Origin of the sequence: Nonomuraea wenchangensis, from assembly GCF_900111685.1 — a bacterium.
GTDB lineage: Bacteria > Actinomycetota > Actinomycetes > Streptosporangiales > Streptosporangiaceae > Nonomuraea > Nonomuraea wenchangensis.
Map to the genome: position 1 here is coordinate 1 of NZ_FOHX01000003.1, position 219,325 is coordinate 219,325.

At 69.8% G+C, this 219,325-nt stretch carries 246 protein-coding genes, 3 tRNA genes and 1 pseudogene (1 of these 250 cut by a window edge); 105 read left to right on the forward strand and 145 right to left on the reverse strand.

From position 1 onward, the window contains the following. The 26 genes from BMW85_RS08290 to BMW85_RS08405 form a co-directional block, all read left to right on the forward strand. Positions 1 to 318, forward strand: a 318-nt coding sequence (locus tag BMW85_RS08290) for a transposase (protein ID WP_143082134.1), incomplete at its 5' end; no start/stop codon positions are given. A gap of 126 nt (positions 319 to 444) precedes the next feature. Further along, on the forward strand, positions 445 to 720 hold the full coding sequence (locus tag BMW85_RS52475) for an HNH endonuclease (protein ID WP_091078991.1): 276 nt from the start codon (positions 445 to 447) through the stop codon (positions 718 to 720). A 99-nt stretch (positions 721 to 819) separates the two neighbouring features. Further along, positions 820 to 1,146 (forward strand): hypothetical protein, encoded by a 327-nt coding sequence (locus tag BMW85_RS48165; RefSeq protein WP_143082135.1) that lies wholly within the window; start codon positions 820 to 822, stop codon positions 1,144 to 1,146. Positions 1,147 to 1,210: 64 nt separating this feature from the next. Next, a complete protein-coding gene (locus BMW85_RS08305) occupies positions 1,211 to 2,542 on the forward strand; it encodes a terminase large subunit domain-containing protein (protein ID WP_177240550.1) in 1,332 nt (443 codons plus the stop codon). A gap of 193 nt (positions 2,543 to 2,735) precedes the next feature. Beyond that, complete coding sequence (locus BMW85_RS08315; protein WP_091079002.1) at positions 2,736 to 4,124, forward strand: phage portal protein; 1,389 nt, start codon at positions 2,736 to 2,738, stop codon at positions 4,122 to 4,124. Positions 4,125 to 4,126: 2 nt separating this feature from the next. Then, positions 4,127 to 4,894, forward strand: coding sequence for an HK97 family phage prohead protease (locus BMW85_RS08320; RefSeq protein ID WP_091079003.1), 768 nt, complete (start codon positions 4,127 to 4,129; stop codon positions 4,892 to 4,894). Next, the gene (locus BMW85_RS08325) at positions 4,895 to 6,304 is read left to right on the forward strand and encodes a phage major capsid protein (protein ID WP_091079006.1); all 1,410 of its coding nucleotides are present in this window, start codon (positions 4,895 to 4,897) and stop codon (positions 6,302 to 6,304) included. It begins immediately after the preceding gene. A 359-nt stretch (positions 6,305 to 6,663) separates the two neighbouring features. Continuing rightward, a complete protein-coding gene (locus tag BMW85_RS08330; protein ID WP_091079008.1) occupies positions 6,664 to 7,413 on the forward strand; it encodes a glycosyltransferase family 2 protein in 750 nt (249 codons plus the stop codon). Between the two features lie 88 nt (positions 7,414 to 7,501). After that, positions 7,502 to 8,122, forward strand: coding sequence for a head-tail connector protein (locus tag BMW85_RS08335; protein WP_091079011.1), 621 nt, complete (start codon positions 7,502 to 7,504; stop codon positions 8,120 to 8,122). A 1-nt stretch (position 8,123) separates the two neighbouring features. Continuing rightward, positions 8,124 to 8,552: a hypothetical protein gene (locus BMW85_RS08340; RefSeq protein WP_091079013.1), complete on the forward strand. Its 429-nt coding sequence runs from the start codon at positions 8,124 to 8,126 to the stop codon at positions 8,550 to 8,552. Continuing rightward, the gene (locus BMW85_RS48170; protein WP_143082136.1) at positions 8,549 to 8,740 is read left to right on the forward strand and encodes a hypothetical protein; all 192 of its coding nucleotides are present in this window, start codon (positions 8,549 to 8,551) and stop codon (positions 8,738 to 8,740) included. The genes BMW85_RS08340 and BMW85_RS48170 overlap by 4 nt, the downstream gene beginning before the upstream one ends. Next, on the forward strand, positions 8,740 to 9,465 hold the full coding sequence (locus BMW85_RS08345; protein WP_091079015.1) for a hypothetical protein: 726 nt from the start codon (positions 8,740 to 8,742) through the stop codon (positions 9,463 to 9,465). Before BMW85_RS48170 ends, BMW85_RS08345 begins: the two co-directional genes overlap by 1 nt. Before the next feature lie 65 nt (positions 9,466 to 9,530). Next, the gene (locus tag BMW85_RS08350) at positions 9,531 to 9,941 is read left to right on the forward strand and encodes a radical SAM protein (RefSeq protein ID WP_091079018.1); all 411 of its coding nucleotides are present in this window, start codon (positions 9,531 to 9,533) and stop codon (positions 9,939 to 9,941) included. Positions 9,942 to 9,951: 10 nt separating this feature from the next. Further along, on the forward strand, positions 9,952 to 10,518 hold the full coding sequence (locus BMW85_RS48175) for a hypothetical protein (RefSeq protein WP_143082137.1): 567 nt from the start codon (positions 9,952 to 9,954) through the stop codon (positions 10,516 to 10,518). Further along, complete coding sequence (locus BMW85_RS08355) at positions 10,515 to 10,925, forward strand: hypothetical protein (RefSeq protein WP_091079020.1); 411 nt, start codon at positions 10,515 to 10,517, stop codon at positions 10,923 to 10,925. The genes BMW85_RS48175 and BMW85_RS08355 overlap by 4 nt, the downstream gene beginning before the upstream one ends. A gap of 144 nt (positions 10,926 to 11,069) precedes the next feature. Beyond that, a complete protein-coding gene (locus tag BMW85_RS08360; protein WP_091079024.1) occupies positions 11,070 to 14,195 on the forward strand; it encodes a phage tail protein in 3,126 nt (1,041 codons plus the stop codon). A gap of 2 nt (positions 14,196 to 14,197) precedes the next feature. Further along, positions 14,198 to 16,303, forward strand: coding sequence for a hypothetical protein (locus BMW85_RS08365; RefSeq protein ID WP_143082138.1), 2,106 nt, complete (start codon positions 14,198 to 14,200; stop codon positions 16,301 to 16,303). A gap of 15 nt (positions 16,304 to 16,318) precedes the next feature. Next, positions 16,319 to 16,774 carry a hypothetical protein gene (locus BMW85_RS48180; protein ID WP_143082139.1) on the forward strand — a complete coding sequence of 152 codons (456 nt, stop codon included), beginning with the start codon at positions 16,319 to 16,321 and terminating at the stop codon, positions 16,772 to 16,774. A 218-nt stretch (positions 16,775 to 16,992) separates the two neighbouring features. Then, a complete protein-coding gene (locus BMW85_RS08370) occupies positions 16,993 to 17,226 on the forward strand; it encodes a hypothetical protein (RefSeq protein WP_091079029.1) in 234 nt (77 codons plus the stop codon). Positions 17,227 to 17,234: 8 nt separating this feature from the next. Continuing rightward, a complete protein-coding gene (locus tag BMW85_RS08375) occupies positions 17,235 to 17,705 on the forward strand; it encodes a hypothetical protein (protein ID WP_091079032.1) in 471 nt (156 codons plus the stop codon). Between the two features lie 22 nt (positions 17,706 to 17,727). Further along, a complete protein-coding gene (locus BMW85_RS08380) occupies positions 17,728 to 18,060 on the forward strand; it encodes a hypothetical protein (RefSeq protein ID WP_091079034.1) in 333 nt (110 codons plus the stop codon). Positions 18,061 to 18,070: 10 nt separating this feature from the next. Beyond that, positions 18,071 to 18,406, forward strand: a complete 336-nt coding sequence (locus BMW85_RS08385; protein ID WP_091079037.1) for a hypothetical protein — start codon at positions 18,071 to 18,073, stop codon at positions 18,404 to 18,406. Between the two features lie 30 nt (positions 18,407 to 18,436). Continuing rightward, positions 18,437 to 20,677 (forward strand): hypothetical protein, encoded by a 2,241-nt coding sequence (locus tag BMW85_RS08390; RefSeq protein ID WP_143082140.1) that lies wholly within the window; start codon positions 18,437 to 18,439, stop codon positions 20,675 to 20,677. 3 nt (positions 20,678 to 20,680) lie between these two features. Continuing rightward, entirely contained in the window at positions 20,681 to 21,016 is a 336-nt protein-coding gene (locus BMW85_RS08395) for a hypothetical protein (RefSeq protein WP_143082141.1), read from the forward strand. A gap of 13 nt (positions 21,017 to 21,029) precedes the next feature. Then, positions 21,030 to 21,260 carry a hypothetical protein gene (locus BMW85_RS08400; RefSeq protein WP_091079046.1) on the forward strand — a complete coding sequence of 77 codons (231 nt, stop codon included), beginning with the start codon at positions 21,030 to 21,032 and terminating at the stop codon, positions 21,258 to 21,260. Positions 21,261 to 21,844: 584 nt separating this feature from the next. Continuing rightward, positions 21,845 to 22,051 carry a hypothetical protein gene (locus BMW85_RS08405; RefSeq protein ID WP_091079047.1) on the forward strand — a complete coding sequence of 69 codons (207 nt, stop codon included), beginning with the start codon at positions 21,845 to 21,847 and terminating at the stop codon, positions 22,049 to 22,051. 61 nt (positions 22,052 to 22,112) lie between these two features. Here the strand turns inward: BMW85_RS08405 and BMW85_RS08410 are convergent, their stop codons facing one another. From BMW85_RS08410 to BMW85_RS08420, 3 genes are all read right to left on the reverse strand, one after another. Next, the gene (locus BMW85_RS08410; RefSeq protein ID WP_143082142.1) at positions 22,113 to 22,868 is read right to left on the reverse strand and encodes an aminoglycoside phosphotransferase; all 756 of its coding nucleotides are present in this window, start codon (positions 22,866 to 22,868) and stop codon (positions 22,113 to 22,115) included. A 253-nt stretch (positions 22,869 to 23,121) separates the two neighbouring features. Then, positions 23,122 to 24,237: a radical SAM protein gene (locus BMW85_RS08415; RefSeq protein ID WP_091079052.1), complete on the reverse strand. Its 1,116-nt coding sequence runs from the start codon at positions 24,235 to 24,237 to the stop codon at positions 23,122 to 23,124. 75 nt (positions 24,238 to 24,312) lie between these two features. Further along, complete coding sequence (locus BMW85_RS08420) at positions 24,313 to 24,780, reverse strand: ATP-binding protein (RefSeq protein ID WP_177240551.1); 468 nt, start codon at positions 24,778 to 24,780, stop codon at positions 24,313 to 24,315. Positions 24,781 to 24,983: 203 nt separating this feature from the next. On the opposite strand from BMW85_RS08420, the gene BMW85_RS08425 reads away from it, so the two are divergent. Continuing rightward, positions 24,984 to 25,808 (forward strand): helix-turn-helix domain-containing protein, encoded by an 825-nt coding sequence (locus BMW85_RS08425; protein ID WP_177240552.1) that lies wholly within the window; start codon positions 24,984 to 24,986, stop codon positions 25,806 to 25,808. Continuing rightward, positions 25,801 to 26,019, forward strand: coding sequence for a DUF397 domain-containing protein (locus BMW85_RS08430; RefSeq protein WP_091079059.1), 219 nt, complete (start codon positions 25,801 to 25,803; stop codon positions 26,017 to 26,019). The genes BMW85_RS08425 and BMW85_RS08430 overlap by 8 nt, the downstream gene beginning before the upstream one ends. A 58-nt stretch (positions 26,020 to 26,077) precedes the next feature. Here BMW85_RS08430 and BMW85_RS08435 read toward each other — a convergent pair whose 3' ends face one another. After that, entirely contained in the window at positions 26,078 to 27,061 is a 984-nt protein-coding gene (locus BMW85_RS08435) for a DUF2637 domain-containing protein (protein WP_091079062.1), read from the reverse strand. A gap of 104 nt (positions 27,062 to 27,165) precedes the next feature. Further along, positions 27,166 to 27,408, reverse strand: coding sequence for a hypothetical protein (locus tag BMW85_RS08440; protein WP_177240548.1), 243 nt, complete (start codon positions 27,406 to 27,408; stop codon positions 27,166 to 27,168). 33 nt (positions 27,409 to 27,441) lie between these two features. Here BMW85_RS08440 and BMW85_RS08445 point away from each other — a divergent pair. Then, positions 27,442 to 27,897: pseudogene (locus BMW85_RS08445) on the forward strand (alpha-ketoglutarate-dependent dioxygenase AlkB family protein); the annotation flags it as partial. Here the strand turns inward: BMW85_RS08445 and BMW85_RS08450 are convergent. Genes BMW85_RS08450 through BMW85_RS08460 form a run of 3 tightly spaced genes read right to left on the reverse strand, consistent with a single transcriptional unit; the run spans position 27,881 to position 30,873 of the window. Then, complete coding sequence (locus tag BMW85_RS08450) at positions 27,881 to 28,573, reverse strand: helix-turn-helix domain-containing protein (protein WP_245774693.1); 693 nt, start codon at positions 28,571 to 28,573, stop codon at positions 27,881 to 27,883. The pseudogene BMW85_RS08445 and the gene BMW85_RS08450 sit on opposite strands and share 17 nt — an antisense overlap. 9 nt (positions 28,574 to 28,582) lie before the next feature. Next, positions 28,583 to 29,626, reverse strand: a complete 1,044-nt coding sequence (locus BMW85_RS08455) for an alpha/beta hydrolase (protein ID WP_091079070.1) — start codon at positions 29,624 to 29,626, stop codon at positions 28,583 to 28,585. Between the two features lie 26 nt (positions 29,627 to 29,652). After that, a complete protein-coding gene (locus tag BMW85_RS08460; protein WP_091079071.1) occupies positions 29,653 to 30,873 on the reverse strand; it encodes a metal-dependent hydrolase family protein in 1,221 nt (406 codons plus the stop codon). Positions 30,874 to 30,979: 106 nt separating this feature from the next. Between BMW85_RS08460 and BMW85_RS08465 the strand changes: the two genes are divergently transcribed. After that, entirely contained in the window at positions 30,980 to 31,474 is a 495-nt protein-coding gene (locus BMW85_RS08465; protein WP_091079074.1) for an SRPBCC family protein, read from the forward strand. A gap of 3 nt (positions 31,475 to 31,477) precedes the next feature. Here BMW85_RS08465 and BMW85_RS08470 read toward each other — a convergent pair whose 3' ends face one another. Further along, positions 31,478 to 34,669 (reverse strand): AfsR/SARP family transcriptional regulator, encoded by a 3,192-nt coding sequence (locus BMW85_RS08470; protein WP_091079076.1) that lies wholly within the window; start codon positions 34,667 to 34,669, stop codon positions 31,478 to 31,480. A gap of 52 nt (positions 34,670 to 34,721) precedes the next feature. Further along, on the reverse strand, positions 34,722 to 35,069 hold the full coding sequence (locus BMW85_RS08475) for a nucleotide pyrophosphohydrolase (RefSeq protein WP_091079079.1): 348 nt from the start codon (positions 35,067 to 35,069) through the stop codon (positions 34,722 to 34,724). A gap of 42 nt (positions 35,070 to 35,111) precedes the next feature. Here BMW85_RS08475 and BMW85_RS08480 point away from each other — a divergent pair, with 42 nt between their 5' ends. Further along, a complete protein-coding gene (locus tag BMW85_RS08480) occupies positions 35,112 to 35,552 on the forward strand; it encodes a MarR family winged helix-turn-helix transcriptional regulator (protein ID WP_245774694.1) in 441 nt (146 codons plus the stop codon). A 50-nt stretch (positions 35,553 to 35,602) separates the two neighbouring features. Next, a complete protein-coding gene (locus BMW85_RS08485; RefSeq protein ID WP_091079082.1) occupies positions 35,603 to 36,412 on the forward strand; it encodes an alpha/beta fold hydrolase in 810 nt (269 codons plus the stop codon). Here BMW85_RS08485 and BMW85_RS08490 read toward each other — a convergent pair. Further along, positions 36,393 to 37,115 carry a maleylpyruvate isomerase N-terminal domain-containing protein gene (locus BMW85_RS08490; RefSeq protein WP_218155714.1) on the reverse strand — a complete coding sequence of 241 codons (723 nt, stop codon included), beginning with the start codon at positions 37,113 to 37,115 and terminating at the stop codon, positions 36,393 to 36,395. The genes BMW85_RS08485 and BMW85_RS08490 overlap by 20 nt on opposite strands. 50 nt (positions 37,116 to 37,165) lie before the next feature. Beyond that, a complete protein-coding gene (locus BMW85_RS08495) occupies positions 37,166 to 38,176 on the reverse strand; it encodes a LacI family DNA-binding transcriptional regulator (RefSeq protein ID WP_091079086.1) in 1,011 nt (336 codons plus the stop codon). Between the two features lie 175 nt (positions 38,177 to 38,351). On the opposite strand from BMW85_RS08495, the gene BMW85_RS08500 reads away from it, so the two are divergent. From BMW85_RS08500 to efeB, 7 genes are all read left to right on the forward strand, one after another. Then, positions 38,352 to 39,644, forward strand: coding sequence for an extracellular solute-binding protein (locus BMW85_RS08500; RefSeq protein ID WP_245774695.1), 1,293 nt, complete (start codon positions 38,352 to 38,354; stop codon positions 39,642 to 39,644). After that, a complete protein-coding gene (locus BMW85_RS08505) occupies positions 39,641 to 40,600 on the forward strand; it encodes a carbohydrate ABC transporter permease (protein WP_091079090.1) in 960 nt (319 codons plus the stop codon). Before BMW85_RS08500 ends, BMW85_RS08505 begins: the two co-directional genes overlap by 4 nt. Continuing rightward, positions 40,597 to 41,439: a carbohydrate ABC transporter permease gene (locus BMW85_RS08510; protein ID WP_091079093.1), complete on the forward strand. Its 843-nt coding sequence runs from the start codon at positions 40,597 to 40,599 to the stop codon at positions 41,437 to 41,439. Before BMW85_RS08505 ends, BMW85_RS08510 begins: the two co-directional genes overlap by 4 nt. An 8-nt stretch (positions 41,440 to 41,447) precedes the next feature. Continuing rightward, a complete protein-coding gene (locus BMW85_RS08515; protein ID WP_091079094.1) occupies positions 41,448 to 42,818 on the forward strand; it encodes a glycoside hydrolase family 5 protein in 1,371 nt (456 codons plus the stop codon). A gap of 98 nt (positions 42,819 to 42,916) precedes the next feature. Continuing rightward, positions 42,917 to 43,747, forward strand: coding sequence for an iron uptake transporter permease EfeU (gene efeU / locus BMW85_RS08520; RefSeq protein WP_177240555.1), 831 nt, complete (start codon positions 42,917 to 42,919; stop codon positions 43,745 to 43,747). An 11-nt stretch (positions 43,748 to 43,758) separates the two neighbouring features. Then, positions 43,759 to 44,904: an iron uptake system protein EfeO gene (gene efeO / locus BMW85_RS08525; RefSeq protein WP_091079099.1), complete on the forward strand. Its 1,146-nt coding sequence runs from the start codon at positions 43,759 to 43,761 to the stop codon at positions 44,902 to 44,904. A 42-nt stretch (positions 44,905 to 44,946) separates the two neighbouring features. After that, a complete protein-coding gene (gene efeB / locus BMW85_RS08530; protein ID WP_245774696.1) occupies positions 44,947 to 46,191 on the forward strand; it encodes an iron uptake transporter deferrochelatase/peroxidase subunit in 1,245 nt (414 codons plus the stop codon). Here the strand turns inward: efeB and BMW85_RS49330 are convergent. Both BMW85_RS49330 and BMW85_RS08535 read right to left on the reverse strand, forming a co-directional pair. After that, positions 46,161 to 46,325, reverse strand: coding sequence for a hypothetical protein (locus BMW85_RS49330; protein WP_177240556.1), 165 nt, complete (start codon positions 46,323 to 46,325; stop codon positions 46,161 to 46,163). The two genes, efeB and BMW85_RS49330, sit on opposite strands and share 31 nt — an antisense overlap. A 24-nt stretch (positions 46,326 to 46,349) precedes the next feature. Continuing rightward, on the reverse strand, positions 46,350 to 46,895 hold the full coding sequence (locus BMW85_RS08535) for a CGNR zinc finger domain-containing protein (protein ID WP_091079103.1): 546 nt from the start codon (positions 46,893 to 46,895) through the stop codon (positions 46,350 to 46,352). 29 nt (positions 46,896 to 46,924) lie between these two features. Between BMW85_RS08535 and BMW85_RS08540 the strand changes: the two genes are divergently transcribed. Beyond that, entirely contained in the window at positions 46,925 to 47,830 is a 906-nt protein-coding gene (locus tag BMW85_RS08540) for an arginase family protein (protein WP_091079106.1), read from the forward strand. Between the two features lie 21 nt (positions 47,831 to 47,851). Here the strand turns inward: BMW85_RS08540 and BMW85_RS08545 are convergent, their stop codons facing one another. Then, on the reverse strand, positions 47,852 to 49,462 hold the full coding sequence (locus BMW85_RS08545) for a DUF4434 domain-containing protein (protein WP_143082143.1): 1,611 nt from the start codon (positions 49,460 to 49,462) through the stop codon (positions 47,852 to 47,854). A gap of 115 nt (positions 49,463 to 49,577) precedes the next feature. Here BMW85_RS08545 and BMW85_RS08550 point away from each other — a divergent pair, with 115 nt between their 5' ends. Both BMW85_RS08550 and BMW85_RS08555 read left to right on the forward strand, forming a co-directional pair. Beyond that, a complete protein-coding gene (locus BMW85_RS08550) occupies positions 49,578 to 50,393 on the forward strand; it encodes an SDR family NAD(P)-dependent oxidoreductase (RefSeq protein WP_091080628.1) in 816 nt (271 codons plus the stop codon). An 81-nt stretch (positions 50,394 to 50,474) separates the two neighbouring features. After that, positions 50,475 to 51,989, forward strand: coding sequence for an alpha/beta fold hydrolase (locus tag BMW85_RS08555; protein ID WP_091079110.1), 1,515 nt, complete (start codon positions 50,475 to 50,477; stop codon positions 51,987 to 51,989). A 559-nt stretch (positions 51,990 to 52,548) separates the two neighbouring features. Here BMW85_RS08555 and BMW85_RS08560 read toward each other — a convergent pair. Beyond that, the gene (locus BMW85_RS08560; protein ID WP_245774697.1) at positions 52,549 to 53,826 is read right to left on the reverse strand and encodes an ATP-binding protein; all 1,278 of its coding nucleotides are present in this window, start codon (positions 53,824 to 53,826) and stop codon (positions 52,549 to 52,551) included. Positions 53,827 to 54,310: 484 nt separating this feature from the next. On the opposite strand from BMW85_RS08560, the gene BMW85_RS08565 reads away from it, so the two are divergent. The 7 genes from BMW85_RS08565 to BMW85_RS48185 all read left to right on the forward strand — a co-directional run bounded on the left by BMW85_RS08565 (position 54,311) and on the right by BMW85_RS48185 (position 60,572). Continuing rightward, positions 54,311 to 55,357 (forward strand): ABC transporter ATP-binding protein, encoded by a 1,047-nt coding sequence (locus BMW85_RS08565; RefSeq protein WP_177240557.1) that lies wholly within the window; start codon positions 54,311 to 54,313, stop codon positions 55,355 to 55,357. After that, positions 55,350 to 56,471, forward strand: coding sequence for an ABC transporter ATP-binding protein (locus tag BMW85_RS08570; protein ID WP_091079117.1), 1,122 nt, complete (start codon positions 55,350 to 55,352; stop codon positions 56,469 to 56,471). Before BMW85_RS08565 ends, BMW85_RS08570 begins: the two co-directional genes overlap by 8 nt. Next, positions 56,468 to 57,343 carry a carbohydrate ABC transporter permease gene (locus BMW85_RS08575; RefSeq protein WP_218155715.1) on the forward strand — a complete coding sequence of 292 codons (876 nt, stop codon included), beginning with the start codon at positions 56,468 to 56,470 and terminating at the stop codon, positions 57,341 to 57,343. The genes BMW85_RS08570 and BMW85_RS08575 overlap by 4 nt, the downstream gene beginning before the upstream one ends. Positions 57,344 to 57,348: 5 nt before the next feature. After that, entirely contained in the window at positions 57,349 to 58,170 is an 822-nt protein-coding gene (locus BMW85_RS08580) for a carbohydrate ABC transporter permease (RefSeq protein ID WP_091079121.1), read from the forward strand. 4 nt (positions 58,171 to 58,174) lie between these two features. After that, complete coding sequence (locus BMW85_RS08585) at positions 58,175 to 58,450, forward strand: DUF2160 domain-containing protein (protein WP_091079124.1); 276 nt, start codon at positions 58,175 to 58,177, stop codon at positions 58,448 to 58,450. Positions 58,451 to 58,468: 18 nt separating this feature from the next. After that, positions 58,469 to 60,238 (forward strand): ABC transporter substrate-binding protein, encoded by a 1,770-nt coding sequence (locus BMW85_RS08590; protein WP_091079125.1) that lies wholly within the window; start codon positions 58,469 to 58,471, stop codon positions 60,236 to 60,238. An 85-nt stretch (positions 60,239 to 60,323) separates the two neighbouring features. Further along, positions 60,324 to 60,572 (forward strand): hypothetical protein, encoded by a 249-nt coding sequence (locus tag BMW85_RS48185; protein WP_143082144.1) that lies wholly within the window; start codon positions 60,324 to 60,326, stop codon positions 60,570 to 60,572. 24 nt (positions 60,573 to 60,596) lie between these two features. Here the strand turns inward: BMW85_RS48185 and kce are convergent, their stop codons facing one another. The 10 genes from kce to BMW85_RS08640 all read right to left on the reverse strand — a co-directional run bounded on the left by kce (position 60,597) and on the right by BMW85_RS08640 (position 72,592). Further along, positions 60,597 to 61,526, reverse strand: a complete 930-nt coding sequence (kce, locus tag BMW85_RS08595) for a 3,5-dioxohexanoate:acetyl-CoA acetone transferase (protein ID WP_218155716.1) — start codon at positions 61,524 to 61,526, stop codon at positions 60,597 to 60,599. Positions 61,527 to 61,553: 27 nt separating this feature from the next. Then, complete coding sequence (locus BMW85_RS08600; RefSeq protein WP_091079130.1) at positions 61,554 to 62,876, reverse strand: MFS transporter; 1,323 nt, start codon at positions 62,874 to 62,876, stop codon at positions 61,554 to 61,556. Between the two features lie 51 nt (positions 62,877 to 62,927). Next, complete coding sequence (locus BMW85_RS08605; protein WP_218155717.1) at positions 62,928 to 63,854, reverse strand: 3-hydroxyacyl-CoA dehydrogenase family protein; 927 nt, start codon at positions 63,852 to 63,854, stop codon at positions 62,928 to 62,930. Positions 63,855 to 63,973: 119 nt separating this feature from the next. After that, positions 63,974 to 65,710 carry a helix-turn-helix domain-containing protein gene (locus tag BMW85_RS08610; protein ID WP_091079133.1) on the reverse strand — a complete coding sequence of 579 codons (1,737 nt, stop codon included), beginning with the start codon at positions 65,708 to 65,710 and terminating at the stop codon, positions 63,974 to 63,976. A gap of 243 nt (positions 65,711 to 65,953) precedes the next feature. Further along, on the reverse strand, positions 65,954 to 67,000 hold the full coding sequence (locus BMW85_RS08615) for a dienelactone hydrolase family protein (protein ID WP_091079134.1): 1,047 nt from the start codon (positions 66,998 to 67,000) through the stop codon (positions 65,954 to 65,956). Then, the gene (locus BMW85_RS08620) at positions 66,990 to 68,270 is read right to left on the reverse strand and encodes a Gfo/Idh/MocA family protein (RefSeq protein WP_091079137.1); all 1,281 of its coding nucleotides are present in this window, start codon (positions 68,268 to 68,270) and stop codon (positions 66,990 to 66,992) included. Before BMW85_RS08620 ends, BMW85_RS08615 begins: the two co-directional genes overlap by 11 nt. An 8-nt stretch (positions 68,271 to 68,278) precedes the next feature. Next, positions 68,279 to 69,565: an ABC transporter substrate-binding protein gene (locus BMW85_RS08625; protein WP_143082145.1), complete on the reverse strand. Its 1,287-nt coding sequence runs from the start codon at positions 69,563 to 69,565 to the stop codon at positions 68,279 to 68,281. Positions 69,566 to 69,612: 47 nt separating this feature from the next. Further along, complete coding sequence (locus BMW85_RS08630) at positions 69,613 to 70,482, reverse strand: carbohydrate ABC transporter permease (protein WP_091079142.1); 870 nt, start codon at positions 70,480 to 70,482, stop codon at positions 69,613 to 69,615. Next, positions 70,466 to 71,425, reverse strand: a complete 960-nt coding sequence (locus BMW85_RS08635; RefSeq protein WP_091079144.1) for a carbohydrate ABC transporter permease — start codon at positions 71,423 to 71,425, stop codon at positions 70,466 to 70,468. Before BMW85_RS08635 ends, BMW85_RS08630 begins: the two co-directional genes overlap by 17 nt. Positions 71,426 to 71,638: 213 nt before the next feature. Beyond that, positions 71,639 to 72,592: a LacI family DNA-binding transcriptional regulator gene (locus BMW85_RS08640; protein WP_091079147.1), complete on the reverse strand. Its 954-nt coding sequence runs from the start codon at positions 72,590 to 72,592 to the stop codon at positions 71,639 to 71,641. A gap of 192 nt (positions 72,593 to 72,784) precedes the next feature. On the opposite strand from BMW85_RS08640, the gene BMW85_RS08645 reads away from it, so the two are divergent. From BMW85_RS08645 to BMW85_RS08660, 4 genes are read left to right on the forward strand one after another with little or no spacing between them, the layout of a single operon-like run. After that, on the forward strand, positions 72,785 to 73,675 hold the full coding sequence (locus BMW85_RS08645; RefSeq protein WP_091080633.1) for an NAD-dependent epimerase/dehydratase family protein: 891 nt from the start codon (positions 72,785 to 72,787) through the stop codon (positions 73,673 to 73,675). After that, entirely contained in the window at positions 73,675 to 74,547 is an 873-nt protein-coding gene (locus BMW85_RS08650) for a 5-dehydro-4-deoxyglucarate dehydratase (protein WP_091079149.1), read from the forward strand. The genes BMW85_RS08645 and BMW85_RS08650 overlap by 1 nt, the downstream gene beginning before the upstream one ends. After that, entirely contained in the window at positions 74,544 to 75,596 is a 1,053-nt protein-coding gene (locus BMW85_RS08655; protein ID WP_091079152.1) for a mandelate racemase/muconate lactonizing enzyme family protein, read from the forward strand. The genes BMW85_RS08650 and BMW85_RS08655 overlap by 4 nt, the downstream gene beginning before the upstream one ends. Beyond that, the gene (locus BMW85_RS08660; RefSeq protein WP_091079155.1) at positions 75,596 to 77,509 is read left to right on the forward strand and encodes a DUF6807 family protein; all 1,914 of its coding nucleotides are present in this window, start codon (positions 75,596 to 75,598) and stop codon (positions 77,507 to 77,509) included. Before BMW85_RS08655 ends, BMW85_RS08660 begins: the two co-directional genes overlap by 1 nt. Before the next feature lie 42 nt (positions 77,510 to 77,551). On the opposite strand, the gene BMW85_RS48190 is transcribed toward BMW85_RS08660, so the two are convergent. Beyond that, positions 77,552 to 78,271, reverse strand: coding sequence for a TetR family transcriptional regulator (locus BMW85_RS48190; protein ID WP_177240558.1), 720 nt, complete (start codon positions 78,269 to 78,271; stop codon positions 77,552 to 77,554). A gap of 89 nt (positions 78,272 to 78,360) precedes the next feature. Here BMW85_RS48190 and BMW85_RS08675 point away from each other — a divergent pair, with 89 nt between their 5' ends. The 11 genes from BMW85_RS08675 (at position 78,361) to BMW85_RS08725 (ending at position 89,078) form a co-directional block, all read left to right on the forward strand. Continuing rightward, positions 78,361 to 79,989 carry an ABC transporter substrate-binding protein gene (locus BMW85_RS08675; protein WP_091079160.1) on the forward strand — a complete coding sequence of 543 codons (1,629 nt, stop codon included), beginning with the start codon at positions 78,361 to 78,363 and terminating at the stop codon, positions 79,987 to 79,989. Continuing rightward, positions 79,986 to 80,924, forward strand: a complete 939-nt coding sequence (locus BMW85_RS08680; protein ID WP_020544460.1) for an ABC transporter permease — start codon at positions 79,986 to 79,988, stop codon at positions 80,922 to 80,924. Before BMW85_RS08675 ends, BMW85_RS08680 begins: the two co-directional genes overlap by 4 nt. Continuing rightward, positions 80,917 to 82,809, forward strand: a complete 1,893-nt coding sequence (locus BMW85_RS50865; protein WP_091079161.1) for a dipeptide/oligopeptide/nickel ABC transporter permease/ATP-binding protein — start codon at positions 80,917 to 80,919, stop codon at positions 82,807 to 82,809. Before BMW85_RS08680 ends, BMW85_RS50865 begins: the two co-directional genes overlap by 8 nt. Then, positions 82,799 to 83,773 (forward strand): ABC transporter ATP-binding protein, encoded by a 975-nt coding sequence (locus BMW85_RS08690; RefSeq protein ID WP_091079164.1) that lies wholly within the window; start codon positions 82,799 to 82,801, stop codon positions 83,771 to 83,773. Before BMW85_RS50865 ends, BMW85_RS08690 begins: the two co-directional genes overlap by 11 nt. Positions 83,774 to 83,781: 8 nt before the next feature. Next, positions 83,782 to 85,005, forward strand: a complete 1,224-nt coding sequence (locus BMW85_RS08695) for an acyl-CoA dehydrogenase family protein (RefSeq protein ID WP_091079167.1) — start codon at positions 83,782 to 83,784, stop codon at positions 85,003 to 85,005. Positions 85,006 to 85,055: 50 nt separating this feature from the next. Then, entirely contained in the window at positions 85,056 to 85,160 is a 105-nt protein-coding gene (locus BMW85_RS52480; protein ID WP_425434327.1) for a zinc-binding dehydrogenase, read from the forward strand. A gap of 46 nt (positions 85,161 to 85,206) precedes the next feature. Further along, positions 85,207 to 85,749, forward strand: a complete 543-nt coding sequence (locus BMW85_RS08705) for an HdeD family acid-resistance protein (protein ID WP_091079169.1) — start codon at positions 85,207 to 85,209, stop codon at positions 85,747 to 85,749. A gap of 40 nt (positions 85,750 to 85,789) precedes the next feature. After that, a complete protein-coding gene (locus BMW85_RS08710) occupies positions 85,790 to 86,647 on the forward strand; it encodes an SDR family oxidoreductase (RefSeq protein ID WP_091079171.1) in 858 nt (285 codons plus the stop codon). A 79-nt stretch (positions 86,648 to 86,726) separates the two neighbouring features. After that, positions 86,727 to 87,080 carry a hypothetical protein gene (locus tag BMW85_RS08715; protein ID WP_245774698.1) on the forward strand — a complete coding sequence of 118 codons (354 nt, stop codon included), beginning with the start codon at positions 86,727 to 86,729 and terminating at the stop codon, positions 87,078 to 87,080. After that, entirely contained in the window at positions 87,077 to 87,916 is an 840-nt protein-coding gene (locus BMW85_RS08720; RefSeq protein ID WP_177240559.1) for a universal stress protein, read from the forward strand. The genes BMW85_RS08715 and BMW85_RS08720 overlap by 4 nt, the downstream gene beginning before the upstream one ends. 118 nt (positions 87,917 to 88,034) lie before the next feature. Further along, a complete protein-coding gene (locus tag BMW85_RS08725) occupies positions 88,035 to 89,078 on the forward strand; it encodes a cellulose binding domain-containing protein (RefSeq protein ID WP_091079174.1) in 1,044 nt (347 codons plus the stop codon). Between the two features lie 29 nt (positions 89,079 to 89,107). Here BMW85_RS08725 and BMW85_RS08730 read toward each other — a convergent pair whose 3' ends face one another. Then, positions 89,108 to 89,773, reverse strand: a complete 666-nt coding sequence (locus BMW85_RS08730; protein WP_177240560.1) for an AIM24 family protein — start codon at positions 89,771 to 89,773, stop codon at positions 89,108 to 89,110. Between the two features lie 83 nt (positions 89,774 to 89,856). Next, positions 89,857 to 90,237, reverse strand: a complete 381-nt coding sequence (locus BMW85_RS08735; RefSeq protein ID WP_091080640.1) for a response regulator transcription factor — start codon at positions 90,235 to 90,237, stop codon at positions 89,857 to 89,859. Between the two features lie 116 nt (positions 90,238 to 90,353). Here BMW85_RS08735 and BMW85_RS08740 point away from each other — a divergent pair. Then, positions 90,354 to 90,425: transfer RNA gene (locus BMW85_RS08740), tRNA-Arg, on the forward strand. A gap of 74 nt (positions 90,426 to 90,499) precedes the next feature. Continuing rightward, positions 90,500 to 91,027: a DUF4262 domain-containing protein gene (locus BMW85_RS08745; protein ID WP_091079178.1), complete on the forward strand. Its 528-nt coding sequence runs from the start codon at positions 90,500 to 90,502 to the stop codon at positions 91,025 to 91,027. Between the two features lie 24 nt (positions 91,028 to 91,051). Here the strand turns inward: BMW85_RS08745 and BMW85_RS08750 are convergent, their stop codons facing one another. Continuing rightward, the gene (locus tag BMW85_RS08750; protein ID WP_091080643.1) at positions 91,052 to 92,104 is read right to left on the reverse strand and encodes a hypothetical protein; all 1,053 of its coding nucleotides are present in this window, start codon (positions 92,102 to 92,104) and stop codon (positions 91,052 to 91,054) included. A 211-nt stretch (positions 92,105 to 92,315) separates the two neighbouring features. On the opposite strand from BMW85_RS08750, the gene BMW85_RS08755 reads away from it, so the two are divergent. Together BMW85_RS08755 and BMW85_RS08760 are read left to right on the forward strand one after the other, a co-directional pair. Then, a complete protein-coding gene (locus BMW85_RS08755) occupies positions 92,316 to 92,915 on the forward strand; it encodes a TetR/AcrR family transcriptional regulator (RefSeq protein WP_091079181.1) in 600 nt (199 codons plus the stop codon). Then, positions 92,906 to 93,394: a cupin domain-containing protein gene (locus tag BMW85_RS08760; protein ID WP_091079183.1), complete on the forward strand. Its 489-nt coding sequence runs from the start codon at positions 92,906 to 92,908 to the stop codon at positions 93,392 to 93,394. The genes BMW85_RS08755 and BMW85_RS08760 overlap by 10 nt, the downstream gene beginning before the upstream one ends. A gap of 185 nt (positions 93,395 to 93,579) precedes the next feature. Here BMW85_RS08760 and BMW85_RS08765 read toward each other — a convergent pair whose 3' ends face one another. From BMW85_RS08765 to BMW85_RS08810, 9 genes are all read right to left on the reverse strand, one after another. Next, positions 93,580 to 93,951 (reverse strand): group I truncated hemoglobin, encoded by a 372-nt coding sequence (locus tag BMW85_RS08765; RefSeq protein WP_091079185.1) that lies wholly within the window; start codon positions 93,949 to 93,951, stop codon positions 93,580 to 93,582. 766 nt (positions 93,952 to 94,717) lie between these two features. Further along, a complete protein-coding gene (locus tag BMW85_RS49335) occupies positions 94,718 to 95,332 on the reverse strand; it encodes a collagen-like protein (RefSeq protein WP_177240561.1) in 615 nt (204 codons plus the stop codon). A 733-nt stretch (positions 95,333 to 96,065) separates the two neighbouring features. Beyond that, a complete protein-coding gene (locus tag BMW85_RS08785) occupies positions 96,066 to 96,377 on the reverse strand; it encodes an LppU/SCO3897 family protein (protein WP_091079194.1) in 312 nt (103 codons plus the stop codon). 136 nt (positions 96,378 to 96,513) lie between these two features. Next, the gene (locus BMW85_RS08790; protein WP_143082148.1) at positions 96,514 to 96,942 is read right to left on the reverse strand and encodes a phage holin family protein; all 429 of its coding nucleotides are present in this window, start codon (positions 96,940 to 96,942) and stop codon (positions 96,514 to 96,516) included. Positions 96,943 to 97,328: 386 nt separating this feature from the next. Continuing rightward, positions 97,329 to 97,868 carry a DUF421 domain-containing protein gene (locus BMW85_RS08795; protein WP_177240562.1) on the reverse strand — a complete coding sequence of 180 codons (540 nt, stop codon included), beginning with the start codon at positions 97,866 to 97,868 and terminating at the stop codon, positions 97,329 to 97,331. Between the two features lie 607 nt (positions 97,869 to 98,475). Beyond that, entirely contained in the window at positions 98,476 to 98,598 is a 123-nt protein-coding gene (locus BMW85_RS51830; RefSeq protein ID WP_281249557.1) for a hypothetical protein, read from the reverse strand. Positions 98,599 to 98,771: 173 nt separating this feature from the next. Then, positions 98,772 to 99,158, reverse strand: a complete 387-nt coding sequence (locus BMW85_RS08800) for a TraR/DksA family transcriptional regulator (protein ID WP_091079201.1) — start codon at positions 99,156 to 99,158, stop codon at positions 98,772 to 98,774. Positions 99,159 to 99,259: 101 nt separating this feature from the next. Continuing rightward, a complete protein-coding gene (locus tag BMW85_RS08805; protein WP_091079203.1) occupies positions 99,260 to 100,372 on the reverse strand; it encodes a winged helix DNA-binding domain-containing protein in 1,113 nt (370 codons plus the stop codon). Between the two features lie 43 nt (positions 100,373 to 100,415). After that, positions 100,416 to 100,925, reverse strand: a complete 510-nt coding sequence (locus tag BMW85_RS08810) for a DUF8817 family protein (protein ID WP_342743387.1) — start codon at positions 100,923 to 100,925, stop codon at positions 100,416 to 100,418. Positions 100,926 to 101,368: 443 nt separating this feature from the next. On the opposite strand from BMW85_RS08810, the gene BMW85_RS08815 reads away from it, so the two are divergent. Beyond that, on the forward strand, positions 101,369 to 101,773 hold the full coding sequence (locus BMW85_RS08815) for an ArsI/CadI family heavy metal resistance metalloenzyme (RefSeq protein WP_091079205.1): 405 nt from the start codon (positions 101,369 to 101,371) through the stop codon (positions 101,771 to 101,773). Positions 101,774 to 101,789: 16 nt separating this feature from the next. Here the strand turns inward: BMW85_RS08815 and BMW85_RS08820 are convergent, their stop codons facing one another. The 9 genes from BMW85_RS08820 to BMW85_RS08865 form a co-directional block, all read right to left on the reverse strand. Continuing rightward, positions 101,790 to 102,335, reverse strand: a complete 546-nt coding sequence (locus tag BMW85_RS08820) for a GNAT family N-acetyltransferase (protein ID WP_245774699.1) — start codon at positions 102,333 to 102,335, stop codon at positions 101,790 to 101,792. 115 nt (positions 102,336 to 102,450) lie between these two features. Then, complete coding sequence (locus tag BMW85_RS08825; RefSeq protein WP_091079207.1) at positions 102,451 to 103,560, reverse strand: FAD-dependent oxidoreductase; 1,110 nt, start codon at positions 103,558 to 103,560, stop codon at positions 102,451 to 102,453. Between the two features lie 230 nt (positions 103,561 to 103,790). After that, a complete protein-coding gene (gene narI, locus BMW85_RS08835; protein WP_091079210.1) occupies positions 103,791 to 104,471 on the reverse strand; it encodes a respiratory nitrate reductase subunit gamma in 681 nt (226 codons plus the stop codon). Further along, the gene (gene narJ, locus BMW85_RS08840; RefSeq protein ID WP_177240563.1) at positions 104,468 to 105,151 is read right to left on the reverse strand and encodes a nitrate reductase molybdenum cofactor assembly chaperone; all 684 of its coding nucleotides are present in this window, start codon (positions 105,149 to 105,151) and stop codon (positions 104,468 to 104,470) included. The genes narI and narJ overlap by 4 nt, the downstream gene beginning before the upstream one ends. Next, positions 105,148 to 106,698, reverse strand: coding sequence for a nitrate reductase subunit beta (gene narH, locus BMW85_RS08845; protein ID WP_091079213.1), 1,551 nt, complete (start codon positions 106,696 to 106,698; stop codon positions 105,148 to 105,150). Before narH ends, narJ begins: the two co-directional genes overlap by 4 nt. Further along, a complete protein-coding gene (locus BMW85_RS08850; RefSeq protein ID WP_091079215.1) occupies positions 106,698 to 110,354 on the reverse strand; it encodes a nitrate reductase subunit alpha in 3,657 nt (1,218 codons plus the stop codon). Before BMW85_RS08850 ends, narH begins: the two co-directional genes overlap by 1 nt. A gap of 106 nt (positions 110,355 to 110,460) precedes the next feature. Beyond that, positions 110,461 to 110,898: a hypothetical protein gene (locus tag BMW85_RS08855; protein ID WP_091079217.1), complete on the reverse strand. Its 438-nt coding sequence runs from the start codon at positions 110,896 to 110,898 to the stop codon at positions 110,461 to 110,463. Then, on the reverse strand, positions 110,895 to 113,444 hold the full coding sequence (locus tag BMW85_RS08860; RefSeq protein WP_091079219.1) for a multicopper oxidase domain-containing protein: 2,550 nt from the start codon (positions 113,442 to 113,444) through the stop codon (positions 110,895 to 110,897). The genes BMW85_RS08855 and BMW85_RS08860 overlap by 4 nt, the downstream gene beginning before the upstream one ends. 16 nt (positions 113,445 to 113,460) lie before the next feature. Continuing rightward, complete coding sequence (locus tag BMW85_RS08865; RefSeq protein WP_091079221.1) at positions 113,461 to 114,681, reverse strand: MFS transporter; 1,221 nt, start codon at positions 114,679 to 114,681, stop codon at positions 113,461 to 113,463. A 279-nt stretch (positions 114,682 to 114,960) separates the two neighbouring features. Here BMW85_RS08865 and BMW85_RS08870 point away from each other — a divergent pair, with 279 nt between their 5' ends. Then, the gene (locus BMW85_RS08870; protein ID WP_143082149.1) at positions 114,961 to 115,407 is read left to right on the forward strand and encodes a hypothetical protein; all 447 of its coding nucleotides are present in this window, start codon (positions 114,961 to 114,963) and stop codon (positions 115,405 to 115,407) included. Between the two features lie 69 nt (positions 115,408 to 115,476). Here BMW85_RS08870 and BMW85_RS08875 read toward each other — a convergent pair whose 3' ends face one another. The 4 genes from BMW85_RS08875 to BMW85_RS08890 all read right to left on the reverse strand — a co-directional run bounded on the left by BMW85_RS08875 (position 115,477) and on the right by BMW85_RS08890 (position 119,946). Further along, positions 115,477 to 116,412 carry a CU044_5270 family protein gene (locus tag BMW85_RS08875; protein ID WP_091079227.1) on the reverse strand — a complete coding sequence of 312 codons (936 nt, stop codon included), beginning with the start codon at positions 116,410 to 116,412 and terminating at the stop codon, positions 115,477 to 115,479. Beyond that, positions 116,409 to 116,981 carry an RNA polymerase sigma factor gene (locus BMW85_RS08880; protein ID WP_091079230.1) on the reverse strand — a complete coding sequence of 191 codons (573 nt, stop codon included), beginning with the start codon at positions 116,979 to 116,981 and terminating at the stop codon, positions 116,409 to 116,411. The genes BMW85_RS08875 and BMW85_RS08880 overlap by 4 nt, the downstream gene beginning before the upstream one ends. 70 nt (positions 116,982 to 117,051) lie before the next feature. Then, complete coding sequence (locus BMW85_RS08885) at positions 117,052 to 119,418, reverse strand: acetyl-CoA acetyltransferase (RefSeq protein ID WP_091079232.1); 2,367 nt, start codon at positions 119,416 to 119,418, stop codon at positions 117,052 to 117,054. 114 nt (positions 119,419 to 119,532) lie between these two features. Continuing rightward, positions 119,533 to 119,946, reverse strand: coding sequence for a hypothetical protein (locus BMW85_RS08890; RefSeq protein WP_143082150.1), 414 nt, complete (start codon positions 119,944 to 119,946; stop codon positions 119,533 to 119,535). A 151-nt stretch (positions 119,947 to 120,097) separates the two neighbouring features. Here BMW85_RS08890 and BMW85_RS08895 point away from each other — a divergent pair, with 151 nt between their 5' ends. The 4 genes from BMW85_RS08895 (at position 120,098) to BMW85_RS08910 (ending at position 127,878) form a co-directional block, all read left to right on the forward strand. After that, the gene (locus BMW85_RS08895) at positions 120,098 to 123,217 is read left to right on the forward strand and encodes an AfsR/SARP family transcriptional regulator (RefSeq protein WP_091079236.1); all 3,120 of its coding nucleotides are present in this window, start codon (positions 120,098 to 120,100) and stop codon (positions 123,215 to 123,217) included. A 66-nt stretch (positions 123,218 to 123,283) separates the two neighbouring features. Continuing rightward, positions 123,284 to 124,507, forward strand: a complete 1,224-nt coding sequence (gene fdhA / locus BMW85_RS08900) for a formaldehyde dehydrogenase, glutathione-independent (RefSeq protein WP_091079239.1) — start codon at positions 123,284 to 123,286, stop codon at positions 124,505 to 124,507. 133 nt (positions 124,508 to 124,640) lie between these two features. Continuing rightward, positions 124,641 to 125,120: a hypothetical protein gene (locus tag BMW85_RS08905; RefSeq protein ID WP_143082151.1), complete on the forward strand. Its 480-nt coding sequence runs from the start codon at positions 124,641 to 124,643 to the stop codon at positions 125,118 to 125,120. 112 nt (positions 125,121 to 125,232) lie between these two features. Further along, a complete protein-coding gene (locus tag BMW85_RS08910; protein WP_091079243.1) occupies positions 125,233 to 127,878 on the forward strand; it encodes a DUF7825 domain-containing protein in 2,646 nt (881 codons plus the stop codon). Positions 127,879 to 127,880: 2 nt separating this feature from the next. On the opposite strand, the gene BMW85_RS08915 is transcribed toward BMW85_RS08910, so the two are convergent. Beyond that, positions 127,881 to 128,720: a GNAT family N-acetyltransferase gene (locus BMW85_RS08915; protein ID WP_091079246.1), complete on the reverse strand. Its 840-nt coding sequence runs from the start codon at positions 128,718 to 128,720 to the stop codon at positions 127,881 to 127,883. After that, positions 128,721 to 130,163 carry an MFS transporter gene (locus BMW85_RS08920; RefSeq protein ID WP_091079249.1) on the reverse strand — a complete coding sequence of 481 codons (1,443 nt, stop codon included), beginning with the start codon at positions 130,161 to 130,163 and terminating at the stop codon, positions 128,721 to 128,723. Between the two features lie 125 nt (positions 130,164 to 130,288). Between BMW85_RS08920 and BMW85_RS08925 the strand changes: the two genes are divergently transcribed. Continuing rightward, positions 130,289 to 130,894: a TetR/AcrR family transcriptional regulator gene (locus BMW85_RS08925; protein WP_091079251.1), complete on the forward strand. Its 606-nt coding sequence runs from the start codon at positions 130,289 to 130,291 to the stop codon at positions 130,892 to 130,894. Here the strand turns inward: BMW85_RS08925 and BMW85_RS08930 are convergent, their stop codons facing one another. From BMW85_RS08930 to BMW85_RS08950, 5 genes are read right to left on the reverse strand one after another with little or no spacing between them, the layout of a single operon-like run. Next, positions 130,895 to 131,104 carry an MbtH family protein gene (locus tag BMW85_RS08930; protein WP_091079254.1) on the reverse strand — a complete coding sequence of 70 codons (210 nt, stop codon included), beginning with the start codon at positions 131,102 to 131,104 and terminating at the stop codon, positions 130,895 to 130,897. It abuts the gene before it with no gap. Next, a complete protein-coding gene (locus tag BMW85_RS08935) occupies positions 131,101 to 142,476 on the reverse strand; it encodes a non-ribosomal peptide synthetase (RefSeq protein ID WP_091079255.1) in 11,376 nt (3,791 codons plus the stop codon). The genes BMW85_RS08930 and BMW85_RS08935 overlap by 4 nt, the downstream gene beginning before the upstream one ends. Beyond that, positions 142,473 to 145,448 (reverse strand): non-ribosomal peptide synthetase, encoded by a 2,976-nt coding sequence (locus tag BMW85_RS08940; protein ID WP_091079258.1) that lies wholly within the window; start codon positions 145,446 to 145,448, stop codon positions 142,473 to 142,475. The genes BMW85_RS08935 and BMW85_RS08940 overlap by 4 nt, the downstream gene beginning before the upstream one ends. Beyond that, on the reverse strand, positions 145,445 to 146,719 hold the full coding sequence (locus BMW85_RS08945) for a lysine N(6)-hydroxylase/L-ornithine N(5)-oxygenase family protein (RefSeq protein ID WP_091079261.1): 1,275 nt from the start codon (positions 146,717 to 146,719) through the stop codon (positions 145,445 to 145,447). Before BMW85_RS08945 ends, BMW85_RS08940 begins: the two co-directional genes overlap by 4 nt. After that, positions 146,713 to 147,294 carry a GNAT family N-acetyltransferase gene (locus BMW85_RS08950; RefSeq protein WP_245774700.1) on the reverse strand — a complete coding sequence of 194 codons (582 nt, stop codon included), beginning with the start codon at positions 147,292 to 147,294 and terminating at the stop codon, positions 146,713 to 146,715. Before BMW85_RS08950 ends, BMW85_RS08945 begins: the two co-directional genes overlap by 7 nt. A gap of 198 nt (positions 147,295 to 147,492) precedes the next feature. On the opposite strand from BMW85_RS08950, the gene BMW85_RS08955 reads away from it, so the two are divergent. The 3 genes from BMW85_RS08955 (at position 147,493) to BMW85_RS08965 (ending at position 151,296) form a co-directional block, all read left to right on the forward strand. Further along, entirely contained in the window at positions 147,493 to 149,160 is a 1,668-nt protein-coding gene (locus BMW85_RS08955; protein WP_091079264.1) for an ABC transporter transmembrane domain-containing protein, read from the forward strand. Continuing rightward, positions 149,157 to 150,875 carry an ABC transporter ATP-binding protein gene (locus BMW85_RS08960; protein ID WP_091079266.1) on the forward strand — a complete coding sequence of 573 codons (1,719 nt, stop codon included), beginning with the start codon at positions 149,157 to 149,159 and terminating at the stop codon, positions 150,873 to 150,875. Before BMW85_RS08955 ends, BMW85_RS08960 begins: the two co-directional genes overlap by 4 nt. Before the next feature lie 112 nt (positions 150,876 to 150,987). Next, the gene (locus BMW85_RS08965) at positions 150,988 to 151,296 is read left to right on the forward strand and encodes a hypothetical protein (RefSeq protein WP_245774701.1); all 309 of its coding nucleotides are present in this window, start codon (positions 150,988 to 150,990) and stop codon (positions 151,294 to 151,296) included. A 219-nt stretch (positions 151,297 to 151,515) separates the two neighbouring features. Here BMW85_RS08965 and BMW85_RS08970 read toward each other — a convergent pair whose 3' ends face one another. Both BMW85_RS08970 and BMW85_RS08975 read right to left on the reverse strand, forming a co-directional pair. Then, positions 151,516 to 151,938 (reverse strand): GntR family transcriptional regulator, encoded by a 423-nt coding sequence (locus BMW85_RS08970; protein WP_091079268.1) that lies wholly within the window; start codon positions 151,936 to 151,938, stop codon positions 151,516 to 151,518. A gap of 128 nt (positions 151,939 to 152,066) precedes the next feature. After that, complete coding sequence (locus BMW85_RS08975; RefSeq protein WP_091079271.1) at positions 152,067 to 152,477, reverse strand: GntR family transcriptional regulator; 411 nt, start codon at positions 152,475 to 152,477, stop codon at positions 152,067 to 152,069. A 131-nt stretch (positions 152,478 to 152,608) separates the two neighbouring features. Here BMW85_RS08975 and BMW85_RS08980 point away from each other — a divergent pair, with 131 nt between their 5' ends. After that, positions 152,609 to 152,902 (forward strand): hypothetical protein, encoded by a 294-nt coding sequence (locus BMW85_RS08980; protein WP_091079273.1) that lies wholly within the window; start codon positions 152,609 to 152,611, stop codon positions 152,900 to 152,902. 14 nt (positions 152,903 to 152,916) lie between these two features. Further along, entirely contained in the window at positions 152,917 to 153,489 is a 573-nt protein-coding gene (locus BMW85_RS08985; protein WP_143082152.1) for a hypothetical protein, read from the forward strand. A gap of 70 nt (positions 153,490 to 153,559) precedes the next feature. On the opposite strand, the gene BMW85_RS08990 is transcribed toward BMW85_RS08985, so the two are convergent. Continuing rightward, complete coding sequence (locus tag BMW85_RS08990; protein ID WP_091079277.1) at positions 153,560 to 154,297, reverse strand: hypothetical protein; 738 nt, start codon at positions 154,295 to 154,297, stop codon at positions 153,560 to 153,562. A 543-nt stretch (positions 154,298 to 154,840) separates the two neighbouring features. Further along, positions 154,841 to 155,617, reverse strand: coding sequence for a GntR family transcriptional regulator (locus tag BMW85_RS08995; RefSeq protein ID WP_091079280.1), 777 nt, complete (start codon positions 155,615 to 155,617; stop codon positions 154,841 to 154,843). A gap of 149 nt (positions 155,618 to 155,766) precedes the next feature. Here BMW85_RS08995 and BMW85_RS51835 point away from each other — a divergent pair, with 149 nt between their 5' ends. The 12 genes from BMW85_RS51835 (at position 155,767) to BMW85_RS09050 (ending at position 163,682) form a co-directional block, all read left to right on the forward strand. Continuing rightward, entirely contained in the window at positions 155,767 to 156,093 is a 327-nt protein-coding gene (locus BMW85_RS51835) for a helix-turn-helix domain-containing protein (RefSeq protein WP_281249558.1), read from the forward strand. Next, a complete protein-coding gene (locus tag BMW85_RS09005) occupies positions 156,090 to 156,281 on the forward strand; it encodes a hypothetical protein (protein WP_091079282.1) in 192 nt (63 codons plus the stop codon). The genes BMW85_RS51835 and BMW85_RS09005 overlap by 4 nt, the downstream gene beginning before the upstream one ends. After that, entirely contained in the window at positions 156,278 to 156,421 is a 144-nt protein-coding gene (locus tag BMW85_RS49340) for a hypothetical protein (protein ID WP_177240564.1), read from the forward strand. Before BMW85_RS09005 ends, BMW85_RS49340 begins: the two co-directional genes overlap by 4 nt. After that, positions 156,418 to 156,879, forward strand: a complete 462-nt coding sequence (locus BMW85_RS09010) for a hypothetical protein (RefSeq protein ID WP_091079284.1) — start codon at positions 156,418 to 156,420, stop codon at positions 156,877 to 156,879. Before BMW85_RS49340 ends, BMW85_RS09010 begins: the two co-directional genes overlap by 4 nt. 94 nt (positions 156,880 to 156,973) lie before the next feature. Continuing rightward, positions 156,974 to 157,213, forward strand: a complete 240-nt coding sequence (locus tag BMW85_RS09015) for a helix-turn-helix domain-containing protein (RefSeq protein WP_091079287.1) — start codon at positions 156,974 to 156,976, stop codon at positions 157,211 to 157,213. Then, on the forward strand, positions 157,213 to 158,748 hold the full coding sequence (locus BMW85_RS09020; RefSeq protein ID WP_091079289.1) for a hypothetical protein: 1,536 nt from the start codon (positions 157,213 to 157,215) through the stop codon (positions 158,746 to 158,748). Before BMW85_RS09015 ends, BMW85_RS09020 begins: the two co-directional genes overlap by 1 nt. Positions 158,749 to 158,943: 195 nt before the next feature. Then, positions 158,944 to 159,174 carry an SsgA family sporulation/cell division regulator gene (locus BMW85_RS49345; protein WP_091079291.1) on the forward strand — a complete coding sequence of 77 codons (231 nt, stop codon included), beginning with the start codon at positions 158,944 to 158,946 and terminating at the stop codon, positions 159,172 to 159,174. Between the two features lie 167 nt (positions 159,175 to 159,341). Next, positions 159,342 to 159,572 (forward strand): hypothetical protein, encoded by a 231-nt coding sequence (locus BMW85_RS09030; RefSeq protein ID WP_143082154.1) that lies wholly within the window; start codon positions 159,342 to 159,344, stop codon positions 159,570 to 159,572. A 176-nt stretch (positions 159,573 to 159,748) separates the two neighbouring features. After that, the gene (locus BMW85_RS09035; protein WP_143082155.1) at positions 159,749 to 160,132 is read left to right on the forward strand and encodes a hypothetical protein; all 384 of its coding nucleotides are present in this window, start codon (positions 159,749 to 159,751) and stop codon (positions 160,130 to 160,132) included. Between the two features lie 12 nt (positions 160,133 to 160,144). Continuing rightward, the gene (locus BMW85_RS09040) at positions 160,145 to 160,600 is read left to right on the forward strand and encodes a hypothetical protein (RefSeq protein WP_091079297.1); all 456 of its coding nucleotides are present in this window, start codon (positions 160,145 to 160,147) and stop codon (positions 160,598 to 160,600) included. Beyond that, entirely contained in the window at positions 160,597 to 161,721 is a 1,125-nt protein-coding gene (locus BMW85_RS09045) for a hypothetical protein (protein ID WP_091079300.1), read from the forward strand. The genes BMW85_RS09040 and BMW85_RS09045 overlap by 4 nt, the downstream gene beginning before the upstream one ends. Before the next feature lie 29 nt (positions 161,722 to 161,750). After that, entirely contained in the window at positions 161,751 to 163,682 is a 1,932-nt protein-coding gene (locus BMW85_RS09050) for a hypothetical protein (protein WP_091079301.1), read from the forward strand. 1 nt (position 163,683) lies between these two features. On the opposite strand, the gene BMW85_RS09055 is transcribed toward BMW85_RS09050, so the two are convergent. Next, complete coding sequence (locus BMW85_RS09055; RefSeq protein WP_143082156.1) at positions 163,684 to 164,067, reverse strand: hypothetical protein; 384 nt, start codon at positions 164,065 to 164,067, stop codon at positions 163,684 to 163,686. Between the two features lie 10 nt (positions 164,068 to 164,077). Between BMW85_RS09055 and BMW85_RS48205 the strand changes: the two genes are divergently transcribed. The 7 genes from BMW85_RS48205 (at position 164,078) to BMW85_RS09085 (ending at position 168,076) form a co-directional block, all read left to right on the forward strand. Further along, positions 164,078 to 164,308: a hypothetical protein gene (locus tag BMW85_RS48205; protein ID WP_143082157.1), complete on the forward strand. Its 231-nt coding sequence runs from the start codon at positions 164,078 to 164,080 to the stop codon at positions 164,306 to 164,308. A 76-nt stretch (positions 164,309 to 164,384) separates the two neighbouring features. Continuing rightward, positions 164,385 to 164,591 carry a hypothetical protein gene (locus tag BMW85_RS09060; protein ID WP_091079307.1) on the forward strand — a complete coding sequence of 69 codons (207 nt, stop codon included), beginning with the start codon at positions 164,385 to 164,387 and terminating at the stop codon, positions 164,589 to 164,591. Positions 164,592 to 164,888: 297 nt separating this feature from the next. Next, on the forward strand, positions 164,889 to 165,743 hold the full coding sequence (locus BMW85_RS09065; protein ID WP_143082158.1) for a helix-turn-helix domain-containing protein: 855 nt from the start codon (positions 164,889 to 164,891) through the stop codon (positions 165,741 to 165,743). Positions 165,744 to 165,830: 87 nt separating this feature from the next. Then, a complete protein-coding gene (locus tag BMW85_RS50875; protein ID WP_245774702.1) occupies positions 165,831 to 166,040 on the forward strand; it encodes a DUF397 domain-containing protein in 210 nt (69 codons plus the stop codon). A 79-nt stretch (positions 166,041 to 166,119) separates the two neighbouring features. Continuing rightward, positions 166,120 to 166,512, forward strand: a complete 393-nt coding sequence (locus BMW85_RS09075) for a hypothetical protein (protein ID WP_091079311.1) — start codon at positions 166,120 to 166,122, stop codon at positions 166,510 to 166,512. 100 nt (positions 166,513 to 166,612) lie between these two features. Continuing rightward, positions 166,613 to 167,503 carry a phosphotransferase family protein gene (locus BMW85_RS09080; RefSeq protein WP_177240565.1) on the forward strand — a complete coding sequence of 297 codons (891 nt, stop codon included), beginning with the start codon at positions 166,613 to 166,615 and terminating at the stop codon, positions 167,501 to 167,503. A 120-nt stretch (positions 167,504 to 167,623) separates the two neighbouring features. Further along, a complete protein-coding gene (locus BMW85_RS09085) occupies positions 167,624 to 168,076 on the forward strand; it encodes an NUDIX hydrolase (protein WP_218155718.1) in 453 nt (150 codons plus the stop codon). A 53-nt stretch (positions 168,077 to 168,129) separates the two neighbouring features. On the opposite strand, the gene BMW85_RS09090 is transcribed toward BMW85_RS09085, so the two are convergent. Further along, positions 168,130 to 168,417 (reverse strand): DUF8825 domain-containing protein, encoded by a 288-nt coding sequence (locus BMW85_RS09090; protein WP_091079318.1) that lies wholly within the window; start codon positions 168,415 to 168,417, stop codon positions 168,130 to 168,132. Positions 168,418 to 168,594: 177 nt separating this feature from the next. On the opposite strand from BMW85_RS09090, the gene BMW85_RS09095 reads away from it, so the two are divergent. Further along, a complete protein-coding gene (locus BMW85_RS09095) occupies positions 168,595 to 168,864 on the forward strand; it encodes a hypothetical protein (protein WP_091079320.1) in 270 nt (89 codons plus the stop codon). A 104-nt stretch (positions 168,865 to 168,968) separates the two neighbouring features. Here BMW85_RS09095 and BMW85_RS51840 read toward each other — a convergent pair whose 3' ends face one another. From BMW85_RS51840 to BMW85_RS09190, 21 genes are all read right to left on the reverse strand, one after another. Continuing rightward, positions 168,969 to 169,097 (reverse strand): hypothetical protein, encoded by a 129-nt coding sequence (locus BMW85_RS51840; RefSeq protein WP_281249559.1) that lies wholly within the window; start codon positions 169,095 to 169,097, stop codon positions 168,969 to 168,971. Between the two features lie 248 nt (positions 169,098 to 169,345). Continuing rightward, positions 169,346 to 169,419, reverse strand: a tRNA-Met gene (locus BMW85_RS09100). A 236-nt stretch (positions 169,420 to 169,655) separates the two neighbouring features. After that, positions 169,656 to 169,844, reverse strand: coding sequence for a hypothetical protein (locus tag BMW85_RS09105; RefSeq protein WP_091079322.1), 189 nt, complete (start codon positions 169,842 to 169,844; stop codon positions 169,656 to 169,658). 9 nt (positions 169,845 to 169,853) lie between these two features. Next, the gene (locus BMW85_RS09110) at positions 169,854 to 170,411 is read right to left on the reverse strand and encodes a hypothetical protein (RefSeq protein WP_091079324.1); all 558 of its coding nucleotides are present in this window, start codon (positions 170,409 to 170,411) and stop codon (positions 169,854 to 169,856) included. A 213-nt stretch (positions 170,412 to 170,624) separates the two neighbouring features. After that, the gene (locus BMW85_RS09115) at positions 170,625 to 171,431 is read right to left on the reverse strand and encodes a CHAP domain-containing protein (RefSeq protein WP_245774703.1); all 807 of its coding nucleotides are present in this window, start codon (positions 171,429 to 171,431) and stop codon (positions 170,625 to 170,627) included. Then, positions 171,428 to 171,583, reverse strand: a complete 156-nt coding sequence (locus BMW85_RS49350; protein ID WP_177240566.1) for a hypothetical protein — start codon at positions 171,581 to 171,583, stop codon at positions 171,428 to 171,430. The genes BMW85_RS09115 and BMW85_RS49350 overlap by 4 nt, the downstream gene beginning before the upstream one ends. Next, complete coding sequence (locus BMW85_RS09120; protein WP_091079328.1) at positions 171,580 to 172,092, reverse strand: hypothetical protein; 513 nt, start codon at positions 172,090 to 172,092, stop codon at positions 171,580 to 171,582. The genes BMW85_RS49350 and BMW85_RS09120 overlap by 4 nt, the downstream gene beginning before the upstream one ends. Positions 172,093 to 172,098: 6 nt before the next feature. After that, positions 172,099 to 172,518 (reverse strand): hypothetical protein, encoded by a 420-nt coding sequence (locus BMW85_RS09125; protein ID WP_091079331.1) that lies wholly within the window; start codon positions 172,516 to 172,518, stop codon positions 172,099 to 172,101. A 200-nt stretch (positions 172,519 to 172,718) separates the two neighbouring features. Continuing rightward, complete coding sequence (locus BMW85_RS09130) at positions 172,719 to 173,129, reverse strand: hypothetical protein (protein WP_143082159.1); 411 nt, start codon at positions 173,127 to 173,129, stop codon at positions 172,719 to 172,721. Next, positions 173,122 to 174,942 (reverse strand): hypothetical protein, encoded by a 1,821-nt coding sequence (locus BMW85_RS09135; protein ID WP_091079334.1) that lies wholly within the window; start codon positions 174,940 to 174,942, stop codon positions 173,122 to 173,124. The genes BMW85_RS09130 and BMW85_RS09135 overlap by 8 nt, the downstream gene beginning before the upstream one ends. 22 nt (positions 174,943 to 174,964) lie before the next feature. After that, entirely contained in the window at positions 174,965 to 176,038 is a 1,074-nt protein-coding gene (locus BMW85_RS09140; RefSeq protein WP_091079337.1) for a phage distal tail protein, read from the reverse strand. 11 nt (positions 176,039 to 176,049) lie between these two features. Then, the gene (locus BMW85_RS09145) at positions 176,050 to 176,745 is read right to left on the reverse strand and encodes a hypothetical protein (protein WP_091079339.1); all 696 of its coding nucleotides are present in this window, start codon (positions 176,743 to 176,745) and stop codon (positions 176,050 to 176,052) included. After that, on the reverse strand, positions 176,746 to 177,216 hold the full coding sequence (locus BMW85_RS09150) for a hypothetical protein (protein ID WP_091079341.1): 471 nt from the start codon (positions 177,214 to 177,216) through the stop codon (positions 176,746 to 176,748). A gap of 64 nt (positions 177,217 to 177,280) precedes the next feature. Further along, on the reverse strand, positions 177,281 to 177,748 hold the full coding sequence (locus BMW85_RS09155; RefSeq protein WP_091079343.1) for a hypothetical protein: 468 nt from the start codon (positions 177,746 to 177,748) through the stop codon (positions 177,281 to 177,283). Positions 177,749 to 177,761: 13 nt separating this feature from the next. Continuing rightward, on the reverse strand, positions 177,762 to 178,013 hold the full coding sequence (locus tag BMW85_RS09160; protein WP_091079346.1) for a hypothetical protein: 252 nt from the start codon (positions 178,011 to 178,013) through the stop codon (positions 177,762 to 177,764). A gap of 31 nt (positions 178,014 to 178,044) precedes the next feature. Continuing rightward, entirely contained in the window at positions 178,045 to 182,127 is a 4,083-nt protein-coding gene (locus tag BMW85_RS09165; protein ID WP_143082160.1) for an NlpC/P60 family protein, read from the reverse strand. Positions 182,128 to 182,169: 42 nt separating this feature from the next. Next, complete coding sequence (locus BMW85_RS09170) at positions 182,170 to 182,556, reverse strand: hypothetical protein (RefSeq protein WP_091079350.1); 387 nt, start codon at positions 182,554 to 182,556, stop codon at positions 182,170 to 182,172. Between the two features lie 92 nt (positions 182,557 to 182,648). Continuing rightward, entirely contained in the window at positions 182,649 to 183,008 is a 360-nt protein-coding gene (locus tag BMW85_RS09175; RefSeq protein ID WP_091079353.1) for a hypothetical protein, read from the reverse strand. Then, positions 183,008 to 183,592: a phage tail tube protein gene (locus BMW85_RS09180; protein WP_091079354.1), complete on the reverse strand. Its 585-nt coding sequence runs from the start codon at positions 183,590 to 183,592 to the stop codon at positions 183,008 to 183,010. The genes BMW85_RS09175 and BMW85_RS09180 overlap by 1 nt, the downstream gene beginning before the upstream one ends. A 77-nt stretch (positions 183,593 to 183,669) precedes the next feature. After that, positions 183,670 to 184,047: a phage tail termination protein gene (locus BMW85_RS09185; RefSeq protein ID WP_091079357.1), complete on the reverse strand. Its 378-nt coding sequence runs from the start codon at positions 184,045 to 184,047 to the stop codon at positions 183,670 to 183,672. After that, positions 184,044 to 184,349 carry an HK97 gp10 family phage protein gene (locus BMW85_RS09190; RefSeq protein WP_143082161.1) on the reverse strand — a complete coding sequence of 102 codons (306 nt, stop codon included), beginning with the start codon at positions 184,347 to 184,349 and terminating at the stop codon, positions 184,044 to 184,046. Before BMW85_RS09190 ends, BMW85_RS09185 begins: the two co-directional genes overlap by 4 nt. Before the next feature lie 96 nt (positions 184,350 to 184,445). On the opposite strand from BMW85_RS09190, the gene BMW85_RS52485 reads away from it, so the two are divergent. After that, positions 184,446 to 184,970, forward strand: coding sequence for a DUF4429 domain-containing protein (locus BMW85_RS52485; protein WP_425434328.1), 525 nt, complete (start codon positions 184,446 to 184,448; stop codon positions 184,968 to 184,970). Here BMW85_RS52485 and BMW85_RS49355 read toward each other — a convergent pair. The 16 genes from BMW85_RS49355 to BMW85_RS09270 form a co-directional block, all read right to left on the reverse strand. After that, entirely contained in the window at positions 184,918 to 185,256 is a 339-nt protein-coding gene (locus BMW85_RS49355; RefSeq protein ID WP_177240549.1) for a hypothetical protein, read from the reverse strand. The two genes, BMW85_RS52485 and BMW85_RS49355, sit on opposite strands and share 53 nt — an antisense overlap. Before the next feature lie 4 nt (positions 185,257 to 185,260). After that, positions 185,261 to 185,659 carry a hypothetical protein gene (locus BMW85_RS09200; protein WP_091079363.1) on the reverse strand — a complete coding sequence of 133 codons (399 nt, stop codon included), beginning with the start codon at positions 185,657 to 185,659 and terminating at the stop codon, positions 185,261 to 185,263. A gap of 12 nt (positions 185,660 to 185,671) precedes the next feature. Beyond that, entirely contained in the window at positions 185,672 to 186,685 is a 1,014-nt protein-coding gene (locus tag BMW85_RS09205; RefSeq protein ID WP_091079366.1) for a glycosyltransferase family 4 protein, read from the reverse strand. A 125-nt stretch (positions 186,686 to 186,810) separates the two neighbouring features. Beyond that, the gene (locus BMW85_RS09210; protein WP_091079367.1) at positions 186,811 to 187,767 is read right to left on the reverse strand and encodes a phage major capsid protein; all 957 of its coding nucleotides are present in this window, start codon (positions 187,765 to 187,767) and stop codon (positions 186,811 to 186,813) included. A 9-nt stretch (positions 187,768 to 187,776) separates the two neighbouring features. After that, positions 187,777 to 188,412, reverse strand: coding sequence for a hypothetical protein (locus BMW85_RS09215; protein ID WP_091079370.1), 636 nt, complete (start codon positions 188,410 to 188,412; stop codon positions 187,777 to 187,779). A gap of 122 nt (positions 188,413 to 188,534) precedes the next feature. Continuing rightward, complete coding sequence (locus BMW85_RS09220; RefSeq protein WP_143082162.1) at positions 188,535 to 189,308, reverse strand: VG15 protein; 774 nt, start codon at positions 189,306 to 189,308, stop codon at positions 188,535 to 188,537. Further along, positions 189,283 to 190,722 carry a phage portal protein gene (locus BMW85_RS09225; protein ID WP_091079374.1) on the reverse strand — a complete coding sequence of 480 codons (1,440 nt, stop codon included), beginning with the start codon at positions 190,720 to 190,722 and terminating at the stop codon, positions 189,283 to 189,285. The genes BMW85_RS09220 and BMW85_RS09225 overlap by 26 nt, the downstream gene beginning before the upstream one ends. Continuing rightward, positions 190,719 to 192,377: a terminase large subunit domain-containing protein gene (locus BMW85_RS09230; RefSeq protein ID WP_091079377.1), complete on the reverse strand. Its 1,659-nt coding sequence runs from the start codon at positions 192,375 to 192,377 to the stop codon at positions 190,719 to 190,721. Before BMW85_RS09230 ends, BMW85_RS09225 begins: the two co-directional genes overlap by 4 nt. Positions 192,378 to 192,390: 13 nt before the next feature. Continuing rightward, the gene (locus BMW85_RS09235) at positions 192,391 to 192,855 is read right to left on the reverse strand and encodes a phage terminase small subunit (protein ID WP_091079379.1); all 465 of its coding nucleotides are present in this window, start codon (positions 192,853 to 192,855) and stop codon (positions 192,391 to 192,393) included. A 374-nt stretch (positions 192,856 to 193,229) separates the two neighbouring features. Further along, positions 193,230 to 193,469 carry a hypothetical protein gene (locus BMW85_RS09245; RefSeq protein ID WP_091079384.1) on the reverse strand — a complete coding sequence of 80 codons (240 nt, stop codon included), beginning with the start codon at positions 193,467 to 193,469 and terminating at the stop codon, positions 193,230 to 193,232. Between the two features lie 15 nt (positions 193,470 to 193,484). After that, positions 193,485 to 193,697 carry a hypothetical protein gene (locus tag BMW85_RS09250; RefSeq protein WP_091079387.1) on the reverse strand — a complete coding sequence of 71 codons (213 nt, stop codon included), beginning with the start codon at positions 193,695 to 193,697 and terminating at the stop codon, positions 193,485 to 193,487. 49 nt (positions 193,698 to 193,746) lie between these two features. Further along, positions 193,747 to 194,025, reverse strand: a complete 279-nt coding sequence (locus tag BMW85_RS09255) for a hypothetical protein (protein WP_091079389.1) — start codon at positions 194,023 to 194,025, stop codon at positions 193,747 to 193,749. A gap of 25 nt (positions 194,026 to 194,050) precedes the next feature. After that, positions 194,051 to 195,019, reverse strand: a complete 969-nt coding sequence (locus tag BMW85_RS09260; RefSeq protein WP_091079391.1) for a hypothetical protein — start codon at positions 195,017 to 195,019, stop codon at positions 194,051 to 194,053. Between the two features lie 159 nt (positions 195,020 to 195,178). Next, a complete protein-coding gene (locus BMW85_RS09265; RefSeq protein WP_091079393.1) occupies positions 195,179 to 195,418 on the reverse strand; it encodes a hypothetical protein in 240 nt (79 codons plus the stop codon). Next, the gene (locus tag BMW85_RS49360) at positions 195,415 to 195,573 is read right to left on the reverse strand and encodes a hypothetical protein (protein WP_177240567.1); all 159 of its coding nucleotides are present in this window, start codon (positions 195,571 to 195,573) and stop codon (positions 195,415 to 195,417) included. The genes BMW85_RS09265 and BMW85_RS49360 overlap by 4 nt, the downstream gene beginning before the upstream one ends. Beyond that, entirely contained in the window at positions 195,566 to 195,886 is a 321-nt protein-coding gene (locus BMW85_RS09270; protein WP_091079395.1) for a helix-turn-helix domain-containing protein, read from the reverse strand. The genes BMW85_RS49360 and BMW85_RS09270 overlap by 8 nt, the downstream gene beginning before the upstream one ends. Positions 195,887 to 196,013: 127 nt before the next feature. On the opposite strand from BMW85_RS09270, the gene BMW85_RS09275 reads away from it, so the two are divergent. After that, a complete protein-coding gene (locus tag BMW85_RS09275; RefSeq protein ID WP_143082164.1) occupies positions 196,014 to 196,298 on the forward strand; it encodes a hypothetical protein in 285 nt (94 codons plus the stop codon). 17 nt (positions 196,299 to 196,315) lie between these two features. Here the strand turns inward: BMW85_RS09275 and BMW85_RS09280 are convergent, their stop codons facing one another. From BMW85_RS09280 to BMW85_RS49365, 9 genes are all read right to left on the reverse strand, one after another. Further along, positions 196,316 to 196,624 (reverse strand): hypothetical protein, encoded by a 309-nt coding sequence (locus BMW85_RS09280; protein ID WP_091079401.1) that lies wholly within the window; start codon positions 196,622 to 196,624, stop codon positions 196,316 to 196,318. Beyond that, positions 196,624 to 197,322, reverse strand: coding sequence for a hypothetical protein (locus BMW85_RS09285; protein ID WP_143082165.1), 699 nt, complete (start codon positions 197,320 to 197,322; stop codon positions 196,624 to 196,626). Before BMW85_RS09285 ends, BMW85_RS09280 begins: the two co-directional genes overlap by 1 nt. After that, positions 197,312 to 197,977 (reverse strand): hypothetical protein, encoded by a 666-nt coding sequence (locus BMW85_RS09290; protein ID WP_091079405.1) that lies wholly within the window; start codon positions 197,975 to 197,977, stop codon positions 197,312 to 197,314. Before BMW85_RS09290 ends, BMW85_RS09285 begins: the two co-directional genes overlap by 11 nt. Before the next feature lie 39 nt (positions 197,978 to 198,016). Continuing rightward, positions 198,017 to 198,289, reverse strand: coding sequence for a hypothetical protein (locus BMW85_RS09295; protein ID WP_091079407.1), 273 nt, complete (start codon positions 198,287 to 198,289; stop codon positions 198,017 to 198,019). Positions 198,290 to 198,296: 7 nt separating this feature from the next. Next, on the reverse strand, positions 198,297 to 199,166 hold the full coding sequence (locus BMW85_RS09300) for an NAD-dependent epimerase/dehydratase family protein (RefSeq protein ID WP_091079410.1): 870 nt from the start codon (positions 199,164 to 199,166) through the stop codon (positions 198,297 to 198,299). 3 nt (positions 199,167 to 199,169) lie between these two features. After that, positions 199,170 to 199,844, reverse strand: a complete 675-nt coding sequence (locus BMW85_RS09305) for a hypothetical protein (protein WP_091079413.1) — start codon at positions 199,842 to 199,844, stop codon at positions 199,170 to 199,172. After that, positions 199,841 to 200,524 (reverse strand): hypothetical protein, encoded by a 684-nt coding sequence (locus tag BMW85_RS09310; protein ID WP_091079415.1) that lies wholly within the window; start codon positions 200,522 to 200,524, stop codon positions 199,841 to 199,843. Before BMW85_RS09310 ends, BMW85_RS09305 begins: the two co-directional genes overlap by 4 nt. A gap of 10 nt (positions 200,525 to 200,534) precedes the next feature. After that, a complete protein-coding gene (locus BMW85_RS09315) occupies positions 200,535 to 200,783 on the reverse strand; it encodes a hypothetical protein (protein WP_143082166.1) in 249 nt (82 codons plus the stop codon). 70 nt (positions 200,784 to 200,853) lie between these two features. After that, positions 200,854 to 202,173: a hypothetical protein gene (locus BMW85_RS49365; protein ID WP_177240568.1), complete on the reverse strand. Its 1,320-nt coding sequence runs from the start codon at positions 202,171 to 202,173 to the stop codon at positions 200,854 to 200,856. A gap of 145 nt (positions 202,174 to 202,318) precedes the next feature. Here BMW85_RS49365 and BMW85_RS49370 point away from each other — a divergent pair, with 145 nt between their 5' ends. From BMW85_RS49370 to BMW85_RS49380, 3 genes are all read left to right on the forward strand, one after another. After that, positions 202,319 to 203,194, forward strand: coding sequence for a hypothetical protein (locus BMW85_RS49370; RefSeq protein ID WP_177240569.1), 876 nt, complete (start codon positions 202,319 to 202,321; stop codon positions 203,192 to 203,194). 99 nt (positions 203,195 to 203,293) lie between these two features. Beyond that, positions 203,294 to 203,494: a hypothetical protein gene (locus tag BMW85_RS49375; protein WP_177240570.1), complete on the forward strand. Its 201-nt coding sequence runs from the start codon at positions 203,294 to 203,296 to the stop codon at positions 203,492 to 203,494. A 165-nt stretch (positions 203,495 to 203,659) separates the two neighbouring features. After that, positions 203,660 to 204,529: a hypothetical protein gene (locus BMW85_RS49380; protein ID WP_177240571.1), complete on the forward strand. Its 870-nt coding sequence runs from the start codon at positions 203,660 to 203,662 to the stop codon at positions 204,527 to 204,529. Between the two features lie 112 nt (positions 204,530 to 204,641). On the opposite strand, the gene BMW85_RS09335 is transcribed toward BMW85_RS49380, so the two are convergent. From BMW85_RS09335 to BMW85_RS09475, 34 genes are all read right to left on the reverse strand, one after another. After that, on the reverse strand, positions 204,642 to 205,094 hold the full coding sequence (locus tag BMW85_RS09335) for a hypothetical protein (protein ID WP_091079425.1): 453 nt from the start codon (positions 205,092 to 205,094) through the stop codon (positions 204,642 to 204,644). Positions 205,095 to 205,096: 2 nt separating this feature from the next. Beyond that, positions 205,097 to 205,390 carry a hypothetical protein gene (locus BMW85_RS09340; RefSeq protein WP_091079427.1) on the reverse strand — a complete coding sequence of 98 codons (294 nt, stop codon included), beginning with the start codon at positions 205,388 to 205,390 and terminating at the stop codon, positions 205,097 to 205,099. Then, positions 205,380 to 205,664: a hypothetical protein gene (locus tag BMW85_RS09345; RefSeq protein WP_143082170.1), complete on the reverse strand. Its 285-nt coding sequence runs from the start codon at positions 205,662 to 205,664 to the stop codon at positions 205,380 to 205,382. The genes BMW85_RS09340 and BMW85_RS09345 overlap by 11 nt, the downstream gene beginning before the upstream one ends. Positions 205,665 to 206,027: 363 nt before the next feature. Continuing rightward, on the reverse strand, positions 206,028 to 206,180 hold the full coding sequence (locus BMW85_RS49385; protein ID WP_177240572.1) for a hypothetical protein: 153 nt from the start codon (positions 206,178 to 206,180) through the stop codon (positions 206,028 to 206,030). Positions 206,181 to 206,199: 19 nt separating this feature from the next. Then, on the reverse strand, positions 206,200 to 206,757 hold the full coding sequence (locus BMW85_RS09360; protein WP_091079435.1) for a hypothetical protein: 558 nt from the start codon (positions 206,755 to 206,757) through the stop codon (positions 206,200 to 206,202). Positions 206,758 to 206,834: 77 nt separating this feature from the next. Next, positions 206,835 to 206,963 carry a hypothetical protein gene (locus tag BMW85_RS51845; RefSeq protein WP_281249560.1) on the reverse strand — a complete coding sequence of 43 codons (129 nt, stop codon included), beginning with the start codon at positions 206,961 to 206,963 and terminating at the stop codon, positions 206,835 to 206,837. 256 nt (positions 206,964 to 207,219) lie between these two features. Continuing rightward, a complete protein-coding gene (locus BMW85_RS09370) occupies positions 207,220 to 207,504 on the reverse strand; it encodes a hypothetical protein (RefSeq protein WP_091079440.1) in 285 nt (94 codons plus the stop codon). A gap of 67 nt (positions 207,505 to 207,571) precedes the next feature. Then, positions 207,572 to 208,345: a hypothetical protein gene (locus tag BMW85_RS09375; RefSeq protein WP_091079443.1), complete on the reverse strand. Its 774-nt coding sequence runs from the start codon at positions 208,343 to 208,345 to the stop codon at positions 207,572 to 207,574. Beyond that, positions 208,342 to 209,268: a phage antirepressor KilAC domain-containing protein gene (locus tag BMW85_RS09380; RefSeq protein ID WP_177240573.1), complete on the reverse strand. Its 927-nt coding sequence runs from the start codon at positions 209,266 to 209,268 to the stop codon at positions 208,342 to 208,344. The genes BMW85_RS09375 and BMW85_RS09380 overlap by 4 nt, the downstream gene beginning before the upstream one ends. A 239-nt stretch (positions 209,269 to 209,507) precedes the next feature. After that, the gene (locus BMW85_RS09385; RefSeq protein WP_091079448.1) at positions 209,508 to 209,816 is read right to left on the reverse strand and encodes a hypothetical protein; all 309 of its coding nucleotides are present in this window, start codon (positions 209,814 to 209,816) and stop codon (positions 209,508 to 209,510) included. Continuing rightward, complete coding sequence (locus BMW85_RS49390) at positions 209,816 to 209,992, reverse strand: hypothetical protein (RefSeq protein WP_177240574.1); 177 nt, start codon at positions 209,990 to 209,992, stop codon at positions 209,816 to 209,818. The genes BMW85_RS09385 and BMW85_RS49390 overlap by 1 nt, the downstream gene beginning before the upstream one ends. After that, positions 209,989 to 210,240: a hypothetical protein gene (locus BMW85_RS09390; protein WP_091079449.1), complete on the reverse strand. Its 252-nt coding sequence runs from the start codon at positions 210,238 to 210,240 to the stop codon at positions 209,989 to 209,991. The genes BMW85_RS49390 and BMW85_RS09390 overlap by 4 nt, the downstream gene beginning before the upstream one ends. Beyond that, entirely contained in the window at positions 210,240 to 210,584 is a 345-nt protein-coding gene (locus tag BMW85_RS09395) for a hypothetical protein (RefSeq protein WP_091079452.1), read from the reverse strand. Before BMW85_RS09395 ends, BMW85_RS09390 begins: the two co-directional genes overlap by 1 nt. After that, positions 210,584 to 211,240 carry a hypothetical protein gene (locus BMW85_RS09400; protein ID WP_091079454.1) on the reverse strand — a complete coding sequence of 219 codons (657 nt, stop codon included), beginning with the start codon at positions 211,238 to 211,240 and terminating at the stop codon, positions 210,584 to 210,586. Before BMW85_RS09400 ends, BMW85_RS09395 begins: the two co-directional genes overlap by 1 nt. Beyond that, positions 211,240 to 211,518 carry a hypothetical protein gene (locus BMW85_RS09405; RefSeq protein WP_091079457.1) on the reverse strand — a complete coding sequence of 93 codons (279 nt, stop codon included), beginning with the start codon at positions 211,516 to 211,518 and terminating at the stop codon, positions 211,240 to 211,242. The genes BMW85_RS09400 and BMW85_RS09405 overlap by 1 nt, the downstream gene beginning before the upstream one ends. Then, positions 211,518 to 212,000, reverse strand: coding sequence for a DUF7336 domain-containing protein (locus tag BMW85_RS09410; protein ID WP_091079459.1), 483 nt, complete (start codon positions 211,998 to 212,000; stop codon positions 211,518 to 211,520). The genes BMW85_RS09405 and BMW85_RS09410 overlap by 1 nt, the downstream gene beginning before the upstream one ends. A 222-nt stretch (positions 212,001 to 212,222) precedes the next feature. Continuing rightward, on the reverse strand, positions 212,223 to 212,462 hold the full coding sequence (locus tag BMW85_RS09415) for a hypothetical protein (RefSeq protein WP_091079461.1): 240 nt from the start codon (positions 212,460 to 212,462) through the stop codon (positions 212,223 to 212,225). Positions 212,463 to 212,573: 111 nt separating this feature from the next. Next, positions 212,574 to 213,101 (reverse strand): GIY-YIG nuclease family protein, encoded by a 528-nt coding sequence (locus BMW85_RS09420; protein ID WP_091079464.1) that lies wholly within the window; start codon positions 213,099 to 213,101, stop codon positions 212,574 to 212,576. Positions 213,102 to 213,381: 280 nt separating this feature from the next. Beyond that, positions 213,382 to 213,573, reverse strand: coding sequence for a hypothetical protein (locus BMW85_RS48230; RefSeq protein WP_143082173.1), 192 nt, complete (start codon positions 213,571 to 213,573; stop codon positions 213,382 to 213,384). Positions 213,574 to 213,580: 7 nt separating this feature from the next. Next, positions 213,581 to 213,654, reverse strand: a tRNA-Gln gene (locus tag BMW85_RS09425). Between the two features lie 20 nt (positions 213,655 to 213,674). Further along, entirely contained in the window at positions 213,675 to 215,090 is a 1,416-nt protein-coding gene (locus tag BMW85_RS09430; RefSeq protein WP_091079466.1) for a hypothetical protein, read from the reverse strand. A 63-nt stretch (positions 215,091 to 215,153) separates the two neighbouring features. Next, on the reverse strand, positions 215,154 to 215,987 hold the full coding sequence (locus BMW85_RS09435; protein WP_091079467.1) for a hypothetical protein: 834 nt from the start codon (positions 215,985 to 215,987) through the stop codon (positions 215,154 to 215,156). Positions 215,988 to 216,141: 154 nt separating this feature from the next. Next, positions 216,142 to 216,282, reverse strand: coding sequence for a hypothetical protein (locus BMW85_RS49395; protein WP_177240575.1), 141 nt, complete (start codon positions 216,280 to 216,282; stop codon positions 216,142 to 216,144). A 182-nt stretch (positions 216,283 to 216,464) separates the two neighbouring features. Continuing rightward, on the reverse strand, positions 216,465 to 216,656 hold the full coding sequence (locus BMW85_RS09440) for a hypothetical protein (protein ID WP_091079470.1): 192 nt from the start codon (positions 216,654 to 216,656) through the stop codon (positions 216,465 to 216,467). Beyond that, positions 216,644 to 217,090, reverse strand: a complete 447-nt coding sequence (locus BMW85_RS09445; RefSeq protein WP_091079472.1) for a DUF6221 family protein — start codon at positions 217,088 to 217,090, stop codon at positions 216,644 to 216,646. Before BMW85_RS09445 ends, BMW85_RS09440 begins: the two co-directional genes overlap by 13 nt. Beyond that, entirely contained in the window at positions 217,087 to 217,614 is a 528-nt protein-coding gene (locus BMW85_RS09450) for a hypothetical protein (RefSeq protein WP_091079474.1), read from the reverse strand. The genes BMW85_RS09445 and BMW85_RS09450 overlap by 4 nt, the downstream gene beginning before the upstream one ends. After that, positions 217,611 to 217,775 carry a hypothetical protein gene (locus tag BMW85_RS49400; protein ID WP_177240576.1) on the reverse strand — a complete coding sequence of 55 codons (165 nt, stop codon included), beginning with the start codon at positions 217,773 to 217,775 and terminating at the stop codon, positions 217,611 to 217,613. The genes BMW85_RS09450 and BMW85_RS49400 overlap by 4 nt, the downstream gene beginning before the upstream one ends. Then, on the reverse strand, positions 217,772 to 217,987 hold the full coding sequence (locus BMW85_RS52490; protein ID WP_091079476.1) for a DUF6011 domain-containing protein: 216 nt from the start codon (positions 217,985 to 217,987) through the stop codon (positions 217,772 to 217,774). The genes BMW85_RS49400 and BMW85_RS52490 overlap by 4 nt, the downstream gene beginning before the upstream one ends. Then, a complete protein-coding gene (locus BMW85_RS49405; protein WP_177240577.1) occupies positions 217,987 to 218,142 on the reverse strand; it encodes a hypothetical protein in 156 nt (51 codons plus the stop codon). Before BMW85_RS49405 ends, BMW85_RS52490 begins: the two co-directional genes overlap by 1 nt. Further along, positions 218,135 to 218,359: a hypothetical protein gene (locus tag BMW85_RS09460; protein ID WP_143082174.1), complete on the reverse strand. Its 225-nt coding sequence runs from the start codon at positions 218,357 to 218,359 to the stop codon at positions 218,135 to 218,137. The genes BMW85_RS49405 and BMW85_RS09460 overlap by 8 nt, the downstream gene beginning before the upstream one ends. Then, complete coding sequence (locus tag BMW85_RS51850; RefSeq protein WP_281249561.1) at positions 218,356 to 218,487, reverse strand: hypothetical protein; 132 nt, start codon at positions 218,485 to 218,487, stop codon at positions 218,356 to 218,358. The genes BMW85_RS09460 and BMW85_RS51850 overlap by 4 nt, the downstream gene beginning before the upstream one ends. Before the next feature lie 40 nt (positions 218,488 to 218,527). After that, positions 218,528 to 218,962, reverse strand: a complete 435-nt coding sequence (locus BMW85_RS09465; RefSeq protein ID WP_091079481.1) for a hypothetical protein — start codon at positions 218,960 to 218,962, stop codon at positions 218,528 to 218,530. Then, positions 218,955 to 219,152: a hypothetical protein gene (locus BMW85_RS09470; RefSeq protein ID WP_091079484.1), complete on the reverse strand. Its 198-nt coding sequence runs from the start codon at positions 219,150 to 219,152 to the stop codon at positions 218,955 to 218,957. Before BMW85_RS09470 ends, BMW85_RS09465 begins: the two co-directional genes overlap by 8 nt. Beyond that, positions 219,149 to 219,325 carry the 3' portion of a hypothetical protein gene (locus tag BMW85_RS09475; protein WP_091079486.1) on the reverse strand. 54 nt of this gene lie beyond the right edge of the window, so 177 of the gene's 231 nt are visible here — the last part of the coding sequence; its start codon lies beyond the right edge, outside the window; the stop codon is at positions 219,149 to 219,151. The genes BMW85_RS09470 and BMW85_RS09475 overlap by 4 nt, the downstream gene beginning before the upstream one ends.

Genomic DNA, 219,325 nt, shown 5'->3' on the forward strand with positions numbered 1-219,325 from the left:
GCTCATCAGCAGCTCGGCGGGCCGATCGTGCTGATCTGGGACAACGTCAGCACCCACCTCGACGCCCGGATGCGCGCCCTGATCGAGGCGCGTCCGTGGCTGACGGTGTTCTACCTGCCGACCTACGCACCCGACCTCAACCCGGTGGAGATGGCGTGGTCGCACCTCAAACGCAGCCTGGGCAATCTGGCCCCCTGCACACTCGACGAACTCGCCAAGGTCATCCGCAGCCGACTCAAGCAGATGCAGTACCGCGCCAGCCTCCTGGACGCCTTCCTGGCACACACCGGCCTGATCACGAACCCGAGATCGACATGAAACCTCAAACTTTCAATCTCTGTAGTAGACACACTGACACAGGCGATATCCAACCTGGGCGTGCTTCTGGTGCTGGCACTGCTGACCATGTGGTAGGACACGCTGATTATCTGGTGGTGACACAGCATGCCGAGAAGCAAAGGCAGGGCTGGTCGCCCCTGGCGTAGGGCACGGGCTCAGGTGCTAGCTGCTTCCAATATTTGCTGGCTCTGTGGTCGGCCTATCGACATGGACTTGCCTCCGAATCATCGTATGAGTGCGACAGTCGATCACATTGACCCGATTTCTCGTGGCGGCGATCCGCTAAATATCGCGCTGCTTCGTCCTGCTCATCGGTCCTGCAACAGCAGCCGAGGAAATAAGGACCCGAAGCCTCGTAGGCGACAGTCACGGGACTGGTAGGGCGGCCACGGGGGTGCCTTGCCCTCGAAGAATTCCCGAACCGGGTGACCCCCCACGCAGGCGACCTTTTTTTGTGCGAAACGGCAGGGGGACGTCACGATGCGTGAATCCGCAGGCCAGCGAGCGAAGTCAAGCAAGCGTCCGGACAGGTACGACGACGAGAATCACGGCCCCATTGAGACGGCTGTACGTCGCGAAATCGCGGAAATCGGCCTCGAAGGAAAGATGACGGACTCCTACGCGGAGATTTGCTACAACCTCGCGCGCACGCTCGACAACGGCGCTGGATATGTCGCGGCGGCTGTCGCCAAGGAGCTCAGGGAGACGCTTCAAATGATTGAGGAGGCTTCCGGTGACGACAACAGCGCCGACCTCTTCACTCGACTCGCAGCTCATATGCCTTCCCCGGTTCGGAACGCCTCGTAATTACGACCGTCCGACGTATGGGCCAATGGTCGGCGAGATTGCTCGAAGTCTCGGCACTCCGCTCATGCCCTGGCAGCAGTACGTCGTTGACGTCGCACTTGAGTACGACCCTAATACCGGCCTCCTGTTCTACGAGGAGGTCGTATTAACGGTCCCTCGGCAGTCGGGCAAGACCACGCTGCTTCTCTCGGCCATGGTTCAGCGAGCCATCGGCTTCGGGGAAAAGCAGCGGATCATCTACACGGCTCAGAACCGAATTTCGGCCCGCAAGAAGTGGGAAGACGAGCACGTAGAGACGCTGAGGAAGTCCAAGGAGTTCAAGAAGCTCTTCAGCGTCCGGAAGCAGCTCGGCCAAGAGGCTATCCGCTGGAACAACGGCTCGACGCACGGCATCGAGTCCAACACCGAGAAGGCCGGTCACGGCGAGACGCTCGACATGGGCGTGATCGACGAGGCGTTCGCTCAGGAAGACGATCGTCTGGAGCAGGCATTCAAGCCCGCGATGAGCACGAGGCCGCTGGCTCAGCTCTGGGTCCTCTCGACGGCCGGTAACGCCAAGAGCACGTACCTCCGGTCGAAGGTGGACGCCGGACGTGCTCATGTCCGCGAAGGACTCGACTGCGGCGTCTGCTACTTCGAGTGGTCGGCTCCTCCGGAAGCCGATCCTGGTGACCCTGCTACGTGGTGGGCCTGCATGCCTGCGCTCGGGCACACGATCAGCGAGAAGAAGATCGCTGGGTTCTACAAGTCGATGAAGCTGCCGGAGTTCCGGCGTGCGTTCCTCAACCAGTGGCCGGACGACTCGCCTGACGAGTGGCTGGTCATTCCGAAGCCGTCCTGGGACAACCTCTTCGACGAGGACTCGGACGCCAGGGACCTCCTGGTCTTCAGCGCCGACGTCACGCCGGACAGGTCCATGGGCTCGATCGTGTTGGCCGGCAAGCGGTCGGACGGTCTGATCCATGTCGAGCTGACGGACAACAAGCGTGGTACCGGCTGGATGCTTGGCCGGCTCATCGAGCTCAACGATCGCTGGAAGCCTGCCTGCGTCGCCATCGACGAGCGCGGGAACGCAGCGTTCCTGATCCCTGGCCTCATCGCCGCTGGCGTGAACGTCGTCAAGCCGTACGCACGAGAAATCGCGTCGGCATCGGCCTACGTGTACGACGCCGTGACGGACATGAAGACGATCCGGCATCTCGATCAGCCCGAGCTCAATTCGGCGCTGGCAGGAGCCGTCAAGCGTGAGCTCAGCGGCGGTTGGTCATGGGCTCGGCTCAGTCCGAGCGTCGATATCTCGCCGCTGGTCGCGATGACCAATGCCGTTTGGGGCCTTGAGCTGAATCCGAACGCGCACAAGAAGAAGGGCTCACGCCCGAAGGTCCGTTTCCTGTGAGGTAATCCGTGCCCAAGTTTTCAGGGCTTTCTCTGTCACGGGCTGGCGCGGTTCTGGGGTCGGTCCTCCTCGTCCTCGGAGTCGCGCTGTCCTTCGGCTTCGCATACTCCCTGATCCTCCTCGGAGCGCTGATCCTTACTGGCTCGCTCCTGTTCATCGACACCGAACCGGACGAGCGGAAGGAGCTGCGTAGGTGAACCTCCTTCAGCGCGCACTTTCAGGAATTCGGCGAGACGAGAAGCGCTACAGCTTCTCCGACTGGGTAGCGGACAAGCAGCTCGGTCTTAACGCATCGCCGTTCTATGGCTGGTCCTATTCGGCCAACGTCGAAGAGGTCGAGAACAGTTTCGTCGGATACATCAACGGCGTTTATAAGGCCAACGGCGTGATTTTCTCGTCGATCGAGGCGCGCAAGCTCCTGTTCACCGAGGCGCGTTTCCAGTTCCAGCGTCTTCAGAACGGCACGCCTGGCGAGCTGTTCGGCACTCACGAGCTCGACATCCTGGAAAATCCGTGGCCGAACGGTACGACTGGCGACCTCCTTGCCCGCATGGAGCAGGACGTCAGCCTCGCTGGGAACTTCTACGCGGTCCGTGAAGGCAAGCGTCTCCGGCGACTTCGACCCGACTGGGTTTACATCGTCTTGACGTCTGCGCCTGACGAGGCCGTGAAGTCCGACATCGCAGGCTACCAGTACCGGCCTGGCGGACTGAATTCCAACGCCGAGGCCAAGACGTACCTCCCGAATGAGGTCGTCCACTGGGCTCCAATTCCTGATCCCGATGCGCAGTACCGGGGAATGAGCTGGATCACTCCGGTCATTCGCGAGGTCATCTCGGACAAGGCCGCGACGCTCCATAAGTCGAAGTTCTACGAGAACGCGGCGACTCCAAACATGGTCGTGTCCTTCAAGGAGACGGTCACGGAGGACCAGTTCGAGCAGTACATGGAGGAGCTCGCAGCAGCTCATCAGGGCGCTACGAACGCCTACAAGACCATGTATCTGGCTGGTGGCGCTGACGTAAGGGTTGTCGGCTCCGACTTCGCTCAGATGGACTTCAAGGCCGTCCAGGGCGCTGGTGAGACTCGCATTGCGGCGGCTGCTCGTGTGCCGGCAATCATCGTCGGCCTGTCCGAGGGTCTGGCGGCTGCCACCTACAGCAACTATGGCCAGGCTCGTCGAGCGTTCGGCGATCACTGGGCTCGTCCGCAATGGCGTTCGGCGTGTGCGGCGCTTTCCACGGTCATCAATGTCCCGAGGGGCTGTCGCCTCTGGTACGACGACCGCGACATCGCGTTCCTCCGTGACGATCAGATGGACATCGCGAAAATCGCGGCGATGAATGCGCAGTCCATTCGATCCCTCGTTGAGGCCGGTTATGAGCCCGACGCAGTTGCGCAGGCGATCGTCTCGGATGACCTGTCAATCCTGATCGGCAATCACACGGGCGTCTTCTCGGTTCAGCTTCAGCCTGCTGTTGATCCCGACGCTGATCCAACGGACGTGGACCCCGAACCTCCTGATCCGGACCTGATGCCGGACGACGGGGACGATCCTGTTTCCGCGAAGGAAGGTAATTAGCGGTGGAAGTTATCCGCGACCTCGATATCGTCCGCGCGGTTCCGCCTTCTGCCCTTCTGCGCGCGGAAGACGGGCCCGCGAATTCCATGCCGACTATGACCGTTCGGTTCTCCCAGTTCGACACCTGGTACGAAATCGACTCGGTCTGGGAGGGGCGGTTCCTGGAGCGCACCGTGAAGGGTGCCTTCAAGAAGACGATCTCCGAAAATCGGCAAAACGTGAAGGTCCTGTTCGACCATGGATATGACCCTTCAGTTGGCAACAAGGTCCTCGGCGCGATCGAGTCGCTGAGCGAGGGACCTGACGGCCCTGTCGGCGAAGTCCCGCTGTTCGACACCTCATACAACAGGGACCTGCTCCCTGGCCTTGAGGCCGGTGTCTACGGCTCCTCGTTCCGGTTCCGCGTGATCCGCGACGAGTGGAACGACGATCCTGGCCGGTCCGAGTACAACCCGGACGGAATTCCTGAGCGGACTATCAAGGAGGTCAGGCTCTTCGAGTTCGGTCCGGTCACTTTTCCGGCCAATCCTGATTCGACGGCAGGTGTCCGGTCTCAGACCGACATTTATTACGAGCATCTCCGCAGCCGAGAACCGCAGAAGGTTGCCGACCTGTATGAGCGTGCTCGCTCTCTCCGCACCCTGCCGACCCTTGACGGCAGCGCCGCGTCCATTCCGAACCTCGCGCCGGTTGATGCCACCCGAGGTCTTTCCGCAAGCGCACGAGAGCGAATTCTCGCGCTTCCGTTTCTGACTGAGGGAAACAAGTAAATGAATCTCACTGCACGTCTCACCGAGGTTGAGAACGAGCTCCGCAGCATCCACGAGGGCGCTGGCGGCGACGCTCTGACCGCCGAGGCCGAGGCTCGCTGGGACGAGCTGGTCACTGAGCGGGACAGCCTGAACGCCTCCATCCGCAAGGACGAGGAGCGTCGGGCGCTGGCCAACGAGCTGGCCGCGAAGCCGGCGAACGTCCAGACTGGCGACGGCGTCCGTAGCGCGCCCAACGTAATCGTCAAGCGCAGCCCGTTCGAGGCCATTGAGAACCGCTCCGGCATGAGCGGCCAGGAGTACCGCAAGGCGCTCGTGGACGCGAACCTTCGCGCTGCCGAGGGTCTGATCGACGGTGCCGCGAACGAAAAGCGGTTCGAGTACCTGGTCAAGCGTCACGCTGGTGACACCGACTGGGCCAAGAACATCCTGGCTCGCTCCCGTCCCGAGTACACCTCGGCCTGGAGCAAGCTCATGCGCGGTCGTCCCGAGATGCTGACCAGCGAGGAGCGCGCGGCGCTGGCCGTGAGCACCAACACTCAGGGCGGCTACCTGGTCCCGACCCACCTGGATCCGACGCTGATCCTGACGAACGACGGCTCGTCCAACGTCATGCGCAGCATCGCCCGTGTCGTGACTCTGACCAACGGCGCGAACGTCTGGCACGGTGTCAGCACCGCTGGCGTTACCGCTTCGTGGGATGGCGAGCTCACCGAGGTCTCGGACGACTCCCCGAGCCTGGTTGGTCCGTCGATCCCGGTCCACAGCGCCAAGTCGCTGGTTCAGGCGTCGATCGAGGCGTTCGAGGATATCGACAACCTGTCGTCTGACGTCCTCATGATGTTCGCGGATGCCCGTGACCGGCTTGAGGGCGCTGCGCACATGACCGGCTCCGGCTCGAACCAGCCGCGCGGTATCTTCACCGCTCTGGACGCCAACACCAACGTCGAGCTCGTCTCGACCACGGCGGCGACCATCGGCGAGGTTGACCTGAGCGCGCTCTACAAGGCCGTTCCGGTTCGGTATCGTCGCAACTCGTCCTGGGTCATGAACCCGCTCTACAACCTGGCCATCAAGCGTCTCGGCACTGCCGTCAGCTCCGCCTTCTCCGGCGACCTGCGGCTCGCTCCGACCGACGCGATTCTCGGCCGTCCGGTTGTGGAGAGCGACGACGCTCCGTCCACCCAGACCACTACGGTTCGGGACAACGAGATCGTCTTCGGCGACTTCTCGAACTACGTGATCGTGGACAAGCCTGGTTCGACCAGCGTGGAGTTCATTCCCCACATGTTCAACCCGACCACGAACCTGCCTGACGGTCGTCGGGCCTGGTACATGCACTTCCGTACCGGCGCTGACTCGGTCAACGACGGCGCGTTCCGCCTGCTCCAGGACAAGACCTCGGCGTAACGGAATTCGGCTCTGGCGTACTGCTGCGCGCTGCGCTGGAGCCGTTTCAACGAGGAGGGTCGGTTTTCTGCGGGGATGCCGACCCTCCTTCAATCCCCGCAATTCCCGCGCATTAGGAGTTTCAGCATGCGTCGCGTTCGAGTTCGACCGGCCTCTGAAGGCGGTCCCTGCGCCGTTCAGCACCCTGTGCACGGCCAACTCATCGTCCCGAATCCGTCCGAGACCTACGACGCCAACGATCCGCTTGTTCGGGCGTTCCCGTGGCTGTTCGTCGATATCACCGAGGCGGGTTCCCCGGCTCCGGTAGAGCAGGCGACCAAGGCTCCTGGTGAGAAGCGCGCGTACACCAGGCGGAACCGTTGATCCAGGGCTCGGCCGTCATCGGCATCATCGACAACGGCTCCTGGTCAGCCTGCTTCGGCCTGTCGTTCGCCGAGACGATGCTCTACGACGCAGGAGCCGGCCAACGGTTCTACCGAGGCCCGAGGCCCTTCATCAGGGTCACGGCCGGAACGATGGGACTCGTCGCTGCCAGGAACGAGATCGTACGAGGCTTCTTGGACAAGACCGAGGCCGAATGGCTGGTCTTCATCGACACGGACATGGGATTCGCTCCCGACACCGTGGACCGTCTCATCGCCTCGGCTGATCCAAAAGATCGGCCGGTCGTAGGAGCGCTCTGCTTCTCCCTCAAGAAGGAGAAGGGGAACGACTACTACGCCCAGTCGAACAGCCTCAAGCCGACGCTGTATCAGTACCATGAGCTGGAGAACGAGGTCGGCTTCGCTGCCATCTACGACTACGAGCGGGACGCTCTGGTTGAGGTCTCCGGCACTGGAGCAGCGTGCATCGTCATCCACCGATCGGCGCTGGAGAGAATCCGAAAGTCGCTCGGTGACGTCTGGTTCGACCAGATCACTCACCCGACAGGCGATCACGGTAAGCCGAGGCAGTTCTCCGAGGACTTGTCCTTCTGCGTGCGGCTGGCGTCGATGGATACGCCCATCTACGTTGATACCTCGGTGAAGACGACCCATGAGAAGGGCGCTCTTTACCTGGACGAGCCTACGTATGACCGCTTCCGCGCCATGTCTGCGGCTGGCTCCTGATCCTCGTCTCAGTCTGACGAGTACGCCTAGACGGTCTGAGATCGCCTCTTGGGTACTTATCATTTCCTAGCTCAGAGGGAGTACGCCTATGGCTCTGGGAGACACGTACGCGACTCTGGAAGAGCTCAAGGCGTACATGTCGATCGACAAGCCGACGCTGAGCCTCAACGACGACCTCCTGGAAGAGGCCCTTGAATCGGCCTCTCGGGAAATCGACCGACACTGCGAGCGTCAGTTCAATAAGGCCGACGTCGTTTCCACACGGATCTACAGGCCGAAGGGCTGCAAGCTCGTCACGGTGGACGACTTCTACTCGACCGAGGGTCTGGTCATCGCCACAGATTCCGGCGACACGGGCTCGTTCAACACGGTCTGGTCGGAAACGCAGTACGAGCTGGAGCCGCTCAACGGGATCGTGAACGGCGAGTTCGGCTGGCCGTATTTTCGCATCCGGGCTGTCGGATCTGCTGCTTTCCCGGTCACCCACGACCGCGCGAGCCTTCAAATAACAGCACTGTGGGGCTGGAGCGCTGTTCCGGCTCCAGTGAAGCGCGCAACGCTCGTCATCGCCAGCGAGACGGCCAAGCTCAAGGATTCCCCGTTCGGTGTCGCTGGTTACGGCGAATTCGGGCCAGTCCGAGTCAAGAATTCCCCGGTGGCCATGCGCATGCTCGCACCGTACCGGCTTCGTCCCGTGAAGGTGGGCTGATATGACCGAGGCGTCGATTCCCGAAATCATGCTGGGCATCAAGGAACGGCTGGACACGATCCTTGAGCTCAACACCTACGACCACTCACCGGAACAGATAACAGCTCCTGCGGCCTTCGTGACCGTTCCACCGATCTCGAATTATCGGACGGCGATGAAGCGCGGTACGTATGAGATTCGGCCGACAGTGGTTGTCCTGGTGAGCGCCTCATCCGGCGAAGATGGTCAGTACGATCTCGCCGAATACATGACCCCTTTCGGTGACAAGTCCATCGTCCAGGCTATCGAAGGTGATCGAACGCTCGGAGGCCGCGTAAACGATTGCGTGGTCGAGTCCTTCGAGCCTCTCGGCATGGAGCCTGTCGGCCAGATCGAGTACATCGGCGGCGTTTTCACGCTCCGGGTTCTAGCAAGAGGTGGAAGCGAATGACCAAGCGCGCCTACAGGGTGTCCGGTCCCCGACCCGTTGCTGGCGTCGGCACCGGAGGCACGGTGCATCTCGATCCCGAGGCTGTGAATATTCCGGCACTGATCGAGGCAGGGCACATCGAAATCGTCCGGAAGCCGTCCGTGAAGGAATCGGCTCCCGAGAAGACCGCTGAGGAGGTCGCAGCCTAATGGAATTCACCATGACGGACTGTACGGCCTACGTCGGCGGCTACGACTTCACGACCGACGTCAACAAGATGTCGCTCAAGGCCGAGGTCGAAGACAAGGAAAACACGACGTTCGGCAACGGCGGCTGGAAGTCCCGTGTCGGAGGTCTGCGGGACATCACGCTGGACATGGACGGGTACTGGCAGTCGGCCACAGCCGATGCCGTCGATCCCGTGGCGTTCAACAACCTCGGCCAGGCCAACCGCGTCGTAACGGTCTCTCAGACCGGCCAGGCCGGAAGCACGGCCTACTTCTTCGAGGGCGGCTCGTTCAATTACGAGCTCTTCGGCTCTGTCGGCGACGTCACGCCGTTCACGATCGGCCACAAGGGCACGTCCAAGAGCGGCCTCGTTCGCGGGAAGCTGGCTAAGGCCAAGGGCCTCGTCTCGGCTACCGGTGTTGCCGGCTCACCTGTGGAGCTCGGCGCTGTGGCCGACGGTCAGTACCTCTACGCGGTTGTCCACGTCTTTTCTCCCGGCACGACGGTCACGCTGAAGATCGAGTCTGACGCTGCGTCGAGCTTCGCCTCCGCGACCGACGTTGCCGCCCTTCCCGCGATCATCACGGCTGGCGGTACCTGGGTCACCCGAATTGCCGGCCCGATCACGGACACCTACTTCCGGTTCAACGCCACGGCGATTACCGGATCGTTCACGCTCGCTGCTGCCATCGGCATCGGCAGCTAACCCTTCGAGCAAATCTCAGGCCGTCCAGGTGGGCGGCTTTTTTCGTATGCGAGGAGTTTCCGCCGATGGCGACTTTTGTTTACACCGATGCGGTCGTGACGATCAACTCGGTTGACCTGTCCGACCACGTCACCAAGGCCACGCTGAAGATCGACGTGGAGGACAAGGACACCACCGCGTTCGGTGGCAACGGCTGGAAGACCCGGCTCGGTGGCCTGAAGGAGGGCACGGTCGAGCTGGAGTTTAACCAGGACTTTGCGGCCTCCGAGGTGGACGCCACGCTGTGGCCTCTGATCGGCACCGTGACCTCGATTACCATCAAGCCGACTTCCGGTTCGGTCTCCGCGACCAATCCCGAGTATTCCGGCAGCGTGCTCGTGAAGGAGTACTCGCCGCTGGACGGCTCGGTCGGCGACGTGGCCAAGACCTCGGTTTCCTGGCCCACTTCCGGCGCTGTCTCTCGCGCCACATCCTAATAGGAGCGGCGTGTCAAACATTGCCTATATTCAGGGCACAGACGAGCTCGTAGACCTTGCCAAGCGCCTCAAGGAGGCTGGCGACAAGAAGCTACAGCGCGAATTGGCGCGGTCGGTCCGTCAGGTCACGAAGCCCATCGTCAACGACCTCAAGGGCGCGATTAAGTCGCTTCCTGTCTCCGGTTCCCGAGGCCGTGGTTCCCGCACGCGAGCGAACTACGACCTCGACCGGATGAAGAAGCTCACCGAGAAAAACGCGCGCAAGGCGATCAAGCGAGCAGGGCTCCGAGACACAATCGCTCGTGCTATCCGCTCTGACCTTAAGACGTCCGGCCGTTCGGCTGGCGTAAAGATTTCGGTCAAGGGTCAGCTCATTCCTCCGGACCAGCGAGTACTTCCGAAGTACCTGGATTCCGCTAGTGGCTGGCGTCACCCGGTTTTCGGCAATCGCGAAAATTGGGCCGCTCAGAAGGGCCGTCCGTGGTGGATGGTCACGATTCAACCCCATGCCGATAAGGCCCGACAGGAAATCCTCGAAGGTGCTCGGCGAGTAGTCGAAAGGACCGTCATCAAGTGATTGTCACCTACACCCCGCAGGGTGGCACGGCTCAGACCTGGACGTACAAGCAGGACGAGCTGACCTCTGCGGAAGCTGAGCTTATTGAGGACTCGACCGGTTTGACGATCGAGGAGTTCGACGCTGAGCTCATCAAGGGCCGGACGAAGTGCAAGCGTGCGCTGCTCTGGCTCCAGATGCGGAAGGATCACCCGAGTCTGCGGTTCAACGAGGTCGAATTTCGTGTCGGCGACCTGAAGACCGAGTACGACAACGACGAGAAGGCCCTTCTGCGCGACGCCATCGAGAAGTCGGATCTGCCGGAGTCGCAGAAGAAGGCGGCTCTGGAACTGCTCGCCAACACCGAGCCTGAGGCCGAGGTGAATACCAGGGCCCCAAAAAAGGGCGCTGGCGAGAACGACGGCTAAAGTACCTTCCCCTCTTCAGCCACCTGTTCGGTCTCCATCCGTGGGACGTTGACGGGCTGAAGGTCGCAGAATTCCGCGCCTATCAGGGATTCGCGGATGAGTGGGTTGAGGCCCACAACAATTAAATAGCGCGAAGGAGATGTCGTGGCTGACTCGTCCTTGGTTTTTCGACTTTTCGGCCGCGACATCTCCCTCGGCAGGGCGCTCAAGAGCGCTTCGCGTGATGCGGAGACGCTGAACAAGCATCTGAAGGGCGTCGGTTCCGTTGGCGGCTCGGCGGTCAAGCTCACCGGTACGGCTCTCGCAGCCTCGTACATGGGCGCTTCCGCTGCCTCCGCTGCCGGCTCAATCGTCTCCTTCACGGCTGCTCTGGCTCCGGCCAGTGGAATCATCGCGGCGCTGCCCGCTGGTGCTCTCCTGGCCGCTGGCGCGATTGCGACACTGAAGGTCGCGACGTCCGGCATGGGCGATGCCTTCAAGGCCGCTCTGAGCGGCGACCTATCGAAGTTCAACGAGGCAGTCAAGGACCTGAGCCCGGCTGCTCGGGCTGTCGCCACCGAATTCCGCAACATCAAGCCCGTCTTGGACGACCTGAAGCGCAGCGTCCAGGACGCCCTCTTCAAGCCTCTGGTCGGCGAGATCAAGGCCACGGCCACGGCTCTGGCCGGTCCGCTGAAGACCGGTATGTCTGGCGTGGCATCCGAGTTCGGGAATCTCGGCTCGAAGGTGAGCCGGTTCGCTCGCGAAACCCGCACGGTACGGCTCGTCGGTGAAGTCTTCAGCACGCTCAAGACTCAGATTTCTGGAGCCGGTTCTGGGCTTACTCCCCTGCTTCAGGGGCTCCGTGATTTTGCTGGCGCTGCGCTTCCTGCCTTCAAGGGCGCTGGAAATGCGATCGGTGCGCTGGCGACCAAGCTCGGGACGTTCCTGTCCGAGGCCGCGAATTCCGGCAAGGCGCTTGAATGGATCGAGACTGCCAAGGGTGTTTTCAAGCAGCTCGGTACGATCGCCGGAAATATCGGCGGAATTATCGGCTCCGTATTCAGGGCTGCGCAGGGTACCGGTGGCGGTCTTCTCGGCACGCTCGGGCAGATTACCGGCACGCTGAGGGAGTTTTTTAACTCCGCCAAGGGCCAGGAGGCTTTGACCTCCATTTTCAGTGGGCTGGCCAGTATCGGCAGTGCGCTCATGCCTGTTATTCGGGCCTTGGGCGTTGCGCTCGGTCAGGTAGCTCCGCACATCGGAAATATCGCGACTGCCTTGGGTCCTGGCCTTGCTGTTGCTGTTTCGGCACTCGGCCCTGCTCTGACTGCTCTCGGTCCTGGTTTGACCACCGTCGCCCAGGCGCTTTCCGATGCCTTTGCCTCTCCGGAGATGAAGGCTGGCCTGATCGCGCTCGGAAATGGGCTCTCGACTGCGCTTACCGCGCTAGCTCCGATTATCCCGGTCGTCGGTCAGATCGTCGGAATTATCGGCCAGCTTGCTGGTACTGCGCTGACGAATCTCGGCTCCGCGCTTGGTCCGGTTATCTCGGCCTTGGCCGGTGCGCTGAAGCCCGCACTGAGCTCCATTTCGACCGCCTTCGAGCAGCTCGCTCCGCTGATGCAGCCGCTCTACTCGGCGTTCGGAACGCTTCTCGGAGCGGTGATCACGCAGCTTCTTCCGCCGATTCTTCAGCTCGTTCCGTCGCTACTTAATGGACTGGTTCCGGCTTTCGTCCAGATCGCCGAGGCGATTATCCCGCTGATCCCGGATTTGACGGATCTTGCGGTTCTCCTGATTTCTCAGGTGCTTCCCGCGATCATTCCGCTCATTCCGATGGCAGTCAAGCTCGGCGTTGCGTTCGCGCAGATCGGTGTCAAGGTGGCCTCCTGGGTCGCCGCTATGGCACCGAAGATCGAAGCTGGCGTTCGGATCGTCCGGTCTGGTATCTCGACGATCAAGGGCTGGATCGGCCGGCTCAGTGAGATTCCTGGTCAGATCGCGGCCTGGTTCGGTAGGGCCAAGGAAGCGATCGTCGCCAAGTGGAATTCCGCCGTGGCGTTCGTCAAGGGAATTCCGGCGAAGATCAAGGCTGGTCTCGGGAACCTCAAGTCGCTGCTGCTTCAGGCTGGCCGTGACGTCATTCAGGGTCTGATCAACGGCATCAAGGGCATGGCGAGTCAGGCGGCCAGCGCTGCCAGGAACGTCGTGTCGAACGCCATCGCATCGGCCAAGAATGCGCTCGGGATTAAGTCGCCGTCGAAGGTCTTCACCTGGATTGGCCAGATGACGACCAAGGGCCTCGTCAAGGGTCTGCTCGGCGGTACTTCCGAGGTCAAGTCCACGTCGAAGAAGCTGTCCGACACGGTCCTTGCTGCCTGGAAGGGCAAGCGGATTTCCTTCAAGTTCGCTGAGTCCCTCCTGACGATCATCGACCGTGACAACACGAAGCTTCAGGCGTTGGCGACGAAGCGCGAGTCGATTCTCAAGCGGATCGAGGAGGCGCAGAAGTTCGCGACCGATGTCTCCGATAAGGCGCGCAGCACGGCTACTCTGGCGTCGCTCGATTTCGGCGAAGGGCAGAAGGCGAGCCCTGGCGGTATCCGCAAGCAGCTCTCTGTGAAGCTCAGCCAGATCAAGCGGTTCTCCACCGTGGTCAGGCGGCTGGCGGCTCGTGGCCTCAACAAGAACCTGCTCCGTCAGGTGATCGAGGCCGGTCCTGAAGAGGGCCTGGAGCTCGGCGAGGCGCTTCTCCGCGCTGACGCTGGCACGCTCAAGTCCATCAACTCGGCTCAGTCGTCGATCGACTCCGCTGCCACTTCCCTCGGGAAGTTCAGCGCCGATGTGATGTACGACAGCGGGAAGCAGGCCGGGAAGGGATTCCTCACGGGCCTCATGGCTCAGAAGAAGGACATCCTCGCTGCCATCGACAACCTCGCGAATTCGCTGGTTCAGCGTGTCCGTAAGGCGCTCAAGATCAAGTCTCCCTCGCAGGTTCTCCACGCTCTCGGTGCCTACACCGGCCAGGGGTTCGCTGGCGGAATTCTGTCCGAAGTCGGCTCGGTCGAGTCGGCTTCTGATCGTCTGGCCGGAGCGGCAGTTCCTACCGCTGGCTCTCGGCCGGTTGGTCCGCAGTACGGCGCGCAGGCGGCTGCCTCGAATGGCGGCGGCGAGACGAAGGTCATCTTCGACGGCCGAGGCATCGACGGGGAGCTCCTCAAGATGCTCCGCAAGATGGTCCGAGTCGAAGGCGGCGGCTCCGTTCAGACAGCTTTCGGAAAGGCGTAACGATGGCGTTCCCGAACGATCCCTTGGACGTGACGGTCGAGCTCTACATCGACGGTTCCTGGACCGACATCACGACCGATGTGCTCGTTCGGGACGGCATCAACATCACCCGAGGGCGAGCTGACGAGGGCACGCGAACCGACCCCTCGAAGTGCCGTTTCAGCATCAAGAATGTTGACGGGAAGTACAGCCCGCGAAATCCGGTGTCTCCGTACTACGGGAAAATAGGCAGGAACACACCTGTCCGAGTGTCGGTAGACGGGGATATCCGGTTCGTCGGCGAGATTAGCTCCTGGCCTCCGCGCTGGGATCTCTCCGGTAAGGACGTGTGGGTTCCGATCGAGGCTGCTGGAATTCTCCGGCGTCTCGGTCAGGGCTCGACAGCCTTCAGGAGCGTCATGTACCGGGGGCTTACCGTACCTGGTCAGACTGCTCCTCCTGTCGCGTACTGGCCCTGTGAGGACGCTCCTGGCGCTTCATCGCTGGCATCCGGAATCGGCGGTCCGTCCATGGCGGTATCTGGTACTCCGGAGCTGGCCGCGTACGCCGGCTTCATCGCCTCGGACCCGATTCCGCTCATGCGTGACAGCGAATGGACCGGCGTTGTCCCGTACTACGAGCCGACCGGCGCTGCGTCCACCCGATTCCTGATCTACATCCCCGACTCGGGTATCTCGGGGGACCAGGCGCTCGTCACGACCTACACCACGGGTACGGCTACTCAGTGGGTCATCCGGTACGGGAACTCTCCGACCGGATCGCTGAAGGTGCAGGCGTACGACGCTGACGGCTCGGTGCTGCTCGACTCCGGCTTCATCACGTTCAACGTCATCGGCAAGAAGACCAGGATCTCGCTCGACCTGAGCCAGGTTGGTTCGGACATCGAGTGGGACGTTTCGACGCTGGAGCCTGGCGCTTCCGTTGGCCTGACGTTCGGTGGCACGCTCAGCTCGCAAACGCTGGGCCGTGTGCTGAAGGTCGTCGCCAGCGCCGGAGGCGGCATCCTGGATTCGGCCATGGGCCATATCTCCGTGCAGTCGGCGGTTGAATCTATCCACGACCTCGGCCCGCAGCTCGGAGCGTACGACGGCGAATCGGCCGGACGTCGGATTGAGCGGCTCTGTGCCGAGGAGAACATCAGCTTCACGTCAGCCGGCGATTTGGATGACTCGACCAAGCTGGGCCCGCAGACTCCGGACACCTTCATCAACCTCATCACCGAGGCCGCTGAGACTGACCTCGGACTCCTGTACGAGCCGAGGAACGATCTCGGTCTGGCGTACCGGACGAGGACGAGCCTCTACAACCAGGCAGCCATGGTGGCGCTCGACTACGAGGAAGGCCACCTGGCCCCTCCGCTGGAGCCCGTTGACGACGACCAGTCCACCCGGAACGACGTCACAACCACCAGGAAGTCTGGGTCCTCTGCGCGGTACGTAATGGAGTCCGGCCCGCTGTCTGTGGCTGATCCTCCGGCCGGTGTCGGCCGGTACGACGAGCAGGTAACCGTCAACGTCCAGTCGGACGGCGAGCTCCTGAACCAGGCGAACTGGCGAGTCCACCTCGGCACCGTTGACGAGGCTCGGTACCCGCAGATTACGGTTGACCTGTCCAGCCCTGGCGTAGCCAGTGACGCTGGACTGACGGCTGACGTCGTCTTCATGGACCTCGGTGACCGGCTCACGATCGACAACCAGCCCGCGTGGCTGCCTCCGAATCAGATCAGCCAGCTCGTCTACGGCTGCTCTGAGCGCATGGCTACCTACGACTGGGAGATCACGGTCAACTGCGTGCCGGAAAGCCCGTGGCAGGTCGCTGTCTACGGGACGTCCCGGTATGGCACCGAGTACAGCACCTTGAACTCCTCGGTCACCAGCTCCGCAACGAGCATCTCCGTGGCCACGAGCAAGGGACCGCTCTGGACGACCTCGGCCGGTGACCTCCCGCTGGATATCGAAATCGGCGGTGAGCGGATGCGGGTCACTGCGATCTCAGGATCGAGCTCTCCTCAGACGTTCACGGTCACCCGGCACATCAACGGAATCACAAAGTCGCACTCGTCCGGCTCCGTTGTGAAGCTCGCTAATCCGGCTGTCCGAGCACTCTGATCAAGAGAAAGAATCATGCCTGACATCACTGATGGCGCGGTCGCCTCAGCGTCCGATTTTCCTCCGTCCGTCTACGCATTCGACGACACACGGATTTCTGACATCGACAGCACGTCCTACATCACCGGATCGCCAGTCGTGTTCGTGTATTTCACGGCTCCGACGTCCGGGAAGGTGCTTTTGACGATCGGCGGAGGTCTCCAGGATTCCAGTACGGCCAACCGAGTTCACCTGGCTCCGGTTGTCCGTGAGGACGGTCCTGGAGGCTCTGCCGTCGTCTCGGCCAACGTTGTCACCCGAGGAATCGGCTGCCCTGAGCAGACGACGTCGTTCATGTACCTGTCCAGAACGTCGCTCATTACGGGCCTTACTCCTGGCCGCACGTATTACGCGCACACGGCTCACAAGGTGTCCGGTGGTTCGTCCGGAGACATCGCGTCTCGCGATCTAACGGTGGTGCCTGTTTCATGAGTAATTACACGGCTGGTACGCGAATCAACGCGCTGGATTTTCCGCCGTCGCAATTCAACCGAGACGGTACTGACGTGGTCGCGACCTCTAACTCTTATTCGGATGGAAGTCCGCAGGTATCAACGACGTTCACGGCTCCGACATCGGGCCGAGTTCTCATCTCGATCGGTGGTGGAATTCGCGGAGACGGGACTCGCCGAGTCCACCTAGCGCCTGTCGTGAAGCAGACCAACGACTCGGGCACGACGGTCCTGTCCCCGAACGTGGTCACCCGAGGAATCGGCGTTCAGGAAAACGCGACCGGCTACGTCTACTACACCCGCACGACGCTGCTCGAAGGGCTTGAGCCTGGTCGTGTGTATTTCGCGAAGGTCCAGCACAAGGCTTCATCCGGCTCAGGGACTACCAACGGGTTCGACACCCGCGATATTTACGTCACGCCTGTGTCCTAGGAGGATTTATGCCGGACATCCTCGTCGGCGCGAAAATCAAGGCTGCCGATAATCCCGCCTCCGTCTGGGCGCAGGACACGACCGAGATTTCCAACATCTCGTCCACGTCCTGGATCGCCGGCTCGCCTGAAGTTGGCGTGACTTTCGTCGCACCGACTAGCGGCAAGGTCCTGATGTTCGTCGGCGGCTCTGCCAGGGCTAACACGGGTGACGACCGGATTCAGATGTCCGCGAACGTTTTCCTGGGATCGAACAGTTCGGGCACGCAAATCCTGTCTCCGAGTGTCGGCTTCACTGGATGCGGATTTTCGGCGGCATCGACAAGCTACTACTACCAGAACCGGTTGTTCCACTTGACCGGGCTAACGCCTGGCTCAACGTACTACGCACGAGTGATGTATTCGGTCGTCAACACGGGAACCGCGAACAACGCGGGTGACATCTCGTGCCGAGAAATCGGCGTGAGTCCAATCTCCTAGCACTCCATTTTTCGGGGAGACCATGACCGAATTCCTGGCCATCGCTGGTGGCCTCGTAACTATCGCTACCGCTGTGGCCGTCGTCATCCAGATCATGAAGTTCCTGAAGAAGGTGTCCAACTTCATCGACGACTGGCAGGGAGAGCCCGAGCGTCCTGGAGTTCCTGGCCGTGATGGCGTGATGACTCGACTGGAGAAGATCGAGGCCGAACTGAAGACCAACCACGGATCGTCTCTGCGCGATGCGATCAACCGAATTGAGGCCAATCTTGACGACCTGAGCTCTCGGTTCGATGAACACGTCAAGCAGTCCGACTCCGGCCGAATTCCTGGCCTGATCGACGAAAGCAACTAAGGAAGTCCTCATGGCAATGGCTACGGCTTTTCTGAACGTGTGCGCTGACGCTGGCGGTGCTGCGATCACGCACATCGGGCTCGTGAACGGCTCCGGTACCGAGCTGACTGGCGGCTCGTACGCGCGCAAGGCGGTCACCTGGACTACGGCCTCGAACGGCCTGATCCGTCCGAGCGCTGACCTCGTGTTCGATGCGCCGGCTGGTTCGACGGTCGCTGGTTGGCGCGGTTTCTCGGCCTCCACGTCTGGTACGAACTACGGCGGCGCTGATCTGACCTCTCAGGCATTCGCCACGGCGGGCACGTACACGCTCCTGGCTGCCAGCACTTCGATCGACCTCGACTAATCCGGTAGCTCGGACGACAGGAGGCCGACAGTGAATAAGCGGGCCAGGTCCGAGAAGATCATCCGCTCGTTCAGGAACGGCCGGAAGCCGAACCGGTCTGGTCGTCCTGAACGTGTGCGTGGCGGGAAGCGCCTCGTCTTCACGGCCGAGCCGGGCTACATCCGGAGTTCGGCTGGCGAGATCATCGGCGTAGACGCATGGGTCGAGCTCTACGACGAGTCCGGCCGAGAAATCCCGATCGACCCGCACCGCAGGATCGTCAACCCGCCTACCGTCCCGAGGTCTGGAGAGGACGACCCGTACGAGGCGTTCATCGAGGCCGTCTGGGATTCGGTCGAGTCCGCCCCCTACCCTCGTGGCTGGCGTACTGCTGGCACAGTTACCACGGTATTCGGCGACACCGCAGACGGTCGTCTCGAAGGCCAGGGCGCTACGTACACCGTGGCCAGACAGGGCACCGGAACAATCCAGATCGACACCACGGGCGTAACCTCCGCCACGGGGCAGTTCTTCAGCTCGACCTACTCCTGTTACCAGCAGTTCTGGTCGTTCGACACGTCCGCCATCACCGACACGGACGAGGTCACAGGCGTCACGCTGGAGCTGTACCAGACCGGCCAGAACCTCACAGGTGGCAACTTCACGGTCGAGGCCCGAGAGTTCGACTGGGGAACGTCGCTCACGACTGCCGATTTTCGGCAGGGAAGCACGCTGGCCAGTCTCCCGCTGCTCGCCAGCATCGCCACCAGCGGTATGGGGACGCTCAACCGGTACTACGCCTTCACGAGCACGAGCGCGTTCCTGACGGCATCGGGTCTGAAGACCGGCTCTGTCCGGCTGCTCACGACCTCCTCGAAGCAGCGGACTGGTACGGCTCCGACTGACCGTGAGTTCGTCCAGTTCGCGACTGCGGAAGCTTCCGGTACGACGACTGACCCGAAGCTGACGATCACGCACGGAGACCCGAACGCGGTCCGATTCATCGGGGCATCGCACGCCAACTCCCTGAACGGCGTGATGCCGTCGAATACGCAGTCCGGCGATATGTTGATCGCCATTATTCAGGCGAGTCAGCCGCCTACCGGCCCTACTGGCTGGACGAAACTCGGCGACGACCGGACAGCCAACGGTTACACGGCGAACGTCTGGTACATCGTCCGAGGCGCTTCCAACCCGGATCTGAGCTGGGCCAACTTCGGCGTGAACCCGTCCACGGACATCGTCGCTTACCGGAACGCCGGTTCAGCGCCGCATGTGTGGGCTCAGAGCTCTGCTGGTAGCAGCGTCGCTCCGTCCGTGACCACGACGGCCGCCAGTACCGTCCTGGTCGCTCTCCACGCCGATTACCAGGCTGCGGCCTCGGTGCCTTCCGGAATGACGGAGCGTACCGTCAGCGCGGACTTCAACCGGATTGCTGATCTGGCCGTTCCCTCGACTGGCGCAACGGGCACGAAGACGTTCGGCGGAACCACTCCGATGGGCGCATGGTCCATCGTTCTCGCTCAGGCCGGAAGTTCCGAGGATCACTCTGGCGGGTCGTCCACGTCGGTCAGCCACACCGCATCCGGAGCTGGTCGTGCGAGCTTCTCCGGCAGCTCTTCGACCTCGATCTCGGTCACGTCCTCGGCTGGCGGATCGGTAGCCTTCTCGGCGGGTTCAGGGACTTCCGCGACCGTCTCCGTGTCGGCTTCCGGTTCCCCTGGTCCTTCATCCGGCTCCGGTACGCCTGTCTCGGTCAATGTCGCTTCGGCCGGCTCTCCGGGCTTCCTGGGCGGTTCCGACGTCACGGTTGAGGTCGTCGCCACAGGTGGTGGTCAGGCATCCTCGGACGCGTCGGGAGGCTCCAGCTCGGTCGTCTCGGTGACCGTGTCTGGTGCCGGTTCTGCGGCCTTCTCCAATGGCTCTGAGACGTCCCTGACGCACGTCGTCACTGGCTCTGGTTCTGCCAGCGCTGCTGGTGGTTCCAGTGTCGTCGTCACGCACTCCGTGTCCGGCGGCGGCATCGTCCTGGTCGTGGATATCTCCATCGAGATCGCTCCGACCGTCGTCATCCGGCGCTTCGAGCTCGGGACGTCGAAGATCGGTATCGAGTCCGACGACAACCGGCTGTCCGCGTCGTCCGATGACAACCGGGCGCGAGAGCTCGTCACGATGGCCAGCTCGTCTGTCCGTGAGCGTGTCTCCGTCGAGTCGACTCGACTTCTCACGGAAATCGGAGAAGACCGGCTCGGTAAGAGCGTCGATCCTTCCCGTGTTACCCGAATGGAGTGAGTGTTGGCCGAGATTTTCCACACGGCTACCGAGTACGTAGCCAACGCGATCACGATCACCCGAGGCAGCGTTGCCGACATCGTCTCGGTTGGCGTCTATCACACGACCGACCCGAACAGCGTCCCATCCGTGGAGGACTTCACGAGCGTGACGCTGGTTGACGGCACGGCTGCCGAGCCTGATCCGCTGGCCGAGGCTGGCGTCATTGACGTCCTGTCTCTAATCGGCCCGAGGAACGGGGAAGTCGAGCTGACTGCTGGCGACTACCAGCGCTTCGTCCTCATCACGACCGCGACCGAGGACATTATCCGCAAGGTCGATGTCCTGACGATCCTGTAAGGAGGACGTCGGCATGCCGATTTCACAATTCGCTGGCTGGCTGACCGTGCCCTACTCCGGCCACGACCTGTCTCGGGTGTTCATCGCTGTCGGCGACCCGAACGACTGGCGACCGGCGTTCCTGGACTGGGCTGATGGCGAGCGCGTGGCGAAGATCCGGCCTCCGGCTCCGACTGGCAAGGCCGTCAAGGTCTGGCTGAAGGTGAACGACTCGGTGACGGAAGTTGGCAAGGTCATCCACTAACCGCCATCTGGGGCTATGTGTGCTGGGAAGCTGCCCTCGACCTGTCCTGACCTGCGTTTCTACGCCCACGCAAGAACCCCCGCTCGACTGTCATTGATCGTGACGGTCGGGCGGGGGTTCTTTTTTTGATGCCCGCGTCCGCAGAATGCTGACAAAGTTCCTAAACAGTCCATAACGCCCTAAGATCAATAACCTTTTTTCACACCAGTTTTCCTGCACAGGGTTCGCCTTGCCTGCCACTTGCCCAGCACATGCTTCCACCTGCGGGTTCTTTCCGCATGGCCTACCGGAATTGGGGACGGTCATCTTCCCTATACACAGGGTTATCCACAGGTTATCCACAGCCCGGACACCCCTAAATCCACAGAGTTATCCACAGGCCAACTTGCGGACCAGAAGCGACTAACGGTTGCATTCACCTACGACGGTTCGAGGCGGTCGCCCCACAAAAGGCGACGGCCTCCCGCTGCAACGGAAGGCCGTCGGATCACACAAGGTTAGGCAGCCCTAAGGAGGCTTACCTGTACGCGAACGTATCGCATGACGGTAGACACCCCCTCACCGGGGAGTCAACGTCCCTGACGGTGACCGTTACGGAACGGCCGTCTTCGCTCCCGCTGCCGATCATCGGGCAGCTCGCTGAACAGTCCGGCATCGTCGGCTTCTGCCTCGCTGCCACCGTGCTGCTCATCATCCTGGGCGTCATCTACCCGGCCGTCTGGTCAAGGAAGACCGCCCGTCGCAAGGCCGCCGTGGAGGTGATCGACCGAATCTTCCGGCGGCGTCGGTAGCGTCGTCTCCCTGGGTCCCGCTTCTTGGTGCCAGGAGCGGGACCCTCGGTCCGCCTAGGGTTCAGGCACGGACCCGATAGTTGTGCCAGTCCTGAGCGGCCTTCAGCATCGCTGCTTTCCACTGGGCCGAGTCGGCCTCGGCGATCTCTCGCCACATGTTGATGCTGGCGGTGAAGAAGGCGTCCAGGCCCTTGGTCGGTGCCTCCTTCCACGCTGGCAGGCCGGAGGCAACCATCTCGGCCTCCTCGGGAGTGTGACCACCGGCGATCAACCGGAGGATCAGGCATGCCGGATCGATCCACCCGGCTCCCTTGGTCGGCCAGGCCCAATCGATGAGGAGAGCTCGGCCGTCCGAGACGAGCACGTTCAGCGGGTTGTAGTCGGTGTGGAGGAGCCGTTCACCGACGAACCAGCGGAGGTCCTCGGGCTTGTCCACGTACGTCTTCCAGCGGCTCTCCGCCGTTTTCAGAGGGAGGTTCGGGCAGATGAGCCGGCCGAGTCTCCGCATCGTGTCGAGGAGCTTCTCCAGGTCCTCAGAGCCTGGCTCGTAGCTGGCGTGGCGACCGGGGATGTACTCGAAGCCGATCAGGTCCCACTCTTCGTCCTCCGTGGTCCGCCACTGGATGCGCGGCGAAATTCCGGAGACGTACGGCCCGATCATCCACTCCATGTCCTGCGTCCAGCGCCTCGGGTATGAGCGCTTCAGCCCCTTGACGAAGAACTTGTCGAACGCGGTCTCCAGGATCATCGCAACGGCCGAGTTCATCCCATCGGACACGGTCTCCGCGCGCATGACTCGACCGGCGTACTTCTCCACGGTCGCTCTGGTGGGCTCGGGAAGGTCCTCCCAGTGTGTCCGCTCTACGGCCAATGTCCCTCCTTCGTGAAAGCCAGGGGGCCGCCCTACGGTATCCGCAGGACGGCCCTGGAACTGGTCGCCTTCTAGTACGGCTGGTCGTCGCTCGCCGAGCACGAGCACTTCTCAGGCCCAAGCAGGGCCTCCAGATCCGGGATTACCTCGATCTCAGGCTTGGGCGCGGGTCGCGAACCGATTTCGATCATTCGTGCGGTCATGTGGCTGTCACCTCCTTCCTCTCCCTGTGCTGGCAGTAGTTGGCCAGCGGGGACTTGGCCTTCCGGTAGAGCTGGACGAGCGGCATGCAGGTGCCACAGGAGCCCTGAAGCGTGCATCCGGTACAGCCGCCCTGCCGGAGAAGCAGGGAGTCAGCGATCTCACCGAGGCGAGCCATTCCGGCTGGTCCCTCGGCGACGAGGTCGATGTTCGGCTCTCGGCCGATCTTGCAGATCGAGGCCATGCCGTGCGGATCGACGTGGAAGAACGTGTGGCCGGCATTGCAGCCGGTGAACGGCTTGCGGCTGCGTAGGTGCTCCAGAGATTGGGATGGGAGCGTCTCCGGCCCGCCATAGATCGTCGGCGACATGTTGACGAAGGTCACGTACGGGATGCCGAAATCCTCGGCCATGCCCTCCATGCGCGCCTGCTCGTCCGCGTTGTGCTTGGTTATGATCAGGCTGAACTTGAGCGGAAGTCCGGCCTCGCGACCGGCCTTGACTCCCTTAATGAACTTCCGGTACGAGCCAGGCCGACGTGTGAGGCCGTCGTAGCTCGCCTCTGTCGCTCCGTACACGCTGATCGTGATGTCGTGCGGACGGTGCTCGGTGAGCATCGACAGAATCCGAGCGTCGTGAAGCTTGGAGCCGTTCGACAGGATGCTGATCATCATGCCGAGCTCGTAGCCGAGCATGTACGTCTCCCGGAAGAGCTTGTCGATCGTCGGCTCTCCTCCGGTGAGCTGGAGCCAGAGCACACCGAGATCTCGGAGATCGCGGAGCATCTTGGACCTGTCCGGCCACGACAATCCCTCGAACGCCTTGACTCCGAGGTAGCAGTGCTCGCAGTCGTAGTTGCAGCCGAGGTTGAGTTCGTACGTCGCTCTGACGTAGCCGTACGGGCTTGGTTGCCGGACGAGGACCTTCTCCCGGTAGGGGTTTAGCGACACGTCCGGCCACAGGCTGGCCACGGCTTCGGAGAACCAGGCCGGAGAATCGGCCGAGGTCGAGAGCTCCCGGTACTTGTCGTGGGAGATGCGGAGCCCTCCGTTGTGTCCCGGACTGACGACGAAGTACTCGCCATCGAGGTACGGGCTGACGATCACGTTGTGCATGTCGATCTCCTCCGTTTCCTGGCGGATGGAAGCCCTGCCAGCCGAACCGACACCTGGAACAACTGGCAGGGGGCTCTAGGAGCGGCTCAGGACAGCCCACACGTTGCGCTTGCCCGACTCGGTGACGAAGGTTCCCCATGCTCGGGCGTAGTCCCTGACGATCCCGAGTCCTCGTCCGCTCTCGGCCTCGATCGCTGGCATGCGCGCATTGGGGATCGAGAAGCGCCTGAGCGGTCCAGGGTCAATGACCTCCAGGAGGAGATCGGTGTCGAGCCAGCTCGCTCGGAGAACGATGGACTCCCTGCCGAGGCCGTTCTCAGGGTGAATGACGGCGTTCGTCAGGAGCTCGCTGACTATCTGCTGCGCGTCGAACAGGAGCGGGTCGTCACTAAGCCATCCGGCTAGGACGTGTCGTCCGCGTGCGACTGCTCTGGGATTTCGGTAGAGACGCAGCTCAGCTATAAGCGTCGATTCTTCAGGTGGGCGGGATTCCTCAACCGCCTCGGGTGTCTCAGTCACGTGTGCTGTGTCCGTCGTCGTCACGTATACCACCGACCGTTGTGGGAGGTTTCTGGCGGTTCACACGTCCTACGGACCGTTGTGGACCGGAGTTCTCCTGTTGCTCTGAAGACACTCCCCAGCGTGGCCCTGGCCAGCTAGTTTGAGTAGGTAACGAGCAACACAGTTGTCAACACATGCAGGTGACTGCTGTGTGTGTATCTGTGAATCGGGAGGGAGGTGAGCCCATGACAGGAAGCGTGATCGATCCGGCAGCGAGCCCACTCGCGCTATATGGGTCAGAATTGCGCCGGTTACGGGAGGAAAAGGGCATCACTCAGGAGCAGCTCGCCGACTTCTGCCACGTCAGCAAATCCCTGGTCAGCCAGATCGAGAACGCCAAACGCAACCCGTCCTGGAAGTTCACAGAGGATGTGGAGAAGCGACTCGGAATAACTGATCAATCGCTAGCCAGGCTTCTTCCTCTTGTCCTCAAATCAGGTCCGACGTGGTTTCGTGAGTGGCCGAAAATTGAGTCCAACGCCCATAACCTGCGCACATGGCAACCGCTCGTCGTCCCTGGACTGCTTCAGACAAGGGCCTACGCACGCGCTGTCCTGCGCGGTGAGCCGAGCGTCGGTGACGCAACCGTTGACGATGCCACCGAGGCTCGAATCGCTCGGCAGACCATCTTCGACCGACCAGAGCCGCCGCTGTACGTGGCAGTGATCGACGAATCCGTTCTTGACCGCCCGATCGGCGGCCCGTCCGTGATGCGCGAGCAGATCGAGCGCCTGATCAAGGTCTCCGACTCGCCATCCATCACGATTCAGCTCGTCCGGATGTCGTCAGTACCGAGCGTTGGGCTTCTCGGCGGATTCGTCATTGCTCACCAGTCGCAGGGTCCTGACACCGTGTACTTGGACAACGCGGCTGATGGAGAAGTAACAGATCGCGAGGATCGGGTGAGGAGGGTTAGTCTCAGATTCGACGTCATCAGGGCCTATGCCAGGCCGGTGGACGAGACGATGGGCGCGCTACACAGGAAGTTGGAGGAGTACCAAGGTGAATGACGAACTGGCGGACGAGCTGAAGACGGCTGCGTGGCGTAAGGCCACAGCGTCTGGTGCCAACGGTGGCGACTGCATCGAGGTCGCTCCGCTGAGCGGTGACCGTGTCGGTATCCGTGACACCGAGAGCCCTGAGCAGGCTCCGTACGTGGTCCGTGGATCTGTTTTTCGGGCGTGGGTTGACGGGGCCAAGAAGGGCGAGTTCGACTTCTAGTCCCGAAAACAGGAAACCCCCCGACCAGAGCCGGCCAGGGGGTTTCTTGCTGTGTTAATCAGGCGGCGGCCTGTACCGTCCCGAATTCCTGCTTGAGGCGGTTGAGCAGGTCGTTGGCCCGGTTGGTCGAGAGGCCGGTACCACGCTCGCGCATGCGCTCGATCAGGTTGTTCCGGGTGAGCTTCTGACCGTCCTTGGCCAGCTCCTCGGCAACCTCCAGACCAACAGGGACGAGCTCCTCGATCGTGGGCGCAGCCTTGGCACGCTTGCCGTTCTTCGTTTCGGTGTACTCGGGAAGAATCTGCTCCTCGGTCTCCTCCTCGACGGCCGAGATCAGCTCGGTCGGGACGAGCTCGCCAAGCTTGTACTCGACACGCTCACGGCGGGTGGCCTTGAGACGCCACATCCGGCCGTAGCGCTCCTGGAGGTCGGCCTTGGCGTAGGCGCGGTCACGCTCACGCCGGAGAGCGGCCTCGTAGGAGCGGGTCTCCCAGAGGACGGACCGACGCCACAGGAAGAACGTGGAGATCGGCGAGAGGATCCAGCGGGAAAGCCGGATGGCCTCCATGTTCTTGGCCTGCGACAGCTTGTACCTGCGACGGACGGCGTAGGCGATGACTTCGACGGCCATGACCCACAGGCCGGGCAGTACCGCGTGAGCGATGATCCCGAAGAGGTTGGTCTCTCCGGCGACGTTCAGGTAGACGGTCACTGCCGTCAGCGTCCAGGGGACGAGCTTGAGGATCGACAGCCGCATGCCGAGGCGCGCGAGGAGGATCTCCACGGCGGAGAAGGCTCCGATGGCCAGGTCCACGCCGATGGGCAGCGTCCAGGCCAGGCCACCGAAGTAGGGTACGGCGGCCAGCTTGACTGCGGCGAAGCTGTTGACGAAGCCGAGGATGCCGAGCGCCAGGACGACGAGGCCGACCGAGATGACGGCCACCTTCTCGCCCTTGGTCAGCTCACGGGGAGCCTCGGACGTGGCGGTTGCTCCGATCAGGTCGCTACGACGGTTGATCGGGGAAACGATAGACTGGTTCATGGTCCACTTCCTGGTCTAGTCAGGCAGATGGGCTAGGGCTCGATCGGCGTTGCTGCGCTGGTCGGGCCCGTTTTTTGTTGTACCTCCATGGTTACACACCAAGATCAGAAAATAGTAGCGCCGCCCTCCAGCGCCGGACGGCCGAGCGAGTCCTGACGTCCCTCGAAGACCCTGACGAGGTCGAGGAGCGCTCCGAGCGTCCGGCCGGTGGCCAGATTGCGCGCGTGCTCCTCGGTTGGTCGCTGGTAGCCATGTCGCTCCAGGAGGTCGATGACCTCGGACACGAGGCCGAAGGTGAAGCGGTCGTCATCGCCAGTCAGGGACGTGGACACGGGATCGGTCGGCATGTAGCCTCCTTGTGTGTCTTTTGGTGCACCTTGCACTGGCAGCCCTACCGCTACACGCGCCTGGCCCACGACGTCAACGGCCGCAAGGTCGCCGACTTCCCCGGCTGGCTCGCCGACCTGGGCCGCCGCGCGGTCGCCGAGGCGTACGGCCGCCCGGCCGACGACTACGAGCCCGACACGGCCCTGGTCAACTTCTACGACGCCGAGGCCCGGATGGGCATGCACCAGGACAAGGACGAGCGGTCGCCCGCCCCGGTGGTCTCGCTGAGCATCGGCGACACGTGCCTGTTCAGGTTCGGCAACACCGAGACGCGCGGCCGGCCGTACACGGACGTGGAGCTGGCCTCCGGCGACCTGTTCGTGTTCGGCGGGCCGTCGCGGCTCGCCTACCACGGGGTGCCGAAGATCTATCCCGGCACCGGCGACCCGGCCACCGGGCTCGCCGCCGGCCGCCTCAACCTCACGCTGAGGGTCACCGGCCTCCGGTGACGTAGTCGAAGTCGTCGTCGGAGAGGGTGCGGCGCAGCGTCCGCAGCACCTTGTTCGCGTCGTCGCCCGGCTGCTCCAGGTAGAACGGCCTGCCGTCGCGGCCGAACGTGATCGCCGAGCCGCCCTCCCACTTGCCGAGCGCGTCGGCGACCGGCCCGAAGTCCTCGTGCGGCTCGAACCCGAGCGTGCGGGCGTGGTCGACGGAGCCGAGCACCAGGTGCCTGGCCAGCTCGTACGGCGCCTCCTGCCAGCCCGCGTACTCGCCGAAGAAGTACTCGCGGAAGCGCGCCAGCTCCCGGTCGTCCATGATCTGCGGGCCGATGGCGTTGCGCACGCCGAGGCAGAACACGTCGGCGAGGTAGCCGGAGACCTCCATGCGGTCCCAGGAGTGGCGGCGGGCGACGAGCACGCACACCATGCCGTCGGCGCCGGACTCCGGCGCCTCGTCGCTCCAGCCGAGCGCGGGGTCCACGCCGAGGCCGGCGCTCCAGCCGACGTTGATCCAGCATCCGACCAGCTCGGAGGTGCCGCCACCGGCCGTGGTCTCCGCGGCGATCTCCCTCACCAGCGGCGCCACGACGGACGGCGGCACCTTGAGCGCGCGGGCGATCTCCTTGGGAGAACGGCCCTGAGCACGGAGTTCGCGTACCTGGTCCTTCAATTCCGCATTGTCCACGCGGGCAGCCTAGCCGTTCCGCTCCGACAGCCGCCGGGCAAGCCACGCCAGGGCGAGCGGGTAACGGTACTCGATGCCGCCGTGCCCGGCGTCGAACAGCTCGAAGCGGACCCGCTCGTCCGGCACGCCCGCCGCCGCCACCGCCCGGCGGAACGCGACCGCGGCGAAGTCCAGGAAGTACTCGTCCCGGTGCCCGGCGTCCACCCAGATGCCGCGCATCGAGCGCAGCGCCTCGGCGTAGCGGGGCTCGCCCGCCATGACCACCGGGTCGCGCGCCAGCCAGCGCCGCCACACCTCCGGCACGGTCGCCCCGGTGTCGTCGAACGGCAGCCGCACCGTGCCGTCCTCGTCGGCCGAGTACGCCGCCGCGTAGGCGTACATCTCCAGCAGCTCCAGGTCGCCCTCCCGCGTCCCGGCCAGCCGGGAGCGGAAGTCGGCGAGGAAGGCGTCGTAGGAGCCGCCGTACATGTCGCGCAGCCGCCGCGCCAGCCCCGGGAACGCGTGCCGCATGCTGACCTCGAACAGCGCGTCCCCGGCGTGGGTGGCCAGCGCGCCGAAGACGTGCGGGGCGAGCATGGCGGTCACCATGGCGCCGTAGCCGCCGCTGGACTTGCCGGTGACCGCCCGGTGGTCGCGGCCGGGGAGGGTGCGGTAGTTGGCGTCCACCCAGGGGACGACCTCCTCGCACAGGTACGAGTGGTAGCGGCCGGTGGCGGGCGAGTCGAGGTACTGGCTGCCGCCGAGCGCGGTCCAGGCGTCGACGTAGACGACGATCGCGGGCGGCGCCTCCCCCGCGGCGAACATGGCGTCGGCCAGCTCGGGGAACGGCCGGCGGAACGGCGCCCTGTTGAGCCACATGGCGACGTGGCCGGTGTAGCCGAGCAGCACGTACAGGGAGGGGTAGCGGCGGCGGGGCTCGTCGTCGTAGCCCGGCGGCACGTACACCAGCAGCGGCCGCTCGTGCGGGTCGCCCAGCGGGTTGCCGCGCAGCAGCGCGCTGTCGATCACGCGGTGGTCGAGACGGCCGGCCAGCTCGGCGGACCAGGGCAGCATGCGGGCTCCTTACAAGGAACGAGGGCTCAGAGGGAGGAGGTGACCGTGTCGACGCCGGTCTGCGTGACGGCCCGTCCCGCGACCAGGACGAGCACGAGCTCGCGCAGGTCGGAGATGCGGCGGAGCGGGTCGCCGCGTACCGCGATCAGGTCGGCCCGTTTGCCGGTCTCGACGGTCCCGGTCACCGCGCCGACCCCGCAGGCGTCGGCGGCCCGCGCGGTGGCCAGCTCGATCACCTCGGCGTTGCCGAATCCGGCGCCCGCGAACACCTCCAGCCCCGCCACGTAGCCGTCGGTGCGGTTGCCGACGCCCGCGGCGGCGAAGCCGGAGTCGGTGCCGGCGATGAGGCGCACCCCGGCGTCCCGCAGGGCGACGATCCCGTGCAGCCAGTCGTCGAGCATCTCGGGGCCGAGCGTGTCGCGCAGCCGCCAGTAGACGCCGTGCAGGGTGGGGCACACGTACGTGCCGCTCTCCGCGACCACGTCGGCCAGCTCAGGGTCGTAACGGTGGCCGGAGGGGGTGAAGAACGAGCAGTGCTCGATCGTGGCCACCCCGGCCTCGACCGCGCTGCGGATGGCCGCGTGCGCGTGGGCGTGCGCGGCGACGCCCTTGCCGCGCGCACCGGCCTCCTCCACGACCGCGCGGATCTCCTCGGTGGAGTACTGCTGGACCCAGCTCGGCGCCGCGCTCGGCGTCATCTGGCCGCCGGAGGCCATGATCTTGAGGCAGTCGGCGCCGGCGCGCAGGTTCTCCCTGGCCACGCGGCGGATGGCGGGCAGGTCGTCGGCCTCGCCGCCCATGTACCAGCAGTGGCCGCCGGTGGGCGTGATGGGCCGGGTCGCGGCGATCAGGTGGGGGCCGACGGCCAGCCCCTCCTCGATCGCGTCGCGCAGGGCCAGGTCGAGGAAGCCGCGCGCGCCGAGGTCGCGGGCGGTGGTGACGCCGGCGGAGACGAGTTTGCGGGCGTTCTCGGCCATGCGCAGCAGCAGGTGGCGGTCGCTCTCGGGGCTCTGCCTGGTCACCGGGTCGACCTTGTCGTCGAAGCCCAGGTGCACGTGCGCGTCGATGAGCCCCGGCAGCAGGGTGCAGCCGGGCAGGTCGACGACCTCGTCGGCGTCGCCCGGCTCGCCGGCGCCGCCGCGCGGCCCCGCGAAGGCGATCATGTCGCCGTCCACGGCCACCTCGCCGTACGGGATCACCTCTCCGGGGCGGCCGGTGAGCACCTGCGCGGCGCGAAGGATGCGCATGCCCCAAGGGTGCCACAACGGGTCTTAAGGGCACAGGAAGGCGTTCGTAAGGGGGGCGCGCGACCGTGAAGGTGTTCCGCCCACGAACCCGCGCCAGGAGGATCCGATGTCGCAGACCGCCGAGTACACGATCACCCGCCACTTCGCCGCCCCGCGCCACCGCGTCTGGGACGCCTGGACCGACCCGGAGCGCTTCTCTCGGTGGTTCGGGCCGCGCGGGATGGCCACGCCGCTCGGCCGGATCACCCTGGACGCGGTGCCCGGCGGGGTCTGGCGGGCCACGCTGGTCGGCGAGGAGGGGTTCGAGGTGACGCTGGACGGCCGCTACCGCGAGGTGCGCGCGCCGGGCCGGCTGGTGTTCACGACCGGCGACCCCGACGCCCCCGGCGACGGCCCGGCTTCGGTGGTGACCGTGGACCTCGCGGCGACCGGCGACCGCACCGAGATGCGCTTCCACCAGTACGGCGTCAACACCGCCCCCGAGCACGCCGAGCAGGCGAAGGCGGGCTGGGTCGAGTTCTTCGACCGCCTGGCCGAACACGTCGAGCACGTCGAGCACGTCGAGCAGGTCGAGCAGGTCGAGCGGGTCCCGCAGGGGTGAGCGTCACAGCAGGTCGTGGACCTCGTCGAGCTTGCGGGCCGCGCCGTCGGCGTGGGCGGCGGCGTACGCCTCCGCGCCGATGCCGTCGCGCACCCGTGCCGCGATGCGGTCGTACTCCTCCTGCTCCGCCGGGCCGGCGGGCAGGCTGAGCCGTTCCCTGGTGGCCGCCGCCAGCCCCAGGAGCCGCGCCGCCCGGCTGCTCGCCCCGCAGGCGGAGGCCGCGCCGACCACGGCCCAGATCACGGTCCGGGGGTCGCCGATCCTGAGCGCCGCGACGATGGCCTCCTCGTGCAGCGCCAGGGCGGCGGCCGGGTCGCCGCGCGACTCGCGTACGTGGCCCAGCTCGGTGAGCACGTCGGCCACGTGCAGGGCCGGCTCGACGTCGGGGTCGCGCGGCACGCCCTCCAGGAGCCGGAGCAGGTGCCGCTCGGCCAGGTCGAGGTGGCCGGCGCGGCGGGCGGCGAAGGCGAGGCCCATCTCGCCCATGCTCTCGCCCTCCCGGTAGCCCTGGTCGGCGGCCATCTTCCTGGCGCGCTCGCACAGCTCCATGGCGCGCTCGTACGCGCCGCTCTCCAGGGCGACCCAGCCGAGCCAGGCGGTGTGGGTGGCGACCTCCGGCCACAGGCCGAGGTCCTCGGCCATCCGCAGGCCCTCGCCGAAGAGCCGGTTCGCGCGCTCGGCGTCGCGGCTCATCTCGGCGGCCGAGGCCAGCCACTCCGTGGCGCGCAGCAGGCCCCAGCGGTCGCCCAGGGAGGTGAAGATCCGTACGCTCTCGCCGGCGCAGCGGTCGAGCGCCTCGTGGTCGCGCCGGGTGAAGGCGTCCCTGGCCTGGCAGGCGAGGGACGCCGCCTCGCCCCACCGGTCGCCGACGGCGCGGAAGGCGGCCAGCGCCCGCTCGTTGAGCTCTTGGCCGGTCGGCATGTCCCTGACGTGCATGCCGACGAACAGCTCGGCCCTCGCCCGCTGCCCAGGATCGGCGACGGCGGCGAGCACCGGCCGCCAGGCGACTTGCTCGCCCAGCATCATGGCGAACCCGGCGTGCCAGGCGGCGGCCCGCGCCCGTTCCGGGGAGTCGGGGCCCGGCACCGACAGGGCGGCGGTCAGCGAGCGCCGGCCCTCGGCCAGCCGGCCGCGCAGGAACCAGTACCAGGCCAGGGCGTTCACCAGCCGCGCCGCGCTCGCGGCGTCCCCGGTGCCGACGGCGGTGTCCAGGGCGGCGCGCAGGTTGGCGGCCTCGGCGTCGAGGCGCAGCAGCCGGTCGCGCTGCTCGTGGCCGTACAGGCCGGGCTCGGACTCCTCGGCGAGCGCCAGGTAGTGGCGCAGGTGGGCGCGGCGGACGTCGTCGAGCTCGCCCGCCTCCTCCAGCCTGGCCAGGCAGTACGCCGCCACCGACTCCAGCAGCCGGTAGCGCGTCCCCGCCGGGGAGTGGGCGACGACCACGAGCGAGCGGTCCACCAGCCGGGGCAGCAGGTCGAGCACGTCGAGCGCGGGACCGCCGTCGGCCGACACGGCCTCGGCGGCCTCCAGGGTGCAGCCCTCGGCGTGCACCGCCAGGCGGCGCAGCACCCGCCGCTCGTCCTCGGCGAGCAGGTCCCAGCTCCAGTCGATGACCGCGGTCAGCGTCTGCTGGCGGGCCGGCGCGCCGCGCGATCCGGAGGCGAGCAGCCGGAACCGGTCGTCCAGCCGGGACGCCACCCCGTGCACGCCGAGCGCGCGCACCCGGGTCGCGGCCAGCTCCAGCGCCAGCGGGATGCCGTCGAGGCGGCGGCAGAGCTGCGCGATCGCCTGGGCGTTGCCCGCGTCGAGGGCGAAGCCGCGCGCGGAGGCGGCGGCGCGGGTCACGAACAGCCGGACCGCGTCCGAGCGGGCCATCGCGCCGAGGTCGGTGCTCGCCGGCACCTCCAGCGGGGGGACGCTCCACAGCACCTCGCCGGCCACGGACAGGGGCTCCCTGCTGGTGGCGAGCACCCGCAGGCCGGGGCAGGAGCGCAGGAGCAGCTCGGTCAGCTCGGCGACCTCCGCCACGACGTGCTCGCAGTTGTCGAGGACGAGCAGGGCGTCGCGGTGCCGCAGCGCCTCGGCGAGCTGCCCGGCCACGTCGGCGGAGTCCGCGTCCTCCCTGATGTCCAGCGCGGCCATGACGGCCTCGGCGGGCGTCCGCGGCGCCGCCGCCCCGCCCGCCGCGTTCGCGTCCCGGCCCGTACGGTGCAACCCGGTCTGTACGGCCTGGTCCAGCTCGACCAGCCAGGCGCCGTCGGCGAAGCCGTCGAGGAGCCGGTCGGCCGCGGCCAGCGCCAGCCGGGTCTTGCCGACGCCGCCGCTGCCGGTGAGCGTGACCAGCCGCTCCTCCCCGACCAGGCCGCACACCTCGGTCAGTGCCTCGTCGCGGCCGATCAGTCTGCTGACGGCGGCGGGCAGGTTCGTCAGCGGGCGGCCGGCCGGGAGGCTGAGCGCCGGGTCCTGGCCGAGTATCGCCTGGTGCAGCGCCACGAGCTCGGGCCCGGGATCGAGGCCGAGCTCGTCGGCCAGCCGTTCGCGCAGGTCGGCGTAGCCGGCGAGGGCCTCGCTCTGGCGGCCGGCCCGGTACAGCGCCCGCATGTGCACCGCCCGCAGCCGCTCCCTGAGCGGATGGCGGGTCACGAGGTCGCCGAGCTCGCCCACCAGCAGCGCGTGCTCGCCCAGCTCCAGCCGGGCCTCGGCGTGCTGCTCCAGCGCCGACAGCCGCTGCTCCTCCAGGCGCAGGATCGCGGCGCGGGTGTGCTCCTCGTCGGCGAAGTCCGCGTACGCCGGGCCGCGCCACAGCGCCAGCGCCTCCCCCAGCAGCGCGGCCCTGGTCCGCGGGCTGCCCGCGGCCTCGGCCCGCGCCAGCAGCTCCGCGAACCGCCCGGCGTCCACCGCCCCGGGGTCGGGCCGCAGCAGGTAGCCGGGGGCGCGCGAGACCACCAGGTTCTTGCCGCCCGCCTCGGCGTCCTCCAGCGCCTTGCGGAGCTGGGACACCCGGACCTGGAGCGCGGCGGCCGGGTTGCCCGGCGGCTCCTCGCCCCACAGGTCGTCGACCAGCCGGTCCACCGAGACCGGGTGGCCCTCGTGGACGAGCAGGTCCACGAGCAGCGCCCGCACCTTGAGTCCGGGGATCGTCACGGCCTCGCCGGCGTCGGTCCACACGGCCAGCGGCCCCAGCACTCCGAAACGCATGTTCGACAGCCTATGCGGGGGTTCGTACCGGCGAGAAGGTCGCGGGCGTCCCTCACGGCGGGGCTTTGCGGGCCGAGCCGCGGTAGCGGTCGGCGTCGTAGCGGCGCTCGTTGTCGGCCAGCTTGTCCGTGGCCGCCGCCAGCAGGTCGACGCCCAGCACGTCGGCGAGCCGCACCAGGTAGAGGGTCACGTCCCCCAGCTCGGTGCGCATGCGGGCCAGCGCCTCGGGGCCGGGGTCGGCGGACTCGGCGGCGGTGAGCCACTGGAACTCGGCCACCAGCTCCCCCACCTCGCCGGCCAGCGCCATCGCCAGGTTCTTCGGCGTGTGGAACTGCTCCCAGTCGCGGGCGCGGGCGAACGCGCGCAGGCGGGCGGCCAGGTCCTCCAGGTCCGTCGTCACGCCGCACGACCTTATCCATTTCCGGCCGGTAGGTTGCTCACTGTGAATGGCGTCGAGTTGTTCCTGCTGGGCCGCGCGCTGATGAAGATCGGCGAGGAGGCGATGCCGGTCGAGGGCATCGGCGAGCACTCGACGAGCGTGCGCACGGTGCTGATCGTGGTCAGCGACCTGCGCGGCCATCCCGGCACCACGGTCGGGGAGATCGCCGCCCGCACCGGCCTGCCGCAGAGCGCGGTGTCGGCGGCCGTGGCCCGGCTGCGTACGGCGGGGGCGGTCCTCGCCGACACCGACCCGAGGGACCGCCGCCGGACGATCATCCGCGAGGCCCCGGAGACGTCGGACCGGGTGACCCGCGTCCGTGACACCCCGGTGGACGACGCCCTCGCCGCCGCCCTGGGCACGGACGACCGCGAGCACGTCCGCGAGACCGTCGAGACCCTGGAGAGGCTGGCCGACCGCCTGCTCCCCGGTCTCCGCCGCTGAACAATCCATCAAGCTTGATGTATCAGTTTTGATGGATTAATGTCTTCGCCATGCCCAATCTCACCGTCCCCGGCGGCTCCCTCCACTACGAGCTCCGCGGCGCCGGCCCCCTCCTGCTGATCTCACAGAGCGGCGAGGGCGACGCCGGCCGCACCGCGGACCTCGTCGGCCACCTCGCCGAGTCCCGCACCGTGGTCACCTACGACCGCCGCGGCCTCGGCCGCAGCACGGTCCCCGACACGACCGTGAGCGTCAGGGAGCACGCCGGCGACGTCCACCACCTGCTCGCCCACCTCACGGACGAGCCCGTCGTCATGCTCGGCCAGAGCCTCGGCGCCTCCATCGGGCTGCACCTGGCCGCCGACCACCCCGGGCAGCTCAGCCTGCTCATCGCGCACGAGCCCGTCTCCCCGTGGCTGCTCCCCGAGCCCGACCGCGACCACCACCGCGCCGAGCTGGCCGCGATCCGCGACCTCTACCTCGCCACCGACCTGCCCACCGCGCTCAAAGAGGTGACCCGCGTGCTCGGCATCACGCCCGGCGGCGACGCCGAGCCCGGCCTGACCGCGTTCCCCATGACGGCCGAGCGCGAGGCCGGCTTCGACTTCTTCATCCGGCACGACTTCCAGGCCGTCATCGACGACCCCGGCCCCGACGACCCCGCCGCCTGCCTCGTGCCGGTGGTCCCGGCGGCCGGCGAGCGGACCCCGGCCGCCGTCTTCGACCGTCAATGCGCCGACCGGCTCGCGGCGCTCACCGGCGTGCCGCTCGCGGTGTTCCCCGGCGGCCACAACGGCAACCTCAGCCACCCCCGCGCCTACGCGGCCCGCCTCCGCGAAGTTATTGGGTCGACTCCTTGAGCAGCCGCCGCAGCCGCTCCACCAGCGCGTCGTCGCCGCCGAAGGTCAGCGCCGCCCCGTCCTGCCGCCCCCACAGCCAGAGCAGGACGTCCTGCGGCGTTCCCGCGACCGACGCGGCCCCGCTCGCGCGCTCGCCCCGCGCCACCTCCACCCCGGCGGGCGTGGCGCGCACCAGCCAGCGCTCCTCCCCCGCCGCGATCGAGACCGGCCGCCCGTCGGCCTCGGCGAGCCCGTCACCGAACTCGTCCGCCCAGGTGGTGGTCGCGAAGGCCAGCATCACCGTCAGGATCTCGTCGATGCCGTCGGCGGCGAGGTCGTCGGCCACCGGCGTGACGGGCGTCCCGGCCGCCAGCTCGGCGTCGATCCGGTGCACCACGGTCTCCAGCGCCATCCTGCGGACCCAGAACCCGACCGTCTGGTCCGGGTCGTACCAGGTGAGCGCGGCCTCCCCGGGCTCGCGGGCGGCGAACTCAGCGCACAACGCCGCATAGGCCCGGTCGAGGCGGTGCAGCGGGCCCTCGGGGTCCGGCTCCGGCGGCCACGGCTCCGGCCAGGCCCCGAGACGCATGGTCTCCGCCTTGTGCAGATAGACCTCGCCCACGTGATCGACCAGGTCGGCGAGCGTCCACCCCGGACAGGACGGCACGGACGCCGCCGGATCGGCGGCCCCGGCCGCACGCAGCCGCCGGTGGTCCTCCTCCAACAATGTCAGGTAACGAGCAGAATTGAGCACACCCCATCCAAGCACGGGGGCTACGGGTGGCGGGCGGTGCTCTCGCGGACGATGAGCTCGGTGGCGAGCTCCACGCGCTTGGTCTCCGGGACCTCGCCGCGGCCCATGGCCAGCACCGTGCGCGTCGCCAGCGCGGCCATCTCCTGCAACGGCTGGCGTACGGTGGTCAGCGGCGGCCAGGCGGACTTGGAGAGCGGCAGGTCGTCGAAGCCGACCACGCTCAGGTCCTCGGGCACCCGTAGCCCGCGCTGCCGGGCGGCCTCGAAGACGCCGAAGGCCATCAGGTCGCTGCCCGCGAAGATCGCCGTCGGCGGGTCGGCCAGGTCGAGCAGGGCGTGACCCTCGTCGTGGCCGGAGTCGACGAGGAAGGTGCCCCGGCGGACCAGCTCGGGCACGAGCGGGACGCCGGCCGTCTCCAGCGCGGCGCGGTAGCCGTCGATGCGGGCCTGGCTGCAGAGCATGTCGGCGGGGCCGCTGATCATGCCGATCCTGCGGTGGCCCAGCTCCAGCAGGTGGCGGGTGGCGGCCAGGCCGCCGTTCCAGTTGGTGGCGCCGACCGAGATCACGCCGGGCGCGGGCTCGCCCTCGGGGTCCACCACCGCGAACGGCAGCGAGCGGGCGCCGAGCTGCGCCTGGATGCCGGTGGACAGCCGGGAGGCGACGATCACCACCCCGTCGGTGCGCCGGGCGGCCAGGCGTTCGAGCCAGTCACGGCCGGGCCCGGCGTGGGTGTGCAGGACCGAGATGACGACGCCGGCCCCCGCCTCGCGGGCCGCGCTCTCCGCGCCTCGGACGATCTCCATCGCCCACGGCGACTCGATCTCGGCGAACACCAGGTCGATCAGTCCGGCCGGGGTGTCGTCCTGGCTCACGCGGCGCTGGTAGCCGCGCTCCTGGAGCAGCCGCTCCACCTTGTGGCGGGTGGCAGGGGCTACTTCAGGGCGCCCGTTGATGACCTTGGAGACCGTGGGGATGGAGACCCCCGCCTCTTCCGCGATCAGTGCGATCGTGACCCGCCTCTTCGCTGACACGATCGGGAGTGTATCCGAAAGTTTCGGTTCGGCGTCGCTCGGAGCGGGGGTGTTGACGCGTTACTTCAAGGTTACCTAAGCTCCGGGCAAAGAAAATATCGGGGGTTAAACGAAAGTTTCTTTCTGTTCCGCCAGGCTCAGCATGCTCCGCCCAGCAGAGAAGGGACCCCTCGGAATGAAACGCAGTGTGGTGTTGATCGCGACCGCGGTACTCGTGGCAGGCTGCGGCGGCGGAGGTGGCGGTGGCGGCACCGCGGCCTCCGGGTCCGGCGAGAGCGCCGCCCCGGCGAAGGTCACCCTGGAGTGGTGGCACCTGTCGACCGCCGAGCCGCTGAAGACGCTGTGGGCGCAGCGGGCCAAGGAGTTCGAGGCCCAGAACCCCAACGTCACCATCAAGGCGACGGTCCTGGAGAACGACGCCTACAAGGCCAAGCTCACCACGATCACGCAGTCAGGCAAGGCCCCCGACATCTTCGCCACCTGGGGCGGCGGCGTGCTCAAGCAGCAGATCGACGCCGACCTGGTGAAGGACCTCTCCTCCGACGTCGCCGACATCCTGCCCGGCTTCACCACGGCATCGCTCAGCGCGTACCAGTTCGACGGCAAGATCTACGGCCTGCCGACCGACATCGGCATGGTCGGCTTCTGGTACAACAAGAAACTCTTCGGCAAGGCCGGCATCACGCAGCCGCCCGCCACCTGGTCGGAGTTCCTCGACGACGTCAAGAAGCTCAAGGCCGCCGGCGTCACCCCCATCGCCCTCGCCGGCAAGGAGAAGTGGCCCGGCCACTACTACTGGGCCTACCTCGCCATGCGCATCGCCGGGCTCGACGCGCTCAAGCAGGCGGCCGTGGACAAGAACTTCAACACGCCGGACTTCGTCGCCGCCGGGCAGCAGGTGAAGGCCCTGGCCGACCTGCAGCCGTTCCAGAAGGGCTTCCTCGGCGCGGCCTACTCGACGCCCGACGGGCAGGCCGCCACGATCGGCAACGGCAAGGCCGCCATGGAGCTGATGGGCCAGTGGGCCCCGTCCGTGCAGAAGGACGCGGGCAAGGGCCTCGGCGAGGACCTCGGCTTCTTCCCGTTCCCCGCCGTCGAGGGCGGCAAGGGCTCGGCCACGGACGCGTTCGGCGGAGGCGGCGGCCTGGCCGTCGGCGTGGACGCGCCGAAGGAGGCCGTGGACTTCGTGAAGTTCATGACCCGGATGGACAACCACACCAAGGCCGTCCAGGCCGGCGGCGTGCTGCCGGTGCTCAAGGGCGAGGAGAGCGCGGTCACCGACCCCAACCTCAAGGAGGTGGCCACGAAGCTGGCCGGTGCGACCGGCTATCAGCTCTACCTGGACCAGGCGTACCCGCCGGCCGTCGGCCAGCAGGTCAACGACAGCGTGGCCGAGCTGATCGCCGGCACCAAGACGCCTGAGCAGGTCGCCCAGGCCATCACCGAAGTGGCGAAGACGGAAGAATGACGACACTGACCCGAGGGCCGGAGGCGGTCAAGCTTCCGGCCCCCGCCCCTGCCGCCAGGCGCCGCGGCCGGGCATTGACGATCACGTTGTTCGTCCTGCCCGCGCTGGTGTTGTTCCTGCTGCTGGTCGTGGCGCCGATCCTGGTCGCCTTCTACGCCAGCGCGTTCCGCTGGAACGGGTTCGGCGGCCTGCCCACCAACTTCATCGGCTTCGACAACTTCACCCGGCTGTTCAGCACGGAGATCTTCCGGCGGGACCTGTGGCACCTGCTCGTGCTGGTGCTGCTGTCGCTCTGCGTGCAGCTGCCGCTCTCGCTGGCCATCGCGCTGCTGCTGAACCAGCGCATCCGCGGCCGGGCGGTGTACCGGCTGGTGTTCTTCGCGCCGTACGTGCTGTCCGAAGTGATCACCGGCGTGCTGTTCTCGCTTATCCTCGCGCCCGACGCCGGGATGGCCAACCAGGTGCTGGCGCTGTTCGGCGCCGACTCCGACTGGCTGGCGGACCCGGACACGGTGATGCCGTCGCTGTTCCTCGTCATGACCTGGAAGTACTTCGGCTTCCACATGATGATCCTGCTGGCCGGCCGGCAGAACATCCCCGGCGAGCTCATCGAGGCCGCCCAGATCGACGGGGCGAGCGGCTGGAGGACCTTCAGGCACATCACGCTGCCGCTGCTCGGGCCGACCATCCGGATCAGCGTCTTCCTGTCCGTCATCTACACGATCCAGCTCTTCGACCTGGTCTGGATCCTCACCGGGGGCGGCCCGTCGCACTCGTCGGAGACGATGGCCGTGACGATGTTCGAGTGGGGGTTCAAGCGCTCCCAGGTCGGCTACGCCAGCGCGATCAGCGTCGTGATGTTCGTGCTCGCCCTCGTCTTCGCCCTGTTCTACCAGCGGTTCGTGATGCGCCGTGACCTGGAGGGCGCGACCACCAGCATGGGAGGCCGCAGATGACGCGCGGCAAGAAGCAGACGCCCCGGCGCAACACGCTGCCGCTGCACCTCATCGCGTGGGTCGTCGGCGCGTTCGTCCTGATCCCGGTGGTCTACGCGGCCCTCGGCGGGTTCAAGCGCAACAGCGAGCTGTCCACCAACCCGTTCGGGCTGCCCTCGACCTGGGTGACCGGCAACTACACCGAGGTGCTCGCCTCGTCGTCGTTCTGGCTGCAGCTCTGGAACAGCACGTTCATCGCGGTCGTCACCACCGTGCTCACGGTGGGGGTGGCGGCGCTGGCCGGGTTCGTCTTCGCCCGGTTCGCCTTCCGGGGCAGGGAGGTGTTGTTCACGCTGTTCACGGCGGGGCTGATGTTCCCGTTCGCGGTGGCCATCCTGCCGATCTTCGTGCTGCTGCGCGCGCTCGGCCTGCTCGGCGACCCGCTCGGCGTCATCCTCGTGCAGGCGGCGTTCGGCCTGCCGCTGACGATCATCATCCTGCGCGGCTTCTTCCGGAGCATCCCCGGGGAGATCGAGGAGGCCGCGATCATCGACGGGTGCGGTCCGTTCGGGTTCTTCTGGCGGATCCTGCTGCCCATGGCCAAGCCCGCCATCGCCACCGTCTCGGTGCTCGCCGTCGTCGGGAGCTGGAACAACTTCATGCTGCCGCTGGTGGTCTTCACCGAGGAGGCCAACTGGACCCTGCCGCTCGGCATCCAGCAGTTCCAGGGCCAGTACGCCTCCGACACCGCCCGCATCCTCGCCTACCTCGTCCTGGCCATGATCCCGGCGCTCGGGTTCTACGCCGTCGCGGAACGCCACCTGGTCGGCGGGCTCACCGCCGGCGCCACGAAGGGATGACCTCTGACATGCTGCGTGTGTCCGGAAACCACCTCGTCACGGAAGACGACACGCCGGTGCGCCTCCGCGGGGTGGGCCTCGGGGGCTGGATGAACATGGAGAACTTCGTCACCGGCTATCCCGCCAACGAGAGCTCGATGCGCGACGCGGTGCGCGACGTGCTCGGCGAGGAGCGCGCCGAGCTGTTCTTCGACCGCCTGCTGACCTCGTTCTTCACCGAGCGGGACGCCGAGCTGCTGGCCGGCCTCGGCATGAACTGCGTGCGCATCCCGGTGAACTACCGCCACTGGGAGTCGGACGAGCGGCCCTTCGAGATCGACCCGCGCGGGTTCCGCCACCTCGACCGGGTGATCGGCCTGCTCGGGGCGCACGGCATCTACAGCGTCATCGACCTGCACGCGCTGCCCGGCTCGCAGAACCAGCACTGGCACTCCGACAACCCCACCCACGTGGCGGCGTTCTGGCGGCACCGCCACTTCCAGGACCGGGTCGTGCACCTGTGGGAGGTCCTGGCCGACCACTACCGCGACAACCCGTGGGTGGCCGGCTACAACCCGGCGAACGAGCCCGCCGACGTCACCGGCCGGGTGATCGGCCCGTTCTACGACCGGCTGGTGAAGGCCGTGCGCGGTGCCGACCCGCACCACGTGCTGTTCCTGGACGGCAACACCTACTCCACCGACTTCTCGATCTTCCGTGAGGTGTACGAGAACACGGTCTTCGTCATGCACGACTACGCCCTCGCCGGTTTCGCCCACGGCGGACCGTACCCCGGGCACACGCGGGGCGAGTGGTGCGACCGGGACGAGCTGGAGCGGACGTTCGCCAAGCGCTCCCGCTTCCAGCGCGAGACCGGGACGCCGCTGTGGGTGGGCGAGTTCGGGCCGGTCTACACCGGTGACCCGGAGAAGGACGCGCAGCGGTACCAGATCCTGCGCGACCAGCTCGCGATCTACGACGCGGAGGGGGCGGGCTGGTCGTTGTGGACGTACAAGGATGTGGGGTTGCAGGGGCTGGTGCACGCGGCGGGGCCCTACCTGGAGCGGTTCGGCGGGTTCCTCGCCAAGAAGCGGCGGCTCGGCGCGGACCGCTGGGGGTCCACGATGGAGGAGGCCGCGGACGTGCTCGGGCCGCTGCACGAGCTGATCGAGACCGAGTTCCCCGGCTGGGACCCCTACCCGTGGGGCGCCCGCTACCAGAGCGACGATCTCATCAGGCACATCCTGTTCGCGCAGGCGCTGCTCCCCGAGTACGCCGAGCTGTTCCGCGGGCTCGGCGACGACGAGCTGACCGCGCTCGCGGACTCGTTCCTGCTGGAGCGGTGCGTGCGCCGCGAACCGCTGCTCGACCTCCTGGCCGGCAGTCTGGCGGGCGACTAGGGACGGGGTGACGACGAACACACCGGGCATGCATGGACAGAACGCCGCGGGAGCTCTAATTTAGGGGAGCCTTACCTAAGAACCCCGCGGGAGTGTCCGTGTTCGCCAGTTATCTCATCGGGCTGCGCGAGGGCCTGGAGGCGACTCTCGTCGTCTCGGTCCTCGTCGCCTTTCTCGTCAAGAGCGACCGCAAGGACCGGCTCCCCCAGGTCTGGGCCGGCGTGGGCGTGGCCGTCGCCCTGTCGGCGGCGTTCGGCGCGCTGCTGACCTTCACGGCGGCCCATCTGGCGTACACGGGGCAGGAGCTGTTCGAGGCGATCGCCTCGCTGCTGGCCGTCGTCTTCGTCACCTGGATGATCTTCTGGATGCGGCGGGCGGCCCGCACGCTCTCCGGCGAGCTGCGCGGCAGACTGAGCGACGCGCTGGAGCTGGGCCGGCTCGCCGTGGCCGTCATGGCCTTCCTCGCCGTCGCCAGGGAGGGGCTGGAGACCGCCCTGCTGTTCTTCGCCTCCGCGCAGGGCGCCGCCACGACCACCACGCCGCTGATCGGCATCACGCTGGGCGTGCTCACCTCGGTCGCCATCGGCTGGGGCCTCTACCTCAGCGCAGTCAGGATCAACCTCACCAGGTTCTTCACCTGGACCGGGCTGCTGCTCATCGTGGTCGCCGCGGGCATTCTCAAGTACGGCGTGCACGACCTCCAGGAGGCGGGCGTGCTGCCCGCCCTCGCCACGCCGGCCTTCGACCTCGGCTCCGCGCTGCCCGCCGACTCCTGGTACGGCACACTGCTGGCGGGGATGTTCAACATCACCCCGCAGCCCAGCGTCGCCGAGGTCGTCGCCTGGGCCGCTTACCTGCTGCCCGCCCTCGTCCTCTTCCTCCGCCCGCGGCGGACGTCCCTGCCCGCGGCGCCGACCGCGGCAGCCTGAACAGGAGCACCATGCGTACCGTCCTCCGCCTGTCCACCGGCGTGCTCGCCGTGGCCGCGCTCACCGCCTGCGGCTCCTCCTCCTCCGACAGCGGCGCGGGCGGCGCGACGGCCGCGTCCGGCTCGCCGGGGAAGATCGCCGTGGCCGCGTCGGACACCGCGTGCGAGGTGCCGGTGACGGAGGTGACCGCGGGCACCACGACGTTCACGATCACCAACGGCGGCAGCAAGGTGACCGAGTTCTACGTGCTCGCCGCCGGCGACCGCATCATGGCCGAGGTCGAGAACATCGTGCCCGGCCTGACGCGGGAGCTCATCGCCGAGCTGCCGGCCGGCACGTACGAGACCGCGTGCAAGCCCGGCATGGTCGGCAAGGGCATCCGCAACCCGCTCAAGGTCACCGGCGAGCACAAGCCGCTCACCGCCGACGCCCAGCTCGCCGCCGCGGTGACCGGCTACAAGCGCTACATCAAGACGCAGAGCGACACGCTGCTGGTCAAGACGCAGGAGTTCGTGGACGCCGTCAAGGCGGGGAAGATCGACGAGGCGAAGGCGCTGTACCCGGTGGCGCGGACGTACTGGGAGCGCATCGAGCCGGTGGCCGAGATCTTCGGCGACCTCGACCCGGCCATCGACGCCCGCGAGGCCGACCTGGCCGAGGGCGAGAAGTGGACCGGTTTCCACCGGATCGAGAAGGACCTGTGGATCCACAAGGACGTCAGCGAGGACGGCCCGATCGCCGACAAGCTCATCGCCGATGTCAAGACCATCGTCGGCAAGGCCAACGCCGCCGAGCTCACCCCGCTCAACCTGGCCAACGGCGCCAAGGAACTGCTCGACGAGGTCGCCACCGGCAAGATCACCGGCGAGGAGGACATCTGGTCGCATACCGACCTCTGGGACTTCGCGGCCAACCTCGAAGGCTCCAAGGCCGCCGTGCAATCGCTCAGGCCGGTGCTGGAGGAACGGGCCCCCGACCTGGTAAAGACGTTGGACGAGAAGTTCGCGGCGGCCGAGGCGGCGCTGGAGGCGCACCGCAAGGGCGACGGCTGGCAGCTTCACGACGAGCTGTCCAAGGCGCAGCTCAAGACCCTGTCCGACGCGATCAACGCGCTCGGCGAACCGATCAGCAAGATCGCCCCTGTGGTGGCGAAGTAGCGGGAGGACCCCATGTCCGACCCCTCCGGGAACGGACGGCGGATGAGCCGGAGGAGCCTGTTCGGGCTCGGCGCGGCCGGCGCGGCGGTGGCCGGTGCGGGTGCCGTGGGCGCGCGGTCGCTGCTCGACGAGCCGCCCGTCGCGCACGCCGCCTCCACCTCCGCCCCCTACCCCTTCTACGGCGAGCACCAGGCGGGCATCGTCACCCCCGCCCAGGACCGCCTGCACTTCGTCGCCTTCGACGTCACCACCGGCGACCGCGCCGAGCTGATCGACCTCCTCCAGGAGTGGACCGCCGCCGCGGCCCGGCTCACGCAGGGCAAGGAGGCCGGATCGTTCGGCGCGGTGGGCGGCGACCCGGCCGCCGCGCCCGACGACACCGGCGAGGCGCTGGGGCTGCCCGCCTCCGGGCTGACGCTGACCGTCGGGTTCGGGCCGTCGCTGTTCGACAAGCGGTTCGGGCTGGCCGACCGGCGGCCCGCCGCCCTCGCCGACCTGCCGAAGTTCCCCGGCGAGCAGCTCGTGCCGGAGATCTCCGGCGGGGACCTCTGCGTGCAGGCGTGCGCGCACGACCCCCAGGTCGCCGTGCACGCCATCCGCAACCTGGCCAGGATCGGCTTCGGCAAGGTGTCGGTGCGCTGGTCGCAGCTCGGCTTCGGGCGTACGTCGTCCACGTCCCGCGCCCAGGCGACCCCGCGCAACCTCATGGGCTTCAAGGACGGCACCAACAACCTCAAACTGGAGGACGCGGCCCTGCTGCGCGAACAGCTCTGGGCGGACGCCGGGGACGGCGCGGCCTGGATGACCGGTGGCACCTACCTGGTCACCAGGAAGATCCGCATGACGATCGAGACCTGGGACCGCACCTCGCTCACCGAACAGGAGCAGATCTTCGGGCGGGACAAGGGCGAGGGCGCGCCGCTCGGCGCGAAACGCGAGTTCGACCCGCTGGACTTCGCCGCCAAGGGACCCGACGGGCAGCCCCACATCGCGTCGAACGCCCACATCCGGCTGGCCCACCCCAGCTCGCACGGCAACGCGCACCTGTTGCGCCGAGGCTACAACTTCGTGGACGGCTCCGACGGGCTCGGCCGCCTCGACGCCGGCCTGTTCTTCATCGCCTACCAGCGCGACCCGCGCAAGCAGTTCGTGCCGGTGCAGATGCGGCTGGCCCGCGAGGACCCGCTGAACGAGTACATCAAGCACGTCTCCAGCGGCCTGTTCGCCTGCCCACCAGGCGTCCGCGACGCCTCCGACTACTGGGGCCGCACCCTCTTCGAACCCTGATCCAGCGGGCGGGGGACGTCGGGGCCGTCGCCCGCCATCAGGTGGGCGAGGAGTTCGCGTACGCACTCGTGGCGTTCGGTGTCAGGCAGCCAGGCGAGCTCTTCTGCCAGTAACGTCCCGGCCGTCATCGTCATGTGACGCAGGGGAGCCGAGGGAGCTCAGCCACGGTGGCGGGCGCGGGAGGCGGCGGCGTGGGCGCGGTTGGCGCAGCGGGTCGAGCAGAACTGGCGGCGGCCCGGGCGGCTGCGGTCCACGAAGGCGTCCCGGCAGGGGCGGGCTGCGCAGAGGCGCAGGCGGTCCCAGTCGCCGGAGGAGGCCAGGTCGAGGAGGTCGGCGACGGCCCGTACGGCTAGGCGGGCCGCGAGCGGCGCCCGGCCGCGCTCGGGATCGGCGGTGAGGCGTAGGCGTGGGGTGCCGTCGTGGTCCTCGACGGTCGCGGCGATCGGGAGCTCGGCCGACCACCGGGCCAGGGCGTGGGTGCGGAGTTCCGGGGTGTCGTGGGCCAGCACGTCGCGCAGCCGCGTCCGCACCCGCCGTACGGCGCCGAGGTCGGCGTCGGTGGGCGCGCCCGCCGGTTCGCCCAGCTCATGGCAGAAGCGGCCCAGTGCCGCCACGTCCGGGAGGCGTTCCGGGGCGTCGAGCCATTCGTCCCACGTGTTGGCCAGGTCGATGGCCACCAATCCGGTCTCCGCGAACTGGCGCATCCGCCCTCCCCTTTGCTAGCGTCACGAGTATGAGCATCATAACCCCTGACGCAACCCGCCGGCTGACCGTGCTCGACGCGCCGTCCAACCTCGGCCTGCGCCCGCCCGCGCCCGATGTCGTCCCCGGCTGCTACAAGGCCCCCTGGGCGCTTCGCGACGCGGGTCTCGTGGCGCGGCTCGGAGCCGCCGACGCCGGCGCGCTCGTCCCGCCCCGGTACGTCGCCACCTGGCAGCCGGGCGACGGCGTGCGCAACGGCCCCGCCATCGCCGCCTACGCCAGGAGGCTGGCCGACCGGGTCGCCGCGATCCGGGCGGACGGCGGGTTCCCGGTGCTGCTGGGCGGCGACTGCTCGATCCTGCTGGGCCCCGCGCTGGCGCTGCGCCGGACCGGCCGGTACGGGCTGGCCTACCTGGACGCCCACTCCGACTTCCGCCACCTGGGCAACTCCCCCCACGTCGGCTCGGCGGCGGGCGAGGACGTGGCGCTGGTCACCGGCCGCGGCGACGACTACCTGACCGACCTCGACGGCCTGCGCCCCTACGTCAGGGACGAGGACGTGATCCTGCTCGGCGTCCGCGACGACGAGGACCTGCCCGAGCTGGCCGAGAGCGGTCTCGCGTACGTCCCCGGCAGCGACCTCGACCTCGACCTCGGGCTCGACCAGGCCAGGAAGGTCCTGGTCCGGGACGAGCTGGACGGGTTCTGGATCCACGTGGACGCCGACATCCTCGACCCGTCGGTCCTGCCCGCCGTCGACTCCCCAACCCGGGGCGGCCTCGACGCCGCCCAGCTCACCGCCCTCCTACGCGGCCTGCTGGCGCTGCCGGGGGCGGCCGGGCTGGAGGTGACCATCCTGGACCCCGACCTGGACGAGGACGGCAGCCAGGCCGCAGTGCTCGCCGACATCCTGGTCGACGCCCTGACCGGGAACTAGATGATCAATGCCAAGGGTCACCTAGGGCATGACGTAGGGGGTGGTGCTGCTTTCGCCGGCCCCGTTCGTCGCCGTGATCGCGGTCCATGGGGCCGAAGGCGTGTACGGCACCCACGCCGACTCCAGCCGCCCCCGCCCGTACCAGCCCTGCTCGACCGTCACGCCCTCCGGCTCGAAGCGGAGGGTGCCGCCCCGCAGGTTGTGACCCTCGACGAGGATGCCGGCCTGCCCGTTCATGTCCTTGCGTACGGCGCTGACCACGATGGGCTCCTGCCAGCCGCTCGCGATGTCGTCGGCCAGCGAGGGCGTGTCGTAGCGGGCCTGGCAGGTGAAGAAGGGGTCCCACCCGTACGAGATGATCTTCTGGGCGTGCGTGCCGGCGGCCATGACCTGCCGGTCCAGGCGGCTCTTCGTGGTCCGCCCGCGCAGCGGCAGCGGATCGACCCGCCCGCACTCGCCGTCCACGGGCGAGGGCTCGAAGCCTTCGATGTTCACCCAGAGCTGCACGCCGGGCGGCACCCGCCGGGCCGCCGCCGCGATGTAGTCGCTGGTGGCCCCGTAGTACGCCTGCGCGTTGCTGACGTCGCCGACCACGGGCACCAGGCGCGGCTCGACCTTGGCGTCCCGCTCGTGCGGGCCGTGCACGGGGACCTTGCCGGTGCCCCTGCCGTCCTGCACCGCGACGGCCATGGGCGCGCCCGCCCGGGTACGGGCGAGGTCGGCGAGCCCGTCCCCGGCCTGCTCGGGCGGGAAGCCGCGGCCCCGCCGCGCGTCGATGTACGGGCTGACCAGGATCGTCCGGCCGGGCAGCGTGGCGGCGACGGTCGCGTGCTGGGCGGCGTACAGCTTGATGATCGGATCGTCCGGCGCGCGGTCGCGCATGGCCAGCTCGAACGACTGGTAAACCCCCGCGAACGCCGCCGACCCGCCGAACCGCGCCCGGTAGTCGGCCAGCACCCGCCCGGTGAACGCGGTCAGCGCGGCCGTGTGGTCGTGGTCGGGCTCCCAGGTCTTGCCGGGCTCCTGCGACGCGGCGGGCAGCCCGGGGAAGACCTTCATCCCGTACGCCGCCGCCTCGGTCATCAGGTTGCCGAGCCCGTCGCCGTCCGTGGAGATCAGCACGAGGTCATGGACCGGGTCGTCGCAGGACGCGGCGAGCGACACCCGGTAGAAGACCCGCTCGCCCGCCTCGACCCGCCGGTCCAGCCCCTGGCAGCGCAGCAGTCCCGGCCCGAACTCCTCGCTCGTCGTGTACGTGTACACGTGCCGCACCCGCCTGCCCGGCACCTCGGCGCAGGGCCGCCCGTCCACGACGCAGTCCGCGAAGCCGGGATCGGGCTCGCCCGCGTCGAACCGCGGCCCGAACGTGATCAGCGTGTCGCCGCCGATCTGGTGCACGGCCTCGACCATGCGCCGGGTGACGCACGGGTCGGCCCGCGGGATGACCCAGTAGCCGGTCACCGCATAGGGAGCGCTGACCCGCGTGTCGCGCGGCTGGCACTCCTCCGGCTCCCGTGCCGGCCCCTCCGACACGGCCGGCACGACCACCCCGACGACCACCCAGACGAGCCCCGCGACGGCCGTCATCGCCGCCACGACCCACAGGATCCGGTGCACCCACGCCCCTTCCACGCCCGGCTCCAGCCTACGTAGTCGATCTGCCCCGTGGCCGGGCGAAAAACGACCCCGGTGCGCGCCCGCCCCAGCGGGGCACGCAAAAATGGGCCCCAAAGGGGGGTACGACATCGTGCGCATCGATCTCAGCGGGAAGACCGCGCTCGTCACCGGCTCGACCCAGGGCATCGGGGCGGCCATCGCCGCCGGGCTGGCGCGGGCAGGGGCCCGGGTCGGCGTCAACGGCAGGAGCGAGGGCGGGGTGGCGGCGGCCATCGAGCGGATGACCCCGGGCGCGCCGGACGGCCTGCCCGCCGCCGCGGCGGCCGAGCTGGTCGCCGCGCCCGGCGACGTCTCCACGGAGGAGGGGTGCGCCCAGGTGCTGAGCCTGCTCCCGCAGGTGGACATCCTGGTCAACAACCTCGGCATCTTCGGCGCCCGGCCGGCGCTGGAGATCGACGACGCCGAGTGGCGGCACTACTTCGAGGTCAACGTACTGGCCGGGGTGCGGCTCACGCGGGCCTACCTGCCGGGGATGAAGGAGCGCGGCTGGGGGCGGATCCAGTACATCGCCAGCGACTCGGCGGTGACGATCCCGGCCGAGATGATCCACTACGGCATGACGAAGACGGCGCTGCTGGCCGTCTCGCGTGGGTTCGCGAAGGAGGCGGCGGGCACCGGAGTGACGGTCAACTCGGTGATCGCCGGGCCGACGCACACGGGCGGCGTGGAGGAGTTCGTCTACCAGCTCGTGGACCGGGACCTGCCGTGGGAGGAGGCGCAGCGGGCGTTCATGCGGCAGCACCGGCCGCAGTCGCTGCTCCAGCGGCTGATCGAGCCCGAGGAGATCGCCAACATGGTGGTCTATCTCAGCTCACCGTACGCGTCGGCGACCACGGGCGGGGCGGTGCGGGTGGACGGCGGCTACGTGGACGCCATCCTGCCCTGACGGAGGGGATCCCCTGAAGGAGGGGGCCGTCCCCCACTCGTGGGGGAGGTCCGCGGCGGCCCCCGGGGCCAGCCTTGAGCCATGATTCTCCGGACCTTACTGGCCGGCGCCCTGGCGCTCGGGGCGCTCGCCGCCCCCGTCCACGCCGCCGCGCCCGCGTCCCGGCAGCCGTCGGTGACCTGGCACGAGTGCCCCGCCTACTCCGACGACGTGCTGCGCTCGCTCGGCGTGCCCGACAAGGAGTTCGCGAAGTTCCGCGCGCTCTACGGCCGCACCGAGTGCGGCACGCTGGCCGTCCCGCAGGACTACGCCGACCCCGGCGGCAAGCAGATCACCATCGCCTTCACCCGGCTTCGGGCGAGTGACCGGGCCCGCCGTCTCGGCAGCCTCGCGGTCAACCCGGGCGGTCCCGGCGGCAGCGGCTACCTGATGCCGATCGACCTGGTCATGGGCGGCATGAAGCTGAACGAGCGCTACGACCTCATCGGCCTCGACCCGCGCGGCACCGGCTACAGCACCAAGGCCGCCTGCCGGCCGCCCGAGCAGGGGCCCCCGCCGCCCGGCCCGGTCACCGAGCAGCAGGCCCGCGCGGTCTACGCGGCGACGGTCGCGGCCAACAAGGCGTGCGCGGCCACCGACCCGGGTCTCCTCGGCCAGCTCACGACCGCGAACGCGGCCCGCGACCTCGACCGGCTCCGCGCCGCGCTCGGCGAGCGCAAGATCGCCTTCCTCGGGGTGTCGTGGGGCACCTGGTTCGGCGCCGTCTACCGCAGCCTGTTCCCTGACCGGGTGCGGGCCATGTGGCTGGACAGCGTGGCCCTCACGGTGCCGAGGATGGACGTCTTCACCGAGGTGCGCGCGGGCGCCGCCGACCGCGACTTCCGGCGCATGGCCGCCTGGGTCGCCGCGCGGGACGACACGTACGGCTTCGGCGACACCCAGGCCGAGGTCGTCGAGGCGCTGACCCGGCTGCGTGAGCGCTTCGCCGCCGACCCCGTCACCTTCACCGACATCGACCTGACCGTGGACGGCCGGATGATCGCCGACGCGGCGAGCCAGCCCAGCCCCGCCTGGCCGGACACCGCGCAGGTGTTCAAGGAGCTGGTGACGGCCACCGGCCCGGACGCCCCGCCCACGCTCAAGAGGCTGGCGGGCGGCGAGCGGCCCGCTCCGCCGGCCGGCGCGCCCGAGCGGGGCAACAAGCCGGCGAACATCGCCTACTTCTGCAACGAGGACTCCGGGCCGCGCACGTTCGAGTCGGCGTGGCGGGCCTACCAGGAGCGGCTGACGCGGTATCCGGTGACCGGCGAGGCCACGGCGTTCGTCCCCGGCTGCGCGGGCTGGCCGCTGCCGGTCCGTGAGGTCCGGCTGCGGAACGGCGGCGGGCCGCTGGTGCTGTCGGGTCACCTGCACGAGAGCCCGTCGCCGTACCAGTGGACGCTCGACATGCGGGCGGCCGTCGGCGGGACCGTGGTGACCGTGGACGACGACGTGCACGGCTCGGGGCTGCGGACGCCGGACTGCGTGGCGGCGGTGGTCGCCTTCTTCGAGACCGGCCGACGGGTGCGTACGTGTGAGGGGGTCCCGCTGCCCTAAAGCGGGTGCCGCAGGTTCGAGTCCTGCTGGGGGCACTCATCTCGACCAGGAAATTTGCTCTCTGACCTGCGGTTTCTCAGCCGCAGGTCTTTTGCTTCCCGGACCTTGATAGGCAGCTGACGGTGCTCGCATGCGGCCGTAAGACCATGATCAGGGGACATACGAGAGGCACGGAGGACGAGGTGTCCCGCACGATCGCGGCCCACCACCACAGGTGACGCGACTCGACACATCCTCAACGCCGTCTCAACACCCTCCGCCCCGCCATGAGGATCACCAGTCGATCACCCGACGAAGGGGGCAACATGCGGTGGAGGACCAGGATTCCAGGGGTGCTGGCGGCCGTCGGCGCGGTCATGGCGGGGACACTCGTGTACAGGCCGGCCGCGTCGGCGGCCGGCATGCCCGGTCGGTGCAGTGCTCCCGCCATCTCCAACCTGGACGGCGGCTACGGCGTGATGAAGGGCTCGCTCAACCTCAAGGACGGGCCCTACATGAGCGGGTGCAAGAGCGTGACCAGGCTCGGCAAGGGCGCTCAGGGACATGGGGCCCGGTCCGCTCAGGCGGACCACGCCGCAAGGAGTTCCGCCGGACCGTACGCGGCGTCGAGCCCCTTGCAGTCGGTCCCGCTGCGCGAGGCGGCGACCACCGGGACGGGATCCGACGTGAGCGCGGCGCGGTGCCGGTGCAGCGCCGCGAGGTCGTGCCGGTCGAACGGGGAGTTCTCCAGCCACTTCACCGAGCCGACGAAGAGCAACTCCTTGGCGATCGGCCCACGGTCCGCTCCCACGATGTCGATCTCCACATCGTTGGTACGGGTCCAGTAACCACCTATGACGGGGGCGGCGGGAAGGTTCGCGTCGGGCAGCAGCCGTGCCAACGCCTCGCGCACCAGAGGTTCGACGGCCCTGCCGCGCCAGTTGGTCCAGTTCTCGCGGATGCGGCGCAGCGTCAGGTCACCTCGGCCCCGCTCGATCTCTTCCATCGCCGGACCCAGGAGCTTCAGCCAGAAGCGGAGGTAGGAATCCTTGACCCGGTAGCGGCGGTCCTTCGAGGGCCGAGTCGAAACAGGAAGCTCTGCCGCGATGACCCGCTTGTCCGTGAGAAGCTCCAGCGCCCGATGGAGCGGGGTCGCCCCGATCCCGCCGGCGGCGCGGGCGATGTTGGTGAAGTTCCGCTCACCGCTGCCGATCGCTGAGAGGACAGCGCGGGCCTGCACCTGCTGGGGGAACTCCGCAGCGAGCGAACGCTCCGCCGACACCAGCAGGGCCGAGACCGGATCGCTGAGTGACGCGCGCAGGAAATCCCACATTCCCGCACCGTGCGGCCACTCTGCGCAGATCAGGGGCAGTCCACCGGTGATCAATGCCGCGTCGAAGGCCGCGGCCGGCTCAAGGCCGAGCATCTCGCCCACCTCCGCCGGGTTGAGCGGACCCAGCACCATCTCCCGACCGCGCTGATGGAATGGGCGTCCGTAGCTGTTGAGCGCCTCCATCATCGACAGGTCGGAGCCGATGAGAACCAGCAGAACCGGCTTGGTCTCCAGCGCCCGGTCCCAGGCTCGCTGAAGCATGCCTTCGAAGGCGCCATCCTCGTCCATCAGATAAGGCACCTTGTCCAGAACCACCACACTCGCCCGGTCCTGTGGTAGTGCCGCCGCCAGTACGTCGAAGGCGGCATCCCAGCTCGCCGGACGGGCGGCGGACAGGAGATTCGCAAACGGAAGGGTGGACGTTTGCGCGTCCCGGCTGAGTCTCTCCAGGTCCGCCTCCGGCGACGCCCCTGTGGCGGCGTAGAAAAGGAAGGGCGCACCAGACCTCTCGGCGAACCGCTCCACCAACCGCGACTTACCCACCCGGCGTCGGCCTCGTAGCATCAAGCACCGACCGGGCCGCTCCCCACCGACCTCAGCCGTCACCTTGCTCAGCTCGCGATCCAGCGCCTCGAGCTCGCGCCGCCTCCCTACGAAGGTTGCCATCTCACCCCCAGAACGCAGACTAACAACAAGGTTACTAACATCGATCTTAGTAACATTCATGTTAGCAACATAGGCGCGAAGCCGCCATGCGATGCGGTCAGCCGGCGACAGGGTGGCAGGGCGCGAGGGGCGCAGGCCGGCCGGTTTGGCGACCGGCGCGGATCGCCGTCTGGCCTCCCGGATCAACGGGGGGCTCCGGCGTGAGCGCCGCGGCGCGGCGATCGGGCACGACGCCGGCCGCGCGATAGCCATTTCCGTTCACCGTTGCCCGGACCTTTAACGCCGCCCTTGCACGCATTTTCAGATCATGTTAGATGGAGGCGAGCAGAGAGGACCGGGGAACGTGACGCTGATTCTCGATCGCGTCTCCGTACGCCAGCGCGGAGAAATCTGGCTCGACGACATCCGACTGGAAACCGGCACCGGACTGACGACCCTGATCGGGCCGCTGAACTCGGGTAAGACGACCTTGATGCGGGTCGTCGCGGGATTACAGCCCCCCGATTCCGGCCGGGTCCTGGTCGCCGGAAAGGACGTCACCTCGATTTCCGTCCGGAACAGATCTATCGCCTTCGTCTATCAGCGGTTCATCAATTATCCGTCGCTCACGATTTACGAGAACATCGCCTCGCCGCTCCGCCTGGACGGGCGTTTCCGTGGCCCCGCGATCGACCGGCGGGTGCGCGAGGTGGCCGAGCTCATGGGCCTGGCCGGCCTGCTCGACCGCCGCCCCGCCGAGCTGTCGGGCGGCCAGCAGCAGCGCACCGCCATCGCCCGCGCCCTGGCCCGCCCCGTGGACGTGCTGCTCCTCGACGAACCCCTCGCCAACCTGGACTTCAAGCTGCGCGAGCAGCTCCGCGCCGACCTCAAGGCCCGTTTCGCGGACGCGCCCGGCGTCGTGCTCTACTCCACGGCCGACCCCGCCGAGGCGCTGACGTTCGCCGCGCCCACGGTGGTGCTCGGCGAGGGCCGGGTGCTGGAGACCGGCGACGTGGCCGCGATGTACGCCCGCCCGCCCACGCTCGCCGTCGCCGCCACGCTCAGCGACCCCCCGCTCAACCTGCTGCCCGGCGTCGTACGCGAGGGCCGGAGCGCGGAGGGCGGGGTGCTGCTCGGCATCCGCCCCCACCAGGTCACCCTCGCCCCCCGTGGCCCTGGCGCGGTGGAGCTGCCCGCCGAGATCAGGCTGGCCGAGGTGACCGGCAGCGCCACGTTCCTGCACCTGCTGCTGCGCGGCGAGCGGCACCTGGTCGCCCATCTGCCGGGCACGTGGCGGTTCCAGCCGGGCGAGGCCACCCGCGCGTACGTGGACCCCGCGCACGTCCTCGTCTTCGACGAGGGCGGCGACCGGCTGCCGCTCTCCGGGGCGGAGGTCGACCTGCATGGCTGACATCCGGCTGGAGGGCGTCGCCCACAGCTACGACGGCGGCCGGACGTGGGCGCTGCGGCCGACGACGTGGACGTGGCGGAGCGGGCGGGCGTACGCGCTGCTCGGCCCCAGCGGTTGCGGCAAGACGACGCTGCTCAACATCATCTCGGGCCTGCTCACGCCCACCGAGGGCCGGGTGCTGTTCGACGGCCGGGACGTCACCGGCGTGCCCACGGCGGGCCGCGACATCGCGCAGGTCTTCCAGTTCCCCGTCCTGTACGAGGAGATGTCCGTCTACGACAACCTCGCCTTCCCGCTGCGCAACCGCCGCCGCCCGAAGCAGGAGATCGACCGGCGGGTGCGCGAGGTCTCCCGGCTGCTCGGGCTCGACCCCGTGCTCGGCCGCCGCTCGCGCCGCCTCGACCCCGGCCGCCAGCAGATCGTCTGCCTGGGCCGGGGCCTGGTCCGGCACGAGGTGGCGGCCGTGCTGCTGGACGAGCCGCTGACCGTCGTGGACCCGGCGCTGAAGTGGACGCTGCGCAGCAAGCTCAAGGAGATCCACCGCGACACCGGGCACACGCTGATCTACGTCACCCACGACCAGACCGAGGCGCTGACCTTCGCCGACGAGGTCGTGGTGGTCAACGAGGGGGCGATCGTGCAGGCGGGCGAGCCGGCCGAGCTGTTCCTGTCGCCGGCGCACGAGTTCGTCGGGCACTTCATCGGCTCGCCCGGCATGAACATGCTGCCCGCCGAGATCGCCGGCGGCGTGGTCAGGGTGGCCGGCGCCGACGCCGGCGCGGCCCTGCCCGACACCGCCGCTCAAGCGGCCCTGGCCGACGGCGAGAAGCTGCCGCCCGGCCCCGTACGGATCGGGGTGCGGCCTGAGTTCGTGGAGCTCGGCGCCGCGCCCGGCGTGCCGGCCCGCGTCTCCGGCGTGGACCGCATGGGGGCCTACGACCTGGTCCACGCCCTGGTCGGCGAGCATCCGGTGGTGGCCAGGACCGAGGCGGGCACCGCGTACGAGCCGGGCGCCGCCGTGTGCCTGCGTTTCCCGCCGGAGCGCGCGTTCCTCTTCCGTGACCAGGTCAGATGCGGCTCGCTCGGGCCGCTCACCGGAAAGGGGGCGGCGTGACGCGGCCCGATCCGCGGCGCCGCGCCAACCGGGCCTGGCTGCTGGTGCTGCCGGTGGTCGTGTCGGTGGCGTTCACGGCGGTGATCCCGCTGATGACCGTGGTCAACTTCTCCGTCCAGGACGTCTTCAGCCCCACCGACCGGGTGTTCGTCGGCCTCGACTGGTTCTACGAGGCCGTACGGCGGCCGGAGAACCGCGAGGCGTTCGTCCGCACGCTGCTGTTCTCCGCCCAGGTGCTGCTGGTGGAGATCCCGCTCGGGGTGGCGATCGCGGTGGCGATGCCGCGCCGCGGGGTCTGGGTGTCGGTGGCGCTGGTGCTGGTGGCGCTGCCGCTGCTCATCCCGTGGAACGTGGTCGGCACGATCTGGCAGATCTTCGCCCGCCCCGACATCGGCCTCGGCGGCTGGACGGTCGCCAACCTGCTCGGCGTGGACTACAACTACACGCTCGACTCCACCGACGCCTGGATCACGATCCTCGTCATGGACGTGTGGCACTGGACGCCGCTCGTCGCGCTGCTCGCCTACGCGGGGCTGCGGTCGATCCCGCAGCCGTACTTCCAGGCCGCGCAGATCGACGGGGCCTCGGCCTGGGCGACGTTCCGCCACATCCAGCTCCCGCGGCTGCGCGGGGTGCTGACGATCGCGATCCTGCTGCGGTTCATGGACAGCTTCATGATCTACACCGAGCCGTTCGTGGTGACCGGCGGCGGTCCTGGCAACGCGACGACGTTCCTCAGCATCCTGCTGTCGAAGATGGCCGTCGGGCAGTTCGACGTGGGGCCTGCGGGGGCGTTCTCGCTGATCTACTTCCTCGTCGTGCAGATCCTCTGCTACGTCTTCTTCACCGCGCTGACCAGGTCGGGGAGGTGAGCGCGATGGCGCGGACCACCGGCGGGCGGCTCCCCTGGGCGCGCACGGTCTTCTGGTTGTACGTGGCCACCCTCATGCTGCCGCTGCTGTGGATGTTCGGCATGTCGATCCGCCCGAACGAGGACATCCTCGGCAGTTTCTCGCTGATCCCGCAGCGGGTGACGTTCGAGAACTACCAGACCTTCTTCGGCGACCCGTCGTGGTATTCGAGCTATCTCAACTCGATCGTCTACACCTCGATGAACGCGGTGATGTCGCTGGTCGTGGCGCTGCCCGCGGCGTACGCGTTCTCGCGCTTCCGCTTCGCCGGCGACAAGCACCTGTTCTTCTGGCTGCTGACCAACCGCATGGCCCCGCCCGCCGTGTTCCTGCTGCCGTTCTTCCAGATCTACCAGGCCGTGGGCCTGTTCGACACGCATCTCGGCGTGGCCGTCGCGCACATGCTGTTCAATGTGCCGCTCGCGGTGTGGATCCTGGAGGGGTTCATGTCCGGCATCCCGCGCGAGATCGACGAGACCGCGGCCGTGGACGGCTACTCGCTGCCGCGCTTCTTCGTCCGGATCTTCCTGCCGCTGATCCGCTCGGCGATCGGCGTGACGCTGTTCTTCTGCTTCATGTTCAGCTGGGTGGAGCTGCTGATCGCGCGGACCATCACGTCGGTGGACGCCAAGCCGATCGCCGCGACCATGACCAGGACGGTCAGCGCGGCCGGGGTGGACTGGGGGCTGCTGGCCGCCGCCGGGGTGCTCACGATCGTGCCCGGCGCGGTCGTCATCTGGTTCGTGCGCAACTACATCGCCAAGGGCTTCGCGCTGGGGAGGGTGTAGCCGGATGTTCGAGTGGATGGTGTGGACCCCGCCGACGGCGCTGGTGTTCGCCGGGCTGGCGCTGCTGCTGGTCGTCATGACGGTCTGGGGCCACTTCTCCCCTCCCGTGGCCAGGCGGGGCTTTCTGCGCATCGAGACCGACCGCGGCGACCGGCTCTACATCGGGCTGATCGGCGCGGCGGTCGTACTGGTCGGCTGGATGGCCGTCACCGACCTGTCCATGTGGCTCGCGCTCGGCTGCGCGGTCCTCGTGGTGGTCGTGATCGGGATATGGGGCTGACAGGAGAGGAGCCCAGCGATGACGCATCGGGCAGGCAGGTCCGTCACCGCGGCACTGGCCGCGCTGGTCCTCGCGGCCACCGCCTGCGCGCAGGGCGCGCAGCGGCCGTCGAGCGACTTCCGTGAGGCCGACGGGAAGGCGGCGGCGCAGCGGTGGGTGACGCGGGAGTTCACCCCGAGCACGCTGTCGAAGGACCAGCAGCTCGCCGAGATGGACTGGTTCATCAAGGCCGCGGCCCCCTACCGGGGCATGCAGATCAACGTCGTGTCGGAGACGATCACCACCCACGAGTACGAGTCCCAGCAGCTCGCCAAGGCGTTCACCGAGATCACCGGGATCAGGATCAAGCACGACCTGATCCAGGAGGGCGACGTCATCGAGAAGCTCCAGACCCAGATCCAGGGCAACCAGAACATCTACGACGCCTACGTCAACGACTCCGACCTCATCGGCACCCACTCGCGCGGCACGTACGTGCTGCCGCTGTCGGACTACATCGCCGGCGAGGGCAAGGACGTCACCTCGCCCACCCTCGACCTGAACGACTTCATCGGCATCAGCTTCACCACCGGCCCGGACAAGAAGATCTACCAGCTCCCCGACCAGCAGTTCGCCAACCTCTACTGGTTCCGCTACGACTGGTTCACCGATCCGGCGATCAAGAAGCAGTTCAAGGACCTGTACGGCTACGACCTCGGCGTCCCGGTCAACTGGGCGGCCTACGAGGACATCGCCGACTTCTTCACCAACAAGGTCAACGGCGACGGCACGATCGACGGCAAGAAGGTCTACGGCCACATGGACTACGGCCGCAAGGACCCGTCGCTGGGCTGGCGCTTCACCGACGCCTGGCTGTCGATGGCGGGCAACGGCGACCCCGGCATCCCCAACGGCCTGCCCGTGGACGACTGGGGCATCCGGGTCGAGAACTGCCGCCCGGTCGGCTCGTCCGTCACCCGTGGCGGCGACACCAACGGCCCCGCCTCGGTGTACGCGCTGGTGAAGTACATCGACTGGCTGAAGAAGTACGCGCCCAAGGAGGCCGCGGGCATGAACTTCAGCGAGTCGGGCCCGGTGCCCGCGCAGGGCGCGATCGCCCAGCAGATCTTCTGGTACACCGCGTTCACCGCCGACCTGACCAAGCCCGGCCTGCCGGTCGTCAACGCCGACGGCACGCCGAAGTGGCGGATGGCGCCGAGCCCGCACGGCGCGTACTGGAAGGAGGGTCATAAGCTCGGCTACCAGGACGCGGGCTCGTGGACGCTGCTGAAGAACACCCCGAAGGAGCGGCGGGCCGCCGCCTGGCTGTACGCGCAGTTCGTCACGTCCAAGACGGTGTCGCTGAAGAAGACGATCACCGGGCTGACCTTCATCAGGGACTCCGACATCAGGAGCGCGTACTTCGACGACAACGCGAAGAAGTACGGCGGCCTCATCGAGTTCTACCGCTCCCCCGCCCGCAAGCAGTGGACCCCCACCGGGACGAACGTCCCCGACTACCCCAAACTGGCCCAGCTCTGGTGGCAGAACGTGGCCACCGCCGTGACCGGCGAGACCACGCCGCAGCAGTCGATGGACAACCTCGCCAAGCAGCAGGACGAGATCCTGTCCCGGCTGGAGCGGGTCGGCTACGGCGGCGCCTGCGCGCCCAAGCTCAACCCCGAGCAGCCCGCCCAGCAGTGGCTGGACCAGCCGGGCGCGCCGGTGGCCAAGCTGGCCGACGAGCGCGGCAAGCCGGCCACCGTCGACTACGACAAGCTCCTCGCCCAGTGGAAGAGCGGCAACTAGGCGAGGGCGCCGGCCACCGCGTGATCATTCGGAGTTCGTGAAGACAACAAAAGATCGTGCGGTGGCCGTGAGACCCTGACGGCTGGTGGTCATCTTCAACGAGCTGATGACCCCGATCGCCGGCCGGTTCGGCCGCATCGAACCACGTCGCGCCGCGAGTGCAGCGGACATCTTCGACGAAGCCCATCCAGCCCTGGCCCAAGGTGAGGTTCCGGCCGGACATTCCACAGCTGACGGAACGAGATCGATCCTTCGTGGAGAGTCGGCCCCGCCGGCCGCACGGCTGTTCGTGCTGGAGCCCACCGCCGGAGCCTGCGTGGCCACGCGGGCCTGACCCGGCCCCGGCCTCTGGACGAGGTCAGAAGCCGACGCGGTCCCCGCCCTTGAGCGCGAGCAGCCGGCGGGCCTCGTCCGGCGTGGCGACTTCGAGGCTCAGCGACTCCAGGATGGTTCGGATGCGCTCGACCTGGTGCGCGTTGCTCTCGGCGAGCCGTCCTGGGCCCAGCCACAGCGAGTCCTCCAGGCCGACCCGCACGTTGGAGCCCATGGCGGCCCCCATACTGGCCAGCGGGAGCTGGTGCCGGCCGGCTCCGAGGACGGACCAGGTGTAGGCGTCGCCGAGCAGCCGGTCCGCGGTCCGCCGCATGTGCAGGACGTCCTCCGGGTGCGGGCCGATGCCGCCCAGCAGCCCGAACACCGACTGCACGAACAGGGGCCCCTGGGTCAGGCCCCTGTCGTGGAAGTGGGCCAGGTTGTACAGGTGGGAGACGTCGTAGCATTCGTACTCGAACCTGGTCCCGTTGCCGCTGCCGAGGTCGAGGATGCGTTCGATGTCGGCGAAGGTGTTCCTGAACACGATGTCGCGGCTGTTCTCCAGCGCCTGGCGTTCCCAGTCGTGCTCGAACTCCTTGAACCTCTCCAGCATCGGGAAGAGGCCGAAGTTCATGGATCCCATGTTCAGGGAGGCGAGCTCCGGCTTGAACTCGGCGACCGGGCGCAACCGTTCGTCGACGCCCATGTGGGGTGCGCCGCCCGTGGTCAGGTTGATCACCACGTCGCTGTTGCGCTTGATCGCTTCAAGGACAGGGGCGAAGTGAGCGGGGTCCTGGGAGGGCCGGCCGTCGCGGGGGTCGCGGGCGTGCAGGTGTACGACGGCCGCCCCCGCCTCCGCCGCTCCGATGGCGGCCTCCGCGATCTCCTGGGGCGACACGGGGAGGAACCTGGACATCGACGGCGTGTGGATCGCCCCGGTCACCGCGCAGGTGATGATTACTTTGCGTGCGGCCACGACGGCCACCTCCCGAGAAGTCGCAACTCAGGCCTCCACGGCCCTGGCTGAGGCCGCGTCCTTGCCGACGAGTCGCCGTAGCACCGCCACGGCGACCAGGGCCAGGCAGCAGGCGCCGGTGAGAAGCAGGATGGCGCTGGCCGGATCGCCGGTCCGGCTCTCGGCGATCCCGAACAGGTTCGGGCCGAAGAAGCCGCCGAGCAGGCCGATGGAGTTGATCATGGCGAGGCCGGCGGCCGACTGCACCCCGCTCATCCGGCTCATGGCCACCGACCAGAGCACGGGCGCGGTGCCGGTGACGAAGAACTGCATGACGGCGAGCGACACCAAGGCTCCGGCGACGCCGCTGGCCGACGCCACGTACGTGGCCACCGCGGCGCCCGCCATGGCGACGGCGGCGAAGAGGATCGGCCTGCCGTAGGCGCGGTACAGGCGGGGATAGACGTAGACGCCGATGAGGGCGCCGATGGCGGGCAGGCCGGCCATGGCGCCGATCTGGAAGGACCCCTTGACACCTGCGGCTTCGATGATGCTCGGCATGAAGAACGTGATGCCGTACACGCACAGTTGCGTGACGAAGTAGATGACCGCGATCAGGAGCAGGGCGCCGCTGGAGAAGACCGACTTGAGCGCGCGACGTACGGAATGATCGGCGGCCTGGCCGTCGCCCGTGGCTTCGAGCAGGGCCTGCTTCTCCTCGGCCTTGAGCCAGCGCGCGTCGGCGGGGCCGTCCGGCAGGTAGAACCACAGGAAGAAGCCGAAGAGCACGGTGGGCAGGCCCTCCAGAAGGAGCATCCACTGCCAGCCGTGCAGCCCCAGGTTGCCGTCCAGAGTCATCAGCGCGCCACCCAGTGGGCTGCCGAAGACGGTGGCGACCTGTGGCGCCATGAGCAGGACGCCGATCGCGATGGCCCGATCCCGAGGGGCGAACCACAGCGTGAAGTAGAAGAGCATCCCGGGATAGAACCCTGCTTCGGCGACGCCGAGCAGCAACCGCATGATGTAGAAGGTGGTCTCGTTCTGCACGAACATGGTGAGCGTGGAGATGGCTCCCCAGCTGATGACGATCCGGCTGATCCAGCGGCGGGCACCCACCCGGTGCAACATGATGTTGCTGGGAATCTCGAGCGTGCAGTAGGCGAGGAAGAACAGGCCGGCGCCGAGGCCGAAGGCCGCGGCCGAGATTCCGAGGTCGACTTCGAGGTGGTTCTTGGCCAGCGCGATGTTCGTCCGGTCCAGGAAGTTGAGTACGTACGCGAGGAGAATGACCGGTATCAACCGTGCCCACACCTGCCGGGTCCCGGTGAGATAGGCGGCCGGCGTCGTGGGGGTGTCGGGGGGTGTGCTCATGACAGACCTCTTACATGCTTGCCTGGGTGATAGGGCCTGGGGGAAGACCGCTCAGTCTCGCGGGGCGGCCGGGTTGTCGTTCTCGGCCGTCAGTTGGGCGTCGAGCCGCTTCCTGGCCTCGTCCTGCCGGCCGGGCGGCCAGGTGAGGAGGCCGGCCCCGGTCTTGGCGCCCAGGCGTCCGGCGTCGACGGCTTCGCGGAGCAGGCGGCTGGGCTCCTCGTCGCGGCTCAGGTGCGGGAACAGGTATTCGTGGACGGCCAGCACCAGGTCGAGGCCGACGTAGTCGGCGTTCTCGATCGGGCCCATGGCGGGCAGCCTCAGACCGAAGCCGTTGCGTACGACGAGGTCGATCGTCTCGGCGTCGCAGGCGCCGGTCTCGACCAGGTGCAGCGCCTCGCGCCACATGGCGTGCTGAAGGCGGTTGCCGAGGAAGCCGGGGATGTCCCGCCGGACGTGCACCGGCAGTTTCCCCGCCTGCCGCAGCACGCCCATCACCCATGCCACGCAGGCCGGATCCGTCGCATCCGACTCGACCACCTCGACCAGCGGGACGAGGTGGGGCGGGTTGAACCAGTGGGTGCCGAGAACCCGGCGGCGGTCGGCCCTCCGGCCGACCTCGGCGATCTTCAGGACCGACGTGTTGGTCGCCATGACCGCCTCGGGAGCAAGGTCGCTGACCTCGGCGAAGATGCGTTGCTTGAGTTCCAGCCGCTCTGGGACGGCCTCGATGACCAGGTGAGCGGCGGCTACGGCGGCCGGAAGCTCGGAGCAGATCCTGACGCCGTCGGCGGCCTCGGGATCGAGCAGTTGCCGTCTCATGTCGGCCAGCCCTTGCCGCAGCGCGGGCTCGTGCGTGTCGAAGAGCGACACCTGAGACCCCGCACCGGCGAACACCCCCGCGATCGAGTGCCCCATCAGGCCGGCACCGATAACCGCGACCCGCGTGTCCTCCACCATGTCGGGCAGGGTGTTGACCATCGGTTTCTCCCTTCCAGCTGTTCTCCATCCTCCAGTGCGGGCTCATCGCCCGGGAATGGAAAGGTCTTCCACCGTTTGGCAACCGATGGTGTGTGCACCGCACAAGGGTGCGAGCTTCCTTATCGGCTCGACCGAGACAGCTTGTGCAGGCGTACCGCCAGATGGATCCGCAGGCCGGGCTCGGGGTCGCGCCAGCCGGGGCCCAAGAGTTCGCTGATCCGGTCGAGGCGCTTCAGCATCGTGTTGACGTGGACGTGCAGATGCCGTGCGGCCTGGGCGACGTTTCCCGAGGCGTCGAAATACGCGGCCAGCGTCGGCAGCAGATCGGTGGACCGGCGCCGGTCGTAGTCCAGCAGCGGCCCGATGGTGCTGGACAGGAAGTGCCTCAGCTCCTTGTCGCGCGCGGGGTCGAAGGCCAGGGCGTACAGCTCGTAGTCCTGCGTGCTCACGGCGCGGTCCGCGTCGCCCAGGACCTTCGCCACGGAAAGGCAGCGGGCGGTCAGGGTGAAGGTGGCGACCCAGTCGGGCCGGTCCGTCGCCCGGCCGGACACGACGAGCACCGGCGCTTCGGTCTCCGCCTTCAACCGCCGATGGACGGCACGTGCCGCGGCGGGGACGTCTTCCGCGGTGAGCAACATGACGGCCGAGCCCAGGTGCTCACCTGCCAGCCCCTGCCAGTCTTCCGCCATCGCGTGCAGGCGGCGCCCCATCTCCGCCACGCGCTCCGCGCCGGCGTCGGCGATGATCAGGCCGGTCAGCCGGTCCAGATCCACGCCCCGGGCCGAAGCCCGGGCCCGGAGCCCGTCGTCGATCGTGTGCCCGCGCAGAACCTCGGTCAGGAGTTCGCCCCTGACCCGGTTCTCCGCCTCGACCATGGCCTCCTGCGTCAGCGTGAGCAGGCCGACGATCTGCGCCGCGCGTTCGAGAGTGTCCTCCTCGGCGTCGGTGATCGGCTCTGCCCTGGTGAGCACCACATGGCCGAGAAGGGTCTCACCGGCCAGAACCGCGACGATCTGGTGCCTGCGGCCGTCCGGGTCGAGGTGCTCGCGGCGCCGTCCCGCGCGGCGCGTCTCAGCGAACACCGCCGAGGAGACCGGGGACGACGCCTCGGCCGGACCTTGCGCGCAGCGCGATGCCTGGATCTGTCCGGTCCTGTCGTAGACGGTGACCCGGCCTCCGAGGTGCGCCACGAGCATCTCGGCGACCTCCCCGGCGTGACCGCCGTCGAGCACCAGCCGGGTCAGGTCCTCATGAATCGCCGCCGCGCGGCGCATGGTCTCCACCTGGGCCTCGATGGTGCTGTAGGCCTGGCGGAGGTCGTCGAGCGCGCGGCGGGCTTCCTGATAGAGACGGGCGTTCTCCAGTACGACCGCCGCGTGGTCCGCGAACGCGGCCAGCATGCCGACCTCGTCACCGGCGAAGGAGCGCCGTTGCCTGTCGGCGGCGTACAGCACGCCGACGACCGCCCCGGAGACCAGCAACGGCACGCCCAGCAGCGCTTTCATGCCCTCGGTACGGACCACCTCGTCGAAACCCGGGTCGTGGTCCAGGGTCTCGTCGGCCAGGTAGTCGACGGTCCAGTACGGAGCCGCCGACTCGATGACCTTGGCGCCCACCCCCGTGCTGATGGGGACGCGAGCGGTACGGAACACCGAGGAGAAAACCCCTTCGTGGGCCCGCAGGCTGAGGTTTCCGTTCTCGTCGATGACCGATAGATAGGTGAAGTCGGTGCCCACGAGGTCATGAGCGTGCTTGACGATCGCCGCCAGCACCTCGTCGGGCTCGCCGAGGGCCGTCAGGGCGCGGGCGCTGGCGAACAGGGAGTGCAGCGCTCGATCGCGCCGTCCAGGATCCATGGCCTCCTGGTCCAGGCGTCTCGGCCTGGGGCGTCGCCTGTCGGGAGCCATCGTGGTCACCCGCCGATCTCCGCTGTGTCGCTTCCGGGGCTCCCCGCTGGGACGCCTCGGCCGACAAGCTACCAAGCATGTCAAACGGCATCCGGGACCGTAACGGCTCCGCGTTGTGCGACGCTCGACGGCGACGGTACGTGCTCGGGGACGGGATCCCCTGGCACCGCGGCCAACGGCTTGATCACATTCCTAGGCGAGGGCGCCGGCCAGCCAGTCGAAGGCCCGGTCCTGCATCGGCACGTCGAAGCTGTGCGGCACGTCGGCGAAGACCGCCTCGTACGCGCCGGGCGCGTCCCGGTAGCGGGCGGTGATCGTCTCGTGGGCGCGGCGCATGCCCGCGGCGGGGAACAACTCGTCGCGGGTGGCGTACTGGACCATGAGGGGGGCGGGCGCGCGGGCGGCCACCAGGTCCGGCCAGTCGGCCAGGCGCGGCAGGCCCGGCGGGTAGAACATCCAGGTGTGCCGGGCCACGTGCCCGTCCAGCAGGTCGCGGTAGCTGCTGGCCATCGCGGCCACCACGACCGCGTCCATGTGCTCGTCGAACGCGCCGAGCAGCCCGGCGCGCAGGCCGCCGCCCGACAGGCCCGCGCAGCCGGTCCTCGACACGTCGGGACGGGAGCGCAGGTACGCCGCGGCGGCCAGGTCCTCGCCGGCGACGACGCCGGTGAACGAGGTGCCGAGCACGGCGCAGTGCTTGGCCACCACGTGCTCGTGGTCGCGGGCGGCCGCGTCGTAGCGGTCGGCCTCGCTCTCCGGGCCCGGCGGGAGGTCGAGCGGGAAGCGGCGGCTGCCCCACACGAACACGTCGTGCGCGAGGACCACGAAGCCGCGGCGGGCCAGGGCGTTGGCGAACGCCCGGCCGCCGTAGAGCTCCGTGCGCAGTCTCGCGACCTCCGGGGACGGGCCCTCGGGGGCGTCGGCGATCTTCTCCTTGCCGGCCCACTTCATGCCGGCGTGGCAGTGCAGCGCCACCACGCCGGGGAGTGGACCCGTCGCGTCCGCGGGCTTGAGGAGGAAGGCGCGGGTGCGCGGGCCGAAGCCGACGGACCAGGACAGCTCCTCGCCGTACAGGTCGCCGTCGGTCCAGGAGCGCTCGACCCGCACGTCACCGGCGCGCAGGTCGAGCACCCCCATCGCGTCCCGTGCCGCCGCCCGCAGCCCCGGACCGGGCTCGGGGTAGACCCCGAACTGCGCCCCGGCGACCCCGGCCAGCTCCCGGAAGAGCTCAGCTGACACGGGTGCCGTGGTCCGACAGGTGGACCGGGGCGCCCGTGCGGGCGGAGACGGTGGCGGCGACGCCGGTGAGCACGCTGCGGATGCCGTCGCGGTAGCCCGCCTGGCGGGCCAGCGGGTCGTTGTCCGGCCCGCGGAAGACGTCGTTCAGCAGCAGCCGGTCGCCGCCTCCGTGCCCGCCCGCGCCGTTCTCGATGGGGATCTCCTCGGGCTCGCTCCAGTGCCGCCGCAGCAGCAGCCGCTCCGACGAGCCGGTGGCGTGCTCCTTGGCCGCCGCGCTCGGGTCGACGGCCGCGTGCGGCGGCGTCCACTCCCGCTCGACGACGTCCAGCTCCAGCCGCCCGGCGGTGCCGTTGAAGGCGACCCGGTAGCCTTCCCACGGAGCGTGGGCGTGCAGCGAGTAGGTGAGGACCGCCCGGTTGGTGTAGCGCACCAGCACCGACATGTTGTCGTCGATGTCGATGCCCTCGCCGAAGACGTCCTGGTCCCTGACGTAGCCGTCCTCGTGCTCGGCGTCCAGGTAGAGGCGCTTGAGCCGGGGGTCGGCGGAGATGTCCAGGATGAACGGGTCCGAGCCGAGCCCCGGAGCGCCCTGCCCTCGCTCGGGGCGCTCGTCGAGGCCGCGCTTCCTGGCGTTGCCGGCGCCGTAGAAACGCAGGTCGGTCTGGGCGAAGACGAGCTCGGGCGCGGCGTCGAGCCACCAGTTGACCAGGTCGAAGTGGTGGGTCGACTTGTGCACGAGCAGCCCGCCCGAGCTGGCCCGCTGCCGGTGCCAGCGGCGGAAGTAGTCGGCGCCGTGGATGGTGTCCAGCGTCCACTCGAAGTGCACGGAGGTCACCTCGCCGATCGCGCCCTCCATGAGCAGCCGGCGCACCGCGGAGTTGCGCGGCGAGTAGCGGTAGTTGAACGTGACGATCAGCTTGCCGCTGCTGCGCTCGGCCGCGGCGGCGATGGCCGCGCAGCCCTCGGCGTCCACGGTGAGCGGCTTCTCGACGATGACGTCCCGACCGGCGTCGAGCGCCGCGCACACGTAGCGGGCGTGCGTGGCGTCGACGGTCGTGACGATGACCGCGTCGGCGAGCTCGAGCACCTTGTCGAACTCGTCGGGCGCGAAGCACGGCACCTCCTGGCCGATCCGCTCGACGTAGTAGTCCATGCGGGTCCGGTTGAGGTCGCACAGGGCGACGATGGTGCCGGCGTCACGCCACTCTCCGAGCAGCGCGTCGACGTACATCTGCGCGCGGTGCCCGAGCCCGACGAACGCGTACCTCATGTCTCTCCTTAGCCGGCGATGGAGGCGTTCGCCTCCGTGATGAACTTCTGGGCGGCGTCGTCAGGCGTCATCCGGCCGAACATGACCTCCTCGGAGTACCGGGTGAGGATGTCCTCCATGGCGCTGGCGCCCTTCGGCGGGGCGGCCGGCGGGTCGGACATCTCGCCGCGGGTCTTGTCGAGGAAGTCGAGCGTCTTCTTGTCGGCGTCCGGCAGCTTGTCCCTGACCGCCGCCAGCACCTTGGAGCTGGCGGGCAGGCCGCGGTCGCTGAGGATGATCTGACCCGCCTCCGGGTCGTTGACCATGAAGTCGATGAACTTGGCCGCCTCGGCCGCGTGCGCGGACTTGGAGGAGGCGGTGTAGAACATGGCGGGCTGCAGGAACATGCCGCCGGTGCTCGCGCCCTGGACCTTCGGCATGCGCAGCAGCTCCAGGTTCTGGCCGGACGCCTTCGCCGCCGCGCCGAGCTGGTTGCTCCACCACATGCCCATCGCGCCGGTGTTGGTGCCGAGCAGCGACTGGTCGATGCTGGTGGCGCCGATCTCGGAGCTCTTGGCGGCTTCGGGGGCGCCCTTGGTCTTGATCAGGTTCTGCATGATGCCCCACCAGTCCTTGACGGTCTGAGGGCTCAGGCCGAGCTTGTTGCCGTTGTAGAAGGGCTCGCCCTTCTGCGCGGCGTAGATCTGGAGGTAGGCCGGGTTCCAGCTGAGCTGGGTGCCGATCTGCTTGCCACCGCTCCCCGAGGTGATCTTCGAGGCGAACTGCACGAAGTCGTCCCAGGTCCACGAGGTGTCGTCGGGCAGCTTGGCGCCGCTGCTCTCGACCGCGGCCGGGTTGACGATCAGCGAGAAGGCGTTGACGCCGGTCGGGATGGCGAACTGCTTGCCGTCGATCGCGCCCGTGGACAGGACCTTGGCGTCGATGTCGGCCGTGTTGACCTTGCTGGCCAGGTCGGCCAGCGTGCCGCGGTCGGCGTACTCGCGCAGGCCGCGGATCTCCAGCGTGATCACGTCCGGCGCGTCGTTGCCGGCGACCTTCGTGGACAGCGTCTCGTAGTAGCTGGCGAAGTCGGAGAACTCGCCCTCGACGTCGATGGTGGGGTTCTTGGCCTCGAACTTCTTGATGGCCTCTTCGGTCATCTTCTGCCGAGCGTCGCTGCCCCAGTAGGAGAAGCGCAGCTTGATCTTGCCGTCGGCGGTCTCACCGCCGCTGCCGCCACTGCCGCACGCCGCGGTGACCGCCAGCACGGCGGTGGCCAGCAGCGCCGCCGACCACATCTTCTTGCCAGAGCTCACGGCTCTACCTCCTAGGGGGTGTTCTGTTGGGGGGTGGGGGGAAAGGACTACTTCAGGCCGGTGGTGGCCACGCCGCGGATCAGGTACTTCTGACCGACCAGGAAGAAACCGAAGATCGGCCCCAGCGCGAGGATCGACATGGCGAACATCGGCCCCCAGGACGAGTCGCTGCTGGAGTCCAGGAACGTACGAAGTGCCACCGGAACGGTGAAGTTGTCCGGGTTGTTGAGGTAAAGAAGCTGGCTGAGGAAGTCGTTCCACGTCCAGATGAACGTGAAGATCGCGGTCGTGGCCAGAGCCGGCAGGCAGAGCGGCATGACGACCCTGAGGTAAATCCGCCAGTATCCCGCCCCATCGATCTCGGCCGCCTCGTCCAACTCTCTGGGCAGTGTACGGATGAACTGCACCATCAGGAAGACGAAGAACGCGTCCGTCGCCAGCACCTTGGGCATCACCAGAGGCCAGATGGTGTTGATCAGGTCGAGCTCGGAGAACATGATGTACTGCGGCACGAGCACCACGTGGTGCGGCAGCATGATCGTGCCCAGCATGAGGGCGAACCAGAGCTTCTTCAGCGGGAAGTTCAGCCGGGCGAAGGCGTACGCGGCCAGCGAGCAGGCCACCAGGTTCGCCACCACCGACAGCGCGGTGATCACGGCCGAGTTCCACAGGTAGTAGCCGAAGGGGTGCTTGAGCGCGTACCAGCCCTCGGTGTAGTTCTCCAGCGTGACCGTGCTGGGCAGCAGGCCGGGCTCCCGGAAGATCAGCTCCTCCGGCTTGAGCGAGCTGGAGATCATCCAGAGCAGCGGGTACAACATGACCAGGCCGAAGCCGATCAGCAGCACGTGCTTGACCAGCGGTCCGCCCTGGAGCGGGCGGAACAGGACCGGGACCGGCCGCCTACTTGTCGTCGCCATAGAAGACCCAATACTTGGAAGCGAGGAAGTTCACCCCGGTGAGGGCCGCGATGATGAGCAGCAGGACCCACGCCATCGCGGCCGCGTAGCCCATGTCGTAGCTCTTGAAGCCCTTGAGGTAGAGGTAGAGGGTGTAGAACAGCGTCGAGTCGGCGGGGCCGCCCTTGCCGTTGCTCACGATGAACGCCTGCGTGAACGACTGGAACGACTTGATGATCTCCAGCACGAGGTTGAAGAAGATGATCGGCGTCAGCAGCGGCATCGTGATCGACTTGAACTGCCGGAGCACGCCCGCGCCGTCCACCGCCGCTGCCTCGTAGTAGCTCGACGGGATCTGGCGCAGGCCGGCCAGGAAGATGATCATCGGGGCGCCGAACGTCCAGACGTGCAGGAGGATCAGCGTGCCGAGCGCGGTGTCGGGGTCGCCCACCCAGCCCTGGCCTTCGATGCCGAAGATCCCGAGCACCGCGTTGACCAGGCCGTCCGCGCCGAACACCTTGCGCCAGAGGATGGCGATGGCCACGCTGCCGCCCAGCAGCGAGGGCAGGTAGAAGATCGAGCGGTAGAACGACAGGCCGCGCAGCCCGCGGTCGAGCACCAGTGCGAGCGCGAGGGCGAAGGCCAACTGCAACGGGACCGAGACGACCACGTAGATGGTGGTCACCTTGAGCGAGGCGATGAACCTCGGGTCCTCGGTGAACATCCTGACGTAGTTGTCCATCCCGATCCACTTGGCCTCCTGGAGGAGGCTGTAGTCGGTGAAGGAGAGGTAGAGAGAGGCGAAGATCGGACCGATCGTGATGACGAGCAGGCCGAGGAACCAGGGCGCCAGGAAGAGGTAGGCCGCCCGCGCCTCGCGGCGGGAACGTTGGGTGGAGCGGTGACCGCCCTGCGCGGGTGGACTCGCCGCCTTCCGGGGCTTCACCGCCACCGAGTCAGCCATGACGGAACTCATTCGTCATCACGGACCTTCCGGCGAAATGTGAATGGATAGCGCTTTCCTATAGCTGCCGGGAAAGTTACGTCAACCCTTTGCAGGCGTTACATAGCCGTTACCGATATATCGCCACAGCGTTTCCGCAGGTGACACGGGTGCCCTCCGGAGAAGTCAGACGAATTTGCTTCTGGGTTAGTACAACCGGTTGCAGCAGGCACGCTATCGTGGCGCTGCGGTCGAGTCCCTGACGACCAGCCGGGTCTCCAGCGACGTCGTGGCGGCCACCTCCTGGATGAGCAGATCGACCGCCAGCCGGCCGGCGGCGGCCGTCGGCATGGCCACAGTGGTCAGCTTGGGCCGATTGAGCCGTCCTGGAACGATATCGTCGATCCCCACCACGGAGACGTCCCCCGGCACCTCCAGCCCGAGATCGCCGAGCCCCTCGATGAGCCCGATGGCCACGAGGTCGTTGTAGGCGAGCACGCCGGTCGCCCCCGACTCGCGCACCCGCTCGGCGGCGCCGAACCCGCCCCGCTCGGTCGGCGGGTTCGGCCCGATCACCACCAGCTCGACGCCGGGCACCTGCTCGGCGGCGGTGCGGATCTCGTCGCTCGTCCACGAGCCGGCCGGCCCCGTGACCAGGGCGACACGGCGGTGCCCCAGCCCGGCCAGGTGCTCGACCGCGAGCCTCGCGCCGTGGCCGACGTCCATCAGCACGGTGGCCGCGCCGCGCAGCCGCCGGTTGATGACCACGAACGGCACCCGCTCGGCCAGCCGCTCCAGCACCTTGTTGGAGGAGCGCGGGCTGCACAGCACCACGCCGTCCACCTGCTTGGAGAACGCCTGGATCAGCTCCTCCTCGGCGGCCGGCTCCTCGTCGGTGTCGGCCACGAACAGGTGGTAGTCGCGCTGCCTGGCGGCCGCGTGCGCCGCCTTGATCAGCGGGGGGAAGAACGGGTTGGCGATGTCGGCCACGATGAGCCCGAGGTTGTGCGTGCGCCCGGTCGTGAGCGCCCGCGCCGCCCGGTTGGGGCGGTAGCCCAGCTCCTCGGCCACCGTCAGCACCCTGCTACGGGTGGCGGCGTTGACCATGTGGGGCGCGGAGAACGTCCGCGACACCGTGGACACATGCACGCCGGACGCCCGGGCCACATCACGAATCGTCACTGTCACAAATGCCCACCCTAACGCAACCGCTTGCAGAACCCATGGGTACGCTGAAAGCGCTTGCCGGTCTACCCCGTACCCGGACCAGCCGGAAACCCCCTGGTAGCACCAGCGCCACGAAATCCCCTCTTGACGCCCCGGCCCTGGGGACACAAAGGTTTAGTGCAACTGTTTGCAGTCTTGAAGGAGCCCCTCACGGTGAGCAGAGTCCTCGTCACCGGAAGCGCAGGACGCCTCGGCCGCAGTGTGGTCGCCACGCTGGCGGCGGCCGGGCACGAGGTCATCGGCGTCGACAGCGCCCCCGGGACACCGGCGGAGGCCGCCGCCGTCTTACCGGCCGACCTCACCGACACGGGAGAGGCGTTCGAGGTCGTCGCGCGTTTCCGCCCCGAGTCGGTGATCCACCTGGCGGCCATCGCCACGCCGTTCAGCCGGCCCGAGTCGGTGATCTTCAAGGTCAACACGCAGCTCGCGTTCAACGTGTGCGAGGCCTCGGTGACGCTCGGCGTGCGGAACGTGGTGATCGCCAGCAGCCCCACGGTGATCGGCTACGGGGCGCCGGGCGGGTGGGCGCCGGCGTACCTGCCGATCGACGAGGAGCACCCGGTGCGGCCCTGGAACGCGTACAACCTGTCCAAGGTGACCGCCGAGCAGACCATGAAGACGTTCGCCGAGGCCGGCACCACGCACTTCGCCGCCATCAGGCCGTGCTTCGTCATCGCCCCCGAGGAGTGGGCCGGCGCCCCCACGCAGTCGGGCCACACGCTCACCGAGCGCCTGGACCGGCCCGAGCTGGGCGGGGTGTCGCTGTTCAACTACGTGGACGCCCGCGACGCCGCCGAGTTCACCGGCGTGCTCATCGAGGCGCTGCCCGAGCTGCCGAACGGCGAGGTGTTCTTCGTCGGCGCCGCAGACGCCCTCGCCAGGGAGCCGCTGGCCGAGCTGCTTCCCCAGGTGGTGCCGGGCACCGAACCGTTCGCGGCGGGGCTCACCGGCGCCTCCCCCGCCTTCTCGACCACCAAGGCAGAGCGTCTGCTCGGCTGGCAGGCCAAGCGGAGCTGGCGTACCGAGCTCAAGGAAGAGTCCTGATGAATCTCAGCGGTGTGCTGTTCTTCCCCGTCACCCCCTTCGACGCCGAGGGCAGGCTCGCCGAGGAGGCGCTGGCCGAGCACATCGGGCGCGGCCTGGAGCACGGGCCGGGCGGCGTGTTCGCCGCCTGCGGCACCGGCGAGTTCTCCGCGCTCTCCGAGGCCGAGCACGAGCGCGTGATCCGGGTGGCGGCCGACGTGGTGGGCGGGCGGGTGCCGCTGTTCGCGGGCGCGGGCGGGCCGCTCGGCGCGGCGCTCAGCCAGGCGCGGGCCGCGCGGGAGGCAGGGGCCGACGGGCTGCTGCTCATGCCGCCTTACCTGGCGCAGGGGCCGGGGCACGGCTTCCGCGCGTACGTGGAGGCGGTCGCCGCCGAGCTGCCGGTCATCGTCTACCAGCGCGGCTCGGTGGTGCTGGAGCCGGAGGCCGTGGTCGAGCTGGCCGGCGTCCCCGGCGTGATCGGGCTCAAGGACGGGCTCGGCGACATCGACCGCATGCAGCGGACCGTGCTCGCGGTGCGCGAGACGCACCCGGACTTCCTGTTCTTCAACGGGCTGCCGACGGCGGAGCTGACCATGCCCGCCTACCGGGGCATCGGCGTGGAGCTCTACTCCAGCGCGGTGTTCGCGTTCGCGCCGGAGATCGCGAAGGCTTACCTGAACGGCGACGAGCGGCTGCTCACCGAGTTCTACGCCCCCCTCGTACGGCTGCGCGGCAAGGTCCCCGGCTACGCCGTCGCCCTGGTCAAGGCCGGCGTACGGCTGCGCGGCCTGGACGCGGGCCCGGTCCGCCCGCCGCTCGTGGACGTGACCGACGAGCACCTGGCGGAGCTGGAGGCGCTGATCAAGACCGGCCTGGAGCTGGCGGCGTCATGACGGTCGCCGACCTGCGCACCGAGCTGCGCACCGCCCCGCTCCCCCGCCCGTGGGGCGCGGACGTGCCGGCCAACCACGTCATCGTCACCCACGTCACGCTCAAGGACGGCCGCACCGGCACCGGGTTCGCGTGGACGCCGCAGATCGGCGCGCACGCCGTACGGGCACTGCTCGACCACGACCTGCGCGAGGCGCTGATCGGCCAGCCCCCGCACCCGGAGGTGGTGTGGGACCGGCTCTGGCGGCACACCCGCGAGGCCGGCCCCGGCGGGATCACCACGATCGCGCTGGCCGGGATCGACCTCGCCCTGTGGGACCTGCGCTGCGGCGAGGCCGCCCTGCCCGACGTGCTCGGCCGGCGGCGCGACGAGGTCCCGGTCTACGGCAGCGGCGTCAACCTGCACTACTCGCTGGAGGAGCTGGTCGAGCAGGCCCGCCGCTGGACGGCCGCCGGCCTCCGTGGCGTCAAGATCAAGGTGGGCCGTCCCGACCTGGCCGAGGACGTCGCCAGGGTCGCCGCCGTCCGCGAGGTCATCGGCCCCGACCGGCTGCTGATGATCGACGCCAACCAGCGCTGGGACCTGCACCGCGCCCGGCGGGCCATCGCCGCGCTGCGCGAGTTCGGCCTGCACTGGATCGAGGAGCCGCTGCCCGCCGACGACGTGGCCGCGCACGTGGAGCTGCGCCGCTCCATCGACGTGCCGATCGCCGTCGGCGAGAACGTCTACACCACCTACGGCTTCCGCGACCTGCTGGCCGCCGGGGCCTGCGACGTGGTGCAGCCGAACGTGGTCAGGGTCGGCGGCATCACGCCGTTCCTGCGCATCGCCGAGCTGGCGAGGACGTACGACGTGCCGGTCTACCCGCACCTGCTGAGCGAGCTGTCCGGGCAGCTCGCGCTGGCCCTGCCGCTGCCGGCCATGGCCGAGGACGTGGAGGACGCCTCCTTCGCGGCGCTCGGGCTGCTGCGGGAGCCGTACCCGGTGGAGGTGTCCGGAGGGATGCTGCGCGCGGGCGGGCACGCGGGACTCGGACTGAGGTGGTCGTGATGGAGAAGGTCGTTCTGGTCGGGGCCAACGGGCACGGCCGGCACCACCTGGGCAACCTGCGCGGGCTGGCCGCCCAGGGGCTGGTCGAGCTGGTCGGGATCTGCGACGTGCGGCCGGTCGAGGTCGACTTCGGCACGCCGCTGCAGTCGCCCGACCTGGGCGAGCTGATCGAGAAGACCGGCGCGGAGTTCACCGTCATCTGCACGCCGATCCACACGCACGCCGACCTCGCGGTGACCGCGCTGCGCGCCGGCTCCCACGTGCTGCTGGAGAAGCCCCCGGCGCCCAGCCCGGACGAGCACCGGCGGATCGCGGCGGCGGTCGAGGAGACCGGGCGGGCGCTCCAGGTCGGCTTCCAGTCGCTCGGCTCGGCGGCCGTCCCCGCGCTGCGCGAGCTGATCGCGGGCGGCGCACTCGGCGAGGTGCGCGGCATCGGCGGCGCGGGCGCCTGGGAACGGCCGGCGGCGTACTTCACCCGCTCGGCCTGGGCCGGCAAGCGCCGGCTGAACGGCGTGGACGTCGTGGACGGCGCGCTCACCAACCCGTTCGCGCACGCCGTCGCGACCGCGCTGGCGCTCACCGGCAGCGGCGTCGCCGGCATCGAGACCGAGCTCTACCACGCCAACCCGATCGAGTCGGACGACACCTCCTGTGTACGGATCCGGCTCGACGACGGGCTGACGATCACGATCGCGGTGTCGCTGTGCGCGGCCGAGCGGCACGAGCCGTACCTCGTCGTGCACGGCGACCGGGGCCGCGCCACGCTCGTCTACACCCAGGACCAGCTCAAGGTCGAGCACGCCGACGGCTCGGTCACCACCACCGTCTACGAGCGCACCGGCCTGCTGGAGAACCTGATCGACCACGTCAGGACGGGCGCGGAGCTGCTGGTGCCGCTGGCCCGCACCGAGGCGTTCACCCAGGTCCTGGACGCCGTGCGGCGCGCCCCCGAGCCGCTGCCGATCGCCGAGCGGCACCAGGTGGCCGAGCGGGACGCGGCGGGCGAGGTGGTCCGCAGGCTGCTGCCCGGCATCGCCGAGCTGACCGCCCGCAGCGCGGACGAGCTGGCGCTCTACTCCGAGCTGGACGCGCCGTGGTCGCGGGTGAACCTGCTGGTCGGCGGCGCGGAGGTGGCCGCGTACGAGATCCGGCCCGACCTGCCCGCCACCGACTCGCCCCGGCCCTACCTGCACCGGGTGCGCACGCTGGGCGGCGTCGAGGTCACCGAGGTACGGCCCGAGGACCACGTGCACCACCTGGGCGCGGGCGTGGCGATCTCCGACCTCGGCGGGGTGAACTTCTGGGGCGGGCGCACGTACGTCAAGGACCAGGGGCCGACCTGGCTCGACGACCACGGCACGCAGTGGCACCGGGCCTTCACCCGGCTCGCCGACGACGGCTTCACCGAGGAGCTGGAGTGGGCGGGCCCGGACGGGCGGGTCGTGGCGCGCGAGGAGCGCGTCGTCACCGCCCGGCCGCTGGGGGACGGCGCCTGGGCGCTGGACTTCGCGTTCACGCTGACGAACCTCACCGGGGCGCCCGTCGAGGTCAACAGCTCGGCCAGCAAGGGGCGCGCGGGGGCGGGGTACGGCGGCTTCTTCTGGCGCGCGCCCGGCACGTCCACGGACCGGGCGACGCTCCCCGGCGGCGAGGAGGCCGTGCACGGGAGCCGCGACCGGTGGGTGGCGCTGTCCGGCACCGACCCGGACGGGCGGGACTGGACGCTGGTGTTCGTCCAGGACGACGGGGACGCCTGGTTCGTCCGCAACACGGAGTATCCGGGGGTGGGGCAGGCGCTGGCCTGGGACCGGCCGCTGGTCGTCGGGGAACGGCTGGCCCGCCGGGTCGTCACGATCGTCGCCGACGGCCGCCTGACCACCGACCAGGCCGCCGCCCTCGCCGCCCAGGTCTGACCCGGGACCCCGGTCCCCTGCTACCCGCCGCCCTTCGCCCCCCTACCCACCGTCCCCCCGCTGCTCGCCTGCTGCGGGGTCGGCGGGTGCGGGGCGGTGGGCAGGCTCCGACCGATCGGGGTGGCGGGGGCCGGTGGCCTCGTGGCGGAGGAGGCGGAGGGCGCCGCGGGAGAGGGCCGTCAGGATGTCGGCGCACTCGTCCAGGTCGGGGTAGCGCCCCTCCAGGTGGCCGATGGCGAGGGCGTTGGTGGCGGCGTTGATGCCCTCGGCGATCATCTCCAGCCGCCGCCGGTCCCGCTCGTCGTCGGCGGTGTAGCCGAGCGCGGCCAGGTCGGCGGCGTGGTGGTCGCGGTAGGCCGCCGCCGTCCGTACGGCGAAGTCGCGCAGCGCGGACGACGGGTCGTGCCGCGCCCGTAGCTGGATGCGCAGCAGCTCAGGATGCCGGCAGCTGGCCTCCAGGGGGATGCGGAAGGTGTCGCGGTGCCGGTCGAGGTCGCCGGGCTCCTCGCGGGCCTTGCGCCGGGCCTCGCGCATCGCGCCGCGCAGCCGTTCGCCGCCTTCCTCGGCCAGCACCCGCAGCAGGTCCTGCATGTCCTTGAAGTGCACGTAGAAGCTGGACTGGGCGATCCCGGCCGCCTTGGCCACCTTGACGGTGCTCAGTCCGGCCTCGCCCTCCTGGTCGAGGATCGCGAGCGCGGCCCGGATCAGCCGCCGCCGGGTCTGATCCTTCGCCTCGCTCCTGCTGAGCGGCGGTGTCGTCATCACGCGGTCCTCTAGGGTCTTGTGCGATTTTTCACCGATAGTACTATCGGTGAAATTGCTCTCGGGGGACGATCCGGGAGGAGGCGTGAATGAAACGCTGGAGAACGCCGGCCACGCTGTTACTGGCCACGGCCGTGCTGCTGGCCTGCAGCGGCCAACGCCCGGTCGCCGGCCCGCCGGGCGGGGGCCCGTCGGCCGCGTCATCGGGGCCCGCGCAGGGCGGCCGGCTGGTGTACGGGCTGAGCGCCGACGCCAACGGGTTCAACCCGGTGACCGACCAGTTCGCGGCGCAGAGCTACAGCATGGTCACCACGATCATCGAGCCGCTGGTGGCGGTGGCCGCCGACGGGAGCTGGAAGCCCTACCTGGCGGAGTCGGTCACCCCCAACGACAAGTACGACGAATGGACGATCAAGGTCAGGTCCGGCATCGCGTTCACCGACGGGATCCGGCTGACCGGTGACATCGTCAAGGCCAACCTGGAGGCGCAGAAGGCGTCGCCGCTGACCGCGGCGGTGTTCGTGCCCATCAAGTCGTTCGAGCTGGCCGACCCGATGACGGTCAAGGTCAAGCTGTCGCAGCCGTGGGTGGCCTTCCCCTACTACCTCGCCGCCCAGAACGGCATGATCGTGCCGCCCGCCTCCCTCGCCGACCCGAGGACCGCCAGCCTCAAACCGGTCGGCACCGGGCCGTTCATCTTCAAGGAGTACGTGCCGGACAACCGCATGGTCGTCGTCAAGAACCCGCACTACTGGCGGAACGGACTCCCCTACCTGGACGAGATCGAGTTCCGCATCCTGCCCGACAGCCAGACCCGCGCGCAGACCCTGGAGGCCGGCGGCATCGACGCCATCGGCACCTCCCGCGACGAGGACCTGACCAAGTTCGGCGCCATGAAGGACGCCTACAGCGTGCACCGGGCCGAGGGCATGGCCGTCGCCGAGTACTTCTTCCTGCTCAACACCGCCGTCGCGCCGCTCGACGACGTACGCGTGCGCCGGGCACTCGCCCACGCCACCGACCGCAGGACGGTGATCTCGACCCTGCGCGGCGGGCTGACCGAGCCGGCCGACGGGCCGTGGTCGAAGGACTCCCCCTGGTACGCCGCCGGCGGCTACCCCGACTACGACCTCGCCAAGGCCACCGCCCTCGTCAAGGAGGTCGAGGCGGAGAAGGGCCCGATCCGCTTCGAGCTGATCTCCACTCCCGACCCGAACACCATGCAGGGCGTCGAGCTGGCCCAGGACATGTGGCGCAAGGCCGGCATCGAGGTGTCGATCAAGCAGGCCGACCAGGCCGACCTGATCAACCGTGCGATCACCGGCGGCTTCCAGGCCACGGTGTGGACGCAGTTCTCCGCCCAGGACCCCGACGGCGAGTACATCTGGATGCACCAGGGTTACGCCAAGCCGGTCGGCTCGATCTCGCTCAACATGACCAGGCTCAAGGACGACCGGCTCAGCAAGGCCCTCGACGTCGGCCGGATCAGCCCGGACGAGGCCACCCGCAAGCAGGCGTACGCCACCGTGCAGGAGCGCCTGCGCGAGCTCGTCCCGTACGTGTTCGTCGACCACCTCAACACCGGGGCGATCATCGCCCGGTCGCGCGTGCAGGGCATCGGCGAGCACACGCTGCCGGACGGCGAGAAGGGGCTGCCGCTGACCGGCTCGCCCATCCCCTACCACCCGTTCACGCAGATCTGGGTCACCCAGCGGTGATCGTCGTCCACCGGCTGGTCCGGCTCCTGATCGTGCTGCTCGCGGTCACCTTCCTGTCGTACGCGCTGCTCAACCTGCTGCCCGGCGATCCGGTCACGCAGATCCTGGGCCTGTCGGCGACGGAGGAGGCCCGCGCGCAGGTGCGCCAGGAGCTGGGCCTGGACCAGCCGCTGCTGGTGCGCTACCTCGACTGGCTGGGCGGGATCGCGACCGGCGACTTCGGCACCTCGTACATCACCCGGATGCCGGTCGCCGCCGAGCTGGCCGAGCGCCTGCCCGTCACGCTGGAGCTGCTGGTCGCGGCGCAGGTCATCGCGCTCGGCCTGGCGATCCCGATCGGCGTGGCCGCCGCCCGCCGCGCCGGCCGGGCCCTCGACCAGGCGCTCACCGCCCTCAGCTTCGCGCTGCTGTCCACGCCCGTGTTCGTGCTCGGCGTGCTGCTCATCCTGGTCTTCGCGGTGACCTGGCAGGTCGTGCCCGCGACCGGGTGGACGCCGATCTCGCTCGACCTGGGATGGAACCTGACGTCGGTGATCCTGCCGGCGGTCACGCTGGGCTGCGGGCAGCTCGCGGTCTACGCGCGGCTGCTGCGTACGGACCTGATCGCCACCCTCCAGGAGGACTACATCACGCTCGCCCGCGCCCGCGGGCTGTCGCCGCGCCGCATCCTGTGGCGGCACGCGCTGCGCCCGTCCGCCATCACGCTCATCACCGCCGTCGGGCTCAACCTGGGCGCGCTCATCGGCGGCGCGGTCATCATCGAGACCCTCTTCGGGCTGCCCGGCGTCGGGCGGCTCATCGTCGACTCCATCTTCTCCCGGGATTACCTGTCCGTTCAGGGAGGCGTCGTGCTGATCTCGGTCGGCTACGTGGCCGTCAACGTCGCGGTGGACCTCGTGTACGCCGCCGTGGACCCCAGGATCCGTCGTGCGTAGGGGCCGGCTGAGTGCTCGACTCGGGCTCGGGTTCTGGCTGGCGACCGGCTGGATCCTGCTGGTGCTGCTGGCCGCGCTGCTGGCGGACGTGCTGCCGCTGGCCCGCTACGACGAGACGCTGGCAGGACCGCCCCGGTCCGGGCCCTCGCCCGCCCATCCCTTCGGCACCGACGGGCTCGGCCGCGACGTGCTGAGCCGCGTGGTGCACGGGGCCCGCGTCTCGCTCGGCGTCGGCCTCGGCGCGGTGCTGCTCGGGCTCGCCATCGGCGCGCCGCTCGGGCTGCTCGCCGGCTACCGCAGGAAGGCCGCCGACGCGGTGATCATGGCGTTGAACGACGTGGCGCAGGCGTTCCCCGCGCTCGTCTTCGCCCTCGCCGTGGTGGCGTTCGCGGGCGCGAACCTGCGCAATGTGATCATCGTGCTGGGTGTGCTCGGGGTGCCGTCGTGGGTGCGGCTCGTGCGCGGATCCACGCTCACCTACGCCGGGCGGGAGTTCGTGCTCGCCGCCCGGGTGCTCGGCGCCCGCGACCGGCGCATCCTGTGGCGCGAGGTCGTGCCGAACGTCGCCGTGCCGGCCTCGTCGTACGCGTTCATCGGCATGGCCGTGGTCATCGTCGCCGAGGGCAGCCTCGCCTTCCTCGGCCTGTCGGTCCAGGCTCCCACCCCGACCTGGGGCGGCCTCATCAACGAGGGCCGCACCATCATGGAGGACGCCCCCAACGTGGTCCTCGCGCCGTCGGTCGTGATGTTCCTGACCGTGCTGTCGTTCAACCTGGTCGGCGACCGGCTGCGGGCGCTGACCGACGTGCGGGAGATCGGCCTGGAGCCGGTGCGCCAGGCGGTCGCCGCCGTCCCCGCGCCCACCGCGCCGCACCCCGTGCGGGACTGCCTGCTGCAGGCCGAGGACGTGCGGACGCACTTCGTCACCCCGCGCGGCCTGGTCAAGGCCGTGGACGGGGTCTCCTTCACGCTGGAACGCGGCCGGACGCTGGCCGTCGTGGGCGAGTCCGGTTCGGGGAAGTCCATGCTCATCAGGTCGATCCTCGGCCTGCTGCCCGGCACGGCGGTGCGCGGCGGCACCGTCTACCTGTCCGGCGACGACCTGACCGCCCGCTCGCCCGCCGAGATGCGCTCGGTGCTCGGGCCGCGCCTCGGGACCGTCTTCCAGGACCCGATGACCGCGCTCAACCCGGTGCGGACCATCGGCGCCCAGGTGACCGAGCCGCTGCGGGTGCACCTGCGCATGGGCCGGCGGCAGGCGCGCGAGGAGGCCGTACGGCTGCTGGCCTCCGTCGGCATCCCCGACCCCGCCCGCACGCTGCGCCGCTACCCGCACCAGCTCTCCGGCGGGATGCGGCAGCGGGTGACGATCGCCATGGCGCTGTCGTGCGGGCCCGACGTGCTGTTCGCCGACGAGCCGACGACCGCGCTCGACGTCACCATCCAGGACCAGGTGCTGCGGCTGCTGCACCGGCTGCGCGAGGAGCGCGACATGGCCGTGGTGCTGGTCAGCCACGACCTGTCGGTGGTGGCGCGCTGGGCGGACGAGGTCATCGTCATGTACGCCGGGCGGGTGGTCGAGCGGGGGCCGGCGGCCGAGGTGTTCGGCCGGCCGCGCATGCCGTACACGGAGGCCCTGCTCCAGGCCGCGCCCCGACTCACCGACCCGGCCCACCACCGGCTCCGGGTCATCTCCGGCCGGCCGCCCGACCTCGCCGACCTGCCCGCCGGGTGCGCCTTCCGCGCGCGCTGCGCGTACGCCGGGGACCGCTGCGCCACCGAGCCGCCGCCGCTGACGGAGGTGGAGGGGCGCGCGTACGCGTGCTGGCACCCGCTCCCCTCGACCGAGACCTCTCTGGAAGGGACGCACGTCGATGGCCGGTAGCGGGAACGCGCACCTGCGCCCTCGTGACGAGGTGCTGCTGCGGGTGGAGGATCTGGTCGTGGAGTTCCCCGCGGGCCGTGCCGGCCGTACGGTGAGCGCCGTCGCCGGGGTCAGCTTCGACCTGCGGAGGGGCGAGACGCTCGGCATCGTCGGCGAGTCCGGGTGCGGCAAGTCGAGCGCGGCCCGCGCCCTCGTGCAACTGCCGCCGCCGCGCTCGGGCTCGGTGCTGCTGGACGGCCAGGAGCTGACCGCCCTGCGCGGCGAGGCCCTGCGCCGTACCCGCCGGCGCCTCCAGATGATCTTCCAGGACCCGATCTCCTCGCTCAACCCGCGCCGCCGCGTCCGCGACATCGTCGGCGAGGGCCCGCGCGTGTGGCAGTTGCCCGGCGACCGGGTGGACGAGGTGCTGGAGGCGGTCGGCCTCGACCCGGGGACGGCGGCGGAGCGGCGGCCGCACGAGTTCTCGGGCGGGCAGTGCCAGCGCATCTCCATCGCCCGCGCCCTGATCCTGGAGCCCGAGGTGGTGATCTGCGACGAGCCGGTGTCGGCGCTGGACGTGTCGGTGCAGGCCCAGATTCTCAACCTGCTGGAGGACCTCAAGGCGCGCTACCGGCTGACGCTCGTGTTCATCGCGCACGACCTGGCCGTGGTGAAGAACGTGAGCGACCGCGTCATGGTGATGTACCTGGGCAAGGTGTGCGAGCTGGCGCCGGGCGGGGACCTCATCTCCCGGCCCGCGCATCCGTACACCCGGGCCCTGATCGCCTCCATCCCGAGCAGCGCCCGGCCGGCGGAGACCCTGATCACCGGCGAGCCGCCCTCCCCCGTGGACCCGCCCTCCGGCTGCCGGTTCCGTACGCGCTGCCCGCGCGCCACGGACCGCTGCTCGCTGGAGGAGCCCCAGATCCGGCAGATCGGCGAAGACCACTGGCTGGCCTGCCACAACCCCGCACCGAACCACTGAGAGGCACGATGGCCATCGACTTCACCCTCGCCCCCGAGCACGAGGAGATCCGCAAACGGGTCCGCTCGTTCATCCAGGGCACCGTCATCCCCGCCATGGAGGAGGTGCGGGAGGGCGACCGGGACGCCTACCTGCGCGCCATCTTCCGGCTCCGCTCCCAGGCGAAGGCCGAGGGCCTGTGGCTGCCGCACATGCCGAAGGAGTGGGGCGGCATGGGATTGGGGCACGTGGAGCTGGCCATGGTGCAGTCGGAGGCGGCCAAGACCCGCATCGGCCCGTGGGTGCTCAACTGCCAGGCCCCGGACGAGGGCAACATGCACACCCTGCTGCACTGGGCGACCGACGAGCAGAAGGAGAAGTATCTCCGCCCGCTGCTGGAGGGCACCCAGATGTCCTGCTTCGCGATGACCGAGCCCGAGGTCGCCGGCTCCGACCCGACCCTCATCCGGACGACCGCCGTGCAGGACGGCGACGAATGGGTGATCAACGGCCACAAATGGTTCATCTCCAACGCCCGCCGGGCCAGTTTCGCCATCCTCATCGCCCGCACCGAGCAGGACGTCCCCGAGGGCACCCGCGGCGCCACCACCGCCTTCCTCGTGGACCTGCCCAACCCCGGCTGGAAGGACGTCCGCGAGGTCGAGACCATGCACGGCTCCACCGGCCACAGCGAGATCGTCATCGAGGACCTCCGCCTGCCGGACACCGCCGTGCTCGGCGGCCGGGGCAACGGCCACCGCCTGGGACAGTACCGTCTCGGACCGGCCCGCCTCGCCCACTGCATGCGCTGGATCTCCCAGGCGGAGACGGCCCTGGACATGATGGTCGACCGCGCGCTCAACCGCTACAGCCACGGCTCCCTGCTCGCCGAGAAGCAGGGCGTCCAGTGGCTGATCGCCGACTCGGCGATGGAGCTCTACCAGTGCAAGCTGATGGTCCTGCACGCCGCCTCGAAGATCGACAAGGGCGAGGACTTCCGTACGGAGGTCTCGATGGCCAAGCACTTCGTGGCCAACAGCCTCAACCGCATCGTGGACCGCGCCATCCAGGTGCACGGCGCGCTGGGCTACTCGACGGACACGCCGCTGGCGGACATGTTCCAGCACGCCCGCTGGGCCCGCTTCGCCGACGGCGCGGACGAGATCCACCAGATGCGCATCGCCGAACGCACCATCGCCGCCTACCAGGCGACCGGATCCACCAGCTCCGCCACCGGCGGACTGCCCATCTGACGCCACACCGCCGGCGGTCCTCCGGGACCGCCGGCACCCCCATTTGCGCCCTGACCCCGGTCGTCGACCGCACGTACGCGCTGACCGACGCCCGCGAAGCCATGCGCCACTTCGAGACCGGCCACCCCACGGGAAAGATCGTCGTGACCGTGTGACGACGGACGGTGAATGCGGTTGCCCCTCCCGGGCAGTAACCGCACTATGATCGACGATTTTCTGGGCCACTGGTGGGCCCTGGCCCTGCGCGGGGTGCTCGCCCTGATCTTCGGCATTCTCGCCGTCGCCTGGCCGGGGATCACCCTGCTGGTGCTGGCCGTCGTGTTCGGCGCGTACGCGCTCGTGGACGGCATCCTCGCCGGCGTCGCCGCCACCCGCGCGGCCAAGGGGCGGCGCGCCCCGCTGATCCTGCTGGCCGTGGCCGGGGTGGTGTTCGGGATCCTGTGCCTGCTCTGGCCCGGGGTGACGGTGCTGGTCATCACGCTGCTCATCGGGATCTGGGCGGTCGTGACCGGCGTCGCGGAGATCATGACCGCGATCAGGATGCGCCGCGAGATCCAGGGCGAGTGGCTGCACGTCCTCGGCGGCGCGCTGTCGGTGCTGTTCGGCGTGCTGGTGCTGGCCTGGCCGGCGGCCGGGGCGCTCACCGTCGCGCTGATCATCGGCATCTACGCCATCCTGGCCGGGATCGTGCTGATCGTCCTCGCCTTCCGGATGCGGCGGCTGCGGGCGCACGCCGCGGTGTGACGCGCGTTAGGCGGTCCGCCCCAGGGGCAGACCGCTGAGCATGCCGGAAACCACACCACCACCACAGCAGAACCAGCAGTACCCCGGCCGTACGGGCGAGATGTCCCCGGAGCCCCGCGACGAGATGCGCGACTACGTCGGACGGAACCTCCTGGAAGGCAAGAAGGCGCTGATCACCGGCGGCGACTCCGGCATCGGCAGGGCCGTCGCGGTGGCCTTCGCCAAGGAGGGCGCCGACGTCGCGGTCGCGTACCTGAGCGAGCACGAGGACGCCGCCCACACCCGCAAGCTGGTCGAGGAGGCCGGCCGTCGCTGCGTGCTGCTGCCGGGCGACCTCGGGGACGCGGCGCACTGCGGCTCGGTCGTCGCGCAGGCGGTGTCCGAGCTGGGCGGGCTGGACGTCCTGGTCAACAACGTGGCCTACCAGGCGCCGGTGGACGGCCTGGAGGAGCTGTCCGACGAGCAGTGGGAGCACACGTTCGCGGTCAACATCCACAGCTACTTCCGCGTCACCAAGGCCGCGCTCCCCCATCTGCGCGAGGGCAGCGCGATCATCAACACGTCCTCGATCAACGGGCTGCGTGGCAACAAGACGCTCATCGACTACGCCGCCACCAAGGGCGCGATCAACGCGTTCACCTACTCCATGGCCCAGAACCTCACCGAACGCGGCATCAGGGTCAACGCCGTCGCGCCGGGCCCGGTCTGGACGCCGCTGATCCCGGCGACCATGCCGGAGGGCAAGGTGGAGAAGTTCGGCGAGCAGGCGCCCATGGGACGGGCCGCCGACCCGGACGAGATCGCCCCCTCGTACGTCTTCTTCGCCGCGAACCGCATGTCGTCGTACTACACCGGCGAGGTTCTCGCCCCCATCGGCGGCGAGACGCTGCCGGGCTGAGCCCGCCCTCGCGGGCTCCGCCGGGAGCCCGCGAGGTTTGCCGATCGTCCACAGCGGTACGGTCCCCATCAGGGGGAACATGAAGAAGATCGCCGCTGTTGCAGGGCTCGTGGTGGTGACCGCGATGGGAGGTCCCGCCGCCGCAGGTGATGGCATGTCGCAGCAGGAAGTCAGCCGGGAGCAGTATCAGGTCCTGGTCTCCCAGTGCCGCTACGCCGACACCGCCAAGGCCCGGGCGCGATGCCGCGCCGAGGTCGTGGAGCTGTACCGCATCGGCCGGACGGACAAATCACTCGACTGCCGCACCTACTCCGGCATCACGGTGTGCGGCAAGCTCAGGCTCAGCAAGTCCGAGCGCCAGTGCGTACGACACTCCGTCGAACAGGGCGTGCCCTACCGGCGGGCCGAGGTCGAGTGTTACGCCCTGTCATGATCCTCGTCGGGGTGGACGGGTCGCGGACCGGGCTGGAGGCCGCCGCGTGGGCCGGGGCCGAGGCGGCGCTGCGCCGTACGCCGCTGACCGTGGCCCACGCCGTCGCCCGCTGGGTGACCGAGAACGACAGCGGCCGCTACGCCGAGGTCAGCCGGTGGCTGCGCGAGGGCGGCGCGACCGTGCTCGCCGCGGCCGAGGACCGGGTGCGGAGGGAGCACCCGTACGTCGAGGTGCACACCGAGCTGCTGCCCGGCGATCCGCGCGCCGCGCTCATCGAGGCCGCCGCGGACGCCGAGCTGCTGGTCGTGGGCAACCGGGGGACCGGCGGCCTGCGCGGGCTGCTGATCGGGTCCGTGGCGTACGGGGTGGCCGCGCACTCCGGCACGGACGTGGTGCTGGTGCCGGCCCGGCCCGCGGGCACGCCGGGAACGCGCGGCGAGATCGTGGCCGGCGTCGACGGCTCCCCCCACGGGCTGCGGGCGCTGGACTTCGCCCTGGCCGAGGCGGGCAGGCGCGGCGTGCCGCTGCGGGCCGTGCACGGGTGGGCCTGGCCGCAGGTCACCGGGTTCGGCCCGGCCGACCCCGACAGCGAGCAGGACGTCCTGCGCGAGCTGCAGGCGCTCGTGGAGGAGCGGCAGGAACGGCATCCGGGCGTCACGGTCGTGACGGAGGTCGTCCACGGCCATCCGGTCGAAGTGCTCAAGGAGGCGGCGGCGGGGGCGGACCTGCTCGTGGTCGGCTCGCGCGGCCACACCTACTTCGCCGGGCTGATCCTCGGCTCGGTCAGCCAGGCCCTGCTCCATCACGCGCCGTGCCCGCTCGCCGTCGTCCGCTGAAAGTTACACGCTCCGGTACGGCAACGCCGCAGGTCGCGGCTCCTTGACCGGTTAGCCGCTTTCCGTCGTACGACCGCGCTTTTACGATCAGCGCCAGACGACGACGGGAGAGCGGACGATGCGGAAGACCAGCGGTGCGCTGGCGGCGTTCCTGGCCCTGGCCGCGGTGGTGATGTACCTGACCGCCACGCCGGCCAGCGCGGCCGCCATCAGGATCATGCCCTTGGGAGACTCGATCACGGGGTCGCCGGGCTGCTGGCGGGCACTGCTCTGGAACAAGTTACAGAGCACCGGCTACACCGACATCGACTTCGTCGGCACGCTGCCGCCCCAGGGCTGCGGGGTCGCCCACGACGGCGACAACGAGGGCCACGGCGGCTACCTGGCCACGAACGTGGCCAACCAGAACCTGTTGCCCGGCTGGCTCTCCGCCACCAGGCCCGACGTCGTCATGATGCACTTCGGCACCAACGACGTGTGGAGCAACATCCCGCCGGCGACGATCCTCGGCGCGTTCACCACGCTGGTGAACCAGATGCGGGCCAGCAACCCCGCCATGAAGATCCTGGTCGCCAAGATCATTCCGATGAACCCGTCAAGTTGCGCCGAGTGCGGCCAGCGCACCGTCACCTTCAACAACGCCATCCCCGCCTGGGCCTCGTCCACCTCGACCGCGCAGTCCCCCATCACCGTGGTCGACCAGTGGACCGGCTTCAACACGGCCAGCGACACCTACGACGGGGTGCACCCGAACGCGGCCGGCGACCAGAAGATGTCGGACAAGTGGTATCCGGCGCTGGTGAACGCCCTGTCCGGCGTCACCCCGACCCCGACCGTCACCCCCACGGTCACCCCCACCACGAGCGGCGGATGCACCGCCACCTACCGCAACGCCGGCCAGTGGCAGGGCGGCTTCCAGGGCGAGGTCACCGTCAAGAACACCGGCACGGCGCCGATGAGCGGCTGGACCGTGCGCTGGACGTTCGCGAACGGCCAGCAGGTCACCCAGATCTGGGGCGGCACGCTGAGCGCGAGCGGCGCGAACGTCACCGTGCGCAACGAGAGCTGGAACGGCTCGCTGGCGCCGGGCGCGTCCACCACGTTCGGCTTCCTGGCCTCCTACAACGGCACCAACACCGCCCCCAGCCCCACCTGCTCCTGACCATCCCCCGCCGGTGGCCGGCAGGTCGCTCAGGACGTGGCCTTCACCACCGGCGGGCCCTCACTGGCCTGCACCAGCACGAACCCCTGCCCCCTGAACGCGAGCTGCATGGCCTCCCCGCTCCCCCGCCCGATGAGCGCCCCCATCTTCACCGTACGGTTCACGCCCACCTCAAGCTGCGTGCTCCAGCACACGGCCGACTGCGCGTCCACGTACGTCGGCATGCGCGCCGCGTCGAGCAGCACCGGCGTGCCGTGCGTGGTCACCGCCACCCACCCGGTGCCCGTGACGGTCGTGTTGAACAGCCCGCCGGCCGCCATTCCGGCACCCTGCACCCGCTTGATGTCCCAGGTGAGCGACGGCTGGAACGCCAGCAGGTTCCGCCCGTTGACCGTCAGGCCCTCGTTCTCCAGAAAGAACAGGTGGATGTCGTCGGCGTTGTCCGCGAGATAGAGCAGCCCCTGGCCGCGCACCCGCATCAGCGCGGCCCCTTCGCCCGTCACCGCCTTCTTCAGCAGCTTCCCGAGCCCGCCGCCCTCGTAGTCGAAGTCCATCTGCCCCTGGAAGGCGACCATGGACCCCTGCTTGGCCAGCACCTCGGAGGGCAGCTCGACCCGCAGCATCTTGCCGTTCTGCAGGACGAACCCGCCCGGCAGCCCCTGCCCCTCCAGATTGCCGAACACCGAGCTACGCACGCCTCAGACCTCTCCGCCGCTCCGGACTTCTGCCCCGCCAGCGTACGGAACAATTCGGACCCGCGCGCAGGGGCCGCCGTTGATCAGCCCCTGGCCGCCAACTCCCGCACGACCTCGATCAGCTCCGCCGGATCGAACGGCTTCGTCAGGTAGGCGTCCACCCCGATCCCCAACCCCCGCCGCCGGTCGTCGTCCTGCGCCCGCGCCGTGACCAGCACCACCCTGATGTGGCTGGTGTCCGGCTCCGTACGCAACCTCTCGGCCGTGGACCAGCCGTCCAAGTGCGGCATCATGACGTCGAGCGTGATGACATCCGGTTTGATGTCCCGTACCCGATCCAGGCAGTCCTGCCCGTCGGTGGCGGTCTCCACCTCGAACCCCTCCAGGTTGAGGTTGACCGCGATGAGCTGCCGGATGACCTCGTCGTCATCAACGACCAGTACTTTCCCAAGAACCTCGGCCACGGCCGCCAAGCTAACTCCTGAGACGGCACGCGCGTGCGGGTTTCGCGGGATGTGTTCGACGAGCGTTATCTGGTGCCGACCACTCCCCAGATGCTGATAGCCTTTTCCCTTGTTGAGCCCCCTTAGCTCAGGGGATAGAGCACCGGCCTCCGGAGCCGGGTGCGCAGGTTCGAATCCTGCAGGGGGCACACACGATCTACCTCGCAAGAGGGCAAAGGACCTGCGGAAACGCAGGTCCTTTTATGTTCTGGAGGGCCTGTCGATGAGCGCATGCCACTGCGTCCTGTGCGACGACCCTGGTGACCTGGATCGTCGTACTCTGGCCACGATCGAGAAGGTTCAGGAGCACGGCCTGCAGGTCGTGATGATCCCTCATGACGAGCACGGGCCAGGCTGGGCCTTCACCATCGGGCTGTGGCACAACTACCGTTCGCCCGAGCTGGCCATGTTCGGCCTGGACATCCACGACATGCGGACCTGCCTCAACACCCTCGGCGAAAAGGTGGTCGCGGGCCTGGCACTGGAGGCCGAACAGGAATGGCGCGACATCATCGACCAACACCCCGTCGCTCTCAAAGCCGTCGATCACCACTGGTACCGCGCCTTCTTCGGCACGGCCATCGGGTTCTACCGACGGCCGCCCTTCCCGTTTCTCCAGGTCGTCTGGCCCGACCGGGACGGCAGTTTCCCATGGCGATCAGACGGGGACGACCGCTACCGCGGCCACCAGCCGCACCTGTGGTTGAGGCCTGACGAACATCCTCCCGGCGTATGGACACAAGACCTGTGAAGGCCGAGCCGGATGTCCGGTCGTTCACCAGAACGGGTGTTGGTATCGGCGCTCTCTCACCTGATCATAGATGGCGCGTAACCACGGCTGACGAACCTCCGGCAGGAGCGCCAACGTACTGACGAACATCTCCCAATCGGGCCGGAACGGTCTCCATGGCAACAGTGGCGGCGGATCATCGCGGCGGACACCGTCAGGCATCCCACTCGCCGCTGGGACAAGGCGCCGATCGTCGTGGAAGGCCAGGTACATCCACACGTCAGCAGCCAGCGGCACCACCGCCCGCGCATCGGTCGGCCACACCTCACCAGTCTGCGGATGTTGCGGCACCAGGGCTATGTCCGTGATCGCTGCGGGCAGGCCAGGTCCGGCCAAGACCATCTCGCGTGTCGGCGCCCCCGGCGGGAGCAGGATGTCGATCGCCTTGCGAAACGCCTCGGCGACCGGCCCGTCGGGGACGGCCATTCGCTTGCCGCCCGACACCGCCAGCAGGCGGGCCAGTGCCACCGCGACCGCCGCCGTCCACACCGGGCTCCACCGTCCGGGTTGCTCGACCGGTGGCGTACCCGGATGTTCCTCCCGTAGCGCCTCCCAGCCGACCACTCGACGAGCGGGGGCCTCGACGCCGACCGGCCGCACAGCGCGCGGGTCAAGCCACACCACCTGCCACAACGTGCAGTCGTCGATGCGCGTCGCCACCGCCTGCCCGCATCCCTCGCAGGCCAGATTCGGGCCGTCCCGACCGTCCAGCCCCAAGCAGTAACCGTCGCACCGCTCAGGGATCAGAACGGTTCCGCGAACATCGCCCGGCGCGACGCCCACCCTTCCGGGAGGCCCGTACGACAGGGTGTAGACCGGTGCATAAACGCCGCGGGCCGCTGCTTCGTCCGCACCCACCTCCTCCCATCGCCGTCGCGGCGGTCCGGAAGGTTCCGGGTCCACCGCGTACGTCCCAGATTCCAGGAGCGCAGGCAGTAACTCGTGGCCGAACTTCTGTGCGGCGTGGACGGGGAGCGCGACCTGTGACACCGGCGTCGTCAGCACGGCTCCGCACCCCACACACACGAACACGACCATCCGGCCCATGCTGACTCACATTCGGTCTTGGAGGAAGCACTTGCGACACGTTCAGACGAGAAGCACGAGTGACTGCTCCTTGGTCGTCCTCTCGATCCACACCTCGCCGTAGTCGGCTGCCGCCCCCATTTACGAAACTGGAGTTGCGCAATTCAGGAGCGAAGCGTAGCCTCTATTTCGCTACCTGAGTTTCGAAAGAGGAGAGGGCGGCATGGTGCCTCGGGGACGACCACGTGACACGCAAGTTGACGAGCGGGTGCTGCGGATCGCCGCCGCCCTGCTGCTCGAACGCGGCTACACCGGCCTGTCCATCGACGAGGTGGCCGAGCAGGCAGGGGTGGCCAAGACCACGCTGTACCGCCGCTGGCCGGCCAAGGACCACCTGGCCGTCGCGGTGGTGGCACGACTGCAGGCCGACGACGAGATCACCGACACCGGCGACATCCGGGCGGACCTCGTCAACTACCTGGAGAAGATCGCCGCCGGGCTCAACCGCATGCGCGCGGCCGGGCACCGCGAAGGCCCCTCCGCCGGAACGGTCGGCGAACTCGTGGCCGCCGCGGCCAGGCACGAGGACATCGGCCGCCTGACCCGCAAGCAGTACGCCGAGCGCAACACTCTCGCGCTCGCCCTGATCGAGGCGGCGCGCGTGCGCGGCGAGCTACGCGCGGACCTCGACGCCGAGCCGCTGTTCGACCAGCTGGCCGGCGCCCTCTACTACCGAGTGATGATCACAGGCGCGCCGGTCGACCGGGCCTACGTAGAACGGCTCGTGTCCTCCGCGCTCGAAAGGAACCTGACATGTCCCTGATCGTGGAAACCGCCATCGTCCGCGAAGTCGACGCCGAGACCATCATCTCGCCCAAGGCGACCGGGCGGCTGCTGCTCGACTCCAGCGACACCGGCGGTGCGCTCAGCACCATCCGGATGACGCTCACCGAAGGCGCGGACGGCGCCGTGCCCCACCACCACGCCACCTCCACCGAACTCTTCTACATCCTGGACGGCAAGGCCCGCATCCTGTCGGGCGATCAGATCGTGACGCTGGAACGGGGCGACGTGGCGGCCGTGCCCCCGCTGACACCCCACGCGTTCGCCGCCGCCCCCGGCCACACCGCCGACCTCCTCATCGTCGTCGCCCCCGGGATCCAGCGCTTCGAGTACTTCCGCCTGCTCGACCGCCTCCGCCGGGGCGAGGCCACGCTCGAGGAACTGCTCGCGTCCCAGGACCTCTACGACAACCACTTCCTCGACAGCCCTGCCTGGACCCGCGACCGCCAGGCGTCCTGACCCTCACCCGAGCGCCGATGACGCGCGTTGACCGGTGAACAGTGTCCAGCACGCGGAGGCCATCTTCGGGGTTCCGGGCGGCCGAAACCGAGAGGAGCGGGGGATGTTCGCCCACCCAGAACGCTTCTCCCAGCGGGCCCACCGCCGGGCAGCCGGGGGAACGGCGACCGCGTCCTGTTGGACGCCTATGCCGCGGTCGCCTCGCCGGACACGATCTGGGCCTTCAGCGGGGCGAGGGCGCCGGCGATGGCGGTGATGGTCTCCCCCTCGACCCCACAGTGCTCCAGTGCGCCGGCGAGGTGCGCGACGACCGCGTCGAACTGCTCGGCGGTGATCCCCAGCCCGGCGTGCGCCTCGCCCATCGACTTGCCCCGGTACTCCTGCGGGCCGCCGAGAGCGGCGGCCACGAAGCTGCGCTGGTGCGACTTGAGCTTGCTCATGTCGGTGCCGGTGAAGTGGCTCGCGAGGCGGGGGTCGGCCAGGACGCGACCGTAGAAGTCGTCGACCACGGCGGAGACCGCGCTCGCGCCACCGATCCGATCGAAGATGGACGCCATGCCCAAGCTCCCTCCAGTGCTGTTGGACAAGAGCATCACCGCAGGTCGTTTCGCCGGCGTGACGTGCCGGCAATGCGCCGGAGACGGGGGGCTCACAACAGTGACACACGAGCAACGATCAGTGATCGCCCACCCGTGCGGTGGCCGGGTTCGAGGTGTCAGCCGGTGCGGCGGGTGCGGGCCAGGGCCAGGGCCAGGCGCGATGATCATGCCGGCCAGGCCCAGCAGCGCGGCCACCACCGGACCAGACGCGCCCGGCGGTCAGGCACGACGACATCGGCCGGCTGATCCGCAAGCAGTACGCCGAGCGCAACACCCTCGCGCTCGCCCTGATGGAGGCGGCGCGGCGCGCCTGCGCGGTGACCTGCGTGGACCTCGACGCCGAGTCGCTGTTCGGCAGTTGGCCGGGCCGAAGAGGTCCGATCCCCCGCAGGCACTATAACGACCGAAATCCATCGGCCCGGTTGCCGCAAACCGGGCCGCCTCCGACTGAACGTCCCAGCGCAATGACGTCCACTGTTGATGGCGCGGCTTATCGCAGCCCCGCGAGCCGTGGGCGCCCTCAGGCCACAGTAGGACCGCATGCGGGCTTTGCTGCCCTTGCATAAGGCCGCCCCAGCCGTTCGGGATGAGAATCGGGCGGGTCTCCGGGGGCGAGGAACAACGGGACAGCAATGAGCGCTACGGGCTGTTCGAGCAGGTCAGGGCGGTGCACGAAGAACCGTGTCGAGTCGGCTCTTCGGCCCGAACAAGGCCGAATGGTGCCTCACTCCGGGATGCAGAGCACATCGGAGAAGACGTTGAGCAGCTTGTCCGTGGGGTTCTTGGCCTTGACCTCGTAGCTGCGGGACTTGCCGTCGGCGTCGAACACCAGGGTCGCCTTGGACACGATGACGTCCGGCATGACCGCCTCGTTGCGCAATTCATAGATCTCGTAGCCGCCGCTCACCGCGATCTGCCCACGCAGGCACTTGCTGATGTAGGACCCTTCGGTGTGCGGATGCAGCAACGCGCTCAGGCCGCCACGGAATTGGCCGTCGAACGGGTTCGGCCCCTCAGGACCCGTGGGTCCGGCAGGGCCCGCAGGACCGGTGGGGCCCGCGGGACCCTGCTGGTTCCATGTGATGACCCGCTCCCCGGCCGTGCACCCCTCCGGACCCGGCTCGCCAGTGGGCGCCAGTTCCGTCTGCGACGTCGGGGAGGGCCACGGGTTGGTTGTGGGCCGCGCGGTGCTGGGAATGCGCAGCGTGCCGCTTGACGTGACGCACGCTGTGATCACATCGGCGGACGCCACCACCCCGGCGACCGCCACCCCCGAGCCTCCCACGATCAGCCCCGCCACCGCTCCGACCGCCAGCATGGTCTTCCTGCCGCTCATCATGTCCCTTCCTGCCGTATGACGACCCCACGCCGTCGGATGACGCCCACCGTCGTGCATGGCAATGGTGACCGGCTTGGAAGTCACTTGATCTTCAGGGCGCGGAGGCGAGGAACAACGGGACAGCAATGAGCGCCACGGGCTGTTCGAGCAGCTCAGGGCACCCATGGTCCATCTCACCGCTAATGGCCGGCCCTGCATTTCCCGGCTTTAGGCGCCGACGATACGCATGCTATCGGGGGATTCGATCTTTAAGGGAGCGCAGCAGGGGGAACGCGGATGAATGCCGCACCGGGAAATGCGCCTGGGGGATCTGACGACCACAGATCGAGGCGTCCCATATGTTCTACTGGCTCATGGGCGAGCTCGCGACTCTGGCCACGGGACTCGGCGCCGAAGCCCGAGCCGGAGCGAGCCGCCGGCACGATCATGATGCCCCCTGGGTACGGCGCGTACGTCTACGAGGCCCAATTCCTCGGCACGCCGATCGTCGCCCAACTACCGGCAGGCACAAGCGTGTCGATCATCTGCACCGTGCAGGGTGACACTGTGACTTCGAACGGGTCCACCTGGGACAGAATCGACCAGGGGTACATACCCCACGTAAACGTAAATACGGGGACCAGGCAGGCCACAATGCCGACGTGCCCGTGAACCACGACGACGATCGCCGGGCGGTCCCTCTCCGGTCAACCGGACCGCCATGGTGTTCAGGTTCTTGCTCGCCGGTGGCAGATCACTTGTCGGCCAGGCACAGCGTCAGTTCGCTGCTGCTCTGGCCGCCCCTTGAGAGGAATTGCGTGTACCTGCTGGTCGCCGAAGGAAAAGCGTTGCAGTTCTGGATGCCTTCGAGCCGCCCCACAACCTGGTACGCCGCGTCGGACCCCTCACAACTCACGCGCTCTTTGTCAGCACTGAGGCAGTCACCCACCTCTGCACCGCCTGCGGCCACCCTCCCGTTGAACCACCAAACCACGAAAAGGATGGCAGCGAGGAGCAGGATCGCGACTAATGTCCGGCCCAGGCCAGATTTCTTTCCGGACTCCACCAGATTCTCCCTGCATGAAAGCCCCGAACTGGGCCAGAGCATAGAATCATCAGCATTCCCCGTCAATCGGCGCCCGGCGGCCACGAGAGCGGCGAATCGCTGAATGGCTGGAACGCCTACAGGACCAGAAGGCTGTTCATCGGCTCGCGGGGGCGGTGCGCGCGGAGGCCTGTCGTGCCCCCTCAGCGGCTCCGGCCATCTCTTCCTTCACATGGGCGACCTCGCGCCTGGTCGTGACGCTCGCGGCCCGCAGCCGTCGCAGGCCCAGCAGCGCAAGGGCCCCACCCACCGTGAGATACCCGCTGGTCAGTGCCAGAGCTGCGCGCTTCGGAGACAACGTCGACTCCAGAAAGCGGAGCAGGGTCACCGATCCAGCGTGCAGCGCCAGCAGTCCGAGCAGGGCACCGGCCGCCATCATGCCTCCCCCGATGCCGGCGCGCCGTACATTCTCGGACATCTCCGAACGCAAGCGTGCCACTTCCTGCCGGACCAGCCCAGCCGCATCGGATGCCAGCCGACCCGCGACGTCTTCCTCGACTGGGCGTGGATTGTCGTGGTTTCGCATCTGGCCTGTCTCCCCCTCTGCGGCCTCCAAACGGCCGCACTCACCGGCTGCTACCCGTGACCGGACAGCCGAACCCGGCACCTGCCTGCGGCTGACCGAGCAAGTCCAGAGCTACGATCACCTGCTCCGACGGATCGGGTCCGGCCCCACTTCCGATCAGCCGCGTCGGAACTGCTCGGACTCACTGCCTCTCCTGCGAGGCAGGCTCGCCAGGAGCCGGACCACCCTCACTTCTGCAGGAGGAGCCACGGCTCGCGGAGCCGATCTACAACGACATCTTCGCCCTGGGACGTCTCCAGCCGTTCGTCGACGACCCTGAGGTGGAGAGCATCGACGGCGACGACGAACTGGTAGGCGACCTCCGTCGGTGGGGCACAAACGCCGAGTCACGCGCCCGAATGCCCTGGTCGCAGGCGGTCGCAGCCCTTGACGTCGGCGAGGAATTCCGGGTCGATGGCCTCACCTCGGCGCAGCACGCTGATGTCACCGGTGCGTTCCAGGATCACCGCGGCCACGTCCCCGTAGCGGTGAACCGAGGCCAGGCGTAGCTTCTGACGGAGTTCGTCCTCGTTGATCTGCGCCTTGCGCAGGTTGTCGTGCAGCACCGCGCCGTCGGCCATGAGCAGCAGAGGGGCGTTGCTCATCAAACATTCCAGCCGGCTGTTGCGGCGCATGAGCCGGAAGGCCGTCTGGAGGGCGAACAGGGTGCACATACCGATCAAGCCCGCGAGCAGGGTCGGGGTGTAGCCCAGCACGGCACGTCCCATGACCGCGCCGAGGGCGACGGCCGCAGCGAGGTCGAAGCTCGACATCGTCGCCAGAGCCCGCTGGCCGACGATCCTGATGAGCACCAGGAACGCGAGATAGATCACGACCGTGGAAAGGACGACCGTGCCCGCGTCTGTCCAGGTCAGTCCGATGCGCATGCCCACTCCCCCTGCCAGTCGGCCACATCGCGGAAGACCGCGGTCCTCAACGCCGTGCCGTTTGGAAGGTCCACCCATGCCGCCAGGCCAGCCCCCAGGTCCCGCCGTTCTCGCTGCCGTCACGCGTCGCGCGAACCGTTGACTTCCGCATTACATACTCACGCTCGAAGGCGTTCTCGACCTGGACTCCTACCCGCTTCTCCAGGTCAGGCTCGCCGGTGCGCTCACGCTTTACGGACCGCCGTCGAAGGCCGGCCATGGGCAAGCTCAAGACCGCGGCCACCAAGCCAAGCACCATCCTGGCGACCGTGACCCTGCTGGCCGCCTAACTGCTCGGCCGCTTCACACGCTGCAAACGGTGATCCCTGAGTCCGTCTCCTTAACTCCTTGCACTCCGAAGTGTTAGCGCGGCTCCCCGTAGGCCAGGCGCATCGCGGCGACGAACGCCGCGTGGTTCCGCATACTCGACCGTCCCCCGGCGTGCCGGGCTCACAGCATTTACGTGGGCAGGCGTCTCGGGCTGGTTCCACAGACCCGCGAGTCTCCTTCCTGATCGCGGGAACGGCTCGACAAGCCGCATGATCACCTAGATCCGAGCCTGCTCAGCTCAGGCGTCGCAGCACGCCACGGGCGCGCGGGCGGCCTGCGCCTCCTCGGTCTCGGGTTCCGCACCGAACAGGTCGCCCTGGTCGGCTCCCACAGCGAACAGCTTCTCCTGCCGATCGAACACGTGGCGGTGTCCTTCCCCCCGCTGACTGTCAGCCCCCCGCCCGTTGTTCACGGCGAACATCTGAACGAGAAGTGACCGGATCTTAAGCGCCTCGCCCTTTTCGCAAGAGCGTGGTCGCGGGCATCACCGCAAAGCGGGGGCCGCCGCGTCCGAAGGTCCGGACGGCGGGGAGGTCAGCGGCGGCGGGAGGCGCATTTCACGCAGGTCTTGATGGCCGGGAGGACCTCCAGGCGCTCGAGGGGGATGCGTTGCCCGCACTTCGCGCAGATCCCGTAGGTGCCATCGCGGAGCCGCTCGGCAGCGAGGTCCAGTTCGGCGAGGTGTGTCAGGGCCTGGTCGAGAAGGGCCTGGACGTGGGCCCGCTCGAACGCTGTGGACGATCCCTCGGGGTCGTGCTCGTCGTCGGAGGCCGTCAGCGCCGACGAGGTGACGATCTCGTCCCGGTCGCGGCCCAGCAGGGCGATGCGGTCCGTGGTTCTGCGGCGGTCGGTGTCGAGTAGTTCTCGTATGGTCGCCTGCTCGGAGGGGGTAAGAGCGGCGTCCCGGTGGTGTTCGGTCATCCTGGCTCCTCACCTTCCCCACCAGATTATTCGCCGCCCTTCCCTGGAGATGACCTGGGCTGGTAACCGGGGTGGTCCTGGGCCTTTCACCCCCGAACAGGTCAGGGCCAGCGCACCTCCGGGGTGCGTTCCACGAACTGCGCGTACTGCTCGAACGCCCGCTCCACCTCCGCCCGGTCGCTGCTGTGGAGTGGTGTGAGCGGCTGCACGGCGATCCGTACCTGGCTCTTCGTGAGGGTGCGTTTCCAGGTGGCCACGACCCGGCCGGCGCGTACCACTGTGGACTGGAAGATGCCGTTGTTGCCGGGGACGATGGCCGCCTTGTGCTCGTCGGCGACCATGAGCGAGCGGTCTTTGTAGCCCAGCAGGTATTCGTCGAACCCCGGCAGCACGAGCAGCTCGTCGTCGCCGACCGGGAGAGGGGCGGTGTCGAGGAGCGCGGCGTGGAGGTAGGTCTCCACCCCATCGACGGTCACCCGGGCCAGCGCGTCGCCGGCCACCGCGATGCCGCGTTTGGCGTCGGCCGCGGTCAGGCCGGTCCAGCCCGCGAAGTCGTGCCGGGTGGCCGGCCCGCGACCGCGGAAGTAGCGCAGGGCGATGGTGCCCAGCGCCTCGTCGCGCTCCGGCCGGTGCGGGTCGGGAACCCACTCGTCGAGCAGCACGAAGCTCTGCTCGTTGCCGATGTTGGGGGCGATGCACAGCAGGCCCCGCTGGCTGGCGTACCACAGCAGGTGGTAGCCGCGCTGGCCACTGGTGTCGATGCCCTTGTCGGTCAGCGCTGCCAGGCACTCCGACCGGGTCAGCCGCCCGCCGCCGGTCAGGGCCGCGCCCAGCACCTCCATGGCCTGAGCGACGGTCTCCTCCGAGAGGCCGAGTTGTTCGCGCTGCCTCGCCGCGCCGTTCAGCACCCGGACGCCCATCAGTTCGACCATCCAGCGGGCGTCGCGGGACGGGACGAAGTGGATGGTGCCGCGCATCGGCCACGTGCGCAGCGCCTCACGGCGCTCCAGCGCGGCGGTGACGTCGGCGGCGGTGTGTCCGGGCAGTCTCGTGCCGAACGACCACAGACCGCTGGCCAGGTCTTGCGCCTGCATCGCCCCGAGCCAGGTCACCACCTCGGCCACGCCCGTCGCTTGGCCGGCGCCGCCGGGCGACGCTCGTAGCAGCAGGCTGGACATCCGCAAACCGAGCACCTGCTGGGGGGTGAGTTCCACCGGTCAACCGTATCCTCCGCCACCGACAATCCCACCGACGTGATCACCGGGCCGGGGGAAGCCACTCCTGAAGTCCGGCGAGATGCCCGAGTTCCGACTCGACGCGCTGCCGGTCGTCGATGGTGAGCTCCAGACCGCGCAGGTCAGCGAGCCAGGGATCGGTGGGCTCGCCGAGTACGGTGGCCAAGTCGATGAGGTGACACAGGACGATGGCCCGCTCGGCCACCGAGGCGTCCGCGTGGTGCCTGCGCATCGCGGACTTGAGGGCGCGGAAGGCCTGCAGGTCGTCGTTCTTGAACTCGCGCAGGATCCGGGCGTTGTCGAGCGCCTTGGCCAGGCCCGTCAGCTTCTTCGAGCCGCCGTACTCCAACTCGGCGGGCTCGTCACGCTGGATGAAGAGGATCGAGTTCCCGGACGGATCGATCAGGGTGAACCGGGACGCGCCGGGCCGGTAACGGGTGATCCGCGGAACGCCGGAGGCCAGCACCTTCCCGTAGACCCGGCGCATCGCGGCGACGAACGCCGCGTGGTACGGCGCCACGGCGTCGACCATGACCAGGCAGCTTCCCGAGCCCTCCCGCGTCGGGTCCAGGTCCTTGGGCGCCGGGCCGAAGTGCAGCTGGAATCCGCTCCACCGCAGCGCCAGATATACATAGGGCCTGCTCTGTTTGTAGGTCGCCTCGAACCCCAGCGCCTCTTAGAACGCCAGGGTCTCCTCCACTGACGCGCACGGCATCAACGGCACCGTCGTCTCGTTCGGCCGAACCTCGGGTTCGCTCAAGTGCTTCTCCTTCCAGGTGGCCCGGCGATGTTTGCACCCTTCGGGGAGGCTCGCATATGGATCGCTCCAATCCGTATCGGCTTGTCGCGCACTTGTACTGGGTGGACGCGAGCGAGCACTGATTCGATGTTTCTCTAATTTGACAGAAGCCTAAGCACGGACGCAGACTCGGGACTGCTTAGACGTCCGTCGAAATCAGGAGATCGGAGATCGTCATGTCTCGCGTCCAGCTCGCTCTGCGCGTCGCCGACCTGGAAGGCTCGATCGCCTTCTACTCCAAGTTGTTCGGCGCCGAGCCGGCCAAGCGCCGCCCCGGCTACGCCAACTTCGCCATCGCCGAACCGCCGCTCAAGCTGGTGCTCATCGAGGGAGAGGAGGGGGAGGCGACCCGCCTGGACCACCTGGGCGTCGAGGTCGAGGACACCGCCCAGGTCAACGCCGCCACCCAGCGGCTCAAGGACGCCGGCCTGGCGACGTTCGAGGAGAACGACACCTCCTGCTGCTACGCCCTCCAGGACAAGGTCTGGGTCCACGGTCCTGGAGCGGAGCCATGGGAGGTGTACGTGGTCAAGGGTGACGCCGACACCCTGGCCAAGGAGACCGACTCGGCATGCTGCTGACCGCAGCGCCGCGCCCCTAGTCCGGATCGAGTACGCGCGTCATCCAGATCGTGTCGCCGTGTTCGGCGTCCTCGGTGACGCGGCCGCTGTGGTGGAAACCGAGCTTCCCGAGGACGCGGAACGAGGGTGCGTTCCACTCCCGCACGGTCGCCCAGAGTCGCCGGCGTCCGGTTCGAGCCGCGGCTTCCATGACCGCACGAGCGGCTTCCGTCGCGTATCCGCGGCCGTGAGCTCGTCGTGCCAGCTCGTACGCGATCTCAGGCTCGTCGAAAGACCCCTGGCCGATGGTCAATCCGCAGTAGCCGATGAACTCACCGGTGGCGCGCAGCTCGACAGGCAGCAACCCGAGCCCCGGAGCCGCCAACAGCGGATTGTCGAGGAGCCAGCCGCGGATGTCCTCGACCGTCGGGCGGCCCTCGGCGTCGATCCGCCGGGCCGGCGGCACTCGTGGGTCCCGCTCAAGCGACAACCCGCGATAGTCCTCGGCATCCGACGGCACCCACCGCCGCAACCGCAGCCGCTCGGTCATCAGCTCCGCCGGCAGCTCCCCATAGATCCCCACCCGAGCAACCTAACCCAGCCTTAATGCTCGTATCGACGTGGCCGAAATAACGGATCAGTGAGATGCGGCATCACGGCGCCGACTGCGATCTCGTCTGAAGCCGGCGATGGAGTTGTCAGTGGTCGGCGGCGGTGGCGAAGTCGGGTAGCTCGGTGGAGAGCAGTCCCTCGGCGGCTCCGTCGAGGAGCCGGGCCATCTCCGTGGAGCGGGGAAGCATGGTCTTCTCGTAGGCATGGATCGCCTCGCCGACGGTGTCGTGGTGGGCGAGGGCGAGGGCGAGTTCGCTGGCGTCCAGCATGGCGAGGTTGACGCCCACGCCGAGCGGGGGCATGAGGTGGGCGGCGTCGCCGAGCAGGGTCACCGTGGGGTTGTGCTCCCAGACGTGCGGGACGGGCAGGGCGAAGATCGGGCGGTCGACGTAGGCGCCGTCGTTGTCGGAGATCAGCCGGCGCAGGCGGGGCGACCAGTCGCGGTAGCGCTCCAGAAGGAGGGCGCGGATGCCGTCGGCCGTGAGGCCGCCGGCGGTGATCCAGTCGGCCGGGACGCGCTGGATGAGGTAGACGCGGATGTGGTCGCCGCCGTTGCGCTGGGCGAACAGGCCGCGCTCGCCGTCGGCCGCGGCGGCTCCGCCCTGGCCGACGAGCTCGGCGATGCCGGGGTGCCGGGTCTCGACGTCGTGGAACCAGGCTTCGAGGAAGCTCACGCCGGTGTAGCGGGGGGTGGCCGGGGAGACGGCGCGGCGGACCTTGGACCAGGCGCCGTCGGCGCCGATGACGAGGTCGGCTTCGACGGTGGTGCCGTCCGTGAAGTGCAGCTGCCTGTGGCCTTCGGCGGGGCCGCTGACGGCGCGCAGGGCGTGGCCCCAGCGCACGGTGCCGGGCTGGAGCGAGTTGAGCAGCAGGCCGCGGTCGATCTCCGGTTTGTACCGCTCGTCCGGCTCGGGGACGTGGAAGAGCATCGTGCCGGCCGGGTCCAGCTGGCGCATCTCCTGGCCCTCCGGCCGGGCCAGTCGGAAGAACTCGTCCAGGAGGCCGGCTTCGCGGAGGGCGAGCTGGCCGTTGTCGGCGTGCAGGTCGAGGGTGCCGCCCTGGTCGCGGGCGGCGGGGCCGGTGTCGCGGTCGTGGACGGTGGTGGTGATGCCGTGCCGTTGGAGGATGCGGGCGCAGGTCAGGCCGCCGGGGCCGGCTCCGATGATGGCGATGCGGAGGGTGGGGGTGGTGTTCATGAAGGGTGCTCCGGCGTGAGCGGTCCGAGGGCCAGTCCATCCCGGCCGCGCTGCGCGAGCACGCCCTGACCACCCGGGTGGCCGCCGGTGAAGGCGGCGACGCCCGCTTCGCCGCCTTCACCGAGCTGGTGGCCAGTACGCCTGCGCAGCGCGACTACGCCCAGAACATGTGGCTACGCCACACCGCCGCGCTCGCCCGGGCCATCGCGGAGGAGAGCGGCCTCGCCCCATCAGCTGAGCGGCACGCGCCGGCGGTAGACGACGTAGGGCCGCCACAGGTACGCGACGGGCGCGGACCAGACGTGGACGAGCCTGGTGAACGGCCAGATCGCGGCGAGCAGCCAGGCGGACAGGGCGTGCAGCTGGAAGACCAGCGGCACGTCGGCCATCAGGGCGGGGTCGGGGTGGAGGGTGAGGACGCCGCGGAACCAGACGGCGATCGTGGCGCGGTAGTCGTAGCCGCCGCCGAGCAGGTTCGCGCCGATGGTCGCGCTCATGCCGAGCAGGATCACCACGGCGAGGACGGCGAACAGGACCTTGTCGGCGCGGGTGGTCGTACGGCGCACCCGCGGGCTGGTGAAGCGGCGGGCCAGCAGCAGCGCCAGGCCCGCGACCACCATGAGCCCGGCCACGGTGCCGGCGACCACCGACACCAGGTGGTAGAGGTGCTCGTCGATCCCGACGGCCGCGGTCCACGACTTGGGGACGAGCAGACCGAGCACGTGCCCGCCGATGGCGGCGAACGCGCCGAGATGGAACAGCGGCGAGCCGAGCCGCAGCAGCCGGCTCTCCAGCACCTGCGTGGTACGGGTCGTCCAGCCGAACTGGTCGACGCGCCAGCGCCAGACGTGCCCGACGACGAAGACCGTCAGCGCGATGTAGGGGACGACGACCCAGAGCGCGACGTTCACGGTCTGACCTCCAGTTCGGTGAGCGGCGGGCCGTACGGCGCCAGCCCGACCTCCTCGGCGGGCGGCCCGGCCAGGGCGAGGTCGGCGACGGCGGCGTGCTCGGCCGCCGACAGCTCGGGCAGCTCGCCGCAGAGCGCGTCGAGGACGAGCGCGTACGGCGAGCCGCTCTCGTGCAGCGCGGTGCGGATGAGCTCCAGGCCCTTGCGGTGCTGCCGGAGCGGCGCCTCCCCTGTGGCGGGACCGGCCAGGGCGGCGAACTCGCAGACGACGGGCAGGAAGTCGGGCAGTTCGCCCTCGGGCGGGGTGAGCCCGGCGACCCGGTAACGCTGCTTGAGCGTGAGCAGGGCCATGCCGCGGCGGCGGGTGTCGCCGTGCAGGTAGTAGGTGAGGTAGAGGCTCGATCTGCGGCGCAGGTCGAAGGTCTGGACGTAGTGGCGGGCCAGCTCCATCGGCTGCCGGCCGCCGAACCAGGCCACGAAGGCGGTCAGCGAGGCGCGGGCCGCCGACTCCGGCAGGGCGCGTACCGCCTGGGCCAGCTCGTCGCGGGCGGCGAGGAGGGCGGGGTCGGGGTACTGGAGCAGGAGGGAGACCAGCCGGAGCAGCGCCGCCCGCTCTCCAGGCGCTGGCTGCGTGCTGGTCTCCGTGCCGGGTCGCGTGTCGGACCTCAGGCGGAGTCTCATGCCTGGCCTCCCTTGCCGACGAAGAGCTTCAGGCCCAGCCGGCCGTCGCCGCGTCGGCCGGTGACACCGGTGGGGTGGAAGTCGCTCATGCCGGGCCCGCCGTCGCCGTCGAGGCTGCACCCGCCGGCCTGGGCGGACAGGGCGGCGGCGTCCTCGCGGTGGGCGGCGGGCACGACGTAGCGCTCGTCGTACTTGGCGATGGCGAGCAGCCGGTACATGTCCTCCATGTCGGCGGCCGTCATCCCGGCCGACTCCAGCAGGTCCGTGGCGACGGTGCCGTCGATGGTGCGGGCCCGCATGTACGCCCGCATCGCCGACAGCTTCATCAGCACCCCGGCCACCACCTCGGTGTCGCCGGCCGAGAACAGGCTCGCCAGATACTCCAGCGGGATGCGCAGGTCGGTGATGGCGTGGAAGACGTTGTCGGGGTCGTCGGCGTCGGCGCCCACGCCGGTGACGGCGTCGAGGACGGGCGAGAGCGGCGGGATGTACCAGACCATGGGCAGCGTCCGGTACTCCGGGTGCAGCGGCAGCGCGACCCGGTAACGCATGGCCAGCCGGTAGATCGGGGAGCGTCGGGCCGCCTCGATCCAGTCCTCGCTGATGCCGCCGGCGCGGGCCGCGGCGATCACCGCGGGATCCTCCGGGTCGAGGAAGACCCGGCGCTGCGCCTCCAGCAGGTCGCGGGGGTCGGTGACGCGGGCGGCGTCGAGCACGGCGTCGGCGTCGTACAGGATGAGGCCGAGGTAGCGCAGCCGGCCGACGCAGGTCTCGGCGCACACGGTGGGCTGGCCGGCCTCGATGCGGGGGAAGCAGAAGGTGCACTTCTCGGCCTTGCCGGTCTTGTGGTTGACGTACACCTTCTTGTACGGGCACGACGAGACGCACATGCGCCAGCCGCGGCAGCGTTCCTGGTCCACGAGGACGATGCCGTCCTCCTCGCGCTTGTACATGGCGCCGGACGGGCAGGCGGCGACGCAGGCCGGGTTGAGGCAGTGCTCGCAGATGCGCGGCAGGTGGAACATGAAGGTCTTGTCGAACTCCATCGCCACCTTCTCCGCCATCGCGGCGAGGTTGGGGTCGGCCGGGGCGTGCTCGGGGGCGCCGCCGAGGTCGTCCTCCCAGTTCGCGCCCCAGGTGATGGCCATGTCGCGGCCGGTGATGGCGGATTTGGGGCGGATGACCGGGGTGTGCGGTCCAGCGGGGGCGTTGATGAGGGTGTCGTAGTCGTAGGTGGCCGGCTCGTAGTAGTCGTCCAGGGTGGGCAGGTCGGGGTTGGAGAACAGGTTGAGCAGGCGCTTGATCCGGCCGCCGGCGCGGAGCTTGAGCCGGCCGCGCCCGTCGAGCTGCCAGCCGCCGTGCCAGCGGTCCTGGTCCTCGTAGCGCTTCGGGTAGCCGACGCCGGGCTTGGTCTCGACGTTGTTGAACCAGACGTACTCGACGCCGTCCCGGTTGGTCCAGGTCTGCTTGCAGGTGACCGAGCAGGTGTGGCAGCCGATGCACTTGTCCAGGTTCATGACCATGGCGACCTGTGCCATGACGCGCATCAGTACGTCACCTCCTGGCCCCGGCGGCGGATCACCGTGATCTCGTCACGCTGGTTGCCGGTGGGCCCGTAGTAGTTGAAGGCGTAGGTGAACTGCGCGTACCCGCCGATGAGGTGGCTGGGCTTGAGCAGCAGCCGGGTGAGGGAGTTGTGCACGCCGCCGCGCCGGCCCGACTTCTCGGTCAGGGGGACGTTCACGTTGCGGTCCTTGGCGTGGTACATGTACACGGTCCCGGCGGGCATGCGGTGCGAGACGACGGCCCGTGCCACGACCACGCCGTTGCGGTTGTACGCCTCGATCCAGTCGTTGTCGGCCACCCCGATCCTGGCGGCGTCCTCGACGCTCATCCAGATCGTCGGCCCGCCGCGCGACAGCGCCAGCATGTAGGCGTTGTCCTGGTACTCCGAGTGGATGGACCACTTCGAGTGCGGCGTCAGGTAGCGCACGGTGACCTCGGCCCCGTCCTGGCCGTCGCCCTGCTCGCCGTAGTGGCGGCGCATGTTGAGCGGCGGCCGGTAGGCGGGCAGCTGCTCCCCCAGCTCGATCATCCAGTCGTGGTCGAGGAAGAACTGCTGGCGGCCGGTCAGCGTGTGCCAGGGTTTGTCGCGTTCGACGTTGATGACGAAGGCGGAGTAGCGGCGTCCGCCGGTCTCGGACCCGGACCATTCGGGCGAGGTGATGACGGGCTGCGGCCTGGACCGGGTGTCGGCGAACGTGATCCGCTTGCCCTCGTGCTCGGCGGCCAGGTCGGCGAGCCGGGTGCCGGTGCGCCGCTCCAGCGTCTCGAAGCCCTGCGTGGACAGGCGGCCGTTGGTGGTGCCGGACAGCGCGAGGATGGCCTCGCACATGCGGTCGGCCGTGGCCAGGGAGACGTGGCCCTCGGGGGTGGCGCCGTTCCTGGCGCGCAGGTCGTCCAGCTCGGGCCCGACCCGGTACGTGACGCCCTTGGTGGTCAGGCCCAGCTCGGCGAAGAGCGGCCCGATGCCGCGCATCCGCTCGCCGACGGCGGCGTAGTCGCGCTCGATCGTGACGATCTTCGGCATGGTCTTCCCGGGGATCGGCTCGCACTCGCCGTGCTTCCAGTCGCGTACGCGGCCACCGGGCTGCGCCAGCTCGTCCGGCGTGTCGTGGGCGAGCGGGACGGCGAGGACGTCGGTCCGCTTGCCGAGGTGGCGGGCGGCCAGCTCGGAGAAGGCGTCGGCGAGGCCGAGGAAGACGTCGTAGTCGGCGCGGGTCTGCCACGGCGGGGCGATGGCCGGGTTGAAGGCGTGGACGAACGGGTGCATGTCGGTCGAGGACAGGTCGTGCTTCTCGTACCAGGTGGCGGCCGGCAGCACGATGTCGGCGAACAGCGCCGTGGACGTCATGCGGAAGTCGATCGTGGTGAGCAGGTCGAGCTTGCCCTCGGTGGCCTCCTCCCGCCAGCGCACCTCGGTGGGGTGGATGCCCTCCCGGTTGCGGGTCTCGGCGTCGGCGCCGAGGAGGTGCCGCAGGAAGTACTCGTTGCCCTTGCCGGACGAGCCCAGCAGGTTGGCCCGCCAGACGGTGAGCACGCGCGGGAAGTTCGCCGGCTCGCCGGGATCCTCGGCGGCGAAGCGCAGCCGGCCGGACCTGAGCTCGTCCACCACGTGCTCGGCCACGCCGACGCCCTTCGCGGCGGCCTCGTCGGCGAGCGTGAGCGGGTTCCGGTTGAACGTCGGGTGCGACGGCAGCCAGCCCAGCCGGGCCGCCTGGGCGTTGCAGTCGGCGAACGACCGTCCCTCGAACAGGCCGTCCCCGAGCGGGCTGGACAGCTCGTCGGCCTGGATCTGCTCGTAGCGCCACTGGTCGGTGGCGAGGTACCAGAACGCCGTCCCCGCCATGTGCCGGGTCGGCCGCTGCCAGTCGAAGGCGAAGGCCAGGTGCTGGAAGCCGGTGATCGGCCGGACCTTCTCCTGGCCGACGTAGTGGCCCCAGCCGCCGCCGTTGACGCCCTGGCAGCCGGTCAGCAGCACCAGCGTCAGGAAGGCCCGGTAGATCTGGTCGGAGTGGAACCAGTGGTTGGTGCCCGCGCCCATCGCGATCATCGACCGGCCCTCGGTGACCTCGGCGTTGCGGGCGAACTCGCGGCCGATCCTGGCGATCGTCGCGGCGGGGACCGAGGTGATCTCCTCCGCCCAGGCCGGCGTGTACGGCTGCGCCGCGTCCTCGTAGCCCTGCGGCCACTCGCCGGGCAGGTCGGCGCGCGGCACGCCGTACTGGGCCATGAGCAGGTCGAACACCGTCGTGACGAGCTTGCCGCCCACCTCGGTCGCGGGCACGCCGCGGCGCATGACCGAGCCGCCCTCGGTGGCGCCCTCGTCGAAGCGCGGCAGGTCGACCTCGACGGCGCGGCCGGCGCGGCCGAGCAGGGTCAGGGCGGGGGTGGCGCCGGCCAGGTCGAGGTTCCAGCGGCCCTCGCCCTCCTCGCCCCAGCGGAAGCCGAGCGAGCCGTTCGGGACGCGCGGCTCGCCCGTCTCCTCGTCCAGGAAGACGGTCTTGAACGCGGCGTTCTCGCCGGCGTCGTCAGTCAGGTCGGCGGCGGTCAGGAAGCGGCGCGGCACGTAGGCGTCGCCGCGCGGCTCCAGCGTCACCAGGAACGGCAGGTCGGTGTATTTCCGTACGTAGTCGGTGAAGTACGGGACCTGCCGCTCGCGGAAGAACTCGGTCAGCACCACGTGCCCCATCGCCATCGCCAGCGCGCCGTCCGTGCCCGGATGCGGCGCCAGCCAGTCGTCGGCGAACTTGACGTTGTCGGCGTAGTCGGGGCTGACCGCCACCACCTTCGTGCCCTGGTAGCGGGCCTCGGTCATGAAATGGGCGTCCGGGGTGCGGGTGACCGGGATGTTGGAGCCCCACATGATCAGGTAGCGGGAGTTCCACCAGTCGGCCGCCTCGGGCACGTCCGTCTGGTCGCCCCACACCTGCGGCGAGGCGATCGGCAGGTCGGCGTACCAGTCGTAGAACGACAGCAGCGTGCCGCCGATCATCGACAGGAACCGCGTCCCTGCCGCGAACGACGCCATCGACATGGCCGGGATGGGCGAGAACCCCACCACCCGGTCAGGCCCGTACTCCTTGACCGTGTGCACGTGCGCGGCGGCCATCAGCTCCAGGACCTCGTCCCACTCCGCGCGGACGAACCCGCCCTTGCCGCGGGCCCGCTTGTACGCCCGCGCCCGCTCCGGGTCGCCGGTCAGCTCCGCCCACGCCAGCACCGGGTCCCCCAGCCTGGACCTGGCCTCCCGCCACGCCTCCAGCAGCACCCCGCGCACGTACGGGTAGCGCACCCGCGACGGCGAGTAGGTGTACCAGGAGAACGACGCGCCACGGGGGCAGCCGCGCGGCTCGTACTCGGGCGACTCCGGCCCCACCGAGGGATAGTCGGTCGCCTGGTGCTCCCACGTGATGAGCCCGTCCTTGACGAACACCTGCCACGAGCACGAACCCGTGCAGTTCACGCCGTGCGTCGAGCGCACCACCTTGTCGTGCGCCCAACGGTCCCGGTAGAAGCGGTCCCAGCCGCTCGGGTCGACCTGGTGCAGGGTCCGGCCGTCGGCCGACACCTCCGACCTGGTGAAGAACGTACGGGCGGCCAGCAGCGGCCCCATCCCGGGAACCGCATCGATGTCGGTCATGGAACCTTCCTCGCCACAGGGGATACAGGGCTCACGAGGAAAGACTTCCGGCATAGGCACCATGTCGGGCAGGGACCAAAGTCCCGCCTCCCAAGGCGATAGGCCCTCAGGTGGCTGGCAGGGCGGTGGCCAGCAGCACGACGCCCAGCGAACCCACCAGCGACGTCACCGCCATCACCCGGGCGAGCCTCGGCCGGCCCGCACCGGTCAGCCACCCGTGCGCCCCGGCGGCGGCCATGACGGCGCAGAACAGCAGCAGCTTCGCCGCCAGGATCCGGCCGTAACCAGGCTCGGCGAGCGAGGCCCACGTCACGCCCTTGTGCCAGGCGATGGCCACCCCGGTGGCGAGTTGCACCGGCAGGAACACCGCGGCGGTGAGCAGCCCGAAGCGGCGGCCCACGGCGCTCAGCACCTGGCCCCGCCGCTGCTCGTCCAGCAGCCGCCGGGCCAGGGGCAGCAGCACCAGCGACACCGAGAGCTGGCCGCCGACCCACAGCGCCGCGCCCAGCACGTGCAGGAACCGCACCACCGACCACCACGTCATGACCCGCTCACCTCGAACAGCCCGTGCGCGCCCGCCTCCGCCTGACGCATCGTGTGGTCCACCACCGGGTACTTGCCCGGCTCGGGGAAGACCAGCTCGGCGAAGCCGCCCTGCGCGGGGGCGAGGTCGAGCGTCTGCGCCCCGCCGGGGTCGCCGGATCGCAGCGCGTACGCGCCCTCCTTGTAGACCGTGTCGAACGGCGCTCCGACCACGTGCAGCGACGTGCCCGAGCTGGGCCCGGCGGCCACGGCCCACAGGCGTACGCGCTCGCCGGCCTCGGCCCGCAGCGGGGCGTGGTCGTAGCCCGCGGCGGCGCCGTTGAACATCCAGCCGTCCGGCTCGCCCGCCCGCATCTTGGCGACCTGGGCCTCGCTGCCGGGCTCGCCGAGGTAGAGCTCGCCCTGCACCAGGAGGTATTCGCGGTCCACCGGCGGCAGGCCGGGCGGGTCGATGACGACCGCGCCGTACATGCCGTTGGCGATGTGCTGCGTCATGGGCATGGTCGAGCAATGGTACAGCCAGGCCCCGGCGAACTCCGCGCGGAACCGGTACGTCAGCCGCTCCCCCGGCTGGATCGTCCGCATCGGGCCGTCCGGCGCGGTGGCCCCGGCGTGGAAGTCGATGCCGTGGCCCATCGTGCCGCCGTTGACGAACGTCACGACGAACACGTCACCGACCTTGCCGCGCAGCACCGGCCCCGGCATGGTCCCGTTGAACGTCCACACGCGCTGCCGCACCCCGGGCGCGACCTCCTGGACGACCTTGTCGTCGGCGCGGATCTCGACGTGGTGCTCGGTGCCGCCGGGCGCGGGCCGCAGGGCGGCGTCGTACGGCATCCAGCCCGGCGACATGGGGGCGGCGAGGTCGAGGCGGGCGGGGCCGGACGGGTGCGCGGCGGCGTGGGCGGATATTTCCGTTCCTGTCGGGACGATCCGCATCGTCATGCCCGCCGCCCGATGCCCGGCCACCGTGCACCAGCCGTCCACGGCCGCGCCGAGGGCCGCCAGCTTCAGCGTCGCGCTCTGGCCGGGGGCGAGCGCCGGGGTGCGCTCGCCGGTGGCCAGGCGCAGGTCGTGGCGCTGGGCGTCGGCGTTGGTGACCCGCAACGTCAGGACCGTGCCCGGGGGCGCCTCGATCACCGCCGGGCGGATGCTCATCCCGGACAACGTCACCTCGACCGTACGGGAGCCGGTCACGGTGACCGTGGCCGGGCCCGTACCACCCGTCGTGGCGACGACGACCGCGGCCGCCGTCAGCAGGCAACCGGCGGCCACCCCGGCCACGGCCGGCGACGATCGCCACGACGCCGCACGGGCGCGGGTCAGTGCGGTGACCGCCAGCACGACGAACGCCGCGGCCGAGCCCAGGACGAGCGCCCAGCCCAGCAGCATCACAGGGGGCGGCACCGGCAGGACCAGCAGCGGCACCCCCACGTTGAGCGCCGCCAGCCGCACCGGCCAGCCGCGCTCCAGCAGCGCCGCGTTCTCCTTGAACCGGGCCGGCCCGCCGCCCAGCACCGCGGGCAGCAGGTGCAGCAGCGAGCCGAACAGCACCTGGGCCACGAACCCGACGAGCACCAGCGGCAGCAGCGGCTCCAGCGCCGCGGCGACCCCGGCCGCCGGGCGGGTGGCGACGACCACCGCGTTCGCGACCAGAGCCACCTCGAACCAGGCAATCGCCGCGCCCAGCATCCAGGCGGCCCCGGTGTGGGGCCGCCTGCGCCGCAGCGCGTCGGCCAGCGGCACGAGCGCCGCCAGCGCCCCCGCCGCGTACGCCACCAGCCCGGCCAGGGCCACCCACCGCCAGCCCGCCAGCAACCCGCCGGTCGCGACCGCCAGCCCGGGAACGGCCAGCCGCAGCCCCAGGCGGGAGGCCCGCCTCGTCCCGTCCGCCATGCGGGTGCGCAGCACCGTGGGCCAGAGCGTGAACAGCGTGCCGAGCACGGTCAGCCCGATCCAGCCGAACAGGTTCACGACGGCGTGCGCGGCCTGCATCCGCTCGTGGGCCGCGCCGTGCCCGACGTCCGCGGCCAGCAGCCCGCCGAGCACGCCGCCGGTGGCGAGCGCTACGGGGGCGGCGACGTACCAGCCGACGACGTGACCGAACCGGCCGGGCAGCGCCTGACGTACCAGCGTGACGAGCACGCCGGCGTGCCACAGCACCGCCCCCGCCACCAGCGCCGCGCCGGCGGCGGCGACCTGCCACGGCCCGGCCGACACCCCGGCCAGCACCGCGACCGCGCCCGCGTTGAGCAGGCCGAGCCTGGCGAGGCTGCCTCGGCCCGGCGGGGTGCGGACGCGCAGCAGCGCGACGGTGAAGTGCTCGCTCCAGATGAGGATGGCGGTGCTGATCGCGCCCAGCAGGAACACGTGGATCAGCAGCCAGCGCGGCGCCGGCAGCACGTCGCCGACCAGCGCCGCCACCACGGTGAGGGCGAGCCAGCCGACGACGACCGCGTTCGCCCGCAGGTGCCACGAGGCGCGGGGACGCGGCGGTGGCGCGAGCGGCGGTCTGCCGCCCTCGATGCGGATGTCGACCGGACTCACCTCGATGACCTCCCTGTCAGACGCCGGCCGGCTGGGCCGTGCGGCGGGCGGCCACCGAGCGGATCACGGTCACCGTCAGGGCCAGGGTGAGCACGGCGGTGACGGCCAGCAGCGCCAGGCCGAGCCCGTACGAGCCGAGCCGCCCGTAGACGAAGCCCATCACCAGCGGCGGGACGAACCCGCCGAGCCCGCCCGCCGCGCCGACCAGCCCCGTCACCGTGCCGACCTTGTCGGCCGGCGCGACCTGGGCGACGAGGGCGAAGGTGGCGCCGCTGCCCGCGCCGAGCGCGGCGGCCATGGTCAGGAAGGCGATCGTGCCGATCGGCATCAGCCCCGGCGTCAGCGCCTGCACCCCGGCCGAGACGGCGATGACGACGAACACGCCGGTCAGCACGGGCACGGGGCCGATCCGGTCGGACAGCCAGCCGCCGAGCGGCCGGGCCAGGACCGCCAGCACCACGAAGCCGGCCATGCGGTTGGCGGCGTCGACCTGTTCGAGCCCGTAGCCGGTCTGGAGGTAGGCGGGCAGGTAGACGGAGAAGGCGACGTAGCCGCCGAACGCGACCGCGTACAGCACGCACGCCTGCCACGTGATCGGCAGCTTCACCGTGGCCGCCATGCGCGTCATCAGGGGCTGGGTCGCGACGCTGCGGCCGGGCGCGTCGCGCAGCACCAGCCAGGCGACGACGGCGTAGACGGCGAGCACCCCAGCGGTGATCAGGAAGGGGGTGGCCGAGCCGCCGGTGCGCACCAGGGGCACGGTGGTCAGCGCGCTGATCGCGGTGCCGCCCATCCCCGCGCCGAAGACGCCCACAGCGAAGCCGCGGCGGTGCGGCGGGAACCACGCGTTGACGAACGGCACGCCGACGGCGAACACCGTCCCGCCGACGCCGAGGAAGAACCCGCCGACCAGCAGCGCGGCCAGCGAGGTCTGCCCGGCGACGCCGATGAACAGCACGGGCACGATGGTGGCCGCGGAGATGAGCGGGAACATCACCCGCCCGCCAAAGCGGTCGGTCAGCGCGCCGACCGGGATGCGGCCGAGCGAGCCGACGATCACGGGTACGGCGACCAGCAGCGCCTGCTGCCCTGCCGACAGCCCGAGCAGCTCCTTGAAACGCGGTCCCAGCGGGCTGAGCAGCGCCCACGCCCAGAAGTTCACCGCGAAGCCCAGGGTCGCCAGGCCGAGCATCAGCACGGGTACGCGCGCGTGAGGAGAGGCTGGTGCGTTCGTCATGAACCCCAAGATCCCGCCCTCCCCGGGGTCACCGGCAGGGACCAAAGTCCTTGAAAACCCGTCCGATGGCCCGTCTTCCGCCACCGGCCGGGGCAGGAGAAGGTAAAGGGCCGCTATGGGGATAATCGCGGCCGATAAAGGAGTCGCGCTCCGCGCGTTTGACCGGAGAATATGCGTGCGGCGCCGTATCAATAATGTCCGCCGTTCGTCTTGACGCTGCTCCGAGACGGGGGTTCAGGATGGAGGGGTCAGCGGAGAACGCGAACCGCGGGAGGAACCATGCTCAAGGAAGCCTGCGCTGTCAGCGCCCTTGTGGCGGCCGCCCTCGTCCCTTCGATGCCTTCGCAGGCGCAGGCCGCGAACGCCGGCGCCACGACCTCGTCCATCGACTCCTCCGCCACGCAGGCGCCGAAATGCAAATGGCTCGAGGAGAACGGCAAGAGATGTTATTACTGCCGCGGCGAGAAAGGCAGCGGATACAAGAGGCAGTACTGCGAGCGGCGGCGCAGCGAGTCCCAGATGCGGGGCAACGAGTCCCAGATGCACGGGAACAAGTCTCAGATGCACGGCAACAAGTCCCAGATGCAGGGCAACATGCCTCACATGCCGATGAGCCTCGAATGCGTGACCACCAAGAAGCCCACCACGAACAGCCCGAACCGCACCTGCAAGACCTGCAAGGACGCCAGCACCGGCAAGCAGATCTACCAGGAGTGCAACAGCTAGAGCCCGCAGGACGCTCCTGACCTGCGTGAAAGCCCCGCCCGGGTGGTTCTGCCCCGGGCGGGGCCCAGGTCAGGGAACCTGGCCGGGCTCGTCCACGACGCCGGTGGACAGGACGGACATCGCCGCGGTCACCCCGTCCCGCTCCACCGTGAGCCCCAGGTAGTGGTAGTCCTCCGGGTCGAGGATGTAGGAGCCCTTGCCGGCCGCCCCGAGGTCGAGCACGACGCCGATGCCGGTGCGGCCGTCGCCGTCGGTCGCGTTCTGCTCGATCCTGACGTTCGGGATCTTGGCCAGTGCCCGGTACATCCCGGCCGCCGTGTCCGGTGGCACCAGCCGGCCGTAGCTCATGTACCAGCCGATCGCGCCGAACGCCTTCACGTCCTGCTCGGTGCCCGCCGGGCACTCGGGGGCGCAGATCGACAGCGGCGTCAGCTCACGTGGCAGCGAGCGGAAGTGCCGGAGCAGCTCGTCGGGGTCGGTGGGCAGCCGCCGGAGCTCGGCCAGGGTCTTGCCGGGGTGCGAGGGGCCCCGCTCGGCGTCGGTGACCTTCAGCTTGCCGCCCTCCGTGCGGATGGCGGTCCTGGTGCCGTCCAGCTTGTGCCAGCTCTCGTACGTCGGCAGGTCGCCGCCGGGCATGTGCTGCGTCTGCTGCCGGTAGAACCACTGGTCCGGGCCGGGCTCGGCGGCCATGGTGGACGCGGCGGCGAGCGCGGCCCGCTCCAGCACGGCTGCAGGGGCGGTGATCGTGGCCGGATGATGCGCCACGGCGGGCCGGACGCCCTCCGCCGCCCCGCCCCGCGTGAGCTGCCAGCCGCCCACGCCGAGAACGCACGCGGCGGCCAGCGCGAGCCCCCACCGGAGCCGGGGCAGGCGGCGCGACTTCACCGGCCGGCGGCGAGTACGGAGCTCGGCGAGACGGCGTTCCACGCCGCTCAGGTCCTGCCGCACGGGCACCTCCGCGCGCATCCGCCTCACCAGGTCGAACTCGTCGTGGATCTTCGTCACCAGCCCGCTCCTTCGTCCTCGGCCGCCGGGTCCAGCCCGCGCAGCGCGCGGCGTAGCGCGAACCGGGCCCGGTTCATCCGCGAACGCACCGTCCCGACCGGGATGCCGAGCGCCGCGGCCGCCTCCTCGTACGTCAGCTCCGCCCACATGACCAGCAGCAACGTGTCCCGGTGCGCGCGTGACAACCCGGCCAGCGCCTTGGCCAGCCGCTGCCGCGCCGCGCCCGCCGCCACCCGCCGCTCCACGTCGTCGGTGAACGGCTCCACCACCGGGTCCGCCCCCGTACGGCTGAGGGCCCGGTAGAGCGCGATCTCCCTGCGGCGGTGCTGGCCGATCAGGTTGGTGGCGATGCCGTACAGCCAGGAGCGCTCGTCGCCGCGCGCCACGTCGTACGACTCCAGGTGCTGGAACGCCTGCGCGAACGTCTCGGCCACGATGTCGTCGGCCGGTTCGACGCCGAGCCGCCGGACGACGTACCGCTTGAGCCCCGGTCCGTGCTGGGTGAACAGCTCGGCGAACCGGTCGGAGGGTGGCCGCGGGGGCGCGTCCGTCCAGCTCTCATGTCGCATCTCGTGCCTCTCATGTCATCGTGCTGACAGAGGTAATTGGCACGAGCCGGGCCGGCGGTTCCATGAAATCTCAGCGGTTGCGCCAGCGCGGCGGGCGTTTCTCGGCGAACGCGGTCAGGCCCTCCGTGACGTCCTCGCTGACCATGAGGTCGTCCAGCGCCGGCGACGGGTGGGTGACCGCGTCCAACACGTCCGCGATCCCCTGCGTCTCGGCCATGATCTGCAGGGACGCCCGTACGGACGTCGGCGAGCTCTCCAGGACCTCCCTGGCCAGCTCCCGCGCGCCCGCCAGTGCCTGCCCCGGCTCGGTCACCCGGTTGACCAGGCCGTGCTCCAGGGCCTCCGCGGCACTGAGCCGGCGGCCGGTGAGGATCATCTCGGTGGCGAGCTTGCCGGGCAGCGCCCTGGGGAGGCGTACGAGGCCGCCCGCCGCCGCGACCAGGCCCACCTTGACCTCGCTCAGCGCGAAGCGGGCCGTCGCGTCGGCGACCACCAAGTGGCAGGCCAGCGCGATCTCGAACCCGCCGCCCATGGCGAAGCCGTTGACCGCCGCGATGACCGGCTTGGTGATGTTCCGGCGCGAGGTGAGGCCGGCGAAGCCGTTCTTCGGCACCCACATGGGCCGGCCTGAGGCCGAGTAGAGCAGGTCGTTCCCGGCGGAGAACGCCTGGTCGCCCGCGCCCGTGATGATCGCCACCCACAGGCCGGGGTCGGCGAAGAAGGCGTCGAAGACCTCGTCGAGCTCGTCGTTCGCGGGCGGGTGGAGGCTGTTGCGGCTGTCCGGCCGGTTGATCGTCACCTCCAGGACGTGGCCGTCGCGGCGGACCAGCACGTGCTCGTAGTCGTCACGCAGGACGGCCGGCCTGGGCGGGAACAAGTCGTCCATGAGGGCGTCGTCCACGGCGACGCGGTTGCCGGATGCGAAGGAGCGGACGTAGACCCGCCGCCCGATCGGCTCGCCGACGGTGAGCAGGCCGAGCGTACGCTCGTCGTCGGTCGTGGCGATGAACCGGCGGCCGTCGGCCTCCAGACGGCCCACGACGATCCCGGTACGCTTCCCGCCCCGGCCGTGCTTGACCGTGTAGGTCTCGATCGTGCCCCAGCCGTCGGCCTGGAATGCCTGCTCGACGCCGGGCCGGGAGTCGAGCTCGGCCTGGAGCGCGGCGCTGCGGTCCGGCCGCCAGGGGGTGGGCGTGGTGGAGTAGACGCCGGCCGAGTACTTGCTGAGCGAGCCGCCGTTCGCGCCGACCAGCCCGTACGCGCCCGGCTGCGCCCGCAGCCGCCGTACGGTCTCGGCGATGGCGTGCATCGAGTAGTTGTTGCCCGCACCCCCGAAGAACGGCAGCCCGCCGGTCACGGTCAGCTCGCGCGAGCCGTCGGCGGGCAGGCCGAGCCCGTCGCAGACGGCGGACACGGCGATCGGGAAACAGGAGTAGAGGTCGATCACGGCCAGCTCGTCCGCCCCGATCCCGGCCTGCTCCAGCGCGTGCCGTACGGCCAGCACGGCGGCGGGGGCGCCGCTCAGGTCAGCGCGCTCCAGCAGACCGCGCTCACGCAGATCGGCATGACCGTGCAGGAAAACCCACCGCTCCCCCGGCACCCCCAGCCGCCGCGCCTCGGCCACGGACATCAACAGCACCGCCGCACCCTGGTTGACCTTCTCGCGCGCCACGACATAGCGGGTGTAGGGCTCGGCGATGAACCGGTTCTTCTCGCTCGGCGTGACCAGTTCCTCGGCAGTGCGCTCGACGGGCGCGGCGGCGTGCGGATTGGCCGCCGCGACCTTCGTGAACGGCGCGAACAACGCGCCCATGCCGGCCGCGTACTCCTCCCGCGTCTGCCCGAGACGGGCACGGCGAGCGTTGTCGAACAGGGCGTACTGGCTCGGCGCGTCCGTCAGCCCGTGAGCCGCCTGCTGCCGCGACACCAGTCCCTTGAGCCCGTAGCCACGGTCCTCCAGGTCCCCTTCGACACTCTCACTGAAGTCGGGCTTGTCCTCGGCCTTGGCAAGATGCTGCGCGGTCGAGATCGCCTCAGACCCGAAGACCAGCACCACCTGCGCCTCGCCGCTCGCGATGGCAGCCGCCATCTCGTTCACCAGACGCTGCGGCCCCTGCCCCCCGACCACCTCCAGAATCGCCCGCCGGGGAGCGGCCCCGACGCGGGCGGCGACCGACCGCGGATAGTTGGTGGACCTGCCCAGCGGGGACGGAATACCGGGTGCCGAAATCTCGAACTGCCGCACCCCCGCAACCGTGTCCACGGCCGCGGCCACCTCGCTGGGGTCCGCCCCACTGTCGCCGAGCGCTTGGCGCGCCGCCGCAGCGGCCAGTTCGACGGCCGACAGGCGGCGGTACCCAGGCTCCCCGATCCGCTCCGACGCCTCCCCGACGCCGACGAGCACCGGCGTGCGCGGATCAAGATCCTGGTACGTCATCCTCATACTCCTGTCGGCACCCGTTTGCAGACAAAAATCGTCCGCAACATGGCCGAGAGTATCCCCACCCAACGAACCGGACAACCATGCTGCCCAGTGCGACCGCCGAGCTCATCATGAAGGGTGGCCGTCTTTGGGGCAGTCGACGTCAGACACCCTGAGCGTGAGAGTTTCCGCAGCAAGCGTGCATTTGACATCGCCCATGTCTATGTCGAAGTACGATTGGCCGGAGACTTCCCGATGGGCGATATCTTCCAAGGTCTCCGCCGCCCGGGGTTCATAATCAGCGGGAAGCTCCATCTTGAGATTCCTTATTCCGCCGAATTCCAGCTCCACGACATGCGACTCGGCATCGGACCCCCGTAACTTCCCAAAGTAGACGAAACGGATCGTCAGGGTGGATCTTCGGGGAGAGATCGTCAGATCCTCGAGGTCGGCCATATTGTGGAGATCTATAAGCCCGCGAGCTGTTTCGAACTCTATTTCAGGCCATGTCGAAAATGGCTCCAACCCGATGAATCTCGCCATGTCGATATCCGTTCAGACGCTCACATCATGCCGATTTTTTGGAGCTTAGCATCACACTCCGAAACACAACGACAATCGACGGCGATGGATCACCCTCAGGTCAGGGGTGGGCGGTGAGCCGTAGGTGTCCGGGGTTCGGCAGAATGCTCGTGTGCGTGTTGGATTGTTGGGGCCGTTCGAGGTCAGGGGCGGCGGCGGAGACCTGGTGGAGGTCCCCGGGGCCAGGTTGCGTGCGTTGCTGGCGGCGCTCGCGCTCGAACCTGGCAAGATCGTCGCCCGGTCGAGGCTGGTCGAGTGGATCTGGGGGGAGCGGCCGCCCGCGGACGAGGTCAACGCGCTGCAGGCGCTGGTGTCCCGGCTGCGCAGAGTGCTGCCGGACGGTGTGGTGGAGGCGGACGCCGGCGGATACCGGCTGGTGCTGAGCGGCGATGCCGTGGATGTGTGCCGGTTCGAGCGGCTGGTCGGGGAGGCGCGGGCCGCCGAGCCGGCGGAGCGGGCGGAGCTGTTGCGTTCGGCTCTCGGGCTGTGGCGCGGCGCGGCCATGGCGGAGGTCGGGCTGCGGGACAGCGAGTTGTTCGATGCCGCCGTCGCGCGCCTGGACGAGCTGCGCATGGCCGCGCTCGGCGACCGGGTGGAGGCGGACCTGCGGCTCGGGCGGGGCGCGGAGCTGGTGTCCGAGCTGAGCGATCTGGTCGCCACCTACCCGCTGCGTGAGGGGTTCGTGGCGGCGTTGATGCGGGCGCTCGCCGAGACGGGGCGCGGGAACGAGGCGCTGACCGTCTACCAGCGCACCCGCGAGCGGCTGGCCGACGAGCTGGGCGCCGACCCGTCGGCCGAGCTCTCCGCCCTGCACACCGCGCTGCTGCGGGGCGAGCTGGGCGGGCGGGCGGACGCGCGCCGGACGAACCTGCGCGCCGCGCTGACGAGCTACGTCGGCAAGGACGACGACCTCGCCACGGTCGCCGGGCTGACCGCCAAGCACCGGCTGGTCACGCTGACGGGGCCGGGCGGCTCCGGCAAGACCCGGCTGGCCACGGAGACCGCGCGGGCCGTGCTCGCCGAGCTGCCCGACGGCGCGTGGCTGGTCGAGCTGGCCCCGTTACGGGCGGGCGGCGACCTCGCCCAGGCCGCGCTGACCGCGATCGGCCTGCGTGACCAGGCGCTGCTCGGCGCGGCGCGGGCCGGGGAGCCGATGGACCGGCTCGTCGTCGCGCTCAGGGAGCGGGCGATCCTGCTCGTCCTGGACAACTGCGAGCACGTGATCGAGGCGGCCGCGGCGTTCGCGGACCGGCTGCTGGGCGAGTGCCGCGGGCTGCGGATCCTCGCCACGAGCAGGGAGCCGCTCGGCATCACCGGGGAGGTGCTGTGGCAGGTCGAGCCGCTGGCGCTGCCCACGGACCCCGCCGGGGCCGGGTCCTCGCCCGCGGTGCGGCTGCTGCGGGACCGTGTCGAGCTGGTACGCCAGGACCTCGGCGGCGATCCGGGCACCCTCGCGGCGATGGCCAGGATCTGCCGGGCGCTCGACGGCATACCGCTGGCGATCGAGCTGGCGGCTGCGCGGCTGCGCACCATGTCCGTCGAGCAGCTCGCGCATCGGCTGGACGACCGGTTCCGGCTGCTGACCGGCGGCAGCCGTACGGCGCTGCCCAGGCACCGGACGCTGCGCGCGGTCGTGGACTGGAGCTGGGACCTGCTGAGCGAGGCGGAGCGCGGGGTGCTGCGGCGGCTCTCGGTGTTCGCGGGCGGGGCGAGCCTGGACGCGGCCGAGGCCGTGTGCGGTGACGGTTCCGATGGCGAGCTGACACTGGATCTGCTCAGTGCGCTCGTGGAGAAATCGCTGCTGCTCGCCGACGCGGAAGCCGAGGGCATGCCGCGTTACCGGATGCTCGGCACCATCAGGGAGTACGCGGCCCACCGGCTCGTCGAGGCCGGCGAGGGCGAGCGGACCCGCCGGGCGCATCTCGCGTACTTCACCGAGCTGGCCGAGACCGCCGATCCGCACCTGCGCCGGGCCGGGCAGCTGGAGTGGCTGGCCCGGCTGGACGCCGAGCGCGACAACATCGGTACGGCCCTGCGCGGCGCGATCGACGAGGGCTGGGCCGAGGAGGCGATGCGGCTGGTCGGGGCCGTGGGCTGGTACTGGTTCCTGCGCGGGCAGCGGATGGAGGCCATCGAGCTGAGTGTGGCGGCGGCCTCCCTGCCGGGTGAGGTGCGGGACGAGGTGCGGGCGATGGCGTACACGATCGTGACGATCTTCGTGACCTCGGGGCCGGGCCGCGACCAGTTCGAGGCGCGGGAGTGGATCCAGGGGGCGCACCGGCTCGGCAGAAACGGCCGCCGCCACCCCCTGCTCGGGTTCGTCGAGCCGCTGGAGCGGCTGGTGCGGGAGCCGGCGGGGTTCCTGCCCGCGTTCGAGCCGCTGATCGCCGACGACGACCCGTGGGTACGCGCGCAGGCGCGGCTCTCGCGCGGCCGGCTGCGGCTCACGCTCGGCGGCGACGAGACCGACGTGGACGCCGACATCGAGACCGCGCTCGCCGAGTTCCGCGCGCTGGGCGACCGGTGGGGGATCTCGCTGGCGCGTACCTATCTGGGCGACCGGCTCGCCATGCGCGGCGAGTTCGGCCCGGCGTGCGAGCACTACGAGGAGGCGGGCGCGGCCCTGGAGGAGGTGGGCGCGGACGAGGACGTGATCGGTCTGCGGGCGCGCCAGGCGCAGCTCTACTGGCTGCTCGGCGACGAACGCTCCAGCGCGGCCGCGATGGCCGAGGCGGAGCGGCGCGCGGGCGGGATCGCCTGGCCGGACGTGCTCGCCGACCTGGCGCTCGCCAAGGCGCAGCTGGCCCGCTGGCGCGGCGAGCCGGACCGGGCGCGACGCCTTCTGGATGCCGCGGATCCGGAGCTCAGCGATTGGACCCGGGCCTGGGTCATGGACCTGTACGGCTACCTCGCCGAGGACCTTGAGGAGGCTCGCGGGTGCCGCCGTTCGGCGTTCGACGCGGCCGTGGAGACGGCGTACCCGCCGCTGATCGCCGGGGCGCTGGTCGGGATCGCCGATCTCGCGCTGCGCCAGGGACGCCACGAGCAGGCCGCGCGGCTGCTCGCGGCGAGCGAGGGCGTGCGCGGCACGCCGGACCGCTCGCTGCCGGACGCCGCCAGGATCGCCGCGGCCGCGCGGGACCGTCTCGGGGAGGCGGGGTTCGCCGAGGCGGACGGCGAGGGCCGGCGGCGGGACTGGCGAGAGCTGGCCGAGCTCGCCCTCGCTCCCTGAACGCTGGATGCCGGGTCGGGCTATATTCAGAAAGGGGGACAAAAGCCCCGAGGAGGGAGAATCCTCATGCCTGGCAACAAAGGAGTCAAGTACGAAGGCCCAGGCAAGGTCGAGGTCCACGAGATCGACTATCCGGAATTCACGCTGCAGGACGGCCCCGGCGTGAACCCGGCCAACGTAGGCCGCAAACTGCCGCACGCCGCGATCATCAAGTCGGTCGCCACCAACATCTGCGGCAGCGACCAGCACATGGTGCGCGGTCGCACCACGGCGCCACCCGGCCTCGTCCTAGGCCACGAGATCACCGGTGAGGTCGTCGAGACCGGCCCCGACGTGGAGTTCATCAAGAACGGCGACCTGGTGTCCGTGCCGTTCAACATCGCCTGCGGGCGCTGCCGCAACTGCAAGGAGGGCAAGACCGGCATCTGCGAGAACGTCAACCCCGACCGGCCCGGCTCGGCGTACGGCTACGTCGACATGGGCGGCTGGGTGGGCGGGCAGGCGCAGTACGTCCTCGTCCCGTACGCGGACTGGAACCTGCTCAAGTTTCCCGACAAGGACCGGGCGATGGAGAAGATCCTCGACCTGGCCATGCTCTCCGACATCTTCCCGACCGGCTTCCACGGCTGCGTGACCGCCGGGGTGGGGCCGGGTTCGACGGTCTACATCGCCGGCGCGGGCCCGGTCGGGCTGGCGGCGGCGGCGTCGGCGTTCCTGCTCGGGGCCGCCGTGGTCATCGTCGGCGACCTGAACGAGCAGCGCCTCGGCCAGGCCCGCAGCTTCGGCTGCGAGACCGTCGACGTCTCGAAGGGCGACCCGAAGGACCAGATCGAGCAGATACTCGGCGAGCCGGAGGTGGACTGCGCCGTGGACGCGGTCGGCTTCGAGGCGCGCGGCCACGGCAGCGAGGCGGAGACGGAACGCCCCGCCACGGTGCTCAACACGCTCATGGACGTCACCAGGGCGGGCGGCGCGCTCGGCATTCCCGGCCTGTACGTGACGGGCGACCCGGGCGCCGCCGACGAGGCGGCCAAGCAGGGGTCGCTGTCCATCCGCATCGGCCTGGGCTGGGCGAAGTCGCACAGCCTCGCCACCGGCCAGTGCCCTGTCATGCGCTACAACCGGCAGCTCATGCAGGCGATCCTGCACGACCGGGTGCAGATCGCCAAGGCGGTCAACGCCACGCCGATCCCGCTGGAGGAGGCGCCGCGCGGGTACCACGAGTTCGACGAGGGCGCGGCACGCAAGTACGTCCTCGATCCGAACGGCATGCTGCCCACGGCAGCGTGACACCCGTACTGGACAGGTTTAGTCATGCTTTTCCCGACGAATCATCAATAACAGCCTCATTGCATTGCATTTCCGGCATTGCTTTGGGGGGATTCGTGCCATACAAACCCCTTCAGAGATCTGGAGGGGTTGTATGGCGGGGATTACTGGCCGGCGCGTGGTCCGGGTGCTGGCGGCGACCGTGGGGGGCGCCGTCGTGGCCGGGGTCGTGGGCGGCGGAGCGGCGCGGCTGTTGATGAGCCTGATCACGATCGCGGCGGCCGAGGAGAGCACGTTCACGCTGGTCGGCACGCTGGCCGTCCTGATGGTGTTCGGCGTGCTCGCCGTGCCCGCGGCGCTCACCGCGACCGCCCCGACGGTGGTACGGGTCGGCGGCCGGTGGGTGACCGCTCTCCTGACCGGGTTCGGCGTGGCGACCACCGGGTTCTCCGACGGCGCGGCCATCATCCTGGCGCCCGACTCGCGCATGACCCTCATCGCCGTCCTGGTCGTCGGATTCGGCGCCGTCGTGGCCGCGCACGGCCAGATCGCCCAGTACGCCTCTCGCCGCCTCGCCGGCGACGCCACCCGCCCCGCCGCCGCCACCACCGGACCGGAGCCCGCCCTGGCCTGACCCCGGCGCTCGCGGTCCACCGCGATCTGTCGGTGGCGGTCGTTACCGTCGCGCCCATGATCGCTTCTTTGGCACGGGCCGCCGTGGCGGCGCGGCGCGGCGAGGTGGCCGCATGAATCCCTGGCGGGAGGTCCTCGACCGCATCGAGGCGGGCGACGACCGGGACCTGGCGACGTTCCTGGACGGCCTGAGCGACCTCGGGCGGCGGGCGGTCGCCGTGCAGCTTCACGGGCACCTGACCGAGGAACTGCGCGGCGGGTTCCTCGCCCGGGCCGACATCGAGGGCCTGGCGACCGGCTTCCGGCTGGCCGGAGCGGCCTGTTTCACCGGCGCCGAGCAGGTCGCGGCCTGGCTCGACCGCAGGGAGCTGCGCCGGCCGCGCGATCCCGACCTGGACACCGCCCTCCTCCTCCCCCGGCTGCGCCGCCGCCCCCTGGAGTGGCGGCGCGACCTCGCCGTCCGGCTGGCCGCGCGGCTCCGCCCTGCGACCGGCCGCCGGCGGTGGCAGCGCGAGGAGGGCGTGCCCGGCTGGGACCTCGTCGCCGCGCTGGTCGCCGACACCGGCCTGGAGCCGCCCGACGGTGACGCCTTCGTCGTCGGCTGGGTCTGGCGGCTGGCCCGGCGGTGGCCCAGCGAGGACCTGGGTCTCGACGCCGATCCGCTGCTCGACGCCCTGCTGCCGCGCCTGTTCCGGGCGCAGGGCGTGGCCGAGCCGCTGGGGCGGAGCACGGCCATGAGCGAGCTGGCCGCGCTGGCTCGTACGGGCCGGGTGCCGCGCGCGACGCTGGTCGACGGGTGCGCCTCCCGGTTCCTGGCCGGGGGCCCGGACGCGGAGATGATGCCGTTCGTGTGGCTCTGGCGGCTGCTCGCGCCGGAGCCGCCGGAGGTCCCGGTGCTCGACCTGGTGCGCCTGCTGCCGTCGGCCGGCGCCTCGGTAGCCGAGCTGGCGGTGGAGGAGCTGCGGCGGGCCGAGGAGGCGGGGCTGCTGGACGACGAGCTGTTCGCCGAGGCGGTGGGGGCGCTGGCGTACCGGCCGGAGAAGAAGCTGGTCGAGGAGGCGGTGCGATGGGCGGCGCGGGCCACCGGCCCCCGGGGCGGCGGGACGGTGCCCGCGCTCGCCGCCGTGTTCGACGTGGACGATCCCGCCCTGCGGGGGCGGGCGGTGCGGCTGGCGGTCCGGCTGGCCCCGTACGCCGGTGAGGCGGGCCGGGACGCGGTCCGCGAGGCCGCCGCGCGGCTGCCCGCCGACCTGCGCGAGCGCGTCGCCGCCGGCTACGGCGAGGTCGCCGGGGCGGAGCCGGAGCGGCCGGTCGCCGCCGTGCTGCGCGCGCCCGCGCCGCCCGCTCTCGCGCCGCCGATCGCCTCACCGGCCGAGCTGGTCGCGGAGCTGCGGGCGCTCGACTGGCGGAGCGAGCCGGCGCGGTGCGAGCGGGCTCTGGGCGGGCTCGTCGAGCTGACCCACCGTGACCGGGCGGCGGTGGCGGCGGCGCTGCGGCCGTGGTGGGAGGAGACCCTGCCGGACGGGGCCGCCGCCGGGCGCGATCCCGAGGAGGAGACCTACCTGTACGGGTTCGGCCTCAGCTCCTACGACAGGGGCATTCCCTCCCTGGTGCTCCACTGCGCGCTGGCGGTCGTCGCGCCCGCGTGGAGCCGGCGGCTGGCCCGCGACCACGACTCCTCGGAGTGGGCCTGCCGGCGGCTCGTCCGGCGGCGGCTGGAGGAGGTGATCGCGCTGTTCGAGGACGGGCGCACGGTGCCCGCCCTGCTCGCCACGCCGACCTCGGCCACCGGGCACGTCGACGCGACGGTCCTGGTGGAGCGGATGGAGCGGCTGGAGGGCGGCGAGCCGCTGCCGGCCGACTTCGAGCAGGCGCTGCTGAGGCTGCCCCGGCGCCACGACCCCGAGCTGGTCGTACGGGCGGAGAAGCTGCCCGGCGAGGCGGGGCGGACGCTGGCCGCCTGGCTGCGGGACGGCGGATGGCCGGATCCGGTCGTGCGCGTGACGCCGTACGAGGACGAGCGGTCGCACGACAACTACAGCCCGCGCAGCTGGTCCCGGCGGATGCGGGTGGAGGTCGTGGCCCCCGCGGGCCTGCCGGCGTGGCTCGCCGGGTCATGGGGCGTCGACCAGCGCGGCCGCGCCTACCTGTCGTCTCCGGAGGACGCCCTGTGGGGGCCGCTGGTGCTGCCGTCGCACCGCGAGCTCGTGGCCGCCGCCCTGGTGCGCTTCCAGCCCTGGGTGTCCGACTCCAACGACGCCAGGACGACCGTCCTCGCGGCCCTGGCCCACGGTGACGGGCCGGTGGGCGCCGCCACCGCGATGCTGATCGCGGGCGGGCTGGGGCACCGGCGGGACGCGCAGCGGGCGGCGGCGGCCGAGGCTGCGCTCACGCTCGCCGCGCGCGGGCAGCTTCCGGCGGCCGACCTCGGGCGGGCCGTCGCGCGGCTGGTCGAGGCCGAGTTCGTGGTGCTCAAGCGGATCACGGCCGCGCTCGACGACCTGACGGCGGCGGGCGCGCACGCCGAGGTGTGGGCGGTGCTGGCCGAGGCTCTGCCTGCCCTGCTGCCCCGGCCCGGCGAGCGGCCTCGCGCGGGGTTGGGCGAGCTGCTGGCGGTCGCGGCGCGGGCCGCCGCGCTCACGGGGGCGCGCGGCGAGGTCGCCGGGCTGGCGGAAATGGCCGCGCGCAAGGGGTCGAGCCGCGTCCTGTACGAGGCCCGCCACCTGCACGAGACGCTGACGGCCACCAGCAGTACGTGACGTCAGTTCTCGTAGCGGGCCCGGCGGGCGACGGTCTCGAAGCCGAGGCCGCGGAAGAGCGCGGCCGAGGCCGGGTTGTTCTCGTTGACGTCCAGGAAGACCTCCGTCGCGCCCGCCGCCCGCATCCGCCCGAGCGCGGCGACGGCGAGCGCCCGCGCCAGGCCGCGCCGCCGCCATTCGGGCACCGCGCCGACCTGGATGAGGAAGCCCTCCGCGCACGCGACGAAACCGGCGGCGGCGCCGTCCGCCGTACGCGCGACCAGGGAGCAGCCGGGCAGGAACTCGTCGTCCACCAGCCAGTCCACCCACTCCTGCCGGGACCAGCCGGGGAAGCCGGGCCGGTCGGCGAACGACGCGGAGTAGGCCGCGTGGAAGACCTCCTCGGTGGCGGGCGACCACTCCTCCACGGCCAGCTCCGGCGGCAGCGGGACGTCCGGCAGCGGCAGGGCCAGGTCGCGGCGGAAGACGTCCTCGGCGAACGTCCGCCGGAAGCCGCGGGCGCGGAAGAGCGCGTCGGCCTCGGGCGTCAGCGACTCGGTCTCCAGCCGTACGGGGCCCTTGGCCAGCCGGTCAAGCAGGTCCGAGCCGAGCCCCTGCCCCCGGTGGGCGGGGTCGACCAGGCCGGTCACGGCCGTCGCCTGGCCGGCGGGGCCGGCGGCGGCGCAGGCGACCAGACGGCCGCCGGCGTACGCGCCCACCCCGGGTCCGGCGGCGTACCTGCGTTCCAGGAAGGACGGGGAGGTGGTCGCCGGGAGCCCGCCGTCGTGGGCGAGGCAGCGCCGGGCGAGTTCGGCGATCGCCGGCAGGTCGGCGGCGGACAACGGGGCCCACTCGATGGTCACCTACTGCTCCTTCTCCTGGGGGTGGCTGATCATTATGCCTGGCGCGCGCAGGAAGACGGCGGCGACGAGGACGCCGAGCAGGACGAGGGCGGTGTTGGCCGCGACGGCGACGAGGACGCCGTGCCGGATCGCGCCGGCCGAGATCGCGCCGCCGGTCACGGCGGTGACGATCGCGGACATGATCGGCGTCCCCATGGTGATGCCGACCTGCTGGGACATCGACGCCAGCCCGGTGGCGAGCCCCTGCTGGTGGTCGGGCAGGCCCGCCGTGGCGGTGACCATGAAGCCGACGATGACCAGCATGTTGCCGACGCCGCCCAGGAACGTGGCGGGCAGCAGCAGCGCCATGGCCGCCCCCGTGTCGCCGAGCAGCAGCAGGGCGGCGGTGCTGACGGCCTGCAGCAGCCCGCCGCCGACCAGTACGGCGATGGTGGAGGTGCGGGCGATGACCTTCGGCGCGAGCAGGCCGCCGGCCACGGTGCCGAGCCCGAGCACGCCGAAGGAGAGCCCGGCCGCGAGGGCCGAGAAGCCGAGGGTCTTCTGCAGGTAGAGGGTGAGCAGGTACACCAGGGACGTCTCGGTGACGAAGGCGAGCAGCCCGATCAGGTTGCCCCAGGCCACGGTCGGCCTGGCCAGCACCCGCAGCGGGACCAGGGGCTGGGCGGCCCGGCGCTCGACGAGGAGGAAGACGGCGAGCAGGGCCGCGCCGGCGAGCAGCCCCGTCACCGCGTACGGGTGCGTCCAGCCGTGCTCGCCGGCCTGGGTGAGGCCGTAGACGACGCCGAGCAGGCCGAGGGTGACGCTGAGCGCGCCGGGCAGGTCGAGCCGGGGCCGGTCGGCGGGCCGGGACTCGGCGATGACGGCGGGCGCGACGACGAGCACGGCGAGCGCGACGGGCACGTTGACGAAGAACGCCCAGCGCCAGGAGAGCACGTCGGTGAGCACGCCGCCGAGCACCGCGCCCGCCGTGAACCCGGCGGACATGAGGGCGCCGTTGAGCCCGAGCGCCTTCTGCCGCAGCGGGCCTTCGGGGAAGGACGTGGTCAGCAGGGCCAGCCCTGAGGGGGTGGCGGCGGCGGTGGCGAGCCCCTGGGCGACCCGGGCAGCGATGAGGAGCTCGGGGGTCGGGGCGAGCCCGCCCACGAGTGAGGCCACGCCGAGGAGCGCGAGGCTGCCGAGGAAGATGCGTTTGCGGCCGAGCAGGTCGCCGATGCGGCCGAAGAAGAGGGTGAACCCGGCCGCGCACAGGGCGAAGGCGGTGGCGATCCACTGGAGGCCGCCCAGGGAGAAGCCCAGGTCGTCGCCGATGGCGGGGAGTGCCACGTTCAGGATCGAGAAGTCGACGGCCAGCATGAACTGGGCGACCAGGAGCACCGCGAGGGTGACCCGATGGCGGCCGGTCAGGAGGGGGGCGGGTGCCGGGAGGGGGTGGGTGATGGACATGAGGGGGCTTCCTCTCGACCCTAAATGGGTCTGGAGTTCCGTTAAGATGAGGGAACGGTAGCACCAGCTACCGCCTTAAGGGAACTCCAGTCCCGATAAGGGTCGAGGGGGAGGGAGAGTCCGACATGCCCGACGCTGTGCAGCCCGGCGCCGTCCGGCCTGGTGGGCGTACCGCTCGTGTACGCGAGGCCGTGCTCCAGGCCGCCGGCGACGTCCTGGCCGAGAACGGCTTCCACGGGCTCGACCTCGGCGAGGTCGCCCGCGTCGCGGGCGTCGGGAAGACCACCGTCTACCGCCGCTGGGGCTCGCCCGGCGCGCTCGCCGCCGACCTGCTCCAGGACATGGCCGAACGCTCGCTCCCCCGCTCCCGCCACGGCGACGTCGCACGGGACCTGCGCGACAACGCCCGCCTGGTCGTCAGGACCCTCACCGACCCCCGCCAGGGGAGGCTGTTCAAAGCGCTGATCGCCGCCGCGCTCTGCGACGAGCAGGCCGCCGGGGCGCTGCGCCGCTTCTACGCCGTACGCGTCGGCGAGTGGGCCGGCTGCGTCACCGACGCCGTCGAGCGGGGCGAGCTGCCGCCCGGCACCGACGCGCGCCGGGTGATCGCCGCCGTCTCCGCGCCCCTGTACTACGCGCTGCTCAACACCGGCGAACCTCTCGACGAGGCCGCCGCCGACCGGGCCGCGGCGGCGGCGCTGGCCGCGGCCCGTGCCGGGGTGATGCGGTGATCAGTCGTCCATCGCGCGGGCGAGGCCGGCCGGGCGCATGTCCGTCCAATGGGTCTCGACGTACTGGAGGCACAGGTCGCGGGCGCCGGGCCCGTACACGTCCCGCCAGCCCTCGGGCAGCGGGATCCACGCGGGCCACAGCGCGTGCTGAGCCTCGTCGTTGACCACCACGAGGTAGTCGGTCTCGGGGTCCTCGAACGGGTTGGTCAACGCAGTCGCTCCTTCAGTATGCGGGCCACCTGGGCGAGCGGCCCGGGATCGGCCAGTTGGTGGTGCGCGCAGTCGAGGACGTGCTCCTCGACGGCGCCGCCCACGTACGGGCGCCAGCGGCCGGGTTCGAGTCCCGAGCCGGTCTTGTCCGCGCCCGCCGTGACGAACAGCAGATCCCCGTCGTAGTACGGGTGCCGGTCGGCGGTGATGAGGCGCTCGGCGTTGACGGCGACGTCGATCATCGCGCCGATCGTGGCCTCCTCGATCTCGGCCAGCGCCCCTCCCCCGGCCCGCAGGTACCGCACCACCCGCCGCCGGTCGAGCGGCCCGCGGGCGTCGTGCCCGGCCAGTCGGAGCAGGAAACGCAGGGCGTCCTGCTCGTCGTCGCCGGTCTCCGGCCGTTCGCCGGGCAGCAGCGGGTAGGAGTCGAGCATCGCCAGCAGGGCCACCTCCTCGCCCTCGCGACGCAGGCGGGCGGCCATCGCGTGCGCGACGACGCCGCCGAACGACCAGCCGAGCAGCCGGTACGGCCCCGCCGGCGCGACCGCCCGGACGGCGTCCAGGTAGCCGGCGGCCATCTCGTCCAGGGTGCGCGGCAGCGGCTCCGGCCCGGCCAGGCCGCGCGCCTGGAGCCCGTACACCGGCACGTCCAGGGACCCCGCCAGGCCGGTGAAGCACCAGGCGAGCCCGAACAGCGGGTGCACGCAGAACAGCGGCGGCCCCTCGCCGGACGTCCTGATGGGCAGCAGCACGTCGAGGGCGTGCCCGGGGCGGTGCGGCGCACGCACCGCGGCGGCCAGGGCGGCGGGCGTGGGCGCCTCGAACAGCGTCCTGACCGGCAGCCGCACCCCGAACTCGGCCGCGACGGCGGTCATCAGCCGGCCCGCCAGCAGCGAGTGGCCGCCCAGCTCGAAGAAGCCCTCGTCCGGTCCTGGCACGGGAACGCCGAGCACGTCCGCGAACAGCTCCGCCACCCGCCGCACGTCCACCGGCGACCCGGCCGTCCCCGCAGTGGCGGGCACCGGCGTCCAGTCAGCGGGGGTCACCGGCGGCACGTCCAGCTCGCTCAGGCGGGTGTCAGGGGCGCGGGCCACCGTGGCCAGCAGCTCCGCCAGCGCGCCCGCGATCCGCTCCGCCGTGCCCCTGGTGAACAGGTCGGTACGGTACTCGACCGCCCCCTCACCCTCCTCCGCCAGCGACACCGCCAGGTCGAACTTGGCCGTGCCCGTGGACACCTCCTCGATCTCGGCCGCCGCCTCCCCCAGCGGCCCGAGCGGCCGGCCCGCCGGATGGTAGGCCACCGCCACCTGGAACAGCGGATGCCAGGCCGGCGACCGGGCCGGCGCGACCGCCTGGACCACCTGGTCGAACGGCATGTCGGCATGCTCGAACGCGGCCAGGTCCGCGTCGCGGACCCGTTCAAGCAGCTCGGCGAAGGCGGGATCGCCGCCGGTGTCCACCCGCAGCACGACGGTGTTGACGAAGAAACCCACCAGATCGGCCAGCGCGTCGTCCGGCCGGTTCGCGACGGGCGTGCCCACGGCGACGTCGGTGCCCGCGCCGAGCCTGGTCAGCAGCGCGGCCACGGCGGCGTGCACCACCATGAACATGGTCGCGCCGCCGTCCGCCGCGAGCCGGGCCAGGCCCTGCCGCGTGCCGGGCGGCAGGCGGAACTCCACCACGTCCCCGTCGCCGGTGGCGACCGCCGGACGGGGCAGGTCGTGCGGGAGCCGCGGGTGCTCGGGGAGCCCGGCGAGGGCCCGCCGCCAGTACGCGAGCCGGTCAGGGTCGTGGTTCTCGCGTTCCCACAGGGTGTAGTCGGCGTACTGGACGAGCAGCGGCGTCCAGTCCGGCGCGCGGCCCTCGGCGCGGGCCCGGTAGGCGGCGGCCAGGTCGTCCCACAGCGGCCCGACCGACCACTCGTCCGCCGCGATGTGGTGCAGGAGGACGAGCAGCAGGTGCTCGCCGGGTGCCGTGGCGTGCAGCCAGACCTTGATCGGCGGCTCGTCGTCGAGGCGGAACCGGTGGCCGGGATCTCCCGGCCCGTCCATCACCTGCACCCGCGCCGGGTCGAGAACGACCTGGTACGGCCCCAGCTCGTCCTCGGCGGCGACCGTGCGGAGCGCTTCGTGCCTGGCCACGACGTCCCCGACGGCCTCGCGCAACGCATCGACGGACAGGGGGCCGCGCAGCCGTACGGCGAGCGGCACGTTGTAGGCGGCCGACGGCCCGTCGAGCGTGTGCAGGAACCACAGCCGGCGCTGCGCCGACGACAGCGGCACCCGTTCGCCTCGCGCTCGCGGGCGAACCGCAGGGACGGGGTCGGGGACGCGGGCGAGCCTGGCCGCCAGCCCGGCGACGGTGGGGGCGTCGAACACGTCCCTGACCGTGACCGCCGCGCCCAGCTCGGCCCTGATCCGGCTGATCAGCCGGACCGCGAGCAGCGAGTGGCCGCCCAGGTGGAAGAAGTCGTCGCCGGCCCCGACCCCGGCCACGTCCAGCACCTCCTCGAAGATCGCCGTCATCCGGCGCTCGGTCGGCCCTTCGGGCTCCCGCCGCGCGATTTCGCGACGGGCAGGACGGGGGTCCCCGACGCCGAGACCTACCGCCGGCAGGTCGAGGGCGCTGAGCGGCGCGGCGGGGGTTGCGGCGACCTGTTCCAGCACGCGCAGCAGGGCGTCGGTGACGCTCTCGGCCACGTCCGGCGCGAGCCGGTGCTCGACGGCCACCTCCAGCCCGCTCGTCTCGGTGAACGCGAAGGCGAGGTCGAACTTGGGGGCGGGCGGCCCGGGCTCCGGCAGCACCTCCAGCGCGGCCGGCCCGCTCCGCTGGTACGTCACCATGACCTGGAACAGCGGGTTCCCCGCACCCGAGCGGCCGGGGTTGACCGCCTCCACCACCCGCTCGAACGGCGCCCCGGCGTGCTCGAACGCGGCCAGGTCCACCTCGCGCACCCGTTCCAGCAGCTCGGCGAAGGCGGGGTCGCCGCCGGTGTCCACCCGCAGCACGACGGTGTTGACGAAGAAGCCCACCAGGTCGGGCGGCGCGTCGTCCGGCCGCCCCGCGACCGGCGTACCCACGGGGACGTCCGTGCCCGCGCCGAGCCTGGTCAGCAGCGCCGCCACCGCCGCGTGCAGCACCATGAACAGGCTCGTGCCCGCGCGGGCGGCGAGCGCGGCGAGCGCGTCCCGCACCCCGGCGGGCGCCTGGCGGACGACCGCGCCGCCTGCCCCGGCCGGCGGCAGCGCGAGCCGTTCCGGCAGCCCGGCGAGGACCTTCGTCCAGTACGCCAGGTGCTCGGGCAGGGTCGCGTCGAGCCGGTCGCGCTCCCACAGGGCGTGGTCGGCCACCTGCACGGGCAGCGGCGCGAGGTCCGGCGCGCGGCCGTCGGCCCGTGCCCGCAGCGCGGCGGCCAGGTCGGCGAGCAGCGGGGCCACGGACCACTCGTCGCAGGCGATGTGGTGCAGCAGCAGCGTGAGCCGGTCGCCGTCCAGCCACGCCCGCAGCGGCGGCTCGGCGGCCAGGTCGAAGACGTGCCCGAGGTCCGGCGGCCCGACCGCGACCTCGGGGTCCGCGGGATCGAGGACCACCTGGTACGGGACGCCGTCCGCCTCGCGGTAGACCGTGCGCAGGACCTCGTGCCGGCGTACCACGTCGCCGAGCGCCGCCCGGAGCACGGACGGCTCCACAGGCCCTGGCAGCCGCACCGCCAGGGGCACGTTGTAGGTCGCCGACCGGCCTTCCAGCGCCCCCAGGAACCAGAGCCGGAGCTGCGCCGACGACAACGGGACCCGCTCCGGCCGTACGGCCCGCACGAGGTCGCCGGGGCGGGCCGGCGGCGAGGCGGCGAGCGCGCCCGCGAGGCCCGCGACCGTGGGCGTGTCGAACAGGGCGCGCAGCGGCAGGTCCGCGCCCAGCCCGTCCCGCACCCGGGCCAGCACCTTGACCGCGAGCAGCGAGTGCCCGCCCAGGTGGAAGAAGTTGTCGTCCACGCCCACGCCCTCGACGCCCAGCACGTCGGCGAAGATCGCGCACAGCGCCCGTTCCGCCGGGGTGCGCGGCCCCCGCGACCGCCCGGCGGCGAGGGCGCCGGGAGCGGGCAGCGCCTTCCTGTCCACCTTGCCGTTGACCATGAGCGGCAGCGCGTCGAGCGCGACGAACGCGGCGGGCACCATGTAGTCGGGCAGCCGCGCGGCGACGTGCGCCCGCAGGGTGGCGGGGTCGGTCCCGGCCCCGGTCACGTACGCCACGAGCCGGCGCTCACCCGGCCGGTCCTCGCGGGCGACCACCGCGACCTCGCGGACGCCGGGGCAGCCGGCCAGCGCCGACTCCACCTCGCCGGGCTCGATGCGGAAGCCCCGGATCTTGATCTGGCCGTCGGCGCGGCCGGCGAACTCCACCGCGCCGTCGTCGCGCCACCGGGCCAGGTCGCCGGTGCGGTACATACGGGTGCCCGGCGGCCCGTACGGGTCGGGCACGAAACGTTCGCCGGTCAGGGCGGGCCGGTCGAGGTAGCCACGGGCGAGGCCGGCGCCCGCCACGTACAGCTCGCCGATGACGCCGGGCGGCGTGGGACGCAGCGCGCGGTCCAGGACGTAGACGCGTTTGCCCACGTCGGGGCGGCCGATGGGCACGGTCGTGAGGGCGTCGAGGTCGCCGTGGGCGGGCCAGAGCGTGGAGTTGACCATGGCCTCGGTCGGCCCGTAGGCGTCGATGACGCGGTGCCGGCCGGCCCAGCGCCGTACCAGCTCGGGCGTCACCGTCTCGGTGCCGACCAGCAGCGTGGCGCCCTCCGGCAGCGTGCAGCCGTCGGGCAGGGCCGACAGCAGCGCGGGCGGCAGCGCCAGGTGGGTGACGTCGTGACGGGTGGCGTACTCGGTCAGCTCGGGGCCGGCCACCCGCCGTTCGGCGGGCACGACGACGAGCGTCGCGCCGGTGCACAGCGCCATGGTCAGCTCCCAGAACGCCACGTCGAAGGAGATCGAGGCGAACTGCAGGACGCGGCTGCCCGGGCCGACGCCGAACCGCCGTACGGCGGTGTCCACGAGCGCCCGCACCCCCGCGTGCTCCAGGACCACGCCCTTGGGGCGGCCGGTCGAGCCGGAGGTGTAGATCACGTAGACGGGGTGGCGGGGCAGCGGCCGGACGGGCGGCCCGGCGGGGGCGGGCGGGTCGTCCATGAGCAGGGGCGTCATGGGGACGCCCCTGGCGGTCTCGCGGGTGGCGAGCAGCAGGACGGGCCGCGCGTCCTCCAGCATCGCGGCGATCCGCCCGGCGGGCTGGGCCGGGTCGATCGGCAGGTACGCGGCCCCGGCCTTGGCCACCGCCAGCACGCCGACCACCATCCGCGGGTCGCGGGGCAGCGCCACGGCCACGATGCGTTCGGGGCCCGCGCCGGCCGCCGCGAGCGAGGCGGCCAGGCGGTCCGCCCGCGCGTCCAGCTCCGCGTACGTCAGCGACTCCGACTCGCACCGGACCGCGATCGCGTCCGGCGTGGCCCTCACCTGGGCCTCGAACAGCTCGGACAGGGTCAGGAACGGCTCGGCGGAGCCGGTGTCGTTCCAGGTGGTGAGCACGGTCTCCAGCTCGGCGGGCGCGAGGAGCGGATACTCGCTCAGCCGCCGTCCGGGGTCGGCGGTGACCGCGTCGAGCAGGCGGAGCAGGTGCGCCGCGTACCGGCCGGCCGCGCCGCCCCGGTGCTCGACCAGCACGTCCAGCTCGGCCGAGCCTGGACGTTCCGTGAAGGTGACGGAGAGGTCGAACTTGGCCGGTCCGGGCGGCGCGGGCTCCTCCTCGGCGGCGAAGCCTGGGGCCGACCCGGTGGCCGGGTGGTAGGCCACGGCCACCTGGAACAGCGGGTCGCCGTCGCCGCGTTCGGGATTGACCGCCTCCACCACCTGGTCGAAGGGGACGTCGGCGTGCTCGAACGCGGCCAGGTCGGCGGCCCGCACCCGCGCCAGCAGCTCGGCGAACGTGGGATCGCCGCCGGTGTCCACCCGCAGCACGACGGTGTTGACGAAGAAGCCGATCAGCCCGGTCAGCACCTCGTCCGTACGGCCCGCGACGGCCGCGCCCACCGGGACGTCGGTGCCCGCGCCGAGCCTGGTCAGCAGGGCCGCCACGACCGCGTGGGCGGCCATGAACACGGTCGTTCCGTTGCGGCGGGCCAGCTCGCGCAGGGGCGCGGCGGGGCGGGAGGCGGCGGCGGTGGCGTCCCCGCAGGCCCACGCGGGCAGCTCCAGGCGTCCGGGGAGGTCGGCGAGCACGCCGGTCCAGTGGGCGAGCTGCCGGTCGGCGAGGCCGCCGGCGAGCAGGTCGCGCTGCCACAGGGCGTAGTCGGCGTACTGGACGGGCAGCGGCGTCCAGTCCGGCGCGCGGCCCTCGGCGCGGGCCCGGTAGGCGGTGGCGAGGTCGTCCCGGAGCGGGCCGACCGACCACTCGTCGGCGGCGAGGTGGTGGAGCAGCACCGTGAGCCGGTCGCCGTCCAGCCACACCCGCAGCGGCGGCTCGGCCGCCAGGTCGAAGACGTGCCCGAGGTCGGCGGGCCCGGCCGTGACGGGCGGATCCACCCGGTCCAGCACGATCTGGTACGGCTCGCCGTCCTCCTCCCCGAACACGGTCCGCAGCGCCTCGTGCCGCTCCATCAGGTCGCCGACCGCCCGGCGCAGGACCGCCGGGTCCAGCGGCTCGCGCAGCCGCAGGAGGAGCGGCACGGTGTAGGCGTCGGACGGGCCGTGCAGCCGGTGCAGGAACCACAACCGCCGCTGCGCCGCCGCCAACGGCACCCGCTCGGGCCGCTCCCGCACCTCCAGTGGCGGCGCCCCGCCTCCCACGGCAGGGGCGAGGCGGGCGGCCAGTGCGGCGGGGGTCGGGGCGGCGAAGACGTCGCCGAGCGCCGCCTCCGTCCCCGTGACGGCCCTGATCCGCGCGGCCAGCCGCCCGGCGAGCAGCGAGTGCCCGCCCAGCAGGAAGAAGTCGTCGGCCGCGCCCACGTCGCGGACCCCGAGCACCTCGCCGAACAGCCGGCACAGCACCCGCTCGGCCTCCGTACGCGGCTCCGCCCCGCCCACTCCGCTGGGCAGGCCGCGTACGGCGGGCGCCCGCATGGGGGCGACGGGAAGCTCGGCGATCGACCGCTCGGGCCGGAGCGCCGCCTGCCGGACGACCTCCGCCAGCCGCGCCCCGAGCCCTTCGGCGGTGGCGGCGTCGAACAGGTCGGTGCGGTACTCCACCTGCCCCCCGCCCGGCCCGAGCACGAACGTCAGGTCGAACTTCGAGACCCCGGGCCCGCCGGCCTCCTCGACCGGCAGCCCCGAGTCGCGCTCGTACGCGATCATCACCTGGAACAGCGGGTGCCGGCCGGGCACCCGCACCGGCCGCAACTCCTCCACCAGCAGGTCGAACGGGATCTCCGCGTGGTCGAACGCGGCCAGGTCAGCGGCCCGCACCTGTTCGAGCAGCCCGGCGAAGGTGACCTCGCCGCCGGTGTCCACCCGCAGGACGACGGTGTTGACGAAGAGTCCCACCAGGTCGTTCAGCGCCTCGTCCACGCGGCCCGCGACCGGCGTGCCGAGCACGATGTCGGCACCCGCGCCGAGCCGGGTCAGCAGCGCCGCCACCGCCGCGTGCAGCACCATGAACGGCGTGCACCCGTGCCGCCCGGCCAGCTCGTCGATCGCGTCCAGCGGCAGGTCGAAGTCGATCGTCGCGCCGCGCCGGCCGGGCTCGTCGGGGAAGGGCCGGTCCACGGGCAGCGGCAGCTCGGGCGGCAGGCCGTCGAGCGCGCGCCGCCAGTACGCCAGCTCCTTCGCCGGCCGGCCCGCCGGATCGTCCAGGTCGCCCAGCAGCTCGCGCTGCCACAGGGCGTAGTCGGCGTACTGGACGGGCAGCGGCGTCCAGTCCGGCGCGCGGCCCTCGGCGCGGGCCCGGTAGGCGGCGGTCAGGTCGGCGACCAGCGGGCGCAGCGACAGCTCGTCCCCGGCGATGTGGTGCAGGAGCACGGTCAGCCGGTCGCCGTCCAGCCACGCCCGCAGCGGCGGCTCGGTGGCCAGGTCGAAGACGTGCCCGAGGTCGGCGGGCCCGGTCTCGACGCGCACGTCCGCCCGGTCCAGCACGATCTGGTACGGCTCGCCGTCCTCCTCCCCGAACACCGTCCGCAGCACCTCGTGCCGCTCCACCACGTCCGCCAGCGCGAGCTCCAGCGCGGCCACGTCGGGCGGGCCGTCCAGCCGCAGCGCGAAGGGCATGTTGTAGGTGGCCGAGCCGCCCTCCAGCCGGTGCTGGAGCCACAGGCCCCGCTGGGCGTGCGAGACCGGCACCCGTTCCGGGCGTGGGCGCGGGACCAGCGGCGGGCGCGCGGCGGCCACGCCGAGCCGGCCGCTCAGCTCGGCGACGGTCGGCGCGTCGAACAGCGTGCGGACCCCGGCCGCCGCGCCGAGCTCGGTCCTGAGCCTGCTCACCAGCCGGGCGGCGAGCAGCGAGTGGCCGCCCAGCTCGAAGAAGTCGTCGTCGGCGCCGACCCGGTCCACGCCCAGCACGTCGGCGAACAGCGCGCACAGCCGCTCCTCCAGCGGGCCGCGCGGCTCACGTCCCGCCGCCCGCGTCCCGGCGGGATCGGGCAGGGCGCGCCGGTCCACCTTGCCGTTGGGCAGCAGCGGCAGCTCGGCGAGCCGGACGACCGCCGACGGCACCAGCGGCCTGGGCAGCACGCCCCGCAGGTACGCCCGTACCTCGTCCTCGTCCGCCCGGCCGCGTACGTAGGCGACGAGCCGCGGCCCGCCCGCGCCGTCCTCACGCACCGCCACGGCGGCCTCCTCGACGCCGGGGCAGCCCGCCAGCGCGGCCTCCACCTCGCCCGGCTCGATCCGGAACCCGCGGATCTTCACCTGGTCGTCGGCCCGCCCGGCCAGCTCCAGCCGGCCGTCCCGCCATCGCGCGAGGTCGCCGGTGCGGTACATGCGGGCGCCCGGAGGCCCGTACGGGCAGGGCACGAAACGTTCGGCGGTCAGCCCCGGCCGCCCCAGGTAGCCGCGGGCCAGCCCGGCTCCCGCCAGGTACAGCTCGCCGGTCACGCCGGGCGGCGCCGGGCGCAGCATCGGGTCGAGCACCAGCGCGCGTACGCCGGGCACGGGGCCCTCGGTGCCGTCCTGCCTGCGCACGTAGGCGTCCACCGTGCACTCGGTCGGGCCGTACAGGTCCCTGGCGATCACGCCCGGCAGCGCGCGGAGCCGCCGCCAGAGCGGGCCGGGCACCGCCTCGCCGCCGACCGCGACGACGGCGGGCCGGTGCGGGCCGTCCTCCAGCGCGCTGATGAGCGAGGCCAGGTAAGACGGCGTCACGTCCACGTAGTCGATCCGGTGCTCGGCCAGATAGCCCGCGAGCAGCTCGGGATCCTGGTACGTGGCGTCGTCCAGCACGTGCAGCTCGTGCCCGGCGAGCATCCACAGCAGCGGGTCCACCGAGGCGTCGAACGAGAACGACGCGCTGTGCGCCACCCGCAGCCGCCGGCCCCCGGTGGCGGCGACCGCAGCCGCGACGGTGTCCGCCTCGTGCGCGGCCAGCAGGTTGGCGACGGCTCCGTGCGGCACCACGACGCCCTTGGGGCGGCCGGTGGAGCCCGAGGTGTAGATCACGTACGCGGGATGCTCGGGCCGGGCGGCCTCGCGGTTCGCGGTTCCCGGGGCGGGGTCGTCGGCCAGGACGATCCTGGCGTCCCCGGTGAGGGGCAGGCCGGGCGCGGTCGCGGAGTCGGTGACCACGACGGCGGCCCGCGCGTCGCCGAGCATGAGCGCGATCCGGTCCGCCGGATAGCCGGGATCGACCGGCAGGTAGGCCGCGCTGGACCGCCAGACCGCCAGGACGGCCGCGACCAGGTCGAGACCGCGCGGCAACGCCAGGGCGACGACGTCCTCGGGGCCGACGCCGAGCGCCCCGGCCAGCCGGTCGGCCCGCGCGGCCAGTCCGGCGTAGGTGAGGGCGTTCCCGGCGGCGTCCACCACGGCGGTCGCGTCCGGCGTGGCCGCGCAACGCTCGGCGAAGGCGTCGGCCGGGGTTCGCACGGGGTACGGCCCGGCCGTGCCCGCCTGGGCGCCGAGCACCTGGGCGCGTTCGGTCTCGTCCAGCAGGTCGATCAGGCCGATCGGGCGGTCGGGGGCGGCGGCCAGCCGGTCCAGCGCGCGGACCAGCCGGTCGAGCATCCGCCCGGCCTCGGCGGCGCTCACCCGGCCCTCCCGGTACGCCAGCTCCAGCCGCAGCCGCTCACCCGGGCGGGCGCAGAGCGTGATCGGGTAGTGGGTGGCGTCGCGCTCCTCGACGCTCTCGACCAGCGGGCCGACGGGGCCCGCCGGATGGTTCTCGAAGAGCACCAGCGTGTCGAACAGCTCGCCTGCCCCCGCGAGCCGCTGGATCTCGGCCAGCCCGAGGTGCTGGTGGTCGGCGAGCCTGGCGTGGGCGTCGCGGAGCCGGGCGAGGCAGGCGGTGACCGGCTCCGCCGCGCGCAGCCGGACCCGTACCGGCAGGGTGTTGATGAACAGGCCGATCATGCGGTCGGCGGCCGGCAGCTCGGGCGGCCGACCGGAGACCGTGGTGCCGAACACCACGTCGTCCCGGCCGGTGAGCGCACCCAGCACGAGCGCCCACGCGGTCTGCACGACCATGCTCATCGTGACGCCCGATCGGCGGGCCTGCGCGGCGAGCCGCCCGGTCAGGTCGGCGGTCAGCTCGGTCACGACCTCGCGGGCCGCGCCGGGACCGTCCGTTCCGGGGGCCACCAGCGTGGGCTCCCCGAGCCCCGCCAGGTGCTCTCGCCAGGCGTTCCGCGCCGCCGCGACGTCCCGTCCGCCCAGCCAGGCCAGGTAGTCCTGGTACGGCGGCGCGGGCGGCGGCTCGGCTCCCGCGTACAGCTCGAACAGCTCGCGCAGCGCCAGGTTCAGCGACCAGCCGTCCAGCACCAGGTGGTGGTTGGCGACGAGCAGCAGGTGCCGGTCGGGGGCCTCCCTTACCAGGGTGAACCGCAGCAGCGGCGGCGCCTCCAGGTCGAACGGCGTCCGCCGGTCCCGCTCCACGACCTCGGCGACCGAGCCTCCCCCGGTCAGGTCCACCTCCCGCCAGCGGAGCGCGGCGCGGGCCGCGATGACCTGCACCGGCCGGCCGTTCCTCCGGCTGCGGAAGGCCGCGCGCAGCGGGTCGTGGCGGGCCAGCAGGCGCTCGGCCGCGCCCCGCAGGGCCGCCGCGTCGAGCGGGCCGCGCAGCCGTACGGTGGTGTGGACGGTGTACGGATCGTCCTCGCCGTGTCGCGCGTGGAAGAACAGTCCCTCCTGGAGCGGGGTGAGCGGCCAGACGTCCTTGATCTTCTTGGCCTCGGGGCCGGTCACGCCAGGGTCTCCTCGAACTCGTCAAGCTCGGCCTGGTCCAGCTCGACCAGGAAGGCGCCGGAGGGCGCGGTGGCGCGCAGCTCGTCGAGCCATCGCCCGGACAGCTCGCGCACGGCGGGCTCGGTCAGCACGCGGGACGCCCACGTCCAGGTGGACTCCAGCCGCGCCCCCGCCGGGCCCTCGGCCACGAACGCGTCCACGGTCAGGACGTGCGCGAGCGGCAGGCCGGGATCGGCCAGGTCCAGGAAGCTCCCCGGCTCCAGGACCATCCCCCAGTCGCCCGGCTCCTCGGGGAAGCGGCCCAGGAAGTTGACGCAGATCGCCGGCCTGGGCAGGCGGGCCAGGCGCGGGCCGGCGTCCTGGTCGAGGTGACGGAGCAGGCCGTAGCCGACGCCCTTGCCGGGCACCTCGCGCAGCCGGGCGGAGGTACGGGCGAGCGCGTCGGCCCCACCCACTCGACCGGGGTCCAGCCGGACCGGCCAGATGGCGGTGAACCAGCCCACCGTGCGCGACAGGTCCGCGCCGGCCACCAGGTCCTCGCGGCCGTGCGCCTCGACGTCGAACAGGACCTCACGACCGCCCGGCAGGCCATGCCCGGCCCGGTGCCCGGCGACGGCCAGTGCGAGCGCGGCGAGCACCCGGTCGAGCGTGACGTCCAGCGGGGCGCTCACGGTGAGCCGGGCGGCGGTCGCGGCGGTGTCCCGCGCCGGGTCGAGCCGCCAGGGCTCCTCGGCGGCGAGGGTGTCCGTCCAGTACGGCAGCTCGGCGCGGCGATCCAGCGCGGGCAGGGCGCGGGCCCACGTCCTGAAGGAGGTGGAGCGGGTGAGCGGCGTCGTGCCGGCGTACGCCTGCGCCAGGTCCTCGGCCAGGATCCGCCAGGAGACGCCGTCCACGACGAGATGGTGCGCGACCAGGTGCAGCAGGCCGCGGTGCCGTACGGCGCGCAGCATCACGCCGTCGCGCGGGGCCAGCGCGGCGCGGGCCGCCGTGAGCGCCCCCGGCAGGAGGGCGTCGTCCGTGACCTCGCGCAGCAGGCCCTCGGCGGGCGCGGCGCCGGGCGGCGGCACGTGCAGGCCGCCGGCGGTGAGCCGGGCGCGGAGCAGGTCGTGGTGGTCCAGCAGGGCGCGCAGGGCTCCGACGAGGCGGTCATGGTCCACGTCGCGAGGCAGGCGCAGGGTGACCGACTGGGCGAAGTGCTCGGCGGTCGCGTCGCCGCGCTCGCGTAGCCAGTTCATGATCGGGGTGGCGGGGACGTCGCCGAGCGCCGCCTCCGGAGGCTCGGCCACGCCCTCCGCGCCGACGGCGGCGGCGGCCAGGGCGCGGGCGGTGCCGAGTTCGAGCACCTGTCGGGCGGTGATCGCCAGGCCGGCGCGGCGGGCCCGGCCGACGAGGTGGAGCGCGAGGATGCTGTCGCCCCCCAGCGCGAAGAAGTCGTCCGCGGGCCGCACATTGGACAGCCGCAACACCTCCGCGACCAGCGCGACCAGCCGCCCTTCTGCGCCCTCCCCCACCTCGATGTCGTCCGCCGCCGCGTCCTCGGGCGGGGGCGGGAGGGCGCGGCGGTCGAGTTTGCCGTTCGCCGTCAACGGGACCGACGCCAAGGGGACGAAGACGGCGGGCACCATGGGGCCGGGCAGCCGGGCGGCGGCGTGGGCGCGCAGCGCGTCCGGGTCCACGACCGCACCTTCGACAGGCACCACGTGGCCGGTCAGCAGCGTGACGCCGGGACGCACCTCATGGGCGGTCACCACGGCCTGACGCACGTCGGGGTGGGCGTTCAGCACGGCCTCGACCTCGCCGGGCTCGACCCGGAAGCCGCGGATCTTGATCTGGTCGTCGGCGCGGCCCGCGTACTCGACCACCCCGTCAGGGCGGCGGCGGGCGAGGTCGCCGGTCCGGTACATTCGGCTGCCCGGCGGCCCGTACGGGTCCGGGACGAACCGCCCGGCGGTCAGCCCCGGCCGCCCGAGATAACCGCGGGCCAGTTGCACGCCGGCGAGATAGAGCTCACCGGCCGCGGCCGGCCGCAGGTCGCGGGCCAGCACGTGGACGGCGGTGTTCCAGACCGGGCGGCCGATCGGCACCGGCCCGCGCTCCCCCGGCCGGCACGCCCAGTACGTGACGTCCACGGCGGCCTCGGTCGGCCCGTACAGGTTGTGCAGCCCGCACCCGGGCAGCGCGGCGTGGAACTCGGCGGCCAGCCCGGCGGGCAGCTCCTCGCCGCTGCAGATCACCCGGCGCAGCCCGGTGCAGCCCGCCGCGTCCGGATCGGCCAGGAACGCGCGCAGCATCGACGGCACGAAGTGCACGGTCGTGACGCGTTCCCGCCGGATGAGCCCGGCCAGGTACGCCGCGTCGCGGTGCCCGCCCGGCTCGGCCACCACGAGCGTGGCCCCGGCGATCAGCGGCCAGAAGAACTCCCACACCGACACGTCGAAGCCGGCCGGCGTCTTCTGCAGCACCCGGTCCTCGGCGGTGAGGCCGTACTCGGCCTGCATCCAGCGCAGCCGGTTGACGATGGCCTCGTGGGCGACCACGACGCCTTTGGGCCGGCCGGTGGAGCCGGAGGTGTAGATCACGTACGCGGGGTTGCGCGGATCGGCGGGCGTGGCCGGCTCGGGCCGTCCGCCCGGTTCGAGCTCCACCTCGCGCAGCGTGACCACGGGCGCGGCGTCGGCCAGCATGGACGCGGTCCGCCCGGCCGGCTGCTCGGGGTCCACCGGCAGGTACGCGGCCCCGGTCTTCAGCACCGCGACCAGCGCCACGACCAGCTCGGCCGAGCGCGGCAGCGCGACCGCGACCACGCGCTCGGGGCCCGCGCCCCGCTCCCGGAGGCGGGCGGCCAGCGCGGAGGCGGCCGCGTCCAGCTCGCGGTAGGTGAGCGTACGGTCGCGGAAGCGCAGCGCGGGCCGTCCGGGGGTGGCGGCGGCCTGCTCCTCGACGAGCCCGATGAGGGTGAGCGGACGGGTCATCGGGCCGGCTCCAGGACCGCGGGCGAGGCGAGGGAGCCGGCGATCTCGCCGGCCCGCACGGCCGTCGTGGACAGCAGCGTGGCGGTCAGGCCGTGGGTGTGCTCGGTCGCGCCCTGGAGGTAGATGCCGCAGGTCAGCTCGGGCGTGGTGCGTACCCGGTGGTCGCGGCCGACGAGCAGCGCGCCGTCGTCGTCGCGCAGGCAGTGGGGCCCGGCGGCGCCGAGCAGGTCGAGCGGGTCCACGGGCCGGTAGCCGGTGGCGTAGACGACCACGTCGGCGCGCAGCGCCTCGACCTCGCCGCTGACCAGCGACCGGACGTGCACGGTCACCTCGCCGGGGCGGGTCTCCAGGCCGACGGCGCGCGACAGGTTCATGATCCGCAGCCGCTCGACGCCCGCGACCTTCTCCCGGTAGGCCCGCCCGAACAGCTCCTTCAGCAGGTCGAGGTCCACGACGGAGTAGTTGGTGTTGGCGTGGTAGTCCAGGATCATGCGCTTGACCTCGGGCGGCGCGTCGTAGAAGTGGTCGACGGCGGCGGGGTCGAAGACGCTGTTGGCGAAGGGGCTGTCGTCGGCGGGGCTGTAGCCGTACCGGGAGAAGACCGCGCAGATCTGGGCGGAGGGGAAGCGGCTGTGCAGGTGCTCGGTCACCTCGGCGGCGCTCTGGCCCGCCCCGACGACCACGAACCTGCGCGGCCGGCCGGCCGGCGGGTCCGCGAGCCGGTGCATGAGCTCCTGGCTGTGCCACACGCGCTCGCCGGCGACGACGCCGGGCGGCAGCACGGGCTGCAGGCCGGCGGCGAGCACGACGTTGCGCGCCCGGTAGGTGGTCAGCTCGCCGTGCTGGGCCACGATGTCGAGGTGGGTGATCGTGCCGCCGTCCGTGACGGGCCGGATGGTGACGGCCTCGGCCCCGTAGACGACCTGGTGCTCGAAGCGGGCGGCGACCCACTCCAGGTAGTCGTGGAACTCCAGGCGGGTGGGGTACATCGTCTTCTGGTTGATGAAGTCGGCCAGCCGGCCCTTGGCGTGCAAGTAGCCGACGAAGCTGTGGGGGCTCGCCGGGTTGCGCATCGTGACCAGGTCCTTGAGGAAGGACACCTGCATGGTCGCGCCCTCGATCAGCATCCCCCGGTGCCAGCCGAACGACGGCTGCCGCTCCAGGAAGACGGCGGACGGCGCCGGCGTGCGCGACTCGGCGAGCGCGACGGCCAGGGCGAGGTTGGAGGGGCCGAAGCCGATTCCGACGAGGTCGTAGGCCGGGGTCACCACTGAGGAAGGTCCTCCTGAGCACGCGGGTACACCATCAGCGCCGCCGTCTTGTGCGGCATCGTCACCTCTCCCGCGCGGACGAACCCGGCTGCGGTGAAGGCCCGGACGGAGGGCTCGTTGCGCACGTCCGGCTCGGCGACGACGCGGGTGCAGCGCTCGTCGGCCGCCAGCAGGCCCACGGCGACCGCGCGCAGCAGCCGGCGGCCCACGCCGTGGCCGAGGTCGCGCTCGTCGCCGATCGCGATGTGCACGCCGAGGTCGTGCGGCCGGTACGGGTACAGCGGCGCCAGCCGGTCCCGCAGCACCCGGTACAGCTCCAGGTAGGCGACCGGTTCGCCGTCCCGGTACGCCAGGCACGGCCGGGAGTGCCGCCCCGCCGCCTGGCGGGCGATCTCGGCGGCCCAACGCTCGTACGGCCACGCCTGGTCCCAGGGGCCGGCCACGTGCGGCCGGTTCATCCAGTCGTGGACCACGGCGACGCCGTCCGCGCCGGGCTCGATCGGGGCCACCCGCCAGCCGCCGTCCAGTGAGGGGATCGGCGGGGCGCCGACCTCCTCCTCCACGTACACGTCCACACACCCTCCAAAGTTAGGTTTGCCTTACCTAAGTTCACGGCCACGCACAACACATCATGGATAAAGTGCGACCGTCAAGACGCGGCGAAGGTGGATTCCGCGTCGCTTCCGGGTCAGAGCTGGCATATCCCCTCTTCAGACCACAGGTCGGACATGTTAGGTTAGGCTCGCCTTACTGTCGATCTTCGGGAGCGCCGCTTGCACACCGGGCGGGACGTACTGCTGCGCACGGTCGCGAGCCAATGGCGCAGGCTGGCCGGGGGCTCGCTGCTCGGCGCCGGGCACCAGGCGGGCGAGGCCCTGGTGCCCGTACTCATCGGGGTCGCCATCGACCAGGCCGTCGCGGGCGGCGACTGGGGGCGGCTGCTCCTGTGGCTGGCGGTGCTCGCCGCCGTCTACGTCGGCCTGTCGTTCAGCTACCGCTTCGGCGCCCGCGCCGGCGAACGCGCCGCCGAGGAGGCCGCGCACGAGCTGCGCACCGCCGTCGTCGCCAGGGTGCTGCACCCCGGCGGCGGCGCCGAGGACCGCCTGCCCGGCGCGCTGACCGGCATCGCCACCGAGGACGTACGGCGGGTCGGCGCGGTCCTGATGGCGGCGCTCGCCGCCGTCGCCGGGCTCACCGGCCTGGTCGTGGCCGGGGTGCTGCTGCTGAACACCTCCGTCCAGCTCGGGCTGATCGTGCTGGCCGGCACCCCGGCGCTGCTGTGGCTCGGGCACCTGCTCGGCAAGCCGCTGGAACGCCGCAGCGCCGTCGAGCAGGAGCACGCCGCGCGCGCCTCGGGCATGGCCGCCGACCTGGTGACCGGGCTGCGGGTGCTCAAGGGGATCGGCGCGGAGCGGGCCGCGGTCGAACGCTACCGGCGTACCAGCCGCGACTCCCTCGCCGCCACCCTGCGCGCCGCCCGCGCCGAGGCCCTGCAGAACGGCGTGGTGCTCGCGCTCACCGGCGCCTTCATCGCGCTGATCGCGCTGGCCGGCGGCTACTTCGCCACCACCGGCGACATCACGCTCGGGCAGCTCGTCTCCGCGGTCGGGCTGGCCCTCTTCCTCCAAGGTCCTCTGCAGCTCTTCGCCTGGGTGAACGCCGAGTTCGCGCAGGCCAGGGCGTCGGCCGCCCGGGTCGCGGCGCTGCTGTCCGCGCCGCCCGCCGTGCCCGCCGGCGACCGCGAGCCGCCCGGGGACGTGGCGGGCGCGCTCCGGCTGCGGTCGGTCACCTACGGGCGGCTGCGCGACCTCGACCTGGACATCGCGCCCGGCGAGCTGGTGGGGGTGGCCGCCACCGATCCGGCGGCGGCCGCGTCCCTGGTCCGCTGCCTGGGGCGGCAGGCCGATCCCGAGACCGGGACGGTGGAGCTCGACGGCGTGCCGTTGCGGGACCTCGATCCCGGGCGGCTGCGGGAGGCGGTGCTGGTGGCCGAGCACGAGGCGGTCCTCTTCGAGGGCACCGTGACCAGCAACGTCACCAGCGACGCCGGGCATGCGCCGGGGGCGGCCGTCGCCGAGGCGCTGGAGGCCGCCGGCGCGGGGGACATCCCGCCCGGCACCCCGGTCAGCGAGCGCGGCGGCTCGCTCTCCGGCGGCCAGCGCCAGCGGGTGGCGCTGGCGCGGGCGCTCGCCGTGGCCCGCCCGGTGCTCGTCCTGCACGACCCCACCACCGCCGTGGACGCCGTCACCGAGACTCGGATCGCCGACGGCATCAGCCGGCTGCGCCGCGACCGCACGACCGTGCTGGTGACCACCAGCCCCGCCCTGCTCGCGGTGGCCGACCGGGTGCTGCTGCTGCACGAGGGCCGCGTGGCCGACGAAGCCCCCCACTCCGACCTGCTGCGCCGCAACCCCGGCTACCGGGCGGCGGTGCTCGCATGACCCGGGAGCTGCTGCCGACCGCGACGCCGGCCCGTACCCGGGCGGCCGTACTCCAAGCCGTGCGCCCGCACCGGCGGACCGCCGTGGCCGGGTTCGGCCTGCTGATCGTGGCCACCTCCGTGGGCCTGCTCATCCAGCCGCTGCTCGGCCACATCGTCGACCTGGTGGCCGGCCGCGAGCAGGCGGCGGCGCTGGCCGTCCCCGCCGCGCTGCTGGTGCTCGTCGGCCTGGTCCAGGGGGCGCTGACCGCCTGGGGCCTGACGCTGGTGGCCAGGCTCGGCGAGACCGCCCTCGCCGACCTGCGCGAACGTTTCGTGGAACGGGTCCTCGCCCTGCCGCTCGACCGCGCGGAACGGGCCGGCTCCGGCGACCTCACCTCCCGGGTGACGGGCGACGTGGCGCGGGTCGCCGAGGCCGTACGCTCGGCACTGCCCGCGCTGGCCCGGTCGCTGCTGTCGATCGTCCTGACGCTGGGCGCCCTGGCGCTGCTGGACTGGCGCTTCCTGGTGGCGGCGCTGCTCGCCGTCCCGGTGCAGGTGCACACCGCCCGCTGGTATGTGCGCAACGCCGTGCCGCTCTACGCGGCCCAGCGGGTGGCGACCGGCGAGCAGCAGCAGCAACTGCTCGACACGATCGCGGGGGCGTCGACCGTACGGGCCTTCCGCGCCGAGCGGGAGCACCTGGAGCGGGTCGCCGGCCGTTCGCGGGCCGCGGTCGAGCTGACGATGCGCGGGGTGCGGCTGATGCTGCGCTTCTACAGCCGCCTGCACGTGGCCGAGTACGCCGGCCTGGCCGCGGTGCTCGCGGTCGGGGTGCTGCTGGTCCGCGACGGCTCGGCCACGATCGGCACCGCCACGGCCGCAGCGCTGTACTTCCACAACCTCTTCGGCCCGATCAACACGGCCCTGGCCCTGCTGGACGACGCCCAGGCGGCCACCGCCAGCCTGGCCCGCGTCGTAGGCGTCGCCGACGCCGCACCCGCCGACGCCGCACCCGCGATCCGGCAGCAGGAAGGCGGCGGGGTGAGCGTGCGCGGCCTCGCCCACGCCTACGAGCCGGGCGACCCGGTGCTGCACGGCGTGGACCTCGACATCCGCCCCGGCGAGCGGGTCGCGCTGGTCGGGGCGAGCGGCGCGGGCAAGACCACACTCGCCAAGCTGGTCGCCGGCGTGCACGAGCCCACCGCCGGCACCGTCGAGACGCCGCCCGGCGTCGCCATGGTGACCCAGGAGGTACACGTCTTCGCCGGTCCGCTGGCCGACGACCTGCGCCTGGCCCGCCCGGACGCCACCGACGACGAGCTGCGCGCGGCCCTCGCCACCGTGGACGCCCTCGCCTGGGCGGAGGAGCTGCCCGACGGCCTCGCGACGGTCGTCGGGGAGGGCGGGCACCGCCTGACCGGCGCCCAGCGGCAGCAACTCGCGCTGGCCCGGCTGGTGCTGGCCGACCCGGCGGTGGCGGTCCTCGACGAGGCCACGGCCGAGGCGGGCAGCGTCGGCGCCCGCCTGCTGGAACGCGCGGTCGAGCGGGCCGTGGACGGGCGTACCGCGCTCATCGTCGCCCACCGGCTCACCCAGGCCGCCGCCGCGGACAGCGTGGTGGTGATGGAGGACGGCCGGGTCGTGGAACGCGGCTCGCACGCGGACCTGCGCGCCGCGGGCGGCCGCTACGCCGCCCACTGGTCCGCCTGGACCGACCACCGCCAGGACGTCTGACGGGGGGTAGCCGAACCGTTAGGCGAGTGAGGCTCATGTTCCTCTTGCCGAGCCCGCGACCGCGATGGATGCTGACGGCGACCCCGGTCACTCAGCCTGGGAGGTGGTCCCCGTGTTCCACCCGCTCAGGACGGCCGCGGCCGTCCTCCTCCTGGCCGGCGCGCTGGTCGCGCCGTCCTCCCCCGCTCCCGCCGCCGCCGCCGCCCCCGCTCCCGTGAGCGGCTTCGTCGACGGCCACAGTCATCTGTTCTCCTACGAGGCGTTCGGCGGCATGCTGATGTGCGGCAAGCCGTTCGACCCTGACGGCATCGCGCGCGCCCTGGCCGACTGCCCCGACCACTACCCGGACGGCCGGCTCGCCTGGTACGAGAACTTCACCCGCACCGGCTCCCCCACCGGCACCCATGTCGGCGTCCGTTAAACACACCATTGAATAGATCCGATGATCTCGGCTTGATTCCGACTAGTGACACCGCGCAACGCTGCAGCTACGATCAGGAACCACTTACTCCGCCAGTGGGGAGACAGGCGACCGCACCGTCAGCCGTCCACTCCCCATGGGCAATGGCCTGGCGGTGCGGTCCCGTAAGGGGGCGGGACCCCGGCAGACGAATTGCCGGGGTCCCAGTCCCTGCGGAGCCTAAAGCTCCCTCCCGCCGCCACCCCTGACGACCAGCGTCGTCCGATCGCCGGCCAGCACCTCCGGCTCGGCGCCGGGCCGCTCCACCACGAAGACCGGCACCCCCTCCGCAACGCCGAGCACGCGGCGTTCCTTCTGGGTGGGCATGCGTGTCCGGACTTGAGTGTCCTCGCTCAACGACACCTCCGCCATGTCCGGTTGCGGACGCACACGCGAGCCCTGCCGTGTGGTGACGATCAGCCCTTCCGCGCGCAGCAGCGCCATCGCCTTGCGAACCGAGTCGCGGCCGATCTCGTATTCGTCCACGTACTCAGGCTCGGTCCTCAGCCTCTGGCCGGGGCGCAGTTCGCCGCGATCGATCTGGCCCCGGATCACGTCTGCCAGTTGGCGGTAGACGGGACGGCCCGAGTCGGGATCGATCATGAAGGGAGCGTAGGAGCACTACCGCGTCATGCGGATCATGCGTACGTGCGCATGACGAGGTTCCGCAGCATGACAACGGCCCCGTCTCCCAACGGGAGACGGGGCCGCGAGCGTTCCAAGGTCCGGCGTCAGCTCTCGGGTCCGCGGATCTCCACCGTCTCCGCGGGCAGCACCTCGACTTCGCCGCCCTTCTCCACGACGAGTACGTGGGCACCCTCGGCCAGGTCGAGCCGTTCACGCTCCTGTGCGGTGGCCTCCCGGACGACGGCGCGGCTGCCGGGCGCCATGACGACGACAGTGATGGTGTCGGCGCCGGCTTTCACGACGGTGCCCCAGTTGGAGACGGTGTAGACGTAGCCGGTGTCGCGCAGGTGCTTGATCGCTTTGAGGACGGTGTTGCGGGCCACGCCGTATTCGTGTTCCAGGGCGACGACGGACGGCAGACGTCGGCGTGGCGGCCATTCGCCTGATTCGATGCGGGCTCGGAGCTGCGCTGCGACCTGCAGGTACACCGGCTGTTCGCCCCTCGGATCGATCACGGTTCAACGGTAGGGATAGGTACCGTTAGGGCCTGATTGCGCTCAACGTACTAGGCGAAACCTGCGCCGTCACGTGACGGAGTGTGCACCGCTTAGTGGCCTACTGTTGAGTAACTGTTTATGGTCCTTCTATGGCCCTACCGGACGACATCGAAGCGGCCACCCAGGAGCTCCAGCAGCGCTTCCCCGGATGGTCGGTCTGGCGCAGCGACATAGGCCGCTGGTGGGCGCTCCGCAACGACGGCAACATCCCGCCCGGCGCCCGCGCGAACCTGGACGCCGACAGCGCTCACGACCTCGAAGCGACGCTCATCGACGAGGAGAGGGCCCGGACAGCGCGCACCTCCTCGCCTCTACGCAGGACCCCTCTCCCTTGGCGCACCACCGACGATCCGAGCGGCCTCCGGACAGGTGATGCACCGTGATGCCGGTTCCGTACGTGACCGCCTACGACGGTGAGCACGTCACTTACCAGCTCACGCTCGTCGCCGACGAGACGGCCACGGACGGCATACGCATGTCGTACGCCGACGAGACAGCCACGGACCGAATGTTCGGGGTGTTGTGGCACCGGCACGGGATGACCAGGACGGGCCGGCCGATGTGGCGGCTGGTGAACACGCTGCGGCAGCGCCGTTGCATGCTCCGCTCGCTCTGCCAGGTGTGCGGCAAGACCGCGGTGGACGGCGATACAGGGCGCATCTGGTGGCTGCTGCCGGAGGCGCCCGGCCGCTGCCCTGATGGTGGCTGGTACACCAACACACCGCCGACGTGCGCGGCCTGCGTCCCGGTGGCGCGCAACCACTGCCCTCAGCTTCGGAAGTGGTCCCGGCTGTGCACTGTGTCAGAGGCTGAGCCGTACGGGGTCGTGGCCGAGGTGTTCACTCCGATCTCTGGCACGCTCGCGTCCGTCGATGCGGCGACCGAGCTGCCGCTGGACGCGTTCCGCAAGCTTGAAATGGCGCTCGCCAAACAGCTCGTCGTCTCCCTAGACGACTTACGTCCGGCGTGACGCGCCCATAGACCACCCCCGCCCGGAGGATCCATCGGAGGGACGGCCGGGCGGGGGTCTCCAACAGGAACTATGCGGCGGAGTTACGGCGGGCCGCGAGGATCGAGTTCACGATGGCCTTGGGGTGGGCCTCTCGGGCGATCATGCCCTCGACTGTCGATGCCTCCATCGGGTCGAGGTACGGCACGTGGTCGTACACGTAGTCGAAGCAGTCGTCCTCGTCGCTGAAGTCATATTGCCGCGATGCGCCAGCATCGTGCCGATCGTGTCGATCGGAATGATGTGATGTGTGGTTGGTATGTGTAGTTGTTGTCAACTGAGACAACCACCAGAGGTCAACTGAGTTAACTACCCTGGTTGTCTCAGTTGACCACCCGAGGCGCTTCGCTACACCGATTCGGATGGCGACTCGCTGGGCGACGGGGTTGAGGGACGCGAAGCCTGGCTCCTCTTTGTCCACGAGCATCGGCACGTGGTCCAGAGTTCGAGGCGTGCACAACTGGTACCTGTCGGCGAGGTGGCTCGTCGCTCCCCTGTTGGACTCCACCCGGTAGACGAAGCCGAGGTAGCGCATGGTCGCCAGCGCGTCGATCACGGTCGGCTTGCTGTACCCGGTGGTCGCCATGAGCAGCTTCAGGCCGGGGAAGACCCGGTGGCCGCTCCTGTTGCTGAACGTGGCAGCAGCGAAGCCGACAAGCTTCACTGAGGGCTGGGCGATGACCTCCCGCCACGTCCGCAGCCACACGTACGAGTACTTGATCGCGAATAACGCCGAGGGTGGCGGGTCCTGGAAATGCGGCTTGGGCAACGACCTTCCGATCTCTCGAAGGAATCCGAGAGAGCAGAACCGTTCGCCTTACCGGGCTTCACATCGCACAGCCGTCTTGTACGATGTAGATGGACTGAGATGAGGTTCTGAACTCTCGGAACTCGCGCGAAGCCCCGGCCTGGACGCCGGGGTTTCTGCGTTTCTAAGCCTACTCCCGAGATCGCGTATCGAACGCTATTTCGGTATGCGTCCGGTTCCGCCACACGGGCGGCAGTTGACCCGCCTTTGTGTGGTGACTTTGCTGCCTTCGGGGCTGGTCACTTCAACGGGCTCATACCAGTAGCCCTGGCCTTGGCACCTGCCGCACGGCTGCTTGTCGTCGGCAGTTTCAGTGCGTGGCGGGAGGGGTTCGGCGGGCGGTCCGTACTGCTCGGCCACACGGCCGGCCTCCCGCTCGGTGAGGTTGGGGAAGTGGACGACACTTCCCGAGGGGGTGGTGATCGTAGCGAAGTGATCACGCTCGGTGGGGTCCATGCCCTCAATGTAGAACCAGCAGGCCGGAGGCAACAGGCCGCAATCGCCCTAGTCCGGGATGGGGAATGAGTACAGCCACTCAAACCTGCTGGCCGCGTGCACGCCCTTGGCGTACTCGACCACGTAACCTTCGGCGGTCTTGATCCATCGCGTGAGTTCCACTACGGGCTCGCCCGGCGGTAGGCGCAGTACGTCCACCTCGTCAGTCGTTGGCATCCGTGCCTTTAGCTTCTCGTCCACGTCCTGCGGCGCCAGCCCGAGATCGGTGAGGATGGCGAAGCTTCCTCCTCTGCCGGCCATGCCGGGGCGGTCGTCCATGATGGGAGTGTCGCGCACTTCCTCAGGCCGGTAGTAGCTCACCATCGTGTGCGTGGGGAGCCCGTCACGGAAGACGGTGCGCGAACGTTCCACGACAAGGGACGCGATCGGAACCCCGAGGGCCACCGCGACGTCCTCTTCCGCGGGGACGATCTCAACCTCTTGGGCCTGTGTTCCCTGTTGCTCTTTCTCTCGGCCGTCGTCCTCGCCGTGGGCGCGCACGCGCGTCTCTTGCCACTTGCTCCGGGCGTACCGGTCCGGCCCCAGGGTTCTGATGGGGTGCGACTCGCGTACGTACGCGCCGGAGCCGTAGCGGGTCACGATCGCGCCTTCGGTGCGGAGGATGTTGATCGCCTTCGCGGCGGTGTTGCGGCTGACGCCGTACTGCTTGGCGAGGTCGCGCACGGGTGGTAGCTGCGCGCCGGGCTGGTATCGGCCGTCGGCGATGGCCGCGCGGAGTTCTGCGGCGATGCGGTTGGCGGGCCCGGTCTGGGGCTCTGGACTCATGCGCTCACGATAACAAATTGTCCTACGACAATTCCAAGATCCTTTTTCTGTGCGCCTTGACACGCTCCAAAGCGTCGTACGACAGTTAGGGAAAGCGTCGTACGATGCTTTTCCCGGACTTCCCCGGGGATTCCGCCCAACGTGACCAAATGTCCGTTCTGGAGGTTGCCTTGACCACCACGCAAAGCGGTCGGTCACACACCCGCACCTGGATGAAGTCCGCCGAAGCCGCCGCAGCGTGCAACGTCACAGCCGAGACGGTCATCGAGTGGGCGAAAGCCGGCCAGTTGAACGCGACCCGGACGCCAGGTGGCCACTACCGGTTCGACTCCGCCGAGGTCCACGCGCTCCTACAGGCGCGGCAGGCAGAGCAGGAAGACGCGACGCCCGCGAACACGAAGAAGGCGGCCCCCATCGTCCAAGACCGAGGCCGCCTCTCTTGCCCCACTGATCGAGTCAAGGGAGCAACCCCATGATGACACACGCCGCCGCCGTGTTCTCGGAGGACGAGCGGCGCCAGATCGCCGCGATGGTCGCCGAATGGGACCGCCGAGCACAGTCGCTGATCGCGAACGCGGCCGAGGTGCGCGCCATCGCCGGCCTCTCCGCTACGCCCGCCGGTGTCGCGGACCTGTCCCTGTATCGGGCGCGGAGGTCGCGATGACCCCCGCCGAGATGCAGGCCCGTACCGCCGACCTGTACGCGCGGATGAGGACCCCGGCCAAGCCCCTTGCTCACCCGATCGACCGGGGCGGCTGCACCAACCCCCGCTGCACGTCCTGCCCGAAGGAGTCGCAGCGATGACGATCGACCCGTTCACCACCCCGGCCGAGGCCCAGTGTGAGGGTTTGGCCCGGCAGGCGCGCGACTTCTTCGCGCTCGCCATGACGCCCACGGACCTCGTCGGCCACGAGTACGGACAGAACTACCGGCTCACCTACGAAAACGGCGTACAGGCGGTGCGGGACGCGCTGGTCGGCCAGGGCCACGCGACGCTCGCGGTCAACGCCAACCTGGACCGGATCGCCACCGCGCTGGAGACTCTCGCAGCCGCTCCGTCTGCGATCGCGGAGATCAGCCGCCGGATCGACCACTTGACGGCCACGCTCGACCAGGGTGTCGAGTTCGCCGACTCGGCCGCGGCTGCAGCCGACGCTACGGCCTCGGCCGTGCAGGACCTCGCCGAGTTCGCGAACCGTCCGCGCTGGTGGCAGTGGCGACGGCGGCGCAGCGTGTCCGCCATCGACGAGGCGAACGCCTGATGACCAGGGCCCGGCCGTCCAGCACCCTCCCCGCCACGGCGGCCGGGCCCTCCCCTCTACTCCCCAGCCAACCGAACCGTTGATCGGACTCGATATGGAACCGCCCTTCACCAGCCCGCCCCCGACCGTCCCCGAGGACGTCCGCGGCCGGCTGCTCGCCCTCGCCTCCCAGGGCGTCACCACCGAGGACGCCGCCGCCCAACTCGGGATCACCGTCCGCGAGGTCTGGCGGTACCTGGGGCCGATGCGCGACGCCGGAGACATCCACCTGGCACGAGCCACGGACGGGCCCGGCGTCGAGTGGCGGACGAACGAGAACCACAGGAGCGCGTGATGGACCTCTCCCTGTACTGGCCTCCGCCCGCCTGGGCCGTGTGGACGATCGCCGGAGTCGTCTCCGTCGTCGTCACCTGGTTCACGGTCCGGGCAGCCCTCGAAGGCGTCCGCTACGCCGCCCGCTCGCTGCAGGCTTGGCGCCGCAACCGCGCCGCCACCGAGAAGCGGCCCGCCGAGCTCGAAGACGTCCTCACCTGGGTCATGGCAGGCATCGCGACGTCGGTGTCCGCGTCCGGTATGTGGAAGTTCGCCGGCGACGTCCTGCAGCTCGACGGGTTCTGGCGCGTCTTGTTCTTCGCCTTCATCGAAGGCGCGATCGTCATCTCCGCGCTGCGGGCTCGCCGCAGCATGCGCGAGAACTACACCGCCGGCCTCGACGGGATCGCCGTGTGGGCGCTGGCCGCCCTCACCGCCGTGCTGGCGAGCATCGACGCCAAGAGCGGCGGAGAGATGGTGTTCCGTCTCGCCGCGCCGATGGTCGCAGCGTGGCTGTGGGAGCGGGGCATGCGGCTGGAGCGGCGCAAGCTGCGTGGCCTGTCCGGCATCAACTGGCGGCTCACCCCGGAGCGGATCCTGGTCCGGCTTGGGCTGGCCGAGGCGACCGACCGGACCGCGTCCGAGGTCGACGCCCACCGCCGCATCACGCGTGTCGCTCTCGCCGCGAAGAAGGTCCACCTGTTGCGCTCCGCGAACGCCTCCGCCCGCAGGATCCGCAGAGCGGCGGCGGCGCTCGACAAGCGTCTGGACCAGGCCGTCGAACACACCGGCCTCGCCCGCGACGACCGCATGAAGTGGGCGCTACTCGACCAGGTCGGCACCCTCGGCGGCGCCGAGCAGTTGTGCAACCTGCTGGAGAACGCGCAGGGCCCGTGGGCGCAGACGGACCACCCGCTCGTCACGGGCGCCGCCAAGCACCACGAGGCCGTGCAACTCGCCGAGGCGATGAACGAGTGGAGCGACGCTCTCCGTCAGCAGCGCGACCCCGAGACGACCGCCGCGATCCACTCCATGGCCGCCTACATCGCCCGCCTCGAAGGGCGCCCCGTCCCCGAATTTCCGACCGCTGGACCGACGACTTCGGTCGCGCCGGCGGTCGCTTCCCCGGCCTCCGGCGCGACTGAGACGCGACCGGAACTGCGACCGGCGATGCAAGGTTTCGGTGCCCCCCTGACGGTCGTCAATTCGGTCGCGCCTCCGGTCGTCGACGACGACGAAATCGGCGACCGAACCGGCGACCGTGATGGCGACCAGGACGGCGACCGTGAAAGGCCCGATGAGCAGGACAATCGCGAGGCTCGGGAGTGGATTCGCGCAAAGTGCCGTGGCAGAAGCGGCTTCGGGCGCAAGCCATCCAAAGCCGAGGTGGCGAAGAAGTTCGGATTCAGCGAAACCTGGGCCTTCGACCGCGTCCGAGAAGTGCAGGACCGGATGACGGCCCAGGGCTACACGTTCGAGCCCGACGGGACGGTGATCGCTCCGACAAGATCGGTCGCCGACTCGGACGCTTCCGACCGGTCGGAGGTGTCGGTCTGATGGCCCGCCATACGACCTTCGTTCATCGTCCGATCACCTTGTGGTCGCTGGCCGGGAGCGCACCGCCGATCCCGTCTGCCGCCTCTGCGGTCTACACGCCAGAGGATCCGTTCGCTGTCGAGTTCGCCGTCCCCAGCCGGGACGGCGGCGAGCCGCACAGTGTGCTGTTCGCCCGCGGGCTCCTCATCGACGGAAGTGGCCGAACCCGTCGGCGACGGAGACGTCCGCGTCGCACCCCACCCCGACAGCGACGACTGGGTCCGGCTGGAGTTGCCGATCGACGGGCGGCCGGCCGAGTTCTACGCCGCGAGGTCCGCGATCGACGAGTTCGTGGACGCAACGTGTCTGCTGGTTCCGTCGGGCCGGGAAGCGGCCGAATTGAATCTCGACGGGATGATCGCCCGGCTGCTGGGGGCGGGCCGATGAAGACGTTTGAGGTGACTGTCCGTGAGCGGCGTATGGGCCGTCAGAGGCTGTCTAGACGGCCGATGCCCTTTCGCGGAAGCGCCCTACGCGCAGGGGCGCGGCGCGCGGCGCGGGCGGCGCGCGAGGAGACCGTATCACAAATCACGCAACGTAACCAAGGAGAGTTGTTGTCTGCCGCCGATTCGATCGACAAGCGCCGCGCTCATGCGGAGTCCCGGATCGCGTCCGCGCGCGACCCCTGGACCAAGTTCCTGAAGACGGCCGAGTGGCTGGCATCGGAGCTGAAGCATCAGGCACTCCGCGATCCCGAAGCGGCCCGCAAGAGCGCCGAGAGCCTGGCTCAGCAGACCCGCAGCTTCGCCGGGAAGCTCAACGAGCAGGCTCGGGAGGCACTGTGATGTTCGAGTTCGTGCCGCCTGCCCCGCTCGCGAAAGACTCCGCGGCGCCCGACATCCAGAAGCCAGCAGCGCCAGCGGCAACACCGCCCGCGGGGCTGCGCGCTGAGCACCGCGCCGAGGACCGCCGACGAGCACCCCGCCGAAGCTGGGTGGAGTGGCTGGAGGACCGGGCAGGCATGAGCGGCCTCGGATCCGCCCAACTCCCCTCCCCTGCGACCGTTCACGCCTACCACAAGGCAGGCAACTACGTGCCCGGCGAGGTCGGCGTCCTGGAGTGGACTGCGCGCGTGCACGGCGTGGTCGCGGTCGCCTGGTGCCTCGTGTTCACCTGCGTGGCCTGGCTCGGGTCGGGTGCCTACCGGCAGCGGTTCCGCACCCTGTGGAGCAGCGGCGTGCCGGGCGTGTGGCGCACCCAGCTTCCGCCGCTGGACATCGTGTCGCCGCCGGCCCGGCCGTGGGTGGCGTGGTGGTCCGCGGTCGCCTGGCTCGGGCTCAAGTTCTGGCGCTTCCCCATCTTTCTCGTCTACCTGGCAGCCGCCGTGCTGCCGATCGTCTTCTGAAAGGACCCTGCCGTGATCTGGCTGTTCGTCATCGGGCCGTTCTGTCTGGCCGCCGGCCTCGTCCTCGCGCGGTTCCGCCGCAAGGACAAAGGGAAGGGCGAGCCGCGCAAGAAGGTCGCCGTCGTCGCCACGATGCTGATCCTGGTGTTCTCGCTGTGCATGTTCTGGACCCCGCTCGCCGGGGCGTGCGTCAACCTGGGCGCGTGGATGGTCGACACCGCCAAGAGCGGCGGCGTCTCCACGGTGTTCGGGTACGCCGTCATCGCCCTGACCAGCTTCGCGCTCGGGCTCCTGGTCGTTGGAGTCGTCCGGGACATCGCCAAGGACGGCGTGGCCGACCGGCCGACGTTCATCGCCGCCGCGGTGGTGTGGGCCGTCGCTGCGATCGCGTTCGGGGTGGTGTTCGGCCCGACCGAGTACGACCGCGTCACCGTCGAGGTCATGAAGGCGACGGTGAACACCTGGTGAGCGACATGTTCCTGGCGGTGCTCGCCGTCCTCATGGCTCTGGCCGTTTTCGTGCCGTGCGCGTTGTTCGCGTCGGGCAAGTGGCGTCCGGGCCGCGTGGAGGAGCCGCCGCCCCCCTTGCAGGACGTCCAGGCGATGGACCCGCCGGAGCGCGCGGCGCCGGAACCTCCCTCGTACACCGTCGAGCAGACGTGGACGCGGAAGACCACGAACGTAGCGATCACCTGGATCCGCAACGGCATCACCAGGGGCAGGCAGGGCGGCGCCGCGAAGGCGCTGCCCGCGAAAATCGAGGAGGGCAACGACCTCGACGACGAACCCGACAGCCCGCCTTCCGCAGTGGAGCCGGCAGCGTGGACTGCGGACGTCGATGTGGTCCACACGCCGGCGTCACCGACGTCGCTGATCCCCCGACTGGTGCGACGGGCGCTGCCGTGGCAGGCCGAGGGAGGCCACGACGACCTTCCACGGCCCGCCGAGAGAGTCGCGGACCATGACGTTCCCCAGCCCGCCCCGCCGACCTTCGAGTCCGTGCGGGTGGACGACTCTCCCGTCCCGCCACCGGCTGGCATGTCGGCAACGGACCGGCCCGTGATCATCGACCCTCACCCTGTCGCCCTCGAAGGAGTGGACATGTCCGACGCCCCTCTCGTCCCGTCCGGAGACGGCTCAGCGGTCCGCCTGGCGCCCGTCAGCCAGTTGCGGACCGCTCTGGCTACGGGCGGGTTCTCGCGGCTGATGGCGTGGCTGCGCGCCTTCCGTAAGGCCAGCAACAACACCTTGGCGCAGGCTAACGAGATGCACGCGCAGGCGCTCCTGGTCGCCCGACGCACCCGCAACGCGCACATGCAGGCTCTGCAGGCGTTCCAGGCTGTGCAGTCCGACAAGCTGGACCGCCAGATGATCAACCAGACGTGGCAGATGCTGCAGACCACCCAGACGCAGGCGGCAGCCGCGGCCCAGTTGACCCGCGCGACCGCCGCGTTCGTCGTCGCCTCTGGCGGCCAGCAGCCCGCCGTCGCCGCGGCGGTCAACGCGCTGCAGCGTCACGCCCCCATCGCCGCTGCGATCAAGTCGGCGCATGTCGAGCCGGTCAAGAACCTCGACTTCTACCGCCAGTAGCCCCTCTCATCCGCGTTTGGAGTAGCGCCGTGACCACCGATGTGCAGCAGCTCGCCGACGAGCAGGAAGATGGCAAGGCCGGCCTGGCTGCCGCGGTGGCCGCGGCCCGCGAGCTGAAGAAGAAGGGCTACCGCTACCGGCACGCGCTCGTACCTCACGCGGTTGTGGCGGGCACCTGGTGCACGGGTGTCACCTTGCACGCGTTCGCGGTGCCCGCTTGGCAGGTGCTGGCCGGTGAGGTGGTGGTGGCTGCGGTGGCCGCGGCAGGGTTCCCGAAGGCACGCACGCGTCTGCGTCGCCGTATCTGGTGGACCGCCGCCGGCATGTGGCTGCCGATCGCGGCCGAGTTGGGTGCAGGCGACTGGCGGTTGTCGCTGCTCGCCGGCGTAGGTGGTCTGCTGGCGATCCCGCGGGTGTGGCGGTACCGCATCTCCATCGTCCGCCCGACCAAGAGCCGCCGGGAACTGGCCAGGAGCAAGCAGCGGGCGGCTTTGGAGGCGAAAGCTCCGGACCCGAACGTGACCGTATGGGCGGCGAAGACCGCCTCGCGCAAGGGCTCCCTGCCTGGGTCGAAGTTGACGAATCGGACCCCGTTCGAGTACGGGGTCCGCTACCGGATCGAACTGGACGGGCAGACCACCGAAGACGCGACGGGTGCCCGCAAGCAGATCTGCGCCGACTTCGGCAAAGCCCTCGATTACCTGCTGGTCGACGAGACCGACGACGGGCTGCTCAACGCGGCAGAGCTGACCATTCTGGACCGACTCGCCGTCGAGGACGTGCAGCCATGGACCGAGCCGGGGCTCGACCTCGAAACCGGCGTGTGGCGGATCGCCCCGTTCGCTGACGGCCGCGGCGACGCAGCGCTGCAGGTGTGGGAGCCCGGCTCGGGGCCGCTGCCGGTCGGCGTGTTCGGCGCGATGCGCGTCGGGAAGTCCAGCATCATCAAGCAGGCTGCCGTCGAGTTCCGCAAGGCCACAGAACGCGGCTACCCGATCCACCTCATCTACATGGACCCGCAGCGCGGCCAGTCCGCCCCCTCGGTTCTCCCCTACGTGTCCGAACCTGCGCTCGGCATCGACGAGATCCGGACCCGGCTGCTGCAGTTGCGGCAGGAGATGAACGACCGTAACGCCTACCTGGCGAAGGTCGAACACGTCGACAGCAACGGCTTCAAGCAGCGGGGCGTCCAGTCCTACGACCGGCCCGGCGCCCACGGCCTGCCGATGCTCATCGCCCCCATCGACGAGTTCCACAAGGTGGCGCAGTACGACGACCTCGCCGAGATCGTGCACGAGCTGATGGCCGAAGGGTCGAAGTGCGGCATCATGCCGTGGATCCTCAACCAGGACGCGATCGTCGACTCTCTGGGCGGCGGCGAGATCCTGCGTCTGCTCAACTCCGGCAACCTCGTCGTGCTGCGGACCGGCGACACTTACACGGCGCAGGCCACGTTCGGGGCGCGGCTGGAGGCGTACCCGGACCGGATCAGGAAGACGTTCCCCAATAGCAACAAGCACACCAAGGGCTGCGGCTACGTGCTCGGCGCCACCAGCCGATCAGTGATGATGCGCATCCGCGACGTCGCCAACCTGGGTGCGGTGCTCGGCGACGAACCCCCGCAGCCTATCCAGTGGATGTGCGGCACCTCCGCGCCCGCCGGCTCACCAGCGGAACCCGCCGCGGGCGACGACCAGGGCGAGCCCGGCGTCGAAGAGTTGCCGGACCTCGACCTGGACGGCAACGTCGTCGACTTCGTGGCGCTCGACCAGGAGCAGCAGACCAACGCGGAGCAGACCATCCTGCGCCTGCTGGACGGGGCGGAGAACGGCCTGGACGCGGCCGACCTCACGCTCGGCGCGGGCCTGCCGCTGGTGACGGTGTTCCGAGTCGCGACGGACCTGTGCCACGCCGGCGTGGTGAGGCAGGACGGCGACCGGTACGTGAAGGTCGCCTCGTGAGTCAGCGGCGGATCCACTCCGGTTCCGGGATGTCGCTGGTGACCTTCCACAGCGGGTCTGGGAACCGTGACGGCCAGTCCTGGTACATGGCGTGCACGTACACGTTGCCGCCGACATCGCCGTGCTTGCGTCGGGCCTCGGCGAGTGTGTCCAAGAGCCGCTTGAGCGATTCGGCGGCGTACCTTCCGGGGCAGGTAAGCGCGCACATCGGCGCTTCTCCCAGCACTCCTGCCATGAGCCGCACCCAGTTTGCCCGGTCCAACCATTTGGTCGGGTGGTATTTCGTCCGGTCGTCCCTTTCGTTCTCGACGTCGAGGGTCACCGACGTGATGGCGTCGGCTCGAACCATCCGGAACCCGTTCTCGGCCACCAGCCACGCTGTCATGCCTGCCAGCGTGAGCGACACCGCGTCAATGAGCAACCCCAGTTCACGGCAACCAAACCTCACCGAAGAAAAGGAGCAGCGCATGGCGCTGTCCGACTACACCCCCGAGGCGATCGAGAAGATCCTCGACAGCGCCGTCGACATGGCGATCGCGTGTGACGACGGCGACCACGACGGTGCCCAGGCAGCCACCAACAAGGCGATCATCCTCGCCCGTAACCTCCGCAACCGGAGCCGCTGAGGTTGCGGATCCCCGCCCGGCGACGTCGGGCGGGGTGTCCGGAGCAGAGCGCTCCGGGAGCAGAAAGAGGATCACCATGGCCAGAAACATCGCCTCCAGAGAGAGCCGCCAAGAGAGAGTGCTGGTCGGCGTTCGCGAAGTCCTCAAGCGGAACCGTCACTGGCTCAACCAGGACCTCGACTGGGCCTCGCGTCAAATCGCCGCCGACCTGACGCGGGCGGGGGACCCCTGCACGGAGCAGGAGGTTCGGGCCGCTCTCGACGAGATCAAAACCCGGGCGTGAAGACCATCTGGGACAACCTCACGGACGGCAGAAGGGAAAGCCCGTGAGAGGGTTCACGCACCCCGACGTGCTCACCCGAGGTGTCCGGGAGGGGTGGGCCGACCCGGAGACGGACCCGACCCGCATCTCCTGGGCGCCGCGCCAAGCCGCCGCGCCTGGCTGTATGTGAGAGCCCTGGCCTGCTTCCCCGCGGGCCGGGGCTCTCCGTGTGTTTCTTCATGATTTTCAAGAAACTCTACTGACGGTGCCCCACTCGCGGCGTAGCGTCAAAGCCGCGTCCTCCGAACCGAGGTGAGCATGACAAGCCACGACACGATCATGCAGGCACGGCAGGCACTCGCCGCCCGCCTCAAAGAACTCCGCCTCCATGCCGACGGCCAGCGCATGACCGGCGAACGCCTCGCCGCAGCAATGGGCTGGGAAGGCAGGAAGGCCCGCATCTCGAAAATCGAGAACGGCACGCAACTCCCCTCCGTGGACGACATCCGCGCGTGGGCCACCGCGTGCGGCGCCGAAGACCAGATCCCCGACTTGATTGAGCAGGTGCGCACCATCGACAGCATGTACACCGAGTGGCGCCGGCTGGAGAAGACCGGCCTAGGCCAGATCCAGGAAGCGTTCGTCGGCCTCTACGAGCGGACCGTCCAGCTCCGGGTGTGGCAGCACTCCGCAGTGCCCGGCCTGCTACAGACGGAGGCGTACGCGCGAGCACACCTCTCGACGATCATCTCGTTCCGCGGCATCCCCGACGATGTGGAACGGGCCGTCGCGGCGAGAATGGCGCAGCAGCAAACGATCGGCGGAGTACGCCGGTTCGCGTTCCTGATCGGCGAGCAGGCGTTGAGGACGCCGATGGTCGACCCCAGCGACATGGCCGCCCAGCTCGACAAGCTGGCTGGTCTGACCAGCGGTAGCCCGCACGTGAGTGTCGGCATCCTGCCGGGCGGGGTGAAGCCTCCGGTGATGCCACCAGAGAACTTCTGGATCTACGACACGGCGGAGGTCCGGGTGGATGGCGTCGCAGCGCAGTTCCGGATCAAGAAGCCTGACGACGTCGCGGTGTACGAGAAGGCGTTCGCTGCGTTGGCGCAGGTTGCGGTGTACGGGCAGGCTGCTCGCGAGCTGATCGAAGCCGCCGCCGGAGATATTTAAGCAACTTCTCGAAACTTCGTTGGCCCCTCTCGCGCCTCCTATCTACCGTCAGGAACGAACCACTCGCCTGCATGTGAGGAGGTCCACGTGGATCTGTACAAGCATCCGCTCAACCAGCCGACGTTCCGCCGTCTGTGCGGAGGCAACCAGGACGAGGAAGAGATGGAGTCCTGCGTCGAGATCGCCCCGATTTCCGGCGCTCCGGACACGTTCGCCCTGCGTGACTCGAAGAACCCGAACGCCGGGACACTCCGGTTCACCGGCGACGAGCTGCGCGCGGCCGGCATGAACGTCTAGCACGACACCATGAGGGCGGCCCCTGCCTGATCCAAGCAAGCAGGGGCCGCCCTTTGCACTCTACGAGAGAGAGCCGATCATGCACTGGCACGCCTACCGGTGGACCGGCAACGGAGCCGACCGCGGCAACGAGGGCGAGCGCCGCCCTTCCTCGCCGGACTTCCCCGGTTCGCACCTGCCGCCGATGCGAACGGGCGACTGGCTGGCCAAGCCCGCCTCCCGTATCGCCGATACTTTCCACGGCGCGGAGGACGCGGTGGGGTGGCTGGCCGGCGAGTACGGCAAGGTAGGCGCGGCTCTGCTTTGCGGGGACCGCATCCCCTTGGAGGACCGTCTGGCGGACGCGCGGGACTTGCTGCCTCGCGGGGTGGACGTCCAGTGGGGCGAGTGGATGCAGGGCGGCCGGTTCGTGACCTTGGGCGTGATCTGCTGCCCGAACCGGCACGTGCCCCATCCCTGCCCACTGCGCTGAGCGGAGACGCGCGAGAGCCTCAGCCTGCTTCCCTGCGGGCTGGGGCTCTCTCATGTCAGGCTATGGGACACCTGCTCGACGACCCGAAGGGAGCATCCTCGTGAGCCGCGCACACTGGGAGGACATGCCGGAGCAGGCTCACGCCGAGGTGGAGGCTCGCCTCGGGCGGGTCGTCAAGGCGGAGACGGTCGAGGGCGGCATCATGCCCGGACTGGCCTGCCGCCTGCACATGGAGGACGGCCGGGACGTGTTCCTGAAGGCGATCCAATCCACGCATCCGGGCGCGACCCTGCACCGGCGGGAAGCGTGGGCCGGGCGAGCCCTGCCGGAGACGGTTCCCGCGCCGCGGCTACTGTGGCACGGCGATGTGGCTGGCTGGCTCCTGATGGCGTCCGAGTTCGTCGGCGACGCCCGGCACGCTGATCTGTCGCCCGGCTCGCCGGATCTGCCCGCCGTCCTGGAGACGATCGCGGGGCTCGGTGCGATGCTGACCCCTGCCCCTGGCGGTGCGCCGCCGGTCCTCGACAACATTGCTCCGCTGCAGGCGACGGGGCGTCACCTGCTGCACAGGCCCCCCGGAGTCCTGCCCGACCGGGACGTGTACGCGGCGGCGCTCGCCCGGTTCGACGCCGGCGCGGTCCGCGGGGACACGCTCCTGCACTACGACCTGTCCGCGAGCAACCTGCTCGTCGCCGACGGCAGGGTGCACGTCCTGGACTGGTCGTTCGCCGCCCGCGGTGCCGCCTGGATGGACGCGGCCATGTTCGCCCCCCGACTGGTCGAGGCGGGCCACGCCCCGGACGCGGTGGACGCCATGCTGTCGCGGGTCCCGTCGTGGCGCGAGGTGCCCCGAGACGCGCTCGTGGGCCTGGCTGCGCTGTGGACGATGTTCCGCGTCTACAAGTCGATGTACGGGCCGGAGGAAGTAAGGGAGGGTCGGGCTCGGGCAGCAGCCGCGGGCCGGGCCTGGCTGGAGCGTCTTGCCGCATAACGTCTCCCTGGCCGAAACAGACCCGCGCTCCCCGCGCTGGCGCGTAGCGTGAAACCCACTACGCATCGCCTACCGCCGGGGAGCACAGCCATGTCCGAGCCCTTCCGACCCCACGTCGGCGTGCACCTGATCCTCATCGAGGACGGCAAGATCCTGCTGCTGCTCCGCGCGAACACGAGCTTCGCTGACGGATCCTGGTCAGTGCCCGGCGGCTGCCTCGACGCCGGCGAAACCCTGCCCGAGGGCGCCGCGCGCGAGGCCCGCGAAGAGCTCGGCATCGTCATCGACCCTGCCGACCTCGCGTTCGCTGGCCTGTGCCACCACGCCGACCCTGATGGCCAGGCCCGCATCGGCGTGTTCTTCGCCGCCACCCGCTGGACTGGGGAGCCCATCAACGCCGAGCCCGGCAGATGCGACCAGATCGCCTGGTTCGCGCTCGACGACCTTCCCGACGACGTCGTCACCTACATCCGTACTGGCATCGACGCGTACCGCCACGAACAGGCATTCAGCCTCGACGGCTGGCAGGCAGCGGTCGCGGGCCGGACACGGCTCGACCGCCTGACCGCGTGACCTCGCGCGGACTGTGCGCCCTCGACTCGCCACGAGTCGGGGGCGTTCGCGTGTTACGCCTCCTGCGCCGCCCTGGCTGCCTTTCGGAGCGCCGCCTCCGCCTTGATGGGTCCGCCGTCCCCGTCCCAGCGTTTGTGGCCCAGGAGGGCAGCGAGGGCGTCGAGACGGGCGGTACGGGCCGCTTCCCACTCCTCCTGGAGCTCTCGCGGTACTGCCGCCTCTCCGGCCGCTACAGCCGTGCTCGACGGCATGAGCGCGGTGAGGCGCTGAACCTCGGCGTCGACGAGGTCGTAGGCGCGCTGCGCTTCGATCGCCTCAGACGGTATCTGCTGGTCAGACAATGCTTTCCCCCAGGATGCGGCACGGTCCGTTGATCCTACGACGCCCGCTCATGCCGATCGCCGCTGACGCCCCAGCGGAAGGTGGGACTCCGACTTGTCTACGGCCCGTGACAACCCGATCACGTCTGCCGCCGTCTCACTCGTGTCACGTTCCACCCCCTAGTCTCTGGAGTCTCGATGCTCAGACGTCTGCTCGTGTCCGCCGTCCTCGCCGGGTCGGCTCTGGCCGGCCCTGTGGCGGCTTCCGCGCCCGCCCTGGCCGCCGCTCAGGCACAGGCTTCGGCTGCGTGCACGTACAAGCGGGACGGGAACGTGTGGCGCTGCATCACGCCTGGCGCGTACTGCCCGAAGGCCGCCCACAGCCGGTACGGGTACGCCAAGACCACGGGCAAGCGGTACCGGTGTACTCAGTACACGCGGACGACCTGGCGGTGGAAGCGCGCCTGACCTCGGACAGCACGAAGGAGCCCCCGCCGGTCCGAAGACCAGCGGGGGCTCCCCTGTTTGATGAGTTCGTTTCGGTGGCGCACAACCTGATCAAACATTGCTGGTCAGGCTCTTTGACGGTCATTTGCCGGCAGTGGCTCCTCGGGCTCCACGTCGGGGTCGTCGAGCGGGATGTCCAGCAGTTCGGCGATGTTCCGAGGGATGGGCGGGCCGGTGTACTCGTCGTCGCTCATCGCACCTCCCAACGAGCTCCCAGCTTCTCCCAGTTCTGGGAGTTGAAAGGGGCCGGGCGGCCTTGCGGCGACCCGACCCCGTAAGCCTGCCCAGCCCCGACCTCCAAGCCGGGACGCGAAGCCGCACCGGGCAGGCATGTACCCGCTCTCCGTGTTTCCCGAGACAGGTCAGCAGGCCGCCCAGCGCACGTGGTAGGCGACCCGCCGAGCACGCCTCCTGGTCATCGGATGCGAGCACCGCGGCTACGTACCTGCACCACGACTTGAACGTGGGCCCTCCGCTGTATGAAGGCGGCGCTCTCACCAACTGAGCTATGCAGGCTTGGGCGGCTACCAGTCCCGGACTCGCACCGGCCCTGTCCCGCCGCCAGGGTGCCCCTTCGGGCCTGCGCCTCGACTATCCCACCGATATGAGGTGGTCCTCCACCTCTTATCGCCGAGAAGCACGAGAGCCCCGCACAAGGGCGGGGCTCAAGGCGGGCGCGGAACCGGGGCGGCTCACCGTCCGGAGAACTCCCCGGCCCACTTCCCTCCCCTACTGGAGAGGACAACGCCAGTCTAGCGCGGCAGGTCCTCCGACCGCTTCGCGTTCGGCACCACCCACACGCCCAGAGACGTGAGCACCGCGAGCACGATGTCGATCCACTCCTGAGGAGTGATCAGGCCGTCTGTGACCGCCGACTTCGCCACGACCACGGCAGCGAACAGCGCCGCGACCACGGTCTTCGCGTACTTGCCTACCTGCATGACGGCCTCCTATCGGGCCACGTAGCCGAAGCTGAAGTTGTACGCCCGCGACTTGCTCTCGGTGCCGAGCGTGACCCAGGCGATGTCCCAGGCGGCCCACTTGTTGGAGCCGGAAGGGCCGTTGTTGAAGATGTGGCCGTTGTAGCCGCAGGCCGTCCGCATGTTGGCGTACACGTGCCGGACTCCCGCCCGGTCCACGGAGGCAGCGCCCGCACCCATGTGGATGCGCAGGACAGCGCCGTTCGGCAGGACGTCAGCAGTCGCCTCCGGGGCGACCGGCAGGACACCGGCACGGAGGCGGTAGGTGTTGCAGCCGAACGTCTTGTCCCGGCCCTTCGCCCAGGCGTCCTGCACCAGCAGGTCCTTGACGTTGACGTCGGCCCGCGCGGTCACCTCAACGAACTCGTCGTTCCGGTTGGCCGCGGTGTCCGCGCCGTAGGCGTTGTAGCCGATCGCGGTGATGTCCAGCGAGGAGATGTCCGCCGAGGCCGGAACGGCACCAGCCACGCTGACAGCAGCGGCGAGGAAGACGGCGGACAGAAGGGTCGCGCTCTTGGAGATGCGCATTTGAGAGTGCTCCTACAGGGAGGTGAATACGAGAGAGCGCGCCGCATCGGGCAGCGCGCTCCAGGGGAACCTTTTCCTCGAAGGAAACTGTTCGTCAGTTGGCCTCATCCACGAGGCCGGGACTGTGCCCGTCTCCGGGCTGCTCCTCCAGCTCGGGACTCGGAGGAGAGATCAGGGTTGGCCACGGCCAGCGGCCCAGCCACAGGGCGTCGCTCACTTGCCGACGTCGAGACGGATGGAGACGTTCTCCAGCTCGGCGCGGATCCGGTCCAGCAGCGAGTCAGCGTCCAGGTTGCTGTCGCGGGCGGCGAGAGCGTCCGCCAGCGCCTTGATGGTGGCGTCCTGGGCGGCAAGGCGGGCCAGGATCTCCCGGTCCCTGGCGTAACCGTCCTTCGTGTACGCCCAGATCTGCCGCAGCGCCGTCTTGGGGTCGATCTTCTGGCCGACGTCCAGGATCTTCTCCCGTGCGGCCCACACGTCGCCGGTGACCGTGCCCGTGAACCGCTCGTAGACGGCGTCAGCGATGTCCTTCGCAGACGGCATGTCGTCCTCCTCGTAGTCGGGGTTCCAGAAGCCGGCGATGACGTCAGCGGACCTGACGCGCCTCTTCACGGCGTCGCCGCTGTTGCCCTCGATCGTCTGCACCCTGCCGTCCGGCAGAACCTGCTCCACGAGGCCGACGTGGTCGATCGCGGCGATCCGGTCGGTGTACTGCCAGTCGAAGTAGACGACCGCGCCAGGCTGGGCGTACTTCTTGATGTTGGCGACGGTGCCGGCGTGCCAGCGGCCCAGCGCTTCGCCGTCCTCGGCACTCCACACCGTGTACGCGCGGTCTCCTCGCGGCAGCACAGCGTCTTCGTTGCCGGACTGGCGGGCCCACCAGGTGATGCTCATCTGGCACCAGGCCACCGCGAGGAACTCGGCACCGTTCCGTTTCGCGTAGTCCTTCGTGATCCGGTTCGGCCGGCCGGTGAGGCCGAGGTCCTTGCGTGCGGCGGCGAGCATGGCTTTCGCGGTCACTTGCTCTCCCCTTCGCCCCGGTAGACGCCGTCCGCGCCAGGAGGCCCGTACAGGGACTTCAGGACGTCCTCCTCGTCGGCCTCGGTCGGGCCCCAGTCGTGCACGTCCACGTGCGTCCGGGCGAGGTCGGCCTCGGTCTGCTGCTCGCTCACTGCGCACCTCCATGCGGGTAGTGCTCCACGGGCTCCAAGCCGGCTGTGACGATCTGCTGTCTCAGGTTGCCGATCATGCGTTCCATGTAGGCGATCCGGGAGCTCATCTCGCCCATCTCTCGCTGCGCCCGATGTAGCTGGTCCCGCAGGTCCTGGGACGCGGTCCGCTCCGACAGCAGCTTCTCGCTGATCTTGTCGAGCTGTTCCTGAGTCCGTTCGTACTGGGCGCGGATCCGCGCCAGCTCCTCACGCAACTCGCCGATCGCGTGGTCATAGATCTCTTTCGCGCGGGCGAACGCCTCAGACTCCACCCGCGCCCGCTCGGCCGCGGCATGCTGCTCGGCGACCCGCTCGTTGGACTGGGCAGTGACCTTGTTGGCCTTCACGCTCGCCCGCCCAGCCAGAATGCCGGTCACCGCAGCGCTCACCAGCGCCAGCGCAGCCACACTGATGGCGACCGTATTGTCCGGCGCCCATCCTTGCGGCTCGACCAGCAAGGTGGTGATCAATGGGCGTCACCTTTCGTTGGGAAGGGATGGGGTCGTAGCCTCCGGGACCTTCGCGATCGTGTGAACCACCCTCGCGAACCCCAGCCAGATCACCACCGACCACCACGCCTGAGGCACCCCCCACAGCCAGGCGGCGGCGTGCAGCAACGCCCAACCCACCTTCAGCGCGGACGCAGCCGCGAACGCCCACCGGTCGTGCGCGGCGAATGCCTGCACCAGACACAGCCCGCCGACGGCCGCCCACACCGCCCCCCACACAGGAAGCGGCGCCAACGCGGCTAGGAACTGGCCTGTCGGAGTCATGGACGTCTCAGGCGAAGGCCAGGTAAGCCTGTAGGCGTTGACGAAGTCCAGCAAGGCCAGCGCCAGCAGGAACTCGCCACGGATCCCAATACGTCGTCGAACACAGCACAGCAGGGGCACCATCAAGCAGCTCCGGAGGCAGGCATAGCAGGAGGGCAGGGCGCCTGTGTTACGGGTCGAGCCGGAGGAAAGGGGGGTGCCGCCCGCCCCGCACCCTCAACAGGCGGACGGCACCGACAAGGGGTGGACCGCCCGCGGGTCCCTTCACCGACGCGACAGCGCCCCCGGTGGCGCAGGAGTCGATTACCGCGGGCGGCCACGTATCAGGGGGCAGGCCACAGGCCGATCGTCGCGCCCTTGTTGATCACGTCGCGGAGTGGGGTGAACAGTTGATTGACCACGTCAGCGCGTAGATCGTTGTAGTTCTGCGCGGTCGGGGTGCCGCCGATCGTCGCCGGGCTCGTGAAAGACGCCGGGTACGGCGGAGTCGCGACGGGCACGTTGAGCTGGTTGAGGCGCTGCGTACCCGACGACGTCGCCACGAAAAGCTCGCCACCGTTGCTGCCGATCTGGATCTCCCCCGGCCCCACGGAGGGGATCGCCATGTCAGCCATCCGCCAGCCCTGCGACGCCGTAGTGAGCGGTGCCCGCTGCCGGACCAGCGCCCGCAGTTCGTTGACCTCCGCCCGTAGCCGCGCTACTTCGTCGGCGAGGTCACCAGGGAACTTATCCACCCGACGGCACCTCGATTCCCTCGAAGATCAATTGCGCAGTCTCTTTGCCGTTGTCTGCCGAGGGCGGAGTGATGCCGATGCCGATGATCCGCCGCACCCTCGACTGGGCGGGGTGCCATTCGTTGTGCAGGTAGATCCGCGCCTTGTCGCCGAGGCTGTTCGGCGTGAATGTCGGCTGCTGGCCGAGAGCGACCGTAACCGAGTCCACCCGCAGAGCACCCGGCGCGTTCGCAGCCCAGTAGGCGGCGTAGTCGTCCAGCGTCCCCTCGACCGACTCGCGCGGGAACGTCACCGTACGGTCCAACCGCGGCCAGCCGGCTTCGAGATGCGCCTCGGCGAGGACCGGCTCCGACACGAGGGGCATGCCGGAGGTCGAGGCGTCCTCGCTGACAGAGTCGCCTCGGGCCCGCCAGTAGGTGCCGCCCCGCAGGGCGTCCATCTCCTCCGACCAGGACAGGATGTCGCCGCCGTGCGGGGCGTCGCTGAAAACGTGTTCGACGTCGGACGACCCGAGAGTTGGGCTTCCCCACACCCAGTGCCGTTCGATGCCGGACACGCCGGCGGCGATGTTGACCATCCACTCGAAGCCGTTGTCGGCCTGCCCGAGCTCCTGGAGGCGCTGCCCGTAGGAGCCTTCGTGGGCCGCATACGTGATGTCCCGGGTGACGCCGCTGCTGCCCGCCGCCGGGAGGAGCCGCAGATTGGCGTGATCGAGCCCCTGCATGGACTCGATCAAGCTACGTGCGATGTCGATCTGGTCCTCGCCGATGAAATCCAGCGGCTCGGGGATCATCACCTGCGTCATGTAGGCGTCCATCGTGGACCCGGTGAGGCTGATGCTGGGCGCTTCCCTGCCGGACCGGGACACGGTGGCCGACGTGATCCAGTACTCGCCCCAGGGGACGCCGTCGCGGAGGACGACGCAGGTGACGACGCCAGGCCCCACGCCGAGGTCGGCAGGGTTGGGCGAGATGACGCGCTTCACCCTGTCGCGGATCTTTGTCGAGGTGATGGGGATGGTCGCGCTGAAGCTTCCCGCCTGGCCGATCCGCTTGTCGAAGGTGACGCCGGACAGTTCCAGGTCGTCCAGGTAGGTACCGTCCCAGCGGGTGAAAACCCACCGGTACAGGGCGCTGCCCCGGCCCGGCGTGAAGGCGGGCGGCGGCGGGCCTGTGTCGGGCTCGGTGACCACCGACGCGATCGAAATGCTGACGCCGATCCCAAACCGGATGTCCGGCGGAGAGAACACGAAGTCCTTCTGGCCGGTCGGCGCCGACGAGTTGATCTGTCGTGACGCCGCCACCGACGACAAGGTGTCGCTCTCCTGCACGACGCCGCGCAGGCTGTAGCCGGACGGCGGAGTCCAGGTGAGGGTCTGGCCCGCGTACGGGTAGACGCTCGCCAGCCGCAGCTCGATGCTGGAAGCGGCGGCGGGCGGCACCTCGGGCGTGGGTGCCGTCTCGGCAACGATGTCCTCGATCGCGACCTGCGGCGACGTGGACGTGTCCGCTCCGGTGATGCACAGGATGTGGACGGTGCCGGACGCCTCGATGTCCTGCTCGAACTCGTAGGAGGTGGGCTCGCTGGCGGTGGCGGTTTTGCGGTAGATGCGGACGGCGAGGATGTTCGGGTAGTTCTGCGACGCCAGCCCTGACCACCCGGAGGGGCCGCGCGTCCCGGACAGGCCGTACGTGTTGAAATGGACCGCGATCAGGATGTCACCGGCAGCGACGCCGGAAGGCCGGTTGACTTCAATGAAGTCGCCGAACGCGGCACCCGTGGCATGAGAGCGGACCTTGGCGGGCACGATCACCCCCGCCAACGTCGGTCGTGGCCTAGAGCCAGGCGTCCCGGTACAGCACGGTCAGGCCGGTCGTGCCGCCCGAGTCGGCGGCGAACGTCAGCACGTTGGTGTCGCGTTCGAGGACGAAGTCCGCGACCGGGGCGGACGCGCCGGTCAGAGTGGACAGGACGCTCTCCCCGTTGACGGTGGCATTGCCTGCATCAGTGTCGATGGTGAGGCGTTGCCCGCTCGGGACGGTGAGGAGGAAGCTCAGCGTCCGCTCCAGGGTCGGGTTGGTGATGACCGGGTTGACCACCGGCCCATCCACCCTCAGCAATGGGTGCGAGGCGACGTTGCCCGCGTTCTCGACGTCGGCGGTAGACCCCGGCGGGATGGCGACACCGGACCTGACGACGTTGTAGCGGCGCGGGTCCGCGCAGATCCAGCGGACCGACACCTGCACCCAGCCGACGTGGTACGACGCCATCGGCATGGCGCGGGTGTCCACGACCGCCTCAGGCACCATCAGCACCTCGTCGCGGGTGGACACCACCAGCGGCTGACCGGCTTCACTCGCGGGAGGCGTCAGCAGGCGGCGCAACGTGGCGACCGCGCCGGCGAAGTCGTCGCCGTCGCCGACGTTGATGGCGAGCGTGGCGGTGACCTGCCGCTCCTGCGACCGGTACCGGCCCGGCCACGACCCGTGCCAGGTGGGCCGGGACACGTTGGAGGAGTCCATGCCGGGCAGGTCGTCCCAGCCCTCAACGCCGATGATCTGGTAAATGTTGCCGTGCCCGCCGAACAGCGTCCCGTTGTACTCGATCTGGTACGAGCCGGTGATCGAATCGCCGGGCTTGATCGGCACCGACACGCCAGGACTGGGCCACTCCGACGTCGTCTCGAAGACCGGCAGGACGGGGTGGTAGTCGTAGGCGAACTCCAGCCCAGGCCACTCCGACGTCGTCTCGAACGGCCCGAGGAACAGGTTGGCGTTCGGGGTCTCAACGCTGACCGGCGGCCACTCCGAGACGGTCTCGAAGATGCCGAGCGTCCGCGACTGATCCCAGTTTCGAGGGTGCCGGGACAGGCTCGGCCGGTTCGGATAGGAGCGTCCAGCGCGGGCCACCGGTCACCCCCTCACCAGGAAGCGGCGCGGTGAACCGCCCCGGTAGGACGGAAAACAGCAGCACGAGGAAGGTCGGGCGCGGCGAGGACCTCAATCGCGGCCCAGTTCCACAACCTGCTACCGCTGCCGTTGAAATTCAGCGTGACCGTGCTGCCGGGCGTCGGGGTAGTCGCCGCCTTATGGACCGCAATGCCGGAGGTCTCGCCGCTGACGTTCCAGGCATACCCGACGTCGCTGCTGGTGACCGCACCAGCCTGGTTCTCGTCCGCCGCGATGCCCACCGCAAGCGAGTTCTTGCCCGTCGAGGTATAGACGTTCGGCGTCAGGCTCGCGGTGCTGCTGCTGCCCTCACCTGTCGCGCCGACCGGCACGGACAACTCCACCCCAGTGATGACAAGAACCTTGAGCGTCACGAAAGTGCCGAAAACGGAGGTGGCCGTCACCGTACGCGCGGCCGAGGAGGCCGCAGGCGCAGTAAAGATCTCCACCGCAGGGACGTTGCCGCCGCTGTCGAGGATGTCCCTTTTGACCCGGCTGGTCCAGGTCAGCGTGCCGCCGGTGCTGCTCATCGTGTGAGTGGTTGTGCCAGCGTTCGACGAGACCAGCGCCACCAGCAGCGAATCCGCCGGGGCGGTGAAAGACGCCGTGGTGCGCGGCTTGTCGCCCGTAACAAGCGCCGGAGAAGAGGAATGGACGACGAGCGCCACCTAGCAGCGCTCCCAGATCATGGTGGCCCGTACGCTGACGCTGGCACCGGCGGTGAACCTCAGCACGAACCCCTCGGACACGGCCGAGTCGAAGGTGTCGCCCAACGGCAGGTCATACAGGAGCGTGCCACCGTTCGGGGTGAGCGGAATCTCGCCGATCACGCTCAGCACCGTCGGCTCCGAGGTCCAGTTCTTCGCCGCTGTCACCCCGTGGGCGATGGTCCGCCCGTACACCTGCGCCGGCGTCACCGAAGACGAGCTGGTGCCCGGCCCATTGGTTGCGAAAGTGGCGTAGCAAAGCTCGCAGGTGACCGGCGCTTCCGAGGCGGTCACGCCGGTGAAGCCCCACCACACCTTCTTCAGGTCGATACCGAAGTCTGCGGCGGACTTCACGCCGAGCACCGACTTGGTGGTAGACGACGCCAGGGACACGGCCCCGCCCGTCACGATCGAGTAGCCGCACTTGGCCACGATCGGCCTCCTTACATGCGAAAAGCCCGGCCATCAGGCACGGGCGAGAGTCGAAAAGGCCGGGTCAGGCGGTATTGCGGAGCACCTGCCGCCACACCCCGTCGGAGTGCCACGAAAGGGTGTAGCTGCCGTCGGCCGTGCTGTACGTCTGGCCGAAGAACCGCATCAGAACGGCCCGGCTGGACAAGGACGGGACATAGATGAGAATCCCGGCGGCGTCGATCGTGGACTCGGTCCAGGTGACCGAGCCGAGCTTCCAGCCGATCTTGTTCGCGGCGCTCCCGAGCTCGGCGAAGCTGACCACTGTCAGGTCCGCGCCGCCCGCCGTATAGCCGGGGCCCGAGGACTCGCCGGAGTTCAGCGGCGACGTGCCATAGGCCGGGTTTGCCTGCGAGAAGTTCGGCGACGCCGACTCCTCGTAAAGGGCGCCCTTGAAGGCTCCCGGAGTGGTGTCGGCCAAGTTCAGCGCGATGGTGTTGGACAAGGCCGCGACCATCGTCGAGTTGAACCAGCCATCCTGGGTGAGCGCCAACGCGGACGCCTCCTTAACTCAGGTTGATGTGGACGTCCCTGCGCTGCCTGCCGTGGCCGTCTGTTCGCTCGGTCACCCGGTTGCCGAGTTGGTCGATGACCCGCTTGAACCGACCGCCGTCGGCGGTTCGGCCCTCCCTCACCTGGTCACGGGTGACCCAGGTCCGATCGCCGACGACCACGTCAGCGGTGCGCCCCTCACCGAGAGGCGCACCACCGCGCATGTGCTCGCCGAACGTCTCGCCGCTCTCGGGATCCCAGGGCATGCCGAAGACGCCTCCTGTAGATATAGATGGATCAGCGAGGCCGCGCCTTGGACAGCCAGTAGAGCTCCCGCGCGATGGCGCCTGGCGACTGCTCCGGGGTGGCGTTGAACTGGTCGATGTTGAACAGCGGGCCATCGCCGCCGCGCGTCGCCCCCTGCATGGACTGCCACTGCTGATCCGTCAGCACCGGCTCAGGCGAGCCCGTCCCGTTGTAGACCAGGCTGTGACCGGTCGGCAGGTAGCCGCCCGAGTCGTACTCCGTGGGCGGGACGCCGATCACCTGAGCAGCGCGGGCGGCCACCTCGCGCACCTTCAGCCCGGTCTGCGGCGCCTCGACGATCGTGTTGGGACCCGAATACATCCACACATGGCCCGGATGCGGGAAACCAAGCGCACCTGGCACAGGCGCACTGATGGGCTTGACCCATCCCATCTGCTGCTGGCTGGTCCGGGGGATGTCGGACCGGCCGGCGGCCTGCCATGCGCGCATGGTCAGGCCCGAGCAGTCGAAGGTGTTCGGACCGGTCGCGCCGAACTCGTAGTCCTTGCCAATCTGTGCCCGCGCGAACGCGAGCGCCTTGGCCGCGCCTGGCCCGCCCTGCTTCGCCTCCTCGGCGGTCAGGAAGTCGATCACGCCCTTCACGAGCACCTTGGGCACGTTGACGAGCATCTGCGCGAACGGGTTGTCGCCCATCGCCGCTGATGCCCGATCCAGGATCGGGTTCAGGATCTTCTCCGCGCCGAGCTTCACGCCCTGCGCGAGGATGTCGCCGACGATGCCGCCGCCGGCGAACGCGCCCATAAACCGCTGCACCCCGGACACGCCGCCGCGGCGAGCAGCCGCATTGGCCTGGTGCACGTAGTCGGATCCGACCGCCCGCGTCCACTCCGGACGCATGATGGCCTCGCCACCGCTGACGGCTGCCACTCCGACGTCACGGCCAGGCGTGTAGCCGGGGTAGATGCCGCCCTTGGCGAACCCGGAGAACTTGAGCTCCGGCAGTTCGGACAGCTTCAACGCCTTCGCCACCGCGTTCCACACGGCACGGATGCCGTTGTTGTAGACGGTGTTGACCATGAACTCGACCGGCTTGGCCGCGATCGACTTCAGGCTGTCCCAGAACTTTCCGATCAGCTCGACCCCGGACTTGAAACCCTTCGGCAGGGTGTCGGTCACAAAAGTCCACAGCGCCTTCACCGCGGGCTGGATGACGTTCTCCCAGGCAACCTTGATGCCCTTGCCGATCGCATCCCAGGCAGGCTTAATGACCTTTTCCCACAGCCACGTGATTGCAGGTCCGAGGATGGTCTGCCAGTACAGGACCAACGCGGCGACGGCAGGCTTGATGATGTTGTTCCAGGCGAACTTGACAGCCGCCGAGATGCCATCCCATGCGGGCTTGACGATGTTGTTCCACAGCCACGTGATCACCGGGCCGAGGACCTTCTGCCAGTACAGCACCAGCGCCGCCACGGCAGGCTTGACGATGTTCTGCCACGCCCACTGAATCGCGGTGCTGATCGCGTCCCACGCGGGCTTGACGACGTTCTCGTACAACCAGGTGATGACCGGCCCCAGAATCGTCTGCCAGTACAGCACCAGCGCGGCGATTGCGGGCTGGATGATGTTCGTCCATGCCCACTCGATCGCTGCGGCGATGCCGTCCCACGCGGGCTTGAGCACGTTCTGCCAGAGCCATGTCGCCGCCGGAGCGATGACGTTCTGCCACAGCCAGACCAGCCCGTTGAAGACCGGCTGCAGCACGTTCGTCCACAGCCACTGGGCCGCTACGCCGATCGCCTTAAACGCGGCATCCACGATCGACCGGAACGTCTCGCTGTTCTGGTAGGCGTAGGTGAGTCCGGCGACGAGCAGCCCGATCGCAGTGATGATCAGCCCGATGGGGTTCTTCGACAGAACCACGTTCAGCACTCGCTGAGCGATCGCCCACGCCTTGACGCCGAGCACGATCCCGCCGATTGCTAGGGCAATGGCCTGGATGGCGGACGGGCTGAGCTTGCCGATCCACCCGACCAGGGCCGACAGCCCGGACAAGGCGGCGGAGCCGAACGGGGCCAGAGCAGAGATGATGTTGCCGATCGCCGAGCCGATGTTCTTGAACAGCTCGACGACCTTCGGGATGTTCGCCTGCGCGAAGCTGATGAACTTCTGGAAGCCGGGGTTGGACTGCAGGTTCTTGCCCCAGGTGGCGAACGCGGAGGTGGCCTTCTCGATGCCGCCCACCACCGTGCCGGAGAACGGCAGGAACGCCCGGATAATCCCTGCGATGCCCTCGATGACGTTGCCGAATGACTTCCCGAGCCCCTCAACCACGCCGGGCGCCTGCTTGCTGAGCTGGTCGAAGAAGTCCTTCCAGAACGGGCCGCCGAGCGCCTTGCGGGCGGAGTCCTCCAGCCCGACCAGCGAGTCGGCGGTCCCCTTGATCAGCGGAGTGAGCGGCTTGAACAGCGACTCGATGACCTTCAGACCGCCCGTGATGACCGGCAGCACCGACGTGCCGAGGTCCTTCTGGAACCGCTCGTATGACTCCTTGAACGCCTTGATCGACTGAGCTGCAGCCTGCTCCGCCGGCGACAGGTCGGCCGTCTTCTGTGCGGCGGTAGCTTGGGTGGCGGAAGCGCGAGCCGCCTGCTTGGCGGCCTGCTTTGCCTGCTCTGCACGGATTTTCTCCTGCAGCTTGGCGATCTTCTGGTCGCGCTTGACCCGCTCCAGAGCCGCCTTCGCGTCGTCGACCCGGTCCTCGGCGTCTCGGACGGCCTTGCGGGCGTCGGCGACCCGCTTGGCCGCCTCCTCGCCCGCCTTGCCCGCCTCCTCGTAAGCCTTGGCCAGGTCCCGCTCGGCGTCGATCACGCGGCGGTTCGCCGCCTCGACCTGCTCCTTCGCCGAGACCACGCGGTCGTTGCCTTCGACGCCCTTGGCTTGCTCTTCGTTGAGCCGCTCCTGCTCGGCCTTCAGCTCCTCGACCCGGAGCTGGGTGCGCTCGTAGGCGATCGACGCGCGTTCGATCTCGTCCGCGTTGCCGCTCCTGCGGGCCTTCGCCAGATCGGCTTCGGCCTCCTTCAGGTCGAGCGCCGCCTGCCGCTGATCCAGCGCGTTACCCCGCAGCGTGCGGGCCACATCCTGCAGGTGCTTGATCGCCTCGGCACGGGCCCGATTCAGGTCCTCCTGCGCTCGCAGCGCCTGCCGTTGAGCATCGGCCAGCGACCGTTCCGCAGACGTCGCGCGCTGAGCCGCGGAAACCTGCGCCTGCGCCGCAGCCTGGACCGCCGACTTCAGCCGATCCTTGGCTTGCGAGACGCCGGCCACGGCGTCCTTGACCCGGTCCTGAGCCTGCCGGAGCTGGTCGGCGGCGTTCGCCGCCTGTAGCTGGGCGATCTGAGCCTGAGCCTGCTCGATCACCAGGTTCCGGGTCGCCCCGGCAGCGTTCGACAGGCCGCGTGCGGCGCTGTTCGCCGCCGTTTCCTGCGCCTTCAACGCCTCGTTAATCCGTGACAGCGACGGGATCGCGACAGCCGACAGCGCCGCTATGCCCACGCCAGCAGTCACCGCTGCCCCGGCCAGCCCGGCGGCGCCCAGCCCGACCGCCGCAGCCGCAGGTAGTGCCGCCAGAGCCGCAGACACTGCGGCGATCCCGGCCAGCGCCCCCGCCACATCGGCGTCAACTTGGACGTGGGCAGTGCGGCCATCCACCCGCGAGACAGAAGCGTCGGTCGCCGCCATTCCCGCCTGGGCGCCGGCAGTGTCCACATCGACCCGCACATCGGCGCGGCGGCCATCCAGCCGCGACACTGTGCCGTCCAGTGCGGCCATCGCAGCCTGAGCCGCCCCTGTGTCCGCTTGCGCGCCGATCCGCACCTGCTGGCCGGAAGTCCGCTGGGCCTCTCGGGACAGCTCTTGGACGGCGGCTCGGGCGCGCGTTGTGTCCGCCGAGACCGGGATGTCGATCCGCTGCATCTGTGCAGCAATGGACTGCTGCATCTCCCGCCCGACCTTGGCCGCGGCGGGAACGAGTTGCCTGCGTAGCGAATTGATGATCCCGGATGCATCCGGCACAACTGGGACGACAACCTCGCCAGCCTGGAACTCGGCCACGACTCACCCCCGGAAGGTTGCGGATGGGGCCGCGGCCGGCCGTTAGGAGTTGCGCGGCAGGTGAGTGACCTGGCCGGGTTTCGTTTGCTGCCAAGAGCCGGTGAGGGGTGCGCCGCGGATGCGAGCCAGTACCGCTTCCTGCTGTTGCAGCGTGAGTGGCTTGCGGCTCTTGCCGCCCTTCGGTTTGACGCCTGGCCTCGGGACCGGGTCAGGGGGCTTGGATCTGCCCTTGCCCCCGTTGGCGATCACAGTGACGTGGACCAGCCAGCGCACCGAGTCGATCAGTGACGCGAGAAGCATCTCCGCCTGTGACCACTGCCCCTGCGAGGGGTCCGCCGACTTGCTGGCCTGCGACAGTTCGGAATCGCCCATCTGGTTACGCAAAGCCGTCTTGGTGGCGGACTCGGGCGGCAGCCCGCGGATCAGCACGCCGAGCAGCCGCCATGTCAGCCGCGATCGCCCACCGCCCGGCCTTTTCAGGTCCCGAAGGTCAACCTGGTAGCGGAGCCACAGGTCGCCCTCTACCGCCTCCGAGTGCTCTTTGAGGAGCGCGCGGAGGCTTTGGACCCCCCCGGGGTGACTCCGTAATGCTCCTGGCAGGCTTCGAGCAGCTTGTTCAGTTTGCGGGTCGGCACCTCATGTGCAGCGAACCGCTCGAAATCGTCGCCGAGCAGCGCCGCCACGTACGTGAGCAGCCAGTCCGGGGCGCTGGTGTCCGCCAGCGCCTGCCAGTCGATGTCCTCGGGCGCGAGCATCGTGAACACTTCGCCGCCGAGGGTGAATGTGAACGGCTCCTGCGTGGCCTCGTTCTCGACAGCGTCAAGGTCGAAGTGCGACACGGGCTCTCCGGACTGGGTGATCAGCTTGGGGGTTGCCATCATCAGGAGCTGACCTCGTCCACCTCGGGTGCCAGGTAGGCGTGGTAGACCAGGTTGCCCGAGGCGTCCGGGTAGGTGGAGATGGTCCACTCGTAGCCGGCCATCTCGCCCTGGGCGTAGGTAACCTCGGACCGCTCCGTGATCTCGCCTTCGGGGATGAAGAACCGCTCCCAGACGTCGCCGTCGTACACGTCGAAAATCCACGCGCGTCGGTCCGGCATGGAGACGCCGCTCTCGGCGAAGGTCACCACGCCGTCGACGTCCGGCACCAGCTCCGCCACGGCGATCTTGTACTGGAGGCTCTTGACGATCGGCCTGTTCGTCTCCCACGCCGTGAAGCTGAAGGTCCTCACCGAGGAGGTGGTGACGGTACGGAACGGCGAGTTCAGGCCCCACGGCGTGAAGCTTTCGCTGTCCTCGTCCACACCATTGGTGAGACCGTCATCGCTGATGGCGCCGATCGGGAGCCACAGGCCGCTCGGCGTCTCCGCCGGGTCGGTCGGCTGCGCGGTGCCGAGCGGAGCCACCCAGGCCCCGCCGTTGGAGCCGACGAGCGCGAGGTCGTCGGCGCGAACAATGGTTGCCATTGGTGATCTCCTGATCTCCCAGGTAGGGCATGCGAAAGCCCTCGGACAGGCAGGTCCGAGGGCTGAAGTGGATGCGGTTAGGCGGGGTGGATCACGAATGCGTAAGTGGCCTCGTAGCGGCGCAGCGCGGGGTTGTCGTACGGCACCTTGTGCGGGCCAGTCCGGGTCTCCACCCGCGAGAAGACGGCGCCGCCTGTCGTGGCCCCCCACAACTGCGTGTGGAGCGCCTCCTGTACCTGCAGCGCCAGGTCGCTGGCAGCCGGGCCCGTAGCGGCGAAGGCGGAGATGTCCACGGTGGGCTGGTCGCGGCGGAATCCGTCGTAGGGGCCGCCGAGCCGAACCACCTGCAGCCAAGGCAGCCGATCATCCAAGTCAGACGGAGTTTCGGTGGAAGCGTGCACGCCGGCGACGTTGTTCTCCAGCCAGGCGACCAACGCCGCCTCTACGTCGATCATTCGGCGCCTGCCGCTCTGCCCATCACCCGGTAGCGGGGCGTGCGGGAGGAACCCCACTCGACGTAGGGAGCTGCTTCATCATCGTTGATGACCTTGGACACAGCGCGGGGCTTCGGGCCCGGCCGAATGCCCGTCTCGATCCGGAAGCTCGACTTGTATGAGCCAGTGTCCTCGGGCGCGTTAGCGATGCAGCGGTCCTGTACCGCCCTGGCCCGCCGCTCCATCTCGGCCTGCATCTGCCTGGAGGTAAGGATCTTGCCGATGCCCTTGCGGTTGGCCTTGAATCGGGCCCGCTGAGCCATTCGCGCCCCCTCACGCGTCAAGGTGCGGTACGAAAGCGTTCTCGGGGCCAAGGAGAGGAGAGGCGTGTGCGCGTACAGGGGCACTTAGGCGGCTGGGTGGAGTTCGATGGCCAGTTCGTCACCATCGGTCATGGAGGGCTGGCGCGTTTCGCCGTCGGCAACGCCGACAAGCGGATCCACATCAGCCAGGTAGCGTCCGTGCAGATCAAACCGGCAGGGCTGATCAACAACGGGTTCATCCAGTTCGGCATCCCCGGCGGAGTGGAGCGGCGTGGCCAGTTCGGCCGGCAGACCGTCGACGCCGTCAACGACGAGAACAGCGTCGTGTTCCGCCGCGGCCAGCAACCCCAATTCGAGGCGCTGGCCCGCGCCATCGAGCACGAGATCGCCCGACTCCACATGCCTCGACCGGCGCAGCAGTCGAGCGTGGCCGACCAGATCGTACAGTTGTGGCAACTCGTGCAGGCTGGGGCGATAACCCGGGAGGAGTTCGAGCAGCAGAAAGCACAGATCCTCGGACACGCTCCCCCGCCGAGCCCGCAAGGACCGCCCAGGCAGCACCGACACATCAACCCCGGACACGCTCAAGGCGGACTTCCACCCCAGCACGGGTACCGGTGAGCGGGCTCCGCCACGACGACGGCAACCCCTGCACCTCGTAGACCAGGCCGCGGGCCCGGACCTGGTCTGTGGAGCGAACCTCGGTGCCGTACGGGGCCAGCACGGTGAGGCGCTCGCTCGTCTGGTCCTGTCCATGGGTCTCCTCGGTGGAGCCGGTCGGCCACACCGCGCACCCCTCGACGGGGAGTTCGGCCACAGTCCAGACGGGGTTGCCGTGGCTATCCCGGCCCGACTGTGTGCGGCGCAGCAGCACGACGGTCTCCCCTGCGGGCAAAGGCGGCGGCATCCCGTCACCACATCTCGTGCCACTGCCGGGCGTCCGCCCAGCCGTCGCCGTCCATGTCCCATGGCCACGTCGGCGCGGGCGTCGCCTCCGCCGGCGTGGGGTCGATGGTGAACGCGCCGCCCCGCCCGCCGAGCCGCTTCAGCGCGGCGGTCTCGGCCTTGGTCATGTACAGGCCCGCCTGTGGGCGGGAGACCGTGTAGGGGCCGACCGTCTCGGAGGAGACGGCCTGCGGGTTGGCGTACGCCCGACCCGCCATCGCGAGCACTACCGCGGACGCGCCATCCGGCAGAGGCTTGACGACGGACTCGGCGAGGATGGTCGCCTGCTCGATCAGCAGGTTCGCCCGGCACTCGTTGATCTCGGACACGTCCAGGTAGAGAGCCAGATCCACGGCGTTGACCACGACCGACCTCCCCTACAGGTTCTCGATGGCCTCGACCCAGGCGGCGAGATCGCCGGACGGGTCGAGTTCCTTCGACCGCTGCAGGGCCCGCCCGGACGCGGCCGACCACTCCGCAGGGTCGTCGAGCGCCCGCAGGGACGCCTCCCATGCCTCGACGTCGCCCGCCTCGCAGAAGATCCCCGCGTCTGCGAGGCTTTCCGACAGGCCCGGCGTAGGCGTCGCCATGACAGGGATCCCGGACGCGAGCGCCTCGACGCCGACCCGGCCCCACGACTCGACGTGGGACGGCACCAGCAGGACTCGGGTACGGGCGTACACCTGATCCCGCATCTGGTCGCCAGGAACTTGCCGGATCACCTCGACATTCGGCAGGTCACGCACGATCTGATGACCGTAGGCGCCCTCGACGGCGAGGAACCGATGCTCGGGCAGGCGCGCGGCGAGCTTCCAGAACAGGTCGCCGCCCTTCTCCCGGTTCAGATTGATCATCGTGATCAGATCGCCGGGAGTGGTCGCGTAGTCGGCGGCGAACACCGGCGGCCTCACCACCAGCGTCTTCGACGGCTTGAGCCACTTCGGCCGCTCCGCAAACAGCGCCTCGGCCTCCGCCTGCAAGTGCATCGAGTTGTAGACCACCAGCGCCGTCGACCCAGCCGCGATGTTCTTGAAGATCACCGGAGCCGGATTGTGCGCCAACACCACGAACGGGATCCCGTAGCCGCGCGCCAGCGCGCCAGCGGCAGGCACGTTCTCATACTGGCTGACCACGACGTCCGCATGCCGCACCGCCGAACCGAAGTCGAGGCGGGCCGCCAGCGGAATAACCATGATCCCGTCCACGTGGTACGGGTCGCGTGCCTTCCCGTAGCGGGACAGCCACACCTGCACGTCGTGGCCGCGCTCGGCGAGCGGGCGCAGCATGGAGAACAGCGCCCACTCGCCGCCAGCGTTGTGATGCGGTGGCGCCGAGTGGATGCGGACGACGATCCGCTTCGGCCTGTCGGCCTTCCCCTGAAGGGCAGGCATCTCGGCCGGGCCGGCAGGTGCCGCGGCCGACGTCTGGACAGGCTCGGCAGCCGGCTTCGGCGGCCTAGCCTGCCGTGGCCGCTTCGGCGGAGGATCGCCCTCCGCCGCCCTGCGACGCGGCGGCATCAGGAGATGTAGCCGTTCGTCGTGTACTTCACGAACGCCTCGACGTCGCCCACCACGAAGCCGTAGTACGCCTCCGCGAGCAGCAGCACCAGGTTCTCCTGGAACGCCGAGTGGACGCCGCCCTCCTCGTCCACGTACGTCGCCTCGGACGAGATGCGGACGGTGATGTCCATGCCGACGCCATAGGCGGCCTGCGACCAGTCGCCGCCGATCGCCCGCAGACCCGAGTCGGTCGAGGTGGACTGACGGCGGTGCTTACCCGACACGGCCCGCGAGTAGGCGAGCGGCTCACCGATGAGCGTGCCCGCGGACGCGGCGTTCGTGCCCGGCGTGGTCGTGTCCACGAAGATGGGTCGGCCGTTGGTGTCGGTGGCCAGCATGAGCTGCGGCTTCAGACGCGGGTCGGCGGCGGTGCCGGTGAAGTCCCAGTCGTCGTCCACCACCTCAGCCATACCGTTGACCAGGTCGGCGTAGATGCCGCCGTTGGCCTGGGAGGTGGTGCCGAGCTCCTGCCACTTCGTCGTCTCGATCAGGTAGTCCGAGAACGGGCCGGCGGCGCCCTTCATCGTCTTGCCGTGGATGGCGGCGTAGTCGAACGCGCGGGCGAACGCGGTCGGCAGGTCGGCCTGAAGCTGCGTCCACAGACCGGCCGCGTTGGTGTTGACGACCTCCTCCGCGACCGGGATCAGGACGGCGAGCTTCTTCGCGGTCATCTGCTTGACGTCAATGCCGCCCGAAGACAGCGGCTTACGGGCGCCCTGGCCGACCCAGTCCGCGGTCGGGACGTCGAGCGGCACGGGGATGCTGGTGGTGGCGTCGATCGCCAGCGGCGCACGACGCGCCAGCGACATGATCGCCGACTGCTCGACGCTCTTCTCGAAGATCGGCCCCGTCAGGGTGCGGGGCAGAAGAGCGTCGTTGAGGTCAGAGAGCTTGATCGGCTCGGTGACGGGCATGGAGGCTCCTTATTTGCGGCCACGAAGCCGCGAATGAAGAAACCCCGCGAACTCATCCGCGGGGCTTGACGAACGTTGCTTGTTGGCGCTGGACGCCTGTGTCATGTCAGGCGCTGGCCTGCGCTTTTCCGGCTCGGCGGCGGCCTTTGCCAGATGCGGCTTGCGGTCGAGCAGATCGGCCAGGTCGGCCTTGATCTGGTCGGCGTCGATCTCTCCGTCGTCGGAGTAGGCGCCGAACTTCTCCCGCAGGTAGGTGATCGCGTCGTCGGGGTCCTTGAATCCGTCGGCGGCCAGCGCCCGCACCTCGGCGCGCACGGCCCGCTCCAGAAGCGCCTCGGCGCGCTTCTCCGCGTTCTCGGCCCTGGCGAGAGCCTTCTCGGTCTCGCTCTTGTCCTTGTCGCGATACTCCTGGAGCTGATTCTCCAGGTCGCGCCGCGCCCTGTCCGCTTCACGCTTGGCGCGCTCGGCGTCGTTGCGGAGCTTGCGCTCCTTGGCCAGGGCAGCCTTACCGGGGGTTCCGAGCTTGTCGTCGTCGCCCGCTTCGTCGGCGCCCGTCGCGGGCTCCCGTACGGCGGTGTCGACCGTCTCCTCCTCGGACGTGGTGTCGTCGGTGGTGGTCTGCTCGGTGGTGGTGTCGTCAGCCATCGCGGCCTCTCGTTGCTGGCCGAGCCGTCGCGGCTCCGGGCCTTGGGGTGATCACCCCGCAGAGGCGGGGTCGGAACGCCGGAAGGCCGCGCGATGGCGGCCTTCCGGAAGCTTGAACGGGCCTATTCGAGCTCTTCGCCGCCGCCCTCGAACGCTTTGCGCCAGGCGCGGAGCTTGCCCTTCGTGCCGTAGACGCCTGCGGTGGATTCGGCGTACAGCCGCTCCCACTCCTGCACGTGCTCGGGCGGCTCCCAGCGCTGCCCTCTCATAATCGGAATCACATTGCACGAGCAGTGATCGTGGAATTTGTAGTTGCCTCCGCCCTTGAACGCGCGATTGACGCGCCCACCTGCGGTTTCTTCCGAGTGGTAGACGGCGCCGCGTACGGCCATTAGCCCGCAGAAGGCGCACGGGTCGGCATCGGTGACCCTCGCCCAGCCGATCGCCTCGGGATCCTCATCCAGCGCCTCGATGATGGTGTCCCGTCCAACGTCCGCCACGAGCTTCTGGGCTGCACCTTGCGCCTTCTTCTCGGCGGCGCCCAGCCGCTGCTCGATCGGTGGCGGGTTCTCGTCCTCGGGGATCCACAGGTCCTTCGTGGCCCACCGCAGCGATACTTCCGCCTTCCCGCCTGGGATCCCGGCCGGCGCGGGCACGAACACCCCGCGGGAGCGGGCAATGTCCCGCTCCTCGGAGTAGTAGTCGGCGGCGAGCGTCCCCGACATGCGGGCAAACGCCTCCAGCAGTTCCTTCACCGCCTCGATCCACAGTGGGATCGTGGTCGCGAACGCGCCGAGACGGATCAGATCCCACAGCGGGCCGAGTTGCTCGGCCAGACGGGCAGACAGGGCGCGCTGGGCGGCCTGATGCTCAGCGGCCCTCGACTGCTGCGTCATCCGCGGCCTCCGGCTCAGCCTCGCGTCCATGTGCCGCACGGCGGGCGGCGAGCTCGTTGCCGAGGTCAGTCAGCGCCTGCCGGCCCTGTGCGCGCCGTCGGTCTGCGTGGACCCGGCGCCGCTGCCCCTCGGTCAGGCCGACCATCTCCAGCGTGACGTCCGAGTCCGCGGGAAGGATGCCCGCCGCGACCAGCTTTGTCGCAGCGTCGGTCTGGCTGGCCATCGTCGGCGTGGCCGGGTTGCGCCACACCGTTTCGATGCGGCGGGACCGGTCAGGGAGGTCCCCTGTCTGGATCAGGATCGCGAGGCGGAACACCTGGCTCCATGGCGTGTTGAACAGCGTCTGCTTGCGCTCGGCGCGCTTCACCAGTTGAGCTTCGGTCGAGCGGATCGCGTCCGCCGACGCCGGATTGTCCGTGGTGTAGCCCAGGTAGTGCGGCGGCAGGCCAAGCTGGGTGGCCATGATCCGCGCGTACATGTCGATCATCCGCGTGTACACGGACGGGTCGTAGGCGGCGAACTGGCCCACGGTCGGGACCTCGCCGTCCTCGTCCCGCTCCAGCGCCAGCACGCGGCCCAAATAAGCTTCCCAGGCGCTCTTGGCGTTGCCTTCGGCGTCCTGGAACGCCGACTCGGACGCGCCGAGGATGTACCGCTGGGGGGCGCCGTAGAACTCGCGGGCGACCTCCATCCCCATCAGGGTTCGGCAGGCAGCGTCCGTGATGGACATGACCGCGTTCGTGATCTCGGATCGTCCGATCCGGTCCGCCGTCCGCTGACGGTTCGAGATCCGCACCACCGGCGGCAGCCCGAGTCCGTGGTCGTCGCGGTCGATGACCTCCCAGCCGGAGTTCGTCGCCACCACGTGGATGGACGAGTTCGGCAGGTACAGCACCGCCGCATCCTGGTCTTCGATCTTGTACAGGCGCAGCCCGCTCGTGACGGCGCGGGCTCGGGCGTCGTAGAAGACCGTCATGTCCAGCGGCGACTCGATCGAGATCAGCGGCGGCATGTCGGCGTCCTCACTCGACCCGACCGCCGCATACGACCGGCCGTAGATCAGCGAATCGAGGTGCGCGAGCTGCGACTCGGCGACCAGCTCATTCGCCTCCGCGATCTCTTCCAGCTCGGTGGAATCGTCTGGCGCGTCCTTGTACCGCCACGCTTCGACGTCGAGCCGCTGCTCCAGCGCGTCCACACCGATCTGAGGCCACCCAATGACGGTGTGCAAGCCCTTGAGCTGCGGCGGGATCGAAATCCCCAGGTCGCGGATGAGCTGCTCGCCGTTGTAGTAGCAATCCCGCAGCTCCAGGTCGAAACGGCGCGATATCAGTTCGCTCCGCAGCACGCCGAGCAGCGCCGCCTCGTCGTCCGTCAAGGTCAGCAGCCCCAGCTCGGGAATCGTGACGGTCACCGCAGCACCACCGCCCGCCCTTGTCCTCTGCGACCCAGACCCTTGGAGATGGCGTCGAGACGTGCCTGCCACGCCAGCATGGCCGCGATGGCGGCGTCGATCTTCCGCCGTGATGTCGGATGCTCTTTTGCGATCGTCAGCCCCGACCTCGACGGCCGGCGGCGAGCGTTCAGCATGTGGCGGGTCAGCGCGAACGACCCGTCATGAGAGAGCTCGCCGTTCACGATCGCCGCGTGCAGCTGCTCCAACGCTCTGACGACCATGTTGGTGCGGTTCATCCACCACTCGATCGGGTGATTCTGCGACGACCGCACCCGCAGCCGCCGCCCGTACGTGTACTCCCAATCCGCGACGTACGACCGCCAGTCCGCGGCCGGGTCTGCGTAGAAGCCCACCACCCGGTAGCGCTGGAAAGCGGACCGGACTGCGGCCTCGACTTCCGGGATCGGCACCCACCAGTCGCGGCCTGCAGCGCCGTCCGGCTGCTCCCACACCGCGACCTCGAACAGGTGCCCGTCGCTGACGCGGCAGCCGATCAACGCCGTGGCGTCCGTCACCCCACGCTCGCGGTGCCGGGAACCGTCGAACCCGAGCGTGATCCGCTCCCCGTCCGCGACCACCTTGGAGGCGTCCACGCACGCTGCCCACTCCGGCTGAGACAGCCACGAGTCCGATGCGTGCGTGACCTGGTTGCCGTAGTACTGGCGCGACGATTCGGGCGTCGTGGCCGGGTCGTGAATCTCGGCGACGATCCGGTCCAGGTCCACCCAGCCGCGACGCTCGCACGGCGGCTCGTGGATGCGACACCCACCCGGCAGGTTCGCCGAGTCGCCGTAGGCGTAGGCCAGCCCGTTGTACAGCGACCCCGGATCCGACATGTCGGTCTCCGGCGGCCACTCCCGGTGGTCGTACAGCAGACCCTCATCCTTGGCTCTACCCTCCAGGATCTGCTGCAGGTACTGGGCGGACGCCTCGGCAACCGACTCCTCACCGGGCACGTAGGCGTTCGGAGCTTCGATCGATGAGCCGCCGGTCTTGCCCAGGTTCCGGCGCAGCGTCGCCGCGAGCCGCACCCCGCCGTTGACCGGCATCCACGACTCGGTCTGGTCGAGACACACATGCACGGGCCGGTTGCCCTCACGGCTAGTCGCCGCGGCGGTCACGAACTCGATCCGGCCCTTCGGCAAGGCGACGAACGTGTCCATCGGGTCGAGTCCCGGATAGGCGTCCATCACCGGGCCCTCGCGGAGCATCTCCAGCAGCGGCGCCCACGCGTTCTTCGTCTGGTCCTCGCTGGTGGCCGCGATCTGCACCCACGGGGTGCGGATGTCCGACCATGGCCGGCCCACGGGCTGCCCGTCGGCGTCCCAGCCGTCCGGGACGACGGGCCCCATCCCCTCGGCGGCGCAGATGGCGCTCAGCAGCGGAGACTTTCCCGCGCCCTTCGGCCGGCTGTAGACGGCACGCCGGTAGCGCCGCTTACCCGTAACCGGGTTGATCTCGTAGAAGGCCAGGACGAACGCCGCCTGCTCCTTCGTCAGGATCAGCGGCTCGTACTCGCTCCGGTCAGGTGCCGCGAGATGGTCCTCAATCCACGCCAGGACCTCCCAGCCCAGCGTTGGCCGCTCTCCGGGGTACGACGGACGCCACGGCAAGGGAGAACCTCCCTCACGCGTTCTCTGCGGCTCCATCGGGGCGGTTCACACCGGGCAGAACCCGCAGATCCCCGTAACGCTGGCGGGCCGTCTCCTGCACGGGTGGCCGCTTGGAGTCCTTCTCGTCGGCGTCGGCGAAGACGAGCCGGAGCCTTGCGCGATCTTCAGGGGTGGCGCCGAACTTGGCCACCCGTAGCCGAACCTCGGCCGCGAGCGTCCACTGCCCCTTGGACCACATGGCGTCGTGCATGAGCGCGGTGTCGAGCAGGAAGTACCAATCCGACTCGATCATCACTTCGGCTTGAGGCGACCGCTTCCACATCTCCCACCATGCGCGAGTGCGTGGATGCCAGTCGATCTCCTCAGGGAGATCAGGCGGCTCCGCCTTCTCGAAGCGCAGCACCGTCTGCGGAACAGGATCAGCATTCGTACGAGCCCGCCGATGCGCCGGCTTGGGTGCAGGGCCACGACCAGCCACGGAGGATCACCTCCTGAGCGAAAGGGGGTAACAGAAAGTCAAGATCGCGAGGCCCCAGACCTGTAGCCAACCACGGCGCGTACACCTGCCGATGCCGGGCGATCCCCCCATACCGGGCATCCCCCCACCTCAGGCGGAAACCGGACACTTGGTTGTCGCCCTGGGTGATGAGCGTGGCTGTGAGCGATGGGCATGCGCGTCACTACTCGCGCCCATCAAGAGCGTGATGCACGAGCACCCAGCCCATCGACCCGTCCTCGCGAGGCACAGGCACCACCCTTGGTCCGCACACGCACTCGGGCTCGGAGGTGGACGTGTCGTGCGCTACGAGATCACCCACAGGATGGACGTGCAGCACGTCAGCATGCTCGACGTCAGTCATCGTCATCCCCTACGACGAGGAACTGCTGCGCCTCGATGATGCGCTCTGCTGCCTTGATGAGCCCGTACTGGGTGATCCAGTCGAGTGCATCGCTGTCAGCTATGGCGAGCCCTGACTGTCCATCAGGGTTGACCACCTTGGCGATGAGGATGACATCGGAGACGAGAGAACCCTCATCGAGGTCGAGGGTGACGCCCAAGCCATCGACTATGGGGCCGGCAGGCTGTTCCATCGCGGCCCCTCTCTGTCAGCGGTTTCGTCGGTCTCCCGTGTAGTAGCCGACGTTACGCATGTGGAGACGCTGGCAGAAGCCTGCTGCCCTCGGGCCCAGGTACTTCTTGAGCATGCGGTTGCAGCGGGTCCAGTCGCCCTTGGTACCCCATTTGATCTTGGCCCCGCCTTGGCCACCCGTGCTCCAGTAGCGGCGGAGGGCTTCAGCGTTGCCGCTCTTGCGTGCCATGGTCGATCACCTCGGCGTTTCCTGTTCCCGCGATCGCTTGTGGTAGTCGCTAGTCTCGGTCTCCGAGGAGCCGGTCCAGCTTCGCTTCGATGCGCTCTAGGTCGCGCGCGTCTGCCTGGAACAGCAGGTGTTTCGCGCCGAGCAGCAGCGTGGCCTGGATGATGAGCTGCAGGTATTCCGACTGCCAGTTTTCGAACGTGGCCGCCCAGAACTCGGTCCAGCCCTTCTCTGCTATCTCGGGCTGCATCGCGACCGCCTGCCCGATCCATGAGCCGGCGAACAGGACGGCGAGGATGTAGACGGCGCCCCAGCGGCGGAAGTGCTTCATGGTGCGCCTCCTCTGAGGGTGTTTGTCAGTTGTCGATCCATGCCTCTTCGGCGCGGTCGATGGCGTCATAGAAGGCGCTCTGGTTCGGGCCGTCCACGACGACGCCCCAAGCGTCGCCGGTGGCCGGGGTGACGCGCAGGACGTTGCCGGATCCGGTGCCGCCCCATTCGCCATCGAGTTCGATGCGGACCTTGCCGGCGTTGGTGGAGACCTCCCGCCGGCGTACCCCCGTGTCCGGGCCGTCCGGGCTGTCTTCGTCGAAGCCTTCGATGACGACGTCGATGGCGCGGCGGATGCGGGCGATGGATGCGGCGTTGAACGCGGTCTCCACGGGGGTGCCGTCGTCGCCGAGGTGCCGAAAGGCGATCTTGCCGTCGTCGGTGGGGTAGACGTCGATGTCGCCGTAGTCGGTGGGGACGCGGCTGGAGGAGTCGAGCCGGAACAGCGCTTCGTCGAGTTTGTCGATGTCGTTGCGGCTGAGGTTGACGGCGGGGGTGTTCGTGAGCGCTTCGATGCTGTCGGCGTCGCCGGCGACCCGCAGCGAATAGGAGTCGTCTCCGTCCTTCTGGATGTGCGCGACGAGGTGTGAGACCGGCTGCTTGTCGGGGCCGGTCGTGTAGTAGCGGACGATCTGCGATGTGCCGACGTCCACGTCTTCGCCGGCCATGTCGCCGAGGCTGCGGTTCAGTTCCTCTGTGGCCCGCTTGTCGAGGGTGATGGAGGTGCCGTTCGCGGTGAGGGTGGTGGTGCCGTCGCTGTGGCGGTCGAGGGCGATCTCTTTGCCGTCGCGGGTGCGGATGTCTGCGCCGTTGATGATGCTGGGCATGCCTTGGCCGGTGGAGTGCCGGCTGGGTGAGTCTTTGACGGCGTCGGGGCGGGCGGTGTCGCGGAGGGCGGTGGAGATGGCGGACGGGTTGCCGCCGGAGGCTTTGCTGGCGAACTTGCCTTCGCGGTCGCGGGCGATGGCCGACTCTCGGAAGGTGTGGGATCGCATCGGGGCGTCCTCCTTCCGCACAGGCGGCGGTGACGCAGTGTCACATGCGCCGGTTCGTGGAGGCGTCTGGCGAGGTATCCGGCGGGTGGAGACCGGAGACTTTCCGCAGGATGTGCGGGGTGCACGCTGAGTGATGGGCCTACGGGCGGATGGTGGTCTTCACGGCTCCCGGTGGGTGGACTGCAAGTGCTTGGCCGCCTCTCCGATCAAGGCGGCGACGCTGGTCACGGTCACGACCTTCACATCCGCGTGCGCGGCCAGCGCGGACAGGTAGGCGAGTGGCCGGCCGTCGTCGAAGTGGTCGCGGCAGTGCAGGCCGACGCCTCCGTCTTCGTCTCCGCACAGGTAGAGGCGTGGATGGAGGAGCGCGGCGATGAGGTCGTCCTTGGCCACCTTCACGAGCCGGGTCCTCGGACGCTGGCGGAGAGGATCTGGCCGACCAGGTAGAGGGCCTGGTTCTCGTTGAAGCCCGCGCCGACGTAGGCCATGTACGCCTCGTGGAGTTGCACGGCGGCGGCAGCGAGCAGAGTGATCGGGTCCTCGGGATCAGGCATCGGCGTCCTCTCGGCGTGAGGGTTGGAAGCCTTCGCGGAATCGATCAAGGGGAATCTCTTCGCCGGAGGGCATCTCCACGAGGTCATCGCCAAAGAGAAGGCGGACTACCGGCACGCCGAACACTGTCGCGAGCAAGACGATCTCCATGAGTGACACAGGGCGTCGAAGGGTCTCCAGCTGTGTGACCCTGTTCGGTGTCCAGCGCGCACCTTGGGCGCACATCTGGCGCGCGAGGTCGGCCTGCGTCCACCCCTGCTGTTCCCTCAGCTCCGCCATATTGCGGGCAATGACGTGCTCCAATCGCACGGCCACGTTGCGTCTTCTCCTCGTGATGGGCGAGAGCCCGGCGCACGAGGACGCCGGGCTCTCTACCTCCAGGAGCTACCTGGAGGGTTCTAATGGGGGCAGTGCAGGCGTGCGTCTGCGGGATGATGAAGCCATGGGCATGCAGATCATCAAGCAGCCGTCCGGCCAGTTCGCCATCTTCGACTCCGTCACGGACACGGTCATCGTCTGGGACGCAACCGAAGAGGAGGTCGTCGAGTACTTCGCCGAACGGGCCGCTGACCGCGCTCGCGAAGATGCCCGCCGCCAGGTCAGCCACGTCGCCGCAGGGAACCCGCGCAAGGCGTACTTCCAGTTCGCCATGACGTGGGATGAGGCGCTCACCAAGGATCGGAAGCATGGCGGCACAGCGTGGAAGGAGTGCCAGCAGCGTGGATGATCTCGCGAAGCGCCCGGCTATCTGATCCCGGGGTGCCGTTCCGGCGGCCTCCGCATCCGTCCTTGCTTGTCCGCCTTTGCCTTGCCGCCCTCGGACGACGACTTGTAGACGTGGCACCGCTGGGCGGTCCGGAGCCCGTGGATGGGCCTCAGCACCTCTATGCGGTGGTCGGTGCGGTCGCCGAGGTGGTCCACGTCCGTCGCCCCCGGCTCCCCGCACACGTGGCAGGTGTCGCCGTACACGCGGAAGCACTCGGCGCGGATTTCTGGCCAGTCGGTCGGCAAGTCTGCCGAGCGGTCGTGGCCTGCCCACTGTGCGTTTGCCATCAGCCCACGCCCAAGCTTGCGGCGCGCTCCGAGATCAGTGCCCGGATCGCTGCCCCGTCCCCGGCTGCGTCCATGTACCGCTGGTAGAGGGCGACGGCCTGCTCGTACGCCGGTCCTGTCTTCGCCGCGGACTGGTGGTGCAGGGCGTACACGCGGCCTTCGTGGCGCACGGGCTCTGCGCCGAGGAGCGTGCGGTGGCTGATCAGCCACGCCACGTCCTCCGGAGCCCAGCCGAGGAAGCGCTCGTCCTGCCCGCCGCACGCCCACCACGTCTCCAGCGAGGTTACGTACACGCCCGAGGTGGCTGCGGGCACCACCAGATGGTTGCAGCGGTCAAGCGGCGCCCCGCGCCGGTATTGGGCTGTGCCGTCCGCTCTTAGCGACCGGTACTCGGTGTACGGCAGATGCACCCGCCCGCTGACGGCTGCGCCTTCGACCGCCGCCAGCAGCGGCTCCCTCTCGGGCAGCGTGTCCGCGTCGCCGAGCACCACCACGTCCGCGCCGGACTCCTCCGCCAGCCGGACGCCCCGGTTGCGGCAGGCGGCCAGACAGAACGGCTCATGCCCGGTGTCCACATCCACGATCTCGACGCCCGGCAGCAGCTCCCGGTAGCGGGCCACCGTCAACCGGTGGGCGAGCACACGGGACGGCTGAGGTCTCCACGGGATCACGACCAGCACCCGAAGGTCAGTAGTCATGCCCTGCCCTTTCGTGCCCGATGTGCGTCACCAACGGCGTATCGTCACGGCGGCCCCAGTACGCGCCGCGCGCCTTCGGGTCGGTGAACAGTTCCCGGCCGAACCTCGACTCCGACCAGTCGCCCTCAGGCCACGGCCGGCGCAGCGTCGAAGCGGGGATGAGGGACGGGTTGCCGGTGAAGCAGGCCCGGTGCTCAATCCACGAGTAGGTGTCCTCCGTGCGCTGCTGGAAGAGGTTGCCCTGCGCCTCCAGCGCCTCGATCAACCCGCCGCGCTCGCGCTCGTTGTGGAACCACGGCTGGCGCACCAGGGCAACCTGTGTCAGGTACGGGTGGCCATCCAGCACTGTGGCGAGGTCGGCGGCGTCAAGCGGCTGGTTGAGGACGAAGTCCTCCTCCCAGAAGAACACCCAGCGGCAGCCTGCGGCGGCCTGCCAGACACGGCGCATCGCCCGCCAGTACCCGGCCCGGTCTTCGGCGACGGGGACGACCTCGGCCGTGAACTCGGCTTGCAGCCAGTCCCGGTAAGCAGCGTCTCCGGAGTCGTCCACAATCAGCGGCGACCCCACACCGGACAGGTTGGCGCGGATAGACGCGAGCGCCTGCGTGATGCAGTCCTTACGCCCGTTGCCGAGGACGATCAGTGGAACCGACACAGGCGACCGCCTCTCTCGCCATGCGAGGCGGCCGTCGCTCTATTCGTGCTGGTAGAACTCGTAGATGTGAGCGCCGTCGTCAGTGACCGAGCCTGTAGGCCGATAGTCCGCGACGGGCATGTGTGAATCCCAAGGGTCCGCATACTCGAATGTCGTCAGCGGCCTAGCCTCGGGCTGTCTCCACATGGGCGGAAGCTCGTGCCAGCGAAACCTCGTCCCGTCGTCGCCATTCGGTCCACGCAACTCGATCAGGAATGGCTTGTCTGCCCAATCCTCGCGATTGAACTTCGACAGGGCATTCACATCGTCCATCGTCCCATTATGCCGTGAGGGTGCGCCTCACGCCCTCCTCGATCGACACCTGCGGCTCGTAGAAGCCGAGCATGCGGGACGGGTCGCACACCCGGTAGGCGACGCCTGCGGGGGCGTCGGGACGGTAGGTGAAGGAAGGGCTGTACCCGGCCTCCGCGGTGAACAGCTTCGCCAGGTCCGTCATCGACGTCGCCAGGCCAGTGCCGAGGTTGACCGGCCCGTCCACGCCGTACTCCCACGCGGCCAAGACGGCGCCCACGATGTCGGACACGTGGATCCAGTCGCGCGTCTGGGTGCCGTCGCCCCAGATCGTGAACGGGTCTTCCCGGCGGTTGGCGCGACCTTGGAAGGCTCCGAACGGGAACCGCTCGCCCTGGTCCTCGCCGTAGCCGGAGAACGGGCGTAGCACCGTCACCGTGCCGCCCTGCTGCCGGTAGCTGGCCGCCAGGTGCTCGCCCGTGAGTTTCAGCCAGCCGTAGATGGCGTCCGGCTGCTCCGGCGCGTCCAAGCTGATGTGGTCCTCGCGGAGGCGGACCGACAGGCCAGGCTGCTGCAGCGACATCGGATAGGCGGCCGACGACGAGAAGTACACCACCCTGCCGGGCTTGGCCCGCAGCGCCCATTGGAACATGGCGGCATCGAGCTCAAGACAGCCGGCGCCCACGGTCAGCGGTGAGGCGTCGATCGCGGAACGGTGAGGCTCGACCGCGGCGCAGTGCGCCACCAGGTCGAAGCGGGCGCCACCATGCCGGAACAGGTTGAGCGCGTCCCGCCCGTCCGTGATGTCGACGCCGGTCACGTCATGGCCGAGGTCTGACAGGGCGGCCGTGAGGTGGCGGCCGATGAATCCGGCCGAGCCGGTGACGAGCGCTCTCACGGATCACACCCTTAAAGCGTCTGCGGGGATACGGAGGGTGCCGTCGCCGTTGAAGCCCTGGCCGACGAACCGGCCTGGCGTGCGCGGTGTCGGGAAGTCGCGTTTGTCGTCGAACCCGTCCGGCTCGAACTGGGGGCTCTCGGCGCTGGTGTGGACCATCAGCGACTGTCTCGCCAGCGGGTACACCTGGTGGGCCAGCCAAAGCTGGTCGGCCTGCCACCGTTCCACGCCGGCGTGCTTCTCCGGCAGGAGCCGGGCCGCTGCCGCGGCGCCGTCCCGTCTGGCACCCCACATCCCAGCCAGGATCGGCATGCCGTGCTCCGGGTGGTCCCGCATGGCGTGGAACTGCCTGCCGGACGCCAGCCATTCCTTAACGGCGGCGCGCTCACGCTCGCACGGGCGGGAGTCCGCGTCGCGGAACAGCGTCACCTCGTTGCCGTCCCGCAAGGCGTGGAACCGCCAGAACGTCGACCACCAGTCCTCCGAGGCCCCAACCATGCGGACGATCCCGGCGCCCTGCTGGGCGAGCTCGCCGACGACGTGGGACGGGATGGAGTCACCGACATAGAAGCGGCACACGAAGTCGGGGTAGAGCTCGGCGCACAGGCGGACGTTCTCCACCGCGCCCACCCGGTACAGCTCGTCCGGGCCGAACAGGCTGAACGAGATGACCTTCACCCGAGCAGTGCTTTCAGCTTGTCGACGTCGCCGGGCATGCGGTGCTCCAGCCAGGCGGCGTAGGCGAGCCGGTCAGCCTCGGCGGCGTCCGCGTTGTTGACCTCGCGGTAGCGGTCGTCCTCGGCGGCCTTGCCGTTGAGGTAGTGCTGGTGCTCCACCACCACCCGCGGCAGGTACCGGATCCGGTCGATCGCCCGGCCGAGGTCGAGCCACACGTTGTCGGCCCACAGGTGCAGGATCCCGTCCGGCACCATCCAGCCGAGCGCCATCACGATGTCGGACGTGACCGCGACCTGAGTGGGCAGGCGTTCGCCGGCCAGCAGGTCGTTGCCGTAGACGAAGCCCGTCCCGAGGTCGCGCAGGGCCGCCAGGTAGTGCTCGTCCCAGCCGCGGGTGCGGGGCCGGTGGTCGTCGCCGAGGAACCCGATCGCGAAGTGGTGGGGGGCGTGCTCGACGGCGACCTTGTTCAAGGTCGGGCACATGCGCAGCCGCGGACCCACGGTCAGGGCGATGCCGCGGTCGGCGCACACCTGCCGGTAGTCATCGAGAGTGGGGTCGTCGTCGTCGACAGCAACAAGCAGACCGGTGGGGCCGGTGGTGGCCGCAGTCCAGGCGTCATGCAGGTCGGCGATGTTGTGCGGGCGCCCACGCGAGGGGACGATCACCAGCAGGTCAGGCACGGCACCCCTCTCACGTGATGTTGATAGGGCCGCTGCGGATCAACGGCTCTTCCTGGGCGGTGACCGGTTTGACCCAGATCACGTACTTGCCTTCGTTGAGGGTCCCGATCCCGGTGTCGCCGCCGTACATGGCGCGCACAGTGCCGGTGGCGGTGTGCCATTCGGCCTCATGCCATACGTCGCCGTCCCTCTCGGGCTCCACGTCATACGGCATGACCGCCATGTAGACCGGCGTCGTGGGCGTGTACGTGCCCGTCACCACGCCAGAGTGCATCCACTCCTTAGTGCCAGACGGGTAGCAGGGGATGCTCACGAGGACCACCCCCTGCTCAGCGTCGTATCGGCGCGGTCGCGGACCACCTGCGGGGGACTGGATCGCTCGTGCGCCAACCTCTGGCTGGCGCGGTAGCGGACCATTGCCGGTGCGTCGGCGGGCCGATCGTGATGTCGATCTCCTGCGGGAGGTCTCCCGTCGACACGGACGGCGTCGGAATCGACGCGACCGCGGCCACCGCGGGCGGTCTTGCTGTGGTGGACAGCAGCGCCGCGGGGATCGTGGCGTACGCCTGGACCGCTGCCGGAGTAGCAGCGACCAGGATCGTGGTGGTGGGTGTAGGTACCGCGGCAGTAGCCAGGACGATCGCGGGTTGAGCGGTGATGCTCGTCCCGGTGGACGGTCCCGGGATAGCCGCGGCGGCGTTGACCGTCTGAGGGGTGGCGGTGGCATTGCCGCCGGCCTCGACAGTCGGCGCCGGGATGTTCGCGTCCGCCTGGACGGTGTCCGGGGTGGCGGTCGCTCCGGTCGCTGCGGTCGGGCCGGGGATCGCCGTGGACGCCCCTACGACCTCCGGAGAGGCCGTAGAAGAGGCGGACACCTCAGGAACGCCTACGGACGCCTCAGAGGCGACTACAGGCGCGCTCGCGGTGGTCCCAGCCGAGACGTCCGGCTCCGGGATGGAGGCGGACGCCGCGACAGCGCCGGGTGTCGCGGTCGCCCCCGCCGAGGCGGTGGGTGCCGGGATCGTGGCGGTAGCGGGGACTGTCGTGGGCGAGGCTGTGGCGTCCGAGACCAGAAGGCCGCCGACGTTGTCCCAGACGACGGTGGTGTCCGCGCCGACCGCCTGCCAGGCCCCGGCCTGGAGGATCAGCCGCGTCGAGGTGACCGTGATCGGGGTCGCCTCGGAGTGCAGCTCCGCCCAGGAGGAGCCGTCCGGGGACGCCTCCCAGTAGGTGGTGCCCGCGTCCTCCCGGATGCGGAGCCAGCGGTGATCTGCCGGGCTGTAGGAGTGGAAGGCGAGGCTGGACTGGCTGCCGGAGACGACCTTGTAGATGCCGACGAATCCGCCCGCGATGACGAAGAACAGCCGGTTGATGGCGTCGGCCTCGACGATCGCGTAGACCTCAAGGCCGGTGGCCTGCGAACCGGCGTCGACCAGCTCGACCGCGAAGGCGCTGCCGGTCAGGTCGTAGGTGCCGGCGCTGGCGATCTGGCTGAACGCGACCGCCGAGCCGCTGATCTCGAACTGGTAGACGTCGTTCTGGCTGCCGGTGACGCCCGCGTTGTTGGTCGCTGTCCACAGGGCCGTGTCCAGCGTCGTCCCAGTGAAGGTGTCGCGGAGCTCGGATGCCGGAACGATACCGCCCGACACGTCAGGGGCCGGGACCGACGCGGACGCCTGGACGGTGTCCGGTGATGCCGTGGCGCCCGCCGATGTGGCAGGCTCCGGGATGTCGGCCGTCGATTCCACGGCCGCTGGGGCAGCCGACGAGCCGGCGCCTGCTTGCGGTGTCGGGATGGTGGTGGTCGCCGAGACCACGCCAGGGCTCGCAGTCGCCCCGGCGGTCGAAGTAGGCGCTGGAACGCTGGCAGTGGCCTCGACGACGTCTGTGGTGGCCGTGGAGCTCGCGGAGACGTCGGGCGTGTCCACGGAGCTGGTGGCCGTGACCGGTGCAGGAGTAGCCGCTGTGACGGCGCCGACCGCCGGGGCGGGCACCGACGACGTCGCCTGTACGACGGACGGGGCCGCGGTGGCGCCGGCACCCGCAGTCGGGGCCGGGACGGTCGTGGAGGCGGTGACGATGCTCGGGGAGGCGACGACCTCGGCCAGCACCGAAGCCTCAGGGACGGACGCGGTCGCCTGCACCACGGAGGGTGAGGCGGTGACGCCCGCCGTGACAGACGGGGCCGGCACCGACGACTGTGCCTGGACGACCGCGGGCGAGACGGTAGAGCTGGTGCTCGCGGACGGCGCCGGCACTGCGGCCGAGGCCGGAACGATCGCAGGTGAGGCGGTGGAGCCGGTCGTGACCGTGACCGACGGCACCGAGACCGACGCGGTGGCCACCGTCGGCGAGGCGGTGGAGCCCGCTGACGTGGTGGGTGCCGGGACGGTCGCTGTTGCGGGGGCGACGCCCGGCGTGAGAGTCGACCCGGTGGAGATCGTCGCCGACGGCACCGACGTGGTGGCTGCGACGACGCCAGGAGCAGCCGTAGCACCCGCCCCGGCCGTAGGAGCGGGGACGCTGGCTGATGCCGACACCACGCCCGGAGAGACGGTCGAGCCCGCGCCGGTACTGGGAGCGGGAACCGATGCCGTGCCCGCCACCACTGACGGGGTGGCGGTGGCGTCCTGGCTAGACGGGGTGGCACCCGCGATGCCGATCGTGTGACCGGCAGCGAAGACGAGCGACGCCGAGGGGGTGAAGTTCGCGGTGCTCGTCGGCGTCGAGCTGGACAGGGTGCGGGTGGCGAGCGTGGAGGTGACGTAGGTGGTGGACTGCAGGTCCGCCTGCTCGCTGAGCCCGCCGGGGGCGGTCCAGGAGACAGAACCGGGAGCAGTCGGGACACCCGTCGCGAACCGCAACTCCACGCTGTTGGCGGCGGGAGGGGTGATGCCGGGCGTACCGATCGACGTGCCCGAGCCGGACGTCTCCTGCACCGTCGGCGTGGAAGTGGACGCGCCCGAGTAGGCGGCGATGATCACCGTGCCGTCAGCCGAGGCGTCCTGGGAGAAGTCCCACGACGTGGGCTCGCTGCCTCCTGCGATCTTCCAGTAGATGACGACCTGTAGGGCGTTCTCGCCCGCCGTGTACGTACGCAAGACCTGCCAGGTGGCACCGCCTGTGGGGGTGCCCATGTCGTCGAGGGTGCCGACGTCAGCCGAGTGGTGGGCGACCAGCAGGTCGCCGGAGACGACACCCGTCGGCTTGGTGGCGGTGAGCGGCGTCGTCCTCCCCGCGACGGACGTCACAGTGCCGCGCAGGACAGGCGGTGAGGCCGGAGCGGAGCCGTCCGACACGCTCGGAGCCGGAATCGACGCCGACCCGGTGACGACGCTCGGGGTGGCCGTGGCCGACGCCGGAGCCGACACCGACGGGGCAGGAACCGACGACGTCGCGGCCACCACCGAAGGGGTGGCGGTCGCGTCCGTGCCGCCCCCGGACGGCAGGAAGACCGTGAACCCCAACCTGGACACGATCGCGCCGGACGCCAGATGGTTCTGGGCGCCCGTCGCTGCATTCGAACTAAGGATCTTGTACGCGGCCTCGGCATGCGTGAGCCACCCATGGTTCAGGTCCGCGCCAGCAGGCTCGGTGTACGTCGAAGGCGGGGCGAATGTCCGCGCGTTACCGTCGCCGTCCGCGCCAGCGAACCTGATCTCGATACCGCTGCTGCTGGATGGGGTGACGGTGGGCGTCTGGACGTTGTTGCCCGTCCCGGCGCTCACGCTCCCGTACACGCCGGGAAGGGCAGCCCCGGACACACAGATCAGGATCGCAACCGACGACGCCCCGGCATGCGCGACCGAGTACGTGGTCGGCTCCGACCCAGTCGCGGTTTTCACGAACGTCCGGCCACGCGTGTACGTCTGGCCGCTGTTCATGCTGGACGCGAGCGTCCACCCTGACGGGGTTGTGATGTCGGTGGCGTTGCCGCTGTCAGTGAAAACCGCCAGAACCAGCACATCGCCCGAGACCACGTCCGAGGGGCGGGCGATCGTGTAGCCGCCGTTCGCGTTGCTCGCCGTGCTGTGGGAGCGGTACGCAGCAACCACACCGACCCCCGGACATGCGAAAGCCGCCCGGAGGCGGCGACGTCAGGCGGCGTTTGCGCTGGTCAGGCGGCCAAGGTCAGGGCGAAGATCCCGCTCGCGGACCAGGAAATTACGAGGCTCCCGTTGGACGTGGAGTAGTCGCTTCCCAGGTTGACCAACACTATGGCGTTGTTGCCCGCCAGAGCGTCCGCGTAGATGAGCGCGCCCTTCGCCCCCGTGATGGTCGAAGACGACCAGGTCACATCGGAGGCGTCGAACGTCGCCACGCCACCCGACCCGGTGAACGTCGTACCCGTCAGCAGCGCGCCGCCGGACGTGTACCCGGTGCCGGACACCTCGTTGGCGTTGTACGGGGAGACGCCATAGGCGGTGTCCGTGGTGAAGTTCGGCGTGGTGAGACTGTTCGTGAAGAGGGCGACCTTGTGCGTTTCCAGGTCGAGGTCGAGGGCGAGTTGAGTGGTATCCAGCACGTCAACGAACGTGCTGACGTACAGGCCCGATGCGGAGATGGCCACGGTTACGCCCCCTCAACCTTCGAAGTGACGTCCGCCTTCACGGTGTCGGACGGGGACGGGTCGGGGCTGCCGGGCTCCACGTAGGCGTCGCCGCCCACCGACACGCCGTCGGAGCGGGTGTTCTGCCGGTGCTCGCGCAGCGCCTCAGCGGCGGCCTGCTTGCGGTCCTTCGCCTCGTCGGAGGAGTCGGCAGCGTAGGCGTCCTTCGCTGCCTGGAGTTCGTCGAGAAGCCGCTTCTCGACCTCGGTGGCTTCGATCTGGCTGCGGAGTGAGGCCAGCCGGTCGTCAACCGACATCGCCCACCTCCTTCTTCTGTGGTGAGCGTTGGATGACGGCGTGCACGGTTTCGGGGCTTTTGATGTGGACGGACTGCTGGTCGCGGCCGTGCTGGACGACCCGGTTGCCGAGTTGGTCGGTGACGTCCTTCACCCGGCGTCCGTCCTTGCCGACGTACTCGCGGGCCTGGTCGTGGGTGGCGTGCGTCCATCCGCCGGCGCGGACCTGGAGACCCTTGGAGCGCAGCCACGCCCCGTAGGAGCCGTGGCGGTCGGGGTCGTACTCCTCCCGCATCACCACCCCCTGACGTGCGAGAAGCCCGCACGATGGCGGGCTCAGGTGGTCGGACGGTCAGGTGATGCGGTGGTCGAGCTGGAACCCGTCAGCGGCGAGCAGAGCCTTGACGTCAGCCATCGGCAGCGCGTCGAGCCGCGTCCAGCACGGGCACAGGCTGGCGGCGGAGCACATCTCACCGCAGTCTCCGCAGCGCCAAGGCGGGCAGTCGCCGCAGCGCCCGGACGGGAACAGGTCTGTCGGGTCCCCGGTCGGTTCCGGCTTGGTCGCGCCACAGCCCTTACAGGCGAGGATCGGGGCCACGTCACCCCCCGCACGCGGGAAGCCCACACAAAGGCGGGCACAGGTCGGCGGGCGGGCGGGTCAGTGGCGGCGGAACGGGTCCAACACAGCCATCACGAGCAGGTAGGCGACGAGGACGACGGGCAGGAACGCCTTCCACCCGTACGCCGCACAGAAGGCGACCGCGAAGATGGGCGGGAACACGATCAACGCTGAGGTGATCCAGCTACGCATGCTCGTACCGCTGGTGGAGTCATCGGGCATCGGCTTCCTCCGGGGTGAGGAGCCGGGCGGGCTCGACCTTCTCCGCCTCGTCGGCCAGCTCGATCAATCGGGCGGCGATCCTGCGTGCTTTCGCCGGGGTGTAGTCCCACTCGTGGAGTCTGCCGCAGCAGCCGCACCTGCCCGGCATGAGGACCGCGCCCCGGTAGCGGTCGGGCCACTCCCCTTCGCGGAGGTGGGCGTCCCAGTCGTCGTCAAGGGTGAGCTCTTCGCCCTCGTCGCTTCGTGGCGTGACGGCTTGGTTCAGCAGCTTCTCCGCGTCGCCTGCCTGCGGCGGGCGGGAGACGAGCCTCGCGTAGGCGAACTCCGCGTCGCCGCCATAGGCAGAGCAGCGGTGGTGCCAGTCCACGACCTCGTAGACGACGTTGCCGAGCACCGTGATCCGGTCGCCCTCGACCTTCGCAACGTCCAGCCCGGCCGCGTTCAGCCAGTCGCGAGGGAAGGCCGTGTAGGGGGCGGCGTAGGTGACCGTGGGCAGCCCGTACTCAGGCCACTCGATCGTCACGCCGTCGTGGTTGCAGAACTCCACGCGATCTCCAGTGGGGTTGAGGGGTTGGTGCGCGCGAGGCCCCGCACTATGAAGGGCCTGCAAGGTTGAGCGGGCAGCTACGAGCCGGAACGGATGCGTGGCACGCGGCGGTAGTCCTCGCCCTCGACGGGCTCCACCTCGTGGGCCTGGAACCAGGACGTGTACGGCTTCTCTAGGTGGGCGCGGTAACCGCCAGGGACGTCCATGACGTACTGGACTTGCGCTTCCCAGGACCGGTCCGACTTCTGCCTCCACGCGATCAGATACCCCGCTTTCGCGGGATGACCTGGAAGTTTCACCACCGGAGGCTCGCCTTGCATGAGGCGACCCTACCCGGCAGGTCGAACTCCTATTCGAGCCAGATGATCCCGCCCGAGCAGGACACGACCACGTTGTCCGGGAGGTCCAGCCAGATCACGTTCGACGGCGAGACGACAGTCTCAGACAAGGCAACCTCCAAGGTCAGAAGTCATGGGCGCAGCACGGGCAGAACTCCACCTGCCGTACGTCCGTCACAGGCACGAGAGCAGGCGTCCCGTAGTCGGTACCGTCCGGCCCGTCCAATTCGGCTTCGGCCATTCGCCGGCGCTCGGAGTTGTAGGCGGCGAGGAGATCGGAGGGCGTCGCGAAAGCGTGGCCGCACTCCAGGCACACCTTGAACACGCCCTCGCGGGGCTCGTCAACGTCGTGCGCGCCGCAGTGCGTCTGCTCGCAGGAGGAGGACGGGGCGTGGACGGCGAGGTTCACGACCACCTCCGAGCGAGAGTTGATCCGGGCGGGCGGCGGCGTGCAGACAGACCACCCGCCCGGAGGTCTACAGATCAGCGACGAGAGCCAGCCGTGGCCGCTTCGGGATCATCGTCTTGCCGGGCGTCGGCCAGTGGTCGGCGTCCACCCCGCAGTACGGCTCTGTCCAGCGCCGGTACGCCTTCTCGCAGTGCAGGGCGTAAATCTTGGCCCAGTCGGCGGCGAAGTAGCGAGGCAGCAGCCCGCCCGTGTTCGGGATCGGCTCTGGCGGTTCGCCTCGCGCGGCCAACTGCTGTTTGACCTCGCGGGCGCGGGCGGCGTGGCGGCGGCAGAACCAGTGGTTGGTGTGCCAGCCGGTCACCATGTCGCGTTCCTTCACGCGGATGGTGGCGGTGGCTCCACAGATGGTGCCGCCCTCGGTGTGGTCGTGAGCATGCCCGCCAGCGCCGTACACCTCGGGGAAGCGGCACGGGCCGATGTGCGGGTGGTCCAGGTAGCAGCCGGACGGCGGGCGCTCGCGCGGCTTGTACGGGCGGACCCTTGGCCCCTCGCACGAGCCGTTGCCCAGCGACCAGTCGGAGCGGTTCTCGTATCGGGGAGCGTCAGCCGCGATCAGTTCCGAGAGGCGAGGGCGACCCATCCGGTCGCCGCCGAGTGAGCGGCGGACCAGCGTCCAGAACTTGACCTCGGGGTGGGCGACCGGGCCGCGTTCCAACGCCCACGCCATCGCCAGAGCGACTTCGCGGGTGCCGGGCGGCATCCGGTCGTCGGCGTAGACGCGGCAGACCAGGTCATCGAACTTCATGAGCCGGTCGAGTTCTTCGGCACTGCGCTCGTTCATGCCGCGCCGCCCATCGCCTTGCGCAGCGAGCCGAAGTCGTTGAGCCGCTTGACCGCCCGGTCCCACGCCCATCCTTCACCAGCAGGGGTGAGGCGGGAGGAGGTGGACACCTGCTCGCCTCGCGTCCTCGTGTCGTACCGGGTCGTCTTCGTCCGGACGTAGTCCCGTTCGGTGGCGAAAGAGGTCGGCTGGTTCTTGCGGATCGTGTTACCCCGGATGATCAGGCCGATGTCGCCGAGGAAGTCCCACACGTCCTCGTGCAGGATGCGGACGCCGCAGTTCTGGAGCGCCCACGCCTTCAGCTTGTTGGCGAAGTCGCCGATGGCCATGCAGCCGTCCGCTGCCCGGTGGTGGTCGGCTTCGGCGGCCTTCGGCTCAAGGACCGCGATCTCTTCCTCGGCTGCCTGCCTGCCCGCTGCCTCGATCGCGGCGCGCTGCTCGGCAGCCTCGCGGGCTTCGATCTCCGCCGCCCACTTGCGAAGCGTCTCGGGGTGGGAGGGGATCGCCGTGACCGGGGACGGCGCGGGGGCGTACCCGCCCGTACGGCGGATGGAAGGGATGACGTCGTGGAACACCCAGCGCTGGAAGCGGACGACCTGCTTCTGAACGTCCTCGTTCTTGATCCGCGCGGTCTGCCGTTGCCCCAGAACGCGGTAGAAGCCCGGCTCGGTGACGTGCCACATCTGCTGCTCGCCGCCAAGGGTGGGAGCTATCTCCCACCCCTTCTCGTCATCCGGAACGGTACGGAGCATGTCCCGTGCGGAGTGGAAGGACAGCGAGCGGGCCAGGCCCGGCGCTTGGACGCGGAAGCTATCTCCGACGCGAGTGATCTCCAGGTTGAACTCTCCGTTGTCGAAGATCTGGAGGTCGGAACCCGGCCCCTGATTCTCGTCGCGGGAGTCCGAGGAAGTACGGTTGTCCATGGTCGATCTCCTGGTGATGCAGGTGGATCGGCAAGCCTCGGACGGCCGTCGCAACACGACCGTTCGGGGCGCTCTCATTTCGAGATGAGAGCCCGAATTACTCTGAATTCTACTATTCGACCTGCACAAATGCCGGAATGAACGCATTTGCAGTGATCGAATTCGCAGGCGTTTTAGCAGGTCAGGCAGCGTGACGAACGCCACATCAATTGCGCCCGATTTAGGTTAGATATGTCCGTTTACTCGTCGCGCTTGTCGGCGCGGCGGCGGGCCATCTCCTGCACCACGAGAGGCGCGGCCTGGAACGCGATCTCGTACGTCTTGACCTCGGCTCGCGCCTCGTCCCTCTGTCGCACCACCCAAAGCAGCGCAGCCACAAGGACGACATCCCACAGCGTGGTCCAGGCGAGGCGCGGCCACTCCTCGGGAGCGGCCACCCGGTACAGCCACGAGACGATCTCGACCGGCAGGAGCGTCTTCAACCATGCCGCCGCTTCGCTCTTGGCAGGGTCGGCGTACACCCGCCAGACACGGGAGAGGACGGTCACTAACGCCTCTTCGGGATGAGCCGGCGAACCGCGTCAGCCTCGTACACCACCACCGCGCCGGCGACTTCGGCCACGATCCGGGACCGCCCGGTATCGGCCACTACCTGACGGTCGGGCTGCCAGCGCTGCATCCACGCCGCCACCTCGTGAAGGTGGGCGGCGGGCAGCGTGCTCACTCGCCAGCCCTCGGCTCGTGATCGACGCTCCCGTACACGGTGTCGCGAGCCTCGCAGAGTGCGCCGATGAGCCGGTCGATACCCTCCCGATCCAAGGTCACCCCGTGGCCGAGGAACCGGAGCCCGTCGCTGGAAGGAGCATCGCGGTCGATCGTCGCCAAGGTCACGCGCCTCGTCGGCGCGGGGAACCAGAACATCTCGACTTGCTTCTGTCGTCCGGACGCGCAGTCGATGCGCTCGCTGGGCATCAGCTCTGCTCCTCTTCCGGTAGGAGCGCCTTGTCCACGAGAGCACGGGCGTCCTGCCAGCCTCGCTTATAGGCCAGCCCTGCGTCGTCGTCGGGCAGATGCTCGGGCTCGCGAGGGATCTCGATCACGCGGGAGACGATCGCCCGGAGACGGGCGATCTCCAGGCGGTAGCGGTCGATCTCGACCCGCCACTCGTCCATCTGCCGGGCCTCGGACGGTGTGGCTGCTGCTTCGGTGGCGCACTTCTTGCACAGGCGGGGTCCGCCGCAGCGGGCGACGAGAGTCGGGCGCGGCTGGTCGGTGTCGATGACGCCGTAGGCGTGGCCGTGGCTCGTGTACGGCATCAGCGGCTCTCCGAAGACGCGAGATGATCCTGCGGGTCCCGGCACAGCGAGAAGCCGTCCGCCTCGGTGAACGACAGGCGCTCCACCGTCAACCAGCGTCCATGCAGCGACTGGGACGGGTCGATGCCCAACTGACTGCACACCAGGTCGTGCGGCACCGTGAAGTGGTCGGCGGTGCGATGGACGGGCGTCTCAAGGACGGTCTTGCCGTCCACCTCGTACCAGACCTTCACGTCGATCCGGTCGAGTTCGGCGACGACGGACGCCGCCCACTCGTTCCGCTCGGCGAGGAAGTTCGCGCACTGCGCCTCGGACGCCGCCTTCACCTTGTCCAGGTCCCAGCCCTCGACGACCACCTTGTAGGGGCGGTCGCGGTCCTTCGGGTTGCGGTCAACCTGTACCTCGATGCGGTCTGGGTCGCCGAGGAAGTCGAGCTGGTCCACGCGGTGAACGGGCTCGCCGCTCCCGGCGTCCTTGCCGAACGTGCGCGTGATCGTGTGCCAGTCGCGCACCTCGGGCGGCGCGTCGAGCAGTTCGAACTCTTCGATGTCATGAGCGCGCCCGTACGCTTCGGCCGCCTCGCGGGTCCTGAAGACCTGCTGGATGCTGTACCAGTAATCGCCGCGATATCCGCTGGTCGCTACGTACACCTTCATCAGTAGGTCCCCCACGTCACCGCAGGGACAGGCTCGTACGTCTCGGCGAACACGTCCGGCTTGCACGGGTAAAGCTCGCCCTTCACGCCCTTGATGATCCAGTCGCCCACGTTCGCGCGCATGTCGCCTTCGAGCGTGGTGATGATCAGCCAGTCCGGGTTCTTCTCGGTGGGGCCGTAGATGTTCTCGGCGCTGAACACGTCCCAGAGGTGGTTGATGTTGTCGCCTGTCCACTGGACGGCGGTGACCTCGACGGGCTTCTTCCTGTAGCGGCGCATCAGGCGTCCACCTCGCCGGGCGTCCACTCGCACTTCTGCGAGTCCCACACCATGCCGAGCGCCTTGTTGTTCAGCCACTCGGCGCGCAGCTCGCCGAACACCTTACGGACGTGCTCGATGTCCCACCCGCTGACCACGAGATCGCCATAGCATTCGCGGCCACGGTGACCGACCCACCGGTGTTCGACACGGTTGGGGTGGCCGTCGTAGTCGCGGCGCTCCGGCCGGTCATCCTCGGACGGGTTGGGGATCTTGTCGCCTTCGGGAGGACTCCACGAGAAGTGGACCACGTACTCAGGCTCCGGGCGGTCCGGCTGCCACCTCAGCGTGTGCCAGGACCGGACCTCCTGCGGCCCCTCCTTCAGCTCGAACTCTTCGACGTCGTCTGCGAGTTCGTACGCTTCAGCGTCTTCCTCGCGGGCGAACACGCCACGGACGCGGTAGTCGGAGTACGAGCCGGACGTTGCCAGGTACACCTTCATCGGGGTTCTCCAGGGGTTGGTAAGGGGTTTGTGGCGCGGCCCTGATCAACCCCTTGAAAACAGGGCCGCGCGTCTATGGGGGTCGCCCGGTCCCCGCTCCCTCGCATGTCACGGGAACCGGGCAACCAGCGGCTCTACACGGCGGGCATCCTGGGGGATAGACCGTGGAGCCGGGCGCGTCACCAGCACCGGGACGCGCGCTCTTGGGGTTTCTAACGGTGTCTAGGCCGCGGGCTTCAGTGCGGCGCGGAGCTCGTCCCGCTCCTCCGGAGACGGCGGGACCTTCTGCCCAATGTGGATCTGCCGGCCAATCGTGCAAAGGTCGAGCCAGTCGTAGTAGACGGTCTTGCCGACCTTCAGCAGCCGACGCCCCCGATATCGGGACGCCCAGCAGCGCACCAAGGGTTCCGGCTTGTCCAGTCGCTCCGCGGCCTCTGCGATGGTGATGGGCTCCCGCTGCATACCGCCCCCAGACATGCAGAAAGGCCCCCGGCGAAGTTGCCTGAGGGCCTATTTCTGGACGATCTCCTCGTTTATAGCAGGTCACCTATCGCCATGCCAAACGTGGCCGAATTATGGGGCTGGCGTGTCGGACGTAGCCTCTGCTACGGGATAGCGGTCGGCTGGCTCGCCGTAGTGCTCGCGGATCATTCGGATGTGATCCATGAGTTCCGGGTCGGGCCTGAAGCGCTCCCTGCCGAGCGGTATCCGGAGGTGGGCGAACTGCTTATGCCGCATCCGCTCAAGCTCCTCATGGCCGGGCTCGGTGGCGAGGATCTCGTCCGGCATGAGCGAGGTCATGCGGTATTTGAAGCTGGTCGTTGTACCGATCTTGATGTAGTTGCCGATTCGGACGTAGTACACGACCATCCGGCCCTCTTTGCGCGCCTCGTCGAGCCGTTGCTCGACGCGGGACCGCTGGTCCTCGTGGTGGCGCCGGGACAGGGCCAGGTCTTGCGCCTCCCAAGCATCAAGCTTCGCTTGGCGTTGGAGGTACTCTTCGTGCCGTTCCAGATGCTTGCCGCAGAGCGCAATGCCGTGCTCCCGCGATCCGGGGACCACCACGTAGCCGCACTGTTCGCCTGTCTCGGTAACCCCCACGCACAGAGGGCGCGATCTCGGCACATCTACGTGGACTCTCGCCCCGCACCCGCACCGATATGCGCCCTTGCCGCGTAATGTGTCGATGCCCATCTTGCGGCTACATCCGCACGTGACGGTAAGTTCTTGCATGTCAGCCTGCTCCTAACAGGTTGGCCGCGCCCCGGGACGGCTGGAACCGTCGCCGGGGTTCGAATACCTGTTCATTATCGCAGGCCCGGCCGACTTTTCGGCTGGGAATGAGGCATTTATACGCCCATCCCAGAGAGCAAGTTGCAGGTCAGGGCGTGCCGCTGCCCAATTCATCGGGAAGGCCGAAATACTCCTCGACGGTCATCGACCGCTGCTCATCGGCGACGAACAACGGCAGGTGGGACGGCACTACATCGACGCCGCCCTCGCGTCGGAAGCATTGGAAGACCGGGGCAGGAGGGGAAGTGGTGCACATCTCTTCTCCGACGTTCCCGGACATGGTTAAGCCTCGCTGACTGGGCTCGAACCAGCGTCCATCCGGTTAGCAGAGCCGGATGCTCTACCACTGAGCTACAGCGAGGCTGCCACCATCATCGCGCATCAGGGCGTGTGCCCGCCACCTGAAAGCGGACGAGACGGAAGATCCGAGACGACCACGCCCGCCGCGAGACCGTGTGCGGCATGCTCGACCAGGTCCGGCTTGACCTGCTTGCCGCTGAATACGCCCGCGCGGCGCAGCAGCGACGCCCACACCGGGTCGGCGACCGTCACCCCGTGCACGAGTTCCGGCGTCGGCTTGAACGCCGCCACACGGTGCTTGGCAGGGCTGGCGGTCCAGCCCGTCTCCGCCGGGTCAAGGCCCGCTTCCGCGCACGCCTGCTCGACGTCGGCGCGGGTGCACGTCACCAGCCCGGACAGCACCTCCCACGGCAGCGGCAGCGACGCCCACACCTTCGTGTTCGGATCGACGTCGCCGCCCGTGCTGCGATGCCACCACGCCAAGTCCGCTGCCATAAGCCGCATCACCTTGCCAGGACATGCTGCGTCCAGCAGCGGCAGGGCGCCCATCGACTGCAGGCAGGCCAGCCAGCCGGCGCGGGCCGCGTTGTACGCCTGGGCGACGGTGTTCCACGTGGACGAGTCGTCGCCGCGGCGCACCACCATCGACATGCGGTTGAGCGGGCGAGTCTGCCAGACCCGCTCCAGCCGGTCGGCGCATTGCCGCATCACCGCATACCAGGCGCCCAGCATCTCTCCACGCTCGGCGTCGGCGAGCCGGGCCAGAACGGACGGCTTGGCGTACACGACGGCGATCATCGCCCAGTCGGTGTCCGGGTTTGCCTCGCACCGGGCCAGCAGCATCTGCGCCACGTCGTCGAACGGGTTGCCCCTGCCGTTCAGGCTGAACTGCCGGCGCAGGTTCCGCCGCGCGGTGAAATAGGCGACGAAGCAGGCCGCGTCAGGGTCGGCGACGAACCTCTCCTCGGTGATGGTCGCCGCGAACCCGCTCCGGCCGACAAGCAGCAGCCGGCGCATCTCCTGGCCGTCGCCGAGCCTGCCCGCCTTGGCCGCGAGCCGCCCGAGCGCCCGGAATCGGCGGTTGTACTGCCGCTTGGGCACGTCGATGCCCGCTTCCCGGCGGGCGGCGCGGTCGAGCCGGTCGTGCTTGAAGTCCGCCCGGTCCGGGCTCCAGCCGATCTCCTGCCCGGCGAGCTGGGCGACCTCGGCCAGGGACACCGGGTCGCCAGGGTCGCGCTCGGCCCACTCCTGACGGTCGAACAGCCGCGCGACCGCAGCGAGCTGGTATGCGCCATCCTGCGGCTTGGCGAACTCCTCCGTCATGGACGACACCCAGCCGAGGCGCCGGTACGAGTGCGCCGCGGCCCGGTCCAGGGTCAACCGCTCCGGAGTCGAGAGCGAACCGTCCAGGGCGAGCGAGATCAGGTCTGCGACGTCCTCTGGGCGCAGGCGACGGTCGAGGGAGCGGTGCAGTTCGAGCAGCGGCTTGTTCGTCATCTGGGGGCTCCAGGGTTGGTGTGGCGAGGGTAGCCCGGCCGCGCAGCCGGGCGCGAAGGGGTTTCAGGCGCGCCGGCTGGTGTGGTCGTCCCGGCCTGCCGGTTGGAGAGGCCGCCGCCTGTAGGACTTGACCGGCTCTACGCGCGCCCTCGTCAGGTCGGTGTACTGCTCGGCGTCGTACTCGGCCCGGCACTGCCGGCACCGCGCCCCCGCGGGCTGCCCGTCGTCGTCCAGCAGCTCAAACAACTCCGGATAGCCGCAGTCGCAGTACACCCCGGACAGGTGCCTGCTCGGCTGCTTGGTGTCGGTGAGGAAGCGCCTGCACCGGTGGGCGAGGTCGAGCAGGTCGAGGCCGGCGTCGGCCCCGTCCAGGTCAACGAACTCGCCGTCGCGGAGCATCGGTTCGGCGCCGAGCGCGAGCAGCGCGTCCAGGTGGGCGGCGAGGATCGTCCACGACTGCGAGAACACGACGCCGTCGCGGCGCCGGCGGGACGTGGCGGTGTCGAGAGGCTTCAGCCGGGCGACGGTACGGACCCGCTCCTCCCAGGAGACGAGCGTGGCGAGGATCAGTCGCAGCAACTCGTCGGCGGCGAGGGACAGCGGCACCGGGGCGGTCTTGGAGACGGCGACGATGGGGCCGCCTGCGACGGCCTGGAAGGTCTTGTCGAGCCGCTGGTGGACGCGCACGAACAGCTCGGGCAGGTCGTTGAGCGCCTTGCTGATCGCGTTCCGGTCCTGGGGGCAGAACGCCTGGTAGGTGAGCGCCGGGAGGCGGACTGTACGGCCGCTCTCGTCGGAGAGGCGCGGTGCTGAGCAGCGGTCGCCGCGGGCGCACTCCCGCTGGCCATCCTCGGTGTAGTCGTCCGGAGCTGAGTGAATCCAGTATCGGCGTGACACGTGGGCCTCCCCCGAGGTCGGTACGCTAGCGGGAGGCTTCTGTGGCTGCAGGGGCGGGCGAGGTCGAGGCGGCTCTCCGGTGGTGCGGAGGGCCGCTTTCGCGTTCACGGAGAGTATCGCGCATGCAGGCGTTCGTGTTCTGTCCGCGATTGTCTCACTTCCGCACGATCAGCCAAAACCATCCGGCAAGGATCATCAGCCCCAGCACGGCCAGCACGGCGGCGAGGGCGGGCTGCCAGTCTTGCAGGAATAGTGGAAGGACGACGATGCTGACGAGGGCGACCGCGACGGCCACCCCGCCCTTGGGTAAGGGTCGTTCTGCCCATGGTGGGGAGTCCGGCTCCCACTGAGCAGGCGCCGGAGGCTCGGCGTGCTCGGCCGGTTGTTGCGGGAGTGCTTCCCACAGCATGCCGCAGTCGGGGCAGCGCCACGCTATGGGGGTGCCAGCGCCGAGCGGCGGCTTGCACTCGTGGTCCGTCACCATCTGGCGTCTGGGGTCTCGTAGGGCTCTCCGAAGTGCAGTATCACCACAGGCTCGTCGCTGGGCGCGGCGAGGAAGCACTGCCGTTCCTCGTCCCACACGCTTACGGCGGGGTCTTCGAGGACGAGCAGGCTGTCGGCCCAGCCGTGCGTGGTCGAGTAGGTGCGGATCGGCGCTACGAAGGGCATCGGTCGGTCCTCTCTGGAGCCCACTCGGGAAGGTATCCGGGACGGTGGCGGTAGCGGCTGGCGATACGGCGGACGGTAGGGCAGTCCCCGTCCAGGATCCACATGCAGTTGTCGTCCACGCCGGCGCATTCGTGGCTGCCCTCGTGGTCGTCGAGGATCGCCAGGTCCGCTTGGCAGTCGGTGATGATCTGCTGCGGGTCGTTGAACGCGATGTGCGCCAGGTCGTCCTCGTCCACTCCAGGGCTGGGCAGGGCGACGCCGAACAGCTCGGTCCCGTCCTCGGCGTCCACTACAGCTACGAGGTCATCAGCGCCGCCGTCTGGGCGTTCGGAGAGTCGTCCGCGGACCTCCCATGAGGCTCCGTGCGCCTCTTCAGCGAGCGACTTCCGGTGCTCGATCTGCTGGCGTGTCCAGGACAGCATGTCGGAGGTCACGAGGCCGCTCCCGTCTCTGCGGTCTGTTCTGTGTGCCGGTAGGTGCAGTGTCCGCAACGAGGGCAGTGGGGGTGATCGCCCTTGCCGCAGTCGGGGCCGGGGTTCCAGGTGCAGCGCTCGCACGAGTCGCAGGTGGCGTTGAGGGTCCGCAGGCGGGCGGGCACTAGGTCGTGCAGGTGGGCGCGCACGAACTCGCGCCACTCCGCCATGTCGACCCCTTCCGGGTCGGCAGGGCTGATCAGGTCGGCCAGCCACGCCTCGACATCCACCGGCGGGTTCACGATCTCGGCCATGTCGCACTCGTGGCCAGCCGCCCAGCATTCGTGGCAGTTCTGGTCCTGCTCGGCGTCGTGGCCGGCGCAGATGAGGAACAAGCCGAGGTGTTCGTGGACGCAGCCTGCGACGAGCAGCCGTTTCGCTGGCATCTGGCAGGGGCGGCGGGACTCGGTGTGGATGCCGCTACAGGGGAGGGGGATGTGTTTGCCCTCGGCGACGAGCTGGTAGAGGGCGTCCAGCGCGGTCATGGCGTCGCCTCGCCGTTGCTCTCAGGGCAGCAGTCACGGCAGTTGAGTTCATTGCAGGTGCGGCACAGGGTGAGGTGGTGTCCGTCCACCACGTCGCTGGCCAGTTCGTGGCCTTCGTGGGCTGCCATCCAGCGGTCGTGACGTGTGGTCGTCGTGGTCATGTCGCACCTTCCAGGAGGTCGGTCTGTCCGTCGCAGTCTCCCCCGTCGCGCTTCGAGAAGCGGGGCGACGAAGGGGTGGTGATCCCCAGCCGTTCGGCGCAGTCAGGCCCGTACCCGAGACGGCGGGATTCCGGGTCCCACAACTTCTTGCCGCACCCTGCCCGGCACTTCATGACCGGGAGGGGTGGGGCGTCGAGGTCAAGCAGGTCCACTACCGCTCCCGGTGCCTGTCCAGCGCAGCCTCGGTCTCCTTCAGGAGCCTGTCCACTCTGCGCAAGGCACGCCAGCACACCGCCGCGAGCGGGATGCCGACCAGCGCCCATAAGGCGATCACGAGCAGGTCGAGGGCGAGAGCGAGTTCATCCACGGCGGCGGCTCCTCGCCGTTTCGGCGATCTGCTTGTTGATCTGGGCGACCTTGACCCAGTCCCGTTCGGCTGCCTTCCATGACTCCTCGGCGCGTTTCCAGTTCGCGATCGTCTCCCGTGCGGAGCGTCGCACCTGGCAGAGAGTGTGGAAGGAGAACACCAGTGCAGCGAAAGAGAATGCGAGCACTCCGTAGACGAGCCAAGCGGGCATGGTCACGTCTCCTCCTCGGCGGCTTCCTGTCGCTCCATGAGCCGCTGCCCGAGTAGAGGCAGAGCGTACGCCCACGCTTTCGCGAGGAGCTGTTCCTCGGGAGACTCCGGCGGGCGGTAGTCGTCCTCAAGCACGTCGCCTCCTCCTTCGGGTGCGCCGCTGGTACTGGCTCCGTCAGGGTTGGTCATGCCGTCCAGTCTCCTCCTCGTCCAGCAGGTCCGGCGGCGGGTCGAGTGCGTCCCGGAGTTCTCCGGCGACCAAATCGAACCAGTTCCTCGCGCTCGCGCGAGTCGCGGTTTCGGCGTTCAACTCGTACACGTCGGCCAACTGCCGAACGCGGGCGATGGTCGCCTCAGCCTCGCGGAGCCGCTCCATCTCCTCGTCTCGTACGGCGGCGACCACCTCGGCCAGTTCCGCACATGACGGCGTCCAGAACGAGCGGCACCCATCCCCTGCGGTGACCATGACGTACGGCGTCTGCCCGATCCGGTCGGCGGGCTCGGGCTTCTCCACCCGCTCGTTCTCGCCGTCCCGGTCGCAGCGGTAGACCGGCTCGGTGAACTTCGCGGCGAGCGCTTCGGCGTAGCGCTGGCGGAGGTCGTCACTCATCGTCGTCAGGCTCCTCGGTCTCTTCGGGTCCGTACAGCATGTCCAGCCAGGCCGTGCGACGCTCGGCGACCACCAGGGCGAGGCGATCTCGCAGATCTGCGAGACGCCGGTTCTGCGCCTGCTGGCGGCGCCGATAGGAGCGCAGCGCCGCCAGGGTGCTGTCTGTTGGGTGGCGGAGGTCGTGACTCACAGGACCAGCTCCCGGACCGCCAGGGACAGAGCATCAACCTCGGGCAGTGGACGCACGTCCGTCAGGTAGGTTCGCCTGCCCTCGGTGACCCGCACCCGCCCTAACGGCTCCCTGCCGCGCTGCTCGGGGTGGGTGTGCCAGCCGACAGGTCCGGAACCGCAGGCGGACCCGTC

What these genes read in the sequence shown, in the direction of transcription:
- BMW85_RS08385 (WP_091079037.1), top strand. Translation starts at nt 18,071, where the DNA reads ATGGCAATGGCTACGGCTTTTCTGAACGTGTGCGCTGACGCTGGCGGT.
- BMW85_RS09180 (WP_091079354.1), bottom strand. Translation starts at nt 183,592, where the DNA reads ATGGCAACCATTGTTCGCGCCGACGACCTCGCGCTCGTCGGCTCCAAC.
- narJ (WP_177240563.1), bottom strand. Translation starts at nt 105,151, where the DNA reads ATGAGACTCCGCCTGAGGTCCGACACGCGACCCGGCACGGAGACCAGC.
- BMW85_RS09390 (WP_091079449.1), bottom strand. Translation starts at nt 210,240, where the DNA reads ATGCCCAGCGAGCGCATCGACTGCGCGTCCGGACGACAGAAGCAAGTC.
- BMW85_RS08380 (WP_091079034.1), top strand. Translation starts at nt 17,728, where the DNA reads ATGACCGAATTCCTGGCCATCGCTGGTGGCCTCGTAACTATCGCTACC.
- BMW85_RS09010 (WP_091079284.1), top strand. Translation starts at nt 156,418, where the DNA reads ATGACGATCGACCCGTTCACCACCCCGGCCGAGGCCCAGTGTGAGGGT.
- BMW85_RS08765 (WP_091079185.1), bottom strand. Translation starts at nt 93,951, where the DNA reads ATGGCGTCCATCTTCGATCGGATCGGTGGCGCGAGCGCGGTCTCCGCC.
- BMW85_RS09405 (WP_091079457.1), bottom strand. Translation starts at nt 211,518, where the DNA reads ATGCGCCGCTACAGGAAGAAGCCCGTCGAGGTCACCGCCGTCCAGTGG.
- BMW85_RS08720 (WP_177240559.1), top strand. Translation starts at nt 87,077, where the DNA reads ATGATCCTCGTCGGGGTGGACGGGTCGCGGACCGGGCTGGAGGCCGCC.
- BMW85_RS08630 (WP_091079142.1), bottom strand. Translation starts at nt 70,482, where the DNA reads ATGGCGACGACAAGTAGGCGGCCGGTCCCGGTCCTGTTCCGCCCGCTC.
- BMW85_RS09430 (WP_091079466.1), bottom strand. Translation starts at nt 215,090, where the DNA reads ATGACGAACAAGCCGCTGCTCGAACTGCACCGCTCCCTCGACCGTCGC.
- BMW85_RS51845 (WP_281249560.1), bottom strand. Translation starts at nt 206,963, where the DNA reads ATGGACGTCCCTGGCGGTTACCGCGCCCACCTAGAGAAGCCGTACACG.
- BMW85_RS09260 (WP_091079391.1), bottom strand. Translation starts at nt 195,019, where the DNA reads ATGCGATCCCACACCTTCCGAGAGTCGGCCATCGCCCGCGACCGCGAA.
- BMW85_RS08660 (WP_091079155.1), top strand. Translation starts at nt 75,596, where the DNA reads ATGGAGAAGGTCGTTCTGGTCGGGGCCAACGGGCACGGCCGGCACCAC.
- BMW85_RS08655 (WP_091079152.1), top strand. Translation starts at nt 74,544, where the DNA reads ATGACGGTCGCCGACCTGCGCACCGAGCTGCGCACCGCCCCGCTCCCC.
- BMW85_RS08885 (WP_091079232.1), bottom strand. Translation starts at nt 119,418, where the DNA reads ATGACGTACCAGGATCTTGATCCGCGCACGCCGGTGCTCGTCGGCGTC.
- BMW85_RS09440 (WP_091079470.1), bottom strand. Translation starts at nt 216,656, where the DNA reads ATGCCCTTCGTAGCGCCGATCCGCACCTACTCGACCACGCACGGCTGG.
- BMW85_RS08810 (WP_342743387.1), bottom strand. Translation starts at nt 100,925, where the DNA reads ATGGTCGACGCCGTGGCGCCGTACCACGCGGCGTTCGTCGCCGCGATG.
- BMW85_RS08880 (WP_091079230.1), bottom strand. Translation starts at nt 116,981, where the DNA reads ATGCGACATGAGAGCTGGACGGACGCGCCCCCGCGGCCACCCTCCGAC.
- BMW85_RS08590 (WP_091079125.1), top strand. Translation starts at nt 58,469, where the DNA reads ATGACGCATCGGGCAGGCAGGTCCGTCACCGCGGCACTGGCCGCGCTG.
- BMW85_RS09255 (WP_091079389.1), bottom strand. Translation starts at nt 194,025, where the DNA reads ATGAAGCACTTCCGCCGCTGGGGCGCCGTCTACATCCTCGCCGTCCTG.
- BMW85_RS08940 (WP_091079258.1), bottom strand. Translation starts at nt 145,448, where the DNA reads ATGACCCGTCCGCTCACCCTCATCGGGCTCGTCGAGGAGCAGGCCGCC.
- BMW85_RS08760 (WP_091079183.1), top strand. Translation starts at nt 92,906, where the DNA reads ATGTCCCTGATCGTGGAAACCGCCATCGTCCGCGAAGTCGACGCCGAG.
- BMW85_RS08515 (WP_091079094.1), top strand. Translation starts at nt 41,448, where the DNA reads ATGCTGCGTGTGTCCGGAAACCACCTCGTCACGGAAGACGACACGCCG.
- BMW85_RS08850 (WP_091079215.1), bottom strand. Translation starts at nt 110,354, where the DNA reads ATGACCGACATCGATGCGGTTCCCGGGATGGGGCCGCTGCTGGCCGCC.
- BMW85_RS49335 (WP_177240561.1), bottom strand. Translation starts at nt 95,332, where the DNA reads ATGATGAGCGGCAGGAAGACCATGCTGGCGGTCGGAGCGGTGGCGGGG.
- BMW85_RS08345 (WP_091079015.1), top strand. Translation starts at nt 8,740, where the DNA reads ATGGAATTCACCATGACGGACTGTACGGCCTACGTCGGCGGCTACGAC.
- BMW85_RS08905 (WP_143082151.1), top strand. Translation starts at nt 124,641, where the DNA reads ATGGCGGGGATTACTGGCCGGCGCGTGGTCCGGGTGCTGGCGGCGACC.
- BMW85_RS08610 (WP_091079133.1), bottom strand. Translation starts at nt 65,710, where the DNA reads ATGGATCCTGGACGGCGCGATCGAGCGCTGCACTCCCTGTTCGCCAGC.
- BMW85_RS49330 (WP_177240556.1), bottom strand. Translation starts at nt 46,325, where the DNA reads ATGACGATGACGGCCGGGACGTTACTGGCAGAAGAGCTCGCCTGGCTG.
- BMW85_RS09400 (WP_091079454.1), bottom strand. Translation starts at nt 211,240, where the DNA reads ATGAAGGTGTACGTAGCGACCAGCGGATATCGCGGCGATTACTGGTAC.
- BMW85_RS09345 (WP_143082170.1), bottom strand. Translation starts at nt 205,664, where the DNA reads ATGCGGGAGGAGTACGACCCCGACCGCCACGGCTCCTACGGGGCGTGG.
- BMW85_RS49355 (WP_177240549.1), bottom strand. Translation starts at nt 185,256, where the DNA reads ATGCCGCCGCCTTTGCCCGCAGGGGAGACCGTCGTGCTGCTGCGCCGC.
- BMW85_RS49385 (WP_177240572.1), bottom strand. Translation starts at nt 206,180, where the DNA reads ATGCGTAGCTGGATCACCTCAGCGTTGATCGTGTTCCCGCCCATCTTC.
- BMW85_RS08925 (WP_091079251.1), top strand. Translation starts at nt 130,289, where the DNA reads ATGCCCGACGCTGTGCAGCCCGGCGCCGTCCGGCCTGGTGGGCGTACC.
- BMW85_RS09280 (WP_091079401.1), bottom strand. Translation starts at nt 196,624, where the DNA reads ATGGCAAACGCACAGTGGGCAGGCCACGACCGCTCGGCAGACTTGCCG.
- BMW85_RS08690 (WP_091079164.1), top strand. Translation starts at nt 82,799, where the DNA reads ATGGCCGGTAGCGGGAACGCGCACCTGCGCCCTCGTGACGAGGTGCTG.
- BMW85_RS08325 (WP_091079006.1), top strand. Translation starts at nt 4,895, where the DNA reads ATGAATCTCACTGCACGTCTCACCGAGGTTGAGAACGAGCTCCGCAGC.
- BMW85_RS08635 (WP_091079144.1), bottom strand. Translation starts at nt 71,425, where the DNA reads ATGGCTGACTCGGTGGCGGTGAAGCCCCGGAAGGCGGCGAGTCCACCC.
- BMW85_RS08910 (WP_091079243.1), top strand. Translation starts at nt 125,233, where the DNA reads ATGAATCCCTGGCGGGAGGTCCTCGACCGCATCGAGGCGGGCGACGAC.
- BMW85_RS09125 (WP_091079331.1), bottom strand. Translation starts at nt 172,518, where the DNA reads ATGGTGCCCCTGCTGTGCTGTGTTCGACGACGTATTGGGATCCGTGGC.
- narH (WP_091079213.1), bottom strand. Translation starts at nt 106,698, where the DNA reads ATGCGCGTCATGGCACAGGTCGCCATGGTCATGAACCTGGACAAGTGC.
- BMW85_RS09190 (WP_143082161.1), bottom strand. Translation starts at nt 184,349, where the DNA reads ATGGCTCAGCGGGCCCGATTCAAGGCCAACCGCAAGGGCATCGGCAAG.
- BMW85_RS08605 (WP_218155717.1), bottom strand. Translation starts at nt 63,854, where the DNA reads ATGGTCAACACCCTGCCCGACATGGTGGAGGACACGCGGGTCGCGGTT.
- BMW85_RS09095 (WP_091079320.1), top strand. Translation starts at nt 168,595, where the DNA reads ATGCTCAGACGTCTGCTCGTGTCCGCCGTCCTCGCCGGGTCGGCTCTG.
- BMW85_RS08570 (WP_091079117.1), top strand. Translation starts at nt 55,350, where the DNA reads ATGGCTGACATCCGGCTGGAGGGCGTCGCCCACAGCTACGACGGCGGC.
- efeB (WP_245774696.1), top strand. Translation starts at nt 44,947, where the DNA reads ATGAGCCGGAGGAGCCTGTTCGGGCTCGGCGCGGCCGGCGCGGCGGTG.
- BMW85_RS09035 (WP_143082155.1), top strand. Translation starts at nt 159,749, where the DNA reads ATGAGCGGCCTCGGATCCGCCCAACTCCCCTCCCCTGCGACCGTTCAC.
- BMW85_RS08750 (WP_091080643.1), bottom strand. Translation starts at nt 92,104, where the DNA reads ATGGTCGTGTTCGTGTGTGTGGGGTGCGGAGCCGTGCTGACGACGCCG.
- BMW85_RS49340 (WP_177240564.1), top strand. Translation starts at nt 156,278, where the DNA reads ATGACCCCCGCCGAGATGCAGGCCCGTACCGCCGACCTGTACGCGCGG.
- BMW85_RS09065 (WP_143082158.1), top strand. Translation starts at nt 164,889, where the DNA reads ATGACAAGCCACGACACGATCATGCAGGCACGGCAGGCACTCGCCGCC.
- BMW85_RS08825 (WP_091079207.1), bottom strand. Translation starts at nt 103,560, where the DNA reads ATGAACACCACCCCCACCCTCCGCATCGCCATCATCGGAGCCGGCCCC.
- BMW85_RS09205 (WP_091079366.1), bottom strand. Translation starts at nt 186,685, where the DNA reads ATGCCTGCCCTTCAGGGGAAGGCCGACAGGCCGAAGCGGATCGTCGTC.
- BMW85_RS08755 (WP_091079181.1), top strand. Translation starts at nt 92,316, where the DNA reads ATGGTGCCTCGGGGACGACCACGTGACACGCAAGTTGACGAGCGGGTG.
- BMW85_RS08920 (WP_091079249.1), bottom strand. Translation starts at nt 130,163, where the DNA reads ATGTCCATCACCCACCCCCTCCCGGCACCCGCCCCCCTCCTGACCGGC.
- BMW85_RS08465 (WP_091079074.1), top strand. Translation starts at nt 30,980, where the DNA reads ATGTCGCAGACCGCCGAGTACACGATCACCCGCCACTTCGCCGCCCCG.
- BMW85_RS08995 (WP_091079280.1), bottom strand. Translation starts at nt 155,617, where the DNA reads ATGAGTCCAGAGCCCCAGACCGGGCCCGCCAACCGCATCGCCGCAGAA.
- BMW85_RS08425 (WP_177240552.1), top strand. Translation starts at nt 24,984, where the DNA reads ATGACAGGAAGCGTGATCGATCCGGCAGCGAGCCCACTCGCGCTATAT.
- BMW85_RS49380 (WP_177240571.1), top strand. Translation starts at nt 203,660, where the DNA reads ATGTCGTCGAGGGTGCCGACGTCAGCCGAGTGGTGGGCGACCAGCAGG.
- BMW85_RS09110 (WP_091079324.1), bottom strand. Translation starts at nt 170,411, where the DNA reads ATGCGCATCTCCAAGAGCGCGACCCTTCTGTCCGCCGTCTTCCTCGCC.
- BMW85_RS08460 (WP_091079071.1), bottom strand. Translation starts at nt 30,873, where the DNA reads ATGCGCATCCTTCGCGCCGCGCAGGTGCTCACCGGCCGCCCCGGAGAG.
- efeO (WP_091079099.1), top strand. Translation starts at nt 43,759, where the DNA reads ATGCGTACCGTCCTCCGCCTGTCCACCGGCGTGCTCGCCGTGGCCGCG.
- BMW85_RS08505 (WP_091079090.1), top strand. Translation starts at nt 39,641, where the DNA reads ATGACGACACTGACCCGAGGGCCGGAGGCGGTCAAGCTTCCGGCCCCC.
- BMW85_RS08960 (WP_091079266.1), top strand. Translation starts at nt 149,157, where the DNA reads ATGACCCGGGAGCTGCTGCCGACCGCGACGCCGGCCCGTACCCGGGCG.
- BMW85_RS08795 (WP_177240562.1), bottom strand. Translation starts at nt 97,868, where the DNA reads ATGCGCATCGGACTGACCTGGACAGACGCGGGCACGGTCGTCCTTTCC.
- BMW85_RS08790 (WP_143082148.1), bottom strand. Translation starts at nt 96,942, where the DNA reads ATGCGAAACCACGACAATCCACGCCCAGTCGAGGAAGACGTCGCGGGT.
- BMW85_RS09375 (WP_091079443.1), bottom strand. Translation starts at nt 208,345, where the DNA reads ATGAACGAGCGCAGTGCCGAAGAACTCGACCGGCTCATGAAGTTCGAT.
- BMW85_RS08455 (WP_091079070.1), bottom strand. Translation starts at nt 29,626, where the DNA reads ATGCTGCCCTGGTCCGCCGAGCTGGCCGGCCGTCTCGACCACCGCGTG.
- BMW85_RS09245 (WP_091079384.1), bottom strand. Translation starts at nt 193,469, where the DNA reads ATGGAACAGCCTGCCGGCCCCATAGTCGATGGCTTGGGCGTCACCCTC.
- BMW85_RS08865 (WP_091079221.1), bottom strand. Translation starts at nt 114,681, where the DNA reads ATGACGAACGCACCAGCCTCTCCTCACGCGCGCGTACCCGTGCTGATG.
- BMW85_RS09185 (WP_091079357.1), bottom strand. Translation starts at nt 184,047, where the DNA reads ATGATCGACGTAGAGGCGGCGTTGGTCGCCTGGCTGGAGAACAACGTC.
- BMW85_RS08855 (WP_091079217.1), bottom strand. Translation starts at nt 110,898, where the DNA reads ATGACGTGGTGGTCGGTGGTGCGGTTCCTGCACGTGCTGGGCGCGGCG.
- BMW85_RS08340 (WP_091079013.1), top strand. Translation starts at nt 8,124, where the DNA reads ATGACCGAGGCGTCGATTCCCGAAATCATGCTGGGCATCAAGGAACGG.
- BMW85_RS09380 (WP_177240573.1), bottom strand. Translation starts at nt 209,268, where the DNA reads ATGGACAACCGTACTTCCTCGGACTCCCGCGACGAGAATCAGGGGCCG.
- BMW85_RS08510 (WP_091079093.1), top strand. Translation starts at nt 40,597, where the DNA reads ATGACGCGCGGCAAGAAGCAGACGCCCCGGCGCAACACGCTGCCGCTG.
- BMW85_RS08705 (WP_091079169.1), top strand. Translation starts at nt 85,207, where the DNA reads ATGATCGACGATTTTCTGGGCCACTGGTGGGCCCTGGCCCTGCGCGGG.
- BMW85_RS08540 (WP_091079106.1), top strand. Translation starts at nt 46,925, where the DNA reads ATGAGCATCATAACCCCTGACGCAACCCGCCGGCTGACCGTGCTCGAC.
- BMW85_RS08375 (WP_091079032.1), top strand. Translation starts at nt 17,235, where the DNA reads ATGCCGGACATCCTCGTCGGCGCGAAAATCAAGGCTGCCGATAATCCC.
- BMW85_RS08435 (WP_091079062.1), bottom strand. Translation starts at nt 27,061, where the DNA reads ATGAACCAGTCTATCGTTTCCCCGATCAACCGTCGTAGCGACCTGATC.
- BMW85_RS08580 (WP_091079121.1), top strand. Translation starts at nt 57,349, where the DNA reads ATGGCGCGGACCACCGGCGGGCGGCTCCCCTGGGCGCGCACGGTCTTC.
- fdhA (WP_091079239.1), top strand. Translation starts at nt 123,284, where the DNA reads ATGCCTGGCAACAAAGGAGTCAAGTACGAAGGCCCAGGCAAGGTCGAG.
- BMW85_RS08585 (WP_091079124.1), top strand. Translation starts at nt 58,175, where the DNA reads ATGTTCGAGTGGATGGTGTGGACCCCGCCGACGGCGCTGGTGTTCGCC.
- BMW85_RS48165 (WP_143082135.1), top strand. Translation starts at nt 820, where the DNA reads ATGCGTGAATCCGCAGGCCAGCGAGCGAAGTCAAGCAAGCGTCCGGAC.
- BMW85_RS09055 (WP_143082156.1), bottom strand. Translation starts at nt 164,067, where the DNA reads ATGACAGCGTGGCTGGTGGCCGAGAACGGGTTCCGGATGGTTCGAGCC.
- BMW85_RS08715 (WP_245774698.1), top strand. Translation starts at nt 86,727, where the DNA reads ATGAAGAAGATCGCCGCTGTTGCAGGGCTCGTGGTGGTGACCGCGATG.
- BMW85_RS08600 (WP_091079130.1), bottom strand. Translation starts at nt 62,876, where the DNA reads ATGAGCACACCCCCCGACACCCCCACGACGCCGGCCGCCTATCTCACC.
- BMW85_RS08555 (WP_091079110.1), top strand. Translation starts at nt 50,475, where the DNA reads ATGATTCTCCGGACCTTACTGGCCGGCGCCCTGGCGCTCGGGGCGCTC.
- BMW85_RS52475 (WP_091078991.1), top strand. Translation starts at nt 445, where the DNA reads ATGCCGAGAAGCAAAGGCAGGGCTGGTCGCCCCTGGCGTAGGGCACGG.
- BMW85_RS09210 (WP_091079367.1), bottom strand. Translation starts at nt 187,767, where the DNA reads ATGCCCGTCACCGAGCCGATCAAGCTCTCTGACCTCAACGACGCTCTT.
- BMW85_RS48180 (WP_143082139.1), top strand. Translation starts at nt 16,319, where the DNA reads ATGCCTGACATCACTGATGGCGCGGTCGCCTCAGCGTCCGATTTTCCT.
- BMW85_RS49360 (WP_177240567.1), bottom strand. Translation starts at nt 195,573, where the DNA reads ATGCCTGATCCCGAGGACCCGATCACTCTGCTCGCTGCCGCCGCCGTG.
- BMW85_RS08800 (WP_091079201.1), bottom strand. Translation starts at nt 99,158, where the DNA reads ATGACCGAACACCACCGGGACGCCGCTCTTACCCCCTCCGAGCAGGCG.
- BMW85_RS08650 (WP_091079149.1), top strand. Translation starts at nt 73,675, where the DNA reads ATGAATCTCAGCGGTGTGCTGTTCTTCCCCGTCACCCCCTTCGACGCC.
- BMW85_RS08500 (WP_245774695.1), top strand. Translation starts at nt 38,352, where the DNA reads ATGAAACGCAGTGTGGTGTTGATCGCGACCGCGGTACTCGTGGCAGGC.
- BMW85_RS09465 (WP_091079481.1), bottom strand. Translation starts at nt 218,962, where the DNA reads ATGAGTGACGACCTCCGCCAGCGCTACGCCGAAGCGCTCGCCGCGAAG.
- BMW85_RS08470 (WP_091079076.1), bottom strand. Translation starts at nt 34,669, where the DNA reads ATGCGTTTCGGAGTGCTGGGGCCGCTGGCCGTGTGGACCGACGCCGGC.
- BMW85_RS08305 (WP_177240550.1), top strand. Translation starts at nt 1,211, where the DNA reads ATGCCCTGGCAGCAGTACGTCGTTGACGTCGCACTTGAGTACGACCCT.
- BMW85_RS09450 (WP_091079474.1), bottom strand. Translation starts at nt 217,614, where the DNA reads ATGACCGCGCTGGACGCCCTCTACCAGCTCGTCGCCGAGGGCAAACAC.
- BMW85_RS09005 (WP_091079282.1), top strand. Translation starts at nt 156,090, where the DNA reads ATGATGACACACGCCGCCGCCGTGTTCTCGGAGGACGAGCGGCGCCAG.
- BMW85_RS08485 (WP_091079082.1), top strand. Translation starts at nt 35,603, where the DNA reads ATGCCCAATCTCACCGTCCCCGGCGGCTCCCTCCACTACGAGCTCCGC.
- BMW85_RS09295 (WP_091079407.1), bottom strand. Translation starts at nt 198,289, where the DNA reads ATGGACGATGTGAATGCCCTGTCGAAGTTCAATCGCGAGGATTGGGCA.
- BMW85_RS08400 (WP_091079046.1), top strand. Translation starts at nt 21,030, where the DNA reads ATGCCGATTTCACAATTCGCTGGCTGGCTGACCGTGCCCTACTCCGGC.
- BMW85_RS08440 (WP_177240548.1), bottom strand. Translation starts at nt 27,408, where the DNA reads ATGCCGACCGATCCCGTGTCCACGTCCCTGACTGGCGATGACGACCGC.
- BMW85_RS08695 (WP_091079167.1), top strand. Translation starts at nt 83,782, where the DNA reads ATGGCCATCGACTTCACCCTCGCCCCCGAGCACGAGGAGATCCGCAAA.
- BMW85_RS08980 (WP_091079273.1), top strand. Translation starts at nt 152,609, where the DNA reads ATGGCCCTACCGGACGACATCGAAGCGGCCACCCAGGAGCTCCAGCAG.
- BMW85_RS08675 (WP_091079160.1), top strand. Translation starts at nt 78,361, where the DNA reads ATGAAACGCTGGAGAACGCCGGCCACGCTGTTACTGGCCACGGCCGTG.
- BMW85_RS09015 (WP_091079287.1), top strand. Translation starts at nt 156,974, where the DNA reads ATGGAACCGCCCTTCACCAGCCCGCCCCCGACCGTCCCCGAGGACGTC.
- BMW85_RS09220 (WP_143082162.1), bottom strand. Translation starts at nt 189,308, where the DNA reads ATGACGCAGCAGTCGAGGGCCGCTGAGCATCAGGCCGCCCAGCGCGCC.
- BMW85_RS08870 (WP_143082149.1), top strand. Translation starts at nt 114,961, where the DNA reads ATGCTCAAGGAAGCCTGCGCTGTCAGCGCCCTTGTGGCGGCCGCCCTC.
- BMW85_RS09410 (WP_091079459.1), bottom strand. Translation starts at nt 212,000, where the DNA reads ATGAAGGTGTACCTGGCAACGTCCGGCTCGTACTCCGACTACCGCGTC.
- BMW85_RS48230 (WP_143082173.1), bottom strand. Translation starts at nt 213,573, where the DNA reads ATGTCCGGGAACGTCGGAGAAGAGATGTGCACCACTTCCCCTCCTGCC.
- BMW85_RS08535 (WP_091079103.1), bottom strand. Translation starts at nt 46,895, where the DNA reads ATGCGCCAGTTCGCGGAGACCGGATTGGTGGCCATCGACCTGGCCAAC.
- BMW85_RS08745 (WP_091079178.1), top strand. Translation starts at nt 90,500, where the DNA reads ATGAGCGCATGCCACTGCGTCCTGTGCGACGACCCTGGTGACCTGGAT.
- BMW85_RS08970 (WP_091079268.1), bottom strand. Translation starts at nt 151,938, where the DNA reads ATGATCGATCCCGACTCGGGCCGTCCCGTCTACCGCCAACTGGCAGAC.
- BMW85_RS48170 (WP_143082136.1), top strand. Translation starts at nt 8,549, where the DNA reads ATGACCAAGCGCGCCTACAGGGTGTCCGGTCCCCGACCCGTTGCTGGC.
- BMW85_RS08335 (WP_091079011.1), top strand. Translation starts at nt 7,502, where the DNA reads ATGGCTCTGGGAGACACGTACGCGACTCTGGAAGAGCTCAAGGCGTAC.
- BMW85_RS08415 (WP_091079052.1), bottom strand. Translation starts at nt 24,237, where the DNA reads ATGCACAACGTGATCGTCAGCCCGTACCTCGATGGCGAGTACTTCGTC.
- BMW85_RS09105 (WP_091079322.1), bottom strand. Translation starts at nt 169,844, where the DNA reads ATGCAGGTAGGCAAGTACGCGAAGACCGTGGTCGCGGCGCTGTTCGCT.
- BMW85_RS09275 (WP_143082164.1), top strand. Translation starts at nt 196,014, where the DNA reads ATGGGCATGCAGATCATCAAGCAGCCGTCCGGCCAGTTCGCCATCTTC.
- BMW85_RS49400 (WP_177240576.1), bottom strand. Translation starts at nt 217,775, where the DNA reads ATGACCACGACGACCACACGTCACGACCGCTGGATGGCAGCCCACGAA.
- BMW85_RS08350 (WP_091079018.1), top strand. Translation starts at nt 9,531, where the DNA reads ATGGCGACTTTTGTTTACACCGATGCGGTCGTGACGATCAACTCGGTT.
- BMW85_RS08365 (WP_143082138.1), top strand. Translation starts at nt 14,198, where the DNA reads ATGGCGTTCCCGAACGATCCCTTGGACGTGACGGTCGAGCTCTACATC.
- BMW85_RS09340 (WP_091079427.1), bottom strand. Translation starts at nt 205,390, where the DNA reads ATGTCGGTTGACGACCGGCTGGCCTCACTCCGCAGCCAGATCGAAGCC.
- BMW85_RS09395 (WP_091079452.1), bottom strand. Translation starts at nt 210,584, where the DNA reads ATGCCGTACACGAGCCACGGCCACGCCTACGGCGTCATCGACACCGAC.
- BMW85_RS51840 (WP_281249559.1), bottom strand. Translation starts at nt 169,097, where the DNA reads ATGAGCGACGACGAGTACACCGGCCCGCCCATCCCTCGGAACATCGCC.
- BMW85_RS08725 (WP_091079174.1), top strand. Translation starts at nt 88,035, where the DNA reads ATGCGGAAGACCAGCGGTGCGCTGGCGGCGTTCCTGGCCCTGGCCGCG.
- BMW85_RS09075 (WP_091079311.1), top strand. Translation starts at nt 166,120, where the DNA reads ATGCACTGGCACGCCTACCGGTGGACCGGCAACGGAGCCGACCGCGGC.
- BMW85_RS51835 (WP_281249558.1), top strand. Translation starts at nt 155,767, where the DNA reads ATGTCCGTTCTGGAGGTTGCCTTGACCACCACGCAAAGCGGTCGGTCA.
- BMW85_RS48190 (WP_177240558.1), bottom strand. Translation starts at nt 78,271, where the DNA reads ATGACGACACCGCCGCTCAGCAGGAGCGAGGCGAAGGATCAGACCCGG.
- BMW85_RS08815 (WP_091079205.1), top strand. Translation starts at nt 101,369, where the DNA reads ATGTCTCGCGTCCAGCTCGCTCTGCGCGTCGCCGACCTGGAAGGCTCG.
- BMW85_RS09160 (WP_091079346.1), bottom strand. Translation starts at nt 178,013, where the DNA reads ATGCCCTGGGATCCCGAGAGCGGCGAGACGTTCGGCGAGCACATGCGC.
- BMW85_RS09060 (WP_091079307.1), top strand. Translation starts at nt 164,385, where the DNA reads ATGGCCAGAAACATCGCCTCCAGAGAGAGCCGCCAAGAGAGAGTGCTG.
- BMW85_RS09285 (WP_143082165.1), bottom strand. Translation starts at nt 197,322, where the DNA reads ATGACTACTGACCTTCGGGTGCTGGTCGTGATCCCGTGGAGACCTCAG.
- BMW85_RS08620 (WP_091079137.1), bottom strand. Translation starts at nt 68,270, where the DNA reads ATGAGGTACGCGTTCGTCGGGCTCGGGCACCGCGCGCAGATGTACGTC.
- BMW85_RS09020 (WP_091079289.1), top strand. Translation starts at nt 157,213, where the DNA reads ATGGACCTCTCCCTGTACTGGCCTCCGCCCGCCTGGGCCGTGTGGACG.
- BMW85_RS09250 (WP_091079387.1), bottom strand. Translation starts at nt 193,697, where the DNA reads ATGGCACGCAAGAGCGGCAACGCTGAAGCCCTCCGCCGCTACTGGAGC.
- BMW85_RS08710 (WP_091079171.1), top strand. Translation starts at nt 85,790, where the DNA reads ATGCCGGAAACCACACCACCACCACAGCAGAACCAGCAGTACCCCGGC.
- BMW85_RS09215 (WP_091079370.1), bottom strand. Translation starts at nt 188,412, where the DNA reads ATGGCTGACGACACCACCACCGAGCAGACCACCACCGACGACACCACG.
- BMW85_RS09175 (WP_091079353.1), bottom strand. Translation starts at nt 183,008, where the DNA reads ATGATGGCAACCCCCAAGCTGATCACCCAGTCCGGAGAGCCCGTGTCG.
- BMW85_RS49370 (WP_177240569.1), top strand. Translation starts at nt 202,319, where the DNA reads ATGGTGGTGGTCGCCGAGACCACGCCAGGGCTCGCAGTCGCCCCGGCG.
- BMW85_RS08890 (WP_143082150.1), bottom strand. Translation starts at nt 119,946, where the DNA reads ATGGCGAGATTCATCGGGTTGGAGCCATTTTCGACATGGCCTGAAATA.
- BMW85_RS09415 (WP_091079461.1), bottom strand. Translation starts at nt 212,462, where the DNA reads ATGCAGCGGGAGCCCATCACCATCGCAGAGGCCGCGGAGCGACTGGAC.